At 68.9% G+C, this 203,397-nt stretch carries 193 protein-coding genes and 1 tRNA gene (1 of these 194 cut by a window edge); 94 read left to right on the forward strand and 100 right to left on the reverse strand.

The window, feature by feature from the left end; genetic code table 11:
* The 10 genes from QJ043_RS02010 to rpoD form a co-directional block, all read left to right on the forward strand.
* Positions 1-37, forward strand: partial view of a PASTA domain-containing protein gene (locus QJ043_RS02010; RefSeq protein WP_283712496.1) — the end only. 1,253 nt of this gene lie to the left of the window's left edge; 37 of the gene's 1,290 nt are visible here — the last part of the coding sequence; its start codon lies off the left edge, out of view; it ends in the stop codon at positions 35-37.
* 152 nt (positions 38-189) lie between these two features.
* Complete coding sequence (locus QJ043_RS02015; protein ID WP_283712497.1) at positions 190-654, forward strand: ribosome maturation factor RimP; 465 nt, start codon at positions 190-192, stop codon at positions 652-654.
* A gap of 45 nt (positions 655-699) precedes the next feature.
* On the forward strand, positions 700-2,034 hold the full coding sequence (nusA, locus tag QJ043_RS02020) for a transcription termination factor NusA (protein ID WP_283712498.1): 1,335 nt from the start codon (positions 700-702) through the stop codon (positions 2,032-2,034).
* 67 nt (positions 2,035-2,101) lie between these two features.
* Complete coding sequence (infB, locus tag QJ043_RS02025) at positions 2,102-4,705, forward strand: translation initiation factor IF-2 (protein WP_283712499.1); 2,604 nt, start codon at positions 2,102-2,104, stop codon at positions 4,703-4,705.
* Between the two features lie 85 nt (positions 4,706-4,790).
* Positions 4,791-5,375 (forward strand): 30S ribosome-binding factor RbfA, encoded by a 585-nt coding sequence (gene rbfA / locus QJ043_RS02030; RefSeq protein WP_430538455.1) that lies wholly within the window; start codon positions 4,791-4,793, stop codon positions 5,373-5,375.
* 10 nt (positions 5,376-5,385) lie between these two features.
* The gene (locus tag QJ043_RS02035; RefSeq protein ID WP_283712500.1) at positions 5,386-6,450 is read left to right on the forward strand and encodes a DHH family phosphoesterase; all 1,065 of its coding nucleotides are present in this window, start codon (positions 5,386-5,388) and stop codon (positions 6,448-6,450) included.
* Positions 6,447-7,376: a tRNA pseudouridine(55) synthase TruB gene (truB, locus tag QJ043_RS02040; protein WP_283712501.1), complete on the forward strand. Its 930-nt coding sequence runs from the start codon at positions 6,447-6,449 to the stop codon at positions 7,374-7,376. The genes QJ043_RS02035 and truB overlap by 4 nt, the downstream gene beginning before the upstream one ends.
* A complete protein-coding gene (gene ribF / locus QJ043_RS02045) occupies positions 7,369-8,445 on the forward strand; it encodes a riboflavin biosynthesis protein RibF (RefSeq protein WP_283712502.1) in 1,077 nt (358 codons plus the stop codon). The genes truB and ribF overlap by 8 nt, the downstream gene beginning before the upstream one ends.
* A gap of 35 nt (positions 8,446-8,480) precedes the next feature.
* Positions 8,481-10,379, forward strand: coding sequence for a DNA primase (dnaG, locus tag QJ043_RS02050; RefSeq protein WP_283712503.1), 1,899 nt, complete (start codon positions 8,481-8,483; stop codon positions 10,377-10,379).
* Positions 10,380-10,442: 63 nt separating this feature from the next.
* Entirely contained in the window at positions 10,443-11,795 is a 1,353-nt protein-coding gene (rpoD, locus tag QJ043_RS02055) for an RNA polymerase sigma factor RpoD (RefSeq protein ID WP_283712504.1), read from the forward strand.
* A gap of 342 nt (positions 11,796-12,137) precedes the next feature.
* Here the strand turns inward: rpoD and trpS are convergent, their stop codons facing one another.
* The gene (gene trpS, locus QJ043_RS02060; RefSeq protein ID WP_283712505.1) at positions 12,138-13,187 is read right to left on the reverse strand and encodes a tryptophan--tRNA ligase; all 1,050 of its coding nucleotides are present in this window, start codon (positions 13,185-13,187) and stop codon (positions 12,138-12,140) included.
* Positions 13,188-13,793: 606 nt separating this feature from the next.
* Between trpS and nrdD the strand changes: the two genes are divergently transcribed.
* Both nrdD and nrdG read left to right on the forward strand, forming a co-directional pair.
* Positions 13,794-16,016 carry an anaerobic ribonucleoside-triphosphate reductase gene (gene nrdD, locus QJ043_RS02065; protein ID WP_283712506.1) on the forward strand — a complete coding sequence of 741 codons (2,223 nt, stop codon included), beginning with the start codon at positions 13,794-13,796 and terminating at the stop codon, positions 16,014-16,016.
* Between the two features lie 106 nt (positions 16,017-16,122).
* On the forward strand, positions 16,123-16,710 hold the full coding sequence (gene nrdG / locus QJ043_RS02070) for an anaerobic ribonucleoside-triphosphate reductase activating protein (protein WP_283712507.1): 588 nt from the start codon (positions 16,123-16,125) through the stop codon (positions 16,708-16,710).
* Here the strand turns inward: nrdG and QJ043_RS02075 are convergent.
* From QJ043_RS02075 to amrA, 3 genes are all read right to left on the reverse strand, one after another.
* Positions 16,707-17,090, reverse strand: coding sequence for a VOC family protein (locus QJ043_RS02075; RefSeq protein WP_283712508.1), 384 nt, complete (start codon positions 17,088-17,090; stop codon positions 16,707-16,709). The genes nrdG and QJ043_RS02075 overlap by 4 nt on opposite strands.
* Before the next feature lie 208 nt (positions 17,091-17,298).
* Positions 17,299-18,231, reverse strand: a complete 933-nt coding sequence (locus QJ043_RS02080) for a radical SAM protein (RefSeq protein WP_283712509.1) — start codon at positions 18,229-18,231, stop codon at positions 17,299-17,301.
* Positions 18,228-19,667 (reverse strand): AmmeMemoRadiSam system protein A, encoded by a 1,440-nt coding sequence (amrA, locus tag QJ043_RS02085; protein ID WP_283712510.1) that lies wholly within the window; start codon positions 19,665-19,667, stop codon positions 18,228-18,230. Before amrA ends, QJ043_RS02080 begins: the two co-directional genes overlap by 4 nt.
* A gap of 516 nt (positions 19,668-20,183) precedes the next feature.
* On the opposite strand from amrA, the gene QJ043_RS02090 reads away from it, so the two are divergent.
* Together QJ043_RS02090 and QJ043_RS02095 are read left to right on the forward strand one after the other, a co-directional pair.
* Positions 20,184-21,035, forward strand: a complete 852-nt coding sequence (locus QJ043_RS02090; RefSeq protein WP_283712511.1) for a hypothetical protein — start codon at positions 20,184-20,186, stop codon at positions 21,033-21,035.
* A 51-nt stretch (positions 21,036-21,086) separates the two neighbouring features.
* On the forward strand, positions 21,087-21,290 hold the full coding sequence (locus QJ043_RS02095) for a hypothetical protein (protein WP_283722715.1): 204 nt from the start codon (positions 21,087-21,089) through the stop codon (positions 21,288-21,290).
* A gap of 551 nt (positions 21,291-21,841) precedes the next feature.
* On the opposite strand, the gene QJ043_RS02100 is transcribed toward QJ043_RS02095, so the two are convergent.
* Complete coding sequence (locus QJ043_RS02100) at positions 21,842-22,525, reverse strand: hypothetical protein (protein WP_283712513.1); 684 nt, start codon at positions 22,523-22,525, stop codon at positions 21,842-21,844.
* A 373-nt stretch (positions 22,526-22,898) separates the two neighbouring features.
* On the opposite strand from QJ043_RS02100, the gene QJ043_RS02105 reads away from it, so the two are divergent.
* Positions 22,899-23,108 (forward strand): hypothetical protein, encoded by a 210-nt coding sequence (locus QJ043_RS02105; protein ID WP_283712514.1) that lies wholly within the window; start codon positions 22,899-22,901, stop codon positions 23,106-23,108.
* A 33-nt stretch (positions 23,109-23,141) separates the two neighbouring features.
* Here QJ043_RS02105 and aroQ read toward each other — a convergent pair whose 3' ends face one another.
* The 8 genes from aroQ to aroF all read right to left on the reverse strand — a co-directional run bounded on the left by aroQ (position 23,142) and on the right by aroF (position 32,982).
* Positions 23,142-24,056, reverse strand: coding sequence for a type II 3-dehydroquinate dehydratase (gene aroQ / locus QJ043_RS02110; RefSeq protein WP_283712515.1), 915 nt, complete (start codon positions 24,054-24,056; stop codon positions 23,142-23,144).
* A 219-nt stretch (positions 24,057-24,275) separates the two neighbouring features.
* Positions 24,276-25,721 (reverse strand): shikimate kinase, encoded by a 1,446-nt coding sequence (locus tag QJ043_RS02115; protein ID WP_283712516.1) that lies wholly within the window; start codon positions 25,719-25,721, stop codon positions 24,276-24,278.
* Positions 25,722-26,864: a bifunctional chorismate mutase/prephenate dehydratase gene (locus tag QJ043_RS02120; RefSeq protein ID WP_283712517.1), complete on the reverse strand. Its 1,143-nt coding sequence runs from the start codon at positions 26,862-26,864 to the stop codon at positions 25,722-25,724.
* 664 nt (positions 26,865-27,528) lie between these two features.
* Positions 27,529-28,644: a chorismate synthase gene (gene aroC, locus QJ043_RS02125; protein WP_283712518.1), complete on the reverse strand. Its 1,116-nt coding sequence runs from the start codon at positions 28,642-28,644 to the stop codon at positions 27,529-27,531.
* On the reverse strand, positions 28,641-29,939 hold the full coding sequence (aroA, locus tag QJ043_RS02130) for a 3-phosphoshikimate 1-carboxyvinyltransferase (RefSeq protein ID WP_283712519.1): 1,299 nt from the start codon (positions 29,937-29,939) through the stop codon (positions 28,641-28,643). The genes aroC and aroA overlap by 4 nt, the downstream gene beginning before the upstream one ends.
* Before the next feature lie 24 nt (positions 29,940-29,963).
* Positions 29,964-31,049: a 3-dehydroquinate synthase gene (gene aroB / locus QJ043_RS02135; protein ID WP_283712520.1), complete on the reverse strand. Its 1,086-nt coding sequence runs from the start codon at positions 31,047-31,049 to the stop codon at positions 29,964-29,966.
* Between the two features lie 2 nt (positions 31,050-31,051).
* Positions 31,052-31,966, reverse strand: coding sequence for a prephenate dehydrogenase (locus QJ043_RS02140; protein WP_283712521.1), 915 nt, complete (start codon positions 31,964-31,966; stop codon positions 31,052-31,054).
* Positions 31,963-32,982, reverse strand: a complete 1,020-nt coding sequence (gene aroF / locus QJ043_RS02145) for a 3-deoxy-7-phosphoheptulonate synthase (RefSeq protein WP_283712522.1) — start codon at positions 32,980-32,982, stop codon at positions 31,963-31,965. Before aroF ends, QJ043_RS02140 begins: the two co-directional genes overlap by 4 nt.
* Before the next feature lie 307 nt (positions 32,983-33,289).
* On the opposite strand from aroF, the gene QJ043_RS02150 reads away from it, so the two are divergent.
* The 7 genes from QJ043_RS02150 (at position 33,290) to QJ043_RS02180 (ending at position 39,422) form a co-directional block, all read left to right on the forward strand.
* The gene (locus QJ043_RS02150) at positions 33,290-34,030 is read left to right on the forward strand and encodes a class B sortase (RefSeq protein WP_283712523.1); all 741 of its coding nucleotides are present in this window, start codon (positions 33,290-33,292) and stop codon (positions 34,028-34,030) included.
* Positions 34,031-34,310: 280 nt separating this feature from the next.
* Positions 34,311-34,778, forward strand: a complete 468-nt coding sequence (locus QJ043_RS02155; protein ID WP_283722716.1) for a signal peptidase I — start codon at positions 34,311-34,313, stop codon at positions 34,776-34,778.
* A complete protein-coding gene (locus tag QJ043_RS02160; RefSeq protein WP_283712525.1) occupies positions 34,763-35,470 on the forward strand; it encodes a SipW-dependent-type signal peptide-containing protein in 708 nt (235 codons plus the stop codon). Before QJ043_RS02155 ends, QJ043_RS02160 begins: the two co-directional genes overlap by 16 nt.
* Positions 35,471-35,540: 70 nt before the next feature.
* Positions 35,541-36,224: a hypothetical protein gene (locus QJ043_RS02165; RefSeq protein ID WP_283712526.1), complete on the forward strand. Its 684-nt coding sequence runs from the start codon at positions 35,541-35,543 to the stop codon at positions 36,222-36,224.
* Complete coding sequence (locus QJ043_RS02170; RefSeq protein ID WP_283712527.1) at positions 36,202-37,140, forward strand: hypothetical protein; 939 nt, start codon at positions 36,202-36,204, stop codon at positions 37,138-37,140. The genes QJ043_RS02165 and QJ043_RS02170 overlap by 23 nt, the downstream gene beginning before the upstream one ends.
* On the forward strand, positions 37,133-37,636 hold the full coding sequence (locus QJ043_RS02175; RefSeq protein ID WP_283712528.1) for a hypothetical protein: 504 nt from the start codon (positions 37,133-37,135) through the stop codon (positions 37,634-37,636). The genes QJ043_RS02170 and QJ043_RS02175 overlap by 8 nt, the downstream gene beginning before the upstream one ends.
* Position 37,637: 1 nt before the next feature.
* Positions 37,638-39,422: an isopeptide-forming domain-containing fimbrial protein gene (locus tag QJ043_RS02180; protein ID WP_283712529.1), complete on the forward strand. Its 1,785-nt coding sequence runs from the start codon at positions 37,638-37,640 to the stop codon at positions 39,420-39,422.
* A 174-nt stretch (positions 39,423-39,596) separates the two neighbouring features.
* On the opposite strand, the gene QJ043_RS02185 is transcribed toward QJ043_RS02180, so the two are convergent.
* Complete coding sequence (locus tag QJ043_RS02185; protein ID WP_283712530.1) at positions 39,597-41,102, reverse strand: VanZ family protein; 1,506 nt, start codon at positions 41,100-41,102, stop codon at positions 39,597-39,599.
* 499 nt (positions 41,103-41,601) lie between these two features.
* Here QJ043_RS02185 and pyrR point away from each other — a divergent pair, with 499 nt between their 5' ends.
* The 14 genes from pyrR to holA all read left to right on the forward strand — a co-directional run bounded on the left by pyrR (position 41,602) and on the right by holA (position 54,533).
* Positions 41,602-42,156: a bifunctional pyr operon transcriptional regulator/uracil phosphoribosyltransferase PyrR gene (pyrR, locus tag QJ043_RS02190; protein ID WP_283712531.1), complete on the forward strand. Its 555-nt coding sequence runs from the start codon at positions 41,602-41,604 to the stop codon at positions 42,154-42,156.
* Positions 42,156-43,088, forward strand: coding sequence for an aspartate carbamoyltransferase catalytic subunit (locus QJ043_RS02195; protein ID WP_283712685.1), 933 nt, complete (start codon positions 42,156-42,158; stop codon positions 43,086-43,088). The genes pyrR and QJ043_RS02195 overlap by 1 nt, the downstream gene beginning before the upstream one ends.
* Positions 43,075-44,364 (forward strand): dihydroorotase, encoded by a 1,290-nt coding sequence (locus tag QJ043_RS02200; protein ID WP_283712532.1) that lies wholly within the window; start codon positions 43,075-43,077, stop codon positions 44,362-44,364. The genes QJ043_RS02195 and QJ043_RS02200 overlap by 14 nt, the downstream gene beginning before the upstream one ends.
* A gap of 119 nt (positions 44,365-44,483) precedes the next feature.
* On the forward strand, positions 44,484-45,275 hold the full coding sequence (locus QJ043_RS02205; protein WP_283712533.1) for a dihydroorotate dehydrogenase electron transfer subunit: 792 nt from the start codon (positions 44,484-44,486) through the stop codon (positions 45,273-45,275).
* A gap of 53 nt (positions 45,276-45,328) precedes the next feature.
* Positions 45,329-46,237, forward strand: coding sequence for a dihydroorotate dehydrogenase (locus QJ043_RS02210; RefSeq protein ID WP_283712686.1), 909 nt, complete (start codon positions 45,329-45,331; stop codon positions 46,235-46,237).
* The gene (gene pyrF, locus QJ043_RS02215) at positions 46,231-46,956 is read left to right on the forward strand and encodes an orotidine-5'-phosphate decarboxylase (protein ID WP_283712534.1); all 726 of its coding nucleotides are present in this window, start codon (positions 46,231-46,233) and stop codon (positions 46,954-46,956) included. Before QJ043_RS02210 ends, pyrF begins: the two co-directional genes overlap by 7 nt.
* An 83-nt stretch (positions 46,957-47,039) precedes the next feature.
* The gene (gene pyrE, locus QJ043_RS02220) at positions 47,040-47,636 is read left to right on the forward strand and encodes an orotate phosphoribosyltransferase (protein ID WP_283712535.1); all 597 of its coding nucleotides are present in this window, start codon (positions 47,040-47,042) and stop codon (positions 47,634-47,636) included.
* Between the two features lie 131 nt (positions 47,637-47,767).
* Positions 47,768-48,076, forward strand: coding sequence for an integration host factor, actinobacterial type (gene mihF / locus QJ043_RS02225; RefSeq protein ID WP_283712536.1), 309 nt, complete (start codon positions 47,768-47,770; stop codon positions 48,074-48,076).
* Positions 48,077-48,087: 11 nt separating this feature from the next.
* Positions 48,088-48,651: a guanylate kinase gene (gene gmk / locus QJ043_RS02230; RefSeq protein ID WP_283712537.1), complete on the forward strand. Its 564-nt coding sequence runs from the start codon at positions 48,088-48,090 to the stop codon at positions 48,649-48,651.
* A gap of 6 nt (positions 48,652-48,657) precedes the next feature.
* Positions 48,658-48,939 (forward strand): DNA-directed RNA polymerase subunit omega, encoded by a 282-nt coding sequence (locus tag QJ043_RS02235; RefSeq protein ID WP_283712538.1) that lies wholly within the window; start codon positions 48,658-48,660, stop codon positions 48,937-48,939.
* Positions 48,939-50,171, forward strand: coding sequence for a tRNA uracil 4-sulfurtransferase ThiI (thiI, locus tag QJ043_RS02240; protein WP_283712539.1), 1,233 nt, complete (start codon positions 48,939-48,941; stop codon positions 50,169-50,171). The genes QJ043_RS02235 and thiI overlap by 1 nt, the downstream gene beginning before the upstream one ends.
* 239 nt (positions 50,172-50,410) lie before the next feature.
* Positions 50,411-51,181, forward strand: coding sequence for a ComEA family DNA-binding protein (locus QJ043_RS02245; protein ID WP_283712540.1), 771 nt, complete (start codon positions 50,411-50,413; stop codon positions 51,179-51,181).
* Positions 51,174-53,519 carry a ComEC/Rec2 family competence protein gene (locus QJ043_RS02250; RefSeq protein WP_283712541.1) on the forward strand — a complete coding sequence of 782 codons (2,346 nt, stop codon included), beginning with the start codon at positions 51,174-51,176 and terminating at the stop codon, positions 53,517-53,519. The genes QJ043_RS02245 and QJ043_RS02250 overlap by 8 nt, the downstream gene beginning before the upstream one ends.
* Before the next feature lie 30 nt (positions 53,520-53,549).
* Positions 53,550-54,533: a DNA polymerase III subunit delta gene (gene holA, locus QJ043_RS02255; RefSeq protein ID WP_283712542.1), complete on the forward strand. Its 984-nt coding sequence runs from the start codon at positions 53,550-53,552 to the stop codon at positions 54,531-54,533.
* Positions 54,534-54,602: 69 nt separating this feature from the next.
* Here holA and rpsT read toward each other — a convergent pair whose 3' ends face one another.
* Positions 54,603-54,869 (reverse strand): 30S ribosomal protein S20, encoded by a 267-nt coding sequence (rpsT, locus tag QJ043_RS02260; RefSeq protein ID WP_283712543.1) that lies wholly within the window; start codon positions 54,867-54,869, stop codon positions 54,603-54,605.
* A gap of 130 nt (positions 54,870-54,999) precedes the next feature.
* Complete coding sequence (locus QJ043_RS02265; RefSeq protein WP_283712544.1) at positions 55,000-55,137, reverse strand: hypothetical protein; 138 nt, start codon at positions 55,135-55,137, stop codon at positions 55,000-55,002.
* A gap of 130 nt (positions 55,138-55,267) precedes the next feature.
* Here QJ043_RS02265 and lepA point away from each other — a divergent pair, with 130 nt between their 5' ends.
* From lepA to QJ043_RS02315, 10 genes are all read left to right on the forward strand, one after another.
* Complete coding sequence (gene lepA / locus QJ043_RS02270) at positions 55,268-57,076, forward strand: translation elongation factor 4 (RefSeq protein ID WP_283712545.1); 1,809 nt, start codon at positions 55,268-55,270, stop codon at positions 57,074-57,076.
* 95 nt (positions 57,077-57,171) lie between these two features.
* Positions 57,172-58,284 (forward strand): tRNA dihydrouridine synthase, encoded by a 1,113-nt coding sequence (locus QJ043_RS02275; RefSeq protein WP_283722717.1) that lies wholly within the window; start codon positions 57,172-57,174, stop codon positions 58,282-58,284.
* On the forward strand, positions 58,277-59,485 hold the full coding sequence (locus QJ043_RS02280) for a coproporphyrinogen-III oxidase family protein (protein ID WP_283712547.1): 1,209 nt from the start codon (positions 58,277-58,279) through the stop codon (positions 59,483-59,485). Before QJ043_RS02275 ends, QJ043_RS02280 begins: the two co-directional genes overlap by 8 nt.
* A 58-nt stretch (positions 59,486-59,543) precedes the next feature.
* Positions 59,544-60,089, forward strand: coding sequence for a glutathione peroxidase (locus QJ043_RS02285; protein WP_283712548.1), 546 nt, complete (start codon positions 59,544-59,546; stop codon positions 60,087-60,089).
* Positions 60,090-60,265: 176 nt separating this feature from the next.
* Positions 60,266-61,381 (forward strand): DnaJ domain-containing protein, encoded by a 1,116-nt coding sequence (locus tag QJ043_RS02290; protein ID WP_283712549.1) that lies wholly within the window; start codon positions 60,266-60,268, stop codon positions 61,379-61,381.
* A 186-nt stretch (positions 61,382-61,567) separates the two neighbouring features.
* A complete protein-coding gene (gene dnaJ / locus QJ043_RS02295; RefSeq protein ID WP_283712550.1) occupies positions 61,568-62,830 on the forward strand; it encodes a molecular chaperone DnaJ in 1,263 nt (420 codons plus the stop codon).
* A gap of 59 nt (positions 62,831-62,889) precedes the next feature.
* A complete protein-coding gene (locus QJ043_RS02300) occupies positions 62,890-64,110 on the forward strand; it encodes a MiaB/RimO family radical SAM methylthiotransferase (RefSeq protein WP_283722718.1) in 1,221 nt (406 codons plus the stop codon).
* 123 nt (positions 64,111-64,233) lie between these two features.
* A complete protein-coding gene (locus QJ043_RS02305; protein ID WP_283712552.1) occupies positions 64,234-65,187 on the forward strand; it encodes a PhoH family protein in 954 nt (317 codons plus the stop codon).
* 2 nt (positions 65,188-65,189) lie between these two features.
* On the forward strand, positions 65,190-65,729 hold the full coding sequence (gene ybeY, locus QJ043_RS02310) for an rRNA maturation RNase YbeY (protein ID WP_283712553.1): 540 nt from the start codon (positions 65,190-65,192) through the stop codon (positions 65,727-65,729).
* A complete protein-coding gene (locus QJ043_RS02315; protein ID WP_283712554.1) occupies positions 65,726-66,109 on the forward strand; it encodes a diacylglycerol kinase family protein in 384 nt (127 codons plus the stop codon). Before ybeY ends, QJ043_RS02315 begins: the two co-directional genes overlap by 4 nt.
* A 107-nt stretch (positions 66,110-66,216) precedes the next feature.
* On the opposite strand, the gene QJ043_RS02320 is transcribed toward QJ043_RS02315, so the two are convergent.
* Complete coding sequence (locus QJ043_RS02320; RefSeq protein ID WP_283712555.1) at positions 66,217-67,140, reverse strand: SPFH domain-containing protein; 924 nt, start codon at positions 67,138-67,140, stop codon at positions 66,217-66,219.
* Between the two features lie 255 nt (positions 67,141-67,395).
* Between QJ043_RS02320 and QJ043_RS02325 the strand changes: the two genes are divergently transcribed.
* Positions 67,396-67,581, forward strand: a complete 186-nt coding sequence (locus QJ043_RS02325) for a hypothetical protein (RefSeq protein WP_283712556.1) — start codon at positions 67,396-67,398, stop codon at positions 67,579-67,581.
* 48 nt (positions 67,582-67,629) lie between these two features.
* Here the strand turns inward: QJ043_RS02325 and QJ043_RS02330 are convergent, their stop codons facing one another.
* Positions 67,630-68,286: a helix-turn-helix transcriptional regulator gene (locus QJ043_RS02330; protein ID WP_283722719.1), complete on the reverse strand. Its 657-nt coding sequence runs from the start codon at positions 68,284-68,286 to the stop codon at positions 67,630-67,632.
* 174 nt (positions 68,287-68,460) lie between these two features.
* On the opposite strand from QJ043_RS02330, the gene budA reads away from it, so the two are divergent.
* The 25 genes from budA (at position 68,461) to QJ043_RS02455 (ending at position 95,744) form a co-directional block, all read left to right on the forward strand.
* Positions 68,461-69,180, forward strand: a complete 720-nt coding sequence (gene budA, locus QJ043_RS02335) for an acetolactate decarboxylase (RefSeq protein WP_283712558.1) — start codon at positions 68,461-68,463, stop codon at positions 69,178-69,180.
* Positions 69,181-69,297: 117 nt separating this feature from the next.
* Entirely contained in the window at positions 69,298-69,669 is a 372-nt protein-coding gene (locus QJ043_RS02340) for a VOC family protein (RefSeq protein ID WP_283712559.1), read from the forward strand.
* A gap of 58 nt (positions 69,670-69,727) precedes the next feature.
* A complete protein-coding gene (locus QJ043_RS02345) occupies positions 69,728-71,761 on the forward strand; it encodes an ABC-F family ATP-binding cassette domain-containing protein (protein ID WP_283712560.1) in 2,034 nt (677 codons plus the stop codon).
* A complete protein-coding gene (locus QJ043_RS02350) occupies positions 71,754-72,047 on the forward strand; it encodes a hypothetical protein (RefSeq protein WP_283712561.1) in 294 nt (97 codons plus the stop codon). The genes QJ043_RS02345 and QJ043_RS02350 overlap by 8 nt, the downstream gene beginning before the upstream one ends.
* Before the next feature lie 85 nt (positions 72,048-72,132).
* On the forward strand, positions 72,133-72,834 hold the full coding sequence (locus QJ043_RS02355) for a site-2 protease family protein (RefSeq protein ID WP_283712562.1): 702 nt from the start codon (positions 72,133-72,135) through the stop codon (positions 72,832-72,834).
* Positions 72,835-72,837: 3 nt separating this feature from the next.
* Positions 72,838-73,641, forward strand: a complete 804-nt coding sequence (locus QJ043_RS02360; protein ID WP_283712563.1) for a segregation and condensation protein A — start codon at positions 72,838-72,840, stop codon at positions 73,639-73,641.
* Positions 73,642-73,731: 90 nt separating this feature from the next.
* Complete coding sequence (scpB, locus tag QJ043_RS02365) at positions 73,732-74,502, forward strand: SMC-Scp complex subunit ScpB (RefSeq protein WP_283712564.1); 771 nt, start codon at positions 73,732-73,734, stop codon at positions 74,500-74,502.
* The gene (locus tag QJ043_RS02370; protein WP_347177732.1) at positions 74,499-75,323 is read left to right on the forward strand and encodes a pseudouridine synthase; all 825 of its coding nucleotides are present in this window, start codon (positions 74,499-74,501) and stop codon (positions 75,321-75,323) included. The genes scpB and QJ043_RS02370 overlap by 4 nt, the downstream gene beginning before the upstream one ends.
* The gene (cmk, locus tag QJ043_RS02375) at positions 75,320-76,885 is read left to right on the forward strand and encodes a (d)CMP kinase (protein WP_283712565.1); all 1,566 of its coding nucleotides are present in this window, start codon (positions 75,320-75,322) and stop codon (positions 76,883-76,885) included. Before QJ043_RS02370 ends, cmk begins: the two co-directional genes overlap by 4 nt.
* 1 nt (position 76,886) lies before the next feature.
* Positions 76,887-77,762 carry a 4-hydroxy-3-methylbut-2-enyl diphosphate reductase gene (gene ispH, locus QJ043_RS02380; RefSeq protein WP_283712566.1) on the forward strand — a complete coding sequence of 292 codons (876 nt, stop codon included), beginning with the start codon at positions 76,887-76,889 and terminating at the stop codon, positions 77,760-77,762.
* Positions 77,759-79,198 carry a DUF512 domain-containing protein gene (locus QJ043_RS02385; protein ID WP_283712567.1) on the forward strand — a complete coding sequence of 480 codons (1,440 nt, stop codon included), beginning with the start codon at positions 77,759-77,761 and terminating at the stop codon, positions 79,196-79,198. The genes ispH and QJ043_RS02385 overlap by 4 nt, the downstream gene beginning before the upstream one ends.
* A 52-nt stretch (positions 79,199-79,250) precedes the next feature.
* The gene (gene der, locus QJ043_RS02390; RefSeq protein WP_283712568.1) at positions 79,251-80,576 is read left to right on the forward strand and encodes a ribosome biogenesis GTPase Der; all 1,326 of its coding nucleotides are present in this window, start codon (positions 79,251-79,253) and stop codon (positions 80,574-80,576) included.
* Between the two features lie 5 nt (positions 80,577-80,581).
* A complete protein-coding gene (gene plsY / locus QJ043_RS02395; RefSeq protein ID WP_283712688.1) occupies positions 80,582-81,583 on the forward strand; it encodes a glycerol-3-phosphate 1-O-acyltransferase PlsY in 1,002 nt (333 codons plus the stop codon).
* A 63-nt stretch (positions 81,584-81,646) separates the two neighbouring features.
* Positions 81,647-82,690 carry an NAD(P)H-dependent glycerol-3-phosphate dehydrogenase gene (locus QJ043_RS02400; protein ID WP_283712569.1) on the forward strand — a complete coding sequence of 348 codons (1,044 nt, stop codon included), beginning with the start codon at positions 81,647-81,649 and terminating at the stop codon, positions 82,688-82,690.
* Between the two features lie 31 nt (positions 82,691-82,721).
* Positions 82,722-83,402, forward strand: coding sequence for a ribulose-phosphate 3-epimerase (gene rpe / locus QJ043_RS02405; RefSeq protein WP_283712570.1), 681 nt, complete (start codon positions 82,722-82,724; stop codon positions 83,400-83,402).
* Complete coding sequence (locus QJ043_RS02410) at positions 83,402-84,574, forward strand: cysteine desulfurase family protein (RefSeq protein WP_283712571.1); 1,173 nt, start codon at positions 83,402-83,404, stop codon at positions 84,572-84,574. The genes rpe and QJ043_RS02410 overlap by 1 nt, the downstream gene beginning before the upstream one ends.
* A gap of 1 nt (position 84,575) precedes the next feature.
* Entirely contained in the window at positions 84,576-85,613 is a 1,038-nt protein-coding gene (gene mnmA, locus QJ043_RS02415; protein WP_283712572.1) for a tRNA 2-thiouridine(34) synthase MnmA, read from the forward strand.
* A 71-nt stretch (positions 85,614-85,684) separates the two neighbouring features.
* The gene (locus QJ043_RS02420; RefSeq protein ID WP_283712573.1) at positions 85,685-86,467 is read left to right on the forward strand and encodes a Nif3-like dinuclear metal center hexameric protein; all 783 of its coding nucleotides are present in this window, start codon (positions 85,685-85,687) and stop codon (positions 86,465-86,467) included.
* 38 nt (positions 86,468-86,505) lie between these two features.
* A complete protein-coding gene (locus tag QJ043_RS02425) occupies positions 86,506-87,219 on the forward strand; it encodes a zinc ribbon domain-containing protein (RefSeq protein ID WP_283712574.1) in 714 nt (237 codons plus the stop codon).
* Between the two features lie 2 nt (positions 87,220-87,221).
* Positions 87,222-88,514 carry a bifunctional phosphopantothenoylcysteine decarboxylase/phosphopantothenate--cysteine ligase CoaBC gene (coaBC, locus tag QJ043_RS02430; RefSeq protein ID WP_283712575.1) on the forward strand — a complete coding sequence of 431 codons (1,293 nt, stop codon included), beginning with the start codon at positions 87,222-87,224 and terminating at the stop codon, positions 88,512-88,514.
* Entirely contained in the window at positions 88,514-89,461 is a 948-nt protein-coding gene (locus tag QJ043_RS02435) for a deoxyribonuclease IV (protein WP_283712576.1), read from the forward strand. The genes coaBC and QJ043_RS02435 overlap by 1 nt, the downstream gene beginning before the upstream one ends.
* Positions 89,462-89,463: 2 nt before the next feature.
* The gene (locus tag QJ043_RS02440; RefSeq protein ID WP_283712577.1) at positions 89,464-91,257 is read left to right on the forward strand and encodes an ABC-F family ATP-binding cassette domain-containing protein; all 1,794 of its coding nucleotides are present in this window, start codon (positions 89,464-89,466) and stop codon (positions 91,255-91,257) included.
* A 4-nt stretch (positions 91,258-91,261) separates the two neighbouring features.
* The gene (locus QJ043_RS02445) at positions 91,262-92,995 is read left to right on the forward strand and encodes an ABC transporter ATP-binding protein (protein ID WP_283712578.1); all 1,734 of its coding nucleotides are present in this window, start codon (positions 91,262-91,264) and stop codon (positions 92,993-92,995) included.
* Positions 92,992-94,815, forward strand: coding sequence for an ABC transporter ATP-binding protein (locus QJ043_RS02450; protein WP_283712579.1), 1,824 nt, complete (start codon positions 92,992-92,994; stop codon positions 94,813-94,815). Before QJ043_RS02445 ends, QJ043_RS02450 begins: the two co-directional genes overlap by 4 nt.
* A gap of 176 nt (positions 94,816-94,991) precedes the next feature.
* Positions 94,992-95,744, forward strand: coding sequence for a transposase (locus QJ043_RS02455; protein WP_283712580.1), 753 nt, complete (start codon positions 94,992-94,994; stop codon positions 95,742-95,744).
* A gap of 115 nt (positions 95,745-95,859) precedes the next feature.
* Here the strand turns inward: QJ043_RS02455 and QJ043_RS02460 are convergent.
* Positions 95,860-95,936: transfer RNA gene (locus QJ043_RS02460), tRNA-Pro, on the reverse strand.
* A gap of 52 nt (positions 95,937-95,988) precedes the next feature.
* The gene (locus QJ043_RS02465) at positions 95,989-96,564 is read right to left on the reverse strand and encodes a cysteine hydrolase family protein (RefSeq protein WP_283712581.1); all 576 of its coding nucleotides are present in this window, start codon (positions 96,562-96,564) and stop codon (positions 95,989-95,991) included.
* Positions 96,565-96,646: 82 nt separating this feature from the next.
* On the opposite strand from QJ043_RS02465, the gene QJ043_RS02470 reads away from it, so the two are divergent.
* From QJ043_RS02470 to QJ043_RS02515, 10 genes are all read left to right on the forward strand, one after another.
* Positions 96,647-97,009 carry a hypothetical protein gene (locus tag QJ043_RS02470; RefSeq protein WP_283712582.1) on the forward strand — a complete coding sequence of 121 codons (363 nt, stop codon included), beginning with the start codon at positions 96,647-96,649 and terminating at the stop codon, positions 97,007-97,009.
* A 167-nt stretch (positions 97,010-97,176) separates the two neighbouring features.
* Entirely contained in the window at positions 97,177-97,872 is a 696-nt protein-coding gene (locus tag QJ043_RS02475) for a CDP-alcohol phosphatidyltransferase family protein (RefSeq protein WP_283712583.1), read from the forward strand.
* Entirely contained in the window at positions 97,862-98,962 is a 1,101-nt protein-coding gene (locus QJ043_RS02480) for a D-alanyl-D-alanine carboxypeptidase family protein (protein ID WP_283712584.1), read from the forward strand. Before QJ043_RS02475 ends, QJ043_RS02480 begins: the two co-directional genes overlap by 11 nt.
* Before the next feature lie 63 nt (positions 98,963-99,025).
* The gene (locus QJ043_RS02485) at positions 99,026-99,886 is read left to right on the forward strand and encodes a hypothetical protein (protein WP_283712585.1); all 861 of its coding nucleotides are present in this window, start codon (positions 99,026-99,028) and stop codon (positions 99,884-99,886) included.
* A gap of 84 nt (positions 99,887-99,970) precedes the next feature.
* Positions 99,971-101,170: a MalY/PatB family protein gene (locus QJ043_RS02490; protein ID WP_283712586.1), complete on the forward strand. Its 1,200-nt coding sequence runs from the start codon at positions 99,971-99,973 to the stop codon at positions 101,168-101,170.
* Positions 101,171-101,179: 9 nt separating this feature from the next.
* Positions 101,180-101,554: a RidA family protein gene (locus tag QJ043_RS02495; protein WP_283712587.1), complete on the forward strand. Its 375-nt coding sequence runs from the start codon at positions 101,180-101,182 to the stop codon at positions 101,552-101,554.
* A 173-nt stretch (positions 101,555-101,727) separates the two neighbouring features.
* Positions 101,728-102,147: an FHA domain-containing protein gene (locus tag QJ043_RS02500; protein ID WP_283712588.1), complete on the forward strand. Its 420-nt coding sequence runs from the start codon at positions 101,728-101,730 to the stop codon at positions 102,145-102,147.
* Positions 102,148-102,151: 4 nt separating this feature from the next.
* Positions 102,152-102,847: a transcriptional regulator FtsR gene (gene ftsR / locus QJ043_RS02505; protein ID WP_283712589.1), complete on the forward strand. Its 696-nt coding sequence runs from the start codon at positions 102,152-102,154 to the stop codon at positions 102,845-102,847.
* A 76-nt stretch (positions 102,848-102,923) separates the two neighbouring features.
* Positions 102,924-103,457 (forward strand): adenine phosphoribosyltransferase, encoded by a 534-nt coding sequence (locus tag QJ043_RS02510; RefSeq protein WP_283712590.1) that lies wholly within the window; start codon positions 102,924-102,926, stop codon positions 103,455-103,457.
* 2 nt (positions 103,458-103,459) lie between these two features.
* The gene (locus QJ043_RS02515; RefSeq protein WP_283712591.1) at positions 103,460-104,479 is read left to right on the forward strand and encodes a tyrosine-type recombinase/integrase; all 1,020 of its coding nucleotides are present in this window, start codon (positions 103,460-103,462) and stop codon (positions 104,477-104,479) included.
* Positions 104,480-104,883: 404 nt separating this feature from the next.
* On the opposite strand, the gene QJ043_RS02520 is transcribed toward QJ043_RS02515, so the two are convergent.
* Positions 104,884-106,062 (reverse strand): AI-2E family transporter, encoded by a 1,179-nt coding sequence (locus QJ043_RS02520; RefSeq protein WP_283712592.1) that lies wholly within the window; start codon positions 106,060-106,062, stop codon positions 104,884-104,886.
* A 255-nt stretch (positions 106,063-106,317) separates the two neighbouring features.
* Here QJ043_RS02520 and QJ043_RS02525 point away from each other — a divergent pair, with 255 nt between their 5' ends.
* On the forward strand, positions 106,318-107,889 hold the full coding sequence (locus QJ043_RS02525) for a chloride channel protein (protein WP_283712593.1): 1,572 nt from the start codon (positions 106,318-106,320) through the stop codon (positions 107,887-107,889).
* A 319-nt stretch (positions 107,890-108,208) separates the two neighbouring features.
* Complete coding sequence (locus tag QJ043_RS02530; RefSeq protein ID WP_283712594.1) at positions 108,209-109,762, forward strand: FAD-binding protein; 1,554 nt, start codon at positions 108,209-108,211, stop codon at positions 109,760-109,762.
* Positions 109,763-109,826: 64 nt separating this feature from the next.
* On the opposite strand, the gene QJ043_RS02535 is transcribed toward QJ043_RS02530, so the two are convergent.
* Positions 109,827-111,140 carry a CapA family protein gene (locus QJ043_RS02535; protein ID WP_283712595.1) on the reverse strand — a complete coding sequence of 438 codons (1,314 nt, stop codon included), beginning with the start codon at positions 111,138-111,140 and terminating at the stop codon, positions 109,827-109,829.
* 215 nt (positions 111,141-111,355) lie between these two features.
* Between QJ043_RS02535 and QJ043_RS02540 the strand changes: the two genes are divergently transcribed.
* Complete coding sequence (locus tag QJ043_RS02540) at positions 111,356-112,888, forward strand: DEAD/DEAH box helicase (RefSeq protein ID WP_283712596.1); 1,533 nt, start codon at positions 111,356-111,358, stop codon at positions 112,886-112,888.
* Positions 112,889-112,952: 64 nt separating this feature from the next.
* Here QJ043_RS02540 and QJ043_RS02545 read toward each other — a convergent pair whose 3' ends face one another.
* Complete coding sequence (locus QJ043_RS02545) at positions 112,953-113,888, reverse strand: type I phosphomannose isomerase catalytic subunit (RefSeq protein ID WP_283712598.1); 936 nt, start codon at positions 113,886-113,888, stop codon at positions 112,953-112,955.
* 171 nt (positions 113,889-114,059) lie between these two features.
* Between QJ043_RS02545 and QJ043_RS02550 the strand changes: the two genes are divergently transcribed.
* On the forward strand, positions 114,060-114,770 hold the full coding sequence (locus QJ043_RS02550; RefSeq protein WP_283712599.1) for a GntR family transcriptional regulator: 711 nt from the start codon (positions 114,060-114,062) through the stop codon (positions 114,768-114,770).
* 111 nt (positions 114,771-114,881) lie between these two features.
* Here the strand turns inward: QJ043_RS02550 and QJ043_RS02555 are convergent, their stop codons facing one another.
* The 6 genes from QJ043_RS02555 to QJ043_RS02580 all read right to left on the reverse strand — a co-directional run bounded on the left by QJ043_RS02555 (position 114,882) and on the right by QJ043_RS02580 (position 120,117).
* Positions 114,882-115,820: an NAD(P)/FAD-dependent oxidoreductase gene (locus QJ043_RS02555; protein ID WP_283712600.1), complete on the reverse strand. Its 939-nt coding sequence runs from the start codon at positions 115,818-115,820 to the stop codon at positions 114,882-114,884.
* 133 nt (positions 115,821-115,953) lie between these two features.
* Positions 115,954-117,237, reverse strand: a complete 1,284-nt coding sequence (locus tag QJ043_RS02560) for a uracil-xanthine permease family protein (RefSeq protein ID WP_283712601.1) — start codon at positions 117,235-117,237, stop codon at positions 115,954-115,956.
* Between the two features lie 117 nt (positions 117,238-117,354).
* Positions 117,355-118,674 (reverse strand): NCS2 family permease, encoded by a 1,320-nt coding sequence (locus tag QJ043_RS02565; protein ID WP_283712602.1) that lies wholly within the window; start codon positions 118,672-118,674, stop codon positions 117,355-117,357.
* Positions 118,675-118,787: 113 nt separating this feature from the next.
* Positions 118,788-119,237: a dUTP diphosphatase gene (gene dut, locus QJ043_RS02570; RefSeq protein WP_283712603.1), complete on the reverse strand. Its 450-nt coding sequence runs from the start codon at positions 119,235-119,237 to the stop codon at positions 118,788-118,790.
* The gene (gene nrdR / locus QJ043_RS02575) at positions 119,227-119,682 is read right to left on the reverse strand and encodes a transcriptional regulator NrdR (RefSeq protein ID WP_283712604.1); all 456 of its coding nucleotides are present in this window, start codon (positions 119,680-119,682) and stop codon (positions 119,227-119,229) included. The genes dut and nrdR overlap by 11 nt, the downstream gene beginning before the upstream one ends.
* A 174-nt stretch (positions 119,683-119,856) precedes the next feature.
* Positions 119,857-120,117 carry a LysM peptidoglycan-binding domain-containing protein gene (locus QJ043_RS02580; protein WP_283722720.1) on the reverse strand — a complete coding sequence of 87 codons (261 nt, stop codon included), beginning with the start codon at positions 120,115-120,117 and terminating at the stop codon, positions 119,857-119,859.
* 216 nt (positions 120,118-120,333) lie between these two features.
* Here QJ043_RS02580 and lexA point away from each other — a divergent pair, with 216 nt between their 5' ends.
* Both lexA and QJ043_RS02590 read left to right on the forward strand, forming a co-directional pair.
* Entirely contained in the window at positions 120,334-120,999 is a 666-nt protein-coding gene (gene lexA, locus QJ043_RS02585) for a transcriptional repressor LexA (protein WP_283712606.1), read from the forward strand.
* Positions 120,999-121,784: a heparan-alpha-glucosaminide N-acetyltransferase gene (locus QJ043_RS02590; protein ID WP_283712607.1), complete on the forward strand. Its 786-nt coding sequence runs from the start codon at positions 120,999-121,001 to the stop codon at positions 121,782-121,784. Before lexA ends, QJ043_RS02590 begins: the two co-directional genes overlap by 1 nt.
* 1 nt (position 121,785) lies before the next feature.
* Here the strand turns inward: QJ043_RS02590 and hflX are convergent, their stop codons facing one another.
* The 27 genes from hflX to QJ043_RS02725 all read right to left on the reverse strand — a co-directional run bounded on the left by hflX (position 121,786) and on the right by QJ043_RS02725 (position 152,233).
* Positions 121,786-123,081: a GTPase HflX gene (gene hflX, locus QJ043_RS02595; protein ID WP_283712608.1), complete on the reverse strand. Its 1,296-nt coding sequence runs from the start codon at positions 123,079-123,081 to the stop codon at positions 121,786-121,788.
* 14 nt (positions 123,082-123,095) lie between these two features.
* Positions 123,096-124,049 (reverse strand): tRNA (adenosine(37)-N6)-dimethylallyltransferase MiaA, encoded by a 954-nt coding sequence (gene miaA / locus QJ043_RS02600; RefSeq protein ID WP_283712609.1) that lies wholly within the window; start codon positions 124,047-124,049, stop codon positions 123,096-123,098.
* Positions 124,046-125,425, reverse strand: a complete 1,380-nt coding sequence (gene miaB, locus QJ043_RS02605; RefSeq protein WP_283712610.1) for a tRNA (N6-isopentenyl adenosine(37)-C2)-methylthiotransferase MiaB — start codon at positions 125,423-125,425, stop codon at positions 124,046-124,048. Before miaB ends, miaA begins: the two co-directional genes overlap by 4 nt.
* Complete coding sequence (locus tag QJ043_RS02610; RefSeq protein WP_283712611.1) at positions 125,425-125,745, reverse strand: stage V sporulation protein S; 321 nt, start codon at positions 125,743-125,745, stop codon at positions 125,425-125,427. Before QJ043_RS02610 ends, miaB begins: the two co-directional genes overlap by 1 nt.
* A gap of 93 nt (positions 125,746-125,838) precedes the next feature.
* Complete coding sequence (locus QJ043_RS02615) at positions 125,839-126,933, reverse strand: ATP-binding protein (protein WP_283712612.1); 1,095 nt, start codon at positions 126,931-126,933, stop codon at positions 125,839-125,841.
* Positions 126,934-126,940: 7 nt separating this feature from the next.
* Positions 126,941-128,500, reverse strand: coding sequence for a ribonuclease Y (rny, locus tag QJ043_RS02620; protein ID WP_283712613.1), 1,560 nt, complete (start codon positions 128,498-128,500; stop codon positions 126,941-126,943).
* A gap of 227 nt (positions 128,501-128,727) precedes the next feature.
* On the reverse strand, positions 128,728-129,501 hold the full coding sequence (locus tag QJ043_RS02625; RefSeq protein ID WP_283712614.1) for a regulatory protein RecX: 774 nt from the start codon (positions 129,499-129,501) through the stop codon (positions 128,728-128,730).
* Complete coding sequence (gene recA / locus QJ043_RS02630; RefSeq protein ID WP_283712615.1) at positions 129,498-130,604, reverse strand: recombinase RecA; 1,107 nt, start codon at positions 130,602-130,604, stop codon at positions 129,498-129,500. The genes QJ043_RS02625 and recA overlap by 4 nt, the downstream gene beginning before the upstream one ends.
* A 237-nt stretch (positions 130,605-130,841) precedes the next feature.
* A complete protein-coding gene (locus QJ043_RS02635; protein ID WP_283712616.1) occupies positions 130,842-131,327 on the reverse strand; it encodes a CinA family protein in 486 nt (161 codons plus the stop codon).
* Positions 131,324-131,923, reverse strand: coding sequence for a CDP-diacylglycerol--glycerol-3-phosphate 3-phosphatidyltransferase (gene pgsA / locus QJ043_RS02640; RefSeq protein WP_283712617.1), 600 nt, complete (start codon positions 131,921-131,923; stop codon positions 131,324-131,326). Before pgsA ends, QJ043_RS02635 begins: the two co-directional genes overlap by 4 nt.
* Positions 131,923-133,287: a 30S ribosomal protein S12 methylthiotransferase RimO gene (gene rimO, locus QJ043_RS02645; protein WP_283712618.1), complete on the reverse strand. Its 1,365-nt coding sequence runs from the start codon at positions 133,285-133,287 to the stop codon at positions 131,923-131,925. The genes pgsA and rimO overlap by 1 nt, the downstream gene beginning before the upstream one ends.
* Complete coding sequence (locus tag QJ043_RS02650) at positions 133,284-133,781, reverse strand: YajQ family cyclic di-GMP-binding protein (protein WP_283712619.1); 498 nt, start codon at positions 133,779-133,781, stop codon at positions 133,284-133,286. Before QJ043_RS02650 ends, rimO begins: the two co-directional genes overlap by 4 nt.
* 31 nt (positions 133,782-133,812) lie before the next feature.
* Positions 133,813-135,330: a helix-turn-helix domain-containing protein gene (locus tag QJ043_RS02655; RefSeq protein WP_283712620.1), complete on the reverse strand. Its 1,518-nt coding sequence runs from the start codon at positions 135,328-135,330 to the stop codon at positions 133,813-133,815.
* A gap of 6 nt (positions 135,331-135,336) precedes the next feature.
* Positions 135,337-138,081, reverse strand: coding sequence for an FtsK/SpoIIIE family DNA translocase (locus QJ043_RS02660; RefSeq protein WP_283712621.1), 2,745 nt, complete (start codon positions 138,079-138,081; stop codon positions 135,337-135,339).
* Positions 138,082-138,391: 310 nt separating this feature from the next.
* Positions 138,392-140,056: a ribonuclease J gene (locus QJ043_RS02665; protein ID WP_283712622.1), complete on the reverse strand. Its 1,665-nt coding sequence runs from the start codon at positions 140,054-140,056 to the stop codon at positions 138,392-138,394.
* A 316-nt stretch (positions 140,057-140,372) separates the two neighbouring features.
* Positions 140,373-142,616, reverse strand: coding sequence for a polyribonucleotide nucleotidyltransferase (locus tag QJ043_RS02670; RefSeq protein WP_283712623.1), 2,244 nt, complete (start codon positions 142,614-142,616; stop codon positions 140,373-140,375).
* A 167-nt stretch (positions 142,617-142,783) separates the two neighbouring features.
* Complete coding sequence (gene rpsO / locus QJ043_RS02675; RefSeq protein ID WP_283712624.1) at positions 142,784-143,062, reverse strand: 30S ribosomal protein S15; 279 nt, start codon at positions 143,060-143,062, stop codon at positions 142,784-142,786.
* 221 nt (positions 143,063-143,283) lie between these two features.
* Positions 143,284-144,033: a DNA repair protein RecO gene (gene recO, locus QJ043_RS02680; protein ID WP_283712625.1), complete on the reverse strand. Its 750-nt coding sequence runs from the start codon at positions 144,031-144,033 to the stop codon at positions 143,284-143,286.
* 3 nt (positions 144,034-144,036) lie between these two features.
* Entirely contained in the window at positions 144,037-144,972 is a 936-nt protein-coding gene (gene era / locus QJ043_RS02685) for a GTPase Era (RefSeq protein ID WP_283712689.1), read from the reverse strand.
* Positions 144,973-145,076: 104 nt separating this feature from the next.
* Positions 145,077-145,361: a GIY-YIG nuclease family protein gene (locus tag QJ043_RS02690; RefSeq protein WP_283712690.1), complete on the reverse strand. Its 285-nt coding sequence runs from the start codon at positions 145,359-145,361 to the stop codon at positions 145,077-145,079.
* 287 nt (positions 145,362-145,648) lie between these two features.
* Positions 145,649-146,374: a hypothetical protein gene (locus QJ043_RS02695; protein WP_283712626.1), complete on the reverse strand. Its 726-nt coding sequence runs from the start codon at positions 146,372-146,374 to the stop codon at positions 145,649-145,651.
* On the reverse strand, positions 146,375-148,093 hold the full coding sequence (locus QJ043_RS02700) for a proline--tRNA ligase (RefSeq protein ID WP_283712691.1): 1,719 nt from the start codon (positions 148,091-148,093) through the stop codon (positions 146,375-146,377). It abuts the gene before it with no gap.
* Between the two features lie 94 nt (positions 148,094-148,187).
* On the reverse strand, positions 148,188-149,387 hold the full coding sequence (gene dxr / locus QJ043_RS02705) for a 1-deoxy-D-xylulose-5-phosphate reductoisomerase (RefSeq protein WP_283712627.1): 1,200 nt from the start codon (positions 149,385-149,387) through the stop codon (positions 148,188-148,190).
* A 192-nt stretch (positions 149,388-149,579) separates the two neighbouring features.
* Positions 149,580-150,065 (reverse strand): PTS sugar transporter subunit IIA, encoded by a 486-nt coding sequence (locus tag QJ043_RS02710; RefSeq protein ID WP_283712628.1) that lies wholly within the window; start codon positions 150,063-150,065, stop codon positions 149,580-149,582.
* A gap of 15 nt (positions 150,066-150,080) precedes the next feature.
* Entirely contained in the window at positions 150,081-150,965 is an 885-nt protein-coding gene (locus QJ043_RS02715) for a class II fructose-bisphosphate aldolase (RefSeq protein WP_283712629.1), read from the reverse strand.
* A gap of 27 nt (positions 150,966-150,992) precedes the next feature.
* A complete protein-coding gene (locus QJ043_RS02720) occupies positions 150,993-151,514 on the reverse strand; it encodes a YjbQ family protein (protein ID WP_283712630.1) in 522 nt (173 codons plus the stop codon).
* Positions 151,515-151,516: 2 nt separating this feature from the next.
* Positions 151,517-152,233: a triose-phosphate isomerase gene (locus QJ043_RS02725; protein ID WP_283712631.1), complete on the reverse strand. Its 717-nt coding sequence runs from the start codon at positions 152,231-152,233 to the stop codon at positions 151,517-151,519.
* Positions 152,234-152,428: 195 nt separating this feature from the next.
* Here QJ043_RS02725 and QJ043_RS02730 point away from each other — a divergent pair, with 195 nt between their 5' ends.
* A complete protein-coding gene (locus QJ043_RS02730; protein ID WP_283712633.1) occupies positions 152,429-153,163 on the forward strand; it encodes a GntR family transcriptional regulator in 735 nt (244 codons plus the stop codon).
* Here the strand turns inward: QJ043_RS02730 and QJ043_RS02735 are convergent.
* Both QJ043_RS02735 and QJ043_RS02740 read right to left on the reverse strand, forming a co-directional pair.
* Positions 153,160-153,759, reverse strand: coding sequence for a hypothetical protein (locus QJ043_RS02735; RefSeq protein ID WP_283712634.1), 600 nt, complete (start codon positions 153,757-153,759; stop codon positions 153,160-153,162). The two genes, QJ043_RS02730 and QJ043_RS02735, sit on opposite strands and share 4 nt — an antisense overlap.
* 89 nt (positions 153,760-153,848) lie before the next feature.
* Positions 153,849-154,136, reverse strand: coding sequence for a PTS sugar transporter subunit IIB (locus QJ043_RS02740; RefSeq protein ID WP_283712635.1), 288 nt, complete (start codon positions 154,134-154,136; stop codon positions 153,849-153,851).
* Between the two features lie 253 nt (positions 154,137-154,389).
* Here QJ043_RS02740 and QJ043_RS02745 point away from each other — a divergent pair, with 253 nt between their 5' ends.
* Both QJ043_RS02745 and QJ043_RS02750 read left to right on the forward strand, forming a co-directional pair.
* On the forward strand, positions 154,390-154,575 hold the full coding sequence (locus QJ043_RS02745) for a hypothetical protein (RefSeq protein WP_283712636.1): 186 nt from the start codon (positions 154,390-154,392) through the stop codon (positions 154,573-154,575).
* 301 nt (positions 154,576-154,876) lie between these two features.
* Positions 154,877-156,313, forward strand: coding sequence for a PTS galactitol transporter subunit IIC (locus QJ043_RS02750; protein WP_283712637.1), 1,437 nt, complete (start codon positions 154,877-154,879; stop codon positions 156,311-156,313).
* 121 nt (positions 156,314-156,434) lie between these two features.
* Here the strand turns inward: QJ043_RS02750 and ispG are convergent, their stop codons facing one another.
* From ispG to rpsP, 24 genes are all read right to left on the reverse strand, one after another.
* Positions 156,435-157,550: a flavodoxin-dependent (E)-4-hydroxy-3-methylbut-2-enyl-diphosphate synthase gene (ispG, locus tag QJ043_RS02755; protein ID WP_283712638.1), complete on the reverse strand. Its 1,116-nt coding sequence runs from the start codon at positions 157,548-157,550 to the stop codon at positions 156,435-156,437.
* 26 nt (positions 157,551-157,576) lie between these two features.
* Entirely contained in the window at positions 157,577-158,968 is a 1,392-nt protein-coding gene (locus QJ043_RS02760) for a site-2 protease family protein (RefSeq protein WP_283712639.1), read from the reverse strand.
* A gap of 40 nt (positions 158,969-159,008) precedes the next feature.
* Positions 159,009-159,986: a phosphatidate cytidylyltransferase gene (locus tag QJ043_RS02765; RefSeq protein ID WP_283712640.1), complete on the reverse strand. Its 978-nt coding sequence runs from the start codon at positions 159,984-159,986 to the stop codon at positions 159,009-159,011.
* Positions 159,979-160,737 (reverse strand): undecaprenyl pyrophosphate synthase, encoded by a 759-nt coding sequence (gene uppS / locus QJ043_RS02770; protein ID WP_283712692.1) that lies wholly within the window; start codon positions 160,735-160,737, stop codon positions 159,979-159,981. The genes QJ043_RS02765 and uppS overlap by 8 nt, the downstream gene beginning before the upstream one ends.
* A 51-nt stretch (positions 160,738-160,788) precedes the next feature.
* Complete coding sequence (gene frr / locus QJ043_RS02775; RefSeq protein ID WP_283712693.1) at positions 160,789-161,301, reverse strand: ribosome recycling factor; 513 nt, start codon at positions 161,299-161,301, stop codon at positions 160,789-160,791.
* A 29-nt stretch (positions 161,302-161,330) separates the two neighbouring features.
* Positions 161,331-162,062, reverse strand: a complete 732-nt coding sequence (gene pyrH / locus QJ043_RS02780; RefSeq protein WP_283712641.1) for a UMP kinase — start codon at positions 162,060-162,062, stop codon at positions 161,331-161,333.
* A gap of 155 nt (positions 162,063-162,217) precedes the next feature.
* Complete coding sequence (gene tsf / locus QJ043_RS02785) at positions 162,218-163,090, reverse strand: translation elongation factor Ts (RefSeq protein WP_283712642.1); 873 nt, start codon at positions 163,088-163,090, stop codon at positions 162,218-162,220.
* Between the two features lie 55 nt (positions 163,091-163,145).
* On the reverse strand, positions 163,146-164,018 hold the full coding sequence (rpsB, locus tag QJ043_RS02790) for a 30S ribosomal protein S2 (RefSeq protein ID WP_283712643.1): 873 nt from the start codon (positions 164,016-164,018) through the stop codon (positions 163,146-163,148).
* A gap of 186 nt (positions 164,019-164,204) precedes the next feature.
* On the reverse strand, positions 164,205-165,533 hold the full coding sequence (gene trmFO / locus QJ043_RS02795) for a methylenetetrahydrofolate--tRNA-(uracil(54)-C(5))-methyltransferase (FADH(2)-oxidizing) TrmFO (RefSeq protein WP_283712644.1): 1,329 nt from the start codon (positions 165,531-165,533) through the stop codon (positions 164,205-164,207).
* A 39-nt stretch (positions 165,534-165,572) separates the two neighbouring features.
* The gene (locus QJ043_RS02800) at positions 165,573-166,499 is read right to left on the reverse strand and encodes a DNA-processing protein DprA (protein ID WP_283712645.1); all 927 of its coding nucleotides are present in this window, start codon (positions 166,497-166,499) and stop codon (positions 165,573-165,575) included.
* The gene (locus tag QJ043_RS02805; protein ID WP_283722721.1) at positions 166,496-168,004 is read right to left on the reverse strand and encodes a YifB family Mg chelatase-like AAA ATPase; all 1,509 of its coding nucleotides are present in this window, start codon (positions 168,002-168,004) and stop codon (positions 166,496-166,498) included. The genes QJ043_RS02800 and QJ043_RS02805 overlap by 4 nt, the downstream gene beginning before the upstream one ends.
* Positions 168,001-168,507 (reverse strand): YraN family protein, encoded by a 507-nt coding sequence (locus QJ043_RS02810; protein WP_283712647.1) that lies wholly within the window; start codon positions 168,505-168,507, stop codon positions 168,001-168,003. Before QJ043_RS02810 ends, QJ043_RS02805 begins: the two co-directional genes overlap by 4 nt.
* Before the next feature lie 162 nt (positions 168,508-168,669).
* Positions 168,670-169,473: a ribonuclease HII gene (rnhB, locus tag QJ043_RS02815; RefSeq protein WP_283712648.1), complete on the reverse strand. Its 804-nt coding sequence runs from the start codon at positions 169,471-169,473 to the stop codon at positions 168,670-168,672.
* Positions 169,474-169,535: 62 nt separating this feature from the next.
* Positions 169,536-169,877 (reverse strand): 50S ribosomal protein L19, encoded by a 342-nt coding sequence (rplS, locus tag QJ043_RS02820; protein WP_283712649.1) that lies wholly within the window; start codon positions 169,875-169,877, stop codon positions 169,536-169,538.
* A gap of 155 nt (positions 169,878-170,032) precedes the next feature.
* The gene (locus QJ043_RS02825) at positions 170,033-171,016 is read right to left on the reverse strand and encodes a DUF6273 domain-containing protein (RefSeq protein ID WP_283712650.1); all 984 of its coding nucleotides are present in this window, start codon (positions 171,014-171,016) and stop codon (positions 170,033-170,035) included.
* A gap of 166 nt (positions 171,017-171,182) precedes the next feature.
* Positions 171,183-173,945: a pyruvate, phosphate dikinase gene (gene ppdK, locus QJ043_RS02830; protein WP_283712651.1), complete on the reverse strand. Its 2,763-nt coding sequence runs from the start codon at positions 173,943-173,945 to the stop codon at positions 171,183-171,185.
* 262 nt (positions 173,946-174,207) lie between these two features.
* Positions 174,208-175,107, reverse strand: a complete 900-nt coding sequence (locus QJ043_RS02835; RefSeq protein WP_283712652.1) for a pyruvate, water dikinase regulatory protein — start codon at positions 175,105-175,107, stop codon at positions 174,208-174,210.
* 318 nt (positions 175,108-175,425) lie between these two features.
* A complete protein-coding gene (gene glyS, locus QJ043_RS02840) occupies positions 175,426-177,507 on the reverse strand; it encodes a glycine--tRNA ligase subunit beta (protein ID WP_283712653.1) in 2,082 nt (693 codons plus the stop codon).
* A gap of 3 nt (positions 177,508-177,510) precedes the next feature.
* Positions 177,511-178,434 carry a glycine--tRNA ligase subunit alpha gene (locus QJ043_RS02845; RefSeq protein ID WP_283712654.1) on the reverse strand — a complete coding sequence of 308 codons (924 nt, stop codon included), beginning with the start codon at positions 178,432-178,434 and terminating at the stop codon, positions 177,511-177,513.
* 146 nt (positions 178,435-178,580) lie between these two features.
* The gene (gene lepB, locus QJ043_RS02850) at positions 178,581-179,183 is read right to left on the reverse strand and encodes a signal peptidase I (protein WP_283712655.1); all 603 of its coding nucleotides are present in this window, start codon (positions 179,181-179,183) and stop codon (positions 178,581-178,583) included.
* Between the two features lie 29 nt (positions 179,184-179,212).
* Positions 179,213-179,983: a tRNA (guanosine(37)-N1)-methyltransferase TrmD gene (gene trmD, locus QJ043_RS02855; RefSeq protein WP_283712656.1), complete on the reverse strand. Its 771-nt coding sequence runs from the start codon at positions 179,981-179,983 to the stop codon at positions 179,213-179,215.
* Positions 179,980-180,504 carry a ribosome maturation factor RimM gene (locus QJ043_RS02860; protein WP_283712657.1) on the reverse strand — a complete coding sequence of 175 codons (525 nt, stop codon included), beginning with the start codon at positions 180,502-180,504 and terminating at the stop codon, positions 179,980-179,982. Before QJ043_RS02860 ends, trmD begins: the two co-directional genes overlap by 4 nt.
* Positions 180,505-180,506: 2 nt before the next feature.
* Positions 180,507-180,803 (reverse strand): KH domain-containing protein, encoded by a 297-nt coding sequence (locus QJ043_RS02865; RefSeq protein ID WP_283712658.1) that lies wholly within the window; start codon positions 180,801-180,803, stop codon positions 180,507-180,509.
* A gap of 1 nt (position 180,804) precedes the next feature.
* Positions 180,805-181,152, reverse strand: a complete 348-nt coding sequence (rpsP, locus tag QJ043_RS02870; RefSeq protein ID WP_283712659.1) for a 30S ribosomal protein S16 — start codon at positions 181,150-181,152, stop codon at positions 180,805-180,807.
* 354 nt (positions 181,153-181,506) lie between these two features.
* Between rpsP and QJ043_RS02875 the strand changes: the two genes are divergently transcribed.
* From QJ043_RS02875 to dinB, 3 genes are all read left to right on the forward strand, one after another.
* Positions 181,507-182,181: a response regulator transcription factor gene (locus QJ043_RS02875; protein ID WP_283712660.1), complete on the forward strand. Its 675-nt coding sequence runs from the start codon at positions 181,507-181,509 to the stop codon at positions 182,179-182,181.
* A 165-nt stretch (positions 182,182-182,346) separates the two neighbouring features.
* On the forward strand, positions 182,347-183,603 hold the full coding sequence (locus QJ043_RS02880) for a sensor histidine kinase (RefSeq protein WP_283722722.1): 1,257 nt from the start codon (positions 182,347-182,349) through the stop codon (positions 183,601-183,603).
* Complete coding sequence (gene dinB, locus QJ043_RS02885) at positions 183,603-184,883, forward strand: DNA polymerase IV (RefSeq protein WP_283712662.1); 1,281 nt, start codon at positions 183,603-183,605, stop codon at positions 184,881-184,883. Before QJ043_RS02880 ends, dinB begins: the two co-directional genes overlap by 1 nt.
* Before the next feature lie 38 nt (positions 184,884-184,921).
* On the opposite strand, the gene rsfS is transcribed toward dinB, so the two are convergent.
* From rsfS to QJ043_RS02975, 18 genes are all read right to left on the reverse strand, one after another.
* Positions 184,922-185,269, reverse strand: coding sequence for a ribosome silencing factor (gene rsfS, locus QJ043_RS02890; protein ID WP_283712663.1), 348 nt, complete (start codon positions 185,267-185,269; stop codon positions 184,922-184,924).
* A complete protein-coding gene (gene yqeK / locus QJ043_RS02895) occupies positions 185,270-185,941 on the reverse strand; it encodes a bis(5'-nucleosyl)-tetraphosphatase (symmetrical) YqeK (RefSeq protein ID WP_283712664.1) in 672 nt (223 codons plus the stop codon).
* Complete coding sequence (nadD, locus tag QJ043_RS02900; protein WP_283712694.1) at positions 185,938-186,534, reverse strand: nicotinate-nucleotide adenylyltransferase; 597 nt, start codon at positions 186,532-186,534, stop codon at positions 185,938-185,940. The genes yqeK and nadD overlap by 4 nt, the downstream gene beginning before the upstream one ends.
* Positions 186,535-186,592: 58 nt before the next feature.
* Entirely contained in the window at positions 186,593-187,849 is a 1,257-nt protein-coding gene (locus QJ043_RS02905; RefSeq protein ID WP_283712665.1) for a glutamate-5-semialdehyde dehydrogenase, read from the reverse strand.
* A 41-nt stretch (positions 187,850-187,890) separates the two neighbouring features.
* Entirely contained in the window at positions 187,891-189,018 is a 1,128-nt protein-coding gene (gene proB / locus QJ043_RS02910; RefSeq protein ID WP_283712666.1) for a glutamate 5-kinase, read from the reverse strand.
* The gene (gene obgE / locus QJ043_RS02915) at positions 189,019-190,395 is read right to left on the reverse strand and encodes a GTPase ObgE (RefSeq protein ID WP_283712667.1); all 1,377 of its coding nucleotides are present in this window, start codon (positions 190,393-190,395) and stop codon (positions 189,019-189,021) included. It lies immediately after the preceding gene.
* A 98-nt stretch (positions 190,396-190,493) separates the two neighbouring features.
* On the reverse strand, positions 190,494-190,754 hold the full coding sequence (gene rpmA / locus QJ043_RS02920; RefSeq protein WP_283712669.1) for a 50S ribosomal protein L27: 261 nt from the start codon (positions 190,752-190,754) through the stop codon (positions 190,494-190,496).
* 32 nt (positions 190,755-190,786) lie between these two features.
* On the reverse strand, positions 190,787-191,125 hold the full coding sequence (gene rplU, locus QJ043_RS02925; protein WP_283712670.1) for a 50S ribosomal protein L21: 339 nt from the start codon (positions 191,123-191,125) through the stop codon (positions 190,787-190,789).
* A gap of 77 nt (positions 191,126-191,202) precedes the next feature.
* Entirely contained in the window at positions 191,203-192,021 is an 819-nt protein-coding gene (locus tag QJ043_RS02930; RefSeq protein ID WP_283712671.1) for a TIGR03936 family radical SAM-associated protein, read from the reverse strand.
* The gene (locus QJ043_RS02935) at positions 192,021-193,898 is read right to left on the reverse strand and encodes a TIGR03960 family B12-binding radical SAM protein (RefSeq protein WP_283712672.1); all 1,878 of its coding nucleotides are present in this window, start codon (positions 193,896-193,898) and stop codon (positions 192,021-192,023) included. Before QJ043_RS02935 ends, QJ043_RS02930 begins: the two co-directional genes overlap by 1 nt.
* 4 nt (positions 193,899-193,902) lie before the next feature.
* Complete coding sequence (locus QJ043_RS02940) at positions 193,903-194,946, reverse strand: hypothetical protein (RefSeq protein WP_283712673.1); 1,044 nt, start codon at positions 194,944-194,946, stop codon at positions 193,903-193,905.
* Positions 194,947-195,059: 113 nt separating this feature from the next.
* Entirely contained in the window at positions 195,060-196,313 is a 1,254-nt protein-coding gene (locus QJ043_RS02945; protein WP_283712674.1) for an FtsW/RodA/SpoVE family cell cycle protein, read from the reverse strand.
* Positions 196,314-196,321: 8 nt separating this feature from the next.
* Positions 196,322-198,355, reverse strand: a complete 2,034-nt coding sequence (mrdA, locus tag QJ043_RS02950; protein ID WP_283712675.1) for a penicillin-binding protein 2 — start codon at positions 198,353-198,355, stop codon at positions 196,322-196,324.
* 7 nt (positions 198,356-198,362) lie between these two features.
* Positions 198,363-198,926 carry a rod shape-determining protein MreD gene (gene mreD / locus QJ043_RS02955; RefSeq protein WP_283712676.1) on the reverse strand — a complete coding sequence of 188 codons (564 nt, stop codon included), beginning with the start codon at positions 198,924-198,926 and terminating at the stop codon, positions 198,363-198,365.
* A complete protein-coding gene (gene mreC / locus QJ043_RS02960) occupies positions 198,926-199,939 on the reverse strand; it encodes a rod shape-determining protein MreC (protein ID WP_283712677.1) in 1,014 nt (337 codons plus the stop codon). Before mreC ends, mreD begins: the two co-directional genes overlap by 1 nt.
* Positions 199,940-199,946: 7 nt before the next feature.
* Positions 199,947-200,990: a rod shape-determining protein gene (mreB, locus tag QJ043_RS02965; protein WP_283712678.1), complete on the reverse strand. Its 1,044-nt coding sequence runs from the start codon at positions 200,988-200,990 to the stop codon at positions 199,947-199,949.
* A 123-nt stretch (positions 200,991-201,113) separates the two neighbouring features.
* A complete protein-coding gene (locus tag QJ043_RS02970; RefSeq protein ID WP_283712679.1) occupies positions 201,114-202,544 on the reverse strand; it encodes a tetratricopeptide repeat protein in 1,431 nt (476 codons plus the stop codon).
* Between the two features lie 75 nt (positions 202,545-202,619).
* Positions 202,620-203,159 carry a peptidylprolyl isomerase gene (locus QJ043_RS02975; protein WP_283712680.1) on the reverse strand — a complete coding sequence of 180 codons (540 nt, stop codon included), beginning with the start codon at positions 203,157-203,159 and terminating at the stop codon, positions 202,620-202,622.
* Between the last annotated feature and the right edge of the window lie 238 nt (positions 203,160-203,397).

Raw genomic sequence — 203,397 nt, forward strand, 5'->3', positions numbered from 1 at the left:
GGATGTGCCCCGGTACACGGTGTCCTCGTCCGGTTAGGCGGCGTCGGTGCAGGGGCGGTGGAATGGCCGCCCGACCTTGACACGGCAACGCGTCCGTGGATACTGGTCTTTGTGATATGTGTCGGTTTGGGGAAGTGGGAGCGATTTTCGCCCCGCTTCCTTTTTATTGGGCGACAGGAGGTGCTCGGCTTGGCGAAAGAGGACGTTCGCGCCGCGCTCGTCGCGGCGCTCGAGCCGGCCGCAGCGGAGCGGGGCCTCGACCTTGTGGAAGTGGAGCTGACGGGTGCGACCAAGGCGCCCGTCGTGCGCGTGTACCTTGACACGCTCGGTGACGAGGGAATATCGCTCGACGAGGTGGCAGAGGCGACGGCCTGGGTGTCCGAGGTTGTCGAGGCGTTCGACCCGTTCCCGGGCAGCTACACCCTCGAGGTCTCGTCGCCTGGCCTTGACCGCCCGCTCCGGCGCCCGAGCGACTTCGAGCGGTTCGTGGGCGAGCAGGTCGAGGCACGGGTCAAGGGCCATGAGGGCAAGCGCACCTTCGTCGGCGCGCTCGGGCCCGCCACGGACACAGGCTTTGTGCTCCACACCCACGACGGCGACCTGACGATCGCCTACGAGGACCTGCAATCCTGCCGCCTCGTCCCCACGTTCTAACCCTGGCCGCCGGCCGTACGGCCCCGACAGTGAAAGGAAGCCTCCATGGCATCTGAAATGATGGAAGCGCTGATGGCCCTCTGCCAGGAGAAGCACATCGACGAGCTGTACCTGCTCGACCGGCTCGAGCAGTCCCTGGCCAAGAGCTACGCCGAGGTGCTCCACCTGGAGCACGGCGCGAAGGTCACCATCGACCGCACCACCGGCAACATCTATGTGTACAAGCTCGTGCCGGTGGGCGAGCCGGACCCCGAGACGGGGGAGTACGAGGACTTCGAGGAGGTCGACGTCACCCCCAAGGACACGAGCCGCGTGGCGGCGATGCACGCGAAGAGCGAGATCAACGCCATCGTGCGCAACGCCGCGCGCCAGCAGATCTACGAGGAGTTCCAGGACCGCGTGGGCGACATCATCACCGGCACGGTGCTCCAGACCACCCCGGACTTCACGATCCTCAAGATTCGCGAGGGCGTGGAGGCCGAGCTGCCGCACTTCGACCCCCGGCGCGTCGAGGGCGAGCGCAACGAGACGCCCCGCAACGAGCACTACCGTCACGGCGACCGTATCAAGGCCCTCATCATCGACGTGCGCGATCCGAACGCGCAGACCCCGACCGGCCCGGTGAAGGGCGAGCACTCGCGCCCCTCCATCGTCGTCAGCCGCACCCACCCGGGCCTCATCCGCCGGCTCTTCGAGCTCGAGGTGCCCGAGGTGTACGACGGCGTCGTCGAGGTGGAGTCCATCGCCCGCGAGCCGGGCAACCGCTCCAAGGTGGCCGTGAGCTCCCTTGAGCCGCGCCTCGACCCGGTGGGCGCTTGCGTCGGCCCCAAGGGCTCCCGCGTGCGCACGGTGGTCGCCGAGCTCCGTGGCGAGCGCGTGGACGTCGTGCCCTGGAGCGACGACCCGGCCACCCGCGTGGCCAACGCGCTCTCGCCGGCGAAGGTCACCCGCGTGATCGTCGACCCGGAGCACACCTACGCAACGGTCATCGTGCCGGACGACCAGCTCTCCCTGGCCATCGGCAAGGAGGGCCAGAACGCCCGCCTGGCCGCTCGCCTCACCGGCTACCACATCGACATCAAGAGCGAGTCGCTCGCCCGGGGCATCATCGCGAAGATGGCCGCCAAACAGGCCGAGGCGGACTCCCTGGTGGACGCCGAGGAGGACGCCCGCTGCGCCCACGTGGACGAGAACGGCAACCAGTGCCGCAACCACGCGCGTCCCGGCTCCCGTTTCTGCGGTCAGCATGCCGCCGAGGAGAACGGGGAGACGACGGAGGCCGTGGTCGAGGCCACCGCTGCGCCGGCCGGCACCGGCGCCTTCGAGGACGTCGACATGGACGCCGTCGAGGTCTCGGACGACCCCGACTCGCTGATCTAAGCTGCGTGGCCTGTCTGGGCCGCAAGCTGATTGATAGGAACCGCGCCGCTTGGAAGGTATGGACTACATGGCAAAAACCCGCGTCAGTGAGCTCGCCAAGGAATTCGGCATGACGAGCAAGGAGCTGCTCGGCTACCTGGCCGAGTTCAAGATCCCGGCGAAGTCGGCGTCGTCTTCGCTGGAGGACGTCTACGTCAACGTGGTGAAGAAGAAGCTCGCGCCGATCATGAAGGAGCGCGAGGACGCGATCCGCAAGCAGCAGGAGGAGGAAGAGGCCGCCCGCAAGGCCGCCGAGGAGGCCGAGCGCGCCAAGGCCGAGGCCGAGCGCCTGGCCGCCGAGGAGCGCCGCCGCAAGGAGCGCGAGGAAGAGGAGCGCCGGCGGAAGGCCGAGGAGGAGAAGCGCGCCGCCGAGGAGGCCGCCCGCAAGGCCGAGGAGGAGCGCCGCCGCGCCGAGGAAGAGAAGAACCGCGTCAAGGATACGGCGCCGAAGAGCATCCCGTCGTTCACGTCCCTGCTCGAGCAGATTGCCCAGCAGGAGGAGGTGCTCAAGGAGAAGAAGGAGGCCGAGGCCAAGGCCAAGGAGGAGGCCAAGGCCAAGCGCGAGGAGCGCCGCCAGCAGAAGCGTGCCGGCGCGTCGCAGCGCACCGCGTCGGGCGGCCCGTCGCGCTCCGCCGGCTCCGGCGCCCCCGCCCCGCAGAACGTCGCGCCGTCCCCTGAGAAGGCCGCGGCCGCCGGCAAGCGCGGCAAGAAGCACGGCCACCGTGACGCCGAGGACCGCTTCAGCCGCCTCGAGGGCGAGCACCAGCGCCAGCAGGGCGAGGGCAAGCGCCAGAAGCGCCGCAAGCGCCGCGAGGAGCAGGCCGCCGAGCACGCCAAGGAGGCCGCGATCCAAGAGGCCATCGCCAACGACCAGGACGTCTCGAAGCTCGACGTCGTCAAGGTGCCGCAGGGCGCCACGGTGGCCGAGCTGGCGGAGCTCCTCGACACGCCGGCCAACGACATCATCAAGCGCCTCTTCCTGCTCGGCACGCCGCTCACGATGACCCAGTCGATGAGCGACGACCTGATCGAGCTGGTCGCCGACGACCTTGGCCGCGAGGTCAAGGTCATGACGAAGGAGGAGGAGAACTCCTTCACCTTCTACGACGACCCGAAGGACCTGCTGCCGCGCGCCCCGGTGGTCACCGTCATGGGCCACGTCGACCACGGCAAGACCTCCACGCTCGACGCCATCCGCCACACCGGCGTGGCCGCGGGCGAGGCCGGCGGCATCACGCAGCACATCGGCGCTTCGCAGGTCTCCATCAACGGCCGCACGATCACGTTCGTCGACACGCCCGGCCATGAGACCTTCACCGCCATGCGCGCGCGTGGCGCCAAGGTGACCGACATCGTGGTCCTCGTCGTCGCCGCCGACGACGGCGTGATGCCCCAGACCATCGAGTCCATCAACCACGCCAAGGCCGCCAACGTGCCGATCATCGTCGCGGTCAACAAGATCGACCGCGACGACGCCAACCCCGACCGCGTCCGCCAGGAGCTCACCGAGTACGGTGTGATCCCGGAGGAGTGGGGCGGCGAGAACATGTTCGTCAACATCTCCGCCAAGAAGCACATCGGCATCGACGAGCTGCTCGAGACCATCCTGCTCCAGGCCGACGTCCTCGAGCTCCGGGCCAACCCCAACACGTTCGCGTCCGGCTACGTGCTCGAGGCCAAGCTGGACCGTGGCCGCGGCTCTGTCGCGACGCTGCTCGTGAACCGCGGCACGCTGCACGTGGGCGACGCCCTTGTGGCGGGTATGAGCTACGGCCGCGTCCGCGCCATGCTCGACCAGCACGGTAACACCGTCACCGAGGCCGGCCCCTCGGACGCCGTCGAGATCCTCGGCCTCCAGTCCGTGCCGGCGGCCGGCGACGAGTTCCGCGTGTTCCAGGACGAGCGCGACGCGCGCGACCTGGCCGAGCAGCGTGCCCTCAAGGCCCGCATCGAGGAGCAGAACAAGGTCAAGCACGTCACCCTCGAGAACCTCTTCGACACGATGGAGGACGCCGAGGTCAAGGAGCTCAACCTCGTGGTCAAGGCCGACGTCCAAGGCTCGATCGAGGCCCTCTCCGACGCGCTCGCCAAGATGGACCAGTCCGAGGTGCGCATCAACATCATCCACAGCGCGGTGGGCGCCATCTCCGAGACCGACGTCATCCTCGCCGACGCCTCCAACGCCATCATCATCGGCTTCGGCGTCCGTCCGGAGGCCAAGGCCAAGGCGCTGGCGGAGCGCGACAACGTGCAGATCCGCACCTACTCGGTCATCTACAAGGCCATCGAGGACATCGACGCCGCCCGCATCGGCATGCTCAAGCCCACCGAGGAGGAGCGCGAGACGGGCGTGGCCGAGGTGCGCGACACCTTCAAGGTGCCGAAGGTGGGCATTGCCGCCGGCTGCATGGTCACCGAGGGCGAGATCCATCGCGACGACCAGGTGCGCCTGGTCCGCGACGGCATCGTGGTCTACGAGGGCCGCTTCGCGTCGATGCGCCGCTACAAGGACGACGTCAAGAGCGTCAAGGCCGGCTACGAGTGCGGCCTCGGCCTCGAGAACTTCCAGGATTTCCACGTGGGCGACCGCATCGAGTGCTACGTGATCGTCGAGGTGTCGCGCACCGAGTAACGCGACTACGGGAATAAAGGCTCAGGCGGTCGTTCTCGGACGGGCGCCTGAGCCTTTCTTTTCGAGGAGCTTGAGGAGCAGAACCATGAAGCAGAACCACAACTCCCGCCGCGTCAACGAGCGAGCCCGTGAGGCCCTTGCCAACATCCTTTTGTTCGATGTCAGCGACCCGGCGCTTCACCTGGTCACCGTCACCGGCTGCGAGGTCTCGGTGGACAAGAGCTTCATGCGCGCGTTCATCGCCTGTGAGGCCGACCGCTACGACGAGGTTCTCGAGGCGCTCACCCGCGCCCGGGGCCATATCCGCACCCAGCTGGCCCGCCAGCTTGACTGGCGGCATGTGCCCGAGCTGGACTTCCGCATCGACACCACGACGGACGAGGCCGAGCGCATCGGGCGCGCCCTCGAGAACGTCCCGTCCACGATGAGCGTCGAGAAGGACGAGAACGGCTACCCGGTGCCCGCGCCGGGTGCCGACGAGAGCGACGCGGCGCTCGCTGCCGGCGAGGCCGCAGGGGAGGCGCAGGCCGAGGACCCGTCCCCGGTGGCGGTGTGTGATCCCGGCGACGTCGAGGTGCAGACTTCGCCTAACCTTGATGTGACCGAGGACGACCTTCAGAAGAAGTTCGCCGACAAGGACGATGCGATGGGACATCGCTCCGACCTGTAAGTGAGGTTTCGTGACACGTACCGAGGAAACGGAGGCCGGCCCACGCGCGACGGTGGACGCCGACCTCCGCGGCTTTGACCACGTCCGCGCCGCCATCGAGCCGGCGAAGACGATCGTGCTGTGTGCCCACACGCGGCCTGACGGCGACGCGATCGGCTCGGTGCTCGGGCTCGCCGGCGCCCTGCGCCAGCGGTGGCCCGAGAAGGCCGTCACCTGCCTGTTGGCCGACGACGACCCGGTGCCCCGCATCTACCGGTTCCTTCCGGGGTCCGAGTGCTTCGTGGCGGCGTCGGCGTACCGAGGCGACCCCGACCTCTTCATCGCGCTCGACCTGCCCACCGACACGCGCCTGGCGAACGCCAAAGCGGTGCTCGACCGCTCGCGCGCGGTGGCGGTCATCGACCACCACCCGTCCGACGGGTCGTTCGGCACGTGCGGGTGCGTGCGCACGACGGCCGCGGCGACCGGTGTGCTGGTGTGCAAGTTCGCGCTGTTCCTCGGTGTGGCGATCACCCCTGCGATGGCGAACCAGCTCTTCTGCGCGCTGGTGACGGACACGGGGCGCTTCCAGTACCAGAACGCCGACGCGGAGTGCTTCCGGATCGCCTCGCTGCTCGTGGACGCCGGGGCAGACCCCGCGTGGATCAGCCTCAACGTGTACCAGAACTTCCGCCTCGCGTACCTCCGGCTCGAGGGGCGCGTGATGCAGCGCATACGCACGCTCTTCGGCGACCAGGTGTCGTACAGCTACGCGACCCGTGCGGACCTGGAGCTCACCGGCGCCCGCGACGAGGAGTGCGACGGCCTTATCGACCAGGTGCGCTCCGTCGAGGGCGTGGAGGTGGCGCTGTTCCTCAAGGAAGGCAAGACGCCGGGCGTCGTGCGCGGCAACCTGCGCGCCAAGGGCTCCGTGGACGTGTCGGCCATCGCCCGCGCGGTCGGGGGCGGCGGCCACCGGGCCGCGGCCGGCTTCTCTATCGAGGGCACCATCGACGACGCGTTCGAGATGGTGATGCCGCTTATCGAGCAGGCGCTGGCGGAGCAGGCGGAGGCGTCGAAGGACGACGGCAAATGAGGCGCCGTGAGCCGGTGATGGACGGCCTCATCGCCGTCGACAAGCCAGCGGGCATGACGAGCCACGACGTGGTGGACCGCGTGCGGCGCGGCCTCCACGAGCGGCGCGTCGGTCATGCGGGCACCCTCGACCCGGCGGCGACCGGCGTCCTGCTCGTGGGCGTGGGCCAGGCGACGAAGCTGCTCGGGCGGCTGACGCTCGACGACAAGCGCTACGAGGCGCGCGTGGTGCTCGGGCAGGAGACCGAGACCGACGACGCCGAGGGCGCGGTCACGGGTGGGGCTCCAGCGCCCGAGCGCCTTGCCGACCCCGCTGTCGCCTCGGCCGTGGTGGCCTCGATGGTGGGAGAGCTCGAACAGGTCCCGCCCGCGTTCTCGGCCATCTCGGTGAACGGGCGACGGGCCTACGACGCCGCGCGCGCCGGGGAGGCGGTCGAGCTGCAACCGCGGACCGTCGAGGTGCTCGACGCCCGGCTGATCGACGCGCGGGTCGGGGAGGTTCCCGGCACCGTCGAGTGGGACTGCGCCTTCTCGGTCTCCAAGGGCTGCTACATCCGCGCGCTGGCGCGCGACCTCGGTCGCGAGCTGGGCTGCGGGGGCCATTTGGGTCAGCTGCGGCGCACCTCCTCTGGAGCTGTGGATCTCTCGCGCGCGGTCGCTCTCGAGGAGCTGGCCGAGGGGGGCGTGGAGGCGGCGCGCGGCGCGCTGCTCGACCCGGTCGAGCTGGTCGGGCTCCCGGTGCGAGTCCTCACTGAACACGAGCAACTCATGGCCGCCCAGGGCAAGCGACTCCGGTGGAACGGTGCCGACGGCTCGGTGTCCCTTGTGCGCGACGACAGGCTGTACGGCATCTGGACGGCCGCGCACGGCTCGCTCTCGTGCGACCTGAACCTGGTGCGCGGCGTCGAGGGGGTGCGCCGTGGCTGAGACGGGCACGGCGCGGCTGCAGGAGCTTGCCGAGGGCGCCTTCGGCGGTCGACGTCGGCTTCCGGGACCTCTGGCGCTCGATGGCGACGGTTGGCAGGCGGACGCATGGCCGCTGGACGGCCGCTGGCGCCCGGGCGACCGATGCGACGTGGTCCTCGGGGCCTTCGACGGGGTCCATGGGGGGCACCGTGCCCTGCTTGCCGCGGCACGCGCGCGGGCGAGTGCGCTCGGAGTGCCGCTCGTCGCGATGACGTTCGACCCGGATCCCTCGGCCGTCGTGGGTCGCCCGCAGGAGTCGCTGCTTCCCTGTGAGGATCGGCGCCGCTGGCTCGCCGCCGCGCCGGTGGACGGGATCGTCTCGTTCCGCTTCACCCCGGAGCTGGCGGACCTCGACCATCGCTCGTTCCTCGTCGGTCCCGTGGCCGGCGTGGCCGCCCCCGTGGAGGTGCACGTGGGCGAGGGGTTTCGCCTGGGGCGGGGCGGCGCGGGGACCGTCGAGCGGCTGCAGGAGGACGGCGCGGCACTGGGGTACCGGGTGGTCGCCGAGCCCCTCGCGGTGGTGGGCGGCGCGCCGGTGAGCGCGACGCGCGTCCGCTCCCTCCTCGACGAGGGGGACGTGCTCCAGGCCTCGGCACTTCTCGGCCGACCGCCGGTGGTGCGCGGCACGGTGGTCCACGGCCGGGGCGAGGGCGCGGGTCTCGGCTTCCCGACGGCGAACATCGAGGTGACGCCCGGTAGCGCGTGCCCTCGCTCCGGGGTCTACGCCGGGATCGTGCGCGTGGGGCGCGACGCATGGCCGGCGGCCGTCAACGCCGGGAAGCCGCCCACGTTCACCGACGAGGAGGAGCGCGGCTTTCTGGAGGCGATGCTGCTCGGGTTCTCGGGCGACCTCTATGGGCGAGACGTGGAGGTGGCGCTGCTCGAGCCGTTGCGGGCGAGCCGGCCGTTCACTTCGGTGGAGGGGCTCCAACGGGCGGTCGAGGGCAACATCGAACAGGTGCGCTCCCTCTTGGGCGACCGTCCGGTCCGGTTGCGCGAGGACGGGGCCGCGTCGCCGGCGGTATGCTGAAAGCCCGTCCGTCACCGTCGGAAGGCCCGTCGCCCATGATCAACCCGGAGGACAAGGAGCGCGTCCGCGAGGCCATCGATTTCGTCTCGCTCGTGGGGGAGACCGTCGTCCTCAAAGAGCGCGGCTCGGGGGACTTCTGGGGCTGCTGCCCGTTCCACCAGGAGAAGAGCCCGTCGTTTCACGTGCGGAGCTCGACGGGCCTGTGGTACTGCTTCGGCTGCGGCGAGGGAGGCGACGTCTTCGACTACGTCCAGCGCCGTGACAACCTGAGCTTCCCGGAGGCGCTCCGCGCGCTGGCGGAGCGGGCCGGCATCGAGCTGCAGGAAACGGGCCCCGCGGCACGAGGCCCCAAGCGGAGCCGCCTCGAGTCCTGCCTTGCCGACGCCTGTGCGTTCTACCAGAACCAGCTGCTCCGGGTGCGTGGCGACGGCCCGGACGCGGCGCGCGCGTACCTGGGCGGCAGAGGGTTCGGCTCGGCGGTCTGCCGTCGGTGGGGGCTCGGTTACGCTCCCGGCCGAGGGGCGCTGGTCTCATACCTGCGGGGTCGTGGGTACACTCGCGACGAGGTTTTGACGGCCGACCTCGCCGTGGACCGCAACGGCCGGCTCCAGGACCGGTTCTACGAGCGCGCGATGTTCCCCATCTGCAACGAGCGGGGCTCGGTGATCGGCATGGGCGGCCGCGTGCTCGGCGACGGCAAGCCCAAGTACCTCAACTCCAAGGACTCGCCGGTGTGGCACAAGTCCAAGAACCTCTTCGCCTACGACCGTGCGAAGGAGGGCATCGTCGCCGCCGGGACCGCCATCGTTGTGGAGGGGTACACCGACGCGATCTCGCTCCATGAGGCCGGGTTCACGAACGTGGTGGCGGTGCTCGGCACGGCGCTCACGGCCGATCACATGAAGCTGCTCGAGCGCCTGCGGCCCGGGCGCATCGTCATGATGCTCGACGGCGACGAGGCGGGCCAGCGCGCGGCCGAGAAGGCGGTGCGGTTCCTCGGAACCGCCGAGGCCGACATGCGGAGCGTCGTGCTCCCGGACAACTTGGACCCGGCCGAGTTCGTCGCGGCCCATGGGGCGGACGCCCTTCGAGAGCGCCTGGACGCGGCGCCTCCGCTCGTGGAGTTCGTGCTCGAGAAGAACCTCGCCGGCCAGCGCCAGGGGAGCCTCGGCGCACGAAACAAGGTCCTCTCGCACCTGGCGCGCGTGATCGCTCCGTTGAGGGACGACCCGTCGTTCCCGGGCTATGTGACGCTCGTGGCCGACCGGCTCGGTCTCGATGCGGGCCGGGTGGCCCGGGAGGCCCGGGCGGCCGAGCCGCTCGGAGATGAGCCGGGGACGGACGGCGCGCCCCAGCCGGCCCCAGCCCCCGACACTTTTCAGAACGACTACGGTGCGGACGAGCCATGGGCCGACACCGACGGCCCCGGGTCGTGGTCGTTTGAGAGCTCGGTTCCTCCGGCCCCGGTCGTGGTGAGCCCGGGACCGGTGCAAAGCCCCGCTTCCACGCGCCGCTCCCAGCTGGAGCGTGAGCTTGTGTGCCTGATGGCGGAGAGCCCGGACCTCATGGGGCCCTTCTCGGAGCGGGTGGCGCAGGTTTCCTGGTCCGACCCGGCACTCCAGGCCATGGCCTGGGCCATGATGATGCAGCCTCCGGGGACGTCGCCGGCGGCGCTCGTGCAGGCGGCCGAGCAAGCGGTGCCCGGAGCGGCGCATGTCCTCTCGGGTGGCTCGGTGGGCAACGCGGGCGAACGGGAGGTGACGCTCCTCTTGGACTCGCTCGAGTTTCTTGCCGCGAAACAGCGCGTGCCCCAGATCCGCTCGCTCCTCAGCGCGTGGCCGGACCGGCCGGACGCCGACCAGCTCTTCCGCGAGGCGGAGGCACTCAAGGCCCGGATCGCCGAGCTTCAGGATTCCTTCTCAAAGCGCGGTTGACCTTTCAAAGGAGGGTTTCCTTCGGGTAGCATAGAAGCATGTGTGCGGCTTGGAAGGAGACTTTTGGCAACCAAGAAGAAGACCCCGACCCTCTCCGACGACCTCGCCCAGGTGCGTGACGGGCTCATCGCGTCCTCCAAAAAGAACAACGGGAGCGTCACCGAGGACGACATCCAGGTGGCCCTGAGCGACATCGAGGTGGACGACGACGAGCTGAGCGACCTCTACGACGCGCTGCGGGCCAAGGGCGTGAAGATCGACGACTCCGGCGCCTCAACTCCCGCGCTGCCGTTCGACGCTGCGGCCGAAGAGGCGGACCTCGGCCCGGAGCCCGGCTCCGACGACGAGGAGCCGATGAGCGAGGACGACGAGGAGGGTCTCTCGGCCGAGGACCGCGAGGCGCGCTCCCTCTCTGTGCCCTCCGCTCCCAAACCCTCCACCAAGCGCAAGCGCCGCACCAAGAAGCGCCGCCAGGACACCTCCACCGTCATGCTGACCGGCGACCCGGTCCGCATGTACCTGAAGGAGATCGGCAAGGTGGACCTGCTGTCTGCCGCCGACGAGGTGCACCTGGCCATGAAGATCGAGGCGGGCACCGAGGCGACCGAGAAGCTCAACGCCTTCCACAACGGCGAGGTGGACCTCACCCGCGCCGAGCAGCGGCGCTTGAACCGTATCGAGCAGATGGGCCTCGAGGCCAAGCAGCAGCTGATCAGCGCCAACCTGCGCCTGGTGGTCTCCATCGCCAAGCGCTACGTGGGTCGCGGCATGCTGTTCCTCGACCTCATCCAGGAGGGCAACCTCGGCCTCATCCGCGCCGTCGAGAAGTTCGACTACACCAAGGGCTTCAAGTTCTCCACCTATGCCACCTGGTGGATCCGCCAGGCCATCACCCGCGCCATCGCCGATCAGGCCCGCACGATCCGCATCCCGGTGCACATGGTCGAGACCATCAACAAGCTCGTCCGCGTGCAGCGCTCGCTGCTCCAGGAGCTCGGCCGCGACCCGACCCCGGAGGAGATCGGCGCCGAGATGGGCATCTCGGCCGACCGCGTGCGCGAGATCCAGAAGATCAGCCAGGAGCCGGTGTCCCTCGAGACCCCGATCGGCGAGGAGGAGGACTCCCAGCTCGGCGACTTCATCGAGGACTCGGGCGCCGTCGCGCCCCCCGAGGCGGCGAGCGACTCGATGCTCCGCGAACAGCTGGACCAGGTGCTCGACGGCCTCGCCGACCGCGAGCGCAAGGTGATCAAGCTGCGCTTCGGCCTGGAGGACGGGCACCCGCGCACCCTGGAGGAGGTGGGCCGGGAGTTCGGCGTCACCCGTGAGCGCATCCGGCAGATCGAGTCCAAGACCCTGGCCAAGCTCCGCCATCCGAGCCGGAGCGGCAAGCTCAAGGACTACATGGACGAATGAGGTCGCCCAAGCCCGACGCAGCCGGCTGACCCCGCGCACGTTCGAAGCCCCGTGCCCTGAGCCCCTTGGGGGGCGTTGGGCGCGGGGCTTTTGCGTGCCTCGTCGCGACGTGGCCAAAGGGAGCAGCCCGATGGCTCAGAGGCCCTGCGTTGCGCGAAAGAGCCGATGGGGGGCAAACACCTGGACGGTTTGCCCCCTATCGACGGTTTTCCGGCCCGAGCCGGCCGGAAGCGCCGGTTTCGTTCGTTTCCGTGGCAAGCATTGCAACGGTTTACCCTATATCGGCTTCGCGGCGCGGCAGTGACGAAACGGGGCACGTTTCGTGGCGTCGTCGGGCTTCGGCTAGTAGGTCATCCCCATTGCCTCGCGAACCTCGTCCAGGGTCTCGTTGGCGATGGCGTTGGCCTTCCGGTTGCCCTCGTGGATGATCTCCTTCACGAGCCCCATGTCCTTCGCGTACTCGGCGCGGCGCTCGCGGATCGGGGCCATGAAGTCGTCCACCACCTGTGTCACGTACTTCTTCAGCTGGCCCGAGCCGCCGTCACCGATCTCGTCGGCGATCTCGTACGGGTCGCGCCCCGTCATCGTCGCCGCCGTCGTGATGAGCGCGGACACGCCGGGGCGGTTCTCGGGGTCGAAGGTGATGTGGCGGTCGCTGTCCGTCTTGGACTTCTTGATGAGCTTGGCGGTCTCCTCGGCGGTCATCGAGAGCGCGATGGCGTTGCCGTAGCTCTTGGACATCTTGCGGCCGTCGAGGCCCGGGAGCAGGGGCGTCTCGGAGAGGAGCCCGACGGGCATCGGGAACACCCTGCCGTAGCGCTCGTTGAAGCGGCGGGCGATGTTGCGGGTCTGCTCGATGTGGGGCAGCTGGTCGCGGCCCACCGGCACGAGCTGCGCCTTGCAGAAGAGGATGTCGCAGGCCTGATGGACCGGATAGGTGAGCAGGAGCCCCGTGAGGGCGTGGCCCGAGGCCTCCTGTTCCGCCTTCACCGTGGGGTTGCGGTGCAGCTCGCTCTCGGACACGAGCGACAGGAAGGGCAGCATCAGCTGGTTCAGCGCCGGGACGGCCGAGTGGGTGAAGATCATCGAGCGCTCAGGGTCGATGCCCACCGCGAGGTAGTCGAGCACCATGTTGTAGGCGTTGTCCTGGATGTGCTCGGTGGTGTCGCGGTCGGTGATCACCTGGTAGTCGGCGATCAGGATGTTCGTGTTGACGCCCATGTCCTGCAGGCGGACGCGCTCCTTGACGGTGCCGAAGTAATGGCCCAGGTGAAGGCGCCCGGTGGGGCGGTCGCCGGAGAGGAGCGTGTAGGCGCCGGGCTCCTTCTCGATGCCGTCCCAGGCCTCGTCGCTCCGGCGCTTGGCTTCTGCGTAGCTCTCCTCGTTGGCCATCGGGCCCTCCCTTATGCTCGGCGCCACGTGGCGCTCTCGTGTCCAGTGCACCATGGTAGTGCACGGGGCTCGAACGGTGCGCCCACCCGTTCCGTCCCTTGATTGTGAAAAGGCCCTGAACGTCAATGGCCGCTCGCCGAAAAGGACGAGCGATCCCACGGGCGCTGGATGGTGCCATCGTTTATATCGGAGGCTCTCGTTTCAGACAGGCCCGGCCCCTGTGGGCCGCTTGTGACGCGTGTGGGCGCGCCCCTGTGCCCGAGTGCCACACCGCGAGACGTCCCCTGCGGCTCTTAGTGGGCGGATGCTGGGATTTCAGCTTGTGGGGACATCAAGTGTGCACTGGACGGCACGCCGCTCGTTGGTCTGTGCTGGCCAGAGAAGGCCACAACATGTAGTGTGTAGTGTACGAATCGACTCCAATGGGTTGTTGATTGAGCGCCTCCGAATTCTGTGATGCCATAAAAGTCAAGGATCGTTTTTCCCTTCCTTTCTCGTCACAGTGGAGAGGCGCTCGCGCGCCCGAGGGGGCGAGCCGGCGCACGGCGAGGATATGAGCGCGGCGCCGAGAGGCCGCGAGGTGCGAAGCGGGGGAGGAAGAGCGCCATGAAGATCATCAAGCGCAACGGCGCGGAGGTCGTGTTCGACGTTCAGAAGATCATCAACGCTATTCAGAAGGCCAACGTCACGGTTCCCGAGGTCGACCGCCTCACCCCGGAGCAGGTGGACGACTGCGGCACCGCGGTCGAGGCCGAGTGCGAGGTCTGCGGCCACACGGTGACCGTGGAAGAGGTCCAGGACATGGTCGAGGACCAGATCATGGCCAAGGGCGCCTTCTCGGTCGCGCGCAACTACATCACCTATCGCTACGTCCAGAGCCTGAAGCGCCAGTCGAACACCACGGACGACCGCGTGCTCTCGCTCATCGAGTGCAACAACGAGGACGTCAAGCAGGAGAACTCCAACAAGAACCCCGCCGTGAACTCCGTGCAGCGCGATTACATGGCGGGCGAGGTCTCCAAGGACCTCGCCATGCGCCTGCTGCTCCCGCAGGAGGTCGTCGAGGCTCATAACGAGGGCATCATCCACTTCCACGACGCCGACTACTATGCGCAGCACATGCACAACTGCGACCTCGTGAACCTCGAGGACATGCTGCAGAACGGCACCGTGATCTCGGGCACCCTGATCGAGAAGCCCCACAGCTTCTCGACGGCCTGCAACATCGCGACCCAGATCATCGCCCAGGTGGCGTCGAGCCAGTACGGCGGCCAGTCGATCTCGCTCACGCACCTGGCGCCGTTCGTGGACGTGTCGCGCCGCCGCATCCGCCTCGAGATCATCCGCGAGCTCACGGAGCTTGGCATCGAGCCCACCGACGAGCGCGTGGGCAGGATCGTCGAGGAGCGCCTGCTCGACGAGATCCGCCGCGGCGTCCAGACCATCCAGTACCAGGTCGTGACCCTCATGACCACGAACGGCCAGGCTCCGTTCGTGACCGTGTTCATGTACCTCAACGAGGCCCGCAGCGAGCAGGAGAAGCACGACCTCGCGCTCATCATCGAGGAGACGCTCCGCCAGCGCTACGAGGGCGTGAAGAACGAGGCCGGCGTGTGGGTCACCCCGGCGTTCCCGAAGCTCATCTACGTGCTCGAGCAGGACAACCTGGAGCCTGGCCAGCCCTACTACTACCTCACGCAGCTTGCGGCGAAGTGCACCGCCAAGCGCATGGTGCCCGACTACATCTCTGAGAAGATGATGCGCGAGCTCAAGCTCTCCAAGGGCGAGGTCCCAGGCGAGGGCGACGTGTACACGTGCATGGGGTGCCGCTCGTTCCTGACGCCGGACCGTTCCGGAAACGGCTACGACAACGTCGCCAACGCCGGCAACTACGAGCCCGACAAGCCCAAGTACTATGGGCGCTTCAACCAGGGCGTCGTGACCATCAATCTGCCGGACGTGGCGCTCAGCTCCCACGGGGACATGGACGAGTTCTGGGAGGTCTTCGACGAGCGCCTCGAGCTCTGCCACCGCGCGCTCCAGTGCCGCCACAACCGCCTCAAGGGGACGCTGTCCGATGCCGCGCCGATCCTCTGGCAGTACGGCGCGCTCGCGCGCCTGCCGAAGGGCACGGCCATCGACCCCTTGCTCTATGGCGGCTACTCCACGATCAGCCTCGGGTACGCCGGCCTCTACGAGTGCGTCAAGTACATGACGGGCAAGTCCCACACCGACCCTGAGGCCGAGCCGTTCGCCCTGCAGGTGATGCAGCACATGAACGACAAGTGCGCCGAGTGGAAGGCCGCGGAGAACATCGACTACTCGCTGTACGGCACGCCGCTGGAGAGCACCACCTACAAGTTCGCGAAGTGCCTGCAGAAGCGCTTCGGCGTGATTCCCGGCATCACGGACAAGGGCTACATCACCAACAGCTACCACGTGCACGTGACCGAGGAGATCGACGCCTTCACCAAGCTCAAGTTCGAGAGCGAGTTCCAGCGGCTGTCCCCGGGCGGCGCCATCTCCTACATCGAGGTCCCGGACATGCAGGACAACCTGGAGGCCGTGATGAGCGTCCTGCGCTTCATCTACGACAACATCATGTACGCGGAGCTCAACACCAAGAGCGACTACTGCCAGAAGTGCGGCTTCGACGGCGAGATCCAGATCGTCGAGGACGACGGCAAGCTCGTGTGGGAGTGCCCGCACTGCGGCAACCGCGACCAGTCCACGCTCAATGTCGCGCGCCGCACCTGCGGCTACATCGGGACGCAGTTCTGGAACCAGGGTCGCACCGAGGAGATCCGCGACCGAGTGCTTCACCTGTAACGCACGGTGACTCGGGCGGGGCGACGGGGGCCACCTCGCCGCCCCGTTTTCTGCAAAAGGGGACGGAGCGTTTTGCAGGTCATTGCACATGTGATGCGGAGGCACGATGAACTACGCAGAGGTCAAGCGATGCGACATCGCCAACGGCGTGGGCGTGCGCACGTCGCTCTTTGTGAGCGGCTGCACCCACCGCTGCCCGGGGTGCTTCAACGAGGTGGCCTGGGACTTCTACGCCGGCGACTCCTTCACGGAGGAGGTCGAACAGCAAATTATCGACTCCCTCGCGCCCGACTATGTCCGAGGCCTCACGGTGCTCGGCGGCGAGCCTCTGGAGCCGAGCAACCAGCGCGCGCTGCTGCCCTTCCTCAAGCGGGTGCGCCGAGTGCGGCCGGAGAAGGACATCTGGATGTACACCGGCGACGTGTACGAGGAGGTCACCGACCCGAGCAGCCCGCGGCACACCGAAGCCACCGACGAGCTGCTCGGTCAGGTGGACGTGCTGGTGGACGGGCCGTTCGTCTCGGAGCTGAGGGACATCACGCTGCGCTTCAAGGGTTCCTCGAACCAGCGGCTCATCGACGTTCCTAAGACGCGCGCGGCCGGTCGCGTGGTGCTCTGGGAGGACGACCCCATGTTCGTGCGCCACACGATGGGGCCGCGCAACGTGAAGGTGCCGGAGCACGGCGAGCGCTAGACCGTGATCTCCACCAGGTTGCCCTCGGGCCCCGCGACGCAGCTCTCGTAGTAACCGTCGCCCGTGATCCGGGGGCCGCTGGTCACCTCGTAGCCCGCGTCGCGCAGGCGCTCGGTGAGCGAGTCAACGGCCTCCTTGCTTCCCACGCTGAAGGCCAGGTGCGCGTAGCCGTGACGCGCCGCCTTGTCGCCGTGGGCGTCGAGCCCCGGCTTGTTCATGAGCTCGAGGCGGGCGCCCTCGCCAAAGGACAGGAAGTACGAGCGGAAACCCGTCCTGATGTTGTGGTAGAGCTCGCCGGAGGTGGCGGCGAAGTACTCCTCAAAGAAGGCCTTCGCGGCCTCGAGGTCCTCGACGTACAGGGCGACGTGCTCGATCTTCATGGGGTGCTCCTTGGTCGGCAGGCGGGGGCGATTCAATTCTGACGACCAACTGAGCGACGGAGGGCGGCAAGTTTGCTCGCCATTGCGCGCGGGTCGTGCGACGCCCTTGTGCTGCGAGAACTTGAGGCGCGCGCACCAGGCGCGCCTGTTTGTCTGCTCGGGCGCGGGATCGACGGTCCCGATTCGCGCGAGCACAGGGACCCGAGCGCTACAGATTGCCCACGAGCACGTGGCGGAGGTGCCTCCGCGCGACGTCGGCCAAACGACGGACGTCGCGCGGAAGGGTCGGGCCTGTGTCCCGCTTCTTCCAGGCCGGGAAGAAGCGCGTCACGTGCAATGTCAGGTCCGGGTCCACGGAGGCGAGCCACGCGGCCAGCGCGCCCATCTCGTCGTCGGAGTCGTTGAAGCCCGGCACCACGAGCGTCGTCACCTCCACGTGGCAACCCGGCTCCTCCGAGAAACGCTCGATGGAGGCCTTGACGGTGGTCAGCTCGCCACCGAGCGAGCGGTAGCCGTCCTCGGAGAAGCACTTGAGGTCCACGTTGACCGCGTCCGTGAGGGGCGCGACGGCGTCGATCACCGCCGGTTCGAAGCACCCGTTGGTGACGAGCACCGTCGCCAGGCCCGCCTCGTGCGCCAAACGCTCGCCGTCGCGCACGTACTCCCAACCGCACAGGGGCTCGTTGTAGGTCCACGCGATGCCACAGGTGGCAGGGTGTTCCCGTTGCACGTCGAGCGCGAGCGAGACCAGCTGAGCCGGCGTGACCTCGCGCCATGGCACCTGCGCGGCGCCGCACTGGGCGATCTCGTGGTTCTGGCACCACGGGCACCGCAGGTTGCAACCGTAGCTGCCCACCGACACCACGAGCGATCCGGGACGCCAGCGGGCGATGGGCTTCTTCTCGATAGGGTCGAGGGCCAGGGAGGTCACGCGGCCGTAGTTCGCGTCGAAGACCGTGGACGTCCCGTGCTCGTCTCGGCATCCGCGAGCACGACAGAAGCCGGTGCCGTCGGCCGGGATGACGCACCGGCGCGGGCAGCTCTTGCAGACGGCGCGTGAGACGTTGTAAAGAGACGAGACTGTCTCATTTCCGGCCGGTGGGACGTTTCTGTCTCTTTGATCTGTCTCACGGGGGCTCATAGGTGCCGCTCCACGCGGAAGCGCTGCAACAGGATCGGTTCGGCGTGCGCGTCGATGGCGCCTTTCTGCGCGGCGATGGCCACCTGCTCCTCGGCCGCGTCCACGCCGGCGAGGTCGGGCAACAGCACGCCGCGGCGGCCGTCCTCCGTCGATACGATCACTCCGTACACACGCGGGTCGAGCTCGTCGAGCGATGCGACGGGCTCCGGGTCTCCCAGCACGTCGACGTCCAGCACAAGGTCGTCGAGCTCGTCAGGTTGCACGGGACGGAACCGCGGGTCACGGGTGCTGGCGCTCTTTGCGTTGGCGACGATCTCGTCCGAGAGGCACGCCTGCGTGGGCGCGAGCGTGCCGATGCATCCCCGTAGCTGGCCGTGCTTCTTCAGGGACACGAAACAGGCGCGCGGCACGTCGAGCAGCGCCCGCACCGGGTGCGGCGTGCGACGCTCGTCGAGCAGGTCGTCCACCTCGTCGCCGGTGAGGGTGTGCCGATCGCGTACCCAGGCCTCGATGGACGCGCGGGCCAGCGCCACCAGGGGGTCCTCGGCGCTGCGGCGCTCGTGGGAGCGGCGCATCATGAGCTCCCGGTACTGCTCGCCAAAGTCGCGGCTCGGGTCGTGGCCGGTGGGGGAGTACGCCGCCACCGCGTAGCCCACGCCGAACGGGCCCTCGTGGCTCAAGAGCTCCGCATCGACGGTGGTGCGATCGAGCGCGCCCGCCATCATCTGGAAGGAGCGGAGGCCGCACTCGGCGGCGCGCTCGGCGAGGTCCTGGTCGATGGCCAACAGCCCGAGGAAGTCCCCGGTGGCGAGCGCGTCCACAACCTGCTTCTCGAACAATGGCGCCTCCGGGGCGAACCCGTAGGGGCCCGACTCCAGGAGCTTGTGGGACAGGTCGCCGCTCGCCACGTAGACGACCGAGCGTCCAAGCTCTTCGGCCGCTCGTGCCACGGCCATGCCCATGCGGTAATGCTCGAGCGGGGAGAGGCCGGAAAGCCCCAGTCGCACGTACTCCGGGCTTGTCGTTCCGGCTTCGGCGCAGGCTCGCTCGATGAAATGGACGGGGATCAGCGTGCCGTGGTCGAGGCTCGGGTCCTGGCGGCCGAGGGTGCCCGTCGCCACACCGGTTGCGACGCCCTGGCGCTCGATCTCGTGGGCGAGGGTCTCGTCGTACCGCACGCGATAGCGCGGCGTGCGCGCTCCGAACTGGGAGAAGTCTCCCTGCGCGCTCGGGCCATCGGAGATCTGGATGTAGTCGGCGTAGAGGGGCGCGTGCGGGCTGCTGACCACCACCGCGTCCGGCCGCAGCGCGGCGATCCGGCGCGCGACCTCCTGGTAGGCCGCCACGGTGTCCGGAATCTCGCGCTCTTTTCCTGGGCTCACTTCCGGGACGATCAGCGGCGGGTGTGGGACGGCGAACGCGGCAACGACAGCCATGGGAGGCCTCCAAAGACGAGACGGCTCAGCCCATCGTAACCCGGCGACGTCGCGGGCTTCTGTGGCGCGCGTCGGGCGACCATTCTTGGGCCTGTGGAATGGATGGTTCTCGGGTCAGGTGCCCGATAACCACGCAAACTGCGCGTCGGATGGGAGGCTTTCTGTGAGGTTGCCCGGTTTCGGTGCATTGCGCGCGCGGGATGCTCACCTATCGGGCACCGGGCTCGAAAGCCTCGCATCATGCGCGCGGAATGCGCCTCTTTCTGTGCGCCGGCCAAGTGCCGCGCATCCTGCGCCAGTCCCATTCCGAGACAACCCGTGACAGGTCGCGCAGGCACGGGGTCCAAGGCCGAATCGCTGTGGTTGTGGAGATTCAGAGGAGTGGTGCAGTCCTGTACGAGGGGCCTCTCACAAAACGCCAGCTAGAAGAGCCGCTGACAGACTCTGCGACAGGGTGACAGATTCTGTCAGAGTCGGGAGACGGATCGGTCAGGGCCCTCCGGCATGCTCCCCTCCATGGCAGTCATCGTCTCCCACGCCGCAGCCCTCGAGGTGCTGCGCCGGGGCGCCCGCCTGGCCCCCGAGCGTTTGAACGGCGCACCGTTGGCAACGAGCGCATCGTCACGCCGCGCTGCCGAACGGAGAGATGAGCTGCAGGCCCTTCGCGCGTTCCTCGTCGAGGTTGGGCTACTGGACGTGGGCTCGCAACTGGACATCTTGGCGGGTCCCAACGAGTGCGGCCCCGCCGTTGCGAGGGTGAGGACGCATCGGTGGACGACGGCGACCGCGCTTCCGATTCGACAGGTGTTCCTGCCGGGGACGGGACGCGTCGACGGGCTCTATGTGGTGGCTCCCGAGCTGCTGTTCGTGGAGCTGTGCGCCGCCGACAAGGTCATGAGAAAAGGCTCCGCTCCTTCGCCGAAGTCAATGGCGCACGTGCGGGCGGCGCTTCTCGGATGGGAGCTGTGCGGGCGCTATGGCAAAGTGCTCCCAGGCGACCGACGCGACGCTTTGGCGGCAAGAGGGTTCGAGAACCGACCGCCTCTGACATCGGTGAATGACATTCGCTCGTTCGCGGACGCCATGGCCCCGGGACTGGCGGGGGTGCGCCGGGCACGTGGGGCCCTCGCCCTCGTCCGCGATGGAGGCCGCTCGCCGATGGAGGCCGCCGTGTTCATCCTGCTGGCCGGGGCGGCGTGTCTCGGAGGGTTCGGGCTGCCGGCTCCTCGCGTGAACTACCGGCTGAAGCTGTCCGCGAGGAACGCCCAGCTCTTGAATGCAGAGTACGTCGAGCTGGACAACTACTGGCCGCGGCCCTTGGACGTGGAGGTGGACGGGTTCGCGGACCATGGGGGCACGACCAGCTAGAGACAGGCGGCTCGGCTCGCGGTGCGCGACAACGAGCTCGCCCGACGGGGCGTGCCAGTGGTCCATCTGACGGGGTCCGAGCTGATGAATCCGGCGCGGTTCCGGCTGAACGCGAGGAACATTGCGGCTCAACTGGGGGTTCGGCTCCGGCTTGAGGTGCCGGGGTGGGAAGAGCGGTTCTGCAGGCTGCACGCGGAGGTGATGAACCTCGAGTACGTGCCGCCAGCAGTCTATGACGAGGAGTACCGACCCTAGAGCATCGCATCCGGCGCGCAGGATGCGACTGAGTCTGGACGAGTGCCCAGCGGCGCCTGAAATGACCGCATTCTGCATGTCGGATGATGCGGAAACTGGGCGGTGGACTTCGGTTGGCTGATAACCGTCCATCCTGCGTGCAGAATGGGCGGCTAGCGGTCGAGCGGCGGCTCCGGGTCCGAAAGACTCGCATCCTGCGTGCGGGATGGGTGGTTTTCAGTCCTGACGCGCACGGGCGCCCGATAGGGTCGCATCCTACGTGCAGAATCGGAGTCTTTCGAGCAAAGCGCCGGGCTCTGCCGGAAAGCACTGCATCCTGCGTGCGGAATCAGCGGTTTCCGGGTCGCTGGTTGTCCGGTGCTCGATAGGCTCGTATTCTGCACGCAGAATGGGCGCCTTTCGGGGTTGGGATTATGCCGCGCCCAAGAAGCCCGGGTTGTGCCTGCAGAATCGTGGGATTCCGGGCCCGCCATCGAGCCGCGCCCGAAAAGCTCGCATCCTACGTGCAGGATGCGAGTCTATCCGCCGCGTTCGGCCACCCGGTGACGTCGCTACACGGCCAGGTACACGCGCATGTAGCGCTCGCCGCGCTCGGTCCAAGAGTCCTTGTGCACGCATACGGCGCTCTTGATGGTCCGGCCGAGCAGCCCCCTGAACACCTTGTAGCTGTGCTGGCGCGGATCGAGCTCGTAGCTGTCGGACTGTCCGTCGGGCGCCTCGATCGCCACTGGCACATAGTCGCCGTCCAGCTCGCCCACACGGACGGTCACCGGGCCGTTGGGCAGCTGCACGTCGTCGCCGGTGAGGTTGAGGTTGGCCACCAGCACCTGGGAGCCCGGGGCCGCTGCCACGCCGTAACGCGCAAGCACGGCCCAGTTCTCCAGTGGCTCCTCCCCGGGCATGTGGAGCGTCACGCCCTCGTAGCCGTGGAGCGGCGCCTCAGTGCGCTCGGCGTCGATGCTCACGTGGTAGCCCATCTTGAGGAGCTCTCGCACCGGGGCCTCGAGCGAGCTCGTGAATCCCACAAGCTGGTGCTGGTAGTAGAGCGCGTAGACCGGGCGCCGCTCGTCGAAGGGCTTCTCGGCGGCCTTGAGCCGTGCGCGGGCCTGCTCGGTGAGGGGCTCGGCCACGAGGTTGAAGCGCTCGCCGGCGGCGATGCCTTCGAGGGGCTGGCCGTTGAGCACGAAGACGGACGCGAGGTTGCTTCCGGAAAGGTCGATGTCTTTGGGGTCCATGGGGTTCCTTCCTGACGGGCGGCCGCGGCTCCGACCGGCTCGAGGCCGCCGCTTCTGCGTGGCTCGTACCCGCACGGCGAGCTTCGGAGAGGGGCGCGGCCAAGGCCCCGCGAATTGCCACGCCGGCGCCCTCGTCTCGCCGGCAGAGGGTGCGATCGGTGCTGGCGGGCGCAATTGCGTGTGAGAATGACGCGTCATGGTATGCGCATAATCTTTTGATGTACGTCCATTCGATGCGGTAGTCGGTGTAAACCGCAACCGTTTGCGCCTGACTACCGACCGTCTGGGACATCAGCGACCGAACTCTGAAACACCCAATAAGGTCGATGTTATCTTCGTGGTGCAACGACAGCTCGCGTAACGAGGAGGCGTCATGTTCCGTCGCGAGGAGAACGTCGGCCGCTACCACGACCTGTGCGAGCGTTTCGAGGAGCGCTTCGGCGAGCCGTTCTGGATGCCCAGCGGCCTGGGCCTCTACGTTGAGGACGGCATCTACGCCATCAAGCACGCGTTGGAGCGAGGTGTGAAGCGCAACGGCTACGAGGCCTTCGACCTCGAGCCACCCGCGCAGACAGTGGGATAGGCACGGGCACAAGGAAGGTTTCCCGAAGGGCGCTCAGGCGCCCTTCTTCTTGTCGAGGTGCTGCTTAAGGATCGCAAGCGCGTGCGCGTACCCCTCAAGACCCTCGCCGATCACCGTGTCGATGCAGGCATCGCGCACATAGCTCACCTGACGGAACGCCTCGCGGGCAGGCACATCGGAGATGTGCACCTCCACCGTGGGGACGCCCACAGCCTTCAGGGCGTCGAGCAGCGCGATGCTCGTGTGCGTGTAGGCGGCGGGGTTGAACACGATGCCATCGTAGGTGCCGAGGGCTTGCTGGATCCGGTCCACAAGCACGCCCTCATGGTTGCTCTGGAAGCAGGCGACTTTGGAGAAGCCGAGGTCACGGCCGGCCCTCTCGACAAGATGTACGAGATCGTCGTAGGTCTCGCGGCCGTAGATGTCCGGCTCACGGACGCCGAGCAGGTTGAGGTTGGGGCCGTTGAGCACGAGCGCCGTCGGTCCCGTCGTCGTGGTGCGGTTCGCACCCTTGTCGTTGGTCAAAGCGCCGGGGCTCTCCAAGAGCTGGCGCAGCTTGTCGAGGCCGTCGTCCCCTTGGGGTGCGGAAGACGCGTCCGCGCCGCCGTAGCGATGCGTGCTGTGCAGGTGGTCCACGTTGCGCACGCCCGAGGCCGTCATTTGCGTGATCGCCTTGGCGGTCTTGCGCTCGAGGGGGAGGTCGGTGCGCGACGAGAACTCGCGGCCGATCGCATCGACGATGGCAGGGCCGAACACGACCTCGACCCCGGAGGCGCCACGACGTCGGACGCCCAGCACGCCGTGGAGGGTCTCAAGCCGGTCGGTGTCCACACGTGAGGGGTCTTTCAGCACGAGGCGCAGCCGCGTCATGCATACGGCGTTGCCGGTCACGTTGTCGGCACCGCCGCAGGCCTCGAGCACGTCTGCCGCCGTGATCGCCGGATCCATCCCCCTCACCTCCTCACCGGGCCAATGTACAGCCTTCCCTACACCTTTGCATGAAAAAGCGGTTCACCTGTGCGGCAATTGTCCAGCAGGCTCCCTTGGCCAGCGAACGGGCTTGAAAACCCTTTCAGGCATGTCTTTTGGACGTTCGCCGAGGATAATGACCGGTCGCAACGAGTGACCGGACCGCAGTTGCGAAGAAATCGGCCACCGGTGAAGCGCTCACAGCCCAAGGAGCTCCTTCACGAGAATCGCATCACCTTCGGCCGATCCCGTGCAGCGGATCTCGAGGTCCGCCCAGTCCCGGTAGAGTGGCATCCGCTGTTTGGCCAGACGTTCGACGCCGGACGCCTCGGTGAGCGGCCGGCCGGCGGTGGACAGCTCCTCAAGGGGGCGGTCGAGGAACACGACGGTGCCGTTCTGCCGCATCAGGTCGCGATTGATGGGACGCGTCACGACGCCGCCGCCGGTGGCGACCACGAGGCCGCTCTGTTTGCCGTAGCGCTCGAGGATCTTGGTCTCGAGGCTTCGGAAGGCGTCCTCGCCCTGCTCGGTGATGACCTGAGCCGGAGAGAGGCCCACCTCCAGCTCGAAGGCGTCGTCGAGGTCCACGAAGGGCCGCTGGCACATCCGGGCCATGCGGCGCGCGGCACCGGTCTTGCCGCATCCGGGCATGCCGATGAAGAACACGTTGCGCTTCTGCTTGTGCAAGGTGGCCACGATGCGGTCGATGAGGCCGTCAGGAAGGTCGCGCCCTTGGAAGAGCTCGCTCGAGCGGTAGGCCTGGGCAACGAGCATCGCGAGCCCCCCCTCGGCTGGGACGCCGAGCTCCTCGGCCATCATCACGAGCTGCGTTCGCTCGGGGTTGTAGATCAGGTCGATGACGCCCATAAGCTGCGGGAACGCGGCGAGCGCGTCCTTAGGCAGGGGGCTCGCCGGGCAGGCGGGGAACATGCCGACCGGTGTCGTGTTGACGATGAGCGCGGCGTCCGGGTGACGCTCCGCAAGGCCGTCGTAGGTCCCGGGGCCGCTGCGTGAGACGAGGACGACGTCGCAACCGACAGCGCTCAGCACGAAGGTGACGGCCCTCGACGCGCCGCCGGTGCCGAGGACGAGGGCGCAACGGCCCCGGAGGACCTCGGCGGCCGAAGCGCCGAGCCGCAGCTCACAGAACCGCCCGAGCAGATAATCGAAGCCCCAGACGTCGGTGTTCTCGGCAAGGACGCGGCCGTCCGCGAGGCGCACGAGCGTGTTGGCGGCGCCGGACTCCTCGACGGCGGGGGAGCGCAGGTCGGCCAGCTGTGCGGCGAGCCGCTTGTAGGGGATCGTGACGTTCAGACCCTGCCATGTGCCTTGACTCACGAACGCCGGCACCTCGTCCTCGGGGATGTCATGGAGGGCATAGGGCGCGCTGCCGAGCAACGCGTGGATCGCCGGCGACCACGAGTGCCCGAGCGGGTGGCCGAGCAGCCCGAACGGGGCGTCTCCCTCTGCGGCCCGGGAAAGCTCGACGGCATCCCGCGCCTGCTCTTGGTCGGCTAGCTCACAGGCGACCGCGTCCGCTGCGGGCGCGATGTCCTCGCCGGGATCCTGTCGCCAGACCAGCGATTCCTTGTAGCCGTCCGTGGCGTTGGCGTCGGCGCAGAGGCTCTCCTCGTCGAGCGCCATCTAGAGCACCTCCGTGTAGGTGCCGAGGTAGCGGAACTCCTGGCACACGTCCTCGAGGCCGCCCATCATGCGCGCGAACTCGGGCGCGGCGGCCGGGCACTCCATGTCGAAGTAGAAGAGGTACTCGAAGTCGCGGTCGGGGAGCGGCCGGCTCTCCAGCTTCACGAGGTTGATGTCGTAGCTGTAGAAGCGCGCCAGCACCTTGTAGAGCGCGCCGGGCTCGTTGGCGACGACCACCATGAGGCTCGTGCGGTCGGCGCCCGGGAAGATCTGGAGCTTCTTGGAGATGCACGCGAAGCGCGTGTAGTTGTTGTCGAGGTCCTGCACGGAGCGCCTCACGATGACGAGGCCGTAGGTGTCCGCTGCGGCATGGCTTCCAAGGGCCGCGGCGCCCGGGTTGTCGGACTCCATGACCATCTTGGCGGCGACGGCGGTGTTCTCGACCACATGGAGCGTGACGCCCTCGAGGGAGGCGAGGAAGTCCGCGCTCTGGTCGAGCGCCTGCTGGTGCGAGTAGATGTCGGTGATCTGCTCGAGCGTCGTCCCGGGCTTCGCGATCAGGTGGTGGTTCACCTTGAGGCGAACGGTGCGGACGATCGAGAAGTTGAAGTCCCGCATCAGGTCGTAGACCTGGTTCACGGAGCCGGCGGTGGAGTTGTCGAGCGGCAGCACGCCGTAGTCGCAGAAGCCCTGGTCGACGGCCTTGAAGACCGCTTCGAAAGTGCCGAAGTAGGTGAGCTGCGGATGCTTGAAGAGGCGGTCGGCGGCGATCTGCGAGAACGCGCCCTCCACGCCCTGGCATGCGACGAACGCGCTCTGGGGGAAGAGCTCCGGCGTCTCCGCGCGTGCGGCCTCGATCCGGCCCATCAGCTCGCTCGGGTTCATGGCCTGCGACTGGTTGGCCCGCGAGACCTCGAAGAGCAGGTTGAAGAGCACTGCGGTGTAGTCCCGCAGGTGCTCGGGGGCCTCGTCCATGACCTGGACGAGCTTGTTGCGCTCGCGGGTGCGGTCGAGAATCGGAAGGCCGTGCTCGGCCTTGTAGGCCGCGACCTCGTCGGTCAGCGCCATGCGGTCCTTGAAGAGCGCCAGGATCTGTTCGTCCACGGCGTCGATGCGGTCGCGGATCTCGGAAAGCTCAGCCACGGGTCCCCCTGTCTTCTGCGTTTGCTGAAAGCCAGTGTACCCGACAAAAGCAAGAGCGCCGGGGTCTCCGGTGCTTGCGGGATGCGGCGCTTTCCGACTGTGCGCCCGATATGGCAGCATCCCGCCTGCGTGATACGAGACAACCGGGCTCGGAGGACTTTGGGGTCCGATAAGCTCGCATCCAGCGCGCAGGACCGGGGGTTCTCGGCCGCCTGCCCGATAACGAGGCATCCCGCGGGCAGGATGCAGGGAAACCGGGCTGGTAGGCCTTTGGCGCCCGATAGGCCCGCATTATGCGCGCAGGATGAGGGGAAACCGGGCACCAATACTCTGGGCGCCCGATAGGCCGCCATCCTGCACGCGGGATGAGGGGAAACCCGGCAGCAGAACTCTGGGAGCCCGATAGGCCCACATTATGCGCGCAGAATGCGACGAAGTCCGGCCGCAAGCCCGATAACCCCGCATCCCGCGTGCAGGATGCGGGGTTTCTTGGCCGGGTGGCCGACAAGGCCGGACAGATTCCTCGCAGGACGTCGAGGTATGACAGACGGGCGCGGCCGGCATCCTAGGTCAATGAGCGGCGTGTCGCGGGAAAACGGTCAGGCACGTTCTGACACTGGTCGACCGAGGGCCTGACGTCTCATCGGGTGCCCGACCCTTCCTGTCATTGGGGTGCGTAGGTGAGCAAGGCGTCCAAAAGGACGAGCGCGGTCACGGCCTCCACCACGGGCACGGCGCGCGGTGCGATGCACGGGTCGTGGCGCCCCTTGACGCGGAGCTCGACGGCCTCGCCGGTCGCGAGGTCCACGGACTCCTGCGGCAACCCGATGGAGGCGGTGGGCTTCACGGCGACCGAGAAGAGGATCGGCGCACCGGTGGTGAGGCCGCCGACCAGGCCGCCGGCATCGTTCTTGGCGGGCACCGGTGCGCCGTCGGGACCGGGGACCCACGGGTCGTTGTGCTGGGAGCCGCAGAGCCCCGCCACCTGCGACCCGCGCCCGAACTCGAGGGCCTTCACGGCCGGGATGCCGAACAGCGCACGGGCGAGCAGGTTCTCGACGCCGTCGAACATCGGCGAGCCCACCCCAACCGGCATGCCTGTCGCGACACACTCGACACGGCCGCCGACGGAGTCCTGGCCTTTGCGGGCGTCCTCGATGACGGCCTGCATGGCCGCGGCAGCCTCCGGCGAGATGGCGGGGAAGCTGCGGCCCGCGAGCGCGTCGATCTGCGAGGCGAGTGTGGCAGTTTGTTCGGCAGGCGAACCGAGCGCGGCGAAGGGCTCGTCCACCGCCGCGCCGACCTGCGCGAGATGTGCTGCCACAGAGACGCCCCTGTCCTCGAGCATCTGGAGCGCGATGCCGCCGGCCACGCACAGCGGCGCCGTGAGACGCCCCGAGAAGTGGCCGCCCCCCGCGACGTCCTGGGACCCGTGCCAGCGGGCCTCGGCCGGCCAGTCCGCGTGGCTCGGGCGTGGAACCCTCACGAGGGCGGCATAGTCCTGGCTGCGGGTGTTGGTGTTGCGGATGAGCGCGCAGAGCGGCGCCCCGCACGTTTCGCCACGTGGGTTGAGGCCGCTCACGAACTCGGGGACGTCCGGCTCCTTGCGCGTGGTCGCCCAGGGCCCCTGACCGGGCGCGCGGCGCTCCATGAAGCGTTGGAGTCGTCCGAGGTCCGGCGCGAAGCCGCTCGGCAGCCCCTCCACCACGCACCCGATGGCGGGGGAGTGGGACTGGCCGAAGACCGTCACGCGCAGGGTCCGTCCAAAGCTGCTGCTCATCGGTCCACCTCCTCCACAACGCCGCCCAAGGCACGGTAGTCGTCCCAAAAGCCCGGGTAGCTCTTCGAGACGCACTCGGCGCCGCGGATGGTCACCGGGCAGCTGCACCGGGTGGCCGCGACTGCCGCCATCATCGCGATCCTGTGGTCGTTGCAGGCGTCCACAACGCCCCCGGCAAGGCCCTCCACTCCCGAGAACTGGAGGTCGTCGCCCTCCTCGCGCACGCAGGCCCCGAGTGCGCCGAGGCCGGCACGCACGGTCGCCAGGCGGTCGGACTCCTTGATGCGCAAGCGAGAGGCCCCGGTGATGCGGCCATCGCCGGGCGCGAGCGCCATGACGGCCGCAAGCGGTGGCACGAGGTCGGGGACCGCGTCCACGTCGATGCTGCGTGCCACGAGCGACCCGTCCGGTGCGGCCGCGCACTGTCCGCGCCCCCTCGTCACACGGCATCCCAGGAGCGCAAGGGCGCCGAGCACCTGACGGTCCCCCTGGGGGGACGACAGGTCGAGGCCCTCGACCGTGACGCTCGACCCCAATGCCCCGGCGCAGAGCCAGAAGGCCGCCGCGGACCAGTCCCCCTCGACGACAACGGGGTGCTCGGGCGCCACCGGGCCCGTCCCCGCGACGTCGAAGCACAGGTACGGGGCCTCACCCTTGCGGGCCCGAGTGACGCACACCGCCACACCGAAGCGCCGGAGCGCACGCACGGTCAGGTCCACGTAGGCCTTGGACGAGACGGGCTCCGCCACGGCGATGCGAGAGGGGGCGCCCAGGAGCTGTGCCGCGAACAACAGCCCGGAGACGAACTGCGAGCTCACGTCCCCCGGCAGGCAGAAGCAGCCGGCCTGCAGCCGGCCGGTCACGACGATGGCGTCCTCGCCCTGCTCGACGGCGGCGCCGTGCTTCTCGAGGGCCGCCACGAGGGGGCCGAGCGGCCGTTGCAGCAGGCGCCCGGCGCCAACGAACCGCGCCGTGACACCGAGGGCTGGGGTCACCGGGAGCAGGAAGCGCAGCGTGGAGCCGGACTCACCGCAATCGAGGGTGACCTCGGAGGCGCAGGAGGACCGCCGGTCGATGGGCACCACCGCCCAGGCGTCCCCGTCCCAGGAGAGGCTTGCTCCCAACGCGCGCAGGCAGCGGACCGTAGCCTCGATGTCGGCGTTGGTGCCGGCGCAGAGGACCGTGCTCGGCCGGTCTGCCAGCGCCGCCTCGATGAGTGCCCGGTGCGCCTGGGACTTGCTCGGCGGCGCGACCACGGAGCCGAGCAAAAGGTTGGGTGTGATGCGCAGGTCCATCGGTTCCTCCTCGGTCGAGGGCGCTCAGGCGAGCCCGTCCAGGACGAGCGAGCGGAACTCCCGCTCGTCCATTGGGACGACCTCGCAGCGGCCGATCCGGCGGGGCACGACGACGTTGAGCACGGAGCCGTGGCGCTTCTTGTCCGCGCGGGAGAGGGCGAGGAAGTCGTCGGCGGGGACGCTCGGCTCTGTCGGAAGGCCCTGGTTGGCCACGCACGCGACGATGGCGTCGGCGTCCTCCGGGGACAGCAGCCCGCGCTTCGCGGCACCGCGCGCGACGATGCAGAGGCCCTCGGCAACGCAGGTGCCGTGGCCGAGCGAGAAGCTCGCCGCGGCCTCGATCGCGTGGCCGGCGGTGTGCCCGAGGTTGAGGGTCTGGCGCAGGCCGCGCTCCTGCTCGTCGGCGTTCACGACGTCGCGCTTGATCGTGACGTTTGCGGCCACGACCTCTTGGAGCAGGTCGAGGTCCAGGGGGCGCTGGCCGAGGCACCGTCCCTGCAGCAGTGCGAACAGCTCCGGGCTCGCGAGCACCGCGTGCTTCACCACCTCGCCGAGGCTGTCCGTGAAGAGCTCCGGCGGAACGGTCTCGAGGCACTCGGCGTCCGCAACCACGAGCTCTGGCTGCCAGAAGGCGCCGACGAGGTTCTTGCCCTGGGGAAGGTCGACGGCCGTTTTGCCGCCCACAGAGGAGTCGACCATAGCGAGCAACGAGGTGGGCACCTGGAGCACCTTGACGCCGCGCATGTAGAGCGCCGCCGCCAGCCCTCCCATGTCGCCCGCGACGCCTCCGCCGAGGGCGACCACCACCGAGTCGCGCGTGCAGCCGGCCACGGCCATGGCCTGGAGGATCCCGTCAAGCGTCGAGAGGGTCTTGGACTGCTCGCCGGCCGGAAAGGCGCAGGAGCCCACCGCGTAGCCGGCCTCCTTGAGCGAGCCGGTGACGACGTCCCCGTAGAGCGGCCCCACGTTGGTGTCCGTGACGACGAACGCGACGTCGCCTCCGCAGGTCTCGCGCGCGAGGCGCCCGACGTCGGCGAGGACGCCCCTCCCGACGAGCACGTCGTAGGAGCGGGAGGGCGTGTCGACGGGCACGACGGCGGTCTCGGCCATGGCTATGCCTCCTTAGGGTGCGGCAGGTCCGCGCGCCGTTTGAGGTCCGTGCCCTCCTGGAGCAGCCTCTCGAGCCGCTCCGCGTCGGCGTCCTGGAGGGCGTCGCGGTACTCCGACAAGTGCCCGATGACGAGCTCGAGCTCCGCGACGAGGTTGTCGCGGTTCTCGAGGAAGAGCTCCGTCCACATCGGGGCGTTGAGGTCGGCCACGCGCGTGAGGTCGCGCCAGGACCCCGCCGAGTAACCCCTGTGCTCCTGGGCGGCCGGGCTCTTGACGTAGGCGTTGCTCACCACGTGCGCGAGTTGCGACGTGTGGGCGATGAGGCGGTCGTGCTCCTCGGGTGTCGTCACGCTGAACCGACCGAAACCCACGGGACGCAAGAGGCCGACGAGGCGGCTCAGCAGCTCGAGCCGGTCGAGGTCCTTCAGGTCCGGAGACGGGCAGAGCACCATCGGGGCGCCCTGGAACATGTCCGCACGGGAGCGGGCGTAGCCCGAGTGCTGGGTGCCGGCCATCGGGTGCGCGCCGACGAACGTCCATGGGCGCCCCGCGGCGATCTCCCAGCACTGGTCGCACACCGTGCGCTTGACCCCGCAGGCGTCGATGACGAGCGCGCCGGGCGACACGAGGTGGGCACGGTCGCGCAGCCACTGCACCGAGTGCTCGGGGTAGGTGGTGAGGACCACCAGCTCGCAGGTGGGGAGCACGTCGTCCGTGAGCTCGCCGTCGACCACGTCGATGCGGGCGAGGTCGAGGATGTCGCGGGTGCGGTTCCAGGCGAAGACCTCAAAGCCGGCCTCGTGCCAAGCGCGCGCGAACGACCCGCCGATAAGGCCGAGGCCCACCACGCCGATGCGGCCGGGGATGCAGGTGGCCGTCTCCGGCGTGCGGCCCGCAGGGGCTCCCGCGGCGCTCACTCGTCCTCCATCGTGACCGCCTCGCGCACCAGGGAGATCCGGCGCATCGCGTTCTTGAACTGAGCGGGCGTCAGCGCCTGGGCGCCGTCGGACCAGGCGTGCTCCGGCGAGCTGTGCACCTCGATCTCGAGGCCGTCGGCACCGGCGGCCGTGGCCGCGAGGGCGGCGGACACCACGTAGCGGGTGTAACCGGTGGCGTGGCTCGGGTCGCCGACCACGGGCAGGTGGGAGAGGTGCTTGGCGACGGCGATTGCGTTGGTGTCCAGGGTGTTCCTCGTGCGCGTCTCAAAGGTGCGGATGCCGCGCTCGCAGAGGATCACGTTGCCGTTGCCGCCGGCCATCACGTACTCGGCGGCCATGAGCCACTCGTCGATGGTGGCGGCGAGGCCGCGCTTGAGCAGGATCGGCTTGTCGAGCTTGCCGAGCTCTTTGAGCAGCGTGGAGTTCTGCATGTTGCGGGCGCCCACCTGGAGCACCGAGATGTCGTTGTCGAGGAACGCGGGGATGTCGCGCGCGTCCATGACCTCGGAGACCGTGGGCATCTCGTTCTCGACGCCGGCGTCGTGCAGGAGCTGCAGGCCTTTCACGCCCATGCCCTGGTTGGCATAGGGGCTCGTGCGCGGCTTGAACGCGCCGCCGCGGAGCATCGTGGCACCGGCGGCCTTGACCTCGCGAGCGATGGCGAACAGGTTGTCCCCCTCGATGGAGCAGGGGCCGGCCATCACATGGAACGTGCCGCCGCCCACGAGGACGCCGTGGCCGCAGTCCACCACGGTGTCGTCCGGATGGAACTTGCGGTTTGCCTTCTTGAAGGGCTCCGAGACGCGCGTGACGCGCTCGATGATGTCCATGGACTCCAGCAGGAACGGGTCCACGGCCGTGGTGTCGCCGACGAGGCCGACGACGGTCTCCTCGGAGCCTTGGGAGACGTTGGCCTGGAGGCCGCGTCCCTCGAGCCACTTCACGAAATGGTCGAGCTGCTCCTGGGTTGCGCTTTGCTTGACGATGGCGATCATCACGGGGCCTCCTGGTCGCGCGTCTTCATGGTGGTTTCAAGGGTGCGATTCTACTACAGGGTCGTTGCGATCCCACGGCGGTGCGCCCGATCCGTCGCGGCCCCGCTGGCGCCAGTGTGTGGTTTCTGTGGACGCGCGCTCGTGAAGTTCGCAGGTTGATTAATCGCGTGCTCCATCGCCGCAGGTGGCGGCCGATTGTTGAAAACCCTGGCAAGACTCTGTGACACCGGGTCAGATTGGTGTCCGTGATCGGCCAGCGCCCCTTGGCACCGTTCGTCGGCAGGAAGCCGAGGAACGGGGGAGCGGGATGGCGGCGCGTCGAGTTGCACGGGTCTGGGGTCGGGCGGCGGCCTGGGCCCTCTTCGCGGGGATGCTCGTGGCGGTCGCGTGCCTCTTGCTCCCGTCCTGGAGGGAACAGGGGAGCAAGGCCGCCGTGGCGAGGGCGGCCGTCGCGGGCACCGCAGGGGCGTCGGGGCGCGACTGGAGCGCGGTGAGGCGCGAGATGCCCGACGCCGTCGCGTGGCTCGCGGTCGAGGGCACCGACATCGACCTGCCGGTGGTGACGCCGACGGAGGGCGACCCGGCCGACTTCTTCGTGACCCATGACGCACGGCGCGCACCCTCGTGGCGGGGCGCCGCGTTCCTCGACGTGCGGTGCGAGCCGTCCGGTGGCCAGCTCCTGGTCTTCGGCCATCACTTGGGGGCCGGCGGCGGACAGTTCTCGGACCTCCGCTCGGCTTTCGAGGCGGAGGTGTTCTCGGGAATCGGGGGCGCCCTGTGGGAGACGCCGGACGGCGCACGTCGCTTCGCCCCGGTCTGCGCGTTGCGGGTGCCCTCGAGCTACGAGCCTCTCGGGCTCGACGAGACGGCCGGCGACCCCGTGGGCGAATGCCTGGAAAGGCTCCTGAGCGACGCGCGCGTGACCTCGCCGGACGCCTATGAGCGCTGCGAGCGCGCGGACGCCGTCCTCGTTCTCTGCACCTGCGCGAGCGTTCGGTCGGGCCAGCCGTGGCGCACCCTCGTCGTCTTTGCCTCGAGGGCGCTCTGAGATGGGCGCGACCATGGCGAGCTGGGCCGCGTTGGCCGGCTGTGCGCTGCTCTGGGGCTGGGCGGCCCGCACCCTCGCACCGGACTGCCTGGCGTTGATCGACGAGGGCGCATGGAGTGCAGCCGCGCCCTGTCTGGCTGCGCTGGGTCTCGGAGCGCTGCTCCTGGTGGGTTCGCTGCTAGCTCGGCTGAGAGCGCATGGAGGGCCTCGCAACAGACGTGGCATTCGAGGAGGGCCTCGCCTGTGGTGCGCCGCGCTGCTCGGAGCCCAAGCGGTCTGCGTGGCCGTCGCTGTCACCGGGACGGCGATGGGCTGGACGTGCTGGGTCGTTGAGAGCGGATCGATGGAGCCATCCGTTCCGACGGGCGCGCTCGCGGTGTGCCGTCCTGTCGCGGCATCCGAGGAGTGGGTGGGGGAGGTGGTCGCGTTCGAGGCCGGCGCGGTGACCGTGATCCACCGCGTGGTGGCCCAGGAGGAGAACGGTGCCCTGCGCACGCAAGGGGACGCCAACGACACGTCGGACGGGACGCCGGTGGGACTGTCCGCCGTGCGCGGGATCGTGGTCGCAGTGGCACCCGGCGTGGGGGCCGCCTGGGAGCAGTGCGAGGCGCACCCAGAGATGCTGGCGGCCGGGGCGATCGCCCTGGAGGGGTGCTTGGTGTGGGGATGCGCGTCACGTGAGGACGCGTGGAGAGAGGCGCGGGGGCGCCTTGAGAGAAAGGAACGTGTGCCATGTCGAAGAAGATGAGCGCGAGGGCCAAGCGGGTCTCCCGCAGGTTGACGAGGGCGTTCCGGGGCAGTGCGCCGGCAGCGGCTGCCGTGGGGCTCTGCCTGGCGGGCGTGTTGGGCGCCGGCAGCGCGCTGGCGTACCTCACCGACAACGACGCCGTCACGAACAAGTTCAACGTGGCCGCCGACCTCAAGGTCCAGGTCGACGAGCCCGAGTGGGACAAGCTGCCGGACACCGACAAGGACGGCGTCCCGGACGTGGTGGAGCAGATGACGCCCACCCAGACCGTGGCGAAGGACCCGTACGTGAAGAACGGCTCCACCACCGACGCCTGGTGCTTTGCCCGGGTGGGCGTGCCCACGAAGTCGGTGAAGCACGTGATAGACAACGGGACCACCAAGACCAGCGAGATCGAGCTGTTCAGCTACACGCTCAACCCCGGCTGGGCGGAGGTGGGCACGGGCGTGAAGGTGAACGACGTCACGTGGCACACCTATCGCTACGACAAGGAGGCCGTGAGCGCCGGCGCCAAGACCGGCAGCGCCATCTTCTCAAGCGTGACGCTGGCGAACGTGGTCGAGGGCCAGCTCTCCGACGCGCCGCTCTCTATCGAGATCGAGGGCTACGGCATCCAGAAGCAGGGCTTCGCGAGCTGCGCCGACGCCTATGCTGCCTACAAGCTGCAGAACCCCAGCTCCAACTGGGCGTAGGCGGGGCGCTGAGGTGCAACGGACCCGTTGCCTCGCGTCGGCGGGCCCGTTGCACAGGGAGGTGGGTGACATGACATCAACGACGCGCAGGGGCTTCCTTGCGGCTGGCGTCGTTGCGCTCGGCGCGACGGCCTGGAGCCTTGGCGCTGCCTTCGCCGCGACGACCGGGCACGTCTCCGAGGCTCGCGCGCAGGTGGACACGGTCGACATCCGCGCCGTCGCCCAGGGCGTCCCTGCGGGGACAGACACGGTCTTCGACGACGCCACGGCGCCCTCCAACGTGCTCGTGGAGAACCTCGGGGCCACCTGCTGGGTGCGGGGGCGCACCTGGCTGTCCGAAGAAGGGCGCGAGCCCGTGTCCTCCGAGTACCGTCCGCCGGTGGGCGCCCCCTGGTGGCGCGCGGCGGACGGCTGGACCTACCTCGTGGAGCCTCTCGGCGACGGCGCTTCCGTGGTGTGGTCGGAAGAGGCCTATGAGCCCTTGGAGTGGCGGGGCGGACAGCGGCGCGAGCTGGTCCTCGACGTGGAGTTCGAGGCCGTGCAGGCCGAGCACTTCGTCCAGGACCTCGCGGCCGATGCCCCGTGGGGCGACGTCGAGCCAGAGACCTGCGTGCACGCTCGGGCAGGAGCCGCCGAGGGGACGACAGGCAGCCTTGAGGACGAGGCCGCGGGCACGGGAGACAGGCTGGACGCGGACGACAACGCCGGCGAGGCGGGGAAGGAGGGAGACCATGACCAGCGAGCGGCGTCCTAGGCGGGTCCACGGTGCGATCGCGGCCGGACTCTGCCTGGCGCTCGCGTCGCCTCTGGCGGTGCCGCTCGGGACGGCCAGCGCGGCCGAGGCCTTGGGAGACGATGCCATCGTGGTGCAGCCGGCAGAAGGAACCACCGAGGGGATCGAACACGGCGAGACCGACGGCGCCGACACTGCGGCGGCCAAGAGCGACGCCGCGGAGGAAGGAGACAGCGCAACCGCCGGCAGCCGCAGGGGCGCGAGCGGCACCGACACCGCCGCCCGATGGCGAGACGGTGCCGCGGAGGCCCCGCCGAGCCCGCAGACCGACACCGGGAGGCAGACCCTCGAGGCGCTGGCCGTGTCCTACGGGGGCGCGGGCGTCTTCGACCCGTCCGCGGCGGACCTCTTCGAGGGTCTGGCTCCGGACGTGCCCGGCGACTCCCGGGAGCGCACGGTCACCGTGACGAACTCGTCGGGGAGGCCCTGCGAGGTGCTCCTGGCCTGCTCGGTCTCCGAGCAGGGAGAGCGGGCAGAGGGGCTGCTCCGGGAGCTGGACCTCACGGTGGTCGTCAACGACTCGACGGTCCATGAGGGGAAGGCCTCGGAGGTGTCGGGGCTCGCGGGCTCTCATCTGGAACTCGGCACCCTCGGGGTCGGTCAACAGCTGTCTGTGACGGTGGAGCTGTCCCTGCCGACGTCGGTGGGCAACGGCCTCGCCCTCTCGGACGCGGGCGTGAGCGTGTCGCTCGAGGCCCGGGACATCGAGGAGGCCGAGGCGCCCACGCCCGCTGCGGGCGGCATGGTTTCCGGAGGTCTCTACCAGATGGGCTCGGGCGTGGGGCTCGTCGCCGGGTGCCTCGCGGCGGTGGCGGCGGGCGTCGGCGCCTGGGCCACCAAGCGCCGGAGCCGGGAGGAAGGGAGGCGCAATGACTGACGACAGGCACGCGACGGTGACACGCAGGCAGGCGCTCGCACTGGCGGCGGCCTCGGTGGGGAGCCTCATCACGGCTACCCCGGCCCTGGCTCATCTGACCGACGACGATTCGGCCACGAACTCGTTCGTTGCCGCCAACAATGTGATCGAGGTCCAGGAGGAGTTCGATCCCAAACCGGACCCTTCCGGCAGCGTCAGAAAAGTGGCCCGGGCCCGGAACACCGGCAACTGCGATTGCTGGGTACGCGGCCTGGTGGCGGTCTCCTCCACCGAGGACGTCACCGCCGTCGAGTACAACGGGGCCGCTTGGGACCGAAACGACGATGGCTGGTGGTACTACGGGCACCCGTTGGCGCCGGGCGCGCTCTCGGACCCGCTCATGACCGGCGCCAAGGCCACAACGGGCTCCACGATCACCGTGTGCTTGGAGTCCTGTTCCACTGCCTTCGGGGACGAGCCGGTGTCCGCCTTCGCCCGTGTGGGAAAGGAGCTCTGACATGGCGAACTGGACCGCGAAGAAGGTGGCGAGGCCCAGCGACGCGCCCGCCTCGGGCTGCTATCTGAACAAGCTGCCGAACCAACGGATCACGGACGTGCGGCTCGGCGCAGGCATCGGACGGGCTGAGTGCACGCCCGCGAACGGGGGGTTCCGAAATCAGGACGGGAGGGCCTGGATCCTCCACTACACCGGCGACGGCTCCCGACCCTGGTCCGTGCCGGGCGCGTTCTCCTGGCGGATGTCGAAGTTCGCCCGGTCCACGGACGGGCGTTGGTGCGACGCGCGGGTGACGCTCGACGCCTCGGGCGACGGGAAGTACTACGGCGTGGCGTCGGCCGGCGTGAAGCCGCTCTTCTTCATCCAATGGCAGGGCGCGACCGTCGACGGGAGCGCGTGCGCGCGCACGGGGGACATCGGCGACTTCTGTGGCTACGGCTTCGACACGGCGACCGGAAAGCGGGTGGGCACCTTCCAGCCCGGCATTAAGGTGAAGGTGCACGTGGACCTGCTGAAACAGGGGACCGACGAGCCCTTCCCGATGCCGACAGAGGGCATGGCGGTCATGTTCGTGGACATCGACCAGTTCTGGGGCGCCGGGTACCAGAGCTATCGAGAGTCCATCCGACTGGGATCCGGGGTCGGACGCACCTTCTATGTCTCCACCAAGACCAAGCTGAACGTGTCCGGCCACCCGTCCGTCGCGTCCGGCGCGGTCGAGTGCTGCGAGGAGAACGGCTGGCTCTGCTCGCCAACGGAGACCGACGAGTCGACCTGGGACTCGTCCGTGGTCTTCTACGTGACCGAGCCCTCCTACGAGTTCGAGTGGACCGGCTTCGGGTGCGGTACCGGCTGGAGGCAGGAGTACGTGACGTACCCGGACACCGAGCGGTACCCGCGCATTGGGAAGTTGGTGGGCTCGGTGGCCGGCAAGGAGAAGATGGCAGAGACAGCCCCTGCCAGGCGGGGCGACATCGTCGACTGGGTGCTCGACGTCTCCTACCCCTATGTGGTGGGGGCGGCGGCCGCGAAGACCCTGCGGGTGTCGGACACCTTCGATTCCCGGCTCGACGTCTCGCAGGCGAGGGTCGTCGTGGTGAAGCTTAAGGACGAGGCCGCCGGCGTCCCCAAGGACATCGACGTGACCGGCTCCTGGATGGCCACCTGGGAGCGGCAGACGCTCCGGCTGGAGGCGCTGGATCCGGAGGACGTGGATGCCGGGGGAACCTACCGGGTCGTGGTCTCCGGCACCGCAGTGAGGCGGGGCTGCGCTCTGGACGACGTCGTGAACACGGGCACCGTCGTTGTGGAGAGCGCCGACCCTGGTCAGGGCACGGTCTCCAAGGAGTCCGGGCCCGCAACCCTCACCCTGGGGGTCCGCTTTCGCGTGCTCAAGGTGACGAAGAGGGCCGAGAAGGGCGAATGGGACGCCGCCTTCGGGCGCCCCGCCTTCCCGGTCAAGGTCTCTGGCACTGCGGCGTCGGGCGACGCGGTGGAGAAGTGGGCAGTGCTTGCACCGGAACCCGGCTCGTCAGAGGCCATAGAGGTGGACGTGTCGGGGCTCGAGGGCTCGCTCGAGGTCACCGAGCTTGCGGCCTCCGGGTGGCAGTTCCATTCCCTGACCGGATCCGGTGGGTCCTTCCGCGCCGACGGCCAGGTGGGCTCTTTCGACCTGGACTCCCTCGACGATCCGTCGGACGGCGTGCTGCAGGCCACCTTCACGAACCGGTTCCTGAGGCCGGACGGCCCGCGCCACAGCGCCCATGCGGTGAACGAGGTTCGGTGAGGGTGCCCGGGTGAACAAGAGCGATGGAAAAGGGCCGGCGCCGACACCGTTCGGGCCGGCGCCGGCCCTTTTCCAGCAGCGAGGCGACAACAGCTTGGTCTGGTGTCGTACGGACGAATGTCGGATGCCAGCTCTTTCCGGCGTGGGGACACCCGTCTCTCAACGGGCTCGGCGCTACCGCTCTGTCAGCACGAATCGACCGCCGTCGCGTGCGAGCGTGAAGTCGCGGAGGTCGCCGCACCAGCCCCACGACCCGGAGTCAGGATCGCCGTCCAGCCAGACGTTCAGGGAGCGCAGGACGGGCACACCGGCGACCAGCCGAGGGCAGGCGAGCGTCGCGTAGCGGCGCTCGCCCAGCTCGTCCAGGCTTGCCGTGCAGTGCACGTAGCCCCTCAGGTGCGCGGCTCCGTCCCCGGAGGCTTCCCACACGCCGCGGCCGGCGTTCGCCAGCAAGTCGCCGTACACGCCCCAGTTGAACGTGGCCCCGGGCGACTCGGGAGCGGGGGCGGCGAGGTCCCCGAGATCGATCTCGGAGGCCTCGAGCCAGCCGTTGTGCCCCACGAGCCGGGCCGTCACTTGCCGGGGTCCCACTGTGGCGAACGATTCGACCGCAGCCGTCATGTCCACGGGCTTGCCCCAAAGGAGGAATCGGGTGCTCTCGGTCGCCACAACAGGCACCGAGAGCGTCTCGAGCCCCTCGCCAAGGCGCGAGTCGTTGGCCACCGCCACGCCGCAATAGCGCGCCCCCTCCTCGGAGACCCACTCGTCCGCTTGGATCATGGTGCCCTCGACGACGAGGGTCGACCCGTCAATCGAAAAGGGGCTCTTCCGTGCGTCGCCGTCCCCGTCGAGCCACAGGTCGTCGGAGAAGCCGGCATCCAAGGGTCTCGGGGCCGAGTCGCCCATCCAGGCCAGCTCCTGCGCCGAGAGCTCCTCAACGAAGGGCTCCCCTGTGGCTCGCACAGGGGAGATGGCCGCTGTGACAGCCAGCACGACACAGGAAAGGAGCGCGGAGGCCAAAACCAACGGGGACACGAACTCCCAACGGCGGGGCTCTGGAGCGTCGTGCACCACCGCAAGGGACCCTTCTCGACAGGCGATTCGGTAGCCGCGCATGACGACGGTGTCGGCGGCGGCAAAGCCTGCAATGCCTCCCAGGGTGTTCGCGATGACGTCCAAAACGTCGGCCACCCCCAACCCGAGCACGTACTGCGCCACCTCGAGGCCCAGCGAAAGGCCGAGCAGCGTGGCGAACGACCGTGCGTACGACGACGTGGCATGACGGAGCAGGGCTCCGGCCGGGACAAAGGCGAGAACGTTCAGCCAGAGGATCCAAGGGTTGTCGGACGCCTGCGCGAGGAGCTCCCCGACGTCGAGGTTGACCTCGCGCACGCCAACGCTCTTAAACAAGGCGACCGCGAGCAGACAGCAGCCGTAGAGCGCCAGGTCGGCAGCCGCGAGCCATCGAGGAAGCCGGCCAGCCGTGAGCAGTCCGAGCGACGTCCCGCAGAGAATGGCGATGACCGCGCAGAACAAGCCAATGCTCGGGTCAGAGGCCGCGCTGTACCCGAGCAGCCCCACCATCGCCCCGTAGACCTCGTTGTTGCAGATCCACGAGAGGGCGACGAACACCAGAGCCCCGACGGTCACCGACAGTGCGGCCGATCTCGCTCTCGACATAGGAACCTCCAACCTGGAACAGAAGCCTCTCCACGGCAAGAGGCCCACTGCCGCGACGCCTGCAAGGGTCCGAAGCAAAACAGGCGGCGAACGAGCCACCGCCTCACGGCTCACAGGCGAGCCCCGGGTGCCCGTAGCTCCACTATGCCGGAGGACATGACAGCGGCAGGCAACGACCGGGCAACATCTGTTGAACGGATGCGCTTGTGATTGCGAGCGGCTCCTGATGTCCGCATACGGAGGCGTCCGCGATTGGCCGCATGTCGGCACGTGGTTCCGGGAGTCGAGGCGCCGCAGCCGCGGAGACCATCTTTGTGTCTCCGGTGTCGCCCCGGGGCGAGCCCTTGCAATCCCGTCACGCCCCTCCTACACTCGTCAGCGACCTTTAAGCGCGGTGCGGGACATCGTCAAGGGAACATAACGCGGCCGTCCGGCCGCCTCCCTGGGATGTCCCTGACCGTTGAGGCCAGGGACTTTTTTGGAAGAAGGAAGGAGCCGGATGGGACAGGAACAGCCAAAGGCCACCATCATGGACCAGCAGGCGATGGAGCGTGGCATCCGTCGCATCGCCCATGAGGTGCTGGAGCACAACGAGGGGGCGGAGACCATCGCGCTCGTGGGCGTGGTCCGCCGTGGCGCGACGCTCGCGCGCATGCTCGCCGACCAGATCGAGGAGATCGAGGGCACCCGTCCGCAGGTCGGCCTTCTCGACATCAGCTTCTACCGCGACGACGTGACCCGCTGCATCGCCCCGGTGCTCCACAAGACCGAGATCCCCTTCAACGTGGACGGGCGCGACATCGTGCTCGTGGACGACGTGCTGTACACCGGCCGCACCGTGCGCTCCGCCATGGACGCGATCATGGACTTCGGGCGCCCGGCCACGATCCAGCTGGCCGTGATGGTGGACCGCGGGCACCGCGAGCTGCCGATCCGCGCCGACTACGTGGTCAAGAACGTGCCGAGCTCCCACGAGGAGGACGTGCGTGTGTGTCTGCCGCCGCTGGACGACCACATGGCGGTTGAGATCTGGGAGAAAGAGGGGGCCCTGTGATGCTTTCCGTGCGCAACCTGATCGACACCACGAGCCTCACGGCCGACGACATCACCCAGATCCTCGACACCGCGCGTTCCTTCGACGAGGTGAACAGCCGCTCGATCAAGAAGGTGCCGGCGCTCCGCGGCCGCACGATCGTGAACCTGTTCCTCGAGCCCTCGACGCGCACCCGCAGCTCCTTCGAGCTGGCCGAGAAGCGCCTCTCCGCCGACACCCTCAACATGGGCGGCAAGGAGAGCTCGGTGGTCAAGGGCGAGTCCCTTGCCGACACCATTCAGACCATCAGCGCCATGAACGTGGACGCGTTCGTCTGTCGCGCCAGTTTTGCGGGCACCCCGCACGTCATCACCGAGAACACCGACGCCAAGGTCATCAACGCCGGCGACGGCAAGCACCAGCACCCGACGCAGGCGATGCTCGACCTCTACACGATCCGCGAGCACTTCGGCCACCTCGACGGCCTCAAGGTCGCCATCGTGGGCGACCTGCTCCACAGCCGTGTCGCCGGGTCGCTCGTCCCCGCGCTCAAGACCATGGGCGCCGAGGTGACGCTCGTCGGGCCGCCGACCTTCCAGGTGATCGACCCCGCCTACTACGGCGTCGAGCAGACGTCCTCGATCGACGACGTCATCGAGGAGATGGACGTCGTGTACATGCTCCGCGTGCAGCTGGAGCGCATGGGCGGGGCCGCGATCCCGAGCCGCCGCGAGTACAACCGCCTCTACGGCCTCACCAAGGAGCGCGCCGCCCGGATGAAGCCGGGCTCCATCGTGTGCCATCCCGGCCCGATGAACCGCGGCATGGAGATCATGGGCGAGGTGGCCGACGCGCCCAACTCCAAGATCCTCGACCAAGTGAACGCCGGCGTGTGCACGCGCATGGCCGCCCTGTACCTGCTCCTGGGAGGAGACGACAATGATCTTGCTTAAGGGCGCCCATGGCGTCGACCCCCAGGTGGGTCTTGACGAGCCGGTCGACGTGCTGATCGACGGCGGGGCCATCGTGGAGGTGGCGCCGGCGATCGACGCCCCCGAGGGCGCCGAGGTCGTCGACTGTGCGGGCAAGGTGCTCATGCCGGGCCTCGTGGACATGCACGTGCACTTCCGCGAGCCGGGCTTCGAGTACAAGGAGGACATCGAGAGCGGCTGCCGCGCGGCCACCCACGGCGGCTACACCGACGTCGCGACGATGCCCAACACCCAGCCCGTGACCGACAACGGCACTGCCGTCGCCTTCCAGATCGTGACGGCCGAGAAGGTAGGCCTCAACCGCGTGCACCCCATCGGCGCGCTCACGCGCGGCGAGGACGGCGAGGCGCTGGCCGAGATCGGCGACATGACCTTCGCGGGCGCGGCCGGATTCTCCGACGACGGCCACGGCGTGCAGTCCGCCGGCATGATGCGCACCTGCATGGAGTACGTGAGCCAGTTCGACCGCGCCGTGATCGCCCACTGCGAGGACGAGAGCCTCACGGGCAACGGCGTGATCAACGAGGGCCGCGCCTCCACCCGCCTCGGCATGTTCGGCTGGCCGGCGCTCGGCGAGGAGCTCGAGGTCATGCGCGACATCGAGCTCTGCCGCCTCACCGGCTGCCCGCTGCATGTGGCGCACATCTCCACCGCGCGCTCGCTCGACCTCGTCCGCGCCGCCAAGGCCGACGGGCTGCCCGTGACCTGCGAGGTCACGCCGCACCACCTGTTCCTGACCGAGGAGAACATCACCGACTCCTACAACACGAACCTCAAGGTGAACCCGCCCCTGCGCACCCGCGACGACGCTGCGGCGCTCGTGGAGGGCCTCTTGGACGGCTCCATCGACTGCCTGGTGAGCGACCACGCGCCGCACGCGACGCACGAGAAGGACTGCGAGTTCGAGATCGCCTACTTCGGCACGATCGGCCTCGAGACCACCGTGCCGCTGATGATGACGAACCTCGTCGAGAAGGGCCTGCTCAGCTGGCCGCGCTTCGTCGAGGTGGCCGCGGTCGCGCCGCGCCGCGTGCTGCGGCTCGAGCCGGTGAGGCTGGAGGCGGGCTCCGTTGCCGACCTCACGCTGATCGACCCCGAGGCGCCGGTGACCGTGACCCCGGAGTACTTCGAGTCCAAGGCGGAGAACAGCGCGTTTTTGGGCCAGCGCCTGCACGGTGCCGCGAGCGACGTGTTCGTGGCCGGCAAGCGCACCCTGGCCAACGGTGTCGTGCAGTGACCCACCTGTCCTGAGATGTCGTAAACGTGGCTCGGGGCCCTTCGGGGCCCCGTTCCTCTGTGCGGGCTCACCTCCCGCTACACTGGCCTTACCTGTCGGTTCTTACGGAAAGGACCCCTATGCCCCAACCTTCGTTGGCGCGCGTCCACGAGGCCGAAGTGGTCTCGAACGTGCGCGTGGCCGAGGGGCTCTGGCGTCTTGTGGTCAAGTCGCCCGTGCTCGCGGCCAAGCTCTCGCCCGGCCAGTTCATGTCGGTCGCCGTCCCGGGCGAGCCCTTGCAGGTCTCGCGCGCGCCCCTCTCGTATGTGACCTGCGACTTCGACGCCGGCACCGTCGAGACGGTCTACACGGTGGTGGGGCCGGGCACTGAGGCGCTGTCCCGCATGGAGCCCGGCTCCACGACGACCATCTTGGGGCCGGGCGGCCATGGATGGAAGCTGGACGCGTTCACCAAGCGCTGCCTGCTCGTGGCCGGCGGGGTGGGCGTCACGCCCATCGCGAGCGCCGCGCAGGCCCTGGGGCTTCAGGGACTTGCCTACGACGTGGTCGTGGGCGCCCGGACCGGCAACGCCCTCTGGGGCGTGGACCGGTTCCTGACCTACGGTGCGGACCATGTGGTCGTCGTCACCGACGACGGCACGGCGGGCGCCAAGGGCCTCACCACGGACGCGCTCGAGGCCGCGCTCCCCGAGGAGCGCTACGACCTCGTGCTCGTGTGCGGGCCGGAGCCCATGATGAGGAAGTGCGCCGAGCTCTGCGCCGAGTACGAGGTGGCCTGCCAGGTCTCGATGGAGCGGATGATGACCTGCGGGTTCGGCGCCTGCGCCACCTGCGTGGTGCCGACGGTCAACGGCGCGGTGGGCGCGTGCATGGGCGGCCCTGTGATGAACGCTGCGGAGGTGGTCTGGTGAGCGAGGAGATCCTGACGACCGAGGTCGTCGAAGAGGAGCCCCAAGGCCCCTCCATGGCCGTGAACCTGGGCGGCATCGCAATGAAGAACCCCATCAACACGGCCTCCGGCACCTACGGGTTCGGCTGGCAGTTCGAGGGGTTCTATGACGTGTCGCAGCTCGGCGCCATCACGACCAAGGGCTGCGCGGCAGAGCCGTGGCCGGGCAACCCGGCGCCCCGTATGTGCGACGTGTACGGCGGCGTGATGAACTCCGTCGGCCTGCAGAACCCGGGCGTCAAGGGGATGGTGGCCGAGGCAGGGGAGTACCTGGCAAAGCTCGCCGAGAAGGGCACCGCGGTCATCTGCCAGGTTGCCGGCCACTCCGTCGAGGAGTACGTGGCGGCGGTGGAGCAGTTCGAGGAGCTCGCTCCGTGGGCCGCCGGCCTCGAGATCAACATCAGCTGCCCCAACATCGCGCAGGGCGGCATCGCGATGGGCTCCACGCCGGACGGGGCCGCCGAGGTCATCAAGGCCGTGCGCCCGCGCACGGAGAGGCCGCTCCTCGTGAAGATGGCGCCGACGCGCGTCCCCGAGGTCGCCCGCGCCCTTGAGGCCGCCGGCGCCGACGCGCTCTCCGTCATCAACTCGATCCCGGCCATGGCCATCGACGTGGACACGCGCCGCTCGAAGCTGTCGCGACCGACCGGCGGCCTTTCCGGCCCTGCGTGCCACGCCATCGCCGTCCGGATGGTGTGGGAGGCGGCCCAGGCCGTGCAGATTCCCATCAACGGCGTGGGCGGTGTGAGCTCGGGCCGCGACGCGGCTGAGTTCATCCTTGCCGGCGCGACGTCCGTCTCCGTGGGCGCCGCGAACCTGTGGGACCCGACGTGCGCTCCGCGCATCCTCCAGGAGCTCACCGCGTGGGTCGAGAGCCAGGGGGTCGACGACGTGAACGAGCTGATCGGAGCCTTCGAATGCTAGAGGACAGGCGGGCCGAGGCCGCCGACCGCGTGATCGTGGCCCTCGACTGCGACCGCACCGAGGCGGTCGCGCTCGCGCACAAGCTGGCCGGGAAGGCCCGTTGGGTCAAGGTGGGCATGACCCTCTTCTACGCGGAGGGGCCCTCCATCGTCGACTACTTCCGGAGCCAGGGCTTCAAGGTGTTCCTGGACCTCAAGCTGTTCGACATCCCGCACCAAGTGCGGGGGGCGGCCGCGAGCGCGGTCGCGACGGGCGCCGACATCCTGAGCATCCACGGCCTCGGAGGGGCCGACATGGTGCAGGCCGCCCGCGCGGGCGCCGACTCCTGTGACCGCGACGTGGAGCCCCGGGTGATCGCGATCACGGTCCTCACGTCCATGAGCCAGGGCACGCTCGAGACCATCGGTGTGGGGGAGCCGCTCACCGACGAGGTGAAGCGCCTGGCGACGCTCGCGTGCACCAACGGTGCGGACGGTGTGGTGTGCTCGCCGAACGAGGCCGCGATGCTGCGCGAGCTCCTCGGGCCCGACGCCCTGATCGTGACCCCGGGGGTGCGTCCGACGGGGGCGGCGCTCGGCGACCAGTCGCGCGTGGCGACCCCGGCGGGTGCCATCAAGGCCGGTGCGTCGCACCTCGTGGTGGGGCGTCCGATCACGGCGGCCGACGACCCGGTGGCGACGTTCGACGCCATCGTGGACGAGGTGGCCGAGGCGCTGTAACGGAACCGAACCGACCCCGGCCTGCCTTGCCGCTCCCTGAGGCGGCCGGGCAGGCCGGGGCTCTAGACACGAAAGAGAGAACCATGGCAGAGCGACTTTCCGACGAGCAGATCGTCGACATCCTGGAGGAGACCGGCGCCGTGCGCCACGGGCACTTCGTGCTCACGAGCGGGCGCCATTCCGACACGTACGTCCAGTGCGCGCGCCTGATGGAGAGCCCCACGCTCACTGTGCAGCTGGCCGAGGAGGCCGCCGCGCGCCTGCCCGAGGAGGTCCGCGACGCCGTGACCCTGGTGGCGAGCCCGGCCGTCGGCGGCATCACCTTCGGCTTCGCGATGGGCTACGCGCTCGGCCGCGACTTCATCTTCTCCGAGCGCGTCGAGGGCGCGATGACCTTCCGCCGCTCCTTCGAGGTGCCCCAGGGCGCCAAGGTGCTCGTCTGTGAGGACGTCGTCACCACCGGTGGCTCCGTCAAGGAGGTCTGCGACCTCGTGGAGGCGGCCGGCGGCGAGGTCGTCGGCGTCGTGTCGCTCATCGACCGAGGGAGCGGTCGCGCCTTCGACGCGCCGTTCTACCCGCTGCTGTCGTTCCCCGTGGCAAGCTGGGCGCCGGAAGAGTGCCAGCTCTGCAAGAACGGCGGCGCGCCGGAGTCGCTCGGCTCGCGCAGGATCGCAAGGTAGCCGCTAAATCAGCGAATTGTCTTGCAAAGCAGCGTGCGAATCGCCACACTGGTGCTCGTTCTGCCCAAAGAACGCACGAGGGTCCCCGGCTTAGGGCGCCCTTTTGACGTCAAATTGGTTAGGAGTTTTCCATGGCACTTCCCCAGCTCTCCGAAGAGCAGCGCGCCGAGAACCTGAAGAAGGCCGCCGAGGCTCGTCACGCCCGCGCCGAGCTGCGCGAGAAGATCAAGAACGGGGAGGTCTCCCTCGAGGACGTGCTGAACTCCGAGGACGCGGCCGCCGCGCGCATGCCGGTCCGCGCCCTCATCGAGTCCCTGCCGGGCTACGGCAAGGCGAAGGCCGCCAAGATCATGGAGGAGCTCGACATCTCCCCGAAGCGCCGCGTCCAGGGCCTCGGCGCCCGCCAGCGCGAGCGTCTGCTCGAGATCCTCTCCAAGTAGCGCGGCTTTCTGTGACACCGCGTCTCTTTGTCGTCTCTGGGCCGTCGGGCGTGGGCAAGGGCACCCTCGTGGAGCGTCTCCGCGAGCGGCGTCCGGACCTGGGCCTGACGGTCTCTGCCACCACGCGGGACCCGCGCCCCGGCGAGGTGCCCGACGTGTCGTACCACTTCCTGTCGAACGAGGAGTTCGACCGGCTCGTGGACGAGGGCGCGTTCGTCGAGTGGGCTCAGTACGGCAGCAACCGCTACGGCACGCTCCGCTCCGAGGTTCAGAAGAACCTCGAGGTGGGGCATTCCGTGGTTCTCGAGATCGACGTCCGAGGGGGCCTCAACGTCAAGCGCCTGTTCCCCGACGCCGCGGTGCTCGTCTTCATCGAGCCCCCGTCGCGCGAGGAGCTTGAGCACCGCCTGCGCCACCGGGGCACCGAGGACGAGGAGAGGATCCAGGTGCGCCTGGCGCAGGTGGCACGGGAGTACGAGGCGGCCAAGGCCTACGACGCCGCCATTGTGAACGACGACCTGGAGCGTGCGACCGCCGAGCTGGCGGAGCTCGTCCAGGCCGAGGAATCGAAGTGAGGTTTCATGTCCATCACCAAGCCGCAAATCGACGACCTGCTCGCCAAGACCGAGGAGAACCCGTTCCTCCTGTGCTCGATCGCGTCCAAGCGCGCCTGTGACATCAACAACATGCTCCGCGGCCAGCACCTCCGCGTGGCCGCCGTGCAGGACGTGGACGACATCACGACCGTTGTCAGCGGCAAGGACCCGATCTCCATCGCGATGAACGAGCTGGAGGACGGCACCCTGGGCTACGACGCCGCCGAGTTCGACGTCGAGATCGCCGACGGCGACGTCAACAACTGATGGCGTCCCGCGTCTGCCTCGTCCACTACCACGAGATCGGGCTCAAGGGGAAGAACCGCAAGACCTTTGAGGACCAGCTCTGCACGAACCTGCGCCTCGCGCTGCGCGACCTTCCCGTCGCGCACGTGGGGCGCATTTCCGGCCATCTGCTGGTGACGTTCTCGACGGCCGAGGCCCCTCTCGTTGCCGCCCCGCTGATTCGGCAGGTGCCGGGCGTCGCACGTGTGTCGGTCGCGTTCCGCTGCGAGCGCGACCCCGAGCAGTTCTGCGCCGCCGCCGTCGAGGCGCTCGCTGAGGCCGAGCCGTTCTCCACGTTCAAGGTGCATGCCAAGCGCTCGAACACCGACTATGAGCTCCACACGATGGATCTCAACAGACTGGTGGGCACTGCGCTCTGCCATGCGTTCCCCGAGAAGAAGGTGGATGTCCACGAACCGGACGCCACCGTGCACGTGCTCGTGAACCAGGGCAACGTGTACGTGTACTGCGCGAGCGAGCCGGGCGTGGGCGGCCTCCCCGTCGGGACCGCAGCCAAGTGCGTGAGCCTCTTCAGCAGCGGCTTCGACTCGCCGGTCGCGACCTGGATGATGGGACGACGGGGCGCGGTGATGGTGCCCGTGCACTTCTCGGGGCGTCCGCAGACAAGCGACGCCTCGGAGTGGACGTGCCAGGACATCGTGCGCGCGCTGCAGCCGGAGGGCGCGATCGGGCGTCTCTATGTGGTGCCGTTCGGTGACTGCCAGCGGGAGATCGCCCTCGCGGTCCCGCAATCCCTTCGCGTGATCATGTACCGCCGCCTCATGTACGACGTGGCCCAACGCATAGCGCGGGTCGAGGGCGCGAAGGCGCTCGTCACGGGCGAGTCGCTGGGTCAGGTGGCCTCACAGACCCTCGAGAACATCACGGCCACGAGCGAGGTGGTCGAGGGGTTGCCGGTGCTCCGGCCGCTCATCGGCTCCGACAAGCAGGAGATCATGGCCCGTGCCAAGGCCATCGGCACGTACGAGCTCTCGGCTCAGACGGTCCCGGACTGCTGCACGCTCTTCATGCCGCGCCGTCCTGAGACGCACGCGCGCCTCGCCGACGTGCACACGGCCTGGGAGGCCTTCGACCACGAGGCCATGGCCGAACGCCTCTTGGACGAGGTGGAGTGGGTGGATTTCCCAGGCTGCGCCGCGTACCGGCCGCCGAAGCGGTGGCGGCCGCGTCACGAAGAGCTCGCGCCGCTGTAGTCTCTGCTCTCGGCGTCCCTTCTGTGGAGGCCAGGTGGATTCTTCCCTGAACGTCAGGAAACGACCCGTCGGCAGCGCCGGCGGGTCGTTTCGCATTTGAACGCTTTCCCTGCGCCGATGGCACGCGCTGACAGACGCTGCGACGGCCGGCCAGAACGTGTCGGACTCTGAGGACGGAAGGACCAGACTCTGGCGCAGCCGTCCGGTATCCTCGGCCGCTACGGCAGAGAGGGGGAGCCATGGCGCAGCGGAAGGGTGCCGAGCCGAAGCGCGCGGCAGCGGGGACGAGGCGGCGGACGCGGGCGCCGCGTTGGGCGCGGAGGCTCGGGCTCGAGCCGAAGGGGGCCGTGGCCGTCGCTGCCGCAGTGGTGCTGTGCGCGGTCGGAGCCGTGGGGGCCTGGAGGCTCGTCACCCCGTCGGAGGTGGTTGTGGAACGGGGGAGCCAAAGCGAGGCGACCGAGACGGTGGCCGACGGCGCGACAGCGGGCGACGAGACGAGCGCGCCGGAACAAGCGCGGGACCGGACATCCGAGGCGGCCGCCGAGCCCGAGCCATCGACGACCGCATCGGTGCAGGTGCACGTGGACGGGGCGGTCGCGAGCCCGGGCCTCTATGTGCTGGAAGGGGAGGACCTGCGTGTCAATGACGCGGTTGCCGCCGCCGGCGGCCTGACCGGCGACGCCGACACGAGCGTCGTCAACCTGGCCGAGCCGATCTCCGACGGCTGCAAGGTGCATGTGCCCGTCGCCGGCGAGGCGCCCACGGCAGCCCAGGGAACGACGACGACGGCAACGACGACGTCGGGCCCGGCGCCGGTCGCGCTCGTGAACATCAACACCGCCGGCGTGGACGATCTCTGCACTCTCTCCGGGGTCGGGGAGGCCACAGCCCGGGCAATCATCGAGGACCGCGAGGCGAACGGCCCCTTCACCTCCAAAGAGGACCTCATGCGGGTCTCGGGCATCGGCGAGAAGAAGTTCGCCAAGGTGGAGGGCGACATCTGTGTCTGAGGGCCAGACCTTCCCCGAGCGCCCAGCACTGCCCCTCGCCTTTCTCCTCTTTGTGGCGCTGTTCGCGGGGGCGCGAGCGGTGCTCTGGGGAGGCGACGGCGCGCTGCCGTGGACCTTGGCGGTCGCGATGCCCGGCGTGATCCTCTCCGCGGCACGATGGCGGCGTGGGCGGCGCGCCTTCGGGCTCGTGCTCGCATCGGCAGCGCTCGGAGTGGGGGCGGCGCTGGGCTGGGCGACGTCGTGCTCGCTCTCGGCCGCCACCGACACGCTGGCCCACACGCCCGTCTCGACCCTGCGGTTCCGGACGGAGGGCGCGTCGGCCCCGGGCACCTATTCGTGGCGCACCACCGCCGCCGCGTACCAGGAGGGCCGCCGGCTCGGCACGGTGTGGCTCGCGACCGACCATGCCCTCGAGGAGGGAGCGACGGTCACCGGCATCGGGACGTTCGCAGCAGTCTCGGACGACGAGTTCGGGCGCAGCGCGCGTGCCCGGGGCATGCTCGGCACGGTGAGGCTGGCCCGCGTGTCGACCGACGGCGCGAACGGGCTCGCTGGGGCGCTCACGGCCGCGAGACGGTCATTGCTTGGCGTCCTGGACCTCGAAGACCCGGGCCATGCCCTGGCTGCTGGCATGGTGTTGGGAGACAAGACGGCGCTCAAAAGTCTTGGCGTGGCAGACGACTTCTCGGGAGCCGGGATGGCACACCTCACCGCCGTCTCGGGGACTCATGTGGCGCTCGTGACGGGGCTTCTGGCCGGCATCGTGGGGCGCCTCAAGATGGCGCGTGAGGCCAAAGGCGCTCTCACGTTGTCCGTGGCCGCGCTGTACGTGCTGCTCTGCGGGGCGCCGGTCTCCGCCCTCCGCGCCTGGGGCATGAGCGCGGCGGCGTTCGGCTCGTCGCTCGTGGTGCGGCGCGCGAGCCCCCTCACAGCGCTCGGCGTCGTCGGGCTGCTCATCGTGGCCTGGGACCCGTGCGTGACGGGCGACCTCGGGTTCTCGCTCTCTGCGAGCTGTGTGACGGCCCTGTGCCTCGTGGGGCCGTGGGCGCAGGGCTGGGTCGAGCGGCTCCTGCCGGCCCCGACGTTCCGACGAGTGCCCACCCCCTGGCGTCGGCGGGTGGTCTCCCTGTGGCGGGAGGTCTGTTCGAGCGCGGCCTCCTCCCTTGCGTGCTCAGTCGCCAGCGCGCCACTCTGTGCGGGCGCGTTCGGGTCGCTCGCCGTCCTCGGCCCGGTCGCGAACGTGCTCGCTGCGCCGTTCATCGGCCCGTTCATGACGCTCGCGCTCGCCGCCCTGGCGCTGGGACGCGTGCCGGTGGTAGGGGAGTCGCTGCTGGGCGCCCTCTCCGTGCTCGGGCGTCTGCTGTGTACGATCGCCTCGACCGTGGCGTCGTCGCCGCTGGCGACCGTGGCGGTGTCGCTTGCCGAGCCATGGCCGCTCGTCCTCACCGCGTTGCTGCTTGTCGCCGTCTGGACCTGGTGGCCCAGACCGAACGGGCTCCTGCGACGCCGGTTCACCGTGCTCTGGATAGCGGGCGCGGCTGGTGTGATGGCAGGAGTGGCGCTGCTCGCCGCCGTGCTGGCGCCACCGTCGGTGACCGTGCTCGACGTGGGGCAGGGAGACGCCATCCTCATTCGTGACGGCCTGCACGCGGTTCTCGTGGACACCGGGCCGGACGAGGCCGTCGCGTCAGCGGTGGCACGGGCCGGCATCCGATCAGTGGACGCCGTCGTGCTCACGCACCAGCACGACGACCATGTGGACGGTTTGGCCGCGCTCCCCGGGTGTTGCGCGGTCGGGTCGCTTGTGGTCGGCAGCGGCGTCGCCGAGAACCTGACCGGCGACGTTCGGATGGCCCGCGACCGGCTTGGGGCCGAGCTGGTCGAGCTGTCCGCAGGGGACACGGTGGCAGTGGGCTCGTGGACGTTGCGCGTGGTGTGGCCCCAGGGGCCTCGCGACGGCTCCGAGAACGAGGACTCGCTCTGCCTGACACTCGAGCGGAACGGCCGCGTGTGGGGCCTCCTCACCGGGGATGCGGAGTCCGACAGCTTGGCCGAGTTCATCGGTAAGCTCCCGGCCCTTGCCTTCCTCAAGGTGGGGCACCACGGCTCGTCCGTCGCAGTCACCCCCGAGCAGGCCGCGGCGCTCGCACCGACCGTCGCGGTGGCGTCGGCGGGCGAGGGCAACCCGTACGGCCATCCAGCGGGGGAGTGCGTCACGGCCCTTGAGTCGGCAGGGTCTGTCTTCCTCTGCACCAAGGACGTGGGCGACGTGTGCGTCCTCCCTGACGGGCCTGCGGTGCGGGTGCGCACCGCAGGAGGAGCCATGCCCTATGATTGACCCCACGTGACCGCCGAGGACAGGAGGGCCATGGCGGACCGCCTGCTGCCTGCGTATCTTGCCGTGGGGAAGAACGACGCGAAGCGTGCCCGCGCCTGCGCCCACCTCAAGCGGCACGTGGATCCGTCCCTCGTGGACTTCAACCTGGACGAGCTGCGCAACGCCCGCGATGTCGAGCCGGCGACGCTCGTCGGGTCGTGCCGACAGATGCCCTTCGGCGAGGGGCCCCGCGTTGTGATCGTCCACGACGCGGACAAGCTCCCGGCCGAGACGACGAAGGCGTTCCTCGACTATCTGGAGAGCCCGAACCCGGACGCGGTGGTGCTGCTCGACTGCCCGACGCTCGCGAAGAACACGCGGCTCTACAAGGCCGTCGCACGGCTCGGCGCAAAGGCCGTCATCGACTGCGAGCCCGTCAAGGGCTTCAAACTCCCCCCGGTGGTGCTCGCGATGGCGGAGGGCAGGGGTCTGCGGCTCGGCCCCGGGGCGGCCGACGAGCTGGTGTCCCGGCTCGGTGAGTCGGAGGCCCTCATCGACTCCGTGTTGGCGGGGCTCGCGGAGACGCACGGACCGGGGGCGTTCTTGAGCCGCGAGGACATTGTCGCGAACGTCCGCCGGGTGGAGGACGTCAAGCCGTGGCATGTGGCCGACGCCGTCTGCGCTCGCGATTCGGCCCGCGCGCTGGAGCTGCTCGGCGACCTCGGTGGCACGTCCGTGGTCGCGGTCCTGTCGATGACGGTGGCGCGGCTCGAAGAGTTGCTCTGCTTCAGCTGCGCGGGACCAGCCGCCGCTGGGGTGCTGGGTGGCCCGCAATGGCGCTTCAAGAACCACGCGCGGTGGGCACGCGGCTTCTCGGAGGCGGAGCTCGTGCACGGCATCGAGGACGCGGCAGAGGTGGAGCGAGCCGTCAAGGGCGCCGGTCGGGGGGCGCTCGCCGACGCCGACGCGGCCATGCGCCTGTGGGTCGTGTCGCTCTGCGTGCCGGGTGCTCCGCGCGTGAGCGAGCTGGCATGAGACGCCGCGCCACAAAGAAAGGCCCGGGGACCCCGGGCCTTGTGGGTGCGTCTGATTGTCGCAGAGGGGCTACTCGCCCATCTTGTTGACCATCTTCTGGACGCCGCTCTTGCGGTTGGCGGCCTGGTTCTTCGGGATGATGCCCTTGGTGACGGCCTTGTCCATGAGACGGCAGGCGTAGTTGGCCTTCTGCTGCGCGAGCTCCTGGTCGCCAGCGGCCACAGCCTCGCGGACACGGCGGACGGCGGTCTTCAGCTGGGACTTGTAGGCCCGGTTGCGCATGCGCGCCTTCTCAGCGGTCTTGATGCGCTTCTTCTGCGACTTGATGTTTGCCACGTGCGGATCCTTCCATATGCGTACTGTGTGAGGCCCCTCGGCTGAGACACGGATGGGCAACTGCGTCAGTTTAGCACAGAGAATCAAACGCCTGTCCCCTGCGCAGGATATCCGCAGGAAGGGAGCGCCCTCACGCCTCGCTGGTGCCCTCGCCGTGGCGGCGGGCCCAGAAGAGGATCATCGTCACGAAGACCGCGACGAGCAGCGCCAGCGCTCCGACCGCGACGACGGCGTCGGTGCTCATGAAGCCCGCGGTGCCCATAGCCACGCCCCTCCGTCCGCGAACACGATCGGCCACTAAGCTCCCCTAATTTGATGGAAGGCCCCGACCCCGTCAAGGACCTGCGCCGGCCAGAGACCGCCCGTGAGCCATCCCGGGACGGGGTACACTGGCTGACATGACTACGACTGACACCTCTCACATCCGGAACTTCTCGATCGTCGCGCACATCGACCACGGGAAGTCCACCATCTCCGACCGCATCCTCGAGCTGACCCACACGGTCGAGGAGCGCGACATGCGCTCGCAGCTCCTCGACACGATGGACATCGAACAGGAGCGCGGCATCACGATCAAGTCCAACGCCGTGCGCGTGATGTACGACGCGGACGACGGCGAGACCTACCAGTTCAACCTCATCGACACGCCGGGGCACGTGGACTTCACCTACGAGGTCTCGCGCTCTCTCGCCGCCTGCGAGGGCGCGGTGCTCGTCGTGGACGCCACCCAGGGCGTCGAGGCCCAGACGGTCTCGAACGCGAACCTGGCGATGAACGCGAACCTGGAGATCGTGCCGGCCATCAACAAGATCGACCTGCCGAGCGCGCACCCGGACGAGGTGCGCGAGGAGATCGAGGAGGAGCTCGCCATCCCGGCCGAAGACGCCGTGTGCGTCTCGGGCAAGACCGGCGAGGGCATCCACGACCTGCTCGAGTCGATCGTCTTCCTCGTGCCGCCCCCGGAGGGCGACGCGCGGGCGCCGCTCAAGGCGCTGATCCTGGACTCGTACTTCGACGAGTACCGCGGCGTGGTGGCGATGGTGCGCGTCTTCGACGGCTCCATCAAGAAGGGCGACCGCCTGCACATGATGCAGGGCGACGAGGACTTCCTCGTGGACGCCGTGGCGGTGAAGCGGCCGGCCGAGGTGCCCGTGCGAGAGCTTGCGGTGGGAGAGGTCGGCGTCGTGGTGACCGGCCTCAAGGACCCCGCTGCCGTGCGCGTGGGCGACACGCTCACCTACGCCGACCGTCCCTGCGCAGAGGCGCTCCCCGGGTACCGCGAGGCCAAGCCGATGGTCTACACCGGCATCTTCCCGATCGACAACAAGGAGTACGAGAACCTCCGCGACGCGCTCGAGAAGCTCCGCGTGAACGACCCGTCGCTCGTGTGGGACCCCGAGACCTCCGTCGCCCTTGGCTTCGGCTTCCGCGTCGGGTTCCTCGGCCTTCTCCACATGGAGGTGGTCAAGGAGCGGCTGGAGCGCGAGTTCGGCCTCGACCTCATCGCCACGAGCCCGTCGGTGGACTACCACGTGTACCTCACGGACGGCGACATGGTGGACATCCGCAGCCCGCAGGACCTGCCCGACCCGAGCTCCATCGACCACATCGAGGAGCCGTACCTGAAGGCGAAGGTCATCGTGCCCCCGGAGTTCACGGGCGCCGTGATGCAGCTCGCGGTGGAGCACCGCGGCGAGATGGCGGACATGGTCTACCTCTCCGACAAGTCCGTGGAGATGCACTTCGAGATCCCGCTGGCCGAGCTCATCCTCGACTTCTTCGACCAGCTGAAGAGCCGGACCAAAGGCTACGCGTCGCTCGACTACGAGTTCGACGAGTACCGCCCGAGCGACCTCGTGAAGCTCGACATCCTGCTCTCCGGCGACGACGTGGACGCGCTCTCGTTCATCGTGCACAAGGACAAGGCCTACCCGCTCGCGCGCGGCCTCTGCGACAAGCTCAAGGAGATGATCCCGCGCCAGCAGTTCGAGGTGCCGATCCAAGGCGCCATCGGCTCGAAGATCATCGCCCGCTCCACCGTGAAGGCGGTGCGCAAGGACGTGCTGGCCAAGTGCTACGGCGGCGACATCACGCGCAAGCGCAAGCTCCTCGAGAAGCAGAAGGAGGGCAAGAAGCGCATGAAGTCCATCGGGCGCGTGGAGGTGCCGCAGGAAGCGTTCCTCGCCGTGCTGAAGGTGGACGAGTGACGGCGGAAGAGCTGCTCGAGCAGTACGGACCCGAGTGCGGCCTGACCTGCAAAAGGGGACGGAGCACTTTTGCAGGTGCTTCGACGCCTGATGACGTGCGCGCCGCACTGGCGCACAGCCCCTTCCTGATGGCGCCGATGGCCGGCGTCTCCGACCAGGCGTACCGCCTGATGGCGCAGGCCGGCGGCGCTGCCTTGGGCTACAGCGAGATGGTGTCCTGCGCGGGCATCCATTACGGCGGCGAGAAGACCTGGGGGCTCGTGGACCCGGACCCGGCCGAGCCGGACCTTGCGGTGCAGCTCTTTGGCAGCGACCCCGAGCTTTTCGCCGAGGCGGCCGAGAAGGTCCAGGCGCGGCTCGGCGAGCGTCTCGCCCTCATCGACGTGAACATGGCGTGTCCGGTGCCCAAGGTGACCAAGAAGGGGGAGGGCTCTGCGCTGCTGGACTCTCCTGTGTTGGCCGCCGAGATCGTGCAAGCGTGCGTCGAGCACTGCGACGTACCCGTGACGGTGAAGACACGACGCGCGCGGCGCCCGGACGGACAGGGCTCCGCGGGCGACCAGGTGGTGGACCTCGCAAAGGCCGTGGAGGCCGCCGGCGCCTCGGCAATCGGCGTGCACGGCCGGTACGCGTCGCAGTTCTATCGCGGCGAGTCGGACGACGGCCCGGTCACGAAGATCGCGGCCGAGCTGTCCATTCCGGTCATTGCCACTGGCGACGCGCTGACGCCAGAGCGCTGCGTCGAGCTGCTCGGCACTGGCGCCGCTGGCGTGTTCGTGGCCCGGGGGACCTACGGGAACCCGTGGATCTTCTCGGACGCGCTCGCGCTGCTGCGCGGCGAGCCGGTGCCGGAGCATACGGCGCACGAGCGGATCGCCGCGTTCAAGCTGCATGTGAGGCTCCTCGAGGCGACGGGGGCGCACCTAGCGCGGGCACGCTCGCTCGCGGGCTGGTACCTGCGTGGATTGCCGAACGCAGCGTCGTGGCGCGAGCGCGCGATGCACTGCTCGTCGGTGGATGAGTACTGCGCGCTGGCGGACGCCGCAGGGCCGCCGCTCTCGACTGATCACAGAGTCACGCGCCCCCGTTCTGCAGATCCGAGGCCCGCGGGCCGGCAAAAGTGCCGAGAGGTCCCTCGTTCTGCACTTTTGGCGGGACAAACCACAGAACGAGGGACAGCGGCGACCGAAGGGAGGCCGCATGGCTGAGAAGGACTTCCGAGCGCTCTATCTCCACGTCCCCTTCTGCGCGAGCAAGTGCGCCTATTGCGACTTCGAGTCGGCCCCGTGCGACCGGCGCGACCCGCTGTTGAGCGAGTACGCGGTATCGGTCGCCGGTATGGTCGAGCGGGTCCGGAGCGCCGGGCTGCTCGGCGCCCTCGAGACCGCCTACATCGGCGGCGGCACGCCGACGCTTCTGGCGGACGGGGACCTCGTGCGGCTCGTCAAGATCTCGGGGCCGGTGGGCGAGCTGTCGTTCGAGGCCAACCCCGAGTCCCTGACCGCCGAGAAGCTCGTGGCCGCCCGTGAGGCCGGGGCGACGCGTGTCTCGATCGGCGTTCAATCGCTCAACGACCGCGAGCTGCGCGCGCTCGGACGCGTCCACACCGCCGAGACGGCGATCGAGGCGCTGCGTCTTGCCGCAGTGTCCGGCCTCGACGTGTCGTGCGACCTCATGGGCGCGATCCCGTTGCAGACCCCGGAGAGCCTTAGGTCCTCCGTGCGCGGAGTGCTCGGCTGCGGCGTCGGGCACGTGAGCGTCTACCCGCTCCAGGTGGAGGAGGGGACGCCGTTCGGCCGGGCGGTGGACGAGGGCCGCATGGAGCTCCCGAGCACGGACCGGGAGGCCGATGCGATGGAGGAGGCCGAGGCGCTCCTGCGGGCGGCCGGCTTCCAGCGCTACGAGGTGGCGAGCTACGCGCTCCCCGGGAGGGACTGCCGTCACAACGGGCACTACTGGGACGGCTCGGCGTACCTTGGGCTCGGCACCGGTGCGGCGTCGATGGCGCACCGCGCGCTGTACGAGCGGTTCCGCGAGCTGGCCCCGGGCCTTCCGGCGATGCCCGACGGCAATGAGCGCGCGCGGTTCTCGTGCACGTCGACCGCGCCGGCCGTCGCGTCCGCGCATGGGGCGCTCGAGCCGCTCGCCTGGGACGTCGAGTTCCTCACTGCCGGCGAGGCCGCCGCGGAGGACCTCATGCTCGCCGCCCGCACGAGCAAGGGAATCCCGGGCGAACAGGTGGCCCGCGCCGGCCGCCTCCTCGGGCGCGAGCGCGTGCTCGGCGCACTGCGCGGGCTCGAGCGCGACGGGCTTCTCGCCCGCGTGGATGACGCGTGGCGCCCCACTGAACGCGGGTGGCTTCTCGGCAACGTCGTCTTCGGGCGGTTGTGGAGCCTGGCCTCTGAATAACACTGCTAGGCGGTGGGAATTCTCCTCAGCGGTCATTCACCGACGGAAAGGAGCGCCCATGGCGTCCATCTACGATTTCACTGTCGAGAAGCCCGACGGCACGGAGGTCTCGCTCTCCGAGTTCCAGGGCAAGCCGATGCTCATCGTCAACACTGCCACTGGCTGTGGCTTCACCCCGCAGTACGAGGATCTCAAGAACCTGTACAACACCTACTCCGGACAGGGCCTCGAGATCATCGACATCCCGTGCGACCAGTTCGGGCACCAGGCGCCCGGCACCGACGAGGAGATCCACACCTTCTGCACCGCGAACTTCGGCACCCCCTACGAGCAGTACAAGAAGTCCGAGGTGAACGGCGACGGGCAGCTGCCGCTCTACGCCTTCTTGAAGGAGCAGCAGGGCTTCGAGGGTTTCACGGGGGAGAAGGCCGACTTCATGGACGGCTACCTCAAGGAGAACGTGGACCCGAACTACGCGGACAACGACGACATCAAGTGGAACTTCACCAAGTTCCTCGTCTCCAAGGACGGCGACGTGGTGGCGCGCTTCGAGCCCACCGTTGACATGGCCGTCGTGGAAGAGGCCGTGAAGGAGCAACTGTAACGCCCCGGGTGGGACACTTCAAAAAGACGAGAGCGTCTCACTGCGCGGTTGACGAGGGTCGCCTTGAGGGGCGGCCCTCTTTTCATGGGGACAAACCCCTGTTCTTGACCGGGATTACCGGCTCTCCTATCGTATTTGGGTTACTGAGAGCACCCGGCGACAGGAGCCCCACCCGCATGTCTTCGATGACCGAGAAGGACTACTACGCCATCTTGGGCGTCCCCGAGAACGCGAGCACCGACGAGATCCGCAAGGCGTTCCAGCAAAAGGCACGCAAGCTGCACCCGGACGTCAACAAGGCGCCCGACGCCGAGGAGAGGTTCAAGGAGGTCTCCGAGGCCTACGCCGTCCTATCGGACGAGGACAAGCGGCGCCGCTACGACGCGATGCGCTCTGGCAACGTGTTCGCGCAGAGCTCCCCAACGGGGCCGGCCGGCGGCTATGGCTACGGCGGGTACGGCTCGCCGTTCGGCGGACCGGTGGGCTGGGGCGGGTTCTCGACCCAACGGCGAACGCGGGCAGCAGCGTTCAACCCCCGGGCGGGCCAGGACGTCGTGTACCAGCTGGACCTTGATCCCAAGACCGCTGCGGCCGGTTGCCGCCGGGGCGTCACCTATCAACGCTACGTGAGCTGCGACGCCTGCCACGGCACCGGCTCCACCGAGGTGGACCACGCCAAAGCCTGCCCGACCTGTCACGGCACCGGCACCATCGATGTGGACCTGTCGCAGGTCTTCGGCGGCCTGGGCTTCGGCGCGATGCGCATGCAGTGCCCCGAGTGCGAGGGCACCGGCAAGGTGGTCGCCGACCCCTGCGACCGCTGTCACGGGTCCGGGCGCGTGCTGTCCGGGTCGGAGGCGGTCGTGGACATCCCCGCCAACTCCCACGACGGCACCGAGGTGCGCATCAAGGGCATGGGCAACGCGGGCACCAACGGCGCGCCGGCGGGCGACCTCGTCGTGCGCGTGGGCGTGCCAGCGGAACGTTTGAGCCCGGAGAGCGCGATGGGCTTCCAGGTGATCGGCTTCATCATCCCGTTCGTGTTCTTCGGCTGGTTCTTCAACGTGCTCGACGTGCTCGTGCCGCTCATGGCCATCCCGGTGGTCCTCGGCGCGGTGTTCATCGTCCGGGGCGGCCTCGGTAAGCACAACAGGGTCTGGTGGAAGAACGCCGGGCGCTACGTGGTCAACGGGCTCTCCAACGGCTTTTTGCTGGCCCTGTTCCTCGGCCTGCTGTTCAGCTGCGCGCAGAGCGCCGGCCGGACCGCGATGTACTACGGACCCGGCTGGTAGCGGGGAGGGTGCCGGCGGGCCGGCAGGGCGCCCCGGAGAAACCCACGGGGCGAACTTGTTTCTGACGTGAACGTTTCGGAGCGGGCCAGAAACTAACGGATGGGCAGCATCCGTTGGGGCATAGTGTCTCGCGACAAACTGCAGAGCGCGACGGGGGAGACGCCCCGCTGGAATGGAGGCTCGTCCATGGCGGAGGCCAAACGCGACTACTACGAGGTGCTCGGCGTCGATCGGGACGCGGACGCGAAGACCATCAAGCGGGCGTTCCTCAAGAAGGCGCGGGTGATGCACCCGGACGTCTCGGACGACCCGGACGCCGAGGCCCAGTTCAAAGAGATCAACGAGGCGTACACGGTCCTCTCCGACGACGCCAAGCGTGCCAACTACGACCGCTACGGCGACCCCAACGGGCCGGGCGGCTTCGGCGGGGCCGGCATGGACGACTTCTTCGGCGGCTTCGATATGAGCGACCTGTTCTCCGAGTTCTTCGGCGGAGGGCGGGGTGCGTCGCGACCGCGCACGCGCGGCCGCGACATGACCATCTCGATGCGCATCAGCCTCCAAGAAGCGGCAACGGGCGTCGAGCGCACCATCACCTACGACCGCCTTGCACCCTGCGAGGACTGCGGCGGCACCGGCTCGGCGGACGGCTCCGAACCCGAGACGTGCCCTGACTGCGGGGGGTCCGGCGTTGTCACCAGCTGGCAGCACACGATCCTTGGCCGCATGCAGACGCAGACCGCCTGCCCCACCTGTCACGGCACCGGCCAGGTGGTAGGGACACCGTGCGAGACCTGTGACGGGCAGGGGCGCGCACCGTCCCGCGAGAAGGTCACGGTGCAGATCCCCGCCGGCGTGCGCAGTGGCCAGTCGCTCGTGATCCAGGGGGCCGGGGAGGCCGGCGTGCGCGGCGAGGCCGCAGGAGACCTCGTCGTGACCGTCGAGGTGGAGCAGAGCGACCAGTTCGTGCGGCAAGGGGACGACCTGGCGTGCGCCATCGACGTGGACGCGTTCGAGGCGATGCTCGGCGCCGCCGTCGACGTGCCGGGCGTGATGCCCGACGAGACGGTGACGGTCGAGGTGCCGGCGGGGACGCAGCCGCAGGCTCAGATCGTCGTCCCGGGCAAGGGCATGCCGAGGCTCGGAAGCCCGGACCGCCGCGGCCGCCTGGTCTGCGTCGTGAACCTCGTGGTGCCGCGTGACCTCAGCGACGAGCAGCAGGCGGCGCTGACGGCGCTCGCCCGGGAGCGCGGGTGCCGCGTGGCCGGGTCCGACGAGACGCTCGAGGGCAGGATCGACGAGGTGTTCTCCGAGGACAAGGGCCTGGTTGAGGAGGCCGAGGCGCCGAGCGGACAGGCGGCGACGCACGAGGCTGCGGACGACCGTCCGGCGAAGAAGCCGCGGCCGACGAAGAAGCGCCCCTTCGGCAAGCGACGGAAGAAGAAGTGAGCGCTCCTGCGGGGGGTCCCGCCGCGGGGGCGGGGGCGTCGGCCGGTCGCGCTCCCCGCGTGGCGCTCGTGAACCTGGGCTGCCGCGTGAACCGGGTCGAACTCGACGCCATCGCCGCTTCCCTGCAGAAGGCCGGCTGCGAGCTGGTTCCGGAGCCGGACGCCGAGGCGGTGGTGGTCAACACGTGCGCCGTCACGGGCGAGGCCGAGGCCAAGGCGCGCAAGGCCGTGCGTCGGGCGGCCGCATTGCCGCAGGCGCCGGTGGTGGTGGCCACCGGGTGCGTGGCGAACCTGTTCGTCGACGAGTTGGCCGAGCTCGGCGATCGCGTCGTTGTGGAGCCGATCAAGGGGCTCGTGCCGGCACGCGTGCTGGGCGAGCTGGGCTGGTCCGAAGGGTCGGGCACGGCGACGGCCGGGGGCACGCCGACGGGCCGCACGCGCCCGGGCGTCAAGATCCAGGACGGTTGTGACAACCGGTGCACCTACTGCATCGTGTGGAAGGCCCGCGGGGCCGCACGGTCGCTGCCGCGAAACGAGGCGCTCGCGCAGGTGCTGGCCGAGGTCGACGCCGGCGCCCACGAGGTGGTGCTCACCGGGATCAACCTGGGGCGTTACTCGGACGGCGGCTTTGGGCTCGCGGAGCTGCTCGACGAGCTTCTCGAGCGCACGGACGGCGTGCGCTACCGCCTCAGTTCCATCGAGCCTCCCGAGGTCACACCGGCGCTGCTCAGCGTGATGGGGCAGAGCGGCGGCATGGCGGCACCGTTTTTGCACCTGCCGGTCCAGAGCGGCTCTGCCGGCGTGCTCAAGCGCATGGGGCGCCTGTACACGCCTGCGGAGTACCTCCGCGTCGTCGATGCGGCGCGGGAGGCGGTGCCGGGAATCGCGGTGGCCTGCGACATCATCGCCGGCTTCCCGGGCGAGACGGACGAGGAGCACGTCGAGTCGGTGGCCCTCTGCCGGCGCGCCGCGTTCGCGAACATGCACGTGTTCCGCTACTCACGGCGCCCGGGGACACCTGCGGCGGCCTCGCCGGACCAGGTGGACCCGCGCGTGATCGCCGCGCGCGCCTCCGAGCTACGCGGCCTCGCACGGGACATGCGCCGGACGTACGTGGCAGCGCGCGTGGGCCAGCCGGAGCTGGTCCTCGTGGAGGGCGGCGGGAAGGGCGTCACCGGCGGCCTCGTGGAGTGCCTGGTGCCGGACGGCATCCGAGAAGGGTCGCTCGTCTCGGTCACGCCGCACGCGGCCCTTCCCGGCTCCCTCCTCGACGCCCGGTGAGACACTCTAAAGAGACGAAAGTGTCTCATCCCGTTCGGTGGGACAGGCCAAAGAGACGAGATCGTCCCACCGCGCTGGGCTAGGATGAACAGCGAAACCTGTCGTCCCGGTGAGGAGGCCTCATTGGAGCCGTCCCGCGTGCGCCTGACCGTCCCAGACTCGGTGGACATGACCCTGCTTCTCGGCCCCGCCGACTCGCTGCTCCGTCGCCTCGAGGAAGCGACCACCGCCGCCGTGACGGTGCGCGGGAACGCCGTGGGCCTCACGGGCGAGCCGGCCGAGGTCAACCGCATGGTGGGCGTGTTCTCGCGCATGATCGAGGACGTGACCCGCGGGAACCCGCCCACGACGGCCGACGTGGAGCTCCTGCTCGAGCAGTCGGCCCTGGGCGACGTGCCGCCGTCCTCGCTCGCGGACGACGTCCTTCTCACCTACCGCGGCCGTGCGATCCGACCGAAGACCGCAGGTCAGGCTGCGTACATCCACGCGATCCGCGCCCACACCGTCACGTTCGCCATCGGCCCTGCGGGCACGGGCAAGACGTACCTGGCCATGGCCATGGCCGTTGCGGCCCTGAAGCGTCGGGACGTGGGTCGCATCGTGCTGGCGCGGCCGGTGGTCGAGGCGGGCGAGTCGCTCGGCTATCTGCCGGGCACCCTCGAGGAGAAGCTCGACCCCTACGTGCGGCCGCTCTACGACGCGCTCTTCGACATGACGGACATGGAGAAGGGCAACGCGCTCATCGAGCAGGGCGTCATCGAGATCGCGCCGCTCGCCTTCATGCGCGGGCGCACGTTCAACGACGCGTTCGTGATCCTGGACGAGGCCCAGAACACGACGCCGGAGCAGATGAAGATGTTCCTCACACGCCTCGGTTTCGGTTCCACCTTCGTGGTCACGGGCGACCTCACGCAGCACGACCTGGGCGGCCGCAACGGCCTGGCGCAAGCACGCGAGGTGCTCGGCGGCATCGACGACATCGCGTTCTGCGACCTGTCCCGCGCCGATATCGTGCGCCACACGCTGGTGGGCAAGATCGTTGATGCTTACGAGAACTTCGCGCCCCAGGAGGTGTAGCGGTGCCGGTGCTGGACGTTGACCTCATGGTCGCCGAGGACCTGACCGAGCCGTTCGCGCTCGACGCGGCCGAGCTTGAGCGGCTTGGGCTGCTGGTGCTGGGCCACGAGGGCGTCGAGCGACCATGCTCGGTCTCCGTGAGCGTGGTGACGGACGATGCGATTGCCGAGATCAACGAGCAGTGGCGCGAGCAGGCACGGCCGACGGACGTCGTGTCGCTGGAGTGCGAGCGGCCTGACGACCCGGACCTGGCGCCGGGCGAGCCCTGCGAGCTGGGGGACATCATCCTGGCGCCGGCGTACATCGCGGTCCAGGCCAAGCGTTTCGGCACGACGCCGGCCGACGAGACGCGCCTGCTCGCCATCCACGGCCTCCTGCACCTCTTGGGCTACGACCACATCGAGGAGGCGGACGCCGTGGTCATGGAGTCGCTGGAGGACGCCCTTTTGGCCGAGGCGACGGCCGGGCGTCTGGACGCCGTGGCAACGACGCGCCACGAGGAGCTGCAGATGCAGGCGGGCGAGGGGAGCGACGGCGCATGATTCCCGGCTCCGACCGCAACCACCCCACGCTGATCAAGAGCTTCCTGTTCGCGATGCAGGGCTTCGCGTTCGCGTTCCGCACCGAGCGCAACATCAAGATCATGCTGGGCGGCATGGTCTTCGCCGTGGTCATGGGGCTCGTGTGCCAGTGCAACGCGGCAGAGTGGGGCGTGGTGCTCCTCGGCTGCGGCGCCGTGCTCTCGGCGGAGCTGATGAACACGTCGATCGAGACCGTCGTGGACCTCGTGTCGCCGGAGTACCACGAGCTTGCCGGCCGGGCGAAGGACATCGCCGCGGCCGCAGTCTACACGCTGTGCGTCCTGGTGGGCATTATGGGCGTGGTGGTGTTCGCGGGGGCCGCCCTGCGCGCCTACGCCTAGTCGGGATGAGACAAAGCAAAGAGACAGAACTGTCTCAAAACGAGACCGGGCCTGTCCGACGGCCGCCGAACAGGCCCGGTGAGACGATCTCGTCTCTTTGATCTGTCTCACTCGCTGGGCTGGTCCGCCTTGTGGGCGCACAGCATCTGCTCGAACATCGACGTGCTCTCGCGGAAATCGGCCGGAAGGACCACGGTGGACGACTTCCCGCTCTTGGAGAAGCTCTCCATCATGTCGGTCCACTGGGTGTAGAGGAACAGCTCGTTGGCCTCGGCCGTCGTCACGCCGGCCTCCTTGATCGTCGCCAGCGAGTCCTTGATGCCCTCGGCGATGGCCTTGCGCTGCTCGGCGATGCCGCGACCGGCCTGGCGCATGGCGTCGGCCTTGGCCTCGGCCTCGGTGACGGTGCGGATCCGCTCGGCGTCGGCCAGCGACTGCGCCGCCACCTTCTTGCGCTCGGCAGCGTTGATGTCGTTCATGGCCGCCTCGACGTCCTTGGGCAGCCCGATGGACTGGATCAGCGTGCCGACCACTTCGAAGCCGTAGCGGATCATGTGGTCGGAGACCTTCTTGCGGACGTCATCGGCGATGGCGTCCTTCTCATCAAAGACGGAGTCCAGGTCGAACTGCGGGATCGTGGAGCGCAACGCGTCCACGATGTAGGACTGCATCTGCTCCTCGGGGTTGGTGAGGGAATAGTAGCTGCGGTAGACGCCGGAGTCCTGCACCGTGGCGCCCTGCTCCTCCGAGACCTTGTACTGCACCGCGACCTCGACCTTGATGGTCACGTTGTCGCGGGTCTTGGCGGAGAGCGTGAACACGTCCTGCTGGATGCGGAGGTCCACTATCTTCGCGATGGTCTCGATCATGGGGATCTTCACGTGGAAGCCGGGGCCCTCCATGCGCGCGAACTTGCCGAAGCGCTCGATGATCGCCACGGACTGCTGGCTCACCGTGTAGGCGCCGGTGATGATCACGACGAGGACCACAAGGACGACCAAAACCCAGCTCAGAGTACTGATGATTGCCATATCCGCCTTCCTGGAGAGTCGCTCATAGCTGCATGATTGATGTTACAGCATCCGGGCGCCCTTCATGGGCGGCCCACCGCGCGTGCCGCGAAAGGCCGGCAGGTCGCGGAGACCAGCAGGCCGCCCTGTTCCCAGTGTGTTAACGGGAGTGCATCAACATGCCAGGTTTATGCAGCACGGTTAGTATTCTCTGCACGCCAGCGTCACGCCGAGAAGGATCGCTCGGCACACCGACACGCACAAGAGGAGGCCGCCATGACGATGAACGCATCGAACCACGCAACCGAGCTCCGCGGCCTCCGACGCCAGCTCTCGACGCTGAGCCAGCAGGCCAACGACTGGCGCGCCCACAACCAGGGCGCTGTCGGCGCGGATCCCTACGCGGACCAGATCAGCCGCCTGCGCGACCGCATCGCCCGCACGGAGGCGCGCGCGTTCTAGCAGCGCCGACGTCCCCGATGTGGGACAGATCAAAGAGACGAGATCGTCTCATCCAGGAGAACCATCCTCAAAGGCCGTCCGGGAACCCAAGCCCGGGCGGCCTTTTCCCTCGGGACTCCCAGCTCCGTCGAAGAACGTCCAGTCACCAACCGTGAACTGTCCCAAGCGGTCGGGGCGCACCGGCTCTGCCAGCCGCCGGGTTTCCATCCACTCGTCGGTGACCTCCACCAGGAACTGTGCACCGCTCTGCTCCACCAGATAGAACTGCTTGTTCCGGTTGTCGATGGCCCGCGCGACCTCGAGGCTCCCACCCCAGAAAGACCACGGCGCAAGGACGGTCATGGCCGTGTCCAATAGGCTCTCCGCCTTGGGTAGCTTCTGCACCGAGGCCAGCGAGTGAATCTCCGCCCTCGGGAACCGCTCGGTCACGGCCTGTCGCTTCCTCTCCCAGCGATGCCTCCCGTCGTAGGCGGCGAGGTCGATTGGCGCTCGCGTCACAGACAGGTCCAGGGCGGTTCCGTCGTCCAGCAGCTCATCGAGGCTCATGTCGAGTAGCCCGGCCATCACCTTGAGGTTCTCGATGTCCGGAATGCCTTTGCCCGTCTCCCACTTGGTCACGGCCTGCCGGGACACGCCGAGCATCTGCGCCATCTGCGCCTGCGTCAGCCCCGCGTCCTTGCGTGCGGCTCGGATCTTCTCGCCCAAAGTCATGGCTCGCCCCTTCGTGTCCGCTGCCCAACTCCATAAAGCGGGACGAACCTCGCGCACGTCAAGCAACGCACCGTGGCATCGGCGGTTTTGCCAGCTTGTCGCTTTGTGTGGGCTTCGTGCCGCCGGGGCGCCCGGGCGTAGGCTTCCGTCCGGAAGAGAAAGGAAGCCGTGGACGACACCGCGTTCTACCAGGTCTCTACGCTCAACAGCTTGATGCTCGGGAACTTCGACGGCGTCGTCAGCGTCGAGGAGCTGCTCCGACATGCTAGCTGGGGCGTCGGCACGTTCGAGGGCCTCGACGGTGAGGCCGTCCTCTGTGACGGGCACGTCTACGACGGGCGCGCCGACGGCAGCTGCACCGAGCAGGACCCATCGGCGCTGCTCCCGTTCTGCGCTGCCGCAGACTTCACTGGCGAGGCGGAGCGCTTCTCCATCCACGACTGCTGCAGCCTTGCGGCGGTCGAAGAGGCCCTGGACGCCGCCCGGGACGATGGCAACGACAATCTCTGGCACCTCGTGGCGCTGCACGGCCTCTTCCCGCAGGTTCGCTGGCGCAGCTGCCCCAAGCAGGAGAAGCCCTACCCCACGATGGAGGCGTGCGCCCGCGAGCAGCGGGAGTTCGAGGCCCACGCCCAGGCCGGCTGGGTCATCGGCGTGCGCGTCCCGCCGTACATGGCCGGCGTCAACATGCCTGGCTGGCACCTGCACTTTCTCTCGGAGGACCGACGCCGGGGCGGCCACCTGCTGGACCTGGCGGTGCAGGTCGCCGCGGGGCGGCTGCAGAGCTACCACGAGTTCCAGCTGGTGGTGCCCGTCTCGCCCGAGTTCGGTTCCGAGGACCTGACGCAGGACCTGAGCGCGGCCACCCAGCGCGTGGAGGGGCAGTAGGGGGACGCCGCGTGGTGCCTCCGCCCACGGCTCCGCTCTTTGCATGGGCTTCGAGCGCGTCCTTCTCGGCTCGGTATACTGGATGAATCTGTGCCGACACCGCCCGGAAGGAGCCCCATGGCTAACGACCCGCAGGAACTCTTTGGCCTCCGACTGGGCCATGTGGGCATCAACGCGTCGGATAATGACGAGGCCGTGGCCATCGCCGAGCGCTTCACCGACCTGCTCGGGCTGCCGGGGCGCGAGACCCCCATCAGCATCTTCCCGAACGAGCTGGTGGAGGTCATGCGCGAGGGCGGTCGCGGCGAGAAGGGCCACATCGGGCTGCACGTGGACGCGGACAAGATGGCCGACGCCGAGGCCTGGTTCGCCGAGCGCGGCTTCCCGGTGGAGGAGTCGTCGCGGCGCCTGATGCCGGACGGCACGACGCGCCTCGTGTACTTCCAGGAGCCCATCGGCGGCTTCGCGATCCATCTGACGCAGGAGTAGGAACCATCACTGTGCAAAAAGGGACTGTCCCTTTTTGCACATCAAGGAGTACAGCGCTTTGATCCTTTTGCTTGACAAACTGTCCAAGTCCTTCGGCGGCCACGAGCTGTTCCGCGACGCGACGATGCAGCTCAACGCCGGCGAGTCCTGGGCGCTCGTGGGGCCCAACGGCGCCGGCAAGACCACGATGCTCAAGTGCGTGATGGGCCTCGAGTCCCCGGACTCGGGCACCATCGCCACGGCCAAGGGCGCCACGATCGGCTACCTCGAGCAGGAGCACGAGCCCGCCGGAGACCGCTCGGCCATCGACGAGGTCATGGCAGCGGCCCACGAGATCCAGGAACTGGGCGAGCGCCTGACGGACCTCGAGCACGAGATGTCCACCGAGACCGACCCGGACAAGCTCGAGCGCGCGATGGAGCAGTACAGCCGCGCCCGCGACCGCTTCGAGTCCGCCGGCGGCTACGAGCTCGAGAGCCGCGCCCGCCAGATCCTCGCGGGCCTCGGCTTCCCGGTGGAGGACTTCGACAAGCCCGCCTGCGAGTTCTCCGGCGGCTGGCAGATGCGCATCTCGCTCGCGAAGCTGCTCCTCCGGCACCCGGACATCCTGCTCCTCGACGAGCCCACGAACCACCTGGACCTCGAGTCCGTGCAGTGGTTCGAGGGGTTCCTCTCCAGTTACGACGGCGTCGTCCTCATCGTGTCCCACGACCGATCGTTCATGGACGCCTGCGTGGACCACGTGGCGGCGCTCGAGAACCGCGCGCTGCGCACCTACACCGGCAACTACAGCGACTACCTGCGCCAGCGCGAGGCCAACCTCGAGCAGCTCCGCGCCAAGCGTGCCGCGCAGGAGCGTGACATCGCGCACATGCAGGTCTTCGTCGACAAGTTCCGCTACAAGCCCACCAAGGCCAAGGCGGCCCAGGAGCGCATGGCGCGCATCGAGGAGATCAAAAAGGAGCTGGTCGTCCTTCCGGAGCAGACCAAGAAGGTGCACTTCCGCTTCCCGGAGCCGCCCCGCACCGGCGACGAAGTGATCCACGTGGACCACGTGCGCAAGGCCTTCGATGACAACGTGGTCTACGAGGACGCGGACCTCAAGCTCTACCGCGGCGACCACGTGGTGCTCGTCGGCCCCAACGGCGCGGGCAAGTCCACGCTCATGAAGCTCATCTGCGGCAAGCTGGCGCCGGACGCGGGCTCCGTCAAGCTCGGCAAGGACGTGGAGCTGGCCTACTACGCGCAGCACCAGCTGGACGAGCTCAACGCCGCGAACACGGTCATGAAGGAGATGGACGAGGCCGCCGTCGGCTGGACCACCTCCGAGGAGCGCAAGCTCTTGGGCGCGTTCCTGTTCCACGGCGACGACGTCGAGAAGCGCGTGCAGATGCTCTCGGGCGGTGAGAAGGCCCGTCTCGCGCTGGCCAAGATGCTCGTGGCGCCAGAGCCGCTCCTCTGCTTGGACGAGCCGGCGAACCACCTGGACATCGACTCGGTGGACGTGCTCGAGGAGGCCTTGAGGGAGTTCAAGGGCACCATCGTGCTGATCAGCCACGACGAGCACCTGGTCCGCGCCGTGGCCACCAAGGTGGTGGACGTCCGCGACGGGAACGTCACCGTGTACGACGGCGATTACGACTACTTCCTGTTCAAGCGCGCCGAGCTGGCGGCCCGCGCGGCGGAGGAGGCGGCTGCCGGAGCGGACGCGTCGGCACCGCAGGCCGGGTCGCGCAACGTCGTCGCCATTGGCGAGAAGGCCCCCAGGGCCGAAAAGACCGGGGGAGCGAAGTCGACCGGGCGCAACGTCAAGACCAAGGAGCAGCGCCGTGCCGAGGCGGAGGCGAGGAACGCCCGCAACCGGCGCCTCGCCAAGGAGCGGAAGCGGCTGAAGGAGGTGGAGCGCGAGCTCGAGTGCGGCCAGGCCCGCTACGACGAGCTCATGGAGCTCATGGCATCGGAGGAGCTGTACGCCGACGCCGACAAGTTCGACGCCGCGATGAAGGAGTACAACCAGCTCAAGGGGGCGCTCCCCACGCTGGAGGAGGAGTGGCTGTCGCTCACTGAGACCCTGGAGGCCGACGATGCGTAGCCACGCCGGGTGGTCGCGGCTGCTCCAGGGGCTCGCCTATGTGTTCCGCGTGCTGGCCGTGCTCACGTCGTTGCTCGTGCTCGCGCTGTGCCTGGGATCGGCCGTGAGCCTCGGCGTGCTCGATTGGGTGGTCAAGCTGGACGCGACGATCCCGTCGGGTCTCTCGGGGGTCCTCGTGTACGCCACGCCGCTGGGTGGCGCGTTCCGCGGCGACTTCTTCATCGCGGCCCTCGTGCTCTTCGTCTGCGACTGGGCCTGCTGCCGCCTCAGCGCCGCGCTGCGATGAGACACTTTAGAGAGACAGGATCGTCTCACTCGCGCGGATGAGACACTTCTGTCTCTTTGGACTGTTCGGACCTGAGAGGAGCCCCGTGAGCCTCACGCCCACGTACTTCGTCAACATCGCCGTGTCCGTGGCCGTGGTCATGTGGGCCGCGACGCTCCATGAGGTCGCCCACGGCTACGTCGCGTACCGGTGCGGCGACCCCACGGCCAAGAACGCGGGGCGCCTGACCCTCAACCCGCTCAAGCACCTCGACCTCTTCGGCTCGGTGATACTCCCGCTCGTGATGGCGCTGCTCGGCGGCCCGGTCTTCGGCTACGCGAAGCCGGTGCCGTACAACCCCAACAACCTCAGGCACCGTCGGCGCGACGAGGTGCTCGTCGCGATGGCCGGCCCGGCGTCGAACCTCCTGCAGGCGCTCCTCGGGATGGTCGTCTGGCGCATCTGGCTCCAGGCGGACCCGGCGTTCCTGCTCGCCAGCTCGGGGGCCGGCTACTGGGTCTGCGACGTCCTCACCCTCTACGTGTGGGTCAACCTGATCCTCTGCTTCTTCAACCTGATCCCGCTGCCGCCGCTCGACGGCAGCCACCTCATCGCGTTCTTCCTGCATGGCCGTGCCCTCGACGGCTACTACAAACTGTCCCAGTACTCGATGCCGCTCCTCATCGTCCTGCTCTACCTGCTCCCGGACTTCCTGCACGTCGACCCGCTCGGCGTCTACTTCAACGCGACGGCCGGCAGCCTCTACGACCTGATGATGTACACCAACCTCCCGTGGGGGCTGAGCTGAGCCATGGGCTACCGCGTGACGGCCGGGCGCTTCTCGGGACCCTTTGAGCTGCTCTTGACCCTGGTGAGCCGCCAGAAGGTGGACATCGGCGCCATCTCCGTGAGCGACATCGCCGACCAGTACCTGGCCGAGATGGACCAGCTCGGCGACCTCGACCTCGAGGTGGCGAGCGACTTTTTGCTGGTGGCGGCCACGCTCTTGGAGATCAAGGCCGCCTCGCTCGTGCCGGACGGCCGGCGCGCGCACCAGGAGGTCGACGACGAGGACGACCCTTTGGAGGGGCTCACCGCCGAGCAGGCGCGCGACGTTCTCGTGGCGCGCCTCGTCGCCTACAAGCAGTTCCGCAACGCTGGGGCGGCGCTCGGGGCCCGCATGGAGGCCGAGAGCCACATGCACCCCAGAACGGCCGGGCCCGACCCGGAGTTCCTCGGGCTCATGCCGGATTTCCTCCGGTCCGTCACGCTCTCCGGACTGGCGGTCCTCTGCGCGAACCTGGACTCCCGTCGCACCCAGATGCTGCTCGACGCAGAGCATGTCGCGCCCAGGCGGCTCCCAGTGGCCCTGACGGTCGCGTCGGTGGACCGCATGACCAGGGCGCGCCCGACGCTCACCTTCGACGAGCTCCTCCAAGGCTCCCGCGACCCCGAGCAGGTCGTGGTGACGTTCCTGGCGGTGCTCGAGCTGGTGAAGCGGGGGAGCGTGGTGGTGCGGCAGGAGGAGCCGTTCGGCACGCTGGACGTGGCACGCGTGGCCGGAGCCGCGGCCTATGAGCTGTCCGAGGCCGCGGAGGCGGCGGACTTCGAATGAGCGGGACGGGCGCATGCGACGCGTGCGCCCCGGTGACCGGGTGGGACAAAGGTGCCGGGCACGTGCGTCCCACCGCTGAGGGAGGTTGAGATGGCTGATCTGGACCGACTGCCGGCGGGATCGGTGAAGGCGGCGCTCGAGGCGCTTCTGCTGGTGTCGAGCGACCCCGTGCCGGCGACGGAGCTGGCGAAGGCCCTCGGCATCGCGCCGGGCGAGGCGGTCGAGGCGCTCAGCGACCTCTCCGCCGAGTACGAGGACGCCGGCCGCGGGTTCCAGCTGCGCCAGGTCGCCGGCGGGTGGCGGCTCTACACGCACCCGGCCTACCACGACCAGGTCGAGTCCTATGTCCTCTCCTGGGACACCCGTAAGCTCTCGCAGGCGGCGCTGGAGACGCTCGCCGTCATCGCCTACCACCAGCCGGTGACCCGCGAGGGCGTGAAGGCCGTGCGCGGCGTGAACTCCGAGGGGGTCGTCGCGTCGCTCGTGGACAAGGGGCTCGTCCGCGAGCTCGGGCGGTCGAAGGAGGCCAACGGCGCGGTCCTCTACGGGACCACCACCGCGTTCCTCGAGCACTTCGGCCTGCGGTCGCTCAAGGACCTGCCGCCGCTCGAGGACTTCGCTCCGGACGAGGAGGCGCGGGAGTTCATCCGCGAGCGGCTGTCCGGACGGGCGCCGATGCCAGCAGAGGGCGTGCCCGACGAGGCCGACCCCGCCGCCGTCCGCGCCGAACGCGCGGAGCGCCTCGTGGCCGAGGCCGACCTGCTCGAGGAGGCCGAGCGCTACTTGGGCGACGGCCCGGAGGAGCTCGACGAGGCGACAAGGCCCGCCATTGACGCCGCCACCGACGAGGAGGAGCAGTGACGGGCGCCGCGCCGGAGCCCGGCCTCGTGCCGATGCGCCTGCAGAAGTTCCTCGCCCGGGCCGGCGTCGCCTCGCGGCGGGGGTCCGAGAACCTGATGACGGCCGGCAGGGTCACCGTCAACGGCCAGACCGTCACACAGCTGGGCGCTAAGGTGGACCCGAGCGCCGATGTGGTCGCGGTCGACGGGCGTCCGGTCGCGTGGCCGAGCGCGCCGTTCAGCTGCCTGCTCTACAAGCCGGCCGGCGTGCTGACCACGATGGACGACCCCTATGGTCGCCGCACCGTCGCATCGCTCGTCCCCACCGATGAGCACCCAGGCCTCTTTCCGGTTGGGCGCCTCGACCAGGACACCACAGGGCTCTTGCTGTTCACCACCGACGGCGAGCTCGCGCAGCGGTTGCTCCATCCCCGCTACGAGAAGGAGAAGCGCTACACGGCCCTGGTGGAGGGGCGCACGAGCGACGCGGAGCTGCAGCCGCTGCGGTCGGGCGCCCTTCTGGACGACGGCCCCTGCGCGCCCGCCCGCTGCTCTGTGCTGAAACCCGGGAGCGCCCGTGCACGAGCCGTCGCTCCCAACGGCGTCCCCTATACTGAGTCGGTTGTCGAGCTGGCGGTTCACGAGGGCCGCAAGCACATCGTCAAGCGAATGCTCGCGTCGATCGGGCACCCGGTGGTGCGCCTGCACCGCCATGGGTTCGGCCCCTTGGAGCTCTCCGGCCTCGAGCCGGGCCGGTGGCGCGAGCTCACGGACGCCGAGGGACGCGCCCTCCGCGAGGCCACGGGCCTGGACGGGGGCGCACGGGGAAAGGACACGCGATGATCGTCGCCATCGACGGCCCGGCGGGGTCCGGCAAGTCCACGGTCGCGCGGGCGCTCGCCGCGCGCGAGGGCCTCACCTATCTCGACACCGGCGCGATGTACCGCGCCGTGACGCTCGCGTGCCTCGAGCGGGGCGTGGACCCGGCGGACGCCGACGCCGTGGCGGAGGTCGCCAAAGCAGTGCGCGTCTCGTTCGCGCCCGGTGACGGCGGCGCCGCACCGCGTGTGCTGCTCGACATCCAGGACGTGACGGAGGCCATCCGCACCGCGGAGGTGGACCGTGCGGTGAGCGCGGTCTCCGCCGTGCCGGCCGTGCGCGAGGCCATGGTGGCCCAGCAGCGACGGATCGCCGAAGGACACGACGTGGTGGCAGAGGGCCGAGACATTGGGACCGTCGTGTTCCCGAAGGCCGAGGTCAAGGTGTTCCTCTCGGCCGACCCCGAGGCCCGCGCGTGGCGCCGCGCCATCGAGCGCGAGGGCGGCGACCCCACCGCGCCGGACGCGAAGGTCCACGACAAGAAGGCCTACAAGCGGGTGCTCGCGGACATCAAGAGCCGGGACGCCCAGGACTCCGCGCGGGACACGAGCCCGCTCAAGCCCGCTGACGACGCCGTGCGGCTCGACTCCACCAAGCTCACAAAGGACGAGACCCTCGACGCCATCGCCGCCCTCGTCGACCAGCGGCGTGGACGCTCGGGAGAGAGCCGATCGTCCACGGTTGGACGCTCGGGAGAGAGCCAGTCGTCCAACCCTGGACAAAAGGCTCTCTCTGAAGCGTCCGGGGGCAAGAAGGGCAAGACGGCCAAGAGGCCGAAGAAGGCCGACGAGCCCATGCGCGCCTTCCATTGCGACTTTGACGACTACTTCGACCACGGCATCGACCAGTGGCCGCTGCCGAGCCGCGCCTGGCACAACTTCATGTGCGGCGTGGTCTACGGCTTCACCAAGCTCTACTGGCCATGGGTGTTCGAGGGCGGCGAGGAGTTCATGGAGGAGCTCGCGCGGCGCGACAAGGGCACCGTCATCGTGCAGAACCACGTCTCGATGGTCGAGCCGGTCATCACGGTGGTCTGGGGCTGGCGCCACGGCGTGCACATCCGCCCGGTCTACAAGAAGGAGTTCGAGAAGAACGACCTCCTCACCTGGGTCTTCAGTCGCACCGGCGCGATCCCGGTGAACCGCGGCACCGCCGATCTCAAGATGGCCCGGCGCTGCCAGCGTGCGATCCAGCGCGGCGAGTCGGTCCTCATCTACCCCGAGGGCACGCGCATCCGCGAGGACGACAAGAAGGCGCCGATCCATGGCGGCTTCGCCCTCATCGCGCAGATGGCCAGGACCGACGTGACGCCGATGGCCGTCATCGGCGTCCGCGCGGTCACGCCCGACAACAAGCTCCCGGCGCGCCCGCACCACGTGTGGTTCAAGGTCGGTCGCCCCATCTCCTTCGGCGAGCTGGGCGTCAAGGGGCGCCGCCAGCAACTGGACGCGATGGAGCAGCGCGCGATGGACCGCGTGTGGCGCCTGCGCGCCCAATTGCGCGCCGAGCATCCGGGGGAGTGGTAGCGTGGCGCTGCGCGATACGCGGCCGGCGGTCGAGGTCGCCGAGCAGGCCGGTGCCTGCTTCGGCGTCGAGCGGGCGCTGGCGCTCGTGGACCGCGTGCTCGCGGAGCATGACGGCTCGACCGGCGTTCACACGCTCGGCCCGCTGATCCACAACCCCGCCGTGGTGGACGGCCTCGCCGAGCAGGGCGTGTCCGTCGTTGGGGAGCGGGACCTTGGGTCGCTCCCGGGAGGCGACCTGGTGGTGCTGCGCACTCACGGTGTGGTCCCGTCCGTTGTCGACGAGGCGCGCGCGGCCGGCCTCGAGGTGGCCGACGCCACGTGCCCCTACGTCAAGAAGGTTCACCACGCCGCTCGGCGGCTCGCTGACGAGGGCTACCAAGTGGTGGTCGTGGGCGAGCAGGGGCACCCCGAGGTGGAGGGGATCCTCGGCCACGCGCCCAGCGCCTGGGTGATCGGCTGCGCGGAGGACCTCGACGGCCGCGACGTGCCCAAGCGCGTGGGGGTCGTGGTGCAGACGACGCAGTCCAAGGCGAACCTCGACGCGGTCATCGCGCGGCTCAGCTCGCTGGCCGAGGAGGTGCGGCTCTTCAACACCATCTGCGAGGCAACGTCCGAGCGTCAGGCCGCAGCGGCCGCTCTTGCCCGGCGCGCCGACGTCATGGTGGTGCTGGGAGGGCGGAACTCCGCCAACACGACGCGGCTCGCCCAGATTTGCTCGACCTTCGCGCCCACGCACCACATCGAGGGCGCCGACGAGCTCGACCCCGCCTGGTTGGCCGGCGCGGCGCTCGTCGGTGTCACCGCCGGCGCGTCCACCCCGGCCTCGCAGATCGCCGACCTGGTGGCCGCCATCGAGTCTGTGGCAGACCCCTCATGACGGGTGAGACACTTCAAAGAGACGACTTCGTCTCATCGTCTCCTTACCTTGACCCACCGGCGCGGGCGGACTACGCGCCGAGCGCGGCGCCCGGCACGCAGGGGGCGGTCGTCCAATCGGTCGCCGAGGGAAGCCCGGCGTGGCAGGCGGGGCTCGAGCCTGGCATGGTGGTGCGCGCCGTCAACGGCGTGCCGCTCGACGACATCATCACGTGGCGCTGGGAGGCCGACGAGGGTCGCTGCACGCTGGACGTCGAGGTTCCCGGCGAAGACGGTCTCTTCGAGGCGGAGCTGTACCGCGACCCGGGCGAGGACTGGGGCCTCCAGTTCACCGACGTGCTCTTCGACGGCATCCGCACCTGCCGGAACGCCTGCGTGCTCTGCTTCATGTCGATGCTGCCCAAGGGCCTCCGCGACTCGCTCTATCTGCGCGACGACGACTACCGCCTGAGCTTCCTTCAGGGCAACTTCGTGACGCTCACCAATGTGGACGACAAGGACCTCGCTCGGGTCATCGACTACCGCATGGAGCCGATGAACGTCTCGATCCACGCGGTGTCGCACGAGGCGCGCCGGAAGATGATGGGGAAGCACGAGGCGCGCGGCCTCGAGGTGCTCGAGGCCCTCTGCGACGCCGGCCTCGAGGTGCACGGCCAAGTGGTGCTGTGCCCCGGCCTGAACGACGGCGACGAGCTCGTCCGCACCCTCGACTTCGTCGAGCAGCATCCCGCGATCACATCGCTCGCCATCGTCCCGCTCGGCTACACCAAGCATTCAAGGTTCGACCGGAGCTACTCGGACGACCCCGCTGCCGCCCGCCGCGTCGTGGAGCAGCTGAAGCCGTATCAAGAGCGGAGCCGCGCGACAACCGGGTCCACGCGCTTCCAGCTCTCGGACGAGTTCTACGTGGCCGCCCAGCTGCCGGTGCCCCCGGCCGACCACTACGACGGTTTCCCGCAGTACTACGACGGCATCGGGATGCTCCGCTCGTTCCTCGACGAAACGGATCGGGTGGTGCTCGAGCGCGCACCGGAGCTCTCTGCGGTGGCCAACGCGCTCGAGGCGCGGGGCGAGCGGGTCCTCATCGTCTGCGGGCACGCGGCCCTCGGCGTCTACGAGCGGTTCTGCGCCGGCGCCCCCTTGCGGGGCGTCGCGGCACCCTTCCCGGTGCGCAACGACTACTTCGGCGGCGACGTCAACGTGACCGGCCTCATTGTGGCCGAGGATCTGCTCGCGCAGCTGCCCGAGGACCTCGCGGGCACCTTTGTCGTGCTCCCGGACCTCATGCTCAACTTCGACCGCATGACCCTCGACGGCTCCACGGAGCGCGATGTCCTCGACGCGATCGCGGCCCGCGGGGGCACGGGCGCGTTCCTCACCACGCTGCCAGGGCCCCTTGTCGACGGCCTTGCCGAACGCTTCTGCCAGAACGGGTAGACACCCTGAGATATGTGCCGGCCCCCTCGAGCCCGGCAAAGAAGGAGGCGCCATGCCAAAACCCATCGTCGCCGTCGTCGGACGCCCCAATGTGGGCAAGTCCACATTGGTGAACCGCCTGGCCGAGGCACGCGAGGCCATCGTCCACGAGAGCCGCGGCGTGACGCGCGACCGCTCCTACCACGAGGCCGACTGGAACGGCCGCGAGTTCGTGATCATCGACACCGGCGGCATCGAGTCCGAGAAGAGCGACGACGTCTTCGCGCCCCGCATCCGCCAGCAGGCCCTTGCCGCGGCCAACGAGGCCGACGTGATCCTCTTCGTCGTGGACGGCCGCACCGGCGCCACCGAGGAGGACGAGGAGGTGGCCCGGATCCTGCGCAGAACCGACAAGCCGGTGTTCCTGCTCGTCAACAAGCTCGACAACCCGGAGCGCGAGGAGGCCGTCTGGGACTTCTGGTCGCTCGGCGTCGGCGAGCCGCGCGCGCTCTCCGCCCTCCACGGGCACGGCACGGGCGACCTGCTCGACGAGGTCGTCGCCTGCTTCCCTGAGGAGGTCGACGAGTCCGCCCTCTATCCCGAGGGCGTCTGCAACCTGGCCATCATCGGGCGTCCGAACGTCGGCAAGTCGTCGCTGGTGAACCGCATCTGCGGCGACGAGCGGTCCATCGTCAGCGACGTGGCCGGCACCACGCGCGACGCCGTCGACGTGATGGTGGAGCACGACGGCGAGCTGTTCCGTATCGTGGACACCGCCGGCATGCGCAAGCGCTCGGCCGTGACCGAGGACGTCGAGTACTACTCGATGGTCCGCGGCCTGCGCGCCATCGACCAAGCGGACCTCTGCCTGCTCGTCCTCGACTCCTCGGAGGGCATGACGGAGCAGGACCAGAAGATCGCGACGATGGCCATCGAGCGCGGCTGCGGCCTCGTGGTGCTGCTCAACAAGTGGGACCTGCTCAAGAACCAGGAGCAGGCCCGGGAGGACTGCCTCATGTCCGTGGACCGGCGCCTGGACTTCGCGCCCTGGGCGCCGCGCCTGCGCATCTCGGCGCTCACCGGGCGCTCGGTGGACAAGATCTGGGACCTCGTGGCCCAGGTGCGCGCGAACCGGTGCCGCCAGGTGCCCACGAGCGAGGTGAACAACCTGCTCCAGCGCCTCCGCGAGACCGGCCACACCGCGATCGAGGGTAAGAAGCGCCTACGGCTCATGTACGGCACGCAGACCGCCACCGCGCCTCCCGTCTTCGCGCTGTTCTGCAACCACCCCGAGGTGGCCGACGACAACTACCGCCGCTACCTCGAGAACCGCTTCCGCGAGGCCTTCGACTTCGAGGGCACGCCGATTCGTCTGAGATTCCGTCGAAAGGACGCGTGAGCGCCATGATCTCCTCGATGCTCCTGCCCGTGCTGCTGGCCCTTCTGCTCGCCAGCTACTGCATAGCCGGCATCCCCTTTGGCCTGGTCTTCTCCAAGCTCGCCGGCGTCGACGTGCGCGAGAAGGGCTCCGGCAACATCGGCGCCACCAACGTGACCCGCACGATGGGCACCGGTATGGGCGTGCTCACGATGCTCTGCGACATCGCCAAGGGCTGGGTCTGCACGTTCTTTGGCTCCGCGATCCTCGCGCGGCTCGTGTTCGAGGGCGACCCCGCGCCCGTGGCGCCCACCGGAGCCTTCGGTTGGACCGTCGCGTGCATCTACCTGGCCTGTATCTGCGGCCACGTGTTCTCGCCGTACCTGCACTTCAGGGGCGGCAAGGGCATCGCGGTGGGCTTTGGCGCGGCATTGGGCTTCTCGTGGCCCATCGCGCTCGGCCTGCTCGTGGTCTGGGCGCTCTGCGCGGTGCCCTCGCGCTACGTGTCCGCCGGCTCGACGTGCGCCGCCGTGTGCCTGCCGTTCCTTGCGTTCTTCATCTACTACCCGGCGAGCTTCGCGTTCGTGGCGCCGTTCGTGCTCGTGGCCGTCATCGTCGTGTGGGCGCACCGCGAGAACCTGGGGCGCCTGCGCGCCGGCACCGAGCGCCCCTTCTCGTTCAAGAGGGAGGACGAGGCGGCTCCCGAGGCCCAGTCCTACCACGAGGAGCAGGGCGAGGTCATTGCCGACCGTGCGGGCGCGCCCGACGAGACTCCGGTGGACGACGGCCGCACGGACGCCGCCCCGCGCACCGTGGAGAACGCCCGCAGCGAGGAGCAGGTGGAGCTCGCCGACATGGAGGCCGAGTCCCGCCGCGCCGTGGCCGAGGACAAGGCGCGCGAGGACGCCCCCGACGTGACGGACGTCGAGGACGCGCTGCAGGAGGCCGCGGAGGCCGAGAAACCCGCCGTCGTGTTCGGCGACGAGCCGTACGTGAGCAAGCTGGTCCGCCGCGACGACGACAACTGATGTGCATTTAGGGACAGTCCCCAAATGCACAAATGCACGTGGCGAGAGGAGAGGGAGCGCGCCATGGAACACGACGCGAAGGTGTGTGACAAGGCGGCCGTGATCGGCCTCGGATCCTGGGGCACGGCGGTGTCCGGCCTCGTGGCCCGGCACGCCGAGCAGGTCGTTGGCTGGGTCTACGAGCGCGAGGTCGCCGAGGGGGTCAACGCGAACCACCGCAACCCGCTCTACCTCACCGGCTACAGCCTCCCCGAGAACGTCGTCGCCACGAACAGCCTGACAGACGCGGTGACCGGGGCGCGGGCGATCGTGGTCGTGGTCCCGAGCGCGTTCCTCCGGGCAACGGTGCGCCAGATGGCGCCCTCCGTGGCGGCCGACACGCCGGTGCTCGTCCTCACCAAGGGCATCGAGCCGGGCACCGGCCTCCTGATGACCGATATCGTGGCCGAGGAGCTTGGCAACCCGGCGCGCGTCGCGTGCCTCTCCGGCCCCAACCACGCCGAGGAGATCTGCCAGGGCAAGCCGGCGGCCGCCGTCATCGCCAGCGCGGACCAGACGGTGGCCGAGACGTTCCGCGCCCTCTTCATCGACCAGCACTTCCGTGCCTACGTCTCGAGCGACGTCACCGGCGTCGAGGTCTGTGCGGCCGTGAAGAACGTGATCGCCATCGCCTGCGGCATCGCGCGCGGCCTCGAGCTCGGCGACAACGCGCTCTCCGTGCTCATGACCCGTGGCCTTGCCGAGGTGGCGCGCATCGCCTGCGCGATGGGCGGTGACCCCATGACCTGCATGGGCCTTGCCGGCATGGGCGACCTGGTCACCACCTGCATGTCCCCCCATTCGCGCAACGGCTCGTTCGGCGCGGCGCTCGTGGCCGGCGAGACCCTCGACGAGTACCAGGCGCGCACCCACATGGTGGTGGAGGGAGCCGTCGCGGCCCTCTCCGCGCACGAGATCTGCGAGCGCCTCGGCGTCGAGGCGCCGGTCGTGGACGCGGTGTGGTCGGTGCTCTATAACGGCAGCTCCGTGCGCGACGAGATGCGCCGCATGCTCGACCGCCTGCCCTACGAGGAGTTCTACGGCCTTGCCGGCGCCTTCCGGGGCTAACATCGGTTCGGCGGAAAGAAGGGAGCTGCCCATGAGGCACAGGACCGTCAAGGTCGCGCCGTCGATCCTCTCGGCGGACATTCTCAGGCTGGGTGACGAGCTGGCGACCATCGGCACCGCCGACCTCGTCCATATCGACGTGATGGACGGGTCGTTCGTGCCGAACCTCACGTTCGGGCCGAACGTCGTGCGCGCCTGCAAGGCAGCCAGCAGCATCCCGACCGACGTGCACCTCATGATCGAGAACCCCGACGAGGCGGTGGGCCTCTACCTCAAGGCCGGCGCGGACCTCGTGTGCTTCCATTGGGAGGCCGCGCGCCACGCGCACCGCATCGTGTCACAGATCCACGAGGGGGGCGCCCGCGCCGCTGTCGCGCTCAACCCCGGCACTCCGGTGGGCTGTCTCGAGGCCATCATCGAGGAGCTCGACATGGTGCTCCTGATGAGCGTCGACCCCGGGTTCGGCGGCCAGCGCTTCATCCCGAGCACCATCGACAAGCTCCAACGGCTCGTCGACCTGTGCGACCGTCACGGCGTGAGCCCGTGGATCGAGGTGGACGGGGGCGTCTCCGCCACCAATGCCGCCGAAGTGGTCGCGGCGGGCGCGAACGTGCTCGTGGCTGGCAGCGCGGTCTTCGGTGCCCCCGACCGTGAGGCGGCCATCACGTCGATTCGCAAGGCCGGACACCTCGGTCTCGGGAGGGACGTCTAGTGTCCCGGCCTGTGTATCTGGATTACGCTGCGTCCGCGCCGCTGCGCCCGGAGGCGGTCGCGGCCGAGGGCGCCTATCGGGCGCTTCCCTGCGCGGCCGCGAACCCCAACTCGCTCCACACGCTCGGGCGCCAAGCGGCGACGGAGCTCGAGCGGGCCCGGCGCAGCGTGGCCCGGTCGCTCGGCGGGGGCTTCCGGCCGGCGGACGTCGTCTTCACGGGCGGTGGGACCGAGGCGGACAACCTGGCCGTCATCGGGATGGCGGAGGGCGCCCGCGAGAGGGACCGCGGGCGCACCCGCGTCGTGCTCTCGGCAATCGAGCACGACGCGGTGCTCGACCTCGTCGCGCCGCTGAAGCAACGCGGTTTCGCGGTGAGCCTGGGATCGCCAGGACGCGATGGGCGCGTGACCGGCGACGCGGTGGCGGAGTTGCTCGACCCGGACGTCGCCCTTGTGAGCGTGATGGCCGCCAACAACGAGACCGGAGCCGTTCAGCCGGTGCGCGAGCTCGGGGACGCGGCCCACCGGGCCGGCGCCCTGTTCCACGTGGACGCGATTCAGGCGTTCGGGCGCGTCCCGCTGGACCTGGCCTCCGCCGACGCCGTGTCCGTGGCCGGCCACAAGATCGGGGCACCGGTGGGCACCGCGTTCCTCGCGCTCCGAGCCCGCGCGCCCTTCTGGCCTCAGGCCTTTGGCGGCGGTCAGGAGCGCGGAGTGCGTCCGGGGACGCAGGACGTGGCTGGAGCCGTGGCCCTGGCCGCGGCCGTGCAGACGGTGTGCCAGCATCTTGAGGCAACGAGGGCCACGGTCGCGGAGCGCGCCCGGCGCCTCGAGGACCGGCTCTGCTCCGTGGAGGGCGTCGAGCCGAGCGTGACCCTTCCGTGGGAGCACCGCCTGCCGGGCATCGTGAGCGTGCTCGTGGACGGGCTCGAGAGCGAGGGGCTCGTGCTCGCGCTCGACCAGGCAGGATACGAGGTCTCGGCCGGCTCTGCCTGCTCGTCCGGGTCACTCGAGCCGAGCCACGTGCTGACGGCCATGGGGATCCCGCGCGACCGCGCGTTCGGCTCCCTTCGCATCTCGTTCGACGAGCGGGTGCCCGAGGAGGACCTCGAGCGGTTCTCCGAGGCCTTCGCGGAGGTCGTGACGCGCCTGCGCAGCCGGGAGCGGCGCTAAGATGCGCGTCGTTGCGGGAATGTCCGGCGGGGTGGACTCGTCGGCGGCCGTGGAGCTGCTGCGCGAACAGGGGCACGAGGTCATCGGCTGCACGCTGGTGATGGCGCGCGGCGACGGTGCGCCGGCCTCCCCATCCGAAGCGGCGCTCGACCGGGCGGCAGAGACCTGCCGCAAGCTCGGCATCCCGCATTTGATCAGAGACGTCACAGGAGACTTCGAGCGCTGGGTCACCGGCCCCTTCTTCGATGAGTACCTAGCCGGCCGCACCCCGAGCCCGTGCGTCGCCTGCAACCGGCACGTGAAGGTGGCTGCGCTGCTCGACGTTGCGGATCAGGTGGGCGCGGAGATGGTCGCGACGGGTCACTACGCGCGCAAAGCGATCGGCATGGATGGCGTGGCTCGCATCGCCCGCGGGACCGATGCCAAGAAGGACCAGAGCTACTTCCTCTGCCAACTGACGCCGGAACAGGTGGCGCGCATGGTCTTGCCGCTCGCCCCCTACGAGAAGCCCCGAGTGCGCCAGCTGGCCGCCGTGGCCTCCCTCCCAGCTGCGGCTGTCGAGGACTCCCAAGGCGTGTGCTTCGCGCCCAAGGGGGACTACCGCGCCTTCCTCCGAGAGCGCTCGCCCGAGGCCTTCGAGCCGGGCGACTTCGTCGACGAGGAGGGCGAGGTCCTCGGCCGCCACGGGGGCGTAGCCGGGTTCACGGTGGGCCAGCGCAAGGGCATCGGCCTCGCCGGCGGCCCATGGTTTGTGAAGGCCATTGACGCGCCGAGCCGCACGATCGTCCTCACCAGAGGCGCGCCGGAGCCTCCGCGCTCTTTCACAGTGCGCTGCGAGCACGTGGAGCTGGGCCCCGCCGTCACGGTGCAGACACGGTACCGGGCGCCCGACCTTGCTGCCACCTACCACCAGGAGGGCGACCTCGTGGTGGTGACGCCGCAGGAGCCGGGGTGCCTTGCTGCCCCCGGTCAGACCTGTGCCTTCTACCTGGGCGACACCGTGGTCGGGGGCGGCACGGTCGTGGACCTGCGCTACTGATGGCACAGAGCGACCGACCTCAAGGGCTGATCGATGGCTGAAAGGACACGGAAACCGTGAAGGTTCAAGTGATGGTAGAAGGTTTGTTCTCGCTGTTCCCGGCCACCGATGCCGAGCCGTGGGACCGCGTTGGGCTCTCCGTCGGCGACCCTCAAGCCGCCATTGAGGGTGTGGCCTGCTGCCTCGACCCGACGCCGGATGCCATCCGCAGAGCCCGCGAGTCGGGCTGCAACGTGCTCGTGACCCACCATCCGGCCTTCCTTGACCCACCGGCCGTCGTGGGCCCGCACGCCACGCTGGCGTCGCGGACCGTGTGGGAGGCCGTCAGGCTCGGGGTGTCCCTCGTTGCGATGCACACCAACCTGGACCGATCCGAGCCGGCCCTCCGGCTCCCGGCGGCGCTCACCGGCCTTCCGTACCTGCGGCCGCTCGACGTGGACGGGTACGGAGCGGTGCTCGACGGGAATGGCCTCACAGCGGCTGAGGTCGCCGAGCGCTTCGCGGCCACCTATGGCGCGCCGGCGCAGGTCTGGCACGGGCGGCAGCGGTCCGGGGACGTCGCGTTCTGCTCGGGTTCTCTCGGCGGCATCGGTGACGGCGCGCTCCGTGCGGGCTGCTCGACCATCGTGGGTGGGGAGCTTTCCTACCATCGTTGCCTCGACCTCGTCGCACGGGGCGCGGCCGTTATACTGTTGGGCCACGATGCGTCGGAGCAGCCCTACGCCGAGCTGCTGGCCGAGTCCGTCGAGGAGCTCGAGCCGGCCGCACCCGTCTCGGTGCTGCGCCAGCCGCTGCCATGGACGGTGGTGGGGGTCGGCGCGGAGAGCACCGACGGTGCCGGGACGTGGCTGTGACCGGCACCGACAGACCGCAGAGCAGGGAGGTTCCGCCCATGGACGAGGCTCAGGCGTTGCTGAGGCTCCAAGAGATCGACCTCGAGACGATCCGCATCACGAACGATGCCAAGAAGCTTCCCCAGCACGCGAAGATCGCCGCGGCCCAAGCGGCGCTCAAGAAGGTGCAGGGAGAGCTGGTGAAGATCGTCGGCCAGCGCAAGGACCTCCAGATGGACATCGAGGGGTTCGACCGGCTGCGCGGCGACGCCGAGCGCCTTGAGCAGCAGGCCAGCCAGGACTTCCAGACCTCTGCGGACGCGCGCGCCGTCGCGGACCTCGAGAGCCGGCTCAACGCCGTCACCAAGCGCATCGAGAAGATCGACTACCAGCAGAACCAAGCGCTCGAGCAGCTCATCACCGTCGAGCGAGCCGAGAAGAACGCCAACGCGCTCCAGGCCCGCCTGCAGAACGAGCTCGCGCAGCTGCTCGGGTCCCTCAAGCAGGAGCTGCTCGACAGTCAGAACCGTCTCACCGCGCTCAAACGGGAGCGCGAGGAGGTGGCCGCGCTCGTCTCGCCGGAGATGCAGGCCCGTTACAACCGCGCCAACGAGCGGTTCAAAGGCCGGGCCGTCGAGACCCTGACCGGCAACAAGCCGTCCTCTTGCCGCGTGGCATTGCAGCCGGCCCAGTACGCCGACCTCAAGCGCCGCAAGCTCCCGGTGGACGAGTGCCCCTACTGCCACCGCATCCTGATCACGGACTGGCACTGACGATGACCTTGGAAGCGAACCGCCAGGGGGCGCCGGGGGCGACCCGCCCCGGTGCCCCTGGCTCAGAACAAGCCAGGCGCGCGCCGCATGTGCTCCTCGGCGTGACGGGGTGCATCGCCGCATACAAGGCCGCCGAAGTCGTCCGCGGGCTACAGAAGGCCGGCTGCGAGGTGCGCGTCGCCATGACGCGCGCGGCCGAGCGGTTCATCGGCCCCGTCACGTTCGAGGCCCTCACCGGCCAGCCCGTGCTCCGGGACCTGTTCGACGACCCGGTGAGCCCCATCCCGCACATCGAGCGCGCCGAGTGGGCCGACCTCGTCGCGGTCGTGCCATGCACCGCCTCGGTCATGGCCAAGGCTGCCGCCGGCATCGCCGACGACGCGCTCACCTCGACGCTCCTGGCTGCGCAGGGCCCCGTGCTGCTCGCGCCGGCCATGAACGTGCACATGTGGAAGAACCCGGCGACGCAGGCCAACGTGCGGACGCTGCGCTCGCGGGGCGTCGAGGTCGTCACGCCCGACAGTGGGCGGCTCGCCTGCGGCGACGTGGGGGAGGGAAAGCTCCCGCCGGTGGAGCGCTTGGTGGAAGCCATTGCCGCTGCGGCCCGTCGCGCCGCGTGGCCCCAACCGTTGGCCGGCAGGCGCGTGGTCGTGACGGCCGGCCCCACCCATGAGGCCGTCGACCCGGTGCGCTACCTGGCGAACGCCTCCTCCGGGAAGATGGGCGTCGCGCTGGCGCGCGCGGCCCGCGACCTCGGCGCCGCCGTGACGCTCGTTCTCGGGCCTGTCGCGCTCGACGCGCCTTTCGGCGTGGCCGTCGAGCCCGTCACGAGCGCCGCCGAGATGGCTGAGCGCACCCTCGCCGCCGCCGCTGGCGCCGACCTCGTCGTTTGTGCGGCGGCCGTCGCCGACTACACCCCGGCCGCGCCCGCGGACCACAAGCTCAAGAAGGCGGCCGAGCATCTGGACGCAATTCCAGTGGTGGAGACCCGGGACATCCTTGCGGCGGTGTCCGCGCTCCCCGGGGAGCGCGTGGTCGTGGGCTTCGCCGCCGAGACGGATGACCTTCTCGGCCACGCCCGTGCCAAGCTCGCCTCCAAGGGCTGCGACCTGGTCGTGGCCAACGACGTCTCCCGTCCGGGCATCGGTTTCGGATCTGACGAGAACGCCGTCACGCTCATCACGGCCGACGGCGAGCGCGCAGTCCCGACCGCCCCCAAGGACGACATCGCCCGTGCGGTCATCGACGCCGCCTGCGACCTCATGACATCCGCACCCAACCGCTCGGAGGCTTGATGCCCTATTTCGGATCCCACCTCTCTTCCACCGGCGGCTACACCGCGATGGGGGAGACCTCGCTCGAGATGGGCGAGGACACCTTCGCGTTCTTCCCGCGGCCTCCCCGCGGCGGCCGCATGCGCAAGCTCGACCCCGAGGACATGAACGGCCTCGTCGACCTGCTGGCCGAGCACCACTTCGGCCCCCTCGTCGCCCACGCGCCCTACGTCTACAACCTCTCCTCCAACAAAGAGGAGAACGTCCGCCGCACGCGCGACAACCTGCTCGGCGACATCGAGCGCCTCGACCTCATCCCCGGCTGCCTCTACAACATCCACCCGGGCGCCCATGTGGGCCAGGGCGTTGAGGCCGGCGTCCAGCTCATCGCTGACGGTCTCAACGAGGTCCTCCGGCCGGACCAGAGCACCGTCGTCCTCCTCGAGACCATGGCCGGCAAGGGCACCGAGCTCGGCGCCCGCTTCGAGGAACTCGCGATGGTGGTCGAGCGCGTGGAGCTGGACCAGCTCCTGGGCGTGTGCCTCGACAGCTGTCATGTGAGCGACGGCGGCTACGACGTCGCCGCGGACCTCGACGCCGTGCTCGACGAGTTCGACGCCACCGTGGGCCTCGAGCGCCTCCGCGCGATCCATCTGAACGACTCCAAGAACCCCTGCGGCTCCCACAAGGACCGCCACGAGCGCATCGGCGCGGGCTCGCTCGCGCTCGCCACGTTCCAGGCGTTCGTCACGAACCCCCGCCTCCAGCACCTGCCGATGATCCTCGAGACGCCCAACGAGCGCGAGGGCTATGTCTTCGAGGTGTCGCTGCTGAGGAGCCTTAGCGCGGGCATGCCCCTCGACGAGGCCCAGGCGCTCCTCGACGAGCACGAGGCCAAACTGGCAGAGGAACAGGCCGGTCGCGAGGCCGGCGGAGCGGCGGGAGCCCCCGAGAGGGACGGCGAATAGACGTGGGCATCCTGATCGGCCTGGAGCAGGCGAGCCACGAGTGGCCCAACAAGGCCGTGCTCAAGGACCAGACCGCCGGGCTCTTCGAGGGCGACCGCATCGGCGTGGTCGGCAAGAACGGCGACGGCAAGACCACGCTGCTCGAGCTCCTCTCCAAACGGCTCGAGCCGGACGCAGGCACCGTCACCTGGCGGAACCACCTCGCGGTGGGCGTGCTGGAGCAGGCGGACCCGCTGAACGACGACGACACCGTGGGGCGCGCGGTCTTCGGCGACGTGCCCACCTACACCTGGGCGAGCGACCCCAAGACCCGCGGCCTCGTGAACGCCCTGATCGGCGACATCGACCTCGAGGCCCGGGTGGGCTCGCTCTCCGGCGGCCAGCGGCGCCGCGCCGACCTCGCGCGCGTGCTCGCCGGCGACTGGGACGTGCTGCTCCTGGACGAGCCCACCAACCATCTGGACATGGCCGCCATCGCGTGGCTCGCGGACCACCTCGGCCATCGCTGGGCGGCGGGCGAGGGCGCGCTCCTCTGCGTGACCCACGACCGCTGGTTCCTCGACAACGTGTGCACCTCGATGTGGGAAGTGCACGACGGACAGATCGAGCCGTTCGAGGGCGGCTACTCCGCGTACATCCAGCAGCGTGTGGAGCGTGACCGACTCGCAGCCGTGGCAGAGGAGCGCCGCCAGTCCATCCTCCGCAAGGAGCTCGCGTGGCTGTCGCGCGGCGCCCAGGCCCGCTCCACCAAGCCCAAGTTCCGCGTGAAGGAGGCCCAGGCCCTCATCGCCGATGTGCCGCCGATGCGCAACCCCCTGGAGCTGCGGCGGCTCGCCGTCGCACGACTCGGCAAGCAGGTCTTCGAGCTGAAGGACGTCGGCGTGAACTATGGCGACGGGCCTGTGCTTCAGGGCATCGACTGGCTGATCGGCCCGGGCGAGCGCATCGGCATCCTCGGCGAGAACGGCGCGGGCAAGTCCACGCTCCTCAAGCTCTTCCGCGGGACGCTCGAGCCCACCTCGGGCACCGTCAAGCGGGGCGCGTCCGTGAAGCTCGGCGTCATGGACCAGCACCTGGACTCGCTGGCGGACAAGGGGGACTGGCGCGTCAAGGACCTGCTCGCCACCTACAAGACGAGCTACGTCATCGGCGGCAAGGAGTACACCCCGAGCGCGCTGCTCGAGAGCCTCGGGTTCGACACCCGCGAGACGATGACCTACATCAAGGACCTGTCGGGCGGCCAACAGCGCCGGCTGGCCCTCATGTGCGTGCTGCTCGACGAGCCCAACGTGCTCGTCCTCGACGAGCCGGGCAACGACCTCGACACCGACATGCTCGCGGTGATGGAGGACCTCCTCGACGGCTGGCCCGGGACGCTGCTCCTTGTGACCCATGACCGGTCGTTGATGGAACGGGTGACCGACGACCAGTTCGCGATCATCGACGGCCGGCTGGTGCACATGCCCGGCGGGCCCGAGCAGTTCCTAAAGGTGCTGGCAGAGCGCACGCGGGAGCCCGAGGCCCCGACCGCCGAAGCGCCCGCCAGGAACGTCCGCGCCGACGGCCTCACCAACCAAGAGCGGCGCGAGCTGCGGAAGCGCTTCGACTCGCTCGACCGACGGCTGCAAAAGAGCCCGACGGAGCCGGAACGGCTTCGCCAGGCCATGCGCGACGCGAACCCGTCCGACTTCGCCGCCCTGACCAAGCTGCAGGCACAGCTCACGTCCGCCGAGGAGGAGCGCGCGGCTTGGGAGGACGAGTGGCTGGAGCTGGCCGAGAAGCTCGGGCTGGAGTGAGCCCATGGAGGAATTGGCGCGGCGTTTCTTCCCGCCCTACCGGCGCTATCTGATCTGGGGTCCTGTCACCAAGTGCCTGGAGGTGGGCTTCGACCTGCTCACGCCGCTCGTCATCGCGTGGATGATCGACTCCGGGGTCAACGCGGGCGACACGGACGTGATCTGGCAGGGGGTCGGCCTCCTTGCGGGCATGGCGTTCCTCGGCTTCGGCGTCACGCTCATCTGCCAAAAGATGGCTTCGCTGGCGAGCCAGGGCGTCGGGACCGACATCCGCGCCGCCCTCATCGAGAAGATGGGCACCTTCTCGGCCGCCGAGCTCGACCGTTTCGGCGCCCCGACGCTCGTGACGCGCACCACCAACGACGTCAACCAGCTGCAGCTCGCCATCTCGATGCTCATCCGCCAGCTGATCCGCTGGCCAGCTCTGGCCGTGGGCTCGGTGGTGTGCGCGCTCGCCATCGACGTGCCGCTCGGCCTCGTGTTCTGCGTGTGCCTGCCGGTGCTCGCGGCGGTGTTCTACCTCGTGATGTCCCGCTCCGTGCCGTTCTTCGCGGGCATGCAGGCCAAGCTCGACGCGATCGGGCGCCTCGTCCGTGAGACGGCGAGCGGCGTGCGCCCCATCCGCGCGTTCAACCGCGAGGCGTTCCAGGAGGCGCGGTTCCGCGAGGCGTCGCAGGAACAGGCCGACATGGCCGTGGGTGCGGGCCGCTTGACCGCGCTGCTCTCTCCGGCGACCTTCCTCGTCATGAACGTGGGCATCGCCTGCGTCCTCTGGCTCGGCGGGGGGTCCGTGACGGCCGGGCGCCTTGAGCAGGGCCAGGTCATGGCGCTCATCGGCTACATGAACCAGCTGCTCGTGTCCATTGCGTACATCGCCAACCTCGTCGTGATCTTCACGCGCGCCGCAGCGAGCGCCGAGCGTGTGGAGGAGGTCCTGGCCTGCGAACCCACCGTGACCGACGCGGGCGTCTGCGAGCAGCCGACCGAGACCGGCGCGCCGGTGCTCGAGATGGAGCGCGTGTCGTTCTCGTTCCCGAACGCGGGGCGGCCGGCCTTGATGGACGTGTCGCTCGTGCTGGAACCGGGCCAGAGCCTCGGCGTGATCGGCGGCACGGGCTCCGGCAAGAGCGCATTGGCCTCGCTCGTGCCGCGCCTGTACGACGCGACGGAGGGCAGCGTGCGCGTGGCCGGCCGCGACGTGCGCGACCTGCCGCTGTCCCAGCTTCGGAGACTCGTGGCCTTTGTGCCCCAGCGGGCGGAGCTGGTGAGCGGCACGGTGCGCGACAACCTCCGCTGGCGCGGCGAGGACGCGACCGACGACGAGCTGTGGGCGGCGCTCGAGGCCGCCCAGGCAGCCGACTTTGTTCGCCGGCTGCCGGAGGGTCTCGACGCGCCCGTCGAGCCCAACGGCCGCAACTTCTCGGGCGGCCAGCGGCAGCGGCTCACCGTGGCGCGCGCGCTCGTGGAGCCGTCTGCCCTCGTGGTGCTCGACGACTCGGCGTCGGCCCTCGATTACGCCACGGACGCTGCGCTCCGGCGGGCGCTCGCGCACCTGCCCGGGTCGCCGGCGCGCCTCGTGATCAGCCAGCGCATCAGTACCGTGAGCTCCTGCGACCAGGTGCTCGTGCTCGACCAGGGACAGGTCATGGGTCTCGGCACGCACGACGAGCTCCTCGCGGGCTGCCCGCTCTACCGTGAGATCGCGGACTCGCAGCTCCGCCAAGAGGAGGCCGCATGACCCCCCGTGAGACAGATCAAAGAGACGAGATCGTCCCACGGGGCCCCCGCACGGGCGCCATCGTTCGTAGGCTCCTTCGGTACGCGCGCCCGCACGCCGGGCTCGTGACGCTCACCGCCCTCTGCGCGCTCGCCGGCGTGGGCCTCTCGCTCTGGGTGCCCGTGCTTATCGGCGACGCCGTGGACGCCCTGGTCGGCGCCGGCGACGTGGACTGGGAGTTCCTCGCCTGGTCGGTGCGCACCATCGCGCTCGTGGCGCTCGGCGTCGCGGCGTTCCAGTGGGCGCAGGGCTACGCGAGCAACCGGCTCTCCTACGAGACGGTCCGCGACCTCCGCAACGCCGCCTACGACAAGCTGCACCGCCTGCCCGTCTCCTACCTCGACACGCACGGTGCCGGCGACCTCATCAGCCGCATCGTGAACGACGCGGACGCCGTGGGCGACGGGATCCTCCAAGGCGTCCAGCAACTGCTCACGGGCATCGTGACCATCGTCGGCACGCTGCTCTTCATGCTCACGGTGTCGCCGGAGATGACCGTTGTGGTCGTCCTGCTCACGCCCATCTCGATGCTCGGGGCCTGGGCCATCGCGCACTTCTCGCAGAAGACGTTCGCCGCGCAGCAACAGATCCAGGGGCGCCTCTCGGCCTATACCGAGGAGCATGTCGGCGTCCAGCGGCTGCTCAACCTTTACGGGCGCCAGGTGGAAGAGCGCGACGGCTTCGGCGCCATCAACGGCGAGCTGTACCAGGTGGGGGAGCGCGCACAGTTCATCGGCTCGCTCACGAACCCCGGGACGAGGTTCGTGAACAACCTCGTGTACGCGGGCGTCGCGGCCGCCGGCTGCTGTTGCGTGGTCACCGGCATTCCTGGGACGCTCACCGTGGGCGGCGTCCAGAGCTTCCTCTCCTATGCGACGCAGTACACGAAGCCGTTCAATGAGATCTCCGGCGTCCTCGCGCAGGTGCAGACCGCGCTGGCCGGGGCGGAGCGGCTCTTTGGGCTCATCGACGCGCCCGAGCAGGAGCCGGACGCCCCGGACGCAAGGGCACTACCGGAACAGGCTCGCGGCGAGGTCGCGTTCCGGGGCGTGACCTTTGGCTACGACCCCAAGAAGCCCGTGCTCCACAATGTCAGCTGGCACGCGAGCCCCGGCGAGCGCATCGCCGTGGTGGGGCCCACCGGCTGCGGCAAGACGACGCTCATCAACCTGTTGCTGCGGTTCTACGACGTGGACGAGGGAGCCGTGCTCGTGGACGGGGCGGACGTGCGGAGCCTCAAGCGGGCGAGCCTGCGGGGCGCTTTCGGCATGGTGCTGCAGGACACGTGGCTCTTCGAGGGGACCGTGCGCGAGAACATCGCCTACGGGTGCCCTGCCGCCACGGACGAGCAGGTGCAGGAGGCGGCGCGGAGGGCGTTCGCCGACGGGTTCATCGAGCAGTTGCCGAACGGCTACGACACCGTGATCGGCGGGGCGTCCACGCAGCTGTCGCAGGGCCAGTGCCAGCTCCTGTGCATCGCGCGGGTGATGCTCCGCGACCCGTCCGTCCTTGTGCTGGACGAGGCGACGAGCTCCATCGACACGCGCACCGAGGTGCTCGTGCAGGCAGCGTTCGATGCGATGGTGGCCGGGCGCACGTCCATCATCGTGGCGCACCGCCTCTCCACGATCCGGCACGCGACCCGCATCCTCGCGATGAAGGACGGCCACATCGTGGAGCAGGGCACGCACGAGGAGCTCCTCGCCGCAGGCGGTCTCTACGCGCAACTCTACCGCGCTCAGTGGGCGCAGGAAGAGGCCGAATCCTCCGCCACGGAGTGAGACAGATCAAAGAGACGGGATCGTCCCACGCGACCGGGGTGAGACAGATCAAAGAGACAAGACTGTCTCACCCGGCAACCGGGTGTCCCTTGTTTATGGAGGTCCCATCAAGGCCTGAAACACGCCTGTAATCTAGGTTCCCACAGACCGCTTCCCGAGGAGACGGAGGAACCCAGATGGCAGACACCCACCGCGCGCGTTCGGATGCCGACCTGTACCACGTCGTGGCGCGAGGAGTCGGGAGGCAGCTCATCTTCGAGGACGACGCGGACCGCGCCGCCTACACCGACCTCCTCTATGGGCAGGCGCGCAAGCGGGGCGCGGAGATCGTCGCCCATGCCCTCGTCGAGAACCACACCGACGCCGTCGTCCAGGTGCCCTACGAACGGCTCGGGGCTTTCATGAAGGTGGTCCTCGGTGCCTATGCACGCTCGTTCAACCGGCGCCACGAGCGAACGGGGCACCTTTTGGAAGGGCCGTTTCACAGCGAGCCCATCAACGATGACACGTACCTCCTCACCGTGGTGCGCTATGTGCACCAGAACCCCCTCAAAGCAGGGCTCGCGGGCGGCCTTCTGTATCCGTGGAGCAGCTACGGGCGCTATCTGGCCGGCGACGGGTCGCCGCTGGTGATGGGGCTCCTCGGGTCCACCGATGCTTTCGTTCGATTCCATGAGGCGCCGGGGACCCTGTGCGACGGGGTGCGCCCGCCTTTGCCACGGGGAACGGCCAGAAACGCCGAGGCGCTGATCGACGCCGCGAGAGAGGCGCTCGGCGCCGACCCATCCACGGTGAAAGGGGTGCCGCGCGAGCAGCGTGACGCGTCGCTGCGCCTGTTGGTCGAGACGGGATTCTCGGTGCGCCAAGTGGAGCTCGTGACCGGAGTCTCGCACGCGACCGTGCAACGCGTGACAAGCAGGGCCGCATGAGACGATCTCGTCTCTTTGATCTGTCCCACCCCGACGGGCATGAGACAGTCCTGTCTCTTTGATCTGTCTCACAAAGAAAGGCCCGGAGCCGTGGCTCCGGGCCTTGATGTTCCACTGGTCGGGACGACTGGATTCGAACCAGCGACCCCTTGACCCCCAGTCAAGTGCGCTACCAAACTGCGCCACGTCCCGTGGATGCAACGAAGGGAACTTTAGCATTGCCCCGTTGCCGGTGCAAGCTCAATCACAAAACGTCGGGCGCGCCCTTCATCGCCGCCTCGAACTCGTCGTAGCTCACGACCTCCGTTCCGAAGCACCGGCGGAAGTACTCGAGCCCCTCGGCCTCGTCGCCGATCAGGAACGTCATCGTCGCGTCCGCCACGCACACGCTCCGATAGTTGAGGAAGAACGCCGAGGCCAGCGTGTGGAGCACGCAGATGTTGGTGTCCCAGCCGATCGCCACCACGGTGTCCACGCCCAACTCGCGCAGGGTCAGGTCGAGGTCGGTCTGGAAGAACGCCGAGTAGCGACGCTTGGGAATCGTGATGTCCTCCGGCTGAGGGCCGAGAGCGGCGGCGGTCTGCGCCTCGGTCGTGCCAGCCAGACCGTGGTCGCCCCACAGCGCCAGCTCCGTGTCCAGGCCGGGACGGTGCGCGTCGTTGCAGTAGATCACCGGGACGCCCGCGTCATGGCAGAGCGCGACGGTCTTCGTGCAGGCGTCGAGGAACGCGGCCTTCGTCTCGTCCTCGGCCGCGTCGGACAGGCCTCCCTCACAGACGTCGATGACGAGCAGGGCGGTGCGGGTGGGGTCGAACGGCATAGGGTTCCTCCAATATCCAGGGGACTTCGCGCATGCGCTATCATAACCCAGCCTTTTAGCCCTCTTTAGATCGGAGGCGCCCATGGGTCGCGCCATCGCGCTCTGCCTGTTCCCTGCGCTCCTCGCCTGCCTTTCCCTCGCGCTCGCGTTCGAGAGCGCCCTCGCCGGCCTCTCCTGGATCGTCGTCGCCGTCATCAGCGCCGCCGGCGTGTGTTTCGCCCTCAGCTGTGTGCGCATGGTGGGCGGCCAGATGATGGGCTCGTTCCGCAAGGAGCTCCAGCGCCGCGGCGGGGCCGAGAAGGACGTCGTGTCCCAGGAGGAGGCCGGCAGCCGCACGAGGAGCGCGCTGGCCCTCGGCGGCGTCGGTGCCGTCCTTCTCGCTGCCGGGTTCCTGCTCGGCGGCGCCCCGCTCGTGAGCATCCTCAGCTTCCTTGCCACCCTCTAGACCGCCCGGGGCACGCGCGGAGGGGCCAAGCGCGTCCACGTGTCGGCCTTGCGGTGGCTACAAAACCGTAAGGCTCCCTGAGAACGCCCCCGCACCCGCTCGCGTACACTGGCTAGTTGTGTCATCGACACCTGTGGCAAGATCCATCCGGCCGAAAGGCTCACAACTTGAACCTCCATCAGTTCCTTGAGGACAAGATTCACGCCGAGGACCCCGACGCCCCGGTGGGGACCTCCAACAATCCCTCCTGGAAGATCCTCACCGTGGCCAACTTCATCACGATGGCCCGCATCGTGCTCACGGTGGTCTTCCTCGTGCTCTTCGTGCAGCAGTTCAACCGCGTCGCGTGCCTCGCGATCTACGCGGTCGCCGCGTCCACGGACTTCCTCGACGGGCAGATCGCGCGGCGCACCCAGACCGTGAGCTGGTTCGGCAAGCTGCTCGACCCGGCGGTGGACCGCTTCCTGCTCTTCACTGGCGTGCTCGGCCTGTGCGTGGTGGGGGAGCTGCCCGTGTGGATCCCCGTCCTCGTTATCGGCCGCGACGTGGCGCTCGCCGTCGGCATGGCGCTCCTGCAGCGCTACCGCAAGCGCCCGGTGGACGTGCTCTTCATCGGCAAGGTGGCCACGGCGCTCCTGCTGGCCGGCTTCAGCTGGATGCTCCTCGACCTGCCGGTGGTCCCGGGCTGGGGGCTCGTCGACGTCGGCTGGCTGCCGCTCCTCAACTCCACCGCCGCCTGCCCGGCCATCCTGGTGGTCTACGCCGGCGTGGTGGTCTCCATGGTCACAGGCGTGCTCTATTTCATGGAGGGCTTCCAGATCCGTGACGAGGCGCTCGAGGAGGGCGGGCGAGATGAGGCGTAGCGCCCCGTTCCTCATGGCCGCCCTCACGGCCGTCGCGCTCTTCCTTGCCCCGGTGCCCGCGCACGCCGACGCCGTCACGCCCTCGTTCGCGGACGACCTCGAGGCCCAGTCCTGGCTCCTCACAGACTCACGGGGCAGGGTGCTCGCGTCTGCGAACGCCGACAAGTCCATGGAGCCGGCCTCGACCACCAAGATCATGACGGCTATGGTGGTCCTCGACTCGGGCGTCTCGATGGACACCGCCTACACGGTGCCAGAGATGCCGAGCGACTGGGAGAATCCCCAGCTTGCGGGCTACGAAGCGGGCACCACTGCCACCGTCCGGGACCTCCTCGAGGTCATGCTCGTCTACTCCGCCAACGACGCCGCGCAGACGCTCGCCGTCGGGCTGGCGGGCTCCATCGACGCCTTTGCGGACCTCATGAACCAGAAGGCGCACGAGATCGGCATGACGGCGACAACCTTCAAGAACCCCTCCGGCATGGAGGAGGCGGGCCACACGAGCACCGCGACCGACCTCGTGACCATGGGCCGCTACGCCCTTGACAACTATCCCTTCATCGCTCGGATGGTGCGGACGCACGAGGTGACGGTCCCCGTCAACGGCGTGGACAAGGCCTTCGAATCCACCGACGCGCTCATGCCCGTGTACCCGGCCCTCATCGGCATCAAGACGGGCGCCGTCAGCGCTGGCTACGCGTTCCTCGGGGCCGCACGGTCCGACGGCGTGACCCTGTACAGCTGCGTGCTCGGCTGCCCCACCCCCTGGGGGCGTTTCCAGGACACGCTCGACCTGATGCAATGGGCCTATGCCCGCTACGCGAGCCTCACCTTCGCCAAGGAGGGCCAGGTGCTCGGGTGGCGCCCGTTCGCCTTCCGTTTCGGCTACATGGTGCCGGTGGTCTGGGACCAGACCGTCTCCGGGCCGGTGTGGCCCGACGGCGGCGCGACCACCTACTCCCGCGTCGTTCCTGCCTCGGACCAGCTCATGGTCCCCGGCGAGCAGTGCGGCGCATCGCTCTGGACGCAGGACGGCCGCACAGTGGCCGCCGGGTCGCTCTCGGTCGCCCGGGCGGTCGTTCGGGCATAACAGGGTGAGACACCGTCGTCCGGCACGTGCCGGCCGCATCCCGCACAGCCCCGAGGAGGACCCATGGCCAAGAGCGCCCCTTCCACCAAAGCCACACCGTTGACCCAGGAGCATGGCTATCTGGGCGCCGAGCTGGAGCCTGACGCGAACGGCGTCCTGACGCCGTCCTACTACGGGGACGCGGCGGGGGAGCCGGAGGCCTTCGCGGCCGGTTGCGCACTCGCGGACATCAGCGGCACCGTCGGCTCCGTGGTCGAGGGCGCGGACGCCGGCGCGTTCCTCCAGATGGCCTTCGCGGGCCCTCTGCCCGTGCCGGGTCAGCTGGTCGAGAGCGTCGCCCTTCGCGGGGACGGAACAGTGGTCTCGCCGGCGCTCGTCGCCTGCCTCGGCGACTACTACGGCCTTTGGGCGCCGGCCGAGACGGCGCAGCAGCTCACGGGCTGGCTCGAAGGCGTGGCCGCGATCGAGCAGGCCGGCAGCCGCGCCTTCTCGGACGTCAAGCTCGGACACGCTGCAGCCATGGTCACATTGCTGGTCGCCGGCCCGGACTCCGAGAGGGTCCTCTCCGACTACCTCGCTCCCGATGCCTCCCTTCCCGCCGTCGGCTCCATCGCGAACCTCATGCTCGACCGAATCCCCACCGTCTGCGGCCGGGTCGATGTCAACGGTGCCCCATGGACGCTCCTCTGGGTGCCCGAAACCAAGGCGCGCGTGCTCTGGCGGAGCCTGCTCTCCTTCGAGCAGGTGACGCCGGTGGGCTCCTCGGCCGTCTGGGGCCAGATCGAAGAGCAGGCACGGGGCCTGGGCGCCCTCCTCGACGACCCGGACTCGGCGCCCTTGCCCCAGGAGTGCGGCGCCGCAGGCCTGCTCCGTGCCGACGGTGGCTTCATCGGCGCACGCGCGCTCGCTGAACTACACTCGTAGCCGGACAAGCACCTACATCAAACGCACAATGCGTCGCCCCCCCCCGTCGGGCTCTGACTCGTTGCGCGGTATATGGGAGGCCTCATGACGCGCTACGACTTCACGACGCTCCGCGACCGCAGCACCGAGGGCTCTGCCAAATGGGACCTCATGAAGGCAGCGCGGCCTGACGTGCCTTCGGGAACCGTGCCGTTCTCGATCGCCGACATGGAGTTCGTGACGGCGCCCCCCATCGTCGACGCGCTCGCCAACGCCGCCCAGAACCAGAACCTCGGCTACGCGTGCAGCACGCCCCCGTACCGGGACGCGGTCGTCTCGTGGCAGGAGCGCCGGCACCACTGGCGACCGCAGCCCGAGTGGATTGTCGACAGCCCGGGCATCGTCCCGGCGCTCTCCTTCGCTGTCAGGGCCTACACGGAGCCCGGCGACCGCGTCGTGATCCAGAGCCCGGTCTACCCGCCCTTCCGCGCGGCCATCGAGGACAACGGTCGCATCGTGGCGGACGCGCCGCTCATCCTCCGTCCGGATGGCAGCTACCACATGGACTTCGAGGCCCTAGCGGCCCAACTGTCTCGGCCCGACGTCGGCCTCATGATCCTCTGCAACCCGCACAACCCGGTCGGCCGCGTATGGACGCGCGCGGAGCTGGAGCGTCTCGGCGAGCTGTGCGCCCAGAACGCCGTGTCCCTCGTCTCGGACGAGATACACGGCGACCTCGCGCAGCCCGGCCACGAGCACGTGCCCATGGCCACCGCGATGCCCAAAGGCCACGAGTCCGACTGCCTCGTGTGCGTGGCCCCCTCCAAGACGTTCAACCTCGCGGGCCTGCAGTGCTCGTCGATCCTGATCGAGGACCCCGAGCGTCGCGCGGCGTTCCAGAGACAGCTCTCTTTGGCCGGCATCCATTCGCTCGGATGCCTCGCGTACGTGGGCGCCCAGGCGGCCTACACCCAGTGCGAGCCGTGGCTCGACGAGCTGATCGGCGTCATCGGCGAGAACTACGCGCTGGTTCGTGCGCACGTGGCGAAGCGGTGGCCAGAGGCTCGGCTCGCCCCGCTCGAGGGAACTTACATCGCGTGGCTCGACCTTCGTTTCACCGGCGCGACGCCCGCAGAGATCCAGGGCGCCTGCGAGGCCAACGCCCTCTTCTTCGACTTCGGCCCCAAGTTCGGCCCGGGAGGGGACGGGTTCGTGCGGTGGAACCTGGCCTGCCCCTCGTGGGTCATCGCCGAAGCGCTGCCGCGCTTGGACTCCGCCCTGGAATCGATCGTCGAGCACCGCTGAGGAGGCGCCATGTACTCGATCTCCACCCCGCACGCGCCGCGCCCGGACGGGCCCTACAGCCAAGGGTCCAGCGCGGCCCGCTATCTCTTCGTCAGCGCACAGGGGCCCGAGGACCCCGTGACCGGCGGGGTCGTCGACGGCTCCATCGGCGTGCAGACCGTGCGCGCGCTCGGCAACATGGAGGCCGTGCTGGAGGAGGTGGGGCTCGGTATCGAGGCCGTGTGCAAGCTCACCCTGTGGCTGACGGACCTCGACGACCTTCCCAGCGTGGACGAGGTGCTCACCGAGCGGCTCGAGAAGCCCTATCCGGCGCGCTCCGTGTGCGAGGTGTCGCGCCTGCCAAAGGGCGCGCGCATCCAAATCGAGTGCGTCGCCTGCCGCTAGACCGGCGAGAGGGGAGAGGCCGACCTCTCCCCGGTCGGGGCGGGCCCCGCGTGGCCGGCTGTGCGCTTCCTCTCTCGCGCTGGCTGAAAAGGCGCACCCGAGGATGCCGCCGGCCGATACGGGTAGGTTAGAATGTCCATTCGGAGAGACACGACACGGAGGAGCCATTCAGCATGGAGAACACCCAGCCCGGAGCGGCGGACTCCACCACCATTTTCCGCATGCCATCCATCGACGCCACCGTCCCCGACCTCATGGGCTCGCAGCGCCTCGCCAATCCCACGCTGAGCATCGTCAAGGGCCCCCACACGGGAACCACGTTCGTGCTCGACACCCCGGAGGTCACGATCGGGCGCGACCCGTCCAACAGCGTGTTCCTCAACGACATGACCGTCTCGCGCCACCATGCGAAGATGCACCTCTCACCCGGCGCGGACACCGTCGAGGACCTCGGGTCGCTCAACGGCACGTGGGTCGACGGCGCCATCGTCAACCGGGCCATGCTCGAGGACGGCACCACGATCCAGATCGGCACGTTCCGCATGATCTTCCACACCACCCAGAACACGAGCCGCATCCCCACGGGCGTGTAGTCCCATGGCGGACGCCGGCTATCTCACCATTGGGAAGGTCGTCAAACGACTCCAGTCGCAGTACCCGGACCTCTCGGTCTCCAAGGTGCGTTACTTGGAGGACGAGGGGCTTCTTACGCCGTCGCGCACGCCGGGCGGCTACCGCCTGTACTCCTCCCGGGACGTGAAGCGGCTCGAGACGATCCTCTACCTGCAGAAGAACCGCTTCCTGCCGCTCTCGGTGATCAAAGAGGAGCTGGACGGCGCCGGCGGGGGGTCCGCGTCCCTTGACGCGTTCCCGCAGGCGGCGGTCGACGACGAGGAGACCCTCGAGAAGATGCACCCGCTCGAGGACATGCCCGAGCTGCTCGGCGTGTCCGTGGGCTTCGTGCGCGACCTCGCGAACATCGGCGTCGTCAAGCTGCACCGGAGCCCGCGCGGCCACGAGATGGTGGACGGCCACGAGTTCCGTCTGATCCGAACCTGCGACGCGCTCAGCCGCTACGGCATCGAGCCCCGCAACCTGCGCCAGTACGTCAACGCCGCGAACCGCGAGAGCTCGATGTTCCAGCAGGCGCTCTCGACGATGGGCCCGAGGCGCGGCGAGTTCACCGACGAGCAGCGCGCGCAGTACGACGCCGCCTTCGAGCAGCTCCTGGCCCTCACGGACGACGTTCGCAACCATCTGATAAAACGGGCATTCCGCGAGGGCGGATCCTAGGCCGCAAGCGGCACAGTGGTACCCGTCGTGTCAGGAAGCAGGCGCCGGCCGACCCGGCCATGAGCAAGGAGAGACCATGTCCAAGTTCGATTACGCGAGCCTCATCGTCGACATCCCCGACTACCCCGAGCCGGGCGTCGTCTTCAAGGACATCACCCCGATGATGGCCGACCCGCAGGGCTTCTCCGCCGTGATCGACGAGCTCGCCGAACACTTCCTCGGCCGGGGCATCAACAAGGTCGTCGGCGCCGAGGCCCGCGGCTTCCTCGTCGGCGCACCGGTGGCCTACCGTCTGGGCGCCGGTTTCGTGCCGGCCCGCAAGCCCGGTAAGCTGCCGCGAGAGGTCCTCTCGCAGTCCTACGCCCTCGAGTACGGCACCGACGAGATCCAGATCCACAAGGACGCGATCAACCCCGGCGACAAGGTGCTCATCGTCGACGACCTCGTGGCGACGGGCGGCACCTCGGTGGCCTGTGCCCAGCTGGTGGAGCGCGCCGGGGGCACGATCGAGGGCTTCGCATTCGCACTCGAGCTCGCGTTCCTCGATCCCCGCACGGTGATCGGCGACCACTTCGACCAAGAGATCTTCTCCCTGGTCACGGTGGAGTAGGGGTGAGCGGCACGCGTCGTCGCACCCCCGACGAGCCCGTCTATGAGGTTCCTGGCGCTCCGGCCCCGAGCGCGGAGATCACCCGCGCGTCGGGGCCGTTCTCGTCGTCTCCCACCGACGAGGAGCTCTTCGAGGCCTGGGAGGCCGAACTCAACGTGCGGTCCGAGAACACCCTCAGGACCTACAAGTCGCGCGTGCGCCGCTGGCAGGCCTGGGTGAACGAGCAGGGTCTCGGGTTGCTCGAGCCCAGGCGCTCCGAGGTCATCGTGTACCGCGACAAGCTGCACGAGGAGGGCATGGAGGCCGCGTCGGTCAACCAGAACCTCGTCTCGATCCGCTCGTTCTACCGCTGGGCACTCTCGTACGGGCTCGCGCCGGACATCACGGCCGGCGTGCCACGTCTCAAGACGTCGAACCTCTCAAGTCGCGGCTCCCTCACCAAGGAGCAGGTGCTCGGGCTCCTCGACTTCGAGACCCTCACCGAGAAGGACCGCCGCGACTACGCGATCCTCAACCTGATGGTGCGCCGCGGCCTCCGCGACGTGGAGATCAGCCGCGCGAAGGTCCGCGACCTGCGCCAGACCCACAAGGGCCCGGTCCTCATGGTCTGGGGCAAGGGCCGTGACGCCGCGGACCAGCCGGTGCCGCTCTCCGAGGAGGTCGTGAGGCCCATTCGCGACTACCTCTGGAGCCGCGGCAACCCCGGACCCAAGGAGCCGCTTTTCGCGAGCGTCTCCAACAACAACAGGGGCGGCGCGATGACGACGCGGGCGGTGAGCGCGATGGTGTCCCAGCGCATGCGCGACGCCGGCATCGACACGAACTACGCGAGCGCCCACTGGCTGCGCCACACCGCCGTGACGTTCGGGTTGCTCGAGGGTGGCCCGGACTCGATCCGTCACATGCAGCAGATGGCGCGCCACGCGAACGTGGAGACCACCGCGCGCTACGCACACGACCTCCAGCTCCTGGACGGCACCGGCGGCAACCTCGTGGACAGCTACCTGGACGACGAGGACTGATTTCTTGTGCCGTCACGTCGGCACAAGAAATGTGCAAAAAGGGACAGTCCCTTTTTGCACATCTACGCTGGTCTATGAGATGTGGCTCGGCTGGGCATCGCGGCTTTCGAGTATTCAAAACGCATTCCTAAGGCCGCCTGAGATTGCGAATCTGAGCCCGCGAACGAGGAAATCTGCCATCTTGACGATGCGAATGGCGGGTTTGGAACGCCGCGGGGATCAGATTGCGTTTCTCGGCAAGATTGCAGTTCTGAGGACAGTCTCCGGCGCGAAGCTGCTGGTTCAACTTCCGATTTCGTCCAGAATCGGAAGTTGACAGGGGAGCGGCCCTTCCCTCTCGGCGCCCGAGGCCGGTGAGACAGATCAAAGAGACGAGATCGTCCCACCGGCGGGGGCCATCTCGCCTAGCGGGCCATGTCGTGCGGCTCGGGCAGCGAGTCAGCCGCGACCGGCGTCTCGGCGCCAGCCCCTCCGCCGTGCGTTCCCGACACGATCTGCTCGCGCACGAGCTTGTAGATGGTGGCCACCAGAGGCACCGCCAGCACCATCCCGACGACACCCGAGATTCCCGCGCCGAGAATGACCGCCCCGAGGACCCAGATCCCCGGAAGGCCGATGGTGGTGCCCACGACGCGCGGATAGATGAGGTTGCCCTCGACCTGCTGGAGCACCACGAGGAACACCACGAACAGGTACGCCTGCAGCGGCGAGACGGTCATCACCATGAGGAAGCCCACGAGGCCCCCGATGTAGGCGCCGGCAACGGGAATGAGGGCCGTGCAGCCCACGACGGCGCCCGTCATCACGGCGTAGGGCATGCCGAGGATCGTCATGCCGAGAGCGCACAGACTGCCGAGAATGCAGGCCTCGATGGACTGGCCCACGATGTAGCCGTGGAAGCTCTCGTCGGCGACGTTGATTCCGTGGAACAGTCGGGTCCAGACCGCCTCGGGCAGATAGCGCTGGCAAAGGGCCTTGACCTGCCCGCGCAGGCGGTCTTTCGACGCGAGGACGTACAGCGCGAACACGAACGCGATGAGCGCATTGGCCGCGCCCGAGACGAGCCCACTCACGATGGTGGCCGTCGCGCCGAGGACCTGGTTCAAGTTCGCGGGGTCGGCCATCTTGACGATGGTCTCTTGAAGGGATCCCTCGACGTCGATGACGACCTGACCGATCGCGCTGTCGGAGGTCAGCCCCCACGACTGCAGCCGGTCGAGGACGTCGCTGATGCCGTTCGGGGCGTTGGCCACGAGGAGCTTCACCGCGTCGATGACCTCCGGCGCGACCACCATGCAGAGGCCGACAAAGATGGCCGCGATGACCGCCACCGCCAGCAGCAGGCTGATGGGCCGGGCGCCCTTCCTGCGCGTGCCGTCTGCGCGCACGGGGAACAGCTTGCGCTCGAAGAACGCCATCGGGAGGTTGACCACATAGGCGATCGCGCCGCCGAGCAGGAGCGGCCCCGCAGCGCCCAGGAGCACGCCGAGCGCGCCCGAGACGGCCGGCCAGTAGAACACGCACAGGTACAGTCCGAAAACGGTGAGCGCCACACGCAGGCAGGTCTTTGAGTCAAACGTCACAGGGCGGCCTTCCAAAGTCGAGGCGCCGGGCTCCCCCGACGTCTGAAAGCATGATGTAGGACGGAAATCATACCGGAACGCACGTTCCCTTTTTAGAGGACTCCCCTAGCGTGCCACGCTCTTCATAGGAGGCTCACACGCGCCCCCCGGCCATCCCTTCCACTCGCTGACTGTCCTCTGTCCTCCCTTGGATTATGTTTGGAGGTGTTCTGCCGCGACGAGCGACCAGTGCCGAGGAAAGAAGGGCAGTCCTGCATGGACCAGGTCTCCAAGAGGCTCTCGCGCCGGTTCCAAGCCGGCCTCGTGTGGAAGGGCTTCCTCACCGGCCTTGGCGCCGGGGTCGTCGTCGCGGCGTACCGCGTGGCCCTCGGGGCCTGCGATCGCACCGTGCGCGCGGTGACCCCGCTGCTCTACCAGAGCCCAGGGGGCGTCGCACTCTGGGTCGCCGTGCTCGCGCTGCTCGTCATGGCGGTCGGATCGCTCATGCGCTGGGCCCCGGACACGTCCGGTTCCGGCATCCCGCAGGTCGAGGCGGAGATCATGGGCCGGCTCCGTATCCCGTGGCTCAAGGCCGCGTGCGTCAAGTTCGCAGAGGGCGTCCTATGCGCCTTCGGCGGTCTGTCCCTCGGCCGCGAGGGCCCGAGCGTGATGATGGGCGGCCTTCTGGGAAAGGGCGTGTCGCGCGCCACGAAGAGCGCGGAGGGCGAGGAACGGCTCCTCATGACCTGCGGAGCCGGCGCTGGCATGGCGGCCGCCTTCCAGGCGCCCCTCACGGGCGTGATGTTCGCCATCGAAGAGGTCCAGAAGACCGTCTCGGCGCCGCTCGTCATCGCGACGCTGTCGAGCACGGTGACCTCGGTCTTCGTGGTGAACCAGGTGTTTGACGTGCAGCCGGTGCTCGGGCTCTCGTTCGCGCAGGAGCTGCCCCATATCACGTACGGCGTCGTGGCGCTCATGGGCGTCGCGATGGGGCTGCTCGGGGCCCTCGGCAACCTCGGCATGTTCCTCGGTCAGCGGCTGTACGCACGGGTGAACCGCGCCGCCCCGTACTCGCGGCTCGCCGTCCCGTTCGCGGCGGCTGGGCTCGCCGCGGCATTCGCTCCGGCCCTCATGGGCGGCGGCGACGCGGTCCTCGAGCTGCTCGCGAGGCCCGAGGGCCTCACGGTGGGGCTCCTTTTGGGGCTGCTCGTGGGCAAGTACCTCTTCACCAACCTCTGCGCCGGCTCGCGGGCGCCCGGAGGCACGCTGTACCCCTTGGTGGTCATGGGCGCACTGGCCGGCGCCCTCTTTGGCAAGGCCGCCGTGGCGCTTCTGGGCCTCCCCTCCTCCTACCTCGTGAACTTCATGCTCCTCGGCATCGCGGGGGTCTTCGCGAGCGTCGTCCAGGCCCCCGTGACCGGCTGCGTGCTCGTGTTCGAGCTCACCGGCTCCTTCACCGCCCTTTTGAGCCTCGGCCTCGTGTCCCTCGTGAGCTACGTGGTGGCGAAGCTCGTGGCGGTGGACGGCTACTACGAGCACCTGCTCGCGAACCTCCTGAAGGTCTCCGAGCCTCCGCATGCCTGGGCCCCGCACCGCCACGTGCTGATTCGGACCCTGGTGGTAGGCTGCGGCTCCGAGGCCGACGGTGCCCTGCTCGAGGAGCTCACCCTGCCGGAAGGTGTCGCCGTGGCGCTTGTCGAGCGAAGCGGTGCGAGCCTCGTCCCGGAACCGGGCCTCCAGCTGGCCTGTGCGGACCACGTGGTCGTCGTCATCGACTCACGGCTGGAGGCCGGCGTGGAGCCCGTGCTCGAAGAGATGGTGGCCCCAGCCTTCGAGGAGCCCGCATGAGCGCGGGGCCCCTTTGCTGCGAGACCTTCGCCGTCAAAAAAGGAGGGCGACCGTGGCCGCCCTCCTCGCGAAGGATCCTCCGCAGCTCCGCGTCCGCCTTCCGACGGTTGTAGCGCGTGTCGCCCTGTGCGCCGTGGCCGCAGGCGTACCCGTTGAACTGCGGTTTCCGAGCCCGTGTCGCGTCCAGCACGCTGATCGTCCCCACGTGCAGGCGCTGCCTCCGCTTCCTCGTCATGAGTGACCACCTCCCTTCCGCATCGCCGGTGTCAGGCTCCCCTATCCTAGACCCTCAATGAGACACCGACCCCGGGAGGGTGCCATGGAACGGATCAGAGCGGACGTGTGCGTGGTGGGTGCCGGCCTGGCAGGCATCAGCGCCGCATTGGCCGGAGCCGAGCAGGGCGCCTCGGTGGTGCTCCTCACCGATGGCCGGCCTTGCGGGGGCTCGTCCTTCCAAGGAGGCACCTGGGGCCTCGGCATGGTGCTTCCCGCCGACCGTACGCCGGAGGCGTCCGTGTCCCTTGCCGAGAAGGTCATCGAGGTGGGCCTCGGCTGCTCCAACGACGCGGTCGTCCGCTCCCTGTGCGACCAGGCCTGGGACTGCGTGGACTGGCTTCAAGGGCTCGGGGTCGCGCTCCAGAGCCCCGGTGCCGGCCACGAGCGCGACACCGCCTACGTCCCGTGCTTCGACACGGAGGTCCGCGGCTGGCGCCTGTTCCCGCCCCGGCAGGCGGAGGGCCCGATGCTGTCGGCCCTCGACAGAGCCGGGGTGCGGGTGCTCGACGCCCACGCGGTGAGCCTGCTCGGAGAGCCGGGGCGCGTCTCGGGCGTCCTCGGGGCGGGGGCCGACGGCCTCGTGTCCGTGAGGTCTCGGGCGACGGTGCTGGCGACCGGCGGCACGGCGGGCGTCTGCTCCTCGTGCCTGACGCTGCCGTCCCTTGAGGGGGACGGGGCGGCGCTCGCCATCGACGCCGGCGCCGAGGTGCGCGGGCTCGAGTTCATCCAGGTGATGGCAGGTGTCGAGCGAAACGGCGCCCGCCCGCTCGTGTGCAACGAGAAGGTCTGGCGAGCGACGACGCTCACCGGCGCGGACGGACGCGACGCCTTCGAGGCCGCCGGCATTCCCGCCGCCGAGGCGCGGGCGGCCCTCGAGGCCCACAGCGTGCACGGCCCCTTCACCGTGGAGCGCGTCTCCCGGCTCGTGGAGCAGGCCATCGCGCACGCGACCGCGACGGGCGGCTGCTGGGCCAGCACGGACCTGAGGCAGCTCGAGGGGCAGGAGCTGGTGGAGGACTTCGCCTCGTGGCTCCGCGACATGGGTGTCGACCCGGCCGCGCCCCTGCCGGTGCGCCTGTACGCGCAGGCGGCCAACGGCGGAATCGTCGTCGACACCCAAGGCCGGACCACCGTGCGCGGCCTCTATGCGGCAGGCGAGTGCGCCCAGGTGTACGGCGCCGACCGGCTCGGCGGCATGGCGAGCGTCATGGCGCTGACGCTCGGGCGCGCTGCGGGCACGAACGCCGCCAACGAACGCGCCGTCGAGCCGCTCGACGGCGGGCCGCTCTCGCCCTTGTCCGCGGCGCTCGTCGAACCGAACGCCAGGGAGGGGCTCAAACGCACAGCGGACCGCGCGCTCCTCGGCCCCAGGACCACGCGCGGCCTCGAGGAGCTCCTCGCACAGGCTCGCTCGCTCCAGGCCCGAGCGGAGAAACAAGCGGTGGACCCGCACGACCTCGATGACCTCGGTGCTGGCGCCGTTGGCGCCCTGCGCAAGAACGCGACGGCCCGACAGCAGGCGGCCGCGACCGCAGCCATCGCGAAGGCGTGCCTCGGCCGTCGGGAGTCCCTCGGACCCCACTGGCGCCAAGGGTAGTCGCCAACGGCCCCCCTGTGCGCCGGTCGTCCGCCCGCACAGGGGGGACAACGCCGGGCATCCGCTAGACGACGGTCACGCCCGAGCCCTCCATCACACGAGCGGTCTCTGACGTCACCCACTCCCAGCGCTGCCCGGGCTCCAGGTTCGCGAGCAGCTCGTTTCGTTCTGCGAGCTCCTGGCTGTACTCCGAGACGAACCACGCCGCCTGCGTCACTGCGCCGTCCTTCGCCGTCTCACGGTGCTCGATGACGGGACGCCACGTCGCGTCGCGCACCGAGACCGCCCCGCCCTCCCCGAGCTCGAACGTGCAGCAGAAGGCGCCGCTCAGGACGCACATGGCCTTGGTGTAGCCGGAGAGATAGTCGCCGAGCCCGTAGGCGCACCACACCGGGCGCCCGTCGGCCGACGTCAACAGCCTCACGGGTTGGATCGCATGGGCGTGGCTCCCCACCACGAGCGTGGCGCCGGCGTCGGCGCAGGCCTGCGCCGCGGCCAGCTGCTCCTCGTTGGGCTCGTTGGTGTACTCCGTTCCCATGTGAAGGTACACGACGACGGCGTCCGCAGCCTTCCGGGCCCGTTCGACGTCCTGCGCCATGGCCTCCCTGTCCCAGGGGACGGCGTAGTAGTCGTTGGGCAGGTCGCTCTGCTCGTAGCCGTTCTGGCCATAGCAATAGGCCACAAACGCGATACGAAGGCCGTTGCACTCGACCACGCGCGGCGTCTCGCGGTCCGCCTCGCTCGCAAAGCTGCCAACGGTGACAAGACCGGGCTTGCCGGACCACACCTCCTGGGCGTACCCGATCGAGTCGGTCCAGGTGTCGTAGGTGTGGTTCGAGTCGGTGACGACCACCCGGAAGCCCGCCCCCGCGATCGCGTCGGCCATCGCCTCCGGCGTGTTGAAACTCGGGTACCCGGTGATGCCGAAGCCGTTGTCGCCGCCGATGGTCGTCTCCATGTTCACGAGGCTCACGTCACACTGGTTCTGAACCCACGGTGCGGTGCGAGCGAACAGCGGTGAGAAGTCGTAGGCCCCGCCGTCGCCCCAGGCGAGCGCGGTCTCCAGCATCGCGTCCGTCGCAATGACGTCGCCCCAGGCGCTGAACGAGACCCGACCGGGGCCGGTGGCCGTGGTGCGCCCTTGGTCCAGCAGCCGCGACTCGGCGAAATCGCGGGCCGGAAGCGTCGCGGCGTCATCGGCCGCCTCCGCCACCGGGGGCTCTGCCGGCGCGCCGAGACAACTGGCCAGGCCGACGCCAAGGCCCACGACGGCAACCGCCCCGACGCCCACGGCGGTGCGACGCGTCGTCAATGCCCTGTCCGGGTGCCTGGGCGCGTCGCTCCGGGGCGTCCCTGCGCGCCGAGTCTCCTGTGCCATGCCGTCCCCTTCGAATCGCACGGGCTTTGGCGTTTGTTCAGCTCAAGAGTAGCCCACAGAAGCGGCGCCGCAGGAGTCATTGAGAAAGTTTTGAGCTTGGCCCCCATCCTGTGGGGACGGCCGCCCGACAGCGCGCCGGTCGCTCCCAACAGCTATTTTTGATGGTTGGGCCTTTGCGCCCGCTTTGTTTCCAATCTATCCCCTGAGGAATTCCCGTGACCAAGAACCCCACTGTCCCGGCCTTTGACGAGCTCGGGCTTTCTGACAAGGCGCTCGCCGCCGTCCGCGACCTCGGCTACCAGCGCCCCTCCCCCGTCCAGGCAGAGGCCATCCCCCAGGTGCTCGCCGGCCGCGACGTTCTCGCGGCCGCCCAGACCGGCACCGGCAAGACCGCCGCCTTCGTGCTCCCCACCCTCAGCCGCCTTCGGCACCACCGCAAGCACGAGGGGCCCTTCTGCCTCGTGGTGACGCCCACACGCGAGCTCGCCCAGCAGATCGTCGATGTGTGCGACACCGTCGGCAAGCGCACAGGACACCGTACGGTCTCGGTCGTGGGCGGCGTGAGCTACAACCCCCAGCGCGCCGCACTGTCCCGCGGCGTGGACGTCCTCGTCGCCACCCCGGGGCGCCTTGAGGACCTCATCGGGAGCGGCGACGCCAGGCTCGATCAGGTGCAGGTGCTCGTCCTCGACGAGGCGGACCGCATGCTCGACATGGGCTTCCTGCAGGCCGTCCGCCGCATCGTCGCTGCCTGCCCCCATGAGCGCCAGACGCTGCTGTTCTCGGCCACTCTCGACGAGGGCGCGATCGAGGGCGTCGCCGACCTCGTGCACGACCCGGCGCGGGTCGAGATCGCCCGTCGCGGCACGGCCGCCGAGACCATCGACCAGTTCCTGCTCCCTGTGTCCCCCGAGGTCAAGAACGGCCTGCTCGCCACGGTGCTCAACGGGGAGGGCCACGACCGCGTCATCGTGTTCTGCCGCACCAAGCATCGCGCCGACGCCGTCTGCAAGCGTCTGACCAAGGCCGGGATCGCCGCGGCCCCCATTCACGGCAACCGCAGCCAGGCCCAGCGCGAGAAGGCGCTCAAAGGGTTCAAGGACGGCCGGATCCAGGTGCTCGTCGCCACCGACGTGCTCGCCCGCGGCATCGACGTGCCGGACGTGGACTACGTCGTTAACTTCGACGTCCCGGCAGACCCCGAGGACTACGTGCACCGCATCGGCCGCACCGGGCGTGCCGGGGAGGCCGGCTGGGCCATCACGTTCGTGACGCCCGACGACGTGCCCGACCTGTTGGCCACCGAGGCCCTCATGGGCCGCACGGTTCCGACGTTCCCCCGCGCGAACGACTACGACCGCGGCCAGAACCCGCCGACCTTGGACGAGAGCCGCACCCCCGCGACGGCGAAGGACGTCCCGACCTCGGGCTCCCATCGCAAGAGCCGCACCAAGGCGGCGGCGGCCAAGGCGGTTCGCCAGCAGGCGAAGGGCACCGGTCAGAAGAAGGGGGCAAAGGCCAAGCCGTCCAAGCCCAAGGCGAAGGATGCCAAGGCGAGGCAGTCTGCGCCCAAGAGCGCGCCGAAAGACGCCGTGGCCAAGAACGGGTCCAAGCCGGCACGGAAGTCCCGTCGCCGCAAGAGCCCGTCGGCAGCCTCTGCCGCTGAGTGGCAGAGCTACAGCGGGCCGCGCAAGCAGCGACCGCATAACGGCGGTCGCCGGCGCCCCGGCGACAAAGGCGCGCGCTAACGGCGACGGGGGACAAACGTGCCAGGCACGTCTGTCCCCCGTCCCGTCTCAGTCGCGAGCGGACTCACACGTGGCTGACGACAAGGCGCATCGGCCCCTCCAGCTCCACGGTCTCCACCGTCGCCGGCACCAGGAAGTTGCTGCCCTTTTTGACGGCGTGGCCGTTCGCGCTGCCCTCGCCCTCGATCACGGACACGCACAGGAACGGCGCGCTGTTGGCCAGCGAGAGCTTCTCGGGCACGTCCACGACCTCGACCGTGTAGTCGGCGTTCTTCTCGAGCAGGCAGAGGCCGTCGTCATCGAAGACAAGGTCCACATGACCGGACTCCGGGGCGGACACCGAGAAGTCCACCACGTCGCAGGACTGGTCGATGTGCAACGGCCGCTTGGTGCCGTCGTCCTGCACGCGGTCGTAGTCATAGAGGCGGTACGTGACGTCGCTCGACTGCTGGGTCTCGAGCACCACGGTGCCGTGCTTGATCGCGTGCACGGTGCCGGGGTCGATCTGGAAGAAGTCCCCCCTGTGGATCGGCACCTCGTTGAGGAGCTCGTCCCACTCGCCTGCCTCGATCATGGCACGGAACTCGTCCTTGTCCTTGGCGTTCTGGCCCACGATGATCGTCGCGTCGTCGTCGCACTCCAACACGTACCAGCACTCGCGTTTGCCAAGGCTCCCGTTCTCGTGCTCCGCGGCGTACGCGTCGTCCGGGTGCACCTGGATCGACAGGTCGTCGGCGGCGTCGAGGATCTTGATCAGCAGCGGGAAGCGGTCGCCCACCAGATTGCCGAACAGCTCCGGATGGCTGTCCCAGAGGGTGGAGAGGTGTTCACCCTGGAACTCGCCCTCCGCCACCACACAGTCACCGTTGGGGTGCGCCGAGATCGCCCAGCACTCCCCGATCGGCCCGTCAGGGATCTCGTAGCCGAATTCCGTCTCAAGCTTGCGGCCGCCCCAGATCTTCTCGTGGAAGACGGGGTCGAGGAAGATGAGGTCTGCCATGCTGTTCCCTTCTCTGCGTTCAACGCCGGCGACTTCATAGTAAAGCGCGACAACCAGGTTTGTGGAGCGGGTTATTCGACTCCGACCCGTAAACCATCGGCGCATACAGCAAGCGGCCGCTGCCCTTCGCTACCATGGAACGGTGTCCGTTATCAATGAAAGGGAGGACCGGTGCCTCTCAAGTACCTCACCGTGGCCGAAGACATCGAGCGCAAGATCCGGGAGGGCGTCTGTCCCCCGCAGTCTAAGCTCCCCACCACGGACGAGCTCTGCGAGCAGTACGGCGTGAGCCGCATCACCGTGCGCAAGGCGATGGACGTGCTCTCGGAACGGGGCTTCGTTATCAAGCGGCGCGGCAGCGGCACCTACGTCAAGGACATCGACCCCTCGAGCGACGACTCGGAGAGCCAGGTGGTCGAGAGCTACTCCGCGACGGCCCGCCACGAGGGCCACGTCGCCGACACCCAAGTGCTCGAGTTCTCGGTGATCGGGGCCACAGGGCGCGTGGCCGAGCGGTTGCGCGTCGGCGAGGGCACACCGGTGTACTCCATCGTGCGCCTACGGTCGGTGAACGACTCGCAAGGACTCGTGAGCTACACCTGGATACCCGTGGCCATCGTGCCGAACCTCACGAAGCGCAACGCGGCGGACTCGCTCTACCGCCACGTGGAGGTGGGACTGGGGCTCACCGTGTCCTCGACGCACCGCTCGATCCGCGCCGTCATGCCGACGCTCGAGGAACAGGTCTGGCTCCGGTTGCCCGAGGACGTCCCCGTGCTCGAGATCGACCAGGTGACGTTCCTCTCGGACGGCCGCCTCTTTGAGTACAGCGTGTTGCACCGCGACACACGCGATTGGTCCTTCAAGTGCGTCAACACCTGACCGGCAAATGGGGACGGAGCACTTTTGCCGGTCGTTGCGCTGTTGATGCCACGGCATCAAACACGTGACCACCTGAGAGAATGCTCCGCCCCCATTTGCACATTTGCAGGGCTAGATGACCATGTTGCCGAGATAGAGCGCGGCCGACGTCGCCGCTTGCGCACCGTCCGCGCAGGCCGTGACGATCTGCCGCAGCGGCTTCTTCCGCACGTCACCAGCTGCATAGAGGCCCTTGGTGGAGGTCTCCATGCGCTCGTTGGTCACGATCTCACCGGCGTCCGTGCACTCGCAGAGGCCCTTGGCCAGCTCGCTCGTCGGGATGGTGCCGATGAACACGAACACGCCAAAAGAGCCCGGCTCGTACTCCTCGGCCCAGGTCTCGCCGGTCTTTGTGTTCCGGAAGACCACCTTCGACGGCAGGTCCTCGCCCTCCAGGGCGTCGATGGCCGTCTCGTACCTGATGGTGACCTTGGGGTTGTCCTCCACCTTCTTGATGAGCTGGGCCTGCGCGCGCATGTGATCCTTCCGGACCACCATGATCACCTCGGAGGCGAAGCGCGTAAGGAAGTCCGCCTCCTCGCAGGCCGTGTTGCCGCCGCCCACCACGAAGCACGTCTTGTCCCTGTAGAACATGCCGTCGCAGGTGGCGCAGTAGGACACACCGTGGCCGGCGAATAGGGACTCATTGACAAAGCCGGCCGGCCGCGGCGTCGCGCCGGTTGCCAGGATGACCGTCTTCGCCCGGTAGGTCTCGCCCATCGCAGACACGATGAACCGCTCGCCGTCCTTGTCCCGCTCAAGCTTCTCGACCACATCGAACGCGAACTCAGCTCCCAGGTCCTCCGCGTGCTGGTGCATCTTCTGCGCCAATTCAAAGCCCGAGACATTCTCGATGCCCGGGTAGTTGTCCACCAGGTCCGTCTGGCTCAGCTGCCCCCCGAAGTTGCCCTGCTCGATGGTCACCGCATCGACCGCGGCGCGGTCCGCATAGATGGCGGCAGTGAGACCCGCCGGGCCGCCGCCAATGATGACAAGGTCCTTCTCCTGCATAAGGAGGCCTCCCTTCGTTGTTCGTCTGTTGCTGGAGGAAGGGTACCCCTCTTCGACAGCATCAAAAACGGCCGGGCGCTCCCCCGCGCGCAGCGGAGAAACGCCCGGCCACATCAGGACGGCTCAGCGGGACCTAGGGCTCCTCGATGTAGTCCGGAGCCGCGTCGTCCTCGGACGACACGCGCGGGAGCAGCAGATTCATCACGATGCCCACGAGCGCCGACGCCGCCATGCCGGGCAGCGTGAAGTCGCCGAGGGGGATCGCGTAGCCGCCGCACTCCATGCCGACGCCCAGGATGATAACGACTGCGGCGATCATGAGGTTGCGGTTCTCGCCGAAGTCGATGTTGTTCGTCACGAGCATGCGCAGGCCGTTGGAGGCGATGAGACCGAACAGCAGAAGGCTCACGCCGCCCATCACGGGCGTGGGGATGCTCATGATGAGCGCCTCGAGCTTGGGGCAGAAGCCACCAACGATGAAGGCGAAGCCCGCCGCGTACCAGAACACCTGGGTCGAGTACACACGGGTGACGGACATCACACCGATGTTCTCCGCATAGGTGGTCGCAGGAGGGCTGCCGAGGAAGCCGGCGATGCACGTCGCGATACCGTCGCCCGCCAGGGACCGCGGCAGCATCGGCACGTAGTCCTCGCCGACGACCTCCGACACCACGAGCAGGTGGCCGATGTGCTCGATGACCACAACGAACGCCACGGGCGCGATCAGCAGGATCGCGCTGAGGTCGAACTGCGGGAACATCAGCTTCGGGAGGCCGACCCACGATGCGTCGAGCACGGGCTGGAAGTCCACCATGCCCATGAAGGCGGACACCACGTAGCCCACGATGATGGCGAGCAGCACGGGGATCGTGCCGATGAGCCCGTTCATCGACGAGAACACGACGGCGGCGGCCAGTGTGACGGCAGCGACCGCGCAGCTCGCACCGTCGAAGGTGCCGGTCGAGTTGCAGAGCGCCATGTTCACGGCCGTCGCGGAGAGCCCGACACCGATCACGACGATGATGGAGGCGATGAGAACCGGCGGGAGGATACGGTCGATCCAGCCCGTGCCGATCAGTTTGATGATGCCGGCGACGGCGAGGAACACCAAGCCAGCGACCACAACGCCTGAAAGCGCCGCATTGAGCCCCTGGGTTGCGCCTACCGCGATGATCGGGCTGATGAACGCGAACGAGCTGCCCAGATAGCTGGGGATCTTGTTCTTCGTGACGAGCAGGTAGCAGACGGTGCCAATGCCCGAGCACATGATCGCCGCGCTCGGGTGCAGGCCCGTCAGCATCGGCACGAGCACCGTCGAGCCGAACATCGACATCATGTGCTGGATGCCGAGCGGGATGGCACGACCGACCGAGACGCGGTCGGAAACGCCGATCACCTCGCGCTTCGCATGAGCCATAGGCTCTCCTTCCTCTTCAAGTCGGGACTCACAGATCCCGCTTCCTTGAAAACGGGGCCCTTGGGCTCCAAGGACCCCGTGAAACACCGAATGGTCACCGCGCGAACGTGCGGTCGCCTAGATGAAGAACGAGATCGCGAACGCCACGGCCGCGACCCACATGAGCGGCTTGACGTCCTTGGCCTTGCCGGTGCAGAGGGCCACCACCACATACGTGATGAACCCAAGGCCGATACCGCTCGAGATGGAGTAGGTGAAGGGGATGCCCGCCACCGTCATGAACGCCGGGAGGCCCTCCAACCTGCTCGACCAGTCGATCTCCTGCACCTGGTCCATCATCAGGAAGCCGACGAGCACAAGGGCGCCCGCAGTGGCCGCAGTGCTCACGATGGCGACGAGCGGAGCGAAGAACGCGGCGACCAGGAAAAGCACGCCCGTGGCAATGGACGTGAGCCCCGTGCGACCGCCGTCAGCGGCTCCGGAGGCGGACTCCACGAAGGTGGTGATCGACGAGGCGCCGACGAGTCCGCCCACAGCAGCGGCGGTGGAGTCGACGATGAGGATCTGGCGGATGTCCTCGATGGTGCCGTCCTCGTTGAGGAAGTTGCCCTGCTTGGCCACCGCGAAGGCGGTGCCCATCGTGTCGAAGAAGTCGGACATCATGAGCGAGAACACGAACATCAACAGCACCGGGCTCGCAACGACCTTCGCAATGCCCATGACGCCGTCCGCATCGAGCAAGAACGGCGCGCCGAACGTCGAGAAGTCGAGACCGGAGACAATGCCGGCGGGCGCAGAAGTCACGCCGAGAGGCACGCCCACGATGACGGCAATGACGATGCCGATGAGGATCTCTCCCGGCACGCGCAGGCAATAGAGGACGAACGTGGAGAAGATCGCCACCAGCGCGACGATATAGCCGGGGTTGTCCATCGACCCGAGCGACACCATCGTGATGAGCGTCGAGTCATCGTTGACGATGATGCCGCCGTTGATGAGGCCGATGAGCGCGATGAACAAGCCGAGACCCGCAGCGATCGCATGGCGCAGCGACGCCGGGATGGCGTCCATGATCGCCTCGCGCAGGCCACAGAGCACGCAGATGAGGATGATGATGCCCTCAAGGAACACGACCGCCATCGCCGCGTGCCAGTCGCCCCCCGCGATAGGCGTCAACGTGAACGCGACCACCGCGTTGATGCCCATGCCAGACGCACAGGCCAGCGGGCGGTTCGAGCAGACGCCCATCAGGATGGTCATGATGCCCGCGCCAATGCAGGTCGCGGTGACCGCCGCCTCAATCGGGATGCCGGCAGCCGCGAGGAGCGACGGGTTCACGGCGATGATGTACGCCATCGCCAGGAACGTGGTCAAGCCGGCCCTGAGCTCCTGGCCGGTGGAGGAGCCCCGCTCCTTCATGTGGAAAAACGATTCCAAACCGCCCTCCTTGTCCGTCGGGATTTCCGAGTTCTCCAATGGTCTGTCCCTCCTTGTGGGTCGATAGCCGAACCGACGCGCCTTCGGCACGCCGGAGAGAACCTGAGGATGGATTACACGACACCACTGGAACCGAACCCGGAGGCCCCGCGTTCCGTATCGTCGAGCTCGGGCATCTCCACAAGCTCGACCAGCGGCGTCGGAAGGATGACCAGCTGGGCGATGCGCTCGCCGCGCTCGATCGAGATGGGCATCTCGGCGTCAAGGTTCACGGCGCACACCTTGAGCTCGCCCCGGTAATGGGAGTCGACGAGCCCCGGCGTGTTCGCCATCGAGAGGCCCTTCTTGAGAGCCATGCCGCTCCGGGGTTGCACGAAGCCCGCGTACCCTTCGGGAATCGCGACAGCCAGACCCGTGCCTATGAGCCGGCGCTCGAGCGGCCACAGCGTGACCGCCTCGTTCGCACGCAGGTCGAGCCCCGCGTCGCCCGGGTAGGCATAGGCCGGCAGCTCGACGGCAGGGTCAAGGCGCTTGATCGGGACACGCAGCCGCTCACTGGCCATTCTCGAGCCTCCCCAGCTCCTCGCGGAACTCGTCGACGTCCTTGAAGTCGCGGTAGACACTGGCGAATCGCACATAGGCCACGCCATCGACGTCTTTCAGCGCCAGTAGCACCATCTCGCCCAACTGTTTCGAGGGAACCTCGAGCACGCCGCCATCCCGGAGCTTCTGCTCCACATCGTCAATCAGACGGTCGAGCTGTGCGACGTCGAGGTCGCGCTTGACCGTTGCGGCCACGAGCCCGTGCATGATCTTCTGGCGATCGAACGGCTCGCGCCGCCCGTCCCGCTTGACCACGACGAGCGGCAGCTCCTCACGTCGCTCGTACGTCGTGAAGCGGGCGCCACACTGCATGCACTGGCGCCTCCGACGGATGGCCTCATTGCTCTCGGACGGACGGGAGTCCACCACTTTTGACTCGGGCCAGCCACACCGGGGACAGCGCATCGATGAGTTCCCCCCACAGGTCGTTCTCGAAGATTGTGCCGTGAAGCAGGCACAACATAGCACAGGAGCCTCGGCGTCTCTTCACAGCGCCTACATGGAAACGGGCGCGTTACCCGCGTCCAGGCCGCGCCAACGATCGCTCGCCGACGTGCCCCTGCTCTCACGCTTGGCCCGTCACGATGTCAGGACCGGCAGCACGATGCGGTCCCCCGGCTGAATCACGCAGGAGTCGAGGCCGTTCTCCTCCATCACCCACCGAACCACCTCCGGGACGGCGACATCGTCTCCCGTGTGCCTCTCCGCAATGGCCCAGAGGCTCTCCCCGGCAGTGACGAGCACCTCCTCTTGCGGGGCACCGCTCAGCACGGCCGAGACGCGCAGGTCATGGGCGACCCCCGTGCCCAGAACGAACACAATGCCGACAATCGCCGCCACGAACCAGAAATGGACAGGTGTTTCGATGGTTTGTTCCCTCAGAGACTGCGCCGTCATGGCAAACCCCTCCCTGTGCGATACGTTTGTCCGGATACGTCTGTTCGGTGTTCGGTTTACCCCTGTCCACTAGATTTGTCAAGAATTACGGGAACATCCGTTTTTTGGAACAATCGTTTGTTATAGTGGTGGTGCGAGGACACCGAAGAAGGAGAGGCCATGTCGCAGCCCAAGCTCAGCCAGCGCGTCCAGCAGATCTACGACTTCCTGTTGTCGTACTCCGACGAACACGGGTATCCCCCGTCGGTCCGTGAGATCGGCTCCGCCGTGGGCCTCAAGTCACCGAGCACCGTGCACATGCACCTCCGCACCCTTGAGGAGGTCGGGCTGATCAAACGCACGGCCAACAAGTCCCGGACCATCGAGATCTGCGGCCCCGGCTCCCACAAGCGCGGCTCCTCGCAGCCGCAGGACGGGCTGGCCCAGGTGCTGCAGGACCTCGACGGCAACGTGATCGGGCTGCCGCTCGTCGGCCGCGTCGCTGCGGGCGTCCCGATCCTTGCCGAGCAGAACATCGAGGAGACCATCCCGCTGCCCACGAGCATCGTGGGCGACGGCAGCTCGTTCGTCCTCCGCGTCAAGGGCAGCTCGATGATCAACGCCGGCATCATGGACGGCGACTACCTGGTGGTGGCTGAGACCAACCAGGCGCACAACGGCGAGATCGTCGTCGCGTTGGTGGGCGACGGCGCCACGGTGAAGACGTTCTACCGCGAGGCGAACCGCGTGCGCCTGCAGCCCGAGAACGACATGATGGAGCCCATCTACGTCGACAACCCACTGATCCTCGGCCGCGCGACCGCCCTCATCCGCCACATCTCCTAATGGTCTCGCCCGCCTCCGCGACGGATTCGACGAGGCGCGCCCCGTGGACGCATCCCACGGGGCGCGTCCGCCTCTTTGACGCCGCGCGCGGCTTCTCGGTCGTCTCTATGGTGCTCTTCCACGCCTGTTACGACGCGGCCTTCATCTACGGGCTGCCGCTCCCGTTCTTTTCGGGCGCCCTCGTCGCTGTCTGGCGCGCCACCATCGCCTGGACGTTCCTCGCCGTCTCGGGATGGATGTGCAGCTTCTCGAGGAACAACCTGGCCCGGGCCGGCCGTTACCTGGCAGTGGCGGCGCTCATCTTCGTTGCCACGACCCTTGCCGCCGTCGACGACCCGATCAGCTTCGGCATCGTGTTCTGCATCGGTGCCGCGACCCTCGTGGACGCGCTGCTGGAACGAATACACCGCGAGCCCCAAGGCGTGATCCTTGCCGCGGCCCTCGTCGCCGTCTTCTTGCTCTGCCTCAATGTCCCGCGCAGCAGCCTCGGAGGGCCATTCTTCTCCCTGGCGATCCCGGAGGCCTGCTACTCCACCCCGTGGTTCGCATGGCTCGGGTTCCCAGGCCCCGGCTTTGTGTCCGGCGACTACTATCCCCTCGTGCCGTTCGCGCTGATGTACGGAGCCGGCATCGCCATTGGTCGCTGGTTCAAGCGAGTGGGCTACCCCGGTTGGATGCTGCGCGCCCACTGCCGACCTCTCGAGTGGGTCGGGCGCCATGCGTTGCCTGTCTATGTGGTTCACCAGCCCGCGCTCATCGCACTCTTCGGACTCCTCGGGGTCTAGCTCACTCCTCGACGCGATAGGGCGCCAAGTGACCGGCCAGACGCTCGGGCACGCGGGCCGTGACGAGCAGCCCGTCCTCGCCGTAGGACTCGCGCACGATTTGACCCTGCTCGTGCACCGCCTTCGTCAGGAGCCCCTTGGAGTACGGGATCAGCGCGGTGAGCAGGACGTCGCCCTTCGCGGCTTCGAGGGCCACCCGGTGCAGGAGGCCATCGAGCCCCGTGCCCTCGGTGGCGGAGACCAGGACCGCCTCCGGGTGCTCGAGCCGCAGGCGTTCGCGATCCTCGGAGGAGAGCAGGTCAACCTTGTTCAGCACCAGGACGCGGTCGATGTCCCCAGCGTCGATGGAGGCAAGGGTCTCCTCGACCGCCCTCACCTGCGCCGGCCATTGCGGGTCGCTTGCGTCCACCACGTCGAGCACGAGGTCGGCGCCCCGCACCTCGGCCAGCGTGGACTTGAACGACTGCACGAGCCTCGTTGGGATCTTCTGGATGAAGCCCACCGTGTCGGTCAGGGTGACCTTGCGCCCCTCGGCCAGGTCGAGCGCTCGAGTGGTCGGGTCCAGCGTGGCGAAGAGCTCGTCCTTGGCGTAGACGTCGGCCCCGGTCAGCGCGTTGAGCAGGGTGGACTTCCCTGCGTTCGTGTAGCCGGCGAACGCCACACGATAGACGCCGCTGTCCCATCGCGCCTTGCTCTGGGTCTCCCGTTGCGTCTCGACCTTCGCGAGGTCCTTCCGAAGCGCCGACAGACGGTTCCTCACGAGCCTGCGGTCCACCTCGAGCTGCGACTCGCCCTGTCCGAAGCGACTGCCGATGCCGCCGCGCGTTTGCTCGCCCATCAAGTGGCTCCACATGCCGCGGAGACGTGGAAGGACATACGCGAGCTGTGCCTCTTGAACCTGCAGACGCCCCTCTTTCGTGGCCGCATGGCGGCCGAAGATGTCGAGGATGAGGGCGGTCCGGTCGATCACCTTCACGTCCCTGCCGAGGATCCGCTCGAGGTTCGCCTGCTGCGTGGGCTTGAGCTCGTCGTCGAACACGACCACGTCCGCATCCAGCGCCTGCACGAGCTCCTTGAGCTCCGCAGCCTTGCCCGAGCCAATGAAGGTCTTCGGAACCGGCTGGTCCAGCCGCTGGGTCAGCTCGCCCACAACGATCGCGCCATCCGTCTCGACGAGCCGTTCGAGCTCGGCCAAGGACTCCGCAAGGGGCCAGTCGCACGACCCTCCCCGATCGACGCCGACCAGGATCGCGCGCTCATGGGGTGCTGCAGTGGGAAGCGGGTGCCTTGTGGCCACGTGACCGTCCTCTCTCAGCCGGTGACACCGGAGTCGTCGATGATGCGCCGCGCCGCCTGCTCCGGCGACAGGCCGTCCGGCCCCATCGTGAGCACGTGCGCGCGACCGTCCCTCCGGATCCACGAGAGCTGTCGCTTGGCATAGCGACGGGTGTTGCGCTTCACCTGCTCCCGGGCCTCGTCGAGGGAGATCTCCCCACGGAGCGCCGCCGAGACCTCTTTGTACCCGATGGCGGCGGAGGCCGTGGGGCTCTCGTCGAGGCCGCGTGCGCGCAGGGAGCGGACCTCGTCCACCAAGCCCGCGGCGAACATCGTGTCCACGCGTCGCTCGATCCGCGCGTACAGCTCGTCCCGGTCCCACGCGAGCGCCCAGATCCGAGCGTCGTACCACGGCGCGCGCCGCTTGAGGCCCTCGTGCTGAACCGCGTAGGACCGGCCTTCGTCTGCCAGCTCCAGCGCGCGTGCCACGCGCTTCGCGTTGTTCGGATGGATGAGCGCGGCGCTCTCCGGGTCGCGCGCGCTCAGCATCCGCCAGAGGGCCTCGGGACCCTTCTCGCGCCCCAGCTCCTCGTACCGCGTCCGAGAGGGGCTCGTGAGGGTACCGGAGGGGAACGCCATGTCGTCTATCACCGCGTCGAGGTACAGACCGGTGCCACCGCACAGCACCGGCACCCGGTGGCCCCGGAGAAGACCGTCGATCACCGCGCGGGCCTCGCATTGGAACCGAGCAGCCGAGAAGTCCTCGCGCATGTCGGCCACATCCACCAGGCGGAGCGGGACACGTCGCTCGGCCAGGGGCGTCTTGGCGGTGCCGATGTCCATGCCCCGGTACACCTGCATGGCGTCGACCGAAATCACCTCGGAGCCCAGGCGCTCCGCCACAAGCTCGGCCACCTCGGACTTCCCGGAGGCCGTGGGACCCACCACGCAGAGCACCGGCCCAGGCAGCACGCGTCCCTCGGACGTCACCGAGGCTCCCCCACCATCGAGCCCGCCAGGTACCAGGTGCGCGCCTGCTCCACGTGGACGTCCACGAGCGTGCCGACGAGGTCGGCTGGCTCGACGCCCTCTGGGGCCGGGAAGTGCACGGTGACGCTCTCGCGGCTGTGGCCGGTCATGCGGCGAGGGTCCTTCTTCGACGGCCCTTCCACGAGCACCTCCACCCGCTCGCCCTCGAAGCGCTGGTTGGCCTGCCAGCTTTGCTCCTCGATCAGCTTCGCGAGCCGGTCGAAGCGCCCCTGAATCACGTCGCGGGGCGTCGGATCGTCGACTGCGGCTGCCGGCGTGCCCTCGCGCTTCGAGTAGATGAACGTGAAGGCACCCGAGAACCCGGCCTCACGCACGAGCGACAGCGTGTCCTCGAAATCCTGCTCCGTCTCGAGCGGGAACCCGACGATGAGGTCGGTCGTGAGCATGATGTCCGGCATCGCTTCTTTGATGCGGCCGACAAGGGCAAGATAGTCGTCTCGTGTGTACTTGCGGTTCATGCGTCGCAACACGTCCGTCGAGCCGCTCTGCACGGCCAGATGGAGCTGCGGCATCACCGCCGGCGTCTCGGCCATCGCCCGGATCGTGTCGTCCGAGAGGTCCTTGGGGTGCGAGCTCGTGAAGCGGATCCGCTCGATTCCCGTGTCACCGACAGCCCGCAGCAGCTCGGCGAACCGCGGCTCCCCGTAGAGGTCGCGCCCATAGGAGTTCACGTTCTGTCCGAGCAGGGTGACCTCGCGGGCGCCGTCCGCGACGAGGCGTCGCACCTCGTCGACGACGTCCTCGAAGGCACGGCTCCGCTCGCGCCCTCGGACGTAGGGCACCACGCAGTAGCTGCAGAAGTTGTTGCAGCCGTACATGATCGGCACCCAGGCCTGGGCCTTCGAGGCCCGGTGGCTCGGCAGGTCCGTCGAGAAGCCGTCGTAGCGCTCTTCCGTGTCCACGGCCAGCCCGGCCTCGCCGGTACGGGCCTCGCATATCAGGTGCGGCAGCCGGGCGATCGCCTGGGTGCCGAACACCACGTCCACCACCGGCACCTGCTGGCGCAGGCGCTCGCCGTCGCGTTGCGCGATGCAGCCACCCACGCACACGGTGCGCAGACCAGAGGGCGGCTCCGGAGCGCTCGCCATCGCGGACGCCTGTCCGTACAGGTGGGTGTCCGCCTTCTCGCGGACGCAGCACGTCATGAACACGACGATGTCCGCCTCCTCGGCGGACCCCACCGGCACGGCGCCCTCCGACTCGAGCAGGCCGCTCACGCGTTCCGCGTCGTGGAGGTTCATCTGGCACCCGAAGGTGCGCACGAAATAGCCCAGTCCCTCACAGGACCGGGCGCCGCTCGCCGTCTTGGCCTCCATTAGCATCCCCCTGCGCCCATGCGAGCCGGTCCGGCGGCCTGGGACCCCTGCGGATTCAACTGATGGACGTACACGGCGATGCGAATCGCCGTCCGTGAGTCCCCGTCGATCTGAATGTCCGAGAAGGTGGGCGCGATGGATATGTCGTAGCCCACGGGGATCAGAAACCCGCGGGCGATCGCCACCGCCTTGACGGCCTGGTTCACTGCGCCGGCGCCCACGGCCTGCAGGTTCACCGGCACGCCGTCCTTGACCATGCCCGCTATGGCGCCGGCCACCGAGGCGGGCGACGACTTGCTTGAGACTTTGAGGAAATCCATCGATGTGTGCTCCAGTGCTGCATGTGTGACGCTGAAGAGTTCGTTCACAGAATCCTACCCTGCAGGAGAGGCGATGGGCCGCAAGCCAGTGCCTTAGCCCTCATCCCCCTTATCAAGCTCAAAAACCACGCGGACCTGGTCTCCGGTGACCGTGATCCGGGGAGGCTCGCACAGGCTCACATAGTAGCGGTCCTCCAAGAAGGCGAAGTCCCGCTCGAGGGCCCGCGAGAACTCCTCGAGGTCCTGAGGCGCGACCTTGAGCCCCCGGCGGTCACGAAGGAGGTCCGGAGCCCCGGGGTGTTGGGACTTCCGATGGGAGAGGCGGGCGAGCACCGGCCGCACCGGCCTGACGGCCCCCGCCAGCACGCGATGCGCCGTTCGCTCGGACACCGGAAGGCCGAGCCCATCCCCTACACGCGCCAGCGACCGGGCATCGGCCGCCCAGAGCGGCCGCTCCACCACGGGCAGCGTCCCCGGGTCGTCCACGAACAGAAGCGCCGACTCGTCGGACGCGTCCCGCGCCCGCGCGATCATCGTGGCGAGCATCTCGGCCGGCGAGCCGATGAAGACGTCGACGGAGCCCCGCTCGTCCAAAGCGAACTCGCAGCAGGCACGGACGATGTTGTGAGGGCCGCGCACAATGGCCGGCCGCCCGTCCTCGTCGCGGCCCACGCTCGGCCACGCCGACTGCTCGGTCCGCTCCGGGAGCACGGAGCAGTCGAACGTCACCCCGATGGAGCTTCCTTGCCCAGGCGCCGAGGCCATGACCCGTGCGGACTCGGCGTTCTCCTTGATCGAGAAGAGCGCCATGCCGCGCCCGTGCACGCCCCAGCGGTCCATCCGCATCGAGTCCAGCTTCGATGTCACGCGGGCGTCGAAGACACGCCCCTGCATCGAGAGGGGGATCCCCTCCCCGTCGTCCACGACCACGACGGTCCGGATGTCCCCCGAGCGCCAGCTCGCCACGTACACGGACGACGCCCCGGCGTCGCGCGCGTTCCGCAGGAGCTCGACGACGGCGTCTTCCACGCACCGGATGTCGTGCCGCGCCTGACGGCGCTCGGCCTCGTCCACCATAAGGCGGACGAAGCCGTCACCGAACGACTCCTCGACCCGAATGGCCTGGGACCCGACGACCTCGGAGACGAATCCCGCAAGGTCCCGGGTCACGCCAGCCTGTTCGCCCATGCTCGCGCTACTTGGCGACGTCGACGGCGCGGGACTCGCGGATGACGACCACGCGGACCTGTCCGGGGTACTCCATCTCGTCCTCGATCTGCGCGGCGATGTCGTGCGCGAGGACCACGGCCTCGCTGTCGGAGATCTTCTCCGGCTCCACCATAACGTGCAGCTCGCGGCCCGCCTGCATCGCGTAGGTGCGCTCCACGCCCTCGTGCGCGTTGGAGATGGCCTCGAGCTTTTCCAGGCGCTTGATGTAGGCCTCGGCCGACTCGCGACGGGCGCCGGGGCGGGCCGCGCTGATCGCATCGGCCGCCTGCACGAGCACGTCGAGAACGGTGACGGGCTCCACGTCGGCATGGTGCGCCTCGATCGCGTGGACGATGTCGGGCTTCTCGCCGTACCGGCGCGCGAGGTCGGCTCCGATCACCGCGTGCGGTCCCTCCACCTCGTGGTCAATGGCCTTGCCGAGGTCGTGGAGCAGTCCCGCGCGCTTGGCGGCCGCAGCGTCGGCACCGAGCTCGGAGGCCATGATCGCGCAGAGCTCGGCCACCTGTTTGGAGTGCTGGAGCACGTTCTGACCGTAGGACATGCGGTACCGGAGGGCGCCCAAGGTCTTGACCACCTCGGGATGGAGGTCGTGGATGCCCATGTCGAACGCGGCGGTCTCGCCGGCCTCGATCACGCGCTGGGCCACGAGCTTCTCCGCCTTCGCGTACATCTCCTCGATCCGAGCCGGATGGATGCGGCCGTCCGCGATGAGGTTCTCGAGGGCCACGCGCGCCGTCTCGCGGCGCACCGGGTCAAAGCTCGACAGAACGACCGTCTCGGGCGTGTCGTCGATCACGAGCGAGACGCCCGAGACCTGCTCGAAGGTGCGGATGTTGCGGCCCTCACGACCGATGATGCGGCCCTTGAGGTCGTCGGAGGGGATGTGGACCGTCGTGACGGTCACCTCGCCGGCCTGGTCCGCGGCGCAGCGCTGGATGGCCACCGAGACGATTTCGCGGGCGCTCTTCTCCGCCGTAGCGCGGGTGCGGGCTTCGGACTCGCGGATGATGCGCGCCTCCTCGGCCACCGTGTCCTTGCGGACGCGGTCGATGAGCTCGTCATGGGCCTGCTCCTGCGTCAGCGCGGCGATGCGCTCCAGCTCCGCCGTCTGCTTGGCCTCGAGCTTGTCCACCTCGTTGCGCTTCTTGTCCAACTGGCTCTGGGTGGAGGAGAGCTGGCGCTCGCGACGGTCCAGCTGGTCGTTCCGGCGGTCGAGCGACTCCTCGCGCTGCATGATGCGGGACTCCATCTCCCGCAGCTCGCCCTTGCGCTGGCGGTCCTCCGCCTCGTGCGCCTGTTTGAGCTTGAGCGCCTCCTCCTTGGCGGCGAGCAGCGCCTCTTTGCGCTTGTTCTCAGCGTCCCGGGTCGCGTCCGAGGTGATCTGGCTGGCCTGTTGCTCGGCCGTGCGCACCTTCTCGTCGGCCTCGGCCACCCGGGCGTTGGTCTTCGCGTTGGCGTAGGACCAGGCCACGAGGGCGCCGAGTGCGAGCCCGACGACGCAGGCGATCAAAAGGTAGATCCACATGGTGTCTCCTAGCGTCATTCAAGCGAGTGAGGGACCGGCCCGAAGGCCGGGGACCGTCCGAGCACAGCTCGATTCGGCACGACAACGCCGGAACCCAGAAGGCCTCCCTACAGGAAGGCCCATGTCATAAGGACATCCCGGACGAGCCAGGAGCGACACCCAAACGGTGGATACCAGCATACCTCAGTATTTCAGTAAGGGATCCCCGAAAGGCGCTGGCAACGGGTCTATCGCTCCTCCCCCTCCTCGCGGAGCCGGTCCATGAGCCGCGCCGCGCAGCGCTTCGCCACGTCGTACCCGAAGCCGCGCGACACAAGGAACCGAACCGTCTTCTCGTAGGGGTTTTTGGCCGGGACCGTCCGGCGCTCCACGAGCGCCCATGCCCGGTCCCCGTCGTCCTCCTCTACGAACTCCTCCGGCCACCCCGGAACCTCCGAGAGCTCGATGCCGCGACGCGCGAGCTCGCGCCCGATGCGCACAGGCCCCCAGCCGGCGCTCACCTTGGACCTGATGAAGGTGTCGGCGAACCGCCGGTCGTCCAGAAGACGACCGGCGCACGCGCGGGAGAGGACGTCCTCAATCACGGGCGGCCAGTAGCCGTCGTCCTTGAGCTTGCGCTCAGCCTCGAGCCGCGAGTAGTCGCGGCGGTCCACGAGGCCGCGCAGGCGGGCCGCGGCACACGCGGTCGCGACCCGGTCCTGGAACTCGAGGTAGCCGGACACCGAGGATGGCGCAGGAGCCGGGACCCCCTCTTTGATGAGCTGGCGCGCCACCGCGAGCGGGCATGAGAGCGACTGCTCGTGGCCGCCTGCTCGCACGACCACCTGCGCCCGAGGCTTCCGGGTCCCGAGCCCCGCGCGCTCGCGGTCGGGCAGCGTGACGGTCCAGGTCACGCCGTCACCTTCGAACGTGCGGGGCTCGACGGACCGGGCGGCGCCCCGGCGCGGCCGCTGGCCCTCCATCGGATCGAACTGCGGCAGCTTGGTAGGTCGGGACGTCACGCTCCGGCCCCGTCAGTGGACTGAGCGTCGGGCGCTGGCACGACGGGCACGTCGCCCTCGTCCTCGAACTCGAGCCCCACGGCCACGCGGACCTTGTGGTCGATCTCGTCGAAGAGGTCCGGGTTCGCGCGCAGGAAGTCCTTGGCGGCCTCGCGACCCTGGCCGAGGCGCTCGCCCTCGTAGGTGTACCAGGCACCCGACTTGTTGACCACGTCCTGCTCGACAGCCATGTCGAGGGTCGAGCCCTCCTTGGAGATGCCGGTGCCGTACATGATGTCGAACTCCGCCTGCTGGAACGGCGGCGCGACCTTGTTCTTGACCACCTTGACCCGCACCCGGTTGCCGATGACCTCGCCGTCCTTCTTGATGGAGTCCACGCGGCGGATGTCCATGCGGACCGACGCAAAGAACTTGAGGGCGCGGCCACCGGTGGTGGTCTCCGGGTTGCCGAACATCACGCCGATCTTCTCGCGCAGCTGGTTGATGAAGATGCAGGTGGTGTTGGACTTCGCGAGCGAGCCGGCCAACTTGCGGAGCGCCTGGCTCATGAGACGGGCCTGGAGGCCGACGGTGGTGTCGCCAATCTCGCCCTCGATCTCCGCGCGGGGCACGAGCGCCGCGACCGAGTCGATGACGATGACGTCGATGGCGCTCGAGCGCACGAGCATGTCGCAGATCTCCAGCGCTTGCTCGCCGGTGTCCGGCTGGGAGATCAGCACGTCGTCGATATCGACACCGATGCGGGCGGCGTAGCTCGGGTCGAGCGCGTGCTCGGCGTCGATGAACGCGACGACGCCGCCCATCGCCTGGGCCTCGGCGAGGATCTCCAGCGACAGCGTGGTCTTGCCCGAGGACTCGGGGCCGTAGATCTCCACGATGCGGCCGCGCGGGACGCCGCCGATGCCGAGCGCCGCGTCAAGGGCGATAGAGCCCGTGGGGATGGCCTCCACCTCGAGGGCCGCGCTGCCGTCGCCGAAGCGCATGATCGCGCCGTCGCCGAACTTCTTCTGGATCTCCTTGGTGGTCGCCGCCACCACTTTGTCGCGCTCCTCGCCGAAGGTGCGCTCGGCCACGCCGCGCACCGGCCCCTTGCTCTTGGCCATGGTTCTCCTTCCACAGGTTGTCGTCCGTCACCATGATAAAGGAACACGCGTTCGCGTTCAAACGCCTGCCCTCAGAACATCACATCGGGGCCCACCGTGTCTGTCCCGCCCGTCACAAATCCTCACCAGAACCTGTCAGGCCGTCGCACAATCTGTCAACCCGCAGCTACCGGCGCCGTTATGACACCCTTGGCCAAACAGCGGCGCAGGAGCCCTCCGGCGCGCTCCACAAAACGTTCAGGATTGGATTGCCCGGACCGCAGACATCACAAGCTCGAGCGCGGCGACAACGGCCTGGCGCCGCACCTCGTCGCGACCGCCCGGGAACCAGTGACGCTCCGCGCGAACCAGGCCGGGGGCATCGACCGCGAGCCACACGGTGCCCACGGGCTTTCCCGGCTCCTCGCCCCCGGGACCGGCGATGCCGGTGACAGAGATGGCCACGTCGCAGCCAATGGCCTCCTTCGCCCCTGCCGCCATGAGCCGGGCGCAGGTCTCCGTGACCGCGCCATGGGCGTCAAGCTCCTCGGCCGGCACCCCGAGGAGCCGCTCCTTCACCGAGAAGGCGTAGCTGACCACGCCCCCGAGCACGACATCGGACGAGCCGGGAACAGAAGTCAGCTCCCCGGCGACGAGGCCGCCGGTGCAAGACTCCGCCGTTCCCGCGGTGAGGCCACGGTCTCGGAGCGCTTGCAGCACGTCGGCCGCAGTGACCCCGCTCATCCGCGCACGTCCGGCCAACAAGACTTGAGGTAGTCCCAGCCGGACCACACGGTGAGGATCACGGCGACCGCCATCGCCACAGAGGACGCCCAGAAGAGCAGGGCGCCGAACCAGCCCATCGGGAATGCCGTGCAGGCCAGATACCCTCCGATCGCGCCCATCGTGGTGGCGGTCTTCCATTTGCCCAGCATCGAGGCGGCCACGACGGTGCCCTTCCCGGCCACGACCATGCGGAGCCCGGAGACCAGGAACTCGCGCGCGACGATGATCACGATCACCCACAGCGACACGAGGCCCCAATCCATGAGCACGAGCAGCGCGCACACCACGACGAGCTTGTCGGCAATAGGGTCAAGGAACTTCCCGAAGGTGGTCACCTCGTTGCGAGAGCGGGCCAAGTGACCGTCGAGCGAGTCGGTTCCCGCGATGAGGCCGAAAAAGACGCCGCACCACAGGTGCGGCCACGACACGGGCACGCCCGCCACGGGCGCGCCCGCGAGCTGCGCCGCCAGCACCCACAGGAAGACGCACCCGACGCGCACCAACGTCACGATGTTGGCGGGCGTCCACAGACGCTCGGACCCCTCCTGGCCCATCAACCCTCCTCGGTCTCGGGGGACGGCGAGACGGTCGGCTCCCCCACCAGCTCGTAGCAGAACGAGTCGACGAGGTCCACCGTCAGGCGCTCGCCCACGGTGGCCTCTCCCTCGGCGATGTGCACGACACCGTCGCTGTCCGGCGCCTGGAACCACGCGTGGGCGATCAGCTCGGGGGGCTCGACGTCGGGGTCCACGCCATCCACGATGACGTCCACCCGCTCGCCCACGTGGGCGGCCGTGGCGGCGAAGCCCAGGCTCTCGGCCACGTCGACGAGCCGTTGCGTGCGCCGGAGCTTCTCGTCCTCGGGCACTTGGTCGGGCAGCTCGGCCGCCCGCGTGCCCTCTTCCGGCGAGAACGCGAACACGGTCACGTAGTCGAATCCAACGTCGGCCAGGAACTCCTCGAGCTCGGCCGCCTCCTCGACGGTCTCCCCGGGGAAGCCGGCCATGGCCGTGGTGCGCAGGACCATGCCCGGGACCTCGCGCCTCAGGCGCTCGAACAGAGCCTTGAGCGACTCCGGGTCCCCGGAGCGGTTCATGGCCTTGAGCACCCGCTCGCTGCAGTGCTGGATCGGGATGTCGATGTAGGGCAAGAGGCTCGGCAGCTCGCGGAACGCCGCGATCAGCTCGTCGGTCATGCCCTCCGGCTGCAAATAGAGAACGCGGAGCCAGGCCCCATAGGGCGCAGCGATGGCGTCCAGGCGCCGCAGCAGCGCCGCGAGCGTCGGCACGTCCGCAAGGTCCTGGCCGTAGATGCCGGTGTCCTGGCCGATCAGCACGATCTCGCGGACGCCCTGGTCGAGCAGCCCGCGCACCTCGGCCTCGATCTCCTCGGGGCGCCGCGAGGCATAGCGCCCGCGGATGTACGGGATGGCGCAAAAGGAGCAGAACCGGTCGCACCCGTCGCTGATCTTCACATAGGCGCTCGTGCCCTCCACGGTGCGCAGGACCCCGCTGGCGCCTCGGGCCTCGCCCCCCTCGCGCCCGAGCACCCCGTCCACGACCCCCACGATGCCGTCCTCCTCGTCGGTGCGCACGAAGGCGGCCACCTCGGGAAGCTCGCCGGGGAGCTCGTCGCCGTAACGGGACGGCACGCACCCGCACATCACGATGGGCAGGTCACGGACACCGTCCTCCACGGCCTGTGCCAGCTCGAGCGTGGCCTCGATGGACTCGGACGTGGCGCTCGCAAGGAACGAGCAGGTGTTGATCAGAGCCACGTCGGCGTCCTCGACGCCCTCGGCCTCCCGGTACCCGGCCTCGAGCAACAGCGCGCGCATGCGGTCGCTGTCCACCTCGTTCTTGGCACACCCGAGCGTCACGATCAAAAACGACGGGGCCTCGCTCGCAGCGCCGCTCATCGGTAGTTCACAAACTGCAGGGGGATGCCGAAGTCCTGATCGCGGAGGAACGCGATCACCTGCTGGAGGGTGTCCTTGGACGGGCTCGAGACGCGCACCTTCTCGTCCTCCACCGTCACTTTGCACTTGAGCTTCTTGTCGCGCACGGCCTTCGAGATGGCCTTTGCCGTCGGCTGGTCGATCCCCATCACGACGGTGCCCACGAGGCGCACCTTGCCGCCGCCGATGGTCTGCGGGTCGGACCAGGCCACCGCCTTGAGGTCGACGCCACGGCGGTGCAGGCGTCCGTTGAGCAGGTCGATGACCTGGCGCGCGACGAAGTCGGCCGGCGCCGTCACGGTGATGGTCTTGTCGGGCTTCGAGAGCTCGAGCGTGGCGCCGGACCCCTTGAGGTCGTAGCGCTGGGTGAGCTCACGGGCCGCCTGTTGGACGGCGTTGTCCACCTCTTGAAGGTCGACGGTCGAGACGACGTCGAAGGATGAGTCCTTGGCCATGGTTTCCTCTCTCGGGTCAGGGGCACCCGGCCTAGGAGGTCGTGGTGCTGGAAGTGCCGGAATCGGAGCCGGACGCGCTCGACGCATCCGAGCCCGAGCCGCTCGCTTGGTCGGCGCCGGACGTGTCGGCGCCGTCGCTCGTCGCGCCCGCGTCATCGGCCGACGGCCCCTCGACCGTCGCCGTGCCGATGCCCGAGACCATTGTCTCGAACTTCACGGGGTCGCCGTTTGCCGTCACGGTGACGTCGGTGGGGTCGTCGGTGCGGACCGTGAGCGAGCCGTCCACCGTGTAGCTCTCCTCCCAGGGGCCGGTCTGCGTGCCGGCCACGAGCGACTTGCCCCCGTTGAGCACCTCGATCCAGGCGACGGCACCGTCGGCCACCTTGACGTCGGCGGTCACGGGCTTCTTGGCGTCGGCCGCTTGCTTGTCGGCCGAGGCGGCGTCGGTGTCCTTCGAGGCCGAGGAGCCCTCGGTGCCGGTCTCTGTGGAGGTGCCGTTCGACGAGGTGGTCGTCGTTGTCGTGGTGACGGCGGTGGTGGTGTCCGCCTTGGCCGTCGACGTGTCCTGGGCCACGCAGCTGCGCACCGAGAACGTGATGATGACGATCAGGACGACCGCGACGAGCACGAACACCGTGAGCATGGTGCGCCGCTGGTCCGAGAACCACGCCTCGATGACGCCGGCGACGCCGCTCTTGGGCGGCTTCGACGACGCCGCCCAGGCCCGCTGTTGGGCGGAGGGGCGCCGCCGGACGTTCGGGCGGTCGGGACGAGCGATGTTGTGCGAGGCGGAACGCCCCTGGGAGCTCGAGGCGGACTCGTAGCCGCTCGCTTGGTCGTAGCGCAGGTCGTCGTCAAAGGACGATGCCCGGCGCGTCTGGATCTCGCTCGAGGGGAGGCGCCGCGCGTTGTCCTGGGCGCGGCGACCCCGCTGCGGCTGTTGTCGCTGGCCCGTGCGCTGCGAACCGTTCCGCGACGTTGTGCGGGCGGAGCGGGACGTGTACCGGCGCGTCTCGCCCTGCTCGCCGGGGATGCCGCCGTTCTCGGCGAGGTACCGCTCGGAGTACCCGGCCGCGCGACCGCTCACCAGCGGCGTGCCGTTGTTGAGGTAGGTGCCGCTCACCGAGTTCCCGGAGACGATCGAGCCCGCCGGCCCAGCGGAACCGTACAGATCCTTGTCGGTTCCGGGCCCCGGCGTGTGGGCACGCGGAGACGAGGCGGTGGTGTTGGGCAGCTCATAGAGGGGGTCGTCGCCGTACGCGTCGGACCGCGACGACGAGCGCCTCCTCGACTGGCTGCCCGCGTTGTAGGCGTGCAGGTCCTCCTGGAACAGGTCGATGACCTCGCGCGGGTTGAGACCCAGGTAGCGGGCATAGCTGGACAGCATGCCCTGGGCGTACCCGGCTCGCGGGATACGGTCCCAGTCGCCCTCCTCGAAGGCGACGAGCACCTGGTCCTTCAGCTTGAGGACGCGGGCCGCCTGTGCGATGGAGAGGCCAAGCTGCCGACGCCGGTTCGAGAGGAACTCGCTGAACCTCGGACGAGACATCGGTGGCTACACCTCCCTGTACAGAGCGTCTGCGCTTTTGAGCTCCTCGAGGCCTGCGGCGTCCAAGAGGACGTCGCGGGGCTTGGAGCCATCCGGCGGCCCCACCACGCCCTTGTGCTCGAGCATGTCCATGATGCGGCCCGCCCTAGCGTAGCCCACTTTGAGACGGCGCTGGAGACCCGAGGTGGAACCCAGTTGAGAGTCCACAACGATCTGCGCAGCCTCCCAGAGCAGCGGGTCGTCGTCCTCGTCCAGCTCCTGTGCCCCCGTGGAGACTGGGCTCGGGGACACCGCCGAGAGGATCTCGTCGTGGTACTCGGGCTCGCCCTGGTCGCGGATGAAGGAGACGGCCTCCTCGATCTCCGGGTCGCTCACGTAGCAGCCCTGGACGCGCTTGGGCTTCTTGCCCCGCAGCTTGACGAGCATGTCGCCGTTGCCGAGCAGCTTCTCGGCTCCCATCTGGTCGAGGATGATGCGGCTGTTCATGCCGTTGTCCACCGAGAGCGCCACGCGGTTGTCGATGTTGGCCTTGATCAGGCCGGTGACCACGTCGGCCGAGGGGCGCTGCGTGGCAACGATCAAGTGGATGCCGGCCGCGCGGCCGAGCTGCGCGATGCGGACGATCGAGGCCTCCACGTCCTTGCCCGCCACCATCATGAGGTCGGCGAGCTCGTCGATCACGATGACGAAGTACGGCATGTGGTCGGGGGGCGCGGCCGCGTCGGCGAACTTCCCGTCCGCCACCATCTTGTTGTAGGACTTGATGTCGCGGGCACCGGCGCGCTCGAAGATCTTGAGGCGCCGCTCCATCTCGCTCACCGCCCACTGAAGGGCGCTCGCGGCCTTCTGGGGCTCGTTCACCACCGGCACATAGAGGTGCGGCAGGCCCGAGTATCCCGTGAACTCGACCCGTTTGGGGTCCACCATGATGAGGCGCACCTGGTCGGGGGTCGCGCGCATGAGGATTGACATGATGCACCCGTTGAGCATCACGGACTTGCCGGAGCCCGTGGTGCCTGCGACGAGCAGGTGCGGGAGCCCGGCGAGGTCGATGACCGTTGGGCGACCCTCGGAGTCGCGCCCCACGGCCACCTGCAAGGGGCCACCGTCAGCGAAGGGCAGGACGTCGCCCAGGCACACGTTGTTGCGCTTGGAGTTGGGGATCTCGATGCCCACAAGGGAGGTGCCAGGGATCGGCGCGAAGATGCGCACCGACGTGGCCGCGAGCGACAGCGCGATGTCGTCCTCGAGGTTCGTGATCTTGTTGACGCGCTCCCCCTCCCCCATCTCGATTTTGAACGTGGTGACGAGGGGGCCGGAGACCCAGCCCTTCACACGGCTCTTGAGGCCGAACTCCTCGAGGGTCGACTGCAGACGCTCCGCCGTCTGGCGCAGCTCGGCCTCGCTCGAGCTCGATGCCGCCGACGTGGGGTTCGAGTGGAGGATCGACATCGGGGGCAGCTCGATGGCCGCGCTGGCGTCGCCAGGGCGCTTGAGGTCCTTGGGCGCCTTGAGTTTTGCGCCCCCGCCCTCCTCGGCAACGGCGGCGGCCGCAATGTCGGCAGCGGACTCCGCTGCGGCCTCCTCGGTTCCAGCAGGGTCCGCAACGGGCATCCACGGGGGCGTGGCACCCGCCTTCTTCGTGTTGCCCCGACGGCGCTCGCGGGGCTTGTCAGCCGAGCCCACCGCGGCCACGGGCAGCGGCGCGGCGACGTCCTCGTCCACGTCGTCCTCCACTTCTGCGTAGTCGGCCACGTGCTCCGGCATGTCGTTGGAACGCCCCTCGGCCGTTCCTTCAGCCTCCGCCTGCCAGTCGTCATCGTTCAACAGGTCGAGGTTCACCTCCGGCGTCGCGAGCTCGTCGGTCGCCTCGGTCGGCAGGTCCTCGAGGGGCGGGTGCACCTTGGCGCCGGGCGCCGGAGCGTCCTCGCGCTTGAGCACGGTCGTCTTCCGGGCGCCGAGGTAGGTGGTCTTGTCCTTGTCCTTCCCGGCGCGGCCGCGGGAGCCCGCCGCCTTACGGCCCTGCAACACCTGGGTGGGCGCGGCAGGCGCCGGCTCCGCCGCCTGTGCGGCGAGTCGCTCGCTCCGTCGCTGCTGGAAGCTCTCGGCCGCCTCGTGCCGGGCGTCGCGCAGGCGGGCGACGATGCCCGAAATGGAGAGCCCGCACACCACGAGCCCGGCCACGATCAGGCCGACGAGGACGACGGTCGTGATGACCGGCCCGAAGAGGGACAGGAACAGCCATGCCAAGGCACCGCCCCAGTAGCCGCCGTGCGCGGTGAGCCAGGCGTCGGAGAACACCGCGCTGGCGACGCCCGAGAAGTCCTGGGTGACAGGAGCGGCCCCGGACGCGGACAGGAGCCCGAGGATCGCGGTCACCACCAAGGTCAGGCCGAGGGCCGCTCGGGCGGAGACCGGCGCGCCCTCCTCGTCGGGAACGAAGAACGTGACCGCATACAGCAGCAGGGCGCAGGGAACGAGCATGGCCCCCACACCGAATCCGTAGGTGAGGAACGTGCGCGCAGCGTCGGCGAGCACGGCCTCCGAGGGGCTCACCAGAGAGAGCCCGAGCGCGACCGCCACCACCACGAGGGCCACGCCGGCGATGTCGTGCCACGCAGAGGCGGAGACGACGCCCGGGCGCTCAGCCGCCCGAGAAGAATGGGCAGCCCCGCGAGGCTGCTTCGAGCGGTTCGGCTGCTTCTTGTTGGGTGCCTTGGAAGATGCGTTTGAGGTGCGTTGACGGGGCATCCGGTGAGAACCTCCCTCTCTGCCAAACAGTGTGCGGCGCCAGCCGTCCCGTGGGAGCCGCAGTGACGACCCTCCAAGCGCGCCCGTTTGACGCGGCGACGCAGCGGCGCGGAGCAAAGCGGCCCAATAGGGACGAGCCGCCGCTCGGGCACTTCATTGTGCCACGAGGGCAGCGGCAGGGGCGGACGGTGCCCAAGGCAGTCCGCCCCGCCGCAAACAGCGAGTGCCGCTCCGAGCCCTCACGTCGAAGCGGCGCCGGCCCGCATCCGAGGTCGCAGGCCGTGACCCACGCCCGCTCTGCGCGGTCGCCCTAGACCTCCATCACGACGGGCACGATCATCGGCTTCGTGTGCGTGGCCTGCCACAGGTAGTTGCTCAGCGAGTTGCGGACGGCGCGGCGGGACGCGTCCACGGTCCAGCCGGCCTTCTCGCTCGCGCGGTCCACCGTCGCGCGAACCGCGTCCTGGGCGCCGTTGATGACGTCCCCGTCGTCCGCGAACGACACGCCGCGGGCCGAGACGTCAACCTCGAGCGCCTTGTGGGTGCGGGCGTTGACGGTGACGACACAGGTCACGATGCCGTCGTTCGACAGCTTCTGACGGTCGCGGAGGACCACCGGGTCGGCGTCGGACACGCGCATGCCGTCGACGTACACCACGCCCGACTCCACCGGCTGGCCGATCTTGACCTTGTGGTCGCGCATCTCGAGCGTGTCGCCATTGTCGAGGACGAAGATGTGGTCGGGCTCGATGCCCATGGAGATTGCGAGCTTGGCATGGGCGCGGAGGTGCACCGCCTCGCCGTGGACCGGCGCGAAGAACTTCGGGCGCACCATGGCCAGCATGAGCTTGAGCTCTTCCTGAGAGCCATGGCCCGACACGTGCACGAGGGCGTTGGACTTGTCGAACACGGTGCAGCCAATGCGCGCGAGGGCGTTGACGATGTTCTGCACGGACTTCTCGTTGCCGGGCACCGGGGTCGCGGAGATGATCACCGTGTCGTCCGGGCCGATGGAGAGCGAACGGTGCTCCCCATTGGCCATGCGGGCCAGCGCCGAGAGCGGCTCGCCCTGGGAGCCGGTGCAGAGCACCACGATCTTGTCGTCGGGCACGTCGTCCACATCGAAGGCGTCGATGATGTCGTCGGCCGGGATGTTGAGGTACCCGAGCTCGCGGGCCACCTTCGTGTTGGTCACCATCGAGCGGCCGGTCACGACCACCTTGCGGCCCACGGCCACAGCGGCGTCGCACACCTGCTGGAGGCGGTGGATGTGGCTCGAGAAGCACGCCACGAAGACGCGGCCCGGGGCGTTCTTGATGATGTGGCGGAGGCTCGCCCCGACGCTCGCCTCAGAACCGGTGAAGCCCGGCCGTGTCGCGTTCGTGGAGTCCGAGAGGAGCAGGTCCACGCCTTCGGCGCCGAAGCGGTTGAGCGCGTGGTAGTCCGGCACGACGCCGTCGATGGGCGTCTGATCCAGCTTGAAGTCGCCCGTGTGGAGCAACGTGCCCTGCGGCGACTGGATGTAGAGGCCGAGCGCGCCGGGGATCGAGTGGGTCATCGCGAAGAAGTCCACGCCGAGCGCGCCGAGGTCGATGTGCTCGCCGCCCTGGACCTCGACCACGGGCTGCTCGGTCAGGTGGTGCTCCTCGAGCTTGCCCTTGATCATGCCGAGCGTCATGCGGCTCGCGTAGATGGGCACGCGGTTGCGCAGGTCCTGCAGCAGGTACGGCAGAGCGCCCGTGTGGTCCTCGTGCCCGTGGGTGATGAGAATGCCCTTGAGCTTGTGCTCGTTCTCGAGCACGTAGGTGTAGTCGGGCAGCACGAGGTCGATGCCGGGCTGGTCGTCGTCCGGGAACATCAGGCCCGCGTCGATGAGCAGCATGTCGTTGCCGTACTCGACCGCCGTCATGTTCTTGCCGATGCCGTCGAGGCCACCCAGCGGGATGACCTTGAGGGCGGGTTTCTTCTTTGCCATGGGTGTGCTGGTACTCCGTTCGTCTGTGCCGCGCGCGGCCACCGTCAGTTCAAATAAAAAGACAGGTCGAGCCTGTCTCCACAAGCAAAAGAAAAAGCGCAGCGTTGGCGCCGAAGTCTGAGTGTACCGAACACATGTGCAGACTCCATGCACCGGCGCGACCGCTTCAGATCGCAGTTGTGGGTCACATTGCGCTTCTCAACGGAACAGGGCCCCGAACCGCCACCTCAACACTCAGATGGCAAGTTCGGGGCCCCGCTGGGCTCAGAGTTGCAATGTCCGCGTCTCCGAGAAGCGCAATCTCAGCGTCGCGCCTTTAGCCCTCGTGGTGGCGCCGCAACTTGCGCGAGGTCTGCTGCGGCGCGTCGGCCTTGGGCGTCTCGCCCTTGTCGCCCGGCTTGCGGCGCGGCCTGCGCTCGCGCTTCTGGCCGTCGCCCTTGCCGTTGTCGTGATGCGCCGGCTTGGGAGCCTCGGGCTTGTCGAGGCGGTCGAGGCTGATCTTGCCCTTCTCGTCCACCTCGAGCACCTGCACCTTGACCTCGTCGCCGATCTCGAGCACGTCCTCCACCTTCTCGACGCGGCCCTTGGCCACGCGGGAGATGTGGAGCAGGCCGTCCTTGCCCGGCAGCAGCTCGACGAACGCGCCGAAGGGCTGGATGTTCACGACGCGGCCGATGTACTCCTCGCCCACCTCGGGCACCTTGACGATGGCCTTGATGCGCTCGGCGGCCTCGTCGCCCGCACCGCCGACGCCAGCGATGAAGACGGTGCCGTCCTCCTGGATGTCGATGGTGGCGCCGGTGTCGTCCTGGATGCCGCGGATGACCTTGCCGCCGGAGCCGATGACGTCGCGGATCTTGTCCACCGGGATGGTGAGCGTGATGATGGACGGAGCGGTCTCCTTGGTGCCGTGGCGCGGCTCGGGGATCGCGGCGAGCATGGCCTCGAGAATGTGGTGACGGCCCTCCTTGGCCTGACGCAGCGCCTGGGTGAGGATCTCGGGCGTGAGGCCGGTGGCCTTGTTGTCCATCTGCATGGCGGTGATGCCGCGCTCGGTGCCGGTCACCTTGAAGTCCATGTCGCCGAGGAAGTCCTCGAGGCCCTGGATGTCCGAGAGCACGACCGTCTTGCCGTTCTCCTGGATGAGCCCCATCGCGATGCCGGAGACCGGGGCGGAGAGGGGCACGCCGGCGTCCATCAGCGCCAACGTGGAGCCGCAGGTGGAGGCCATAGAGCTGGAGCCGTTGGACTCCATGACCTCGGAGACCACACGGATCGTGTAGGGGAACTCCTCCTCGGAGGGGATCACCGGGAGCAGGGCGCGCTCGGCCAGGTTGCCGTGGCCGATCTCGCGGCGCTTCGGGGCGCCCATGCGGCCGGTCTCGCCGGTGCAGAAGGGCGGGAAGTTGTAGTGGTGGATGTAGCGCTTGCCGTCCACCGGCTCGATGGTGTCGAGGCGCTGCCACTCGTTGAGCATGCCGAGGGTGCAGACGGAGAGCACCTGGGTCTGGCCGCGCTGGAAAAGGCCGGAGCCGTGCACGAGCGGCAGGTAGTCCGGCTTGATCATGAGCGGGCGGATCTCGGTCGGGGTGCGCCCGTCGACGCGCTCGCCGGTCTCGACGACCATCTCGCGCATCGCGTGCTTCTCGAGGGACTTCAGCTCCACGTTGATCGCACGGGACCACTCGCGGCGCTGGTCCTCGGTGAACTCGGCGCGGATGGCGTCCTTGAGCTCGGCCACCTTCGTGGTGCGGGACTGCTTGTCGGCGTCCTTGAGGGCGGCGCTCATCTCGTCGTAGTGCGAGAAGACGAGGTCGTGCACCTCCTCGTTGGGCGTGTCCAGCTCATAGGTCTTGGGCTGGATGGGGCCGTTGGCCTCGACCCACTTCTGGAAGAAGGCCTCCTGCTCGGCGCAGAACGCGGCGATGGCCTCTTGGCCGAATGCCATGGCGTCGAGCATGTCCTCCTCGGAGACCTCGTCGCCGGAGGCCTCGAGCATCGAGATGAACGTGCTCGTGCCGGCGAGCTCGAGGTCGAGGTCGGACGCGTCGCGCTCCTCGTAGGTGGGGTTCACGAGCAGCTCGCCGGTCTCAGTGTCGCGCGCGACGCGCACGCAGGCGAGCGGCCCCTCGAACGGGACCCCGCCGATGGTGAGGGCGGCGCTCGCGGCCATCACGCAGATGGTGTCCACCGGGTCGACCTGGTCGGCCACGAGCGGCATCGCGACCACCTGCACCTCGTTGCGGAAGCCGTCGGGGAACGACGGGCGCAGCGGGCGGTCGATCATGCGGGCGGTGAGGGTGGCCTTCTCGGACGGACGGGCCTCGCGCTTGAGGTAGCCGCCCGGGATGCGCCCGACGGCGTACATCTTCTCGATGAAGTCCACCGTCAGCGGGAAGAAGTCGTAATCCTTGCGCTCCTTGGAGACCACAGCGGTGACGAGCACCTCCGAGTCCCCCTGGCGGACGACGCAGGCCCCGGTGGCCTGCTTGGCGAGCTCGCCGGAGGTGAGGGAGTAGTGCTTGCCGTAGAGGTCGAACTCGTGCGTGACTTTGGTCATGGTGCCTCTTATCTCGGCCGCCCCTTTGCGGCCGTTCGCAAACTAACGAGCAGACCGGACCCTCCGGGCCGCCCGGCGGCGCCGCGTTCCGTCAGGCGCCTCAACGGCTGCTTTTCAGCCGCCGCTATGAAAAGGGGCGCCCGCAGGCGCCCCGTTCCGTGCGATGCTTACTGGATGTTGTCGCGGATGCCGAGCCTGGCGATCAGCTGGCGGTAGTTCTCGACGTCGTTGTGCTTGATGTAGGACAGCAGGCGGCGGCGCTTGCCGACGAGCATCAGCAGGCCACGACGGGTGTGGAAGTCCTTCTTGTGGGTCTTCATGTGCTCGGTGAGCTCCTTGATGCGGTCGGTGAGGATCGCGACCTGGACCTCAGGGGACCCGGTGTCCTGCTCGTTCTTGCCGAACTCGCGGACGAGCTCCGCCTTGCGCTCCTTGGAAACGGTCATGCTTCGCACCTTTCTTTCGATGCATTCGCCCCGCTCCGGGTGCGCCGCCGGTGCAGCGAGCGTCCAGGGACGGGGTACGGACTGACAACTGGTGCAGCATAGCACGCTGGCATCCCCGATGAGCCGAGAAGCCCGGCCGGCGCGTCGCGTCCACATCAGAGCGAGGCCCTCGGCCCCCCCTCTCTCGCGCACCGGCCCTCCCAGCCGCAGGACCGGCCGTCTCACAAAGAGAGCAGGAACTCCCAGGCCTTGAGCCGAGCCTCCAGATGGGTCGTGCCCCAGAGGTGGGCCTGCGTCGCCAGCCAGCTGGCCGTGCCCACGTCGCAGGCCGACCCCGCCAGAACGTCGAGCCTCGCGCCGACGAGCGCGTCGACCCACGCCAGCTGGTTCTCGGTCGCAGGAGTCGCACCCTCCACGTCGCGGGCGCAGGACTCGCAGAGCGCGCCGCCCGCGATGGCCGAGAAGCGCGTCGGATGCTCGTCGCCGCACGCCACGCAGCTGCGGGTCTCGGGGCGCCAGCCCTGGTGGGAGAGCACCTTGAACAGGTGCGCCGAGGCCAACACCGCGAGGGACTGCGGGTCGTCGGTGCCGGCCATCACATCGAGCGTCCGCGCCGTCACTGGGTACAGGAACGGGTCCGGGGCGTCCTCGTAGCAGGTGAGCCGAGCGCATTCGAGCACCGCAGCCCCGGCGGACAACTTGTCGAGGTCGCCGGTCAGCCGCGGCCGGGCGTCCTCGAGCGCCGCCTCGGCCACCACGTCGAGGGACCGACCGCGGGCCAGCAGGACGTCGATGGTCGAGAACAGCTGCACCCGGCTCGCCAGGCGACCGCCCGGCTTACGCGCGCCCTTCGCGACCGCGCGGGCCTGCTCGCCGTTCTCGCGCAGCAGCGTGAGGATCAGGTCCGTCTCGGACAGGCGCGTGTGCTGGAGCACGAGCGCCCTCGTGCGGTACGTGTTCCGGCCGGCCATGGCTCACTCGTCGGCGCTGTAGCCAAAGCGCCGCACCTGGTTGGCATCCCGGCGCCAGGCGGCACGCACCTTCACCTGCAGGTCGAGGAACACGCGGGCGCCCCAGAGGCGCTCGAGGTCCTGCCGGGCCTCGGTCCCGATGCGCTTGATCATCGAGCCGCCCTTGCCCACGAGGATCCCCTTCTGGCTCTCGCGCTCCACGAAGATGGTGGCGGTCACCGAGCACCGGCCCTGGCTGCGCCACACGAGGTCCTCCACGAGCACCCCCACCGAATGGGGCACCTCGTCGCGGCAGTTGAGCAGCACCTTCTCGCGCACGAACTCGGCCGCGAGCTCCTCGTCCGTGGCGTCGCAGGGCATGTCCTCGGGGAACCAGCGAGGACCGAACGGCAGGTAGCCGGCCACGAGGTCGAGGAACGCGTCGACGTTGTAGCCCTCCACGGCCGAGGTGACCACCACGTCGTCGAAGGCGCACTGCTCGGATGCCGCCGCCACCTGCGCGTCCACCTGCTCTTGGCTGGCCTTGTCGGCCTTCGTCACCACGAGCAAGCGCGCGCAGCGGCTCTTGGCCACATGGCTCGCGACCCACGCGTCGCCGGTGCCGAACCGTTTGGTGGCGTCGAGCAGCATCGCGACCACGTCCACGTCGGAGAGCTCCGCCAGCGCCTGCTTGTTGAGCTCCTTGCCGAGGGCGTCCTTGGGCTTGTGCAGCCCCGGCGTGTCCACGATCACGATCTGGCAGTCCGGGCGGTTCACCACGGCGCGGAGCCGCTTGCGCGTGGTCTGCGCCACCGGGCTCGTGATGGCCACATGGTTGCCGAGGCACGCGTTGAGCAAGGTGGACTTCCCCGCGTTCGGACGGCCGACGAGCGCCACGAACCCGCTCCGGAAGTCGTCCGGCACGTGCGCGACAGGCGCGACCGGGGCGTAGGCCTCCATCATCGCGCGCTCCTCCTCGTCGAGGTCCAAGCCCTCCCCGTCGAGGCCCAAGCCCTCAAGGGGCTGCTCCTTCTCGTCCATGGCGCTCCTTTCCTGTTGCGGCCCTACCCAGATTCGCCGAGCAGTCGAAGGACCGACCGGCGAAAGTCGCCCGGGCTCGCCTGGTACCGGGTCACGAGAGCCTCTTTGGCGCCCTTGGTGAGGCGCTTGATGCGCCACTCGGCTGACAGGGCACGATGCCGGTCCTCGAGGTCGGCCCATGCAGCAAGCGCGACCGGACGCCGCGACCTCGTGTACTTGGCACCGGAGCCGGCGTTGTGGGCCGCCACGCGCGCGTTCACGTCGCGAGCATACCCCGTGTAGAGGGAGCCGTCGCGGCAGCGGACCATATAGACGCAATGACCGAGCTCCCCCACCGGTAAGACCCCCAGACCACGTGCCCGGAACCGCCTGTCTCGCGAGCAGCCCTCGCTGCCTGCCCCGAATCGCCTGCCTCGCGCGAACCGCCCTCGACGGGGCAAGGCTTCAAACGGTTTGCCCCGTATCGGCCCGGTGCCGGCAGCCGGCCGCCGTTTTGGGAGGTTTCAACCGGAACCGGGACGATACGGGGCACAGCATGCAACAGTTGACCCCGAATCGGCGCATGCGCGCGACGAGGCCAATCCGGGGCAGACGTCTATCGCATCATCACGGCCGTGGCCTGACCGAGGACCAGGTACTCCCCGGCATGGAGGTCAACCTCCACGGACCCCGTCAGCGTGCCGTCCGAGACAACCTCAGGAGTCGACCCCAAGATCCGCTGCCCCGTCACGGTGTAGGAGCGGTAGCCGTCCCCGTCCACCGGGGTCAGCGTCCAGGTGCCCGCCGGGCAGTCCACGCCCACTTTGTACACGGACCCGGCGGAGAGCTCCGTCCTGTCCTGCACTGACACGTCGTCGGCCTTCACAAAGGAGCCGTTCGTGACGCGCACCGCCTGGCCGTCCTCAAGGGTGAGCCAGTCCTGCTCGCTCACCACCTGCTCCCAGTACGGCTCGCCGTTGCGATAGAGCGACACCGCGCAGGCACCGCCCGCGGCGAGGAACTTGTACTCCCCTGCCGGCAGGTTCGTCCCCACCTGGTAGTCACCGGGCTTGTAGACCATCGTCGTGCCCTCGGCGTTGATAGCCATGCCGTCGGTGGTCTGTGCCGTGGGCATGGTGGCCGCGCGAATCGCGCCCGGCCCCAGGCGCCAGAGGACGGACAGGATGAAGAGCGCCCCCATGACCGAGCACAGGACGATGGCCCCGGTGCGCGACACCTTGGGGAAGAGCGGCTTTTGGCCGGCCACGCGCTGCTGGCGCGCCCGCTCCTCCCCCTCGGCCTTCTTGTGCGCGCGGCGCTCGCGCCACGTCGGCCTCGCCATCTACATCCTCCGAGCATCGACGAGGCCCGCCACCTGCGATGCCACGTCCTCGAGCGGCACGTCCGTGCGCTCGCCGTCGGCGCGGTCCTTGAGCTCGACGGTGCCGTTCTTCACGCCGCGCTTGCCGAGCACCACCTGGTACGGCAGACCGAGCAGGTCGGCGTCGTTGAACTTGACGCCGGCCCGCTCCTTGCGGTCGTCGAGCAGCGTCTGCACGCCGAGGGCCGCAAGCTCGTCAGCCAGTCGCTGGGCCGCCGGCCACACGAGGTCGTCGGACACGTCCAAGGGGAGGACCTCCACCTCGAAGGGCGCGACGGGCACCGGCCACACGATGCCGGCCTCGTCGTGGGACTGCTCGACCACGGCGGCCAGGGTGCGCGTCACGCCGATGCCGTAGCAGCCCATCTGGAAGAACCGCTCCTTGCCGTCCTGGTCGAGGAACGTCGCGTGCAGCGCGCGAGAGTACTTGTCGCCCAGCTGGAAGATCTGGCCCACCTCGATGCCGCGGGCCTCCTTGAGCGGTGCCCCGCACTCGGGGCACCGGTCGCCGGCCTTCGCGCTCGCGAGGTCGAGCCACTCGTCCGGCGTGAAGTCGCGGCCCGGGCACGCGCCGGCCAGGTGCTTCTCGGGCAGGTTCGCGCCCACGAGCCACGAGAGGGACTGCTGGAGCGAGATGTCGCACACGCAGAGGACGCCCTCCGGGAGCCCGACGGGGCCGATGCAGCCCTTGACGAGGCCGAGGGACTCGAGCTCCTCGTCCGTCATGAGCCGGTAGTCGCCGAACGCGTGGCTCGCCTTGACGTCGTTGAGCTCGTGGTCGCCCGGCACGATCGCGACGACCGGCTCGCCCACGCCGTTGACGAGCGCGATGGACTTGCGGGTCGCCGACCGGTCGACGCCGAGCAGGGCGGCGACCTCCTCGATGGTGTGCGCGCCCGGGGTGTCGAGCTCGACCATCTCGCCGTCGGGCGTCGCGGGGCCGTCGGCCACGGCGATCACCGCGGTTGCCGCCTCCTCGTCCGCGGCGTAGCCGCATTGGTCGCAGTGCACGATGGCGGCCTCGCCGTACTCGGCGAGCGCCATGAACTCGATGGAGGAGGAGCCGCCGATCTGGCCGGAGTCCGCCGCCACCGGCACGCAGTGTAGGCCGCAGCGCTTGAAGATCCGGTCGTAGGCGTCGTACATCTGGTCATAGGTCGCCTTGAGCCCCGCCTCGTCGGCGTCGAAGGAGTAGGCGTCCTTCATGATGAACTCGCGGCCGCGCATGAGGCCGAATCGGGGGCGCAGCTCGTCGCGGAACTTCTGCTGGATCTGGTAGAGGTTCTGGGGCAGCTGCTTGTAGCTCTTGAGCTCGTGGTTCACGAGGTCCGTCATCGTCTCCTCGTGCGTGGGGCCGAGCGCGAACTCGCGCTCGTGGCGGTCCTGGACGCGCATGAGCTCCGGGCCGTACACGTCCCAACGTCCGGACTCGCGCCACAGCTCGGCGGGCGTCAGGACCGGCAGGAGCACCTCCTGGCCTCCGTGGGAGTCCATCTCCTCGCGGACGATCGTCTCGATCTTCTCAAGGGACCGCCAGGCCAGCGGCAGGTAGGAGTAGAGGCCGCTCGCCGTCTTGCGGATCATGCCGGCGCGCAGCAGCAGCTTGTGGCTCGCCAGGTCCGCCTCGGTCGGGTCCTCCTTGAGCGTGGGGGCGTAGAGTCGGCTCATCTTCTCGAGCATCTTCACGAACGATCACCTTCGTCGCTTGTCGACGCCCGACGGGCCTCGAGGGCCGGTCGGGCGTCACGGTCTGTCTGTCTCTGTCACCGGGTCATTATCGCTGAATGCCGTCGATGACCTTGCCGGCGCGCTCGCGGGCCCGCGCGTCCACGTCCGCCAGCTGCTCGAGCGACTGCACCGGCTCCACCTCGGTCTGCTCCATGACCCGCTCGATGGTGCGGTCGATGTCGCAGAAGCCGATGCGCCCCCGTCGGAACGCCAGGTTCGCCACCTCGTTGGCGGCGTTCATCGCGCACGGCATCGTGCCGCCGGTGCGCCCCGCCGTGAGCGCCAGGTCGAAGCAGCGGAACGTCTTGAGGTCCGGCTTGGCGAACGTGAACTCGTGCATCCTGCGGTAGTCGATACGGTCCGCCGGCGTGTCCCAGCGGTCCGGGTACGACAGCGCGTACTGGATCGGGATGCGCATGTCGCTGGCACCGAGCTGCGCCATCGTCGAACCGTCGCAGAACTCGACCATCGAGTGGATCTTGGACTGACGGTGGATCAGCACGTAGACGTCGTCGATGCCCACCTGGAACAGGTGGTGGGCCTCGATGACCTCGAGGCCCTTGTTCATGAGCGTCGCCGAGTCGATGGAGATCTTGGGCCCCATGTGCCAGGTGGGGTGCGAGAGGGCCATGCGCGGCGTGACGGTCTCGAGCTCCTCGCGGGTCCAGCCGTAGAACGGGCCTCCCGAGCACGTGAGCCAGATGCGGTAGATCTCGTTGCTCCGCTGGCCCGTGAGGCACTGGTAGATGGCCGCGTGCTCGGAGTCGATGGGCAGAAGCCGGCCCGGCTTCGCCATGGGCATGAGGAGGTCGCCACCGGAGACGAAGGCCTCTTTGTTGGCGCAGGCGAGGATCTTGTCCTCCTCGAGCGCGGTGTACGCGGCCCAGATGCCCTCCTCGCCCACGACGGCGTCGAGGACGCAGTCCACCTCGGGCAGGCGGCAGAGCTCGGTGACGCCGCGCTCGCCCTTGTGAACCTGGCAGCCCTTGGGCAGGTCATCGAGGACCGGGTCCGCCGCACGGGCCGACTCGGCCACGGCCACCTGCTTGACGTCGAACTCTCGGGCGGCCTTGACGAGCGCGCCCAGGCTCGAGTTCACCGACAGGGCGACCACGTCCAGTTCGTCGGGATGCTGGCGGCACACGTCGAGCGCCTGGGTGCCGATGGAGCCGGAGCAGCCGAGAATCGCCACTCGCAACGGACGGTGACGGTCCCCTTGCGGGGCCGTGTCCTCGAAGATGGTCACTGGAGAGCCTCCAACCTGACCCACATTCCTGCGGCCTTACGCTGGCGTAACCATCCGAGCATACTCCGGGGGCTCCTGTCCCTCGGTTCCTTCAGAGAAAACGCCGCAACCATCACGCGAACCAAAGCGGCGCGGTCGGGACGGAAGCCCGGCTGCGCCGCCTTCTCAACCGCGCATCGATGCGCTTGGCGCCTATTCCGCCGCCTCGACGCAAAGGCGCGCCAGCGTCTCCGCCATGCCCTCCTCGGTGGTCTGGCGCCGGAGCTCCTCCACCTTGGCGTCGTCCATGAAGATGTTCATGAGAGCCTGGAGCACGGCCACCTGGTCCTCGGCGTGCGCGAGCAGCCCGAGGTTGATCACCAGCTCCGCGTTCACCGGGACGTCGAGCCCGGCCATGTGCGTGAAGGGCACCGGCTTTGCCGGCCGCACCACCGCGATGTAGGGCCGCCCGATGTGCTCCGGGTCCACGTGCGGGATGGCGACCTGGATGGACTCGCACGCGAGCCCCGTGGGATACGCGGCCTCGCGCTCCCTCACGGCGTCGTACCAGGTGTCCTTGATGTAGCCCCTCTCGTCCAGCCGTGCGCCCAGCTGGGCGAAGAGGTCGTCCGCGTCCTCGGCGTCGATGTCGAAGAACACAAGCTCAGGCTTGATGAGGCTCACGTCGACCGTGCCCATCGCTCGCTCCTCTCGTTAGCCGCGCGGCCTCATGACCGGCTTGGCGTCGTTGGCGAAGGTCGTTATCACGCGCGAGGCCTCGGCCAGCAGGCGGTCGTAGGCGGCGGCGCAGAGGTCGTCCCAGAAGACCGGGCGTCCCTCGTCACGGGCGGCGTCTATCACGGCCGTTGCCGCTTCGCCAGCGTACTTCGATCCGTAGGTGTAGTAGTTGATCTTTCGGATGCCCGCGTCAATGGCCGCATGGTAGTCGGCGTCCGAGACGCCGGAGCCTCCGTGCATCACAAGCGGGAGGCCCGAGAGCTCGCGAATCTCGCGGAGCACGTCGAAGGAGAGGTGCGGCTCGCCCTTGTACAGGCCGTGGACGGTGCCGAACGAGCACGCGAGCGCGTCGCACTGGGTGTCGGCGATGAAGCGGGCGGCCTCGGCCGGGTCGGTGTACACGGCGGCCGTCTCGTGCGCCAGCTGGCCCGCGCCTCCCTCGCTCGCGCCCATGGAGCCGATCTCGCACTCCAGCCCGGCGTCGAACTCGTCGCACATGGCACGGGCGCGCAGGGAGTTGGCCACGTTCTGCTCGTAGGGCAGCGTGGAGCCGTCGTACATCGCGCCGGTGAACCCGAGGTCGAGGGCACGGCGCACGAGGCCGAGGTCCTCGCCGTGGTCCAGGTGCACGCAGACCATCGCGCTCGAGGCGTCGGCCAGCTCGAGCATCGCCGGGCCGATCTGCTCGATGGGGACGAAGGCCTCATGGGACTGCGCGTGGGCGACGATCACGGGGAACCCGGTGCCCTCGGCGGCGTCGACGGCCGCCCGGAGCATCTCGAAGTTCGGGCAGTTGAAGGCCGCGACGGCCATGTTCCGCTGGCTTGCGACGGCCAGGATGTCGGTGAGGTTGACGAGCATGGGACGTCCTTTCCAGGGGCTTGGGGGTTACTCGCCGATCACGACCACGCGGGCGCGGCGCGTGCGCTCGCGACAGCGGTCGAAGTCCACAAGGTAGATGCTCGCGAGGCCGTTCATGTTGAGCGCGCCGTTCGAGACCTCGAAGGTCTGGCTAGACCCCACGACGACGGAGCGGAGGTGAGCGTCGCCGTTCCAGAGCTGGGTGCGGTCGCCGCCGGGCAGCCACTTCTCAAGCTCCGGCCAGGTCTCCACCTCCTCGAAGTGCTGAAGGCCGGGATACCGGTAGGTGCTCCAGTCGTGCTGCTCGGGAAAGATGCGCCCGAGGCCGTCGGAGAGGTCCGCCTGGAGGAACGTGTCCCCCGCCGGCGTGTGGTCGTGGTCGTACTCCTGTGAGAAGACCGCGCAGGTGGTGTGGCAGGAGATGACCACGGCGATGCCCTCGACGATGCCGCTCTCGGCCACGATGCCCCGCACGCCGTCGGTGATGTCGACGTAGGTGGGCTTGCCCGCCACGGTCTCGCAGGTGACCGTCCCTTTGTGCACCGTCATGGTCAGCCCTCCGCTTCGATCGTTGCGGCGATCTCTGCGCGAGCGCGGTCGAGCGCGGCGAACATGTCGTCGAGCACCGCGTGCGGGTCCTCGGCGGCGACGATGCCCGACGTGCCCCCCGACGCGTCGGCGCCGCACATGATCGCGTCGTAGACGTTCTGGCCGCTGTGGATGCCCGCCGCCTGGAGGACGAGGGTCTCGGGCGAGATCGCCTTCACGGCCTCGGTGGAGCCGCGCATGTAGTCCTCCCCCGCCACCTGACCGGTGCCGATGAGGCTGTTGAGCTCGCACACCATGACGTCGGGGTGCAGCTGCGCGATGGCCCTTCCCTCCTCGACGGAGTCGGCGCAGACCACCGTGACGATGCCCACCTCGCGGGCGCGCTGGATCGTGAGCGCCAGCTCGTGGACCGTGAGCGGCAGCTCCGCATGGTTGAGGAACGTGGCCTTGACGCCAGCCGCAGCGAGGGCCTCGGGGAGCACGTGCCCCATCCCTCGCCCGGGGGTGAGGGACTCCATGTACTGCGCGCAGGGGATCAGGTGCGGGCATTCCGCGATGACCGCCGGCAGGTCGATGAGCTGGGCCGTGAAGAGCACCTGCACGTCGTACCTTTCGGCGAGCGCGTCGGTGTAACGGGCCAACTCCAGGAGATCCTCGCCGTAGAGGTAGGACTTGGGATTGACCACAAAGAACGGTCTTTCGAGCTTCACAGGTTCCATGGGCGCCCTCTCGTCAAGCTGAATGCGGGGACAAGTCGCGGCCATCCTACTTGTTCCGCAGGGACGGTACAAGTCGCTTTTGGGCGAGCGTCCTTTTCGGGTCCCGTGGTTTTCAACCCGCCACGAAAAGACGGGCACCTCTCAGCGCTAAGCTTGGCGCCATCCGCGAGGCCGTCCAGAAAGACCGAGGAGCCTGTGGCCAACGACCGTTCGTCCGAGCCCCTGAGCTCCCAGGTGGCCGAGCACATCCGCAGCAAGATCTACGCGAAGGAGTGGGGCCCGGGCGACCGGCTGCCCTCCGAGCACGCCCTGATGGAGCAGTTCGGCGTCAGCCGCGGCACCGTGCGAAGGGCGCTCCAGTCGCTGATCCAGGAAGGGCTGCTCACGAGCGAGCACGGCCGGGGCACCTTCGTCCGCGTGCCCCGCGTGCTGCACCCCACCGGCAACCGCCCGCTCTCCTTTGCCGCGGCGCTCGAGGACCAGGGCATCCGGTTCGAGACCACGGTGCTCGAGCGCGAGGCGGTGACGCCTCCCTCCCACGTCGCGACGCGCCTCGACCTGGACGGGGCCGACCTCGTGCTCCATTCCCACCGCCTCCGCTGCGACTCCGCCGGCACGCCGCTCATGGCCCTCGACAGCTGGATCCCGCTCAAGCGGTGCCCGGGCATCGAGCGTCTCGACCTCACCCAGGTGTCCCTGTTCGACGCCGTCCAGCAGACGTCGGGCCTGCTCATCGCTTGGTCCGAGATGTCCTACACGGCGGTCCTCGCGGGGTCAGACATCGGGGCGGTGCTCGGGGTCCCGGAGACGGCGCCGGCCCTTCGGCTCGACCAGCTCATCTATCTGGAGAGCGGCGACCCCGTGGAGTGGAGCTCCGTGTTTCTGCCCGGCGGTCACGCGATCACGGGCGTGGGCGTCCAGACGCGCTAGTTGGGCTCCCCGGCGTTCGTGGCACCTGGGCGCGCCGCACGTCTGGCCCGCTTCTGCGCCTTCTCCGCCTCTTTGTCAGCCTTGATCCGCGCCTTGATCTGATCCTCGTGCTCGGCGTACACTCGGTTAGAGCGGCGCGCCCGTGCCTTGAGCGAGTCCGGGTGCACGCGCTCCTCCAGAGCCTCGAGGGCCTCGGCCAGCTCGAGGCCGCCGGCCATGTGGCCGGCCTGGACCCAGTAGCGCCCCTTGACCGGGCCGCCCCCGTTCACGCGCACGTAGAGCTTCTCCTTGCCGCCCACCTCACGGACGCTCAGCTCCCGGATCCCCGAGAGCGGGAACCGGTCCGTGCGGCCGAAGCCCTGGAAGACCAGCTCGTCGTCGGTCAGTGTGACCTTCTCCGGGTTCGCGATCGCCACGAACGTGTTCCAGACCTGGTAGCCGCACACGAGCAGGACCGCCCAGAGGATGCCGACAGGGAACGCGGAGCCGCCGATGAGCCCCCAGGCCGCCCAGAGCGCGAGCGCAGCGCAGAAGACTCCCACCGCGATGACGTCGACGACGTAGTAGCGGCGCTCGAAGGTGTAGGTCCCGCGCATCGCGCTCCCCTCTCATCGGGCTCGGTCACACGAACGGGGCCCTCAGCGGAGCCCCGTGCGCCCTCGTCCAGCCTCAGCTTCGTCGCTCGTTAACGGTTCGCCATGAAGTCAAGGATCTGCTGCTCGACGGCCTGGCGCCCGATGCCGGTGAGGAACGGGATCCCGTTGATGAACTCGCACTCGATGCCGTCCGGCTTCACCGTCGTGGCGATCACCAGGTCGGCGCTCGCGGAGGACGGCACGGCGTCGGCGATCGAGGTGGTCTTGATCGTGTAGTCGCCGGCGTGCCCGTTGGTGTCCAGGAGGTCCTTGATCTTGTTGCAGACCGCGGTGGAGGTGGCGATGCCGGAGCCGCAGGCGACGAGGATGGAGGTCATGGCTGTCCCTTTCGCTGATGGGTGGTGGCGGGCTCTCGGGGCCCGCAGATTCTCGTAGGCATTCTGGGGCCCGGGGCACGGCGGCGCGCCCAGAATCCCGCGAACGGCTCCATCATCATGCCATGGAGGCCGCTCGGCGTCCCCCGATGTGGCGCGCCCCGCTTTTTTGCGATTCGTCGCGATTCATCTGCCAAAGGGAGGGACAGAGAGGATAGAAACACGGCAACGCCCGTCCGCCCACAAGGAGGCAACCATGGCCGACACCGAGAAGACCGCGCCCGAGAACACGCGCCCGAACGCCGCACAGATGCAGCAAATCGAGCGCGCCATCATCGACTCCGAGGAGGGGATCTACACCCTCGACGGCGGCTACGCGCAGGAACAGGAGCTCGAGGGCGCCGTCGACCGGATCCTCGACACCAAGGACCCCGAGGCCTGACCCGGGTCTTCCGTCGATGAATCCGCACCGGCGCTGAGCCGCAGCGGGGCGTCTTCCAGCGCCCCGTTTTTGCGTCCGAGCGCCCATCGACTTGTACTCTGATTCCGATACAAGTAACGAGAGAAACGGCTACTTTAGCGCACTTTCCGCTGCCGCGCGCCACAACGCCCATTGACCTTTCCGTTGAGACCGCTGGACTTCCCGACTCCCTCCGTTGTGGGTTTTCAGCCAAACCCTGGCGTACGTTTGCAGGTGCAGAGCGCGTGTGCACGTCGCTGCCCCACGGGAAAGGAGCCCCTCTATGGATGCACTCGTCGCCATATTCGGAGGTATCTCGAGCCTCGGCGTCTCGGTGGTCATGCCCATCGTGCTGACCATCCTCGGCTGCTGCTTCGGCGCAGGCTTTGGCAAGAGCCTCAAGGCCGGCCTCACCGTGGGCATCGGCTTCATCGGCCTGAACCTTGTCATCAACCAGCTCATGGGCACGGACCTGGCGGGCGGTGTCGAGGCCATGGTCAACCGCTTCAGCCTCTCCCTCTCCGTGATGGATGTGGGCTGGCCGGCCGCCTCCGCGATCGCCATGGGCTCCATCGTCGGCACCATCATCATTCCGCTGGCCTTGGCCGTGAACCTCGTCATGCTGCTGACCAACACCACCCAGACCGCCGACGTCGACATCTGGAACTACTGGCACTTCGCGTTCACCGGCGCCCTCGTCGCCATCGTGTGCGACAGCGTTTGGCTCGGCATCGCCGCCGCCGTGATCAACGAGGTCATCGTCCTCGTGATCGGCGACCTCACGGCCCCGCAGGTGGAGAAGTCGCTCGGACTTCCCGGCGTCTCCATCCCCCACGGCTTCTCCGGCGCCTACGCGCCGATCGCGTACGCGGTGAACTGGCTCATCGACAAGGTCCCCGGTCTGCGCGACGTCAACATCAACGTCCGTTCGATGCAGAAGCGCTTCGGCGTCTTCGGTGAGCCGGTGCTGCTCGGCGCGATCATCGGCCTGCTCATCGGCCTGCTCGCCGGCTACGGCTTCCTGCCCGAGACCCTCGAGGACGGCACCACCGTCCCGTCCTTCCTCGCGCTCGCCGTCTCGATGGCCGCCGTCATGGTGCTCATCCCGAAGATGGCTGCCCTCTTGATGGAGGGGTTGCTCCCCATCTCCGACGCCGCCTCCGAGATCATCCAGAAGCGTTTCTCCCACCGCGGCAAGATGTACATCGGCCTCGACTCCGCCGTGGGCACCGGCCACCCCGTCACGCTGACGCTGTCGCTCATCCTCGTGCCGGTCGCCGTGTTCCTCGCGTTCGTGCTCCCGGGGAACCAGGTCATCCCGCTGGCGGACCTCGCCTGCATCCCCTACATGTTTGTGCTCATCACCCCGATCGTCGAGGAGAACGGCTTCCGCGGCCTGCTCGTGGGCATCGTCGTCCTCGCGGTGGGCTTCTACATCGCGACCGACCTCTCGCCGCTCATCACGAGCGCCGCCGCCAACGTGAACTTCGACATGGGCGGCGCGGCCGCGATCTCCTCGATCTGCGACGGCGCCAACCCGCTCACCTGGGTGATCACCCGCGTCGGGGCCCTCGGCGCCGGCATCGGCCTGGTCGTCCTGGCCGTCGCCGCCATCGTGCTCGCCCTCTGGAACCGCAAGCGCATCGTGGCCGAGGCCAAGGCCATGCACGCCGTGACCGACGGTGACGCCGCAAGCGGCACCGGCGTCACCGCCAAGTAGCGGCACACGCGGCACCAACGCACAACGGGCGCTCCTCTTCCGGGGGGCGCCCGTCCTTTGTGCCTCGCGAGTGGTGCCGGTGCCGAGCCGTCACCGACCGCCCCGTTGGGGCGCGGGCCTCTCACCGGTTCGGGAAGCGCTCCTCGATCTCGCGCATCAGGGCGTCAACGATCTGGTTCTCGGGCACGGACCCGAGCTTCTCGCCGTGCGCGAACAAGAGACCCTGGCCCCGGCCGCCGGCAACCCCGATGTCGGCTCCCCGCGCCTCGCCCGGGCCGTTGACGACGCAGCCCATCACGGCGACGGAGATGGGCGCGCGCACGTCCTTCAGCCGCTCCTCCACCTCGGAGGCCAGGCCGATGAGGTCCACCTGGCAGCGCCCGCACGTGGGGCAGCTCACCAGCTCGGGCGTGCGGCGGCGCAGCCCGAGGGCCTGAAGAATCTGCCAGGCCACCGGAGGCTCCTCCACGGGAGGCGCCGTGAGCGACACGCGCACGGTGTCGCCGATGCCCTCCGAAAGCAGCACCGAGAGCGCGCACGCGTTCTTGATGGTGCCGGCGCGCAGACCGCCCGCCTCCGTCACGCCGAGATGCAGCGGCACCGTGGGCAGCACGCGGGACAGCTCGCGGTTGGTGCGGATGGTGCTCGGCACCGAGTGCGTCTTGGCGGAGACGACGATGTCCTCGAAGCCGCGCTCCCGGAAATGCTCCACAAATGACACCGCGCTCTGCACGAGCTTCTCGGGCTGGGAAAGGTCCTCTCGCGCGTCGATGTCGGGGTCGAGCGAGCCTGCGTTCACGCCGATCCGGATGGGGATCCGAGCGGAGCCGGCCGCGTCGATGACGGCGTCGACCTTGTCGGTGGCGCCGATGTTGCCCGGGTTGATGCGCAGCGCCGAGGCGCCCCGCTCGGCCGCGCCGATGGCCAGGCGGTGGTCGAAGTGGATGTCGGCGACCACGGGCAGCGGGCTCTCCGCGCAGACCTCCCCGAAGCCGTCGAGCGCGTCCTCATGTGGCACGGCCACGCGCACGATCTCGCAGCCGGCGTCCGCAAGCTCCGCGATCTGGGCCAGCGTGGCCCGGGCGTCCTGTGTGGGCGTGTTGGTCATCGACTGCACCGCGACGGGAGCCCCGCCGCCCATCGGCACGCCGCCCACCATCACTTGGCGCGTGAGCGTCCGCGGCACCGGCTCCTCACACGCGCCGTCAAGACCGGCCTGTAGTCGCAGGTCCTCCATAGGGCACCTCCCCTCGGGCCGAGGCGCTACCCCCCGACGACAAAGCGGATCACGTCCTGCCGCAGCAGGACGAAGAACAGAAGCATGAAAAGGCATATGCCCACGTACGAGAGGGCCGTCTGCACCTTCATCGACACCGGGCGTCGGAGCGCCGCTTGGATCGCCTCGATCACAATCTTGCCGCCGTCGAGAGGGGGCACCGGCAGGAGGTTCATGAAGCCAAGGGACAGGGACACCGCCGCGGCCAGCAGCGCGAACGACGCGATCCCCTGGCTCGCCGCCTGACTCGCCATCACGGAGATGCCCACCACGGACGTGGAGTTCTCGATCACCTCCGCCGCATGGGACGGCTGGAAGAGCTGCGAGATGTACACGGCGGTCGCGCCCACGTACGAGGCCGCGTAGCCGAGCGCCTCTCCGACGGACAGGCGCACGCGCTCGGTGGGCGCCGAAATGCCGATTGTGGTCTCGCCGTCGGGCACTTGCACCGTGACCTCGCGCGTCGCCTCGGAACCCGAGCGATGGTAGGTGATCTGGAGCCTCGCGCCGTCACCGATGCCCGAGCGCACCGCAGAGACGAGCGACGTCCACGAGTCCACAGGCTCGCCGTTCACCGTCTCCACCACGTCGCCCGCCTCGAGACCGGCGGCCGCGGCCGGTGACCCCTCTTGGACGGCACCGATCTGGGGCTCGTCGACTGTCACCGAGACCCCGGCCAATGTGAGCACGAGCACCACGAGCAGCAGCCCGCACAGGATGTTGATCACCACGCCTGCCACGAGCACGAACGTCCTGCCCCAGAACCCGTGCGCCACGTACGTGTGCTCGCGCTCATGAGCCAGGAACTCCTCGGGAGCCTCGGTGAGCGGGTGCGCCTGCCCGGCCTCGGTGGACCCGGGCAGCGCGAAGTCGTGGCCCTTGTCATACTTGGTCCGGAGGGAGCCGTCGCGGGCGACCGTCTGAAACTGCTGCGGGTAGGTGGACTGGTTGGGCTTCTCGCCGAGCGCTGGGTCGTAGAACGGCTCGATGGAGGCCCAGTCCGTGAGGCACACGAGCGCGGTCAGCGCGTCCTCCTCTGAGCAGCCGAGGTGTTCGGCCGTCTCGGCAATGGACGCGCGCCCGCGCTCCATCACAAAGGCAAGCGCCTCGGCCAGATGAGGGCTCTGGGTCGAGTCCATGCCGCAGACCATCGTGTAGCCACCGAGCAGCACTGGTGTCACGCCGTAATCGGTGCCGTAGCGCTTGGACTCCACGTGGAGGTTGAAGCGGCACGGCAGGCCGAGGTAGAAGTCCTTGACGCGAATCTTGAGCGCACGGGCGGCCATGAAGTGCCCGCCCTCGTGGATGAACACAAGAACAGAGAGCAGCAAGAGGCCCCAGAAGACCGAGGCCAGCGCGCCGCCGATCCCCGCTAGCACGTGCGGGCCTTGTCGACGCCGGGACGCAGCATGTGGAGCATTAGGAGAACCCCCCGAGCTTCAGAATCAGGTACGCGGTCATGCACCCGAACAATATCGAGTCCGAGCGATCCAGCATACCACCGTGCCCAGGAATGAAGTTGCCCGAGTCCTTGACGCCGGCAGCACGCTTGAGGCGGCTCTCGAAGAGGTCGCCGATCACGCTCACGATGCCCACGCAGAGGCCGCCCACGATCGCGAGCCACAGATTGACCCCAGGGACCTGCAGGACCGCCATCAGGAGCCACACGAACACGGAGCCGACAAGGCCTCCCGCGAACCCCTCCCAGGTCTTGTTGGGGCTGATCTTGGGAACCATCTTGTGCCTGCCGAACCGGGAGCCCACGAAGTACGCCGCCGCATCGCTCATCCAGATCGACGCGATGACGCCGAACACGAGCAAGAACGACCCGAGCGACGTGCCCGGCACCGGCGGCTCGAGCATGCGGATCATCACGACCGAGCTCATCAGGTAGCCGGTGTAGACGGGGCCGAACACCGTGAGCGCGACGTCGCCGATCGAGGCCGGCAGCGTCCACACGTACCAGACGCCGGCGGCCAGCACGAGCAGGGAGAGCCAGAACGGCGTCCACGCGTCGGGCAACAACGGCAGGATCGGGAACACGACGGCGGCAGCGAGGCCGATCACCTCGTTCGGCATGCGGCCCATCATCCGCGCGATACGGAAGAACTCCGAGCAACAGAGCCACGCCATCGCAGCGAACAGAGCCGCCGTCGGAATCTTGCCAAACCACAGGCACGCAAGCACGATGACCGCGTAGAGCGCCCCGTAGAGCGTGCGGGTCATGAGCTTCTCGATGCCGGAGCGCGCCCTGCCGCTCTTGGACTCCCCGGCAAGGCGCGCGTCCTCGCGGGCCTCGCGCTTGTGCGCGTAGGAGTCGATGGCCGTCTCCAGGTTGCGCTCCCGCGTGCTCTCCGGGCCCGTGTGATTCGTCCCCCGGCGGTCCTCGTCAGCCATCGACCTTGACGCCCCCAAAACGGCGGTCACGGCCCTGGTACGCGATAAGCGCCCGCAACAGCTCCCAGCGATCGAAGTCCGGCCACAGGGTGTCCGTGACGTAGAACTCCGCGTACGCGCACTGCCAGAGCAGATAGTTGGACAGGCGCATCTCGCCGGAGGTGCGCACGAGCAGGTCCACGTCCGGAAGGCCTCGGGTGTAGAGATGCTCGGCAACGAGCTCCTCGCTCACCTCGCCCGACCAGTCCTCGCAGGCGACCGCCTCTTGGGCGATCTCGCGCGCCGCGCGCGCGATCTCTGCCCGGGCGCCGTAGTTGACGGCGAGCGCGAGCACCATCCCCGTGTGGTCGGCCGTCTCGTCGAGCCCGCGCTGGAACACGGCGCGGGTCTCCTCGGGCAGGTCCTCAAGATCGCCGAGGAACTCGAGTCTGACGTTCTCTTGGTGGAAGAGCGGCAGCTCGTTCACGAGCGTCGTCGCGAACAGGTGCATGAGGAGGTTCACCTCGTGCTGAGGGCGCCTCCAGTTCTCCGTCGAGAAGGCGTAGGCCGAGAGTGTGGGGATGCCGAGGCGCACGCAAGCCGTGATGGTCTCGCGCAACGTGTCGACGCCGGCCGCATGCCCGGCGCCGCGCTCGAGTCCCCGAGCCTGAGCCCAGCGGCCGTTGCCGTCCATGATGATGGACAGGTGCTGCGGCAGCCGGTCCCGGTCGAGCAGGTCGAGCGACAGGCCCTCCGGCGGGTTCGCGAACATCTCTTGGAGCTTGGCCTCGTTCTCGGCGGCCTTCCCCTCATCCACCGTCACCTAGATCTCCATGACCTCGGCCTCTTTGGCCTTCAGGGTCTCGTCGATCTTCTTGATGTAGGAGTCGGTCAGCTTCTGGACCTTGGCCTGGTCACGGCGGACGTCGTCCTCGGACTCCTCCTCATCGCGCTCGATCTTCGCGTTGGCGTCACGACGCACGTTGCGAACGGCCACGCGGGCCTCTTCAGCGTAGGCCTTGCATTCCTTGACCAGCTCGCGGCGACGCTCCTCGGTGGGCGCCGGGAACGGCAGACGGATGGACACGCCATCGTTGGACGGGTTGATGCCCAGGTCCGAGTTGCGGATAGCCTTCTCGATGGGATTGAGCATCGTCTTGTCCCACGGCTCGACCACGAGCATCGTGGCCTCGGGCACCTTCACGCCCGCCATCTGCGTGACCGGCGTCGGGACGCCGTAGTAGTCCACCTTGATGTCGTCGAGGACGTGCGGGTTCGCCCGGCCGGTCCGCACGCCGGCGAAGTTGTGCTTGAGGGCGTCCACGCACTTCTCCATGCGGGCCTCGGCGTCCTTGATGTAGTCGCTCACTGCTCGTCCTCCTCCTCAATGACGGTGGTTCCCACCGGTTCTCCCGAAAGGGCATCACGGAACACGTGGGGCTGCTCGATGTCGAACACGATGATCGGCATGTGGTTCTCCTGGCACAGGGCCGTGGCCGTCGCGTCCATCACGCGCAGGCCCCGCATCAGCACCTCGCGATAGCTGATCTGGTCGAACCTGACGGCGTCCGGGTTTGTCACCGGGTCCTTGTCGTAGATGCCGTCCACCTTTGTGGCCTTCATCAGGCAGTCCGCGTTGATCTCGCAGGCGCGGAGCGCGGCTGCGGTGTCCGTTGTGAAGTACGGGTTGCCGGTGCCGGCCGCAAAGATCACGACCCGGCCCTTCTCCATGTGGCGCACCGCGCGGCGCCGGATGTACGTCTCACAGATCGCTCGCATCTCGATCGCGCTCATCACGCGCGTGTCGATGCCGGCGTGCTCGAACGCGTCCTGCAGCGCCAGCGCGTTCTGGACGGTGGCGAGCATGCCCATGTAGTCCGCCTGCGCCCGGTCCATGCCGTTCGCGGCCTCGGACATCCCGCGGAAGATGTTGCCGCCGCCGACGACGATGCCGAGCTCGATGCCGTCGTCGTGCACCTCGCGAATCTGCTCGGCCAGCCGCCCGAGCACCTCGCCGTCGATACCGAAGTCACCGGACCCCATCAGGGCCTCGCCCGAGAGCTTGAGAAGCACCCGGTTGTACTGGTAGTCCGCCACGGAGACACCTTTCTTCCCGTTCGAGGGCGCGGTCGCGCCGCACCTGCCTGCCATTATGGCATAGGGGCCGGCGACGAGACCAAAGCCCGTCGCCAGATGAGAAGGCGGGCCTCAGGAACGCCCCGAGACCCGCCATCCTGCGTCGATGGTGTCCGTCACTCGCCGAACGCGAAGCGGTCGAACGCGACCACGGTGATCTGGTCGTCGCACTCGCGGCCCACCTTGTCGGCGTACTCGCGGATGGAGATGTCGCCGTCCTTGATGAAGGCCTGCTCGGTGAGCACGTTCTCCTTGAAGAACTTCTGGAGGCGCCCCTCCGCCATCTTCTCCTGGATGAACTCCGGCTTGCCGGACGCGGCGGCCTGCTCCTTGTAGATGGCCTTCTCGTGCTCGACGGTCTCCGCCGGCACGTCGGCGACGGTGGCCGCGACAGGGTCGGCAGCCGCCACCTGCATGGCGACGTCGTGCGCGAAGGTCTTGAACGCCTCGTTCTCAGCGGTGGCCGGCTTCGAGAACGCGAACTCGACGAGCACGCCGATCTTGCCGCCGTGCACGTAGCTGCCCAGCGCGCCGCTCTCGACGGAGCGCTCCACGATGCGGGCGACCTTCATGTTCTCGCCCATCGTGTGGATCATCTCGGTGAGCGCGGCGTCGACGGTCTCGTCGCCGTCGAAGGGGGCGTCCTTGAGGGCCTCGGCGTCCGCCGGGTCGTTCTCGGTGACGACCTCGGCCAGCTTGGTGGCGAAGCCGGTGAACTTGGGGTTGGTGCCGACGAAGTCAGTCTCACAGGAGACCTCGACGAGCGCGCCCTTGTGGCCGTCCGGGGTGACGAACGCGCCGACGGTGCCCTCGTTGGTGTCGCGGCCGGCCTTCTTGACGGCCTTGGCGATGCCCATCGTGCGGAGCACGTCGACGGCCTTGTCCAGGTCGCCCTCGGCCTCGACGAGGGCCTTCTTGCACTCCATCATCGGGGAGTCCGTCATCTCGCGGAGCTGCTTGACGAGCTGGGCGGAGATCTTCGTTGCCATGCTTCTCCTCTTTCTCAGGGTGGGTCAGGGTCAGTGCGGCCGAGCCGCACGGTCATTACATGTTGTGGTCGACCTTCTCGGCCAGGTCCGGCGTGGCGACGGCCTCGACGGTCTCGCCCTCGACCACCGCGGCGCCCTTCTCGGCGGAGAGTTCCGGCTGCATGTCGAGCGCGTCGGCCACCTGGGCCTCGGTGAGGTCCTGGGGCTGGGCGGTGCCGGCCATCTCGGCCTCGGTGATCTGCTCCTGACCCTTGCCGGCGAGGATGGCGTCGGCGATCAGCTCGCACATGAGGGAGACGGAGCGGATGGCGTCGTCGTTCGCGGGGATGCCGTAGTCGACCTCGTCCGGGTCGGAGTTGGTGTCGAGCAGCGCGACCACCGGGATGTGCAGGCGCTGGGCCTCCTTGATCGCGATCTCCTCGCGCTTGGTGTCGACGACGAAGAGCGCCTGCGGCAGGGCCTTCATGTCACGGACGCCGCCGAGGTTCTTCTGGAGCTTCTCGAGCTCCTTGGTGAGCACGGCCTGCTCCTTCTTAGGCAGCAGCGCGAGGCGGCCGTCCTCCTGCATGGTCTCCAGCTCGAGCATGCGCTCGATGCGGGAGCGCATCGTCACGAAGTTGGTGAGCATGCCGCCGAGCCAGCGGTTGTTGATGTACGGCATACCGCAGCGCGTGGCCTGCGTCGCCACCGGCTCCTGCGACTGCTTCTTGGTGCCGACGAACAGCACGGTCCCGCCCTTGCCCGCGAGACCCTTGAGGAAGGAGTAGGCCTGGTCGGCGTCGATGATGGTCTGCTTGAGGTCGAGGATGTAGATGCCGTTGCGCTCACCGAAGATGTAGGGGCGCATCTTGGGGTTCCAGCGGCGCGTCTGGTGGCCGTAGTGGCAGCCGGCCTCGAGCAGGGTCCTCAGGTTGATCTTCACAGCCATGGTGTCTCCTTTACGGTTTGTCCTCCGCAGCGCCTTTGTCCCCGCTCCTCCACCCAGACCATGGCCAATGACTGGGCACCACGGCGAGCGAGTGGGCGTGCGTGCGTGTTGGTTGCCGTGCACCTCGCACAGCGACTCAGCAGTATACCGCAGGAGACGAACGGCGCACCCCAGGTTGCGGGGTCATCACAACTGCAGGTCGCCGCGCGTCGCGAGGTAGGCCTCCAGGTCCGTCAACGCGCGGTCGGCGTAGGCCTCCTGCCGCTCCCGCTTCTTGCGCGGCCGGTCCTCGAGCGGCGGGAACAGGCCGAAGTTCACATGCATGGGCTGGTAGCCCGTTGTGGCCGGGTCCGTGGCGTAGGCCACGAGCGACCCGAGCGCGCCGGTGACCGGCAGCTCCACAGGGGCGGCCCCCGTCAGGTCCGCGTAGGTGTTGAGCGCGGCAAGGAGGCCGGAGGCCATCGCCTCGACGTACCCCTCGGTGCCGGTGATCTGCCCCGCGAAGCGCACTTGGGTGCCCGGAGCCCGGAACGTGCGATCGAGGCGCCGGGGGCTGTCGATGAAGGTGTTCCGGTGCATGACGCCGTAGCGGAAGAACTCCGCCCCCTCGAGCCCCGGTATCATCCGAAAGACGCGGCGCTGCTCGGGCCAGGTGAGGTTCGTCTGGAAGCCCACGAGGTTGTAGGCCGTGCGCTGGGCGTTCTCCGCGCGGAGCTGCACCACGGCCCAGGGGCGCCGACCGGTGCGAGGGTCGGTGAGCCCGACCGGCTTCATCGCGCCGTACCGGAGGGCGTCGCGGCCGGTGCGGGCGACCTCCTCGGCCGGCTGGCACGCCTGGAAGAGGTCGCCGCGCTCGAACTCCTTGGACACCGTGCGCTCGGCGGTCGTGAGCGCGTCGATGAACCGCTCGTACTCCTCCCGGTCCATCGGGCAGTTGAGGTACGCGCCGGCGCTCTCCGCGTCGTAGCGGTCCTGTGAGAAGACCACGGAGCGGTCGAGCGTGTCGGCGTCCACGATCGGGGCGGCCGCGTCGTAGAACGCGAGGGGCGCGGCATCGCCGCCGGAGGCCAACAGGGCCTCGACCGCTCGGAACAGCGGCTCGGAGCACAGCGGCCCGGCAGCGACCACGCAGGGCCCCTCGGGTACCTCCGTTGCCTCCTCGCGGACCACCTCGATGAGCGGCTCCGCCTCGACGGCCCGGGTGACCGCCTCCGAGAAGCGCTCGCGGTCCACGGCGAGGGCCCCTCCCGCAGGGACCGAGCAGCCGCGCGCGATGGCCAGCAGACGACAGCCCATGAGGTCGAGTTCCTCTTTGAGGAGGCCGGCCGCGCTCCCATGGCGCTCGGCCTTGAGGGAGTTGGAGCACACCAGCTCGGCAAGGGCGCCTGTGTGGTGGGCGGGCGTGCTTGTCACCGGGCGCATCTCGACGAGCCGGACGGGCACGCCCCGCGCGGCCAGCTGCAGCGCGCACTCCGAGCCCGCAAGCCCGCCGCCAATCACCGTCACCGGCGTCATCGCACCCTCCCGTCCCCGACTCCTTGGGCGCAGCCCAGCTTAGCCGATGCCGCCCGCTCCCCCCGCCGGGCCCGAGAAACGCGCATAGGCACGCTCGGTCGGGGCATAGGTGCCGTCCGGCAACTTGGTCACGAGACCCTCGACCTCCTTCTCGGCCAGCAACTGGAGCGCCTCGAGCACCGTGACGCCCAGGTGCGCGGCGACGTCGTCCACCCGGAGCGGCTGCGCGATCAGAGCCGAGAGCAGACGGTCGGGCTGGGCGACCGGGGCGCCCGTCGGGCTGAGGCGCAGAACGCCATAGTCCATAGACAGGGCCGTCTCGAGCGAGAGCTCGTCCTCGAGAATCGTGGCCCCCTGAGCGATGAGGCGGTTCGTGCCCTTGGAGAAGGCGGAGAACATGGACCCCGGCGCCGCGTACACCGTGCGCCCCAGCTCCGCCGCGGCATCCGCCGTGGAGAACGTGCCGGAGGGTATGCCGGCCTCGCAGACCAACAGGACCGGGCTGAGCGCGCTGATGAGGCGGTTCCGCTTCCGGAACGTGTACTTGCGCGGGGGCGTCCCCCACGGCTCGAGCGCCACCACGGCCCCGCCCTGGGCCACGGCACGGCGGAACACGTCGCGGTTGACCTCCGGGTACACCACGTCGGCCCCCGAGCCGGCGACGACCACGGTGCGCCCCCCGGCGTCGAGAGCGGCCCGCGCGGACGCGGCGTCCACGCCGAGCGCGCCCCCTGACACCACCGTGATGCCCACCTCGGCCGCCAGCCGTCCCGCCATCGCTGCGACCGCGAGGCCATAGGGCGTTCCGCGTCTCGCACCCACCACCGAGAGGCACGGGCCCAAGAGGACCTGCGGGTCCCCGATGCCATAGATCCGCGGGATCTCGCTCGAGGGCGGCACCAGCCCCGGCCAGCCCTCGTCCTGTGGCGCCAGCTCGAAGCGGCGCCCCGCGCCCTCTGTGCTCATTGCTCCCCTCCCAACGTGTCGCGCGACCGGAACATCGCGGCCTCCGCCACATGGCGCGGCAGCACCTCCGTCGCCTGCTCCAGATCCGCCACCGTGCGGGCGACCCGTGCCATCCGAGCCACCGCCCTCCCACCGAGGGCGAGCGCGGCTGCGGTCCTCGTGAGAGCGGCGGCCGCGTCCCCGGAGAACCACAGCCCCGCGATCGCCCCGCTGCCCGCGCCCCCACCGGCGTCCACTTGCGACGCCCGCCACGACGCGAACTCGCGGGCGCCCAGGACCTGCTCCGCCAGCTGTCGCGACCCGGTCCCCTCCTCGCCGCGCACCACGCGGTCCGAGCTGGGTCGCGCCACGTCCACGACGAGGTCGATGCGGTCCATGATCGGCCCTCCCACCTTCGCCTGGTAGCGCGCGACCCCAGCCGGCGCGCACGTGCACTCGTGGCCCGGGTCGCCCAGATGGCCGCACGGGCACGGGTTGGCCGCCCCCACCAGCTGGAACCGCGACGGGAAGACATAGGAGCCGGTCGCCCGGACCAACCGCACCTGGCCCTCCTCCATGGGCTGTCGGAGGGCCTGGAGAGCGGCCTTCGAGAACTCAGGCAGCTCGTCCAAGAACAGGACACCGTTGTGCGCCAGGGACACCTGCCCCGGGCCGGGCGGCTGGCCGCCCCCGATGAGCCCGGCCACCGAGATGGAGTGGTGCGGGGCGGCGAACGGTCGCCGGCGCGCCTGGATGGCGGCGATGTCGTCACCGGCGACCGAGTGGATCAGGGCGCTCTGCGCGACCTCCTCGTCCGTGAGCCCCGGCAGAATGCCCGGCAGCCTCCGGGCCAGCATGGTCTTCCCAGCACCCGGCGGCCCGACCATGAGGAGCCCGTGGCCGCCTGCCGCCGCTATGGCACAGGCTCGCTTGGGGGCCTCTTGGTCCACGACCTCCGAAAAGTCCGGCACCGGGGATGGTGCCCGACAGGTCCGTGCCGGCCCCTCGCTCGGCGCGTCCCGCAGCGCGGCCACCCCACGGGCAAGGTGCGCCAGGTCCCAAATCGGGACGCAGTCGGAGCCGAACGCCGCCGCCTCCGCACGGTCGAACCCTCCGGCGCAGGTGAGGCCCAGGTCACGGGCCAGCATCAGGTACGCGACGGTGCCCCGCGGCCGCAGCACCTCCCCATGGAGTCCGAGCTCGCCGAGCAACAGCAGCTCCGAGAGGCCGCGGGTCGGTATCTGCCCGGTGGCCGCCAGGATGCCCACGGCAATCGGGAGATCGAACGCCGTGCCTGTCTTTCGAACGTCGGCGGGCGACAGGTTCACCGTCACCGCCAGACGGGGGATCTCGAACCCGCACTCCTTGAGCGCGCAGCGCACGCGCGTCCGCGCCTCCAGCACGGCCGAGTCCGGCATTCCGATAATGGAGATCGTGGGGATGCCCCCCGAGAGACTCACCTCGATGTCGACGGGCAGCGCCTCGACGCCGTGAAGCACCGCCGCGTGCACCCGGCGCGCGCTCATCGGCCGTCACCCCAAAAGGCCCCGACCAAGTGGCGCAACTTGGCCAAGCGCTCGTCCAAGATGGTCACCGCGACGACGTCGAACCGCGCCGTCTCGAGTTCCGCATGGTCGATGAGGTACTGCAGCCCCATCCGTCGGTAGCGGTCGCGCTTGCCTCTCGACACGTGCAGCTCGGGCATCACGAGGTCCCGGCGCCCCAGGTCGAGGGCCGTCTTCACCTCGACGAGGACTGCGGTGTCCTCGGCCTTCGGGTCGAGCGCCACAATGTCCGCCTCACCGTAGCGGCACCGCCAGTTGACGTCGAGGATCTGGAAGCCCTTTCTCGCCAGGTACACCAGGGCGAGCCGCTCCCCCTCGGTGCCCACCTCTTTTGCGGTGTACTCCTCGAGCGGCTTGTCCGGCCGCGGGAACACGTCCCACGGCGCGACGCCCTCGTCCAACAGCTTGTCCGGGTCCACTTCGAACAGCCGGGGCCTCCTGGCCCCTGCGGCGGTCCCTCCCATGGCTCCTCCTCACCTCGGGTGTGAGGAAGGCTCGCCGAGGGGCCTGGCCCATCGCTGACACCAATCTGGCCCGTCTCTGGCCCTGAGCCCCAAAACCTGGCAGCAGTTGTCAACACCGGGAAAACCGCTGGCACCGTGTGGAGTCCCGCAACTGGTTCCCCGTTATCGGGTCGATGCGTCGACCCGTTCGGCGGCTGGCGTCACAAAATGCCCACAAAAGGACACCCGATGGATCGGGCTCAGTCCGAGCCGACCAATGGCGGCGATGTGCTCGGCGGACCCGTAGCCCTTGTTCGCCGCGAAGCCGTACCCCGGGAACCGTGCGTCGAGCGTCTCCATCACGCCGTCGCGGAACACCTTCGCGACGATGGAGGCCGCCGCCACCGGCGCCACGGCCGCGTCGGCCTTCGGCAGGCACGCCTCACGGGGGTGCACATGCACGGGAAGCCCGTCGATCACCACCGCCGAGGCGTCGTCCCACAGACCAGTGCGGGCCACTGCGGTGCGCATCGCGCGGCGCAGGGCCTCGGCCATGCCGAGCCGGTCGATGGACCGCGCGTCCACGCACGCGAGCCCCACCGCCACTGCGCGCGACCGAACCTCCTCTGCCAGGGACTCGCGCCGCGTCGGCGAGAGGCGCTTGGAATCGTCGATGCCCCAGATGGGATCCTCAAGGTCCAGCGCCGTGGCGCACACTGTGAGAGGCCCCGCGAGGGGCCCGCGGCCCACCTCGTCCACGCCCACCACCAGGCCGCCGCCCCCAAGTTCGCGGGCCCGCTCGTACATCGCGAGCACACGCCTGCGTTCGGCTGCCTCACGGTCATAACGGCGCCGCGCCGCCGCGCGCGCCTTGACGACGCCAGCACGCGGGTCGTCGGCACAGGATGCGATGAGGGCCGGCAGCTCGGTGTGGGACGCACCTCGCAGCGCCGCCGTCACGGCTGCAACGGATGGGCGATCGGCCATGAGGGCTCCTCTCCAAAAGAAAAAAGGCCGCCCCCTGAGGGACGGCCTGAAAGACGCTCGCCCTAGCGCTTCTCGGGGATGCGGGCGGCCTTGCCGGTGCGCTCGCGGAGGTAGTAGAGCTTCGCGCGACGGACCTTGCCGTGACGGACCACTTCGAGCTTGGCGATCTTGGGGCTGTGCACCGGGAAGGTGCGCTCCACGCCCACGCCGTAGGAGATCTTGCGCACGGTGAAGGTCTCGCGAGCGCCGTGGCCGGCGATGCGGATCACGTCGCCCTGGAACACCTGGATGCGCTCCTTGTCGCCCTCCTTGATGCGGTAGTGCACCTTGACGTTGTCGCCGGGCTGCAGCTCGGGCACGTCCTCGCGAATCTGCTGGCGCTCGATGGCCTTGATATAGTCCATAGGTTCCTCGTCTCGTCTCTAGAGGTGCCGCCGGCTGCGACGGTACGGCACATAGGCTTGCACACAGCCACTAACCATACCCGCAGCGCGCCGACGCCGCAAGAACCGACTTTTCCGGACACGCAGCCAACAGATGGTCTCGCGCCGACCAGCCGTTAGAGGCAAAAGCCCACGAGCGCCCCCTCCGTCTCGGTCGGCGACGCCTGTCCCTCGGGATAGCCGGTGTCCATCACATACGAGGCATAGGGCGCGTCGCCGAACCACTGCGACGAGGGCACCACGCTCCTGAGCCACCATCCGGTGCTCGCGCCCTTGTACGTGCGCGTCAGCGCGGCGGTGCCGTCTGCGGCGAGGGCTTGGGCGAACCATTGGTACTGGGCGCCCTCAGCGTTGAGCACGTCGTCGAAGACGGCGGCGCCGTCCTGATACTCGGTGGTGAACCAGTCCACATCGCCCAGCACCTCGCGCGCGGACGGCACCCACAGCTCGTCCGAGGTGCCCGTGACTGCGGAGACGTCCTGCGTGAAGCCGACGTTGTTGCTCAGCTTCCTCACTGGGACGAGCAGCCCCGCCAGATCCTTCGGGAGCAGCGCCTTGAAGTCGGACGCGAGCCACGCCCGAAGCCCGCTCGCCTCCCACCCGCCGTCGACCGTGTCCGTCGCGTTGTAGCGGGCCTCTGCGGGCACCTCGGCGCACAGGAACGTGAGGCCCGCCTTTCCGGAGCCGTCGGCCTTCTCGTCATGCCGGACGCCCACGACGCGCACCTCGCACACGGTGCCGTCCGTCAGAAGGAAGCGGCGCACCTGGTCTGCGATCGCACCGCTCTCGTCGAGGATGCCGAACTCCCGGGCGATGGCCGTCCCTTCCTCGTCAGAGCCGGCGGCCGCAATCCGAGCGGAGACCTCCGCCAGCTCGTCCCAGCTGTAGTCGTCAAGGGCTCGGGCGACGAGCCCCCCGTCACCGGAGGGCTCAGCGGGAGAACCGTCAGCCGCCGCCGCTCCGCATCCGGCGAGCGAGCAGGCCACGAGCAGGCAGAACAGGAGGCACAGCGCGACGACGGCCGCGGCGCGCCCTCGGCGGCGGATCGGCGTCGTGGGGCACTCGCCGCATTCACAGGGGCGGTTCGGTCTTTGCGTCATGGCGCTCCTTTGCGGGCTCGTGGGCGGGTGCGGGCGTCCAACTTACCGTACGGTCTCGGACCCGATGACGCCAGTCCGTTGGTCGCGCGCCAACCCGCTCGGAATCCTGACAACGAAAGGCCCCCTCCGTGCGGAGGGGGCCTTCTGCCACAAGATATCGGCGGTCTTACTTGTCGCGCTGGACGGCGTCGCCCTTGGCGGCGAGCTTCGCCTGGGCGGCGGTCAGGCGCGCGATGGGCACACGGTACGGCGAGCAGGACACATAGTCCAGGCCGAGGTCGTAGTACATGTGGATCGAGTCGGGATCGCCGCCCGTCTCGCCGCACACGCCACAGACGATGTCCGCGTGGGCGGCATGGCCGCCCTTGACGCCCATGTCCACGAGCTTGGCCACGCCCGCGTCGAGGGTCTCGAACGGGTTGGTCTTCAGGAGCTTCTTGCGCAGGTACGTGGGGATGAACGCGCTCTCAACGTCGTCGCGGGAGAAGCCGAACGTGGTCTGGGTGAGGTCGTTCGTGCCGAAGGAGAAGAAGTCGGCGTAGCGGCCGATCTCCTCGGCCTCGAGGGCGGCGCGCGGCAGCTCGATCATCGTGCCGACCGGGATGTCCAGCTCGACGCCGGTCTCCTGGGCGACCTCCGCGAGGACGCCCTCCACCTGCGCGCGCACGGCCTCGAGCTCGGCGGCGGTGGAGACGAGCGGGATCATGATCTCCGGCTTCGGGTCGAGCCCCTTCTTGATGAGCTCGGCCGTCGCGGTGCCGATGGCCTTGGTCTGCAGGTCAGTGAGCTCCGGATACATGATGCCGAGGCGGCAGCCGCGGAGACCGAGCATCGGGTTGGCCTCGCTCATCGCGTCGATGCGGGCCAGCAGGGCGCTCTTCTCGGCGATGACCTTGGGGTCCGCGTCGAGGGCCTCGAGCTTCGCGATCTCGACGGCCAGCTCGCGCGGGCTGTCGAGGAACTCGTGCAGCGGCGGGTCGAGCAGGCGGATGATCATCGGGTGCCCGCTCATCGTCTCGAGCATCTGCAGGAAGTCGCCCTCCTGGGCCTCGAGGAGCTGGTCGAGCGCGGCCTTCTTGGTGTCCTCGTCGTCGGCGAGGATGAACGACTGGATGATCTGCTTGCGCTCGCCGAGGAACATGTGCTCGGTGCGGCAGAGGCCGATGCCGGTGGCGCCGAACTCCAGCGAGAGCTTCGCGTCGTCGGGGTTGTCGGCGTTGGCGCGGACGCCCATCTTGCGGCCGAGGGTCTCGTCGTTGGAGATCTCGTCGGCCCACTCGAGGATGGTCTCGAGGTCGCCGGCCAGCTCGGGCTGCACCAGCTCGACGGCGCCGAGGACCACGCGGCCGGTGGTGCCGTCGATGGTGATGACGTCGCCCTCGTGCAGGGTCACGTCAGTGCCGGAGACCTTGGCCTCCTTCTTGGCGGCGTCGATCTTGAGGGCCTCCACGCCGCACACGCAGGGGGCGCCCATGCCGCGGGCGATGACGGCCGCGTGGGAGGTCTTGCCGCCGTGGGAGGTCAGGATGCCCTCGGCAGCGACCATGCCCTTGAGGTCGTCCGGGTTGGTCTCCCAGCGGACGAGGATGCAGGGGCGGCCCTCAGCGGCGGCCTCGACGGCGTCCGCAGAGGAGAACACGACCTCGCCCACTGCGGCACCGGGGCTCGCGTTGAGGCCGGAGGCGAGCACGTCGAGCTCCGCGCCGGGGTCAATCTGCGGGTGGAGCAGCTGGTCCAGCTGGGCCGGCTCCACACGCTGGACGGCCTCCGCCTTGGAGATGCGGCCCTCGTTGACCATGTCGATGGCCACGTGGAGGGCGGCGAGCGCGGTGCGCTTGCCCACGCGGGTCTGGAGCATCCAGAGCTTGCCGTTCTCGATGGTGAACTCGATGTCCATCATGTCGCGGTAGTGGTCCTCGAGGATCCCGAAGATCTTCTCGAGCTCCTCGCCGGCCGGCTCGAGGCCCGGCGTGGTCTTGAGGTCGGAGATCGGCTCCGTGTTGCGGATGCCGGCCACGACGTCCTCGCCCTGGGCGTTCACGAGGAAGTCGCCGTAGAACTCCTTGGTGCCGTCGGCCGGGTTGCGGGTGAAGGCGACGCCGGTGGCGGAGTCGTTGCCCTTGTTGCCGTAGGCCATGATCTGGACGTTCACAGCGGTGCCGAGGTCGTCGGGAATCTTGTTCTGCTGGCGATAGAGGATCGCGCGCTCGTTCATCCAGGAGCCGAAGACGGCCTCGATGGCGAGCTTGAGCTGCAGGTAGGGGTCCTGCGGGAAGGTGGCGACGCCGTCGACGAGGATCTCCGGGTGCGCCTCGGTGTCCACGTTCTCGGAGAAGATCACCTTGAACTGCTCGACGAGGGCCTCGAGGTCCTCGGCGGTGAGGTCGGTGTCGTTCTTGACGCCCTTGGCCAGCTTGCGCTGGTTGATGGCGTTCTCAAAGAGGTCGGAGTCGACGCCCATCACGACGTTCGAGAACATCTGGATGAAGCGGCGGTAGGAGTCCCAGCCGAAGCGCGGGTTGTCGGTCTTGGCGATGAGGCCCTTCACGGACTCGTCGTTGAGGCCGAGGTTGAGGACCGTGTCCATCATGCCCGGCATCGAGAACGGGGCACCGGAGCGGACCGAAACGAGCAGCGGGTCCTCGGCGTCGCCGAGCTTCTTGCCCATGCGCTCCTCGAGGTCGATGCGGGCCTCGTCGATCTCGTCCAGCACGCCCTCAGGCCACGTGTTGTCGTTGCCGGAGTAGGCGACGCAGGTCTGGCAGGTGATGCTGAAGCCCGGCGGGACGGGCAGGCCGATCTTCGCCATCTCGGCGAGGTTGGCGCCCTTGCCGCCGACGATGTACTTCATCGAGGCATCGGCCTCGGTGATGTCGTTGCCGTCGGCGTCGACACCCCAACGGTAGATGTGCTTCTCAGTTTCCGCCATAACACTCCCTCTTCTTCTGGGCGCCAGTGCGCCGTGGAACCCATGGCCGGTGACGGAACACACCGCTCACCGATAAATATGGGACAGTCGCCCAATCGGCCTTGACTTTTTAAGACAAAAGGCAGCTGGTTTTCATGTTGCTGCACTGTCCCTGTAGCACAGGACACTATCCAAGCAAAAAGTGCGGCGAATGTCCACAGCTAGGAGACTCTTTCTCGAGGGGAATCCTCTTCAAAGTGCGAACAGGTTTTAAGGGACTCCCCTACTGGGCGTCCTGGTTCTGGAACTGCGCGCGCAGGAGCTCCAGCTCCTTGATGTGGGCGATGATCTCGTTCGCGGTCTCCTCGACCGCCTTCCCGGCGGTGTTGACCACGAGGCACCCCAGGTGCCGCATCAGCGCACGGGCCTCCTGTTGTTCCGCGACCACCTCGGCCGGGTCGGCGTACTTGTCGGCGAAACCGGCCGCGCCGTCCTTCACGAGGCGCCGCTCACGAATGGAGACCAACGTGTCGGTGGTCGACATGAGGCCGAACACCCGGGCCGGGTCCACGTCCTCGAGCTGGATTGGGGGCTCGGTGCCGAGCGCCAAGGGGACGTTGGCCACCTTGTAGCCTTGGAACGCCAGGTACATGGACAGCGGCGTCTTCGAGGTGCGCGACACGCCGATGAGCACGATGTCGGCCTGTGCCAGGTCCTGCGGGTTGCGGCCGTCGTCGTGCTCGACGAAGAACTCCATGGCCTCGATGCGCTTGAAGTAGCGCTCGTCCGCGTTGTGGTTGATGCCGGCGATCATCTTGGGCTCCTTGCCCACGAGGATCGACAGGATCGACATGGCGGGCCCGAGGAGGTCGATCGACGGGATGCCGCGGCGCTCGAACTCCTCGCGGACCTGACGGCGCAGCTGTGGGTCCACGATGGTGTGGAACGCGGTCTGGGGGCGCCCCTCGCACTCGGGCGCGATCTTGTCCAGGTGGCGGACGAGCTGCTCCACCCGTTGCAGCTTGGCCAAACGGAACGTCTGGACGTCGCCGGGCTCGAACTGCGACTCGGCCGCAAGCACCACGCCGGTGGCCGTCTCGCCAAGGGAGTCGGAGACGATGTGCACGATCGCGCAGTCGGGGGCGTACACGGTGGAGTCGGCGTCAAAGAGGTTGTGGGACATGGTCGGTCCTCTCGGTCGCGGGCACAGTCCTTTCAGAGTAGCGAAAGCACGGGCGCCGCGTGGAATCGACCGTGCGCGGGGACGGTTCCCCGCAAACTGTCGTGTCCCGTTGCGGAGAAACGTTTCCCCGCAAGGCCGCTTGAACCCAAAACCGCAGGTGACGCTTGCCATGACATCCCCGGATGCGTCGTTTCCCCGCAACCTTTTGCGGGGAAACGTTTCCGCACATTGGAGGGTCGGAAAAGGAAGGACGCCCTGGCGGCTCGATACCGCCGGGGCGTCCTCGCCGTCCTAAAGGGGCGCGGCTGAGGGGCGCGCCTACTTCTTGGCCATCGCGCCGAAGTCCGCCACGTCCGCGAACACGGCCACGAAGCGGTTGAGAAGCCGGAGACGGCGTTCCCGCTTGGCCGGGTCCTCGTCCATGATCATCACGTTCTCGAAGAAGCCGTCGATGGGCTCGCGGAGCGCCGCGAGGGCCTCGAGCGCGCCCGCATAGTCGCCGGCGGCCAGTCGCTCCGAGACGAGCCGGTCGCCCTTGTCGCAGGCGTCGAGCAGCTCGGCCTCGGCCTCGTCCAGGCCCTCCGCGGACACCTCTGCCCCCAGCTCGGCGTCCCGCAGGTTCGCGGCGCGCGCGTACGCGGTGGCCAGGTCCTCGAACAGCTCGGGCTGCTCGGCGCGGGCCTTCTGCAGCGCGCGGGCGCGCTCGAAGAACTCGGACGGGTCCACGACGCCCGCAGCGAGCACCGCCGCAACGGTGTCCGGTGCGATGCCCTCGTCGCGGGCCATCGTGGTCAGGCGCCCGGCGAAGAAGTCGAGCACCCGCGCCGCCGCGTCCTCGTGGTCGAACTCCAGGCCCTGGTCGGCGTAGGCGTCGAGCGACGCGTCCACGAGGTCCTTGAGCGAGACGCTCGGCAGGCCTTCGAGCATGTGGATCACGCCGATGGCGCTCCGGCGCTGCGCGAACGGGTCCGAGGAGCCCGTGGGCGGCTCGTCGATGGCGAACATGCCGCAGATGGTGTCGAGCTTGTCGGCCACGGCAACGCTCGCGCCCACCAGGTTGCTCGGCAGCTCGTCGCCCGCGAAACGGGGCCGGTAGTGCTCGCGCACGGCCACGGCGACCTCTTCCGGCTCGCCGGCCGCCTCCGCGTAGTAGCCGCCCATGACACCCTGCTGGCTCGTGAACTCCACGACCGCCTGGGTCACGAGGTCGGCCTTGGCCAGCTTTGCGGCGCGCGCCGCCATGGCCACCTCGTCCTCGGTCCCGTTGGCCTCGCCGGCCACGACGGGCGCGAGCTGCTCGAGGCGGCGCACCTTGTCCGCCATCGACCCGAGCCGCTCTTGGAACGTGACCTTCTCCAACTGCGGCAGGTACGCCTCGAGCGGCGCCTTCAGGTCCTCCTCGAAGAAGAACTTCGCGTCATCGAGACGGGCGCGCACCACGCGCTCGTTGCCGTCCACCACGGTCTCGGCCACGGCCGGGTCCGCGTTGCCCACGATCACGAAACCTCGCGTCAGGTCGCCGTTGGCGTCGTAGGTCGGGAAGTAGCGCTGGTGCTGCAGCATCGACTCGCAGATGATCTCGTGCGGCACGGCGAGGAACTCCTCGTCGAAGTGCCCGAGCAGCACCTGCGGCCACTCGCAGAGGTTGACCACCTCGTTGAACACGCCGGTCGGGGTCTCAACCGTGAGACCGGTCTCCTGCTCTAGCTGGGCGATGCCCTCGCGGATGCGGCGCACGCGCTCGTCGCGGCCAAGGACGAAGGCGCGCTCGAGCACCTGCTCGTAGTCGGACGCCTGCTCGATCTCGTGGGCGCCGGGCGCCAGCACGCGGTGGCCGAAGGTCTCGCGGCCGCTCTCGACGTCGCCGTAGGTCACCTTGAGCTCCTCGGGCCCAAAGAGGCAGACCATCCAACGGACCGGGCGACCGTAGCGCACATGCTCGGAGCCCCAGCGCTGGCTGCGCGGCCAGTCGAGACCGGCCACCAGGCTGGCAGCCAGCTCCTCCAGGAGCGGCTGGGCCGGCTTGGCGGGCACGTCCACCTCGGCGAAGACGTACTCCTTGCCGCCGTCCTCGCGCACCACCAGCGCGGAAGGGTCGACGCCCTTGCCGCGCGCGAAGCCCTGGGCGGCCTTCGTGGGGTTGCCGTCGGCATCGAAGGCAATGGCCGCAGCCGGGCCGCGGAAAACCTGGTGCACGGCCTCGGTGGCGTCGGCCACGTCGGCCACCTGCAGGGCCAGACGGCGCGGCGTGGACAACACGGACACTTTGCCGTGGGCCAGGCCGGCGTCCTTCAGGCCCTGCTCGGCGAGCTTCGCCAGTTGGGCCGCCGCCTTGTCGAGAGGAGCGCTCGGGAGCTCCTCGGAGCCGATCTCGAAGAGAAAGTCACGGGTCTCAGCCATGGGTCACGCCACCTCCACGGCGTCGCCGGCGGTCAGGGGCAGGTGCTCGCCCTTGCTGGCGACCACCTCGAGATAGCACTCGCAGGATTTCTTGGCGATGGTGCGGACGCGCAGGATGTAGTTGGTGCGCTCGGTCGCCGAGAGCGCGCCGCGGCTGTCGAGCAGGTTGAACGCGTGGCTGCACTTGAGCACGCAGTCGTAGCCGGGCAGCGGCAGCTGGGCGTCGAGGCAGCGCAGGCACTCGGCCTCGTAGTCATCGAACTTGGCGCGCATCATCTCGACGTTCGCCACCTCGAAGTTGTAGGCGCTGAACTCGCGCTCGTTCTCGAGGAACACCTGGCCGTAGGTCATCGGCGTGCCGTCGGGCAGGTAGCTCCACACGAGGTCGTAGACCGAGTCGACGCCCTGCGCGTACATCGCGATGCGCTCGAGGCCGTAGGTGATCTCCACCGGGACCGGGTCGCACTCGATGCCGCCCACCTGCTGGAAGTACGTGAACTGCGTGACCTCCATGCCGTTGAGCCAGACCTCCCAGCCGAGGCCCCAGGCGCCGAGCGTCGGGCTCTCCCAGTCGTCCTCGACAAAGCGCACGTCGTGCTTGGCCGGATCGAGGGCGATGGCCTCGAGGCTCCCGAGGTAGAGGTCCTGGCTGTCCACCGGGGACGGCTTGATCAGCACCTGGAACTGGTAGTAGTGCTGCATGCGGTTGGGGTTCTCGCCATAACGGCCGTCGGCCGGGCGCCGGCAGGGCTGCGGGTAGCAGCAGGCCCAGGGCTCCTTGCCAAGGGACCGGAGCAGCGTGGCCGTGTGGAACGTGCCCGCGCCCACCTCGGAGTCGTAGGGCTGCATCACCGTGCAGCCCTTGTCGGCCCAGTAGTGTTCCAAAGCCAGGATCATGTCCTGGAAGGTCAACGCCTCTTTGTCCATAGGCTCAAAACCCTTCGCCGTACTTCTGGTCTGCGCAGCTCGCGCACGGTGTTCCAGTGTACTGCCGAACGGGCTTTTACAGAGTGACGAGCCGCGAGCTGCGGCTACTCGGGCACCACAGCTTTTACACCGTCACGACGTTCGCGCTACTTCCCGGACTCAAAGACCCCGACGTCGTTGAGGGGCCAGAACGTCACCCAGGCGCGGCTCGTGATCATGTCCCGCGTGATCGGCCCGAAGTACCGGGAGTCCAGCGAGTTGGTGCGGTTGTCCCCCATCACCCAGTACTCGTCGTCGCCGAGCGTGTAGGGGTACGAGACGGGGCCGTCCAACGTCTCGGCGTGCCGCTCGATCGGGTCCGTGGGCTTGCCGAGCACGTAGGGTTCGTCCTGAGCCACGCCGTCCACATACACGACCCCGTTCTGCAGGTCGACCGTCTGGCCGGGCGTCGCGATGACGCGCTTGATGAGCGTGGTCGAAGAGTCCTCGGGGTCGAGGAACGTGACGACCTCCCCCGCCTCCGGGTCGCGCGTGCGATAGGTGATCTTCTCGCCGAGGATCCGGTCGCCCACCTGGATCGTGTTGATCATCGACTCGGAGGGGATCTCGTAGGGCTCCACCACATAGGTGCGCAGCAGGATCGCGAAGACCACGGCCGCCGCGATGATCGCCACCCACTCCACGATGTCGCGCGCCCGCGACCGTTTGGGTTCCAAGGCCTTCGCGGTGGCCTCCCGCTTTGCGTCCATCAGGGTCGCGCCTTTCTCGGAGGCGGGCCCTACGAGCACGTCTCGCGGGGCCCCGTGGGGTTCTCGTCTTCGAGGCCCGCCGCGACGTCCGCCAGCAGGTCTCGGTCCTTCTCGCTCAGCGGCGCCGTCTCCAACAGGTCCGGCCGCCACCGGTAGGTGCGCTCCAAGGCGCTCGAGCGACGCCACTCCTTTATTCTTCCATGGTCGCCAGAGAGCAATACGTCGGGGACGGCCATTCCCTCAAACACCGCAGGGCGCGTGTACTGCTCGAACTCGAGCAGCCCCTCCGAGAACGACTCCTCGTCGGCGGACCCCTCGCCCCCGAGCACGCCCGGGATCAGTCGCACGGCCGCATCGGTCACGGTCAGGGCTGCCAGCTCTCCGCCCGTGAGCACGTAGTCGCCAAGGGAGAGCACCTCGTCCGCCAGCGAGTACGCGCGCTCGTCCATGCCCTCGTACCGCCCACAGACAAAGAGCAACCGCTCCTCGCGGGACAGCCGCTCCGCCGCCGCCTGGTCGAAGGGCTTTCCACAGGGCGAGAAGAAGACCACGTGGGCCGGCACCGGGCCAAGTTCCTGCACGGCCCGAACCGCCTCGAAGATCGGGGCCGGCTTCATCAGCATGCCCGGGCCGCCGCCGAATGGGGCGTCGTCCACGGTGCGGTGCCGGTCGTGGGTCCACTCGCGAAGGTCGTGGGCACGGAACTCGAGGAGGCCGGCCTTCTGCGCGCGCCCCAGGATCGAGGCGTCCACGTAGGGCCCAAAGACCTCGGGGATCACGGACACCGCGTCGACGATCATGGCTCCGCCCCCTCGGCCGGCACGATGCCGCTCGGGAGGTCGAAGACCACGGCCTCGTCGGTGACGTCCACGAGCAGCTCCTCCACCGCGGGCACGAGCACCTCCCCGAAGGGGCCCTCAACCACCCACACGTCCTGCACGGGGCCCTCGAGCACGTCGACCACCTCGCCGAGCGCACCGAAGGTCACGTCCTCCACCGGCAGGCCAATGGCCTCGGCCGCATCGCGAAGGACGAGGTCCTCGGGCAGATCGCACCGCCGCGCCAATAGGAAGCGTCCGGCCACAGACTCGGCCCCGTCGCGGTCCTCGCAGCAGGTGAGACCCACCAGCACACCGCGCGGGCCCTCCTCAACAGACGCGACAGCGCCGTGGCGGGGTCCTTTGAGCGTAGGGGGCACGACCCAGACCTCGAGTCCGGGGCGCAAAAGAAGAGGAAGGCCGTCCGCCGCCTGGCAGACCACCTTCCCACGGGACCCGTGGGCCTTGGCCACACGGGCGATGATGCGATACTCGCTGGCCACGCTTACCCCAGCACCTCGACCTCGACGGGCACGCCCACTCGAGAGCCAAGAGCTCGGGCGAGCACGCGGAGGGCCTTGATGGCGCGACCGTGGCGGCCGATGACCTTGCCTGCGTCCTCCTCGGCGCAGCGCACCTCGATGAGGCAGCCGTCCGCGCTGTCGGTGACCTCGAGCGTCACGTCGTCCGGATGGTCGACGAGACCGCACACGACAAGCTCCACGAGGTCCGCCACGCGGTCACTCGGCAGCTCCGGCTGGGGAGCCTCCGCGTCCTGGGCGGAGAGGGGCTCCTCGGCCATGCTACTCGGCGCTCTCAGCGGCCTGGGCGGCGGCGAGCTCCGCGGCCTCGCGGTCCTTCTGCAGCTGCTTCTTGGACTTCTTGGCGCGCTTCGGAGCGGCGGGCTCGTAGCCGTTGCGGGCGATGTCCACCAGGTGCGACACGCTGTCGCTCATCTGGGCGCCCTTGCCGATCCACTCGTCCACCTTGTCCAGGTCGACCTGGATCATGTGGGGCTGGGAGACGGGGTTGTAGATGCCGACCTGCTCGATGAAGCGGCCGTCGCGCGGCATGCGCTCGTCAGCCACAACGATGCGGTAGAAGGGGCGCTTCTTGGCGCCGTGACGGGCCAAACGGATCTTGACTGCCAACTTGAGACTCCTCTAGACGAATGCGGGAACGCGAGATATGTCCCCGCACCACACAAAAGCCCTCACATCATAGGATAGTTCGCACGGGACGGGGCCGAAAACCACAAACGTTCGCAGCCGACGTCGTGAGCGCGGCTTCCCTGCAAGTTTTCAGACACCTTAACCTATGACGCGAGATCGTGGAGTTCTGAGGCTTCTGAAATCAAGGGCCTTCGGCGTGTCTCATTTTCAGAAACAGGGTACATGGTTGAAGAGCCTGGGAGCCGGGACGACCCGGGCGCCAGACCAACCAGATCCAGGCCGTGGACAGGCGGCACAAGCACGCGCAGGCCCTGGGACCCTAGAGGAGGCAATATGAACATCCTGGTCGTGGAAGACGAGAAGAACCTCAATGAGGCCATGTGCCACATCCTCGAGGAAGAGGGCTACCACACCAAGGCCGCGTACGACGGCAAGACCGGCTACGAGCTGGCGGGCACCAACGAGTACGACCTCGTCCTCATGGACGTCATGCTCCCCGAGATGGACGGCATGGAGGCCGTGCGCCGGCTGCGCCACGACGGCAACGCCACGCCCGTGATCATGGTCACGGCCAAGGTGGCGACCTCCGACAAGATCGAGGGCCTCGACTGTGGCGCCGACGACTACATGACCAAGCCCATCGACACCGACGAGCTGCTCGCCCGCATTCGCGCCAACTCCCGCCGCAAGGGCGAGGTGGCCGTGGACGAGATGAAGTTCGGCGACCTCGTGCTCGACCTCCACACCCACGACCTCAAGTGCAGCGGCCGCGAGGTGCACCTCTCCCAGAAGGAGTTCGAGGTCATGCGCACGCTGATGAGCTCCACGGGCCGCGTGGTGTCCAAGCACGACCTGCTCGCGAGCATCTGGGGCACCGACGGCGACACGTCCGAGAACTCCGCCGAGGCCTACATCTCCTTCCTCCGCAAGAAGCTCTCGCACCTGCACAGCTCCGTGCAGATCACCACGCTCCGCATGCTCGGCTACCGCTTGGAGGAGCTGAACTAACCCTGAAAGTTTGGTCACATCGTTGACGATGGCTGGCATGCGCCCGGGGTGTTCAGGCCCCGGGCGCTTTTCCGTTAGACTCTGATCAGGAACGGCCCCGAAGGGCTGACGCGCCCGCGAGGGGCGCCCGGTGCGCCCTCGGAGCCACGAAGTGGGGGGACGCCGGTGCTCAAGCGCTTGCAGCGCAACTTCATGGTGCTGACGATGACGCTCGTTGCCATCGTCCTCTTCGGCACGCTCGCGATCTCCTATACCGCGACCCAGACGCAGCTGGACAACTTTGTCGTGGCGAGCCTCGACCGCGTGCTCGACACCACGACGCCCACCCGGCCCTACATCGGCGTGCTCACAGCGGCCTCGGGCTCGGACGACGAGTCCAACTTCGGGCACATGGCCGTCTATTGGATCGACATCGACCATGAGACCGGCACCACCGCGTTCAATGACTCTGCGGCCATCATCGGCCCGCGCGCCCTCTCGGCCGTGATGAACGCCGCCTCCTCCACTGAGGAGGACCTTGGCTACATCCCGGCCTACGACATCGTCTGGAAGCGCGGCGAGGTGCCCGGCGCCACCCGCATCGCGGTCGCCAATACGACCGGCGTCGGCACGGCCCTCTCCTACCAGCTCTCCACCAACATCGCGCTCGGCTGCGTCACCCTCGTGCTGCTCGGCGTGGCCATGTTCTTCATCTCCCGCTGGATGATCCAACCGGTGTGCGAGGCCTGGAGCCTGCAGCGCCAGTTCACGGCCGACGCGTCCCACGAGCTCAAGACGCCGCTTGCCGTCATCCTCGCCAACAACCAAATCATGCGCTCGGCCGAAAAGCGCATCCCCGAGGAGTACCACCGCTGGATCGAGTCCACCGGCTACGAGGCCAAGCGCATGCAGAACCTGGTGATGTCGCTGCTCGAGCTCTCCCGGGCCGACGAGGGCCGCACCCAGCAGGGCATTTACCGCCAGGACGACCTCGACCTCTCGGCCATCGTCGAGGTCATGACGATCCAGTTCGATGTCGTGGCCTTCGAGCACGGCCTCATGATCGAAGAGCACATCGAACCGGACATCCATGTGGTCGGCGACCGGGACGCGCTCGAGAAGGTGGTGAAGGTCTTCCTCGACAACGCCGTCAAGTACTCCACGCAGGGCAAGCCCGTGGACGTGACCGTGAAGCGGGTCCGCAAGGGACGCTACGCCCGCGTGGCGGTGCGCAACTGGGGCGACGTGCTGAGCCCCGAGGACATCTCGCACATCTTCGACCGCTTCTACCGGTCGGACAAGGCGCGCGGCCGGGAGACCGGCGGGTTCGGGCTCGGCCTCGCCATCGCGAAGGCGATGGTCGAGAACAACAAGGGCACGATCGCGTGCGCGAGCTCGGCCGAGGACGGCACCTGCTTCTCCTTCGAGCTGCCGGTGGCCTGATGCACGGCACGTTCGCGCCGGGAGGTCACGACTTCGTCTGGAAGGGGCCGGCCATCGGCCTGCTGGACCTCGACGCGTTCTTTGCCTCCGTCGAGCAGCTCGACCATCCGGAATGGCGCGGCAAGCCGCTGATCGTGGGCGGGTCGCCGGAGCGCCGCGGCGTGGTGACCACCGCCAGTTACGAGGCGCGTCCCTTCGGGGTGCACAGTGCGATGCCGAGCGCCCAGGCCGTGAGGCTCTGTCCGCAGGCCATCTGGACGCAAGGCCGCTTCGACCGGTACCGCGAGGTGAGCGACCAGGTGATGGCCCTCTTGCGCGATGAGACGCCCCTGGTGGAGCAGGCGTCCATCGACGAGGCCTTCTTCGACGTCACGCCCGGCCGCTTCAACCGAGAGGACCCGGTGGCGATCTGCGACCGCGTGAGGGCCCGCGTGCGGTCCCTCGGCGTCACCTGTTCGGTGGGCCTCGGGGTGAACAAGACGGTGGCGAAAATCGCGAGCGACCAGGACAAGCCGGACGGGCTCACCGTGGTGCCCCCGGGAACCGAGGGCGCGTTCCTCGAGGACCTCCCCGTTGGCGCGATGAGCGGCGTGGGGCCGGCCACCGAGCGGCACCTGCACGAGCTGGGCGTCCGGACCCTCGGACAACTGGCTCGCCAGGACCCCGAGGCGATGCGGCACGTGTTCGGAGTGACGGGTCCCCGGCTCGTGGAGCGCGCCGCCGGCCGCGAGCGGTCGTCCGTGAGCCCGGACCCGGACCCGGTGAAGTCCGTCTCGAACGAGCGCACGTTCTCACAGGACCTCACCCGCGAGGAGGACCTGCGCGCCGCGGTGCTGTCCGTGGCGGCGAAGGTGGGCGCCCGGCTCCGGCGCAAGGGCCTCGAGGGGCGCCTCGTGACCGTGAGGCTCAAGTACGACGTGACGCACACCAAGAGCGCGCAGGCGCCGCTCCCCCAGGCCACGGACGACGAACACGTCTTCGGGCCGGTGGCGTGGCGGCTCGCGCAGGGGCTCTGGCAACCGGGCCTCGGCATCCGCTTGGTGGGCGTCGGGCTCTCCCGCTTCGGCGAAGAGGACGGCGGGGCCGTGCAGCTCGAGCTGTTCTCGGAGAGCCCGAGCCCCGAAGCGGAGTCAGTGAGGCCGCGCCATGGGCGCGACCTCTCAACGGCGACCGACTCGATCCGCGAGAGGTTCGGCGACGGGGCGCTCGTGTTCGGCCGCGACCTGCGCCTGAAGGACCGGGAGACCGACACTACCCCGATGAACAAGGACCGCTTCTAGCGGACGCTCGGCAGGGCCCGGCCAAGCGATCCGGAAGACTAGCGGGCCTCCCGTTCGGGCACCTCGGCCCAGAGCTTCTCGATGCGGTAGAAGTCCCTCGCCTCCGGCTGCATCACATGGACCACCACAGGGCCGTAGTCGAGCAGCACCCATGACTGGCCCTGGCGCCCCTCAACGGAGAGCGGCTTCACGTCGAGGTCCTTGCGCAGGCGCTCCTCCACCTCGTCGATCACAGCGTTGGTCTGCGGGTTGTTCGCGCAGGTGCACACCACCAGGTAGTCGCACACGTCGCTCTTGCCGGTGACGTCCACCACCTGGACGTCGGCGGCCTTCTTGTCATCTGCGGCGGCCGCGGCGAGCGCGGCCATCTCCTTGGCTTCAGCCATCTAGCGTGCCTTCCTTTCCTGCTGGGGCGGCTCCCTCCGCACCAGCTCGTTGTACACATCCAGCGTGCCCGGATAGAGGTACCGGCGCGTGTCCACCACATAGGCCACGCCGTCCAGGAACGAGTCGAGGAACAGCCGGTCCAGCGGATCCTCCCCCACGCGGTCGCGCTGCCTCTCCAGAGCCGGGACCGGGGGACGGGTGGGCTCTAGGCCGTCGGCAACAAAGAGCACCATGTCGAGCGGCGCCATGTCCGGGGCGCCCAACGTGTGGCGACCGATGGCCTGCAGCACCTCGGCAGAGAGCCAAGGATACCGGTCCTTGAGGGTCCGCTCGGCGACGAGCCCATGGAGCAGGCCCGAGACGTCCTCGAGCGGCACGCCCAGGTCGATGCCGAGCTCCTCCGCCTTCGCGACGGTCTCGGCGTTCGACGCGGCCTTCTCCCAGTCGTGGAGCACGCCGGCGACCCGTGCCTCGAACGGGTCCTGGCCGTAGTGGCGCGCCAGCGCCTCGGCGGTCCGTCCCACCATCAGCGAGTGCTTGAGGCGCCGGGGCTTCTCGGACAGGTACTCCGCCAGGTCTCGCTCCAGGCCCTCCACCACCTGCGCCTGCTCCGGCGTCAGTGTCGACGGCTCTGCGAGCCACGCCTCGAACGCGCGCCGCCCATCGCTCATGCGTCCCCCTTTGTCCGATACAGGCCGTGCTTGGAGATGTAGCCCACCACCGAGTCGTTGGTGAGGTACCGCACGGGCATCCCCTCGCGGGTCCTGGCCCTGAGGTCAGACGACGAGATGGCGAGCGCCGGCACCTCGAGGTACGTCACATCGAACGGAAGCCCCGACTCGGCGATGGCGCGCCGGGCGCGCTCAAGATCGTACCCGGGGCGCGTCGCGCCCACGAGCTTGGCGAGACGGGCGACCCGGCCGGCCTCATGCCAGGTCACGATGTCCACCAGGGCGTCCGCACCCGTGATGAAGTAGAACTCCACGTTGTCCGGATAGAGCTCCCGGAGCTGCTCGAGCGTGTCCGCGGTGTAGGTGACGCCCGGTCGCTCGATCTCGAGGCGGGACGCGTAGAACCGGGCGTTGTCCGAGGTGGCCAAGAGCGTCATCGCGAACCGGTCCTCCGGGTCGCTGACGTCGCGGTCCTGTTTGAAGGCCGGCGCGCCCGCCGGCATGAAGATCACGGCGTCGAGCCCGAGGACCGTGGCCGCCGTCTCGGCCGCCACGAGGTGCCCGAAGTGGATCGGGTCGAACGTGCCGCCCATGATGCCGAGCCGGCAGGGAAGGCCGTCCGCGCCGAGCTCTGGAAGCAGCCCCTCCACGTCAACGCACCTGCCCCGTGCCCCGTACCAGGTACTTGGTGCTCGTGAGCGCCTCCGCGCCCATCGGCCCCCGCGCGTGCAGCTTCTGGGTCGAGATGCCGATCTCGGCGCCGAGTCCGAACACGCCGCCGTCGGTGAAGCGCGTGCTGGCGTTCACATAGACCGCGGCCGCGTCCACGCGCTGGAGGAACGTCTCAGAGGCCGCGTAGTCCTGGGTCACGATGCACTCGGAGTGGCCGGTACCGTGCTCGTTGACCCAGGCCACGGCGGCCTCCACGTCCGGGACGCACCTCACCGACATCTGGAGGTCGAGGTACTCGCGGTACCAGTCGGCGTCATCGGCCTCCCCCATTGCGACGCCGCAGCCGACCGCCACCGCGCGTGCCTGCTCGTCGCCGACAAGGACGACGCCCTTCTCGGCCAGGGCCACGAGGACCGGCGGGAGCAGCCGCTCGGCCGCGCATGCGTCCACGAGCAGCGACTCGGCCGCGTTGCAGACGCCTGGGCGGCTCGTCTTGGCATTGACGACGATGCTCACGGCCATGGTAGGGTCGGCCGTCCGCTCCAGGTAGATGTGGCAATTGCCGGTGCCGGTCTCGATCACGGGCACTTTCGCGCCCTGCACGCAGGCCTGGATGAGCGAGGCGCCTCCACGCGGGATCAGCACGTCCACAAGGCCCACGGCCTCCATGAGCCGGGTGGTCTCGGCGCGGTCGGTGGACTCGATGAGCTGCACGGCCTCCGGGTCGAACCCCGCGCCCGCGAGGCCCGCGCGCGCGGCGTCGGCGATGGCCGCGCAGCTGGCGGCGGCCGCGGAGCCGCCCTTCAGCACGCACGCGTTGCCCGAGCGCAGGCAGAGCGCGATGGCGTCGGCCGTCACGTTCGGCCGCGCCTCGTAGATGATCGCGACGACGCCGAGGGGCACGGTGACCTGTTCGAGGGAGAGCCCGTTCTCGAGCACGCGGCCACCGACCACGCGGCCGATGGGGTCCGGCTGTCCGGCCACCTCCTCCATCGCGGAGACGAGCGCGTCGACGCGCCCTTGGTCCAGCATCAGGCGGTCAAGCAGGGGCCCCGGCATGCCGTTGGAGCGCCCGCGCGCCATGTCCTCCTCGTTGGCGGCGAGGATGCGAGGAGCGGCGGCCGCCACCCCGACAGCGGCGGCTCGGATGGCCTCGGAGCGCCCACCGGCGCCGAGGGCGTGCAGGGAGGGCGCGGCGTCGGCTGCGAGGCGCGCTTTGGTCAGTGCCTCGGACATGAGGCCTCCTCTCGGTGCGGGCCTTGAGGGCCCTTGGGCATCTAGAACACGAGCAGCTCGTCCCGATGAATCGCGGGCTGGTCGGCAAGGTCTGGGAAGAATCGGGCGACGACGTCGGAGGTGAGCCCGCGCGACAGGTCGAGCTCCCGGCTCGAGAACCGACTCACGCCGCGGCCGAGCAGGGCCCCCTCCGGGTCGAGCACGGACACCACGTCGCCGCGCCGGAAGGTGCCGTCCACCGAGGTCACGCCCACCGGCAAGAGCGACGCCCCACGCTCCCGGAGGGCGCGGACGGCGCCGGCGTCGAGCGTCACGGAACCACGGACCTGGGTCGCGAGCCCGATCCAGAGCTTGCGCGCCTGCTCTCGCGAGGCGTCCGGCGCGCGGAAGTCCGTGCGACGCCCCCGACCCTCCACGCAGTCCACGACCACGCCCGCACGACGGCCATTCGCAATGGTCATCGGGATGCCCGCAGCGAGCAGCGCCCGGGCGGCGCGGAGCTTCGTCGCCATGCCGCCGGTGCCCACGGACGACCCCGCTCCCCCGGCCGTGGCCAGAAGCGCACCATCGACCGCGCCCACCGACTCCACGAGGACGGCGTCCGGATCCTCCGCCGGGTTGGCCGTGTAGAGACCGTCGATGTCGGAGAGCACCACGTACTGCTCGGCCCCGAGCAGCGCCGACACGATAGCGCCGAGCATGTCGTTGTCGCCGAAGACGTTCTGGCACTCCTCGGAGCTCACGGTGTCGTTCTCGTTGACCACGGGCACGACGCCCAGCTCGAGCAGCCGGTCCAGAGTGCTCCGGGCATTGAGGTAGCCCTCGCGGTCCATCACGTCGCGCTTGGTGAGGAGCACCTGCGCCACCTTGAGGCCGAGGGCGGCCATGGCCTCGGCGTAGGCCTCGGTGAGCGCGGCCTGCCCGCAGGCGGCACAGGCCTGGACGCCCGGCATGTCCTGGGGGCGCCCCGGCAACCCGAGTCGCTCGACGCCCACGGCCACGGCCCCGGACGAGACGAGCACCGGCCGCTTGCCGCGCTCGACGAGGTCGGCCAACTGCCGGCACAGGCCGTCCAGGAACCCTCGGTCGAGCGACCCCTGCCCGCCCACGAGCGTCGAGCTCCCCACCTTCACGACGATGATGCCGTCGAGGGCCTCCGGATGGGCCATCTAGTCCTCCTCGGAGAGCAGGTCGTCGTCCTCGAGCAGCTCCGCGAACTCGTCGTCGGCCGGCGCCCCTTCATAGGTGAACGCGAAGTCCAGCACGCGCACCTCGTCCCCACCTTTGACCCCGGCCTTGGCGAGCGCCTCGTCGAAGCCCATGCGGTCGAAGCGGTGCTGCAGGTACGAGACGGCCTCGTCGTTGTCCCAGTCGGTCATCACGACCAGGCGCTCCAGGTTGGTCCCGGAGGCCCGCCACACGCCGCCGCCGAGGTTCTGGATGTCGATCGCGCGGTCGCGCCTGTCCCGGCGCGAGGTCCAGATCTTCTCGTAGTCGGCGGCGGGCGCCTCCACCTCGATCTGGGAGCGGAGCTCGGCCACCTTGTCCGCCGTGACGAGTTCCAGCTCGTTGATGCCCTGGCCGGTCACGGCCGACACCGCGAAGAAGGGGCGACCGTCCGCCGCCGCCCGCGCCTGCAACCGCGCGAGGGCCTCGGAGGTGCCCGGCATGTCGGCCTTGTTGCCCACGACGATCTGGGGGCGCTCGGCCAGCGCCTCGGCGTGCGCGGCCAGCTCCGCGTTGATCTTCTCGTAGTCGTCCACCGGGTCGCGCCCCTCGAAGCCGCCCGTGAGGTCCACCACGTGCAGGATGAGGGCGGTGCGCTCGATATGGCGGAGGAACTCGTGGCCCAGACCCTTGCCCTCTGACGCGCCCTCTATGAGGCCCGGGACGTCCGCGGCCACGAAGCTCTTGTCATCCGCGGTGACGACGCCGAGGTTGGGGACGAGCGTCGTGAACGGGTAGTCGGCGATCTTGGGTCGGGCCGCGCTCATCCGCGCGATGAGCGAGCTCTTCCCCACGGACGGCATGCCCACGAGCGCTGCGTCGGCCATGAGCTTCATCTCAAGCTCGATCCAGTGGTCACGGGCCGGCTCGCCCTTCTCGGCGAAGGCCGGGGCGCGGCGCACGGAGGTCACGAAGTGGATGTTGCCGCGACCGCCGCGACCGCCGGGCGCCACGACCACGCGTTCACCCGGCTGCGTGAGGTCGGCGATCTCGTACAGGGGCTCCTGGGTCTCGGGGTCCAGCTCGCGCACGACGGTGCCGAGCGGCACACGGAGCTCCAGGTCCTGGCCGGTCTTGCCGTGGCGACGCGCGCCCTGGCCATGGGTGCCCCGCTCCGCTTTGAAGTGGTGTTTGTAGCGGTAGTCGATCAACGAGGAGAGCTGCGGGTCCGCGACCAGCACGACGCTGCCGCCCTCTCCGCCGTCGCCGCCGTCCGGCCCGCCCTTGGGCACGTGCGCCTCGCGTCGGAAGCTCATGCACCCGGCGCCGCCGTTGCCGCCGCACACGTTGATACGGGAGACGTCTGTGAAGAGGGGCATGGCAGCCCTCCTTTGCGCTCAATGGTTCGCGATAGCAAAGAACCCCCAGCGCTGCCGGGGGTCCCATTCAAAAAGCTTCGTACGGTCGCCCGGAGCCGTTACTCGGTCTCCGCGACCGGGCGCACATGCACCTTGTGCTGGCGGCCGCGCGTGAACTCGACCTTGCCCTCGGCGAGCGCGAACAGCGTGTCGTCACGACCGATGCCCACGTTGTCGCCCGGGTGGATGTGGGTGCCGCGCTGGCGCACGAGCACCTCGCCGGCCTTGACGTGCTGGCCGCCGAAACGCTTGGTGCCCAGACGCTGGGCGTTGGAATCACGGCCGTTGCGGGACGAGCCGAGGCCTTTCTTATGAGCCATGGTGTTCCTGCCTCTCTATCTCGATCCGCTGACTACTCGGCGGTGACGGTGACGGGAGCCTCCTCGACGGGAAGGTCCACGATCTGGAGCTTGGTGAGCTGCTGGCGATGTCCCTTGGTGCGCTGGTAGCGCTTGCGCTTGTGGAACTTGAAGACGATGACCTTCTCGCCCTTGTGCTGGTCCACGACCTCGGCCGTGACCTTCTTGTCTGCCAGCGCGGCGGGGTCAACGACGGTGGCAGCGCCGTCGTTAAGCAGGAGGACGTCCAGGGACACCTGGTCGCCAGGCTGCGCGTCGAGCTTCTCGACGTCGAGGACGTCGCCCTTGGCAACCTTGTACTGCTTGCCGCCAGTCGAAACGATAGCGTACATGTGACATAACCCTTCGTGCGGAGTTGGTGCAACAGCTGACAATCATAGCGACGGCGCCGGAGGCCGTCAATAAAAGCTCACGCCGTACCAGCGCGTTCACGGAAAGCTGACGCGGCAGGAGCCCTATCGAACGGGCTGGTGAGCGAGCCGTCCTCCTCTTCGTGCCATTGGCCGTCGCGAACCACGGAGAGGCCGGGGGCCGGCGAGCCGGACAGCTCGGGCGTCTCCCACATCGCCCGCACGAACGCTTCGGGTCGGAGCGACCCCTCGTTGGACGAGCGCGTCATCAACGTGAGGCGACACGGGAGCCGAGGCCACGACGCGGTGTCCGGCAGCGACCCGTCCGGGCCGGGCACGACGAGATGGCCGTCCCGAGTGCCGCCGGAAATGGAGAGCAAGGTGCGCTCCAGATCGCAGCGCTTGAGCTTGGCGCCCCGGCGGAACTCGAACCATCCCTGGCGCACGAGCCGCTGCCAGGCGGCCACGATGTCCTGCTCGTCGGCCTCGGTCTCAAGTGTCACCGTCCATTGGCAGAGGTCCAGCCATGCCTGGAGGGCCGCCGACCTGAGCGGCACGTACGCCGCATCATGGAACGGCACGTCGGGCTCGGTGGCGGCCTGCAACGCCGCCAGCGCCTCGTCGGCCGGGACGATGCGGGTGAGCCAGAGGTCCAGGTACTCGTGCTCGCTCGACGCCCCCACCGGCAACGCCGCCGAGTAGGCCGCCTTCATCCGCTGGTTGAACCCCTGGGTGAGCGCGTAGGGCAGCCCGGCGCGCCGGATCGTGCGCTCCAGCGTGCGCATCAGGTCCAGATGGCCCAGGTAGCGCAGCCGCCCCTGCTTGCCGTAGCGCAGGCGCAGCCGGAACCGCTCGTCGTGTGCCGTCTCGCCGGCCATCAGACCCTCTCCTTCGCCAACACGTTGTCCACGCCCAACGTGGGACAGACACCGCAGCCCTGACAGCTCTCCCTTGTGCAGTCGGCGGTCGTGACGCCCTCCATGGCGCGGCGCCACTCGCGCTTGAGGAAGCCCTTCGAGACGCCGGGGCCCACATGCTCCCAGGGCAGTGGGTCGTCGAGGTCGAACGGCCGGGCGGCCAGGCCCTCGAGGTCCCAGCCCATCTCCTGCGCGGCCTCCACCCAGCGGTCGAAATGGAACTGGTCGGTCCAGGCGTCGAAGCGACAGCCCTTCTCCCAGGCGCGACGGGTCAGCTCGAAGCCGCTTCGGTCCACCTTGGAGAGCATCGCCTCGAGCATCGAGGTCTCGGCGTCGTGGCAGTGGACCTTAATCGCCCGGTCCTTGATGGAGTGCACGAGCATGCGCTGTCGGCGGTTCACCTCGTCGAGCGGAAGCTGGCCGCACCACTGGAACGGCGTGTCGGCCTTGGGCACGAAGACCGAAACGGCCACCGACACACCGACGGAGCCGCGCTTGCCCTTCGGCACCGTCTCGCGACCGATCTGGAGCACCCGCTCCGCGAGCTCGCCGATGGCGAGGACGTCCTCGTCGGTCTCCCCCGGCAGCCCCATCATGAAGTAGAGCTTCATGCGGGTCCAGCCGTTCGCGAACGCGTTCCGCGCGGCCCGCTCGAGGTCTTCCTCCGTCACGTTCTTGTTGATGATGTCGCGCAGCCGCTGGCTGCCGGCCTCGGGCGCGAAGGTGAGGCCGCCCCGCTTCGCGCCGGCCACCTCCACCGCCATGTCGACGCCGAAGCTGTCGAGGCGCTGGGAGGGGATCGAGACGCGCGAGCCGGTGCCCTCGAGACGGCGGTTGAGCCGGTGCAGGAACTCGCGACAGCAGGAGTGGTCCGTGGTGGAGAGGCTCATGAGCGAGACCTCGTCGTAGCCCGTGGCCTCAAGGCCCTGCACCACGGCCGACACCACCTGGTCGGCGCTCCGCTCGCGCACCGGCCGGTAGGTGATCCCGGCCTGGCAGAACCGGCAGCCGCGCGCGCAACCGCGGAGCACCTCGATGGACAGCCGGTCTTGGACGGTCTGCATGTGCGGGACGATCGAGCCGGCGAGCGGGTCGCTCGCCGCAAAGTCCTCGCAGACCCGCTTGTGAATCACGGCCGGGGTGCTCGCGCCCTCCTTCGGCCGCAGCGCGGCAAAGGGCGCACGGGGGCCGTCCGGAACCGGTTCGAACAGGGCCGGCACGTACACGCCCTGGACCTCGGCAAGCGACGCGACCAGATCGTTCCGCGACAGGCCGGCCGCGCGGCCCGCCCTCACCTTCTCGGCCACCTCGACGATCTGCTCCTCGCCCTCCCCCATCAAGAAGGCGTCGACCATCGGCGCGAAGGGCTCGGGGTTCCAGATGCCCGGCCCTCCTGCGATCACGATCGGGTCCTCCTCCGCACGCTCGTCCGAGGTGAGCGGGATGCCGGCCAGGTCGAGCGCCTCGAGGACGTTGGTGCCGGCCATCTCGTGCGCGATCGAGAACCCCACGACGTCGAAGCTCGCGACCGGGGCCGACGACTCGAGCGCCAGCAGCGGCACGCCGCCGTCGCGCATCGCGTCCGCCATGTCCGGCCAAGGCAGGTAGCAGCGCTCGCAGGACAGCCCCGGCGTGCGGTTGAGCGCGTGGTACAGGATCGCGACTCCCAGGTTGGGCTGGCCGATCTCGTAAACGTCCGGGAAGACCAGGCACACGTTGAACGCGCCCGGCTCGGGCTCGAGCGCCCCGAACTCACCGCCCAGATAGCGGGCCGGCTTCTCGACGTGGGCGAGCAACGGCTCCAGCTCCGCGAAGCGGTTCTCTCGTTCCATCCTCATCGGCTCACGCTTCCATGGCACGGCCGTCGCCCACGGCGAACCACCGGACGGGGATGCCTGCCGCCGGCACATCCTCGGCCTCGGGCTCGTCACCGCGTCGCTCGGGCTCCGAGTAGGTCGCGCCCCCGACCTCGACCACGTGCCCAGCAGCGAGCGAGGCCCGGTGCCGAAGCTCGTCCACGGCGTCCGTCAGCTGCTCCCGCAGCCGCTCGACCTGCTCGTCGAACTGGTCGCCCGCCTCGAAGCGCGCGGTCGCGACGGCTCCCACGGCCACGGTCCCGGCCCAGCCGAGCGCGCCGCGCACGAGCCACGCGACGCCCGGGGCCCAGGCGCAGAGACGACGGGCGGCCTCGCGGGTGACGATCCCCATCGCGGCGACGCCGACCAGCGCCGGGACATCGGGGCGCCCGGCGCCGTAACCGTAGACCGAGGCGATGCGCGCCACGAGGCCGGCCTCCGTCGCGAACATCACCGGGAAGTCCGCGCCCTTGACAAGGTCGATCGCCCCGACGCCGGCATTGGCGAGCGCACAGGCCAGGGTCTCGCTCTTGGCCAGCGCCGCACGACAGAACGGGAAGCTCGCCGCGAGCGCCATGGCCTTGTCGGTGGCACCGACGCACCAATCGGCGAGCGCACCGAGCATGCGGTCGGGGTCCCGGGCCGTCACGGTGCCCCACGGCACCGTGACGTCGAGCGGGTAGGGCGGCATCTCCACCGCGGACTCGGCGACGAGCACGGTGCGCACGCCCGTTGCGAGCCACGCGCGACCCACAGAGTCCGCCACGTCCGTGGCCGTGCCGCAGAGCACGACGCAGAGGTCCGTCTCCGGGTTCACCGCGACGGCCGCACCCGGCGCCGCGGCCGCGACGTGCACGAGCCCCGTCGCCGTGACCGGGAAGAACGCGCGCTTGAGCGCCTCCGCGAGCGCCCGGGGAGCGCCGGGGCACACCTCGACCGCAACGCGCACCGTCTCCGCAACGGCCTCCTCGGCGCTCTTGTTGGCGTCGAACACCTCTTTGACCTTGCCCAGCGAGAACCCGCTGCCCATAGGACCATCCTCCTCACGGCCGTCCGGCCGGATCTTTCTCTGTGGCATCCTACCCGAACTCAGTCGAGCCCCCGGCACGTGCCGGGGGCGGCCCCGTTGCGTGCGCTTGCCGCTCAAGCGGCCTTCGTCCTGTGCCGATAGACGCTCTGGACCATGCCGACAGCGGTGAGCTGCACCACCATCGACGACGCGCCGTAGCTGATGAAGGGCAGCGGGATGCCGGTGATCGGCATGATGCCGGTGCACATGCCCACGTTCTCGAGCAGCTGGAACGACCACATGGCAACCACGCCCACGAGCACGAGCTTGGCGAATGGCGACTCCATCTTCTGGGCGAGGGCGACCGTGGCGAAGAGCAGCCACGCGAAGAGCCCGAGCAGCAGCACGACGCCCAGGAAGCCGAACTCCTCCGCGAGCAGCGCGAACACGAAGTCCGTGTGGGCCTCCGGCAGGAAGCCGCCCCCGGCCTGGCTCGCGTTGCCGATGCCCTTGCCGAAGAGGCCGCCCGACCCCACGGCGATCTTCGCCTGCTGGAGGTTATAACCGTCGCCCGACGGGTCCACCGATGGGTCCACGAACACGATGAGGCGCTTCACCTGGTACGCCTTCAAGAGGCCGATCCCGTCCGCCTCCATCGCGGCCACCGACTGCCAGACCACAAGACCCGCGCCCACCACAATCAGAAGGATCGTGGGGATGACCCACTCTTTCCGGGCACCGGCGCAGATGATGATGGCGGCCCCGGCGACGAGCACCACGAGCGACGTGCCGAGGTCCTGGGTCAGGAGCAACACGAAGGGGACGAGCAGCATCCCGCACAGCTTGCAGTACTCGCGGAACGAGCCGATGCGCCCGTTGTACTGGGCGCCAAGCCCGGCCATGTAGTAGATGGTCACGAGCTTCATGATCTCGGAGGGCTGGACGCGGAGACCGATGCCCGGGACCTGGATCCAGCCGGACATGCCCTTGGCAGAGTAGCCGAGTCCGGGAACGAGCGGGAGCGCCCAGAGCACGATGTCGAGCACGAGGAGCGCGGTCGTGTAATTGGCCAGGTCGCGGTAGTCGTAGCGCCAGAGGATGAGCGCGGCGGCGAGCCCGAGGGCCACGCCGAGCAGCTGACGCGGCAACGACGCGTCCGAGATGCTGAGGGACGCGGACCACACGACGACCAGCCCGTAGAGCGTGAGGAGCACCGCAGGCCAGAGCGCCGGCAGGTACAGCTCGCCCTTCAGCCGGGTGCGCCGCTGAAGCCGCGCGTGTGCGCCGCCCGGTCGTTTGCCGGCATCGCCGCCGAACATCGACGACACCATCTCCGAGAAGCCCGGGTTCTTGACACCGGTGCCCCGTTTTGTCCGTCCGTCTCCCACGAGGCTCCTCACATGGACTGGTTGCTCGAGACGACGGTGGCGTCGTCCGGTGCGTCGTACAACTGGCCAAGGACCTCGCGCACGGCGTAGAGCGCCGAGGAGGCACCGAAGCCGCCCTGTTCCACGAGGGCCGCGACCACGTACTTGGGGTCGTCGGCCGGGGCGTAGACGCAGAACCATCCGGTCGGCTCCTGGCCGCTCCGCTCGGCGGTGCCCGTCTTGCCGGCGACCTTGACCGGCAGGTTGGTGAAGTGGGCCGCCATGCCGGGGTCCTCCTCGTAGATCATTCCCTCGAGGCCGGAGTGGATGAGGTCCATGTAGGTCTCGTCCTCCTGCACCGTGTCGAGGGTCTCCGGCTTGTGCTCGATCACCGTGCCGTCGCCCTCTTTGGCCGCTATGCCCTTGAGCACATGCGGCTTGTAGATGGTGCCGCCATTGCCATTGGCGAGCCCCATGTACACGCACGCCATCTGCAGCGGCGTCACGAGGATGTCGCCCTGGCCGATGGCGATGTTGGTGGTGTCGCCGCCCCGCCAGGTGCGGTCGTCGTCGGAGTAGCTGGCGAAGTAGTCCCACTTCCACTCAGGGGTCGGAACGCGGCCCACCTCCTCGGCCGGCAGGTCGATGCCGGTCCTCGAGCCGAGGCCCCACTGTTTGAACTTCTCCTGGAGCCCCTCCTTGTGGCTGGAGTTGTAGAAGCCCTTGCCGATCTCGTAGAACACCGTGTTGCAGGAGTTCACGATGCCGTCGCGGAGGTTGAGGGTGCCGTGCCCGGTCTTTTTCCAGCAGTACTGGCCATAGGCCTCACCGAACCCGGTCCAGTAGCCGGTGCAGGTGAAGGTGGAGTCCGGCGTCACGATGCCGTTGTCGAGCGCCGCGAGGGCGGAGAGCGGCTTGATCGTGGAGGCCGACGCGTACGTGCCGCCCACGGCGCGGTTCATCAGTGGATAGTGGGCGTCCTCGCTGGCCAGGGCGTCCCAGTCGTCGGTGGCGATGCCCCCGACGAAGATGGACGGGTCGAACTTTGGGTAGCTCGCCATCGCCAGCACGTCGCCGTTCGTGGCGTCGAGGCACACGACGGCGCCGGCCACTGCCGGCTTCCCGGCCGCGCGCGCATGCTCGACGGCCTTGTCGAGGCCGTCCTCCGCGGCCTGCTGCACGTTCGCGTCGATGGTGAGCACCACGTCCGATCCGGCGACGGCGGGCACGGAGCTGGAGGTGCCCGTGACGTTGCCGTCCACGTCCACGTAGACCTCCTGCTCGCCGCGGACCCCTTGGAGCACGCTCTCGTACTGGTACTCCACGCCCGCCTGGCCGGTGATGTCGCCGGAGCGGTACTCGATGGCCGTCTCGTCCTTGGCGCTGGCGTCCAGCTGGTCCTGGGACACCGTGCCCGTGTAGCCGAGCACGTGCGCCGCGAGCGTGCCCCGGGGGTAGTGGCGCTGCGTGCGCTGCTCGACGTCTACGCCCGGGAACAGGTCCGGGTGCTCCTGCAGGTAGGCCACCGCGCGGCGGGACACGTCCACCGCCACGGTCCGGGAGCCCTGGACCCCCTCCGTGGTGTCGAGGATGTTGCGGCGGACCGCCTGCCGCGGCATGCCCAGCAGGTTCGCGAGCAGCTGCACCTCGCGCTCGTCGTCCGCCACGTCCGAGGCGGCGACCACCGTGAGCGACGGCCGGTTGGCCACGAGCTCCACGCCGTTGCGGTCGAGGATGCGCCCCCGCGGGGCGGCCGTGGTCACCGTGCGCGTGCGGTTCTTCTCCGCCTGTTCCGCGTAGGCCTCTCCGCCCACGAGCTGCATCGACCACACCTTGCCGAGCAAGAGGGCCACGATGCCGCCCGAGAACAGCCCGAGGCCCGTCAGGCGCCCCTTGAAGCCCGTCTCGGAGGAGGTGTCGTTGCCGCCCGCCGCCCGCGGTGTCTGGCCGCCGATGTCCACGGTGAAACGGCCGCCGCGGGAATGGATCACCAGCGCGACGGCCACGACGGCCACCGCGGCGATGACCAGGCACATAATGAGAACGATGGTTCCCAAATCCATGGAGCTCCTAATGAAGGCCCTTGGTCGAGAGGCCCTTCTGACCCTTTCCCTTCCGTCTGTTTCCCAACTGCGGCGTGCCCGCCTGCCTGTGGCTCAAAACCCAACAGAAAGGCAGGAACACGATCACGTCCCACAGGGTGGAGGGGAGCCACCTCGTCAACAGCGCGTCGGCGATGCCGGCTCCTTGGCCGGCGATGATAAGCCCTAGCTGGTACAGAAGTTCGACGGCGGCAGCGGCTGCAGCGAAAATCCTCACAGACCCGGCGGCGTCGTCAGTGAGGCGGCTCCGCTCCCCCAGTCCGACGACGTAGCCGAGCGCGGTGAGCAGGCCGGCCATGAGGCCGACCGGGCCTGTGGTCACAAGGTCGTAGAAGAGCCCGGCACAGAAACCGGCGACAATGCCGTAGGTGCCCCCGGTCTGGAGCGCAACGAGGCCGGCGAACACGAGCGCGAGGTTCGGGTGCCCGTTGGCGATGGCCAGGTGCGGGGCGACGCCCACCTGGAGCACCGCGCAGATCACGGCGAGGACGGCCACGGTCTTCCGGCGCTTGTTGGTGTCGTTGACGAGCATCAACCCTCCTCACCGGTCGCCGCGGTCGAAGAGCCGGCGGACGTGGCGCCCGCGTCGTCGGACGCGGTGCCATCCGAGCCTGCGGCAGCGCCCGCAGACGTCGGCGACGCGCCCTCCTCTTGAGAGTCGGCCTCGGCCGCCTCGGCGGTGGAGGCCGACTGGTCGCTGCTCACCGCCGTGATCACAAAGACCTCTTCGAGGTTGCCCACCGCAGCGGCGGGCTTGACCGTGATGTCGTAGTACAGGGCGCCCGACGGCCTCTCGACGCTCGTGACGGTCCCGAGCAAGAGCCCCTTGGGATAGACGCCGCCAAGGCCGCTCGTGACCACGAGGTCGCCCACGGCCACGATTTGGTCGGCGCGCACGAGGGTCAGCGACAGCTCGTCGGCGCCGGTGCCCTCGAGCTGCCCCTGGGCACGGCTCGACTGCACCATCGCCGAGACGCCCGAGCGCTCGTCGGTCACGAGGCGCACGACCGCCGACGTGGGTCCGACGGACGACACCTGCCCGATGACCCCGTAGGAGTCGGTCACGGGCATGCCCACGGCGATGCCGGACGTCGTCCCTTTGTCGATGGCGATGGTCGTCGTGCCCGAGTCCACGGAACCGGACACCACGCGGGCGCCCACGCCGGTGAGGTCATAGCTGCTCTTGAGCTTGAGGAGCCCTTCGAGCCGCTGCGCCGCCTGAGCGGACTCGGCCAGCTGCGCGTTCTGGGCCTTGAGGCGCTCGTTCTCCTCTTGGAGCTGGGACAGGGTCTCCTGGCTCGCGGTGAGGTTGGTGAAGACGTTGCCAAGGCCGTCGAAGGGCGCGAAGACGACCGAGCCCAGATAGCGCACCGGCATCACGATGGTCTGGACCACGCCGCGCACGGCGGCCACCGGACCCGTCTCGCCAGCAGCCGACGACAGCGTGAACAGCACCAACGATACCGCCATCAGGACGGCGAACACGCGCACGCGGGAGGACCCGGACTGTCTGAGCCCGTGGGACAGCGAAGAATGCGACGCCATGAATCCTCTAATTGCCGGAGTTCTGAACGAAGCCGCCGGACAGCGCGTTGGCCTCGAGCACCTTCGCGCAACCGTTGACAACGTTCTCCAGGGCGGTGGGGCTCACGTTGACCGGAACCCCGGTCTCCTCCCGCAGGCGCTGGTCGAGGCCGCGGAGCATGCCGCCGCCGCCGGTGAGCATGATCCCGTAGTACATCAGGTCGCTCGCCAGGTCCGGGGGCGTGACGTCGAGCGCGTCCTTGACGGCCTTGGTGACCTCGTCGAGCGGGCGGTTGAGGGCGCGGCGGATCTCCTCGGACTCGATGCGCACGGTCTTGGGCAGGCCGTTCATCACGTCGCGGCCGTTCACCTCGACGTCGAGCTCCTCCTTGAGGGGCGCGGCCGAGCCCACCTTGATCTTGATGTCCTCGGCCGTGCGTTCGCCGATGGAGAGGTTGTAGGCGTTCCGGACGTGCTCGAGGATCGTCTGGTCGAACTCGTCCCCCGCCGTCCGGATGGACTGCGAGACGACGATGCCGCCCATCGCGATGACCGCCACCTCGGTGGTGCCGCCGCCGATGTCGACGACCATCGAGCCGGTCGGGTCCTCGATGGGCAGGTCGGCGCCGATGGCCGCCGCCATCGGCTCCTCGATCAGGTAGGCCTGGCGCGCGCCGGCCTGGATGGTGGCCTCGAACACGGCGCGCTTCTCGACCGAGGTCACGCCGGAGGGCACGCACACGACGACCCGCGGGCGCGGCGACCACGGGTAGCGGCGCTCGCGCGCCTTCTCGATGAAGTAGCGGAGCATGACCTCGGTGACGTCGAAGTCCGCGATGACGCCATCCTTGAGCGGGCGGATGGCGGTGATGGAGCCCGGCGTACGGCCGACCATGCGCTTGGCGTCGACGCCCACGGCGAGGACGCGCTCCTCGTTGCGGTCGATGGCCACGACGGAGGGCTCGTTCAAGACGATGCCCTCGCCACGCACGGCCACCAGTGTGTTGGCGGTGCCCAGGTCGATGGCCAGGTCGCCACCGTATTCTCCAAAGAGGCCGTCGAGTATCGACATACACCCTGCCTATCGAATCCCGCCTCGGGCGGGGCCGTCGTTCGTGAAGCTAAGGGCGATTCTACGCCCTCACAGGATCGTGCCCTTGGTTCTCCTCAAGCGCCCCAGAACCCGGTCGCGCCGTCAGCCCTCGGTCGTTGCCTCTCCCGTCTCGGTGGTGGTGCCGGAGCCGCCGTCAGAGGACGCGCCGGCGGACGCATCGTTCGAGGTGCCACCAGCATCGGTGCCCGTCACGTCGGCAGAGGCACCGGAGTTCGAGTCGGTGGACGACGAGGTCAGCGACTGGAACGAGAGCTGCACGTTCGAGACCTTCCAGCCGATGCCGTCGCGCACGAGGGACACAACATAGTCCTGCGTGCCGCCCTGGGACAGCGTCGCCGTCAGGGACACGGTGGAGGAGCTCATCGAGCGGTCCACGCCTGTGATGGAGATCTGCGCGTTGGCCGGCAGGATGCTCTCGATCGCGGTGCGCTCATCGGAGGAGACCGACCCGGCAATGTACGCGCCCATGTCGGTGCCATCGGTCTTCGCATAGAAGAGGTCGGAGACGACGTCCTCCTGGGTGGGCCAGCCAAAGCCCTTGTAGTAGGCGAAACCGGCCGCGCCCGCGACGAGCACAAGCAGCACGATGACCACGACGAGCACCTTGGCGCCCCCGCGCTTCTTCTTCTTGGCCTTGGCCTGCTTCTTGTCGGCCGCCACGATGTCCTGCTCGGAGATCGAGAAGAAGCCGGTGTCCTCCGGGGACGGGATGAACTCGCCGGACTTGCCGAGGGGGTCGAGCGGGTCCATCGCACCCGAGCCGCCGTAACCGGCCTCGGCGAGGAGAGCGTCGGTGCCCCCGGTGCTGCGCCCGAGCGCCGCCACGGCGTTGCGGGCCGCCGTGCAGGCCGCCTGCTGCTGCGGGGTGAGCGTGTAGGAGCCGTCGGCCGTTGCGTGGCCAAAGGCGTCGAGGGCCTCCTGCATGCGGCTGCCGGCGACGAACGCCTCGCCGAGCTGCGCGTAAATGGAGGCCTGGGCGCCCGGGGCGGCCGAGAAGTCGAGCGCGGTGCGGAGCGCCTCGACGGCATCGACGGGGCGCCCGAGCTCCAACAGGCACTGGCCAAGGGCCACGAGCGCCGGCGCCGGGTCCGGGTTGTACTCGTCGATGGCGGCCGCACGGTACGCGGCGCCGGCGCCGCGCGAGTCCCCGTGGCGGTGGCGCAGCGACGCGAGGGCCATGTTGGCCTTGTACTTGTTGTCATAGGCCGGGTCCGCCAGCGCCTGTTCAAGCGCGACCTCGGCCATCGCGTCCTGGCCTGCGGCCATCAGCGCCCGCCCGCGGTTCGACGAGAGCGCGCCCACCTTGCCGTAGGAGGTGTCCTCGAGGGCCTTCCCGTAGGCGTCGGCGGCCTCGGCGTACATGCCCATCTTCATGAGGGCGTTGCCACGCATGTGGTCGCAGGCACCGCAGACCTCACCAGGGCTCACCGCTGCCGCGAGCAGCGCCTGGGCCGTCGCGAAGTCGCCGTTCTGGTACGCGGCCTTGCCGGCCTGGAATGCCTGTTGATCCACAGTGGTCTCCTTGTCAAAAGCCCGCGGGGCGCGGGGCGTTGAGGGTGCGTTTCGTCGCTTTGACGGGAACCGTCGCTACCGGGGCTCGTGCTCCACGCGCACGGACTCGATGGTGTCGCCCGGACGGAGCGTTGGGAGGACGTCGGCGCCCTCCACGGTCTGGCCAAACACCGTGTAGCCAGAGTCGAGCGAGTGCTGGGGGCCGAGGCAGAAATAGAACTGTGACCCGGCGGAGTCCGGCAGCATCGAGCGCGCCATCGCCAACGCGGCATCGTTGTGCGAGTTGCGAGGGTTGGTGTCGTACTCGTGACGGATCCGGTAGCCAGGGCCGCCCGTCCCCGGCATGCCGTCGGGGCCACGGCGACCGGACGCGACATCCTCGGGGGTCATGTCGCGGGTGTTGGGGTCGCCGCCCTGGATCACGAAGCCGGGCACGTGCCGGTGGAACTTGGTGCCGTCGTAGAAGCCGGAGTTGGCGAGCTCGGTGAAGTTGCCCACATGGATGGGGGCGCCCTTCCCGTCCAACGCGACCTTGACGACGCCCTTCGACGTGACGAACGTCGCGACCTCGTCCCCGGTCGGGACGTACGCGGGCGTATAGAGCGGCTCAGCCATCCGGTCCCCCTTTTCAAGCGCCAACCGGCGCGCAGCGTCACAACAGCTCCCACATTTTACCAGCGGCGCTCTCTGTTCACAGTAACGGCATGCGGTCGCCAGGCCCGGGGGGGTCGCCTAGATTCGCGTCTCTACCCGAACGGTCCCAACACTCACCGGAACGCGTCGCGCTGGGTTCGGGGACCCGGCACCCTTTTGGCGACGGGCCGGACAGGCCGGCCCACGTCGGGAAGGGGGC

The organism is Kribbibacterium absianum (genome assembly GCF_030067705.1).
In the GTDB taxonomy this organism is placed as follows: domain Bacteria; phylum Actinomycetota; class Coriobacteriia; order Coriobacteriales; family Atopobiaceae; genus Kribbibacterium; species Kribbibacterium absianum.

Excerpts from the sequence above, each read along its gene's own strand:
- nusA (WP_283712498.1), top strand. The coding sequence starts at position 700 with ATGGCATCTGAAATGATGGAAGCGCTGATGGCCCTCTGCCAGGAGAAG.
- infB (WP_283712499.1), top strand. The coding sequence starts at position 2,102 with ATGGCAAAAACCCGCGTCAGTGAGCTCGCCAAGGAATTCGGCATGACG.
- rbfA (WP_430538455.1), top strand. The coding sequence starts at position 4,791 with ATGAAGCAGAACCACAACTCCCGCCGCGTCAACGAGCGAGCCCGTGAG.
- truB (WP_283712501.1), top strand. The coding sequence starts at position 6,447 with ATGAGGCGCCGTGAGCCGGTGATGGACGGCCTCATCGCCGTCGACAAG.
- dnaG (WP_283712503.1), top strand. The coding sequence starts at position 8,481 with ATGATCAACCCGGAGGACAAGGAGCGCGTCCGCGAGGCCATCGATTTC.
- trpS (WP_283712505.1), bottom strand. The coding sequence starts at position 13,187 with ATGGCCAACGAGGAGAGCTACGCAGAAGCCAAGCGCCGGAGCGACGAG.
- nrdD (WP_283712506.1), top strand. The coding sequence starts at position 13,794 with ATGAAGATCATCAAGCGCAACGGCGCGGAGGTCGTGTTCGACGTTCAG.
- nrdG (WP_283712507.1), top strand. The coding sequence starts at position 16,123 with ATGAACTACGCAGAGGTCAAGCGATGCGACATCGCCAACGGCGTGGGC.
- QJ043_RS02075 (WP_283712508.1), bottom strand. The coding sequence starts at position 17,090 with ATGAAGATCGAGCACGTCGCCCTGTACGTCGAGGACCTCGAGGCCGCG.
- QJ043_RS02080 (WP_283712509.1), bottom strand. The coding sequence starts at position 18,231 with ATGAGCCCCCGTGAGACAGATCAAAGAGACAGAAACGTCCCACCGGCC.
- amrA (WP_283712510.1), bottom strand. The coding sequence starts at position 19,667 with ATGGCTGTCGTTGCCGCGTTCGCCGTCCCACACCCGCCGCTGATCGTC.
- QJ043_RS02090 (WP_283712511.1), top strand. The coding sequence starts at position 20,184 with ATGGCAGTCATCGTCTCCCACGCCGCAGCCCTCGAGGTGCTGCGCCGG.
- QJ043_RS02100 (WP_283712513.1), bottom strand. The coding sequence starts at position 22,525 with ATGGACCCCAAAGACATCGACCTTTCCGGAAGCAACCTCGCGTCCGTC.
- QJ043_RS02105 (WP_283712514.1), top strand. The coding sequence starts at position 22,899 with ATGTTCCGTCGCGAGGAGAACGTCGGCCGCTACCACGACCTGTGCGAG.
- aroQ (WP_283712515.1), bottom strand. The coding sequence starts at position 24,056 with ATGGATCCGGCGATCACGGCGGCAGACGTGCTCGAGGCCTGCGGCGGT.
- QJ043_RS02115 (WP_283712516.1), bottom strand. The coding sequence starts at position 25,721 with ATGGCGCTCGACGAGGAGAGCCTCTGCGCCGACGCCAACGCCACGGAC.
- aroC (WP_283712518.1), bottom strand. The coding sequence starts at position 28,644 with ATGAGCAGCAGCTTTGGACGGACCCTGCGCGTGACGGTCTTCGGCCAG.
- aroA (WP_283712519.1), bottom strand. The coding sequence starts at position 29,939 with ATGGACCTGCGCATCACACCCAACCTTTTGCTCGGCTCCGTGGTCGCG.
- aroB (WP_283712520.1), bottom strand. The coding sequence starts at position 31,049 with ATGGCCGAGACCGCCGTCGTGCCCGTCGACACGCCCTCCCGCTCCTAC.
- aroF (WP_283712522.1), bottom strand. The coding sequence starts at position 32,982 with ATGATCGCCATCGTCAAGCAAAGCGCAACCCAGGAGCAGCTCGACCAT.
- QJ043_RS02150 (WP_283712523.1), top strand. The coding sequence starts at position 33,290 with ATGGCGGCGCGTCGAGTTGCACGGGTCTGGGGTCGGGCGGCGGCCTGG.
- QJ043_RS02160 (WP_283712525.1), top strand. The coding sequence starts at position 34,763 with ATGTCGAAGAAGATGAGCGCGAGGGCCAAGCGGGTCTCCCGCAGGTTG.
- QJ043_RS02165 (WP_283712526.1), top strand. The coding sequence starts at position 35,541 with ATGACATCAACGACGCGCAGGGGCTTCCTTGCGGCTGGCGTCGTTGCG.
- QJ043_RS02170 (WP_283712527.1), top strand. The coding sequence starts at position 36,202 with ATGACCAGCGAGCGGCGTCCTAGGCGGGTCCACGGTGCGATCGCGGCC.
- QJ043_RS02175 (WP_283712528.1), top strand. The coding sequence starts at position 37,133 with ATGACTGACGACAGGCACGCGACGGTGACACGCAGGCAGGCGCTCGCA.
- QJ043_RS02180 (WP_283712529.1), top strand. The coding sequence starts at position 37,638 with ATGGCGAACTGGACCGCGAAGAAGGTGGCGAGGCCCAGCGACGCGCCC.
- QJ043_RS02185 (WP_283712530.1), bottom strand. The coding sequence starts at position 41,102 with ATGTCGAGAGCGAGATCGGCCGCACTGTCGGTGACCGTCGGGGCTCTG.
- pyrR (WP_283712531.1), top strand. The coding sequence starts at position 41,602 with ATGGGACAGGAACAGCCAAAGGCCACCATCATGGACCAGCAGGCGATG.
- QJ043_RS02195 (WP_283712685.1), top strand. The coding sequence starts at position 42,156 with ATGCTTTCCGTGCGCAACCTGATCGACACCACGAGCCTCACGGCCGAC.
- QJ043_RS02200 (WP_283712532.1), top strand. The coding sequence starts at position 43,075 with ATGATCTTGCTTAAGGGCGCCCATGGCGTCGACCCCCAGGTGGGTCTT.
- QJ043_RS02205 (WP_283712533.1), top strand. The coding sequence starts at position 44,484 with ATGCCCCAACCTTCGTTGGCGCGCGTCCACGAGGCCGAAGTGGTCTCG.
- QJ043_RS02210 (WP_283712686.1), top strand. The coding sequence starts at position 45,329 with ATGGCCGTGAACCTGGGCGGCATCGCAATGAAGAACCCCATCAACACG.
- pyrF (WP_283712534.1), top strand. The coding sequence starts at position 46,231 with ATGCTAGAGGACAGGCGGGCCGAGGCCGCCGACCGCGTGATCGTGGCC.
- pyrE (WP_283712535.1), top strand. The coding sequence starts at position 47,040 with ATGGCAGAGCGACTTTCCGACGAGCAGATCGTCGACATCCTGGAGGAG.
- mihF (WP_283712536.1), top strand. The coding sequence starts at position 47,768 with ATGGCACTTCCCCAGCTCTCCGAAGAGCAGCGCGCCGAGAACCTGAAG.
- QJ043_RS02235 (WP_283712538.1), top strand. The coding sequence starts at position 48,658 with ATGTCCATCACCAAGCCGCAAATCGACGACCTGCTCGCCAAGACCGAG.
- thiI (WP_283712539.1), top strand. The coding sequence starts at position 48,939 with ATGGCGTCCCGCGTCTGCCTCGTCCACTACCACGAGATCGGGCTCAAG.
- QJ043_RS02245 (WP_283712540.1), top strand. The coding sequence starts at position 50,411 with ATGGCGCAGCGGAAGGGTGCCGAGCCGAAGCGCGCGGCAGCGGGGACG.
- holA (WP_283712542.1), top strand. The coding sequence starts at position 53,550 with ATGGCGGACCGCCTGCTGCCTGCGTATCTTGCCGTGGGGAAGAACGAC.
- lepA (WP_283712545.1), top strand. The coding sequence starts at position 55,268 with ATGACTACGACTGACACCTCTCACATCCGGAACTTCTCGATCGTCGCG.
- QJ043_RS02280 (WP_283712547.1), top strand. The coding sequence starts at position 58,277 with ATGGCTGAGAAGGACTTCCGAGCGCTCTATCTCCACGTCCCCTTCTGC.
- QJ043_RS02285 (WP_283712548.1), top strand. The coding sequence starts at position 59,544 with ATGGCGTCCATCTACGATTTCACTGTCGAGAAGCCCGACGGCACGGAG.
- QJ043_RS02290 (WP_283712549.1), top strand. The coding sequence starts at position 60,266 with ATGTCTTCGATGACCGAGAAGGACTACTACGCCATCTTGGGCGTCCCC.
- dnaJ (WP_283712550.1), top strand. The coding sequence starts at position 61,568 with ATGGCGGAGGCCAAACGCGACTACTACGAGGTGCTCGGCGTCGATCGG.
- QJ043_RS02315 (WP_283712554.1), top strand. The coding sequence starts at position 65,726 with ATGATTCCCGGCTCCGACCGCAACCACCCCACGCTGATCAAGAGCTTC.
- QJ043_RS02320 (WP_283712555.1), bottom strand. The coding sequence starts at position 67,140 with ATGGCAATCATCAGTACTCTGAGCTGGGTTTTGGTCGTCCTTGTGGTC.
- QJ043_RS02325 (WP_283712556.1), top strand. The coding sequence starts at position 67,396 with ATGACGATGAACGCATCGAACCACGCAACCGAGCTCCGCGGCCTCCGA.
- QJ043_RS02340 (WP_283712559.1), top strand. The coding sequence starts at position 69,298 with ATGGCTAACGACCCGCAGGAACTCTTTGGCCTCCGACTGGGCCATGTG.
- QJ043_RS02350 (WP_283712561.1), top strand. The coding sequence starts at position 71,754 with ATGCGTAGCCACGCCGGGTGGTCGCGGCTGCTCCAGGGGCTCGCCTAT.
- QJ043_RS02360 (WP_283712563.1), top strand. The coding sequence starts at position 72,838 with ATGGGCTACCGCGTGACGGCCGGGCGCTTCTCGGGACCCTTTGAGCTG.
- scpB (WP_283712564.1), top strand. The coding sequence starts at position 73,732 with ATGGCTGATCTGGACCGACTGCCGGCGGGATCGGTGAAGGCGGCGCTC.
- cmk (WP_283712565.1), top strand. The coding sequence starts at position 75,320 with ATGATCGTCGCCATCGACGGCCCGGCGGGGTCCGGCAAGTCCACGGTC.
- QJ043_RS02385 (WP_283712567.1), top strand. The coding sequence starts at position 77,759 with ATGACGGGTGAGACACTTCAAAGAGACGACTTCGTCTCATCGTCTCCT.
- der (WP_283712568.1), top strand. The coding sequence starts at position 79,251 with ATGCCAAAACCCATCGTCGCCGTCGTCGGACGCCCCAATGTGGGCAAG.
- plsY (WP_283712688.1), top strand. The coding sequence starts at position 80,582 with ATGATCTCCTCGATGCTCCTGCCCGTGCTGCTGGCCCTTCTGCTCGCC.
- QJ043_RS02400 (WP_283712569.1), top strand. The coding sequence starts at position 81,647 with ATGGAACACGACGCGAAGGTGTGTGACAAGGCGGCCGTGATCGGCCTC.
- rpe (WP_283712570.1), top strand. The coding sequence starts at position 82,722 with ATGAGGCACAGGACCGTCAAGGTCGCGCCGTCGATCCTCTCGGCGGAC.
- mnmA (WP_283712572.1), top strand. The coding sequence starts at position 84,576 with ATGCGCGTCGTTGCGGGAATGTCCGGCGGGGTGGACTCGTCGGCGGCC.
- QJ043_RS02420 (WP_283712573.1), top strand. The coding sequence starts at position 85,685 with ATGGTAGAAGGTTTGTTCTCGCTGTTCCCGGCCACCGATGCCGAGCCG.
- QJ043_RS02425 (WP_283712574.1), top strand. The coding sequence starts at position 86,506 with ATGGACGAGGCTCAGGCGTTGCTGAGGCTCCAAGAGATCGACCTCGAG.
- coaBC (WP_283712575.1), top strand. The coding sequence starts at position 87,222 with ATGACCTTGGAAGCGAACCGCCAGGGGGCGCCGGGGGCGACCCGCCCC.
- QJ043_RS02435 (WP_283712576.1), top strand. The coding sequence starts at position 88,514 with ATGCCCTATTTCGGATCCCACCTCTCTTCCACCGGCGGCTACACCGCG.
- QJ043_RS02445 (WP_283712578.1), top strand. The coding sequence starts at position 91,262 with ATGGAGGAATTGGCGCGGCGTTTCTTCCCGCCCTACCGGCGCTATCTG.
- QJ043_RS02450 (WP_283712579.1), top strand. The coding sequence starts at position 92,992 with ATGACCCCCCGTGAGACAGATCAAAGAGACGAGATCGTCCCACGGGGC.
- QJ043_RS02455 (WP_283712580.1), top strand. The coding sequence starts at position 94,992 with ATGGCAGACACCCACCGCGCGCGTTCGGATGCCGACCTGTACCACGTC.
- QJ043_RS02465 (WP_283712581.1), bottom strand. The coding sequence starts at position 96,564 with ATGCCGTTCGACCCCACCCGCACCGCCCTGCTCGTCATCGACGTCTGT.
- QJ043_RS02470 (WP_283712582.1), top strand. The coding sequence starts at position 96,647 with ATGGGTCGCGCCATCGCGCTCTGCCTGTTCCCTGCGCTCCTCGCCTGC.
- QJ043_RS02480 (WP_283712584.1), top strand. The coding sequence starts at position 97,862 with ATGAGGCGTAGCGCCCCGTTCCTCATGGCCGCCCTCACGGCCGTCGCG.
- QJ043_RS02485 (WP_283712585.1), top strand. The coding sequence starts at position 99,026 with ATGGCCAAGAGCGCCCCTTCCACCAAAGCCACACCGTTGACCCAGGAG.
- QJ043_RS02490 (WP_283712586.1), top strand. The coding sequence starts at position 99,971 with ATGACGCGCTACGACTTCACGACGCTCCGCGACCGCAGCACCGAGGGC.
- QJ043_RS02495 (WP_283712587.1), top strand. The coding sequence starts at position 101,180 with ATGTACTCGATCTCCACCCCGCACGCGCCGCGCCCGGACGGGCCCTAC.
- QJ043_RS02500 (WP_283712588.1), top strand. The coding sequence starts at position 101,728 with ATGGAGAACACCCAGCCCGGAGCGGCGGACTCCACCACCATTTTCCGC.
- ftsR (WP_283712589.1), top strand. The coding sequence starts at position 102,152 with ATGGCGGACGCCGGCTATCTCACCATTGGGAAGGTCGTCAAACGACTC.
- QJ043_RS02510 (WP_283712590.1), top strand. The coding sequence starts at position 102,924 with ATGTCCAAGTTCGATTACGCGAGCCTCATCGTCGACATCCCCGACTAC.
- QJ043_RS02525 (WP_283712593.1), top strand. The coding sequence starts at position 106,318 with ATGGACCAGGTCTCCAAGAGGCTCTCGCGCCGGTTCCAAGCCGGCCTC.
- QJ043_RS02530 (WP_283712594.1), top strand. The coding sequence starts at position 108,209 with ATGGAACGGATCAGAGCGGACGTGTGCGTGGTGGGTGCCGGCCTGGCA.
- QJ043_RS02535 (WP_283712595.1), bottom strand. The coding sequence starts at position 111,140 with ATGGCACAGGAGACTCGGCGCGCAGGGACGCCCCGGAGCGACGCGCCC.
- QJ043_RS02545 (WP_283712598.1), bottom strand. The coding sequence starts at position 113,888 with ATGGCAGACCTCATCTTCCTCGACCCCGTCTTCCACGAGAAGATCTGG.
- QJ043_RS02555 (WP_283712600.1), bottom strand. The coding sequence starts at position 115,820 with ATGCAGGAGAAGGACCTTGTCATCATTGGCGGCGGCCCGGCGGGTCTC.
- QJ043_RS02560 (WP_283712601.1), bottom strand. The coding sequence starts at position 117,237 with ATGGCTCATGCGAAGCGCGAGGTGATCGGCGTTTCCGACCGCGTCTCG.
- dut (WP_283712603.1), bottom strand. The coding sequence starts at position 119,237 with ATGGCCAGTGAGCGGCTGCGTGTCCCGATCAAGCGCCTTGACCCTGCC.
- nrdR (WP_283712604.1), bottom strand. The coding sequence starts at position 119,682 with ATGCGCTGTCCCCGGTGTGGCTGGCCCGAGTCAAAAGTGGTGGACTCC.
- lexA (WP_283712606.1), top strand. The coding sequence starts at position 120,334 with ATGTCGCAGCCCAAGCTCAGCCAGCGCGTCCAGCAGATCTACGACTTC.
- QJ043_RS02590 (WP_283712607.1), top strand. The coding sequence starts at position 120,999 with ATGGTCTCGCCCGCCTCCGCGACGGATTCGACGAGGCGCGCCCCGTGG.
- miaB (WP_283712610.1), bottom strand. The coding sequence starts at position 125,425 with ATGGAGGCCAAGACGGCGAGCGGCGCCCGGTCCTGTGAGGGACTGGGC.
- QJ043_RS02610 (WP_283712611.1), bottom strand. The coding sequence starts at position 125,745 with ATGGATTTCCTCAAAGTCTCAAGCAAGTCGTCGCCCGCCTCGGTGGCC.
- QJ043_RS02615 (WP_283712612.1), bottom strand. The coding sequence starts at position 126,933 with ATGGGCGAACAGGCTGGCGTGACCCGGGACCTTGCGGGATTCGTCTCC.
- rny (WP_283712613.1), bottom strand. The coding sequence starts at position 128,500 with ATGTGGATCTACCTTTTGATCGCCTGCGTCGTCGGGCTCGCACTCGGC.
- recA (WP_283712615.1), bottom strand. The coding sequence starts at position 130,604 with ATGGCCAAGAGCAAGGGGCCGGTGCGCGGCGTGGCCGAGCGCACCTTC.
- QJ043_RS02635 (WP_283712616.1), bottom strand. The coding sequence starts at position 131,327 with ATGAGCGGGGTCACTGCGGCCGACGTGCTGCAAGCGCTCCGAGACCGT.
- pgsA (WP_283712617.1), bottom strand. The coding sequence starts at position 131,923 with ATGGGCCAGGAGGGGTCCGAGCGTCTGTGGACGCCCGCCAACATCGTG.
- rimO (WP_283712618.1), bottom strand. The coding sequence starts at position 133,287 with ATGAGCGGCGCTGCGAGCGAGGCCCCGTCGTTTTTGATCGTGACGCTC.
- QJ043_RS02650 (WP_283712619.1), bottom strand. The coding sequence starts at position 133,781 with ATGGCCAAGGACTCATCCTTCGACGTCGTCTCGACCGTCGACCTTCAA.
- QJ043_RS02655 (WP_283712620.1), bottom strand. The coding sequence starts at position 135,330 with ATGTCTCGTCCGAGGTTCAGCGAGTTCCTCTCGAACCGGCGTCGGCAG.
- QJ043_RS02660 (WP_283712621.1), bottom strand. The coding sequence starts at position 138,081 with ATGCCCCGTCAACGCACCTCAAACGCATCTTCCAAGGCACCCAACAAG.
- QJ043_RS02665 (WP_283712622.1), bottom strand. The coding sequence starts at position 140,056 with ATGGCAAAGAAGAAACCCGCCCTCAAGGTCATCCCGCTGGGTGGCCTC.
- QJ043_RS02670 (WP_283712623.1), bottom strand. The coding sequence starts at position 142,616 with ATGACCAAAGTCACGCACGAGTTCGACCTCTACGGCAAGCACTACTCC.
- rpsO (WP_283712624.1), bottom strand. The coding sequence starts at position 143,062 with ATGACCGTTTCCAAGGAGCGCAAGGCGGAGCTCGTCCGCGAGTTCGGC.
- recO (WP_283712625.1), bottom strand. The coding sequence starts at position 144,033 with ATGGCCGGCCGGAACACGTACCGCACGAGGGCGCTCGTGCTCCAGCAC.
- era (WP_283712689.1), bottom strand. The coding sequence starts at position 144,972 with ATGGAGGCCTACGCCCCGGTCGCGCCTGTCGCGCACGTGCCGGACGAC.
- QJ043_RS02690 (WP_283712690.1), bottom strand. The coding sequence starts at position 145,361 with ATGGTCCGCTGCCGCGACGGCTCCCTCTACACGGGGTATGCTCGCGAC.
- QJ043_RS02695 (WP_283712626.1), bottom strand. The coding sequence starts at position 146,374 with ATGGCGAGGCCGACGTGGCGCGAGCGCCGCGCGCACAAGAAGGCCGAG.
- QJ043_RS02700 (WP_283712691.1), bottom strand. The coding sequence starts at position 148,093 with ATGCTCGAGAAGATGAGCCGACTCTACGCCCCCACGCTCAAGGAGGAC.
- QJ043_RS02710 (WP_283712628.1), bottom strand. The coding sequence starts at position 150,065 with ATGGGCACGGTCGACGTGAGCCTCATCAAGCCTGAGCTTGTGTTCTTC.
- QJ043_RS02715 (WP_283712629.1), bottom strand. The coding sequence starts at position 150,965 with ATGCTCGTCAACCTCACCGACATCCTGGCCGTCGCAAGCCAGCGGAAC.
- QJ043_RS02720 (WP_283712630.1), bottom strand. The coding sequence starts at position 151,514 with ATGACGGTGCACAAAGGGACGGTCACCTGCGAGACCGTGGCGGGCAAG.
- QJ043_RS02725 (WP_283712631.1), bottom strand. The coding sequence starts at position 152,233 with ATGGAACCTGTGAAGCTCGAAAGACCGTTCTTTGTGGTCAATCCCAAG.
- QJ043_RS02735 (WP_283712634.1), bottom strand. The coding sequence starts at position 153,759 with ATGCGCGGGACCTACACCTTCGAGCGCCGCTACTACGTCGTCGACGTC.
- QJ043_RS02740 (WP_283712635.1), bottom strand. The coding sequence starts at position 154,136 with ATGACCTCCATCCTCGTCGCCTGCGGCTCCGGCATCGCCACCTCCACC.
- QJ043_RS02745 (WP_283712636.1), top strand. The coding sequence starts at position 154,390 with ATGGCCGACACCGAGAAGACCGCGCCCGAGAACACGCGCCCGAACGCC.
- QJ043_RS02750 (WP_283712637.1), top strand. The coding sequence starts at position 154,877 with ATGGATGCACTCGTCGCCATATTCGGAGGTATCTCGAGCCTCGGCGTC.
- ispG (WP_283712638.1), bottom strand. The coding sequence starts at position 157,550 with ATGGAGGACCTGCGACTACAGGCCGGTCTTGACGGCGCGTGTGAGGAG.
- QJ043_RS02765 (WP_283712640.1), bottom strand. The coding sequence starts at position 159,986 with ATGGCTGACGAGGACCGCCGGGGGACGAATCACACGGGCCCGGAGAGC.
- uppS (WP_283712692.1), bottom strand. The coding sequence starts at position 160,737 with ATGTTCGCGAACCCGCCGGAGGGCCTGTCGCTCGACCTGCTCGACCGG.
- frr (WP_283712693.1), bottom strand. The coding sequence starts at position 161,301 with ATGGAGAAGTGCGTGGACGCCCTCAAGCACAACTTCGCCGGCGTGCGG.
- tsf (WP_283712642.1), bottom strand. The coding sequence starts at position 163,090 with ATGGCAACGAAGATCTCCGCCCAGCTCGTCAAGCAGCTCCGCGAGATG.
- rpsB (WP_283712643.1), bottom strand. The coding sequence starts at position 164,018 with ATGGCTGTGAAGATCAACCTGAGGACCCTGCTCGAGGCCGGCTGCCAC.
- trmFO (WP_283712644.1), bottom strand. The coding sequence starts at position 165,533 with ATGACGCCGGTGACGGTGATTGGCGGCGGGCTTGCGGGCTCGGAGTGC.
- QJ043_RS02800 (WP_283712645.1), bottom strand. The coding sequence starts at position 166,499 with ATGAGCACAGAGGGCGCGGGGCGCCGCTTCGAGCTGGCGCCACAGGAC.
- QJ043_RS02805 (WP_283722721.1), bottom strand. The coding sequence starts at position 168,004 with ATGAGCGCGCGCCGGGTGCACGCGGCGGTGCTTCACGGCGTCGAGGCG.
- QJ043_RS02810 (WP_283712647.1), bottom strand. The coding sequence starts at position 168,507 with ATGGGAGGGACCGCCGCAGGGGCCAGGAGGCCCCGGCTGTTCGAAGTG.
- rnhB (WP_283712648.1), bottom strand. The coding sequence starts at position 169,473 with ATGGCCGATCGCCCATCCGTTGCAGCCGTGACGGCGGCGCTGCGAGGT.
- rplS (WP_283712649.1), bottom strand. The coding sequence starts at position 169,877 with ATGGACTATATCAAGGCCATCGAGCGCCAGCAGATTCGCGAGGACGTG.
- QJ043_RS02825 (WP_283712650.1), bottom strand. The coding sequence starts at position 171,016 with ATGACGCAAAGACCGAACCGCCCCTGTGAATGCGGCGAGTGCCCCACG.
- ppdK (WP_283712651.1), bottom strand. The coding sequence starts at position 173,945 with ATGGCGGAAACTGAGAAGCACATCTACCGTTGGGGTGTCGACGCCGAC.
- QJ043_RS02835 (WP_283712652.1), bottom strand. The coding sequence starts at position 175,107 with ATGTCCCACAACCTCTTTGACGCCGACTCCACCGTGTACGCCCCCGAC.
- glyS (WP_283712653.1), bottom strand. The coding sequence starts at position 177,507 with ATGGCTGAGACCCGTGACTTTCTCTTCGAGATCGGCTCCGAGGAGCTC.
- QJ043_RS02845 (WP_283712654.1), bottom strand. The coding sequence starts at position 178,434 with ATGGACAAAGAGGCGTTGACCTTCCAGGACATGATCCTGGCTTTGGAA.
- lepB (WP_283712655.1), bottom strand. The coding sequence starts at position 179,183 with ATGGACGCAAAGCGGGAGGCCACCGCGAAGGCCTTGGAACCCAAACGG.
- trmD (WP_283712656.1), bottom strand. The coding sequence starts at position 179,983 with ATGATCGTCGACGCGGTGTCCGTGATCCCCGAGGTCTTTGGGCCCTAC.
- QJ043_RS02865 (WP_283712658.1), bottom strand. The coding sequence starts at position 180,803 with ATGGCCGAGGAGCCCCTCTCCGCCCAGGACGCGGAGGCTCCCCAGCCG.
- QJ043_RS02875 (WP_283712660.1), top strand. The coding sequence starts at position 181,507 with ATGAACATCCTGGTCGTGGAAGACGAGAAGAACCTCAATGAGGCCATG.
- dinB (WP_283712662.1), top strand. The coding sequence starts at position 183,603 with ATGCACGGCACGTTCGCGCCGGGAGGTCACGACTTCGTCTGGAAGGGG.
- rsfS (WP_283712663.1), bottom strand. The coding sequence starts at position 185,269 with ATGGCTGAAGCCAAGGAGATGGCCGCGCTCGCCGCGGCCGCCGCAGAT.
- yqeK (WP_283712664.1), bottom strand. The coding sequence starts at position 185,941 with ATGAGCGATGGGCGGCGCGCGTTCGAGGCGTGGCTCGCAGAGCCGTCG.
- nadD (WP_283712694.1), bottom strand. The coding sequence starts at position 186,534 with ATGGGCGGCACGTTCGACCCGATCCACTTCGGGCACCTCGTGGCGGCC.
- QJ043_RS02905 (WP_283712665.1), bottom strand. The coding sequence starts at position 187,849 with ATGTCCGAGGCACTGACCAAAGCGCGCCTCGCAGCCGACGCCGCGCCC.
- proB (WP_283712666.1), bottom strand. The coding sequence starts at position 189,018 with ATGGCCCATCCGGAGGCCCTCGACGGCATCATCGTCGTGAAGGTGGGG.
- obgE (WP_283712667.1), bottom strand. The coding sequence starts at position 190,395 with ATGCCCCTCTTCACAGACGTCTCCCGTATCAACGTGTGCGGCGGCAAC.
- rpmA (WP_283712669.1), bottom strand. The coding sequence starts at position 190,754 with ATGGCTCATAAGAAAGGCCTCGGCTCGTCCCGCAACGGCCGTGATTCC.
- rplU (WP_283712670.1), bottom strand. The coding sequence starts at position 191,125 with ATGTACGCTATCGTTTCGACTGGCGGCAAGCAGTACAAGGTTGCCAAG.
- QJ043_RS02930 (WP_283712671.1), bottom strand. The coding sequence starts at position 192,021 with ATGGCCGGCGAGACGGCACACGACGAGCGGTTCCGGCTGCGCCTGCGC.
- QJ043_RS02935 (WP_283712672.1), bottom strand. The coding sequence starts at position 193,898 with ATGAGGATGGAACGAGAGAACCGCTTCGCGGAGCTGGAGCCGTTGCTC.
- QJ043_RS02940 (WP_283712673.1), bottom strand. The coding sequence starts at position 194,946 with ATGGGCAGCGGGTTCTCGCTGGGCAAGGTCAAAGAGGTGTTCGACGCC.
- mrdA (WP_283712675.1), bottom strand. The coding sequence starts at position 198,355 with ATGGATTTGGGAACCATCGTTCTCATTATGTGCCTGGTCATCGCCGCG.
- mreD (WP_283712676.1), bottom strand. The coding sequence starts at position 198,926 with ATGCTCGTCAACGACACCAACAAGCGCCGGAAGACCGTGGCCGTCCTC.
- mreC (WP_283712677.1), bottom strand. The coding sequence starts at position 199,939 with ATGGCGTCGCATTCTTCGCTGTCCCACGGGCTCAGACAGTCCGGGTCC.
- mreB (WP_283712678.1), bottom strand. The coding sequence starts at position 200,990 with ATGTCGATACTCGACGGCCTCTTTGGAGAATACGGTGGCGACCTGGCC.
- QJ043_RS02975 (WP_283712680.1), bottom strand. The coding sequence starts at position 203,159 with ATGGCTGAGCCGCTCTATACGCCCGCGTACGTCCCGACCGGGGACGAG.